This window comes from Alteromonas sp. 5NS40-0096 (assembly GCF_057544385.1).
Genome location: NZ_BAAJLQ010000001.1, coordinates 461,373 through 692,058, shown reverse-complemented (window position 1 = coordinate 692,058; position 230,686 = coordinate 461,373). Strand labels below are relative to the sequence as shown.

Sequence of the window (230,686 nt, the reverse complement as noted above, 5' to 3'; positions counted from 1 at the left end):
AAATGTTATTCGATAAACAGTGGTGGCAATGAAAACCCATAGGGCGACGCGTTTAAATGATATCACCCATTGCTCAGAGCCAAATGCGTCATGGCTTTTGCCGACGCAAATCCCCAGTAAAAACATTGACAAGGCCATCGGCGCTAAATAAAAAAGCACCATGGGTAAACTTGCTACATAGTCTGTAACATGCAATTGAATGATATCGACAAGCGTCCCTTGTTTAACAATGTCGGCGACACCTTCACTACCCAGTTTCACCATGGCGTGCTCAGGGCCACCATCAAAAAGACCGCTAAAGGCGATTAGCATATTGTCATAAAAAGGGAAGGTGAGTAGTAAAATGCTCGCCACGAGCAGCCATTTAATAGGCAATTGAATTACGACTATACAAAGAATACCTAGGATGGCGTATAGGTGAAGTACGTCACCTGACCACAAGAACCCAACATGCATCATGCCAACAATGAAAAGCAACAGCATTCTGCGCACAAAAAACGCGACATAAGGTTGGGACTTGTTCATTTTGGCACGCATTTGCATGCTCAAACCCAGTCCAAAAAGGAATGAGAAGATCGGAAAGAACTTGTTGTAAAAAAAGAGCTGTAGTGTTCTTGTCGCAAATTCTGATAGCGGATCAGTAAACTGTGCTAAATAGCCATCTTGGAACAGCATGACACTGTGCATTATGGTGATATTGACGAAAAATATCCCAAAAATAGCGAAGCCGCGAAATACGTCCAGTTCTGGACGGCGAACATTGGTTGACGACATTGAGTAAAATCTTCACTTAGTGATGAATATTGCAGGCGTAAGCATGCCACAACATATTGAAAAACACTAAGATTCTTATCGTCTACAAGTCAGATAGGATGACTTTTGAGACCTGAGGTTTACAGGGCTACTCTTTTTTAGCGCTGTACTATAGCGCTTGAAGCTAAACTCTATGAGAGTTTCTTTCGCTTTTTGATTTTACACTCGAGGATGTTCTCTACATTTTTTCTGCCAATGTATGAACAAATAGTATAGGGGTGCTTTTTCTTTATTTTGATGTTGAACAATTTCATAGAATTGTACCTCCAGCTGTATCGTTTCCCTTAGTGGTTGGGCTCTCCAATCTAGACTAACGAATAAAATTAAAAATAAATTGACCAATTGGTCAGGAATTACCATACCTAAAATAACGGCTACCGTCAATGCGCCATTGCTGAAAATTATGGTTTCAATACTAAGTATAGTGTTTTTTGTATTATTGCCTAGTCTAATGTCTAAATAATGGTAATAGGGGTCAGTGATAGTAGAGATTAAGGTCGTTGAGCAGGTTGAACTCGATACTGATCAGAACGTTAAAATTTGTGTATAGTATCTCCAAATGATGTAACAGAAACGGAATTCATGAAGTCAATTGTATTTGCCATAGCCTGCGCTATTGTCCTTGTCACTCAAACCGTCCATTCGCAAGAGCAATACACGAGAGCCGAAACCCCGACTTGGGTTACAGAGCACCAGTTGAATACCAGTATAGAGATACCTTCGGAGGGTATTTCTAACGGCACATTTTATCGTTTAGTTGATGACCAGTATAAGGTTGAAGAGAATGGTGATCAGGCATATTACTTCCGAATTTCCCAAACTGTTGTTAATCAGAAGGGGCTGGATTCATCATCACAGATTGAAATTGCCTTTGATCCAACCTATCAATCTCTCGTTATTCATGACATTAATGTTATCCGCGGCGACACCATAAGTGACCGCTATGAAAGTGCCGATAAATCGGTTTTTCGTAGTGAGGATAGTTTCGAAAGCAGAGTTTATAATGGCGAGGTGATGTTCAGTGCGATCTTAAACGATATCGCCGTTGGCGACACCATAGATTACAGCTATTCCATAATAGGCACAAACCCGGTTTATCAAGGGTTGTTTAGTACATCTAGAACGCTAGTGTGGTCAATCCCCGTTCAAGATCAATACCATAGAGTAGTATGGAAAAAGCCCCATCCCCTTCACAGTGAAATGCGCAATGGTGAATTTACCATTGAAGAAAACATACTATCTTCGGGCGTTGAGTATAGCGTTCATGTCCATATGGCAGAACCTTCTCGTTTTTCAAGCCAAGCGCCAGATTGGAATTTGCCATACACAGTTGTTTACTACACAGAAACACCGAGTTGGCATGCGGTAAATACGTGGGCGCTTGGGTTATTTGAGCTACCCAATACCAGTGAAAACATTGCAAACATCGCTAGTAGTATTCGTGAACAAACTGAAAATAAAACTGAGCAACTCAGTTTGGCATTGGATTATGTGCAAGAAAAAATACGCTATGTAGCCATCCAATTAGGTGAGAACTCGCATTTGCCAACACCCGTCGATGAGACGCTACGGTTAAAATATGGCGATTGCAAAGACAAATCTCTACTGCTACTGGCAATAATGCGTGAGTTGGATATCGAAGGTTACCCGGTATTGGTTAATTCCAGTATTGGAAAAGCATTAAACGAATTGATTCCTTCTGTTTCACGTTTTGATCACGTCATAGTCAATGCAAAGGTCAGTGACACATCTTATTGGCTAGACCCAACGATGACAAACCAGGTTGGAACGTTAAACAATATCTACCAACCTGATTTCGGTTATGGCCTCGTAGTGAAAAAAGGGCAGAGTGCGCTTACCGCTATGAATGCAGTTGACATTACGGATTTCAATATTCAGGAGCATTACACGATCCCTGAGAGCGTAGAAGGAGCAGCAACGCTGAATGTGGAAACTACATTCAAAGGATGGCAAGCACAAAAAATGCAGTCGCGTATACAAGGCAACGGTTTGGCCAGCATCACTGAACAATATCTCGAGTTCTATCAGCGTTCGTTTCCATCTGCAAAAAACACAAGCCCGTTGGTAGTCGACATAAACAGTGAAGCAGGGACGGTTACGATAGAAGAAAACTATGAAATAGCGGAAGTGTTCACTGAAGAAGACGACGGATATACGGTTTATTTTGAAGCGAATGACATCATTAACGAGCTCGGTGAGCCAGACGTAGTAAATCGTAATACGCCATTCGTTTTAAATTATCCCAAATCATTGGGAACACAAATTATTGTTGAATTTGAAGAGTCGGGTTGGGAATTTGATAACGAGGAAGTAATCGAAGATAACCCTTTCTTTCAGTTGGTTTACAACGCAACGTATAAGAATAATACGTTGACCTTAGATTACGAATACGAAGCGAAGCAAGACCATGTTCCCGCTGACCAGATTCAAGCGTATTTGAACGCAAGAGAACGGGCATTAGAAAGCACTTCATATAGCATCATTAAATACAAACCGGATGAAGGTAACAGCCTACAAGATACTGAGGAAGATTTAGGATCGGAAATATTGATTCTGGTTTGGCTGTCGCTCGCTTTTATCGTGGCTATTTTAGTTGCGTGTTTAGATTGGGTTGTCTACGCCAGAAAACGCAATGATGCAAATCAAATGCGCTTTCAGCCTATATCATTTACGAAGTTTTACACACTATCGGTACTCACATTTGGGCTTTATATTTGCTATTGGATTTACCGCAATTGGATGTTAGTAGAAAAGCATCAAAATCGCGGCAGTTGGCCAATAGCACGCGCTATATTCTCGGTGTTTTGGGTGTTCCCACTTCACAAAGAGCTTGTATCGTACAATCAACTAAGCGAATCACCCAAGCGAATGTTCTCTGCGCAATTAGCTGCATTGGTCGCATTTAACTATTTTGTTCTGTGTACTATCAATATCTTGTTTGACCAAGAAATCTTGGCCATCGCTGTGCTATTTCTTTTACCACTGTGCTTTATTCCATTTATTGATTTTATCAACCGACTCTATCCTAAAGGCTCTGCTCCTTATTCAAAGGGCTCTAAAATCGGCTTCCGCCATATTGGAACAGGATTGGCGAGCTTGCCTCTATTGCTTATTTACATCGGACAAACAACAGCCTTAATCCCTCCTGCAGAAGTGATAGAGGGGGAGCGTCTCTGGTCCCACCAAACTGACTTTATTTATGAGACTGTTGGATTGGAAGTGGATGACGAGATACGCTACTTCTATAGTGACGCGGCATTAGACTTTAAAGCGGACGGCAATGGTTTTACCGATCAGGTAGTTTTTTCCTATTTTGAAGATAGTGACGCCGTCTCTGTTGACTCAGCCACGTATTCACAAATCAAAAAGATTACATCTGAAAAAGAAGACGGCATGGCGGTTATAACCGTAATGCTTCTCGACGGTACTGAGTTTATTCTTTACGTATCAGGCGAAGCTGGCAAAGACGTTGAGTTTATATCAGCACTAAAAGCGCAATGGAACGCTAAAAAGCGTGAAAAAGACGAGTAGGAAAAAGAGTGGCTTACACGCCACTTTTCTTGTTTAACACCGTGATGTTACAGGCTGGTGTTACGAGTCGCACATTACAAAAGGACAGCCCTTTGTTTAGTATTTTTAAGTATGGCCAACAAAACTTTCCTCTTTACATAAAGAAGTGTATTCCGTTCTGCAGCCAAAGCGACGACGCTCTGATTGATATACCCAAACTTATCGAACACCTTGGATTTGTCATTGAGCGAGTTGCGATGAACGACAAAGCCATCATCCGACATCAAGCTGATGAAGTGCAGGCCTACCTATATTTAAACGAGGAATTAGATGAAGTTGAATCGAATGCCATCTCAGTGTTAATTGTATCTGAATACCTCTTGCGCTACGAAAAAAACAAAACGAAAACCATCGTATTCGATGTGTTTTATTTAGACGATATAAAACAGGCAAGAATGTCCAAACACATATTCTTGGCGACTAGATTAGCGATTCCTGAGAAAGTGATTGAAGAGCTTGACGAGTTTAATAGCGACAAGGCGAATTACTCCGCAAAGGCGAAATTACCAGTGTATTTCTTAGACCTCGCCAAGAAGCAAAGCAGTGTGCAAGCGTATTTAAAAATGACAGAGGGCACTGCAGCCGATTGGCTTTGTGATTGGTAATTCGTAACATTTTACGTAGTCAAACAGCTGCAATCTAGGTTTACTCCCAATCAGCTTAACTATTGATTTTAAGCACTTTTGTTCTTTTTACTTTACAACTATTTTCTAAAATTATGGCGGATATCGGTACCGTTTTTTGCGTTTATGTAAGTTAACTTGTAATATTACAGAGTAAGTTACAACTCATTCATGAACCAACGAATTACATGGTGAACACGATGGTACAACACGATAGCAACGCCCTACATAACACATCTGAAGAAAACGTCATGGCAAACCCATCTATGGTTGAAGAGCTAGCTGCCGCTAAAAAAGAGATTCAAGAACTCAGAATGAAGTTGATGTGGATGGAACGTACCTACGAATAAGTATCCTCAAATCCGGTGAGCTTATCCGAGAGCTCACCGCATAAACCTACAGGCCACTACTACTGCTCAGAAATAGAGTAGGGCGCTCAATGCACTTATCTATTTATTGCCTTTACGCGAGTCGCTTCTGCTCGATTATTGTTAAACCCCAGCACGTAATTTTTGTCTCTGCGCTATAACAGAATTTCTATTACATGGTCCCAGTTTAGCTTTTTAGCCAAGTCTAGAGGTGTTTCACCGTTGTGAGTAGTTAGATTCTTGTCGGCACCATGATCGATTAAAATACTGACAGAAGTAGCATTACCCGCGAGCGCTTCACGGTGTAAAGGGGTCCAACCTAAATCATCTGTAGTTGTGAGTAACTCGTCAGATTCCTGAAGTTCATCCAACAGGGATTCCCCCATGTTTATGCTCATTGGGTGCTCAACCATCGCCTCTTTTTCCTTTTCATCGTTTGAGCCAAATAGTTTGGAAAGAAATCCTTTCTTTTCTTCAAAATAGACGAGTCTGATACTATTAGGGTTGCCGAAATCCAATTGCCACGCATTGTCATGATCAATTCTTTCACTTGGACTCATGCGTGATCGCAATAGATTAACTGTGAACGCGCCGTAAGCTTTACCCTCTATAGCAAACATCCAGTCACTAACTTCAGATAGCTTGGCCTTCACATAATCGCCTTGGCTAATATTCCTCAGCCAATTTGGCTTGTTCATTAAAAAACCTGTTATATATGTTCCATCAAAATCCACTTGATTGATCCACATATGCTCAACGTTTGGTTGATTTGTTTCTGGTTCTTTGTCAGTGAAAATGATTTTAACTGACGCCACTTCTAGGGCGGGGATAATGCGCCTGCTGTCCCAGTATGCTTCTCTCCAAAAGTATTTAAATGTTTCCTGTGCCTTTTTACAGGCCGCATCCATTTCTTTGTCGTCTTCTTTAGACAGTACAACTTGCTCTTCGCTACTCACAAATTAACTCCAACTCAGAATGATGCTCAGCTATCCCAAGAGAACTTGTATCGACTCCATTAGAGGGAGAAAACGTATGGCCTCCGGCTAGGTCTTCTGCAGCTTGCCATGGTTTAGCATAGCAACCCAAACTTTCCCCATCATAGACGGGGCGAAATCGTCCATCACTTGATTGGGCTATACAAAAATCTCCAACTGAGGTTTCGTACTTATTGATTGATTTCATCGTTTATCCCTTTACATTTACTTCTTTGCTTCCGCTTCCAGTTGTTTCAAATAGGAATCTACCTTGTCGCTGCCTGGCTCGAAGTAATGCTTGATAATATCTGCGGCTTCAAATGAACACGTTTTACCTGTGCAAACTTTTTCAAGAGTTGCTCCATGTTTAAGTAGTAAAACTGCGTTAGCAGAATTGTCTGCCATAATCGCCATGTGGATTGGAGTATATTTGCTTGAGTTTATCTGGTTAACATCAAAGCCATTTTCTAACATGACTTCCAGAACTTCTTTAGGGGCTTTATATGCCGCAACGTGCAATGCACTAGACTTGTGCGGGTTTAAGTAGTCTTTAGATGATTCTTCAATTGCATACTGCTTTGCAAGATCCCATTTTCTCCACTCAATGGCGAACATCAGCTTTTCACCAACAGATACATTTGCGTTTTCAATATCTGGACTGAAATCGATTAACTGTTGTTGAGGCGTTAAGTCGTCTATTAAGATCAGGTTGTCTCCCTCAAATTTATGGGGAGGGATCAGCAAATGATAATTTTCTCTGCTGTTTTTTTCCAGAATACGCCCGTTGTTGTCATATATAGCGTTCGAGCATGGATCGATAAATTGATCAGTGTCTGGCATTACATGTATTGCGCATCCAAAACGTGTAGAGAGACGCAACACAACAAGAACATCTTGCCTAAAAGATCTTGAAATACTTTTATCAAATGACGCTTGGGAAAACAGCAACAGACTGGCAAGTTTGTTGCCATTCATCCTGGCCATGTTTGTTAGTGAAGACGTTAATTCAGCCGTTTCGTCTAGGTTAATTTGAGATGAGACAGCTTTTGGCTTGTTCAGTCTTTTGTATACGAGTACTGGTACTTGATTGAACCAGGTGACAACTTTGTACTCACCAGGTTTTAGTGAAGAAACATCGATTGATACCTCTGCTCGCAAGTGTAAGGTGCAAATCAAACCGAGCAAACCAAATACAACCACCATCAAACGCATTGAAGCCTCCTTAATCACTTTAGATACCATAGACCTTTAAGCCGAACGTCAATGATTTTAATAACTTTGGCTCTATAACGTGTGATGCCGAATCCATTCTCACCACCTGAAAATTACTCTGCCAATCACGTTTTCAGATGGGACGAAGCCCCAATAACGACTATCCAAACTGTTATCACGATTGTCACCTAAGACAAAATAATGTCCGTCCGGTACTATCCACTCATCCTGCTGAGTTCCAGGTTGACTAAAGTAATGAGATGCCAGTGCCGAACGCTTATTGTGAATAGAAATGTTGTATGTAGTTTGGCCGATCGATTCGCTAAAAACGTCAATCGGCTCGCCCGAATTCGAAGTTGAAACTTCAACTTTTTCTATTGCTTTATAGCTGGGGCAATCTGTACTACCAGACTCGCATCGTTCCTTGATGAAAATAGTTTTGTTTCGATAGATGATTGAGTCACCAGGAAGGCCAACGACTCGTTTAATGTAATCGATACTTGGATCCTGTGGATATTGAAATACTATGACTTCGCCTCTAAGAGGAAATTCGCTGGGTTCGGTTTTATGAAGCTGAATACCACTATAACGATAGTTTCCAAAACCAACCTTCCCAACGATTACATGATCACCGGGTTTAAAAGTAGGACTCATCGCTGAAGAGGGGATTGCAAATGGTTCTATAAAGAAGCCTCTGACAAACACTATTATCGCCAGTACAGATATTGCGATAACGAGCACCATCCACCATTTTGCATACCAGTTTCTAATTTCATCGCTGTAACTTTTTGCTAAAAGAAACGCATGGATCGAGCAGATAAGTGCAAAAGCAATTGTTATATAGCCTGATTCAATCCATTGCTTTAGATCAGTGTCATTGCCAACAGTGATACTGGCAAATCCTATTGCCAAGGCTATAACCAAATAACCCCAGAATAGTTTGGCTTTATTAACGTATAAGAAAGCAAATTGCTGGAAGAAAAGACCTAATAGAATTGCTAAAGGTTTTGATGGTTTCCATGTGTTTTCAGTGTTCAAGTTTCTTCCTTTTAGAAAGCTATGTTAATTCGAGTAATAGATTATTTGCCGACGCTAAATGCTGTTTCATTTTTCAGATAGTTTATCTTCAATTTCGTCAAGCGTTCTTAGCCTTTCTTTATAGTGTTCCCAATCTTTGTGGTTGGTTTTAACCCTGTAACGAGTATCATTGACTGCTTTCAAAGCTAAGTTTCTGATCTTTTCTTCACAGACGCCTTTCAGTTTTATTTGCGCAAAACTAAGACCCAACACCATTTCTTCATACGTTGTTCTGGAAAATTCGTCATCATCATTAAAAGGTCTTTCAATACCCCAATCATCCATCAAATTATCTAGGAATTCTGTTACTCCTACTTTCGGGTTTTCCTCCATCCAATCTCGATACAATTCAAGTACGTCTGCACCGGTATCGTTGCCGTTCGGAGAAAAGTCGTCTGTGGCGCTCCAGAAGAAAGGAGAGTTAAGGAGCTCACGAGACTTCGGATGATAATCTTCCCATTCTATACCTAATTTATCCCACTCATCCATGGACTCATGTTTTCTGGCATCATCGTTTTCTATTTCTGCTTGTAGCGAAGCAAACATTTCTTCATCTGAAGGGATCTCCTTAACCTTTAGTTGAAGAAAAGCAAAAAACTCTTCAAGTAGAAAATCATCTGATTGTTTTAACTTGGACTTCAATATTTGTAGAGAAGAGGCAACTTCTTTTACGCTGCTGGTAAATAGTGTTAGGTCAGGTGGTCCATAACCAGAAACCAAGTCAGCACTACCCAAATCACTGACAAAATTGAGTTCAAACTTGGCTTTTTTTCGGTAAAACTTGGTACTGGGTAACTCAGCGAGATAACTGTGATATTGGTCAGATAGCGACTCCAGATGTCTGCTAATTTTACCTCCAGAAAAATACACGTGGATGTCGAGTGTCTCGATAGCCTCTCCAAAGTCTGGTGCACCCAGCTCAAGGTACTTCCCAACAAGTGTCAGAGTAGAATGGCCTCCGTAAGTATTGTAAGTATGTATGCTTACTAATATTTCCATTTTGCTTACCTAGCCCCAATGTATTTCAAGATGAACATTATTAAAGTCGGGATCATCAAGGTCGCCTTTATTCTCGCACCACATTCCCTCAGGCAACCCCTCCATGTTAATACTTTGACCGTCTTCAATTATACCGCCTAACGCTTGTAATTCGATAAAGCGGTTAATCATTTCACAGACAATATCAAAGTGTTTTTCTGGGACATCGTGAATACTGATATCGGGTCGGCCAAACAGTCTCATGCCGCGAGTGTGTAGCCATGAATTATCATCATCTTGTTCTGAAGAAAGTATTTGTACATGACGGTAAATCTTTGGCTCTTTTGGCTGGAAGATTTTCTTAGACCATTCATCCTTTGACCACCATTTAGAATTCAGAGGCTCGAAGACGCAGACTCCACCATCATCCAAAAAATAAGTAACCAAGCCGATTAGATTTCTTAAGTAATCTAGAGTTAATTGGTCTTCTATTTCTGTTTGAATGACCATGCAGGCTGGAGAGTTATCAATAGCATCTGCTAGCTCAGGAATTTCTAGGCAAAGTCTGTCCCAGAGGTAACCTGTTTTGTATTGGTCTCGAAATTCAGCGGCTGCGCCGTCGCGGTACTTCACAATGTCTGTATTGGCTGGTAGTTCTGTGAAATTGTACTTTGACGCTGAAATGCTCACTTCGTCAGAAAAGTCACCAAACACTACAAAGTATGCAAATATTTGCTGATTTGATGGCGAGTACCGTTCCCTAGACCAGGTCATTGGTTGTCCTTTTTATAAATATTATCTAAACGTTTTTGCCGCTCGGCATCTTTGACTTTGAAGGCCTTTTTAAAGTCGACATCTTTATCTAGTAACGCTTGCTCAAGTGCATCTCTTGCGGGATCTTCATTCCAGTACATTCCGCGTTCGCTCTCTTCATAGAAAATGGCGGCAGCCTCTTGCAAACCTTCATTATTTGAGTGGGGAACTAAAAATAGAGCGTTTTCCCAATGCTGATGCAATGTAGCCAAGGCAATCGCCGGTAAGAAGATAGTTCCTTTTCTATTGGGGTCCGCTCCATTATCTAGCAAGTACTTTAAATACCACTGGTTGTCACTTGTCGCAGCAGATTGAAGGAGGTGTGAGAGCTTGGTGCCAATGTGTATATCTAAGCCTCTTTGAGTTAGTTCCTCAAAATATTCTTGGCTACTTCCGTCATGGTTAAAGTCACTGATAATGTAATCTGCCACATTGTACTGAAGCGAACCTTTAGGCATGAAGTTAACATTTGCCCCATTGTCTAAAAGATACTTAAATGTTTCTTCATTTCTACCTTTGTAAGCTGCTAACAGAGGGGTGAGACCAGCTTCCCCCATAAAGTTTACAGTTTTTACTTGAGGAAGAAGTCTCTCCAGGCTTTTCTCAGAACCAAATGCAGATTCGTAAATGAACTGTTTTTGTTCAGGAGTTTCAAAGTCATCCCAATCGATAATCGACACACGGATCATGTCGTGGATTAAAAAAACAAGAAGCAGTGAAGGAAGTACTACTGCTGAGAAAGGTATGTAACCTTTATCGTCTTTAAACTTAACTGCAACAAGGAACATTCCGAGCATTAGCAGCGGGTAGTACTTGATCATGAAATAGAGCAGGAACTTTTCGTCTGAAAATGACAAGGGTTGGTCATAGATCACAAAAGCAATTGATATGAGCATCAAGAATCCCCAGATTCCGACTCCGGCTATACCAATTGATAGAGAGACAGCTGTAGGAATTCTCATGCTATAAAGCCTTTGACTTAGTCTGTGGGGTAGGGGCCTCTACGCAAGGATTGGCTTTATAGTATTCAACAAGTTCTTTGAATTTCGTTTGGTACTTCTCAACACGCTCATGATTGGTACCAATATCAAAACTTGGCTTACGTTTTCCAATGATGTAAACGTATTTTGAATGCTTGACCAATGGTGCTAAGACTTTAGATTTAACCTTGTCACCAATCTTTGCTGTTAGCCAAGCTACTTGTTCAGTAGTAAATAAATTTGTGGGGAAATGAAGCTCTTTAAGATTTGAAATCTCTGCTAATGGTGAAATATCGCCATCAACAATCTTCTTTGCACTAAATGACAACCTCTTCAATGACACAAGGTCAGCTATTGGCGCGAGTGTATCCAGCACAAAAGTCGACCACACTTTGTTTCCGAAATCAAACTCTTCGATTGTCTTGGAGCGTGGCAAATCATCAAAATCTTTTAGCCTGGTAAAATCATCAATAGACAAGTACTTAAGCGAGTCGTTTCTGGAAAGATCCCATAGCTTGGTTACTCTTTGGTTCCAGAAGTAGGATATTCTCTTAATATCTCTCAACTGCTCCATTTTTTGAAAATCGGTAACCAAGGGGCATTTAAAGAAATCAATTTCGTCGAATTGATTTCCATAGTTATCAACCAAGAAATCAAAACTTTCTTGTCTTAAACCCGTTATTGATAACTTGCGACACTGATTGCCGTCTAGTTCTTTTAAATCCTCTATGGATTCGGCACCCTGTATGCTTATTGTTTCTTCCATTCAATTCCACTTACGCTCTGACAGCTTCAAAACCACTTCCGATGATGTAAGATCTACCGACAAGCAGCACTTTTAAATCCTTCGGATAGGGAACATACTTTTCGCCATCCCAATACTCGGGACTATGCTTTTCAAGCAGATTGATGTTTATGTTTTTATCCTTAAGTTTTGTAGCTATAAGATTTGCTACGCTTTCTGGAAAACGGCCTAAAATGCCAAATTTCGTACTACATATACCGTCGATCACAGGCTTTTGATTAATGTACTTTGATAATCGTTTTTCGCTCATAAGCTCTATGCATGACGAGGCAATAACACCATACAGCTCGGTAGGTGTGACATTGTTTTCACTGAATGCAATATGTATTGAAGGCTCTAAGTATTCCAACAACAAAGGATGTTCATCAAGTAGTTCTAATTCTTCGCCAATATCGCTGTTTATTTGATCTTCGAACACTTGATCACAAGTAATTTCCCATAAATGGTTTTGCGAATCTTCGCTTGGCGAAACGGAGATGTCGACACGCATTTCGTTTCCATAACTATCAGTACCAACTATGTTGAACCAACCGTCATTTTCATAAAACTCAGCTGAGAGATATTCAAACAAGTCCTTCATTTTTAATCTCCTCAGCATGTTTGCGGGCTAGTTTAGGCAAGGAAAACATACCGATAAAAGCGAAAGAAATGATCAACCCTACCAATATGATTAAGCCATTGGATATCATTTCAATTATTCCAGGCGTGTAGTCAAATCCGAACCGCATGTACCTTGCGATCTCTGTTTTGTTCGTCGTAATAATATTGTCTAACCACACCCCGGCAAAAGAGAAAGCCGCACCTACTAATAACCTTCTCATACACGAGGAAACGACATTAAAGGTTTTTACTTTTGTTCCAAGCTCTTTTGCAAGTGCTTCAAGGTAAACTGCGTATACAAAACTATTTGCAACACAAAGAACACTTACACCAAACGTCAACATCATTGAAAGAAGCCAAACTTGTTGTGTCATTTCGGTTAGTTCAGAAGGTTTGACAACACCATTAAAATCGATCACTAAAGCAATTACACCAAAATATGTAAAAAGTCCTACAAACATGAAGGGGAGCATTTTTAAGTAAGACTTTTGATCGTTTTTTAACAACTCAGAGTGTTTTTTGTTTTTCTCTGCAAGCCTTTCTAACGGGTCCATTAAGCTCTCGATTTCTTTCTGTCTATTACATAAATGATTAGCGCCGCAATGGCTCCTGAAATCAAACCACCTATATGTGCCGCATTATCAATACCGCCGGCCAGCCCGATAATGAGCGATATCCCTATATACGTCCCAAACAACGTGAGTATTGGCATTCTGACTTCTTTTAAGAAAATGCTAGTTGGTAACAACGCCAAGATGGCCCCAAATAACCCAAATATAGCACCTGAAGCACCGACACTCGTCGTGTTTTCATACCAGAAGATACTTGCCACGCTTCCGCAGATTCCTGACACAAAATAAAGCAACGCGGTTCTCCATTTACCAAAGATGGGCTCGATATATATTGAAGCGATGATTAGGCCGTATATGTTTAATAAGAGATGCATGATACCGCCATGCAAGAACATACTAGTAAGGAGTCTCCACCATTCGCCACCCATAGTATCGGAGCGCCTATTTGCCCCCCATTCTAGTAGTTCAGCTGCATTTGGGTTTAAAGCGTCAACGCCAGACAGCCAAACGATGAGAAAGACGAGCAGGTTAATGTTTACTAGTATTGGAGTAACGAAATAAATTCTATTGGGAATAAGGATCTGAAGCATATCCAGAAACGAATTGTTTATCTTATGGTTACCCGATTTATAGTTTTGCAGTGATTCAGAACAAAGAGGTGGAAACCAAAGCGCTAACAAGAAAACTAATGAACCTATCCCGTAGGATAACTTTGCCCAATAAAGCTTTTCACCATTTCTTTCGTCAAATTTATCAAATTTTGGAGCCATCATAACTAGATCTTCTCTAGGCTCTGACTTTAGAGATCTGTATATGGCTTTAACGAAAAACTTTCTATCAGAAGATTTACCCAATTTTTCGAAGTAGGTGATACCTTCGAAGTCATACTCTTCAAGTTTTGCCCAGGAATTTTGTATAAATTTTTGGTAGAGGCGTTCTTTCTCTACTTGAGATATACGGTTACTAATTCTTTCATATTGGACTATTGCTAACCAATATTTTCGTTGTTCATTGCCAGTTCCTGATAAAACAACGAAAGGAACGGCTGTAAACATGCGTAACTGTAAGTCTTGGTTTTTATCACCAGCAGTTCTTACATCGACATGAGTACCAACTTCATTGCCCCGAATCCTGAAATCATCAATCAAGTAATACCGGGATTTGTCAGATGATTCATATTTCTCTACTGAGCTTAGTGTTACAAGTTCGTAACCGCTGTCGTATAGAGGTGCTGAGTGAATATGCCCGGCATAGCAATAGCGAAACCTGCCAAGAACTGAAAGAAAGAACGGCCGTTTGAGTTTTTAAACTTTAGTAACGCTAGCTTTGGTCTTAATAACAGGTATATAAATACAAAAGGAAAGGCCATCGGGATCCACATTTCCCAAGCTTCCAGATGTAATGGATCCATTCCTAGTTTTGCCTCAAATAACCACCGAAGAGAAAGAGGGATTACTAGTGCTAGCACAGACACTATCAAGTAATACGGAATTATTAGTTTTATTTTTCTACCGTAATCAGACTGCATGAATTCTCCATTTCACACTGATTCTTTATAATACAATTACTATTGTGTGCCACATTGAAACCAAATAAAAGGATGGAATGTCAAATAAACCTAAGGCTTCAATGTAGTCACACAATGTTGAAAGAGTTAAAACTCATTTTAAGCTTTCTAAAGCACTCGAACACAAAATGTAACGCTACGTGAATGAAGCAAACAAAGTACCCACAAAATTTAATTTCACGCACGTAGCGCACGATTTCACATACACCTCAAACTAATAATACTTAAACCAAGGTAACAGCGTTTTCACGCATAATTTCTAATTACCAAAATTCTCGCGAAGGGCAGAAATTCTCAACTAATGTGGAACTGGAGAAACCTCCAATACTATCAATTACTTAAATACACCTTATTTAACATAATATACATTATGGGAAATTAACTATGTGGCGGATTAGGGCGGCCGTGTGCACATATTTTCAGGCTTTCTCTATTATTCTCTCGTTTACAAACTGGGTTTATTAAGGCGCTTTTTAGAATCGTGCGCTACGTGAATGGTTTTAAACTTTTCGACCCTAACTACTGTTTCATTCACACAGCGTCACCTTCTTGTTTATCGTAGTTTTGGGTCAAAGTCTGATGAGCACCGCAACATGTTCCTACTAACGGACCCAATAATTTGCCTGCAAGAATTTTCTCTATCAAACGTTTTAAAGTGCAGACAAATAACGTTGGTACAAATGCAGTGATTCTTCCGCTGTTGTTGCATGTGTGGCTCCGGCTATTGGAATCAACTCAACGTGATTTAGATATTGAATAGCCGACAATTCATTAATTGGGGTCAGTTTGTCTTGTGTCCCTTGGAACACCTTTATTGGGACTGGATATGTTTTGGTTATTAAATCAACTGAGTCAATGTCGTTAACTAAATACTGTAATGGCAGGATTTCTAGTGGTCTCAGATACCATTGTTGGCGAATCCGGTGTTGAAGTGCCGAAGTTAAACTCCCACCGAGTGAATCGATAATGATTAAAGTTGGCGGTATTTCCTTGGCAACGGCCAGCGCTATTGATGCTCCTAAAGAGCGGCCAATATAGACAAGGTGTTTATCATCGCAGTTGTGAATACTGGTTACTTGTTCAATAGCGTTTGCCAAAATATCGGTGATTTCTGCGAGGCTTGTCGAGCCTTTCGCGCCTTCGTAACCTGGATATGAAAGCGCATGCACTGTATAACCAGATTGAACAAACGTCGGAAATAGCGTGTCTTGATAGTGGTAAATGCCCCCTTGCCTGCCAGGAAAGAAAATAATGCATTTTTCGTTGATTTGCTCACCGTATATTCTATCTATAACAGAGCTATCATGACTAAAAAATTCATCTCTGCGTACTTCGGATGTCGCTCGTACTTCGACTCGTTGGAAAACGAAATTTGATAAAAAGGCAGAGATAGCAATCGCACTAACAACGTAGTAAATGACGCAGAAACACAATAACACCTTAGTGGTTGTGATGAACGATTTCATCGTTTCAGTTGCTTTCTATTTGGCTATATCTAAACGCTACAGTGGCTCTTCTTAACTACCAGGTTGCATTTGTATACAGGCGTGCCGTGCCGATTCCTCTGTGCCGCCGAAAACTGACTCTATCTTTGTTCTTACTTTAACGCAGTCCGCTATTTTGTATTCGTAAGTCACGATGTTAATAGTGATCATTGCACCAGTGAAAAGTAAAAATGCCAGTAACATTGGCAAAGCGTATTTCTTTAGTTGCATTCAGAAATCCTTGTTTTTCTGCAGTATTTTTCGTTGTTTAGAGTTGATGAGATAAGGCTGCAATGTTGTTTAAAACGAGAACATCATTGTGATGTTCATAAAGAGTCTATTTATGCACATTATTACAATCAAGAAGCTCACACCATTGCATCTTTATGGGTTTAACAACAGCCTCATATCAACATTGTTGAGTTGATTATGCTGGGTATAAAACTCACCTAATTCTTCGAATCCCATTTTTTTGTAGAACTGTCTTGCCTGCTTATTCGGGGCTTGTGTCCCACCCATTAGAATCAAACTCTCGATATTCTGTTGATGAAGGTGGACCAAAAGTGCCTTTAACGCCTGACTCGCAATCCCTTGGCTTTGATAAGCATCTGCAATGCACGGTGCAAATACGGGATTGGTTGTGAAATCTAAATCGATACCGTAATCGTGGTAACGCTGTTTTTCTTCAGCAAACTCTCGATAATCGACAATGAAATAGCCGATTATTTTTGTTTGTGATGACATTACAAAACGCTCGATGTTCCTATTCTTAGTCGTTTTGGCAAGGTGTTCGAATACATAATCTCGAGTGAGTGGATGGGGGCCAAATTTGGACCGAGTATCATCACTAAGTGATTCGAAAAACGCGCTTAAACGTTCTGCGTACTGTTTTTCAAAGGGCGTAAATAAAAAGGTTTCGCCGCGTTTTGTCGTAATGTCCATATCGTTACGTATCTGTTTAAACCATTTATCTTTGCATTCGATAATACTAATAAATATTCATCAGGTATTGCAGTATTTAAATCGAATTCAGAGGCACTATTGAAGTCTGGAACAGATTCATTGAGTTAAAGAATGCTTCCACACGTCAAATTTCATAAGCGTTCCGCATAGGTATATTATTAAGAATTCAAATGCTTGAGGGCAGTATTGATTAAATTGCTTACTTCGTTTAACGGTAACGACTGGTTGAATTTGAACGCACTAGCACGCTAAATCTGCGTGCTAGCTTCGTTAGAATTTACGCTTTGAATTGGCTCACTAGGCCTTGTAAGTGGCCGGCTAGCTTAGATGTTCCTTCACTCGTTCCTGATGTCTGTTGTGAGGCTGCGGATGTATTCTCGACTTCTTGGTTAATACTATCCACACTATCTTGAATACTAGCGATGGCGGCAGTTTGTTCTTCAGTCGCCGCAGCAATATGCTGACTGATAGCATTAATAGCGTTCACCGAGGCCGATATCTCCTGCAATGCTTGAGACGCGGTTTGACTATTTTCAACACAGGCGTCAGTACGCGCTTTACTTTGGTTTATGACTTCTACAGCATTTTGCGCCCCAGTTTGAAGTTTTTCTATCATGGTGTGTATTTCTGCTGTTGAGTCTTGTGTACGCTGTGCCAGGGTGCGGACCTCGTCAGCGACCACCGCAAAACCCCGACCTTGCTCCCCTGCTCTCGCTGCTTCGATGGCAGCATTCAGCGCTAGTAAATTAGTTTGGTCTGCAACGCCTCGTATCACATCTAAAATAGAACCAATTTCTTCGGTATCTTTAGCCAGTTTTGAAATGACCCGTGAAGCATTATCCATATCTATTTCGAGCTCACTGATACTGCCGTTTACCTCATTGACGACTCGCAATCCCTCTGAAGCAGCAGTATCTGCAAGCGATGCCTGATCGAGCCCTTCACTGGCGTTTTTCGCCACCTCTTCTACGGCGGGTAATATTTGGGAAATCGATACGAGTACTTGCTCAATACCTTGTTTTTGCTTGAGTAACGCTTGGTCCGTGGAGTTAGCGGTGGAATTGAGCTCGGCAGAGGAATGTGCAATTTCTTCTACTGCATGTCGCAATTCAATAATCACATTTTGAATGTGGCTGGCAAATAGATTGAAGCCACGGGCAAGAGCAGTGATTTCATTGTTCCCTCGCTGCTCTAAGCGTTTAGTAAGGTCCCCTTCACCGTCACCGATATTCAGCATGGCATCAATGGCAAATTGCAGTGGCTTGAATAACTTTTGCAATGTAAATACGGCTAGGACAACAACTAATACTGCCATCGCCAATTGCAGGGCTAAACTGATGGTTAACCAGCGTTCTGCGCTACTTCGAGAGGCATTGAGTTCATCCGCTGTACGTTTGTCCAACGCAGCAAAAAACGCATTCACAGGTGTCATGATACCGGTCACCTCGTCATGGTAGGTTTGATCAAACACAATACGCACCGCAAAGTCTTTTACCGACTCGCCCGGCAATGCTTGATGTGGGCCCTCTACGATTCGTCCCTGCCGAATAGAGCGCATAGCTTGGTCTTCAGTGGCGATGAGGGCATCTGAGTTATTACTGGCTTCATTTAAAAGCGTAAATTCACGTGCAGAGAAGTCCAATTCAGCCATGATGTCTCGTTGCTTTTTTTGCGAATTTGGGTACAAACCTTTGTCCATAGTCGCCGGTCTAGCTACGTCACCATTGCGCCAATTCACGATGTACCAATACGCATCCCAGTACTTACTATCACCCGTTGCAACAAAAGTCCGGCACAAGCGCGTAAGATCCATTGAGCTTTGTCTAAACTCATCAGCAAGTAAATATGATAAATAACGCTTATCACCACTTTGTGTTTGTTGTTCAAAGCGTTGATAAGCGATGTTTTTAGCGATGATTGTGCCAGCTAGCAACACAATAATAAGAGCGAGAATAAAGAGAAGGCGTGCCTTTATTGTCATAGCGAAATCCTTTATTTGGTGTCCATTCCCTGCACTAAAATAGTGCGGCGCTATGACAATGTTAGACTCTTTTTCTATATTAGTCTTTAGTATAATGCCAAGTTTATCTCAAATAGTGCGTTACTAGTCGCCCATAAACTCAGACAGCACATCCACATGTCCTTTGGTTTCATCAATTAATGTAGATATTTCTTTGGCGGATTCGGTGGTTGAAAACGCTAAGTTTCTTACTTCCTCGGCGACCACCGCAAAGCCTCTACCCGCTTCTCCCGCCCTTGCTGACTCGATTGCTGCGTTTAACGCCAGTAGATTAGTCTGGTCGGAAATACCGTTGATTGTTTGAATGATGCTGCCGATTCTATCGAGAACTTGTGACATCGCATCATGGGTTTGAGCGATTACACTGTTTCGCTCTGATACATCTGCGCCATACGCCAAGACTTTACTTATCTTTCCGTCAACATCAAACACTGGAGAAATACTCATTGCTAAGCTCAGTGTGTCGCCTGAAGATAATGGAATGTTGATATTACTGCTGACTACTTGGCCAGACTCTATCTTTGCCCAGTCATCTTTACCCAATCGAGAACGCAAACTTTCAAAGGTTTTCGCTGCTTGCGAGAGCTCCGTACACCCAAATGCACGCATAGCTAACGTATTCGCGGCATTCATATCGCCATTGGGATTAAACTCAAAAACTAAGTTACTTTGATTAATCGCCTCAAGCCTTACATCGTTCTCGAGTACACGAGTTTTAGTTTTGTTGATGTTAGTTTGAATTGATACAAACTTAACAAGTTGGCCAGCGTCATCGAACACCGGGTTGATTGCCAAACTGATCCAATAGGCGTTGCCATGACGGTCGTAATTTAGAATTTCTTCATAAAATGGTACTTGCGCATCAAGCTTTTCACGAATGCGTTGAGTTGTACCTTTGTCAGTATGTTGGCCTTGTAAAATAGTACCTGGCTTCTGACCAATCGCTTCGCTTTCTGAATAACCTGTGAGTTTACAAAACCCAGGGTTAACGTACTCAATGATGCCACGAGCATCGGTAATAATTACGGAGTTGTCAGTTTCATTGGCAACCAGAGACAACTCAGCAAAGCGCTTTTCGTCCTCAACACTTTTGGTAATATCAGTCGCAAACTTAACAATTTTTAATACCTCACCGTCTGGCGAAATAATCGGATTGTAAGTCGCTTCAATCCAAACTTCCCTGCCTCCTTTCGCAAACCGCTTGTATCTCGCGGCTTGATACTCACCTCGTCTTAACGCATCCCAAAACTGTTTGTACTGCGTGGATGCTTTTTCTTCTGCTGAGACAAACATCGAGTGATGTTTTCCCACAATTTCGTCTAAGCGATAACCTACTGCACCGCAAAAATTGTCGTTGGCAACAATGATAGTGCCGTCTGGATTGAATTCGATAACCGCTTGAGACTTAGAGATAGCCGCAAGCTTTCCTTCATAATCAATATTACGCAGTTTGTCTTTTGATATGTCAGTCGCAAATTTCACGACTTTAACAACATTGCCATTGCTATCCCTTATCGGGTTATAGGTGGCTTGGAGCCAAATGACTTCACCACTTTTCTTTATCCTTTTGTACTCAGATTGTTTGAAGTCTCCACGAGCTAAGCTTGGCCAAAATTGGCGATAGTCTTCTGAATTTCGCTCATTTGCGTCAACAAACATACTGTGATGCTGACCAACAATTTCTGAGAGACTGTACTGCATGGCGGAAAGGAAGTTTTGATTGGCTTTAACTATCTTTCCTTGAGGTGTGAATTCGATAACCGCATGAGACTTATCCAGTGCCTCTGTAATAGCGGCTGATGTTCTATTATCAAAACCGTCTTGCTGGCGTTTCAAAAAATCAAACATAGGCGTTCCTTTGTATTCGTCTCATTTTTATCGACAAATTACGTTTTTTATTTAATTGAACAGACAATCAGTAAGCCTCGAGCATAATCGATTTAGAAGTGTGACTGGTCTGATATCCTCGAATGCTAGCTCATCCACAAAATTGCGCACTTTGTCGTATAGTTTGCATATCGAGCGTTTATTGTGCGGTAATGGGAAGTTAACTAGTAAAAATAATAACTTGCACAATAAAAACATCACAACAAGGCTTACCATGAACATGTCATTGAGAAAACGCATCGGCTATGCCGCTTTATTAACGACGGCGCTCAGTTTTTCGAGTATGTCCCACGCGTTAGAAGAAACCATCGACCCTGCACTGTTTGAAAAAATGAAGTACCGCTTTATTGGGCCATATCGAGGCGGACGCTCTGTTGCGGTAACAGGTGTTGAAGGGAACCCAATGTTGTATTACATGGGCACTGCCGGCGGCGGCGTATGGAAAACCACTAACGCTGGCCAAACGTGGAAACCCATCTCAGACAAAGCTTTTGCTGTCGGTTCGATTGGTTCCATTGCTGTCGCCCCTTCAGACCCAAATGTGATTTACGTGGGCACAGGTGAAGGTCCTATTCGCGGTGTGACAACGAGTCACGGTAAAGGTGTATACAAATCCACAGACGGAGGCAAAACATGGACTTCTATAGGGTTAGCGACTCGTGGGCAAATTCCGAAAATCAAAGTTCATCCTTCGAATCCAGATATCTTGTGGGCAGCAGTGCAAGGCAACATTTGGGCGCCGAACGAAAACCGTGGCGTATTTAAATCCGTCGATGGGGGTAAGAGCTGGAAACATGTACTGAAAGTTAATAGTGATACTGGTGCTGCTGACCTTACAATGGATCCAAGCAATCCCAGAATCATGTATGCCAGTCTTTGGCACCATGGCCGCACCCCTTGGTTTATCAAATCTGGTGGTGAAGGTGGTGGTATTTATAAAACGACAGACGGCGGTGAAACCTGGAAGCAATTAGAGGGCGGCTTGCCTACCCTTATTGGTAAGGTAGGTGTCGACGTATCCCCCGCTAACCCAGAACGTATTTATGCAATTGTTGAAGCAGAAAAAGGCGGCCTATACCGAAGCGATAACGCCGGTAAAACCTGGAAGTTATTAAACGGCGACAATATTCTCAAGGCGAGAGCTTGGTATTACAACCACATCAAAGCCGATCCAAATGATGAAAATACGGTTTACGTCATGAACGTACAACTGCATAAATCTATCGATGGCGGCAAACACTTTGAAAAGCAATCCCTACCTCACGGTGATACCCATGACATGTGGATTAACCCGAGCGATAGCAATAATATGATTAACGCCAATGATGGTGGAGCAACGGTTAGTTTTGATGGTGGCAAAAGCTGGTCGAGTATATACAACCAGCCCACGGCGCAGTTTTACCGTGTTGTAACGGACAATCTCGAGCCATACAATGTCTATGGTGGTCAGCAAGACAATACCACGCTGGCAATTCCATCTGCCACTTACGACAGCGGTATTGGTTTTGAGGAACAATTTGCTGTCGGCGGTGGCGAAAGTGCTCATATAGCGTTTGATGCTGATAGTCCTGAATTAATCTATGCTACTACCATTAATGCGACATTGACGGAATATACACGCAGTACCGGCCGCGTTAGGCCGATTATGCCCTACCCTGAGTATGTGTTCGGCCGCAACGCCAAAGACCAAAAATACCGGACTAATTGGAATGCCCCCGTGCTGGTGTCTAAGCATAATGCCAATACCGTTTATTATGGCACCCAGAAAGTTTTAAAGACCGGTGATCGCGGTGTTAATTGGCAAGAAATTAGCCCTGATCTGACTCGAAATGACCCAAATAAACAAGGGTTGAACGGCGGCCCCATTACAAATGAGCAAGCCGGGGCAGAATATTACAATACCATTTTTTACATAGCGGAATCCCAAACCACGCCTGGTGAACTATGGGTAGGCGCTGACGATGGTAAGTTGCATATAACGCGCAATGAGGGCAAGTCTTGGCAAGATATTACACCTCATAAAGCCGAAGCCCAAGTTAATGCGATTGATCTGAGTGTACATCAGCCAGGTAAAGCTTATGTCGCGGTAACTGGCTACAAGTTGAATGACTACACACCGTACATTTATAAAACGGAAAACTATGGCAAGCGCTGGAAGCGGATTGACAAAGGCTTACCTGAAGAGGCTTTCGTACGCGTTGTTCGCGAAGATACGGAGCGACAAGGTATGCTTTACGCTGGCACGGAAAGTGGCATGTTTATTAGTTTTGATGATGGCAAGCACTGGCAAAAGCTGTCGTTGAACTTACCGCCGGTTGCGATTACAGATATGCAAGTTAAAGGTGATGATCTTGTTATCGCCACTCAAGGAAGAGGCTTTTGGATTCTCGATGATTTAACACCCCTGCGCGAAGTGACATCGTCTTTGGCGAAAGAAGACTTTTTCCATTATTCAGCGATAGACGGTATTCGATTGTTGGGTGGCGGTGGCGGAAGTGGTATGCCACAGGCTAAAAATCCACCTCGAGGAGCGACCTTTAGGTATTACTTAAAAGACGATCTACCAGAAGATCAAAAACTGACTATCGATATTTACGATAAAAATGGCAGCTTAGTGCGCAGTCTGTCTTCGTCGCCAAGTGATTTTGAAAAATGTGCAAAGGGCAATGAAGATGTGCGTAGCCCCATTAAGTTTAAACACCCGTCGACCAAAGCGGGCTATAACGAATTTGTTTGGGATTTGCGCAGGACCCCACTTAACTGTATTGAGAATGTAAAACTGTTTGGTGGTTGGAATGGCGCTCGCGTCATGCCGGGTGATTACAAAGCGACTATCAATGTTGCGGGTACTAGTCAGAGCCGAGAATTCTCAGTGCTTCCTGACCCTCGAGAAGAGACTAATTCCGCACAACTACAAATCGTTGAACAGAGCATTCAAGCAAGCACCAATATGCTCAACGAACTATTTGGTCATCTACAAAAGGCAAGAAATGTACGTGCTAAACTGCACGATGTAAGGCGCAGTAATCTCGTACTTGCAAGTGATGTCTCAGCATCTATTGATCGCATCATCAAGTCTATTGATGGTTGGGAATCTCTTGTGATTCAGCCCAAGCATCAAACGTTTGAAGATGACATTAATTGGCCGAATATGCTGGACCGTCAGATACGTTTCTTGATGGATAACTTTGATCGTACAGGCGCCCCTGCTCAAGCGGGTGCAGTAGAGCGATTAAATGATCTCGAGAGTACGTGGAGCCAATACAGGAGCGAGTTGGAGACCTTATTCAGTGAAGAGGTTGCGCCTTTGAATAAGAAACTCGCTGAAAGCGGATTGACTGGCCTAGACCAGTTGTAAAGACAAAAAGCGCCAGACAGTAACATCTTGTCTGGCGTTGATTTTTTCTTTTAAGGCTTCTTATTCACTGATGCTGCAATGGTGGCGACTAGCCACTTTCTATAACCAAACCTACCCCAAGCATACAAGCTAAAGAGTATTCCCAATAACACCAACATGAACTTAACGGGGGTGAGTAGCAATTTTAGCCACATGACATCTTGACTACCCGTAAGCATCATTATTTGTACCACTCCTTCTAGCCAATCAATAGGAACGATCAGCAAAAGTGCGTATACGTAGCGTTTATATTGGTGGGGTAGCCCTACGATAATCGAACCAATAAACAAAGCGGTAAAAGCAAGTGGATAGACAACATCGAGCGTTGCGGTCACGACAATATGAGCGGAAAGTTGCGTATCGGACATCGATTGTAAAGCAGTGTCTATCTCATTTTGTTCAACTAGCATATCCAGCAAAGGTAATTGATAGGCATAAGCCACCGCTTGAATTGCGATGGTGAGGCAGATAGTGAGGCTAAGGCTAATTAGTAGCCCTAGCCGAGTCGCTAGTTTTTCTAGATTCATTACGCACAGCTCCTTGTCGCTATGCGGCTAATGTACCCCAGAACTGCACTCTTGTACAAAAGACTGGGGCACAAAGCAATGTACAGACGCTTCTTTCATCTCTTGTTCAAAGCGGCTTGGCACCTGCTCGGTTAGTAGCTCGCCGGGGAGCATATTTGGGTATATCTGGTCGTAACGTTTCACTTCCGTTTGACTTACCCTGCGATAAATATGTGAGCGATTCAAATCATGCGTGCCGATTAATCCCGCCGAACCAATTAGTTCCATCGTGGCCTTGACGGTTTCAGCATGATACCGCGCTATGCGTTGCGACTTATCACCTACGTCAATGGCTTTGGCTAATTCAGGATCTTGAGTGGCGATACCCGTTGGGCACTCATTGGTGTTACACACTAAAGACTGTACGCAACCTAACGCGATCATCATGCCCCTTGCACTGTTGCAGATATCTGCGCCCAAGGCCAAATTCTTAGCCAAGTGGAAGCCTGTGAATACTTTACCGCTGGCGATCACGGTGACATCTTTTTTCAAATCAAACCCAACCAATGCGTCAGTGACAAAAGCCAATGCATCTCTTAAGGGCATCCCGACGGCATTGGAGTACTCCAAAGGCGCTGCGCCTGTGCCGCCCTCGCCGCCATCGACGGTAATAAAATCGGGTTTGACTCCGGTCTCAACCATCGCTTTACACAGTGCAATAAATTCACTTCCTCTACCAAGACACAGTTTAAAACCAATCGGTTTCCCGTCTGACAAACTCCGCAATTTTTGTATGAATGCCATTAGCTCTAATGGCGTTGAAAACGCAGAATGCGTTGGCGGTGAATTTACTTGTGTTCCAGCTTCAACATGGCGAATTTCTGCAATCTCAATGGTGTTTTTGTCTGCAGGTAGAATTCCGCCGTGGCCTGGTTTCGCCCCTTGCGAGAGCTTAATTTCTATCATTTTTACGTTTGGTTTGGTCGCACTTTTTTGAAACGATGAAGGACAAAAGTCGCCCTTGTCATCGCGACAACCAAAATACCCCGTCCCAATTTGCCATACTAAATCTCCACCGTTCTCAAGGTGGTAAGGGCTAATGCTTCCCTCGCCCGTATTGTGGTAAAAACCGCCTTGTAATGCTCCCTTATTGAGTGCGCGAATAGCGTTGTGGCTCAAAGCCCCATAACTCATTGCCGACACATTAAAAATCGAGGCAGCATACGGTTGTGTGCAATCTGGCCCCCCAACAATGACTCTTGGTTGGGGTTGCTTACTGTCATAATGAATTGCTGCCATTGAATGGCCTACCCATTCATAACCCTCTTGCTGGGTATCTAACTTGGTACCATAAGGCGTGGTATCTCTATCTCCCTTGGCTCTTTGGTATATAACCGAGCGAAACATGCGGTTTACCGGAGCACCGTCGGTTTCTGACTCGAATAAATATTGGCGTAAAAATGGTCTCACCGCTTCCATTACCCAACGCATCCTTCCCACTACAGGGAAATTGCGTCTCAAGGCGTGTTTTGTTTGATTTAAATCGTGATAACCAACGGCAATTATGGGAAGTATTACCAACAAAAGGTAAAGAAATCCTGGCCATATCATGCCAATCAAAATCACAGTTATTGGTGCAATCAATGCAAATTTTTTAAACAAATTAGCCATAGTACATCCGGTCTTGAAGAGTAAAAAAAGCGGTGTATTTCAACACCGCCAAGCGCTTATTGAGGTGTGCGGATCACCATTAATCTGAGCTCGGTCATGTCTTCCATCGCAAACTTGATTCCTTCACGCCCGAGACCGGACTCCTTGACCCCACCATAAGGCATGTTGTCCACACGCCAACTGGGCACATCACCGATGACAACACCACCCACATCTAACGTATTCCAAGCTTTGTGGGCCTTGTAAAGGTCACGGGTAAAGATGCCTGCTTGCAGGCCAAATTGGCTATTATTGACTTCTTTTAACGCGTCGTCGTAACTATCGAAAGGGCTTATCAGCGATACAGGGCCAAACGCTTCTTCTGCGTTGATATTACTGCTAGACGGCGCACCTTCAATCACGGTGGCTTGCAGCATAGCGCCATTTCTTTGCCCGCCGCATAACACATCGGCACCTTGAGCTTTAGCCTCTTCGATCCAACCCTCAAGTCGCTTGGCCTCTGATTCAGAAATCATAGGCCCAATAAAGGTGTTTTCATCAAGTGGGTCGCCATGGACCAAATTTGAGACCTTTTCGACGTACGTTTGTTTGAAGCGTTCGTACAATGAACTGTGTACCAAAACACGTTGTACGCTGATACAACTTTGACCCGATTGGTAGTAGGCACCAAAGATTATGCGCTCGATAGCGTCGTCTAAATCAGCATCCTCATCAACAATACATGCGGCATTGCCACCGAGTTCTAATACCACTGGTTTTTTGCCAGACTTGGCTTTGAGATCCCAACCTACGCCGGGAGACCCTGTGAAGCTGAGTAACTTAAATCTATCATCGACGGTAAACAAATCCGCCCCATCACGACTACAAGGCAAAATTGAAAATGCGCCTTTGGGTAAGTCTGTTTCTGCGAGAATTTCGCCAATAATTATTGAACCTATGGGCGTGCGGCTCGCTGGCTTTAGCACAAACGGGCAACCAACAGCCAATGCGGGAGCAACCTTGTGAGCGGCCAAGTTCAACGGAAAATTAAAAGGTGAAATGAATGAACAAGGACCGATAGGTACGCGTTTATACATACCTTGATACCCTTTCGCGCGGGGTGTTACTTCAAGGTTCATTACTTCACCGCTGATTCTGACTGACTCTTCGGCGGCAATTCTAAAGGTGTCGATTAAACGAGTGACTTCGCCCCTAGCGTCTTTGATGGGCTTGCCCGCTTCGATACATAATGCATAAGCGAGTTCTTCAAAGCGCTCTTCAAATCGCTTCACACAGTGATTTAATATTGCTTGGCGTTCATAAGGCGCCATCGCAAGCAAAGCCTCTTGGCTTGCTTCTGCCGCCGCAATAGCTTGGTCGATAACAACGGCATCCGCCAAGGCAACACTGGTGGCCACTTCACCAGTGTATTTATTGGTTACCTGTAAATCGGTATTCGCATAGACCGCTTCATTGGCTAAATAATAGGGATAGGATTCGGCTAATTTCAATTCAGACATTGTTTTATCCTTAAAGCTTTGCGCTCAGCGTTTTGATCGTGTTGTTCAGCGTTTCGTCATTGAGACTGTAGTCTACAGGCACGTCAATTAAGTGCACATTAGGCTCATTTAAACAAGCTTGGACCGTTGGTAACAAGGCTTCTGCTGAGTCAACTCGCCACCCTTTACCACCATAACTCTCAACGTACTTAACAAAATCAGGATTGCCGTAATCTAGACCAAAATTGTCAAAGTGCATGTTTGCTTGTTTCCACTTAATCATGCCGTAGGCATCATCTCGCAAAATGATCACAACGATATGAAGGTTAAGCCGTACTGCTGTCTCCAATTCCTGACTGTTCATCATGAAACCGCCATCACCACACACCGTGATAACCGGTTTATCGGGATGTACCATTTTTGCTGCCATCGCCGACGGTAGTCCAGCTCCCATTGTTGCAAGGGCGTTATCCAACAAAAGCGTATTCGGGAATGCTGCAGGGTAATTTCGCGCAAACCAAATCTTATACACACCGTTATCTAGTGTAACAATGCCATCCTTCGGCATAGCTTGGCGAATATCATGGACAAAACGCTCAGGTAAAATGGGGAATCGATTGTCATTTTCCGACTCTTGTCTGTGGGAAACATAAGCTTCGTTCACGTGTTGGAAGAATGAGAAGTCCCAATCTTGCGGTTTTATTTGTTCTTTAATCTGCCAAATAGAATTAGCAATATCGCCCACGACTTCGAGTTGAGGGAAATAAACAGGGTCAACCGCAGCAGAGTCGAAATTTACGTGGATAACTTGCTGGCCATCCGGTTTCATGAAAAATGGCGGTTTCTCTACTACGTCATGGCCGACGTTAATAATTAGGTCTGCGGCATTGATTGCACGATGCACAAAATCGCCATCAGACAACGCGGTGTTACCTAAGAAGCGCTCGTCATGCTCGTCTAGCACCCCTTTCCCCATTTGAGTCGTGACATAAGGAATTTCGGTTTTCCCAACAAACTCTTTCAACATTTTACTGGTGAGTTTTCGATTGGCTCCTGCGCCAATCAATAGCAGTGGGCGTTTTGCGGTTTCGATCATATTCACCGCTTTATTGATTGCTTTGTATTCTGCTATAGGACGCCTTACCGTACTCGCCTCAAGTAATGGCATAGTAGTTTGCTCTGCCGCAATATCTTCTGGTAGTTCAATATGGACTGCACCAGGACGCTCTTCATAAGCAATTCTAAAGGCTTCCCTGACGACTGAAGGAATTCGGTCCCCGCTGACAACTTGAGAGGTGTACTTGGTAATGGGGCGCATCATATCGACAACGTCTATCACTTGGAAACGCCCTTGTTTACTGGTTTTAATCGGTTTTTGTCCGGTGATCATCAGCATTGGCATTGCGCCGAGCTGCGCATAAGCAGCGGGTGTGACTAAGTTAGTCGCACCAGGCCCAAGCGTAGATAAACAAACTCCCACTTTGCCCGTCAATCTGCCATAAGTTGCAGCCATGAACCCTGCCCCTTGCTCATGTCGGGTCAGAATGAGCTTGATTGAAGAGTTACGCAACGATTCTAACAAGTCTAAATTTTCCTCTCCGGGAATACCAAAAACGTACTCAACGCCCTCTGCTTCTAACGCTTTGACAAATAGATCTGATGCTTTCATGTAAGCTCCTTGGCTAGGTAATGATCTGGGTCGTGTTTGAGTATAGACCCATTAAGTGCATTTAATATTTCTCAGATTGAAAGAATAGAAAAGGTCGAAAAATCGATAACTTAAATCGATTTTTTTGAATAGTGAAGTAAGGGAGCTATCTGCGTTCTAATGCGAAAGACCTGTTTGAGTCAGAAATCGCATGGGCAAGTTTGACGCGGCGCTATGGGATTAACGCCGCTTATCTAGACAGTAGGAGACCTTAAAAATTAATCGCAACTACACCTGTGTTGGAATCATAGTCTACCGTGAGAGCTGGATTACTAACCAGTGAATAGGTACAAGTAAAATCACCATTGTACGTGGCTTCGTATACCGCAGAGTCATCGCCCGACACATCAGCGTCACTACTTACCAATACAGCGCGCCATACATCGAGGCAGTCACCTTCCGAATTCATCGTCAGGCTGGAACCTCTGGTATCAGCGGGATAACCATTAGCATTGACACTTAAGTCACCACCAACAGCTGGGTCATCAATTGGAATCAGGTCTTGAACCGCTTGACCATTACCTCTTACTAACCAAGCAAGATGAACGAGTTCTACACCCGCTTCGAATGCGGATGCCGTACCGCGGAAGGCCGCAATTTCTGCATCTTCGCTGATATCAATAAAGCGTGGAGCTGCCGTGACCGCTAATATGCCCAAAATGACGATAACAATGATGAGCTCGATAAGGGTAAATCCTGCTGATTTTTTCATAAACAATCCTGTGTTTAGGGAATATTAAGAAAATAACAAATAACACTGCTTAGTCAAGGATTTACCCATTTCAAGAAAGAATAGTTGCGTGACTTCTACTCCGTCATTGCCTCCAGCGATTTCCCTTTGGTTTCTCGAACAAACTTGGCTACGAAGACCACGGATAAACTGGCAAATACGAAGTAGATTCCATACGCCCCTGCCAAGCCAATATTGGAGAGCATCACCGGGAAGCTAATGGTTATAACAAAGTTACTTCCCCACTGGGCTAGGCCACTGACCGACAATGCCGTACCACGCATATTGTTTGGGAACATTTCGCCTAACATTACCCACATCACTGGGCCCCATGAAAGATTAAAAAAGAATACATAGGCGTTCGCTGCTATGAGCGCGAATGGCCCGTTATCCCCCAGTATTAGGGTCCCATCGGTTGTGAGTTCTGCATTCAAGAAAAGAATAACTAAGAGCCCAAGACTTAGGGACATACCGATAGAGCCGATGATAAGAAAGGGTTTCCTGCCCCATTTATCGATAAGAACGAGAGTAAATAAGCAAGCAGCTATGCTAACCCCGCCACTGATTATATTTATCATTAAGGCGTCAGCTTCATTAAAACCCACTGCCTGCCACAGTACAGCGCCGTAGTAAAACACTACGTTAATTCCGACCAATTGCTGAAATGTCGCTAGCCCCAGGCCAATCCAAACAACAGGTTTGAGCTTTCTGCCACTGAACAACCCTTGGAAACTGAAAACAGAGGTTTTTGGAGTGTGATTCAGTGATGCGCTAATTTGATTGAAACGGTCAGCTGCTGTCTCACTGCCATAAAGATGATTTAAGACTTGATTGGCTCTCTGCTTCTGGCCTGTAGCGACTAAAAACCTTGGACTTTCTGGTATGAACACAAGCAACCCCAAAAAGGCGACGGCGGGGATCAGTTCTACCCAAAACATCCATCGCCATGCTTCCATTTCTAGCCATAACACAGCGGTAGAATGGCCCGCTACATTCGCTACCCAGTAGTTGCTGATAAAAGCCGCAAACAGCCCAATGATAATAGCGATTTGCTGGATACTTGAGAGGCGACCGCGATATTGTTCTGGTGCAATTTCACTGATGTAAGCCGGCGTTATTACAGATGCGGCGCCCACGGCAATACCACCAATGATTCGATAAAGGACGAACGCTGTGCTTGAATCGGCTATTCCAGAGCCAAACGCACTAATAACAAAGAGCACTGCAGAAATTTGTAAGATTCGTTTTCGTCCAAATTCATCAGCTAACTTTCCCGCGAAAAAAGCCCCCACGGCACAGCCTAAAAGCATGCTGGCGACATTAAAGCCTGTTCCCGCAGAATCTGAATTAAAGGCTTTTTGAAGCCCCTCTACTGTACCGTTGATCACTCCACTATCGAAACCAAAAAGAAAGCCGCCGATTGTGGCAACAATAGTGATAAACAACACAAACTGCATATTTGTCTTAGACTGAGTCACAAATACTCCTTTAAACTGTGGATGTGACAACCCCTCAGCCAACGCCGATATTGAGAGTTTGTCAGGGGGGTTAATTACAGGGTGGCTGGGCTTAACTGAATAATATTGTCAGCAAGCTTATGGTGTTCCACGCTAAAGTTGTCCTCAAGCGCCACTAATAGACTATCGAGATCATCTGTTTTGAATAGGCCTGCTACTTTGATCTGTTTCAGTGCGTCGTTAGTGTAACGAAATTGATAATGCGTATACCTTTCGACCTCCATTAGCGCTTCGACTAACGGCTCTCCTCTAAAGATAAGTTCACCACTTTGCCAAGACAGTAGGGCTTGTTCATCATGTTGTGCAATGTTTGTTACCTTCTCGTTTGCCTGACCAAACTGCAACCATTGGCCTTTAGAAACGGAAGTCGCATCTTGAGGTAGTCTCACGTCGCGTAGTGATAGAGGATTCTGCTCAGGCTGGTCGGCAACCAAAACCTTACCATCAGTCACTATCAACTCAACGCCTTCGTGTTTTACTTCTACGTTGAATGCCGTGCCCACAGCCTGAATGACTTGTCCATCGGCATAAACTGAGAGTGGCAATTGGTCATTGTGTGCGACGGTAACGTGGAGCTCCCCATGCTCTAGCTCAAACAAGCGCTGTTTATCAGTGTAGGTAACGCGTAACTTACTGTTGGTATTGAGTTCAACTTTAGTTTTGTCCTGCATATAAAACGTGGCTCGTTCGCCCACATCCGTTGAGAACTCTTGTTGAACCACAATCGTTTGAGCCGGCCCAAACATGTCTGCAACCCACCCTGCGTTTATCAACGCAGTGCCAACGATGGCAGCGCCAACAACACTGGCCGCAATTGCCCTGTATCCAGAAAAGATGGCGGGCTTCGCATCTTCTGGCTCGGGGAACAATTCGCCAAGCATGCTGACAGCGTCCATTTTATCCCATAGCTGTGCATACTGAATAAAAACTTCACGATGTCTGGCAGATGATTTCAACCATTCTAGAAACAGGCGTTTCTCTTCTGATGATAAACCCCGGTCGATTTTTGTAATCCAGCCAACCGCTTGGTCGATCACTTGTTCCTGTGACTGGATATGAACGACATTATTCATAATTGCGCTCCGTGTTGCTGGCGACCTTTTTTACTCTGGCTGAATGTTGAACTTTCAAACTGCAACATATGACTTGCGCACCGTTTAAAGCCTGTAGATATATGCTTTTCAACTGTATTTTCACTAATGTTCATTTTTTTTGCGATTTCTTTTTGCGAGTAGCCATAAACCTTCTTCAATACAAAAACTTTTCTGCATTGCACAGGAAGCTGCCTAATGGCTTCACAAAAATGTCCAAATTCTTCGCAGCTGGCGACCTGTTCGAACACACCGTCACTCTCTTCGCTGTCGTGACTGAACAACCATTCTTCGCCGACATCGTCAGACAATCTTGTTTCTGACTTTTTCAAATGGTCTATCGCCAAATTTTTTGCCGTTTTCATTAAAAATGATCGAGGCTGCTGAATTTCATCGTGATGCTCTATTTGGCAAATTCGCACATAGGTTTCCTGCACGATATCTTCAATTTCTTTTGGTGGAACGAGTCGTGAAACCATACGCACAAGGCTATCTTTCGCGGCAACGAAGACGTGATGCATTGTGGTGTGTTGTGAATTTTTATTATGCATTATTGGCTAATTCTAACGCTCTCTTGCCAGTTATGACGAACTACAAACAAATTTCCGCCAACCAATTGTAAAAAAAATGCGTATTTTTTGAAAAATCTTTCGTTAACAAAGAGCTGCGGGTGAAAAAAACTATAAAAAACAACGCTAATCAAGAACAACCCAGTTAACTTTCACCACATAATCGGCCAAATAGAACCAAGTTTGTAATTATAATGTAAATTTTGCTAAGGTCGGCGTCGAAATAGTGTATTTCACAACAATATACATTCACTTGGTTCAAAAAATTAAAACGATTAGAACGCAAAAGTAATGAAACGCAAAAAGCACAATAAAACACCTAAGATGCCTGTAAAAAGCAAGAAATTGCCACTACTGTGCTTGCATCTTGCTTTTTGTTCCTCCCTTAGTTTTGGTGACGAAAACGGAGAAAACCTAACCTTTGTCATTGATAAACAAAGTGCAGATCAGTCACTCATTCTTTTTGCGCAACAAGCCAATTTAACCGTAATTTTTCCATTTGAACGCGTTCAAAACGTAAGTGCTAATGCAATTTCTGGAAAATATTCGGTTGAAGAGGCGCTCGCAATCTTACTCAAGGATACAGGATTAACTGCGCAATTTAATAAAAAAGGCAGTATTTCAATCAGCGTTGAGGCCAAAACTAAAGAGGAACCCAAAGGCTTTTTAGAAGGTATAGCGTCATTGTTTACTGAAGATGGCGACCGTTTTATTACAACACCTGAGCCGTCTCCACCTAAAATAGAATATGTCAAAGTCAGGGGAATCAAGGCGAGTATTCAACGTTCCAAAGACGTCAAATACCATGCGTTGGGCATTATCGACTCTATTCAGGCAGAAGAAATTGGCAAATTTCCAGATTTGAATTTAGCCGAATCCTTGCAGCGTGTCACAGGTGTATCGATTGATCGCTCAGAAGGTGAAGGACAATTCGTCACTGTCAGGGGATTTGGGCCCGAATTCAACACCGTTACAATTAATGGAAGGAAACTGCCTACGGATAATCTCGGACGAGAGTTTAGCTTTGATACCTTGCCATCCGAGCTCGTGAGTGGAGTATCAGTGTTCAAAAGTCGAACTGCCGACCAAATTGCTGGTGGTATTGGCTCAATTATCGACATTGAAACTGCACGGCCTATGCAAGCGAGAGGTTTCAAAGTGAATGGGCATGTCAAAGCAATATATGACACAAATAGTTCGGAGACTGCGCCCCAAGGTGCCCTACTCGTTAGTCATAGTAACCAGCGTTTCGGATGGCTGATGTCCCTGTCCCATCAAAGACGAGATGCTAGGATTGACGAAGCACAGATAGATGGCTGGCTGTTAAATACCGATATTCCTGAAGATCAACTCGTCGCCTCGAGCAACAACATTTTTGTTCCTCGAAACTACGATCACAGGGTTCGGTTTGATACCCGTAAGCGCACTAGCGGTACCGTGGTAATGCAATATCGACCCAATGAGGATTTCGATTTAACCTTTGATTATGTCGCTTCTTCTTTTGATGTGAAAACCCAATCCACGTCGATGGGACATTGGTTTACCTCCAGCAACTTAGAAGATGTGTTGACTGACGACAATGGCAGTGCCATTCACTTTCAACAGCGTGTTGGTCATGCAACCGATTTTCACGCCAGAACGTTTGACCGTCCATCAAAACTCAATTCTATTGGTCTCAATATGGATTGGCGCATTTCCAAAGATTTGTCGCTCTCTGCAGATTTGGGTACAGCCAAAACGACGATAAACGATACACGGGGAGCCGCCAATGCGCTGACGTTAATCGGCTACCTCAATCGTTCTGAGTTTGATCACACAGATGGATTTCGCTTGCCTGTGATTAGCGGTTTCGAGCAAGCCAACGATGCCATTCTCAATGCTGAGGGCGAACGTGAAGGCGTGGCCCACTATCTTGACCCTTCTAATGGTCGGGCACATGTGATGTTAAGGCGTGGCTGGCAAATAGAGGATAGCATTGACCAATTTCGCATAGATGGTATTTGGCATAACAATCATCAACCATTTGATGTCTATTTTGGTGCCTTTTTCATTGAACAAGAAAAGCAAAACAACCGATGGGACAATGAGTTTAATGCGGTGCATTGCACTTATTGTGGCTATTTTCGTTCCCCTGATATTCCCGACAGCTTTCAAACTGTGTTTCATGCAGGCAGTGAATTCCTGAGTGGTATTTCTGGTAGCGAACACGTACCAAACACCTGGTTGCGTCACGACGGCAATCAGCTTTTTCAATATCTAGAGGGCGTTGATGGCGTCAATTTTGATCCGGTTCTCAGAGATAGTTCTTTCTCTGTTAACGAATTGGTATCGGGGTTGTATACAGAGTTTAGATTTGATTCTACTGTATGGGGCGCCGATGTATTGACACAGATTGGTTTGCGCTACGAAAATACAAGAACGAAAGCCCGAGGTCTTGAATCGGATCTGATTCGATTAGATATCTTGGACCAAACTGAGCTTGCTCCAATCACGGCGAATACGAGGCCAAGTGAATACCATAATAACTATGATCACTGGCTGCCTAGCATCCAAACCCGCGTTGAGCTGACCGATGACTTAGTGCTGAGATTGGGTATAGCGAAAAACCTCACCCGACCGACCTTGACTGAATTAGCTCCGAGCCTAGTGTTTAACACCACTCGTCAAGGAGGCGATTTGAGAGCAAGCCAAGGCAACCCCCAATTACAACCCTTTGAATCTACCAGTGTAGATGTATCTCTAGAATGGTACTTATCAGATAATAATTATGCATCAATGGCTTATTTTAGGAAGTCAGTTGGTAACTTTATCGTCAGTACGGTCACCCCAATTGAATTTGAAAACGTAACAGACCCCAGTTCAGGCTTAGATGCCTCTTCCCCAGATCCACAAGATGAAACAGCCGTTTTTGATGTGACTCGCCCAAACAATTCTGAAACCGCGGTCGTTGAAGGAATTGAATTGGCCTATCAACATCAGTTCAGCAACGGTTTTGGCATATTGGCTAACATGACTCTCATCGACAGTAATGCTGAGTTAGACACAAGCAATATTAGCCAAAAGTTCGCCTTAACTGGCCTGAGTGATACTCAAAACATCATCGTGTATTATGACAGTTACCCATTCCAAATTAGACTTGCATGGAATCAACGAGGTGATTTCCTTCAGTCACTGAATCAGCGTCAAAGCAGTGAACCAACGTTTGTTGAACGCTACGAACAACTTGATGCGAGCGCCAGCTATGCCCTATCAAAACATTTCAGTGTGTTTGTTGAAGGTATTAATATTACCGAAGCTTCAGTCTTTAAACACGGTAGATTCGACAACCAACTGCTGTTAGCACAATCTCCCGGTGCACGATATTCTCTGGGCTTGCGTGGTACCTTTTAGTCGCCGAAAACTAATGTGAAAAGTGCATTTCCAGTGAGTCTGGAATGAGTCGAAGACGCAATGTCAGCCTCATTCAACAGCCCAGAATGTAGGACATTTGACGGGTAGAAAATGGCGCGATTGAATCGGGCTTCAGCATGATGCGTCATCTCAAAGGTATCCGTATCGCCGACGATAAAGCGAGTTTGCGGTAAGCCAAACTCTGCTAAGTCATCGTTAAGCATTCTTTGATATTTGTGCTTTCGTTCATGGTTTACGCTTTCAAAACCAGATCGCTTGTGGCGAAAAAAACCGGTACCGCCTAAATCTTCCTCAAACAGGTAATGCACCATCGCCCACGTAGTAGCGTCCAGTGAATCGAAATGAGGGATATGCTGAATGGGTTTAAGTTCAGCGGCTTTGGCGTTCGCGTTTGAGTAAACAGTGTGAATACGCTTGTTTAGAATAGTGACATTGGCTCCGCAATGGCGACTCAATGCGTTCGGCAGTAACCTAGCGATAATATCTGAAATCGCGTTTTGATAGGCACAACCTGTTGTGGCCCGTTTCCCCGGATACAGGTCGCCATTATGTTGTATTTCAAATTGGCTGTGTATTGCACGATTTCGCCATTGCTCAGGATCGGGTAGCAAATTGTCTATCACTACCAGCGGAAAACATTCGTTGCCTATTACCGATACCGTGGCCACCGCCAAATCATTATTGGAACCAAGGGTTGTCAGCATCTTTTTTATTCTTGAGATCGATAAGGGAATAAATATGACTCAGCGAAGCCAAGTGGGTATAAATCGCTTGCAAGTTGCCATTAGTATTCAATAGAAACAGTTGATCTGCAGAGAGCGACTTCATCTTTTCTTCATCAACACTGTACAGCCCGTTAATCTTTTTTGTTTGCCCAGAAGCGAGTGTAATTTCTAGAGTGAGCGGCACCAACAAGTTTAATTCGACCAAATGTTTTATCAATTCAACGGTCTGGCGCTCTCCTGCCAGTAATTGCGATAAGTCTGCTTGAGCCTGCTTGAGCACGTTTCCTGGCGTACCATCGTCATTGAAAATACGTTCACCAGATTGTTCAGATAAGCAGTCACTCTCTTGATTAATACACAACAGGTAATCTCTCGCCCCAGTCTCATCTTCACCAACGAAAAAAGGTTGACGCGAAATATGTAGCGGCAAATATAAGGCGTTAAAACGCGCATCCTGCCAAAACAAATTTTCGCCTTCATCAAGCCCCAATAAACTGACGCACGAAAACTGGCCTGTTTCACTGTTCTTGGTGAAAAGAATGGGAAACTGTACCACCAATTTAGTGAATTCTGATACGACGACAGGCACCATATTAAGGTCAGCGCCCACCTCCTCTACTTTGTTAGATATCACTCGAAGTGACCGATGAGTGTTGGAATCGAGTGCAACTAAAGATGTCATACGAAGCTCCTAAACGGTTTGTAAGCCAAACGTTTTAATTTTATTGATCAGGTCCCGATGTTTGGGAAGCATGCCCAGCGCTTTTTCAATATTTTGTTGGTTTTGTTTGAATTGTTGATGTGCTAACGCTGTCGCATCTGGTTGTGGATGTTGAAAAGAAAAATCGGTTTTAAATCCCATCCCATACAACACATACTGGTAGCTTGCTGCTGGGAATACCTCATTATTACTCGTAAAGTCGTGATCGTAAGGCGGATGATAGCGCCAAAGGTGCAGCAGCTCTTGTAGCGAATCAGGAATACTGTTGCTGTCACGGTTAGCCGCCCAAAACGGCTCTTCTCGTTGACTCAATACATAGTGAAGCTTTAAAAAATCGATAATGCGGTGCCAGCGATATTCAAAGGTGTCGTTAAAACGTTTACCAATAATGTCCATCACACTGCGGCATGCTGGTAATTGTTCAGCGATCATCTGTGCAGAAAGTTCTACAAGTACCAAGGACGAGGCCTCGAGAGGCTCAACAAAGCCAGCGGATAGGCCAACCGCAACACAATTTCGATGCCAGAATTTTTTCAAATAACCACTGTTAAATTTGATGTTTTTGATATCCATATTGGCTACATCTTGACCAACATATCGACTCAGTGTTTGTAATGCAGCATCTTCGGTCATGTAACGAGACGAGAAGACATGACCTATGCCTTTGCGATGTTGTAAGCCGATATCCCAAATCCAGCCCGCTTCTTGACCTGTAGAAATTGTGTGGGAGGCCATCGGTGAATCTTCGCGCTCATAGGGGACCTGAACCGCCAGCGCACGGTCAACAAAAAGTACATCAGAGCACGGTACACTGTCGATGTTGTAATGCTGTTTTATCAATAAACCACTGAAGCCAGTACAATCGATAAACAAATCCCCAGCAATTGCACCAGCCTGCTGAGTGACGACTTTGCTGATATCACCAAATTCGTCCTCAACAACTTCTGTTACGTCAGCAAGCACATGTTCGACTCCCAATTGCGCTGTACAGTGCTGTTGCAAAAACGACGAAAATTTACCGGCGTTCAAGTGATACGCGTAGTTTGCTACTGCGCCGTATTGGGGGTTAGTTATCATTTTGGGCGCAAGACCCTTTTCGCATATTGCTTCTTGAAAACAAACACTATCTGAAAAGGATTGTGTTTCAACTTGTTGTTGCCAATGAGACACAAGATTGATTTTTGCAAAACCTTGAGGCAAGACTAAAGGGTGGTAGTAATACTCATTTGGGTCATTTTTTACCCACTGTGCAAATTTAGCTCCCTGTTTAAAACCCACATCACAATGACGAATAAACTCGTCTTCCCTGATCCCTAATTTGATAAGTGTAGAACGCATAGTCGGCCATGTACCCTCGCCCACACCCACGATGGGAACGTTTGGAGATTCCACGAGAGTGACTTTTATTTGTTCATTGTTTTTGTGCTCAGCGGCAATTGTACCGGCAGTCAACCAACCCGCTGTGCCACCACCAACAACGATAATATTGTGTATTGCTTGATTCATCTCTTGTCTCCTAAAAACGCGGTGGCCACACAGGGACACAGGATATGGCCACCGCAAGCACCTTACTAGAAAGAACCTCTAATGCCGAATGCCCATCGTCTTCCACTGTCTTCTGCAAGCAATAGATGATTGGCGAAACGACCACGTTTGTGTACAAATTCCTCAGTTAAGTTTATACCTTCGAAGAACACTGACATGTTTTCCGTAATGTCATAACTACCACTGATATCAAGTTGATGGTATTCCTCTACGATCGTTGGACCGTCACCTTGAACTTGAGTTAACGACTGTACAAACGAATCACGCCAGTTCCAGGCCAAGCGCGTTTGGAATGGCCCTTGCTCATAAAAAGCGACCAAGTTTAACGAATCGCTCAATCCAGTCACTGCGAAGACCTGATTGATATCGGCAGGGTCTAAATCTGCATCGCTGTCGACAAATGTTGCATTAGCAAGGAAACCAAAACCCGAGTCAAACGAATGTTGCGCTGCAAACTCAAAACCATCTACGCTAGCAGATTCACCATTGTTAGGCAGGGTATTGGTAAATACCGCAACGCTGTCTGCACTATCTGGCGCACTGGTATCACTACCGGTTGATGGATCAGTTAGTTCGCCACCGCTTGCTAGCTCAAATGTTCTATCTTCTTGTGAATTGACGATAAAGTTAGCTACATCTTTTTTGAAATAGCCTAATGAAATATAGCTGGCTTCTCCGTAATACCACTCCAAAGACATATCGAAATTGTCTGATTCAAACGGTTGCAATTCTGGATTACCCGACGTTGATGTCAAATCACCACCTTGGCGAGTTGTCGTGATCACGGTAACCGGCGACATACTCTCAAGTGTAGGGCGAGTAATTGTTTTCGATGCTGCAACTCGCGCAATAAGATCGTCAGTGATTTCTAACTTAATGCTCATATTGGGCAATATAGCGTCGTAGTCGTTATCGACACTAAAGGCTTGTGCTTCACCAAATTGCGCTAGCATTTCAGTTTGATCGAGAATTGTTAGGCCCTGAATTGGCGCTTCCGTTCCTACGACTGTGACATCTGTGGTTTCAAGACGCACGCCCCCAGTGGTGAAGATTGGCATACCAGCAATTTCGCCTTCAAAGTCCAACTCCAAATAAGCTGCTAATGTTTCTTCTTGTACTTCAAAGCTATTGTTTCGACGCACGGCATCAAAGGAAATACTGTCGCCGTTCACACTTTGATAGTAGTTCTCAAGGAACGCAAAATGCGCTTCTCCGTCATGTGCTAACCATTGCGTTGGCATTCTTCCGCTGCCGCTAACAGATGAGAGGAAATCGCTGCCTGCATCAAATACATACTGAGACGAGGCTGGAATAACTGGCAAATCTGGGTAACCACAATACGTACAGTGTATCCCTACTCCTTCGTTATCCCAACGGGTTAACGTCTTTGTTTCTTTCGAATATTGCGTACCGAAACGGGCTTCCACAAAACCGTTTGAACCGTCGACAAATGTGCCATCGATTCTGAATTGGGACACCTCATCTTCAACCGCCCAGCCACGTCTCAACATTACGTGAGCTCGACTATTCGCGGTATCAAGGTGGTTGCTTACACCCGCTGGGGTAATTGCTGGGTCATACGCTGCAAATCCATCTGATGCCGTAGTAATGGCGCCGTCGATCTCCTGCTGACCGCTGTAAATGTTAGGGTTTGCATCTGCGAAGAAGCTGGCAAGTGGCAGAATATTATCGTCTACTTGGAATCGAACGCGGTTAGCATAACCAATCAGAGATAACTGGTTTCCACGGCCATTGTTGGCTTCGCGTTCAGCTTCTGAGTGATGAGCATCGAAACTCAAATTCAAACTGTCGTTTACGTCCCAATCTACGTTAAAGCCGACTGACGTGCTCTCAGTTAAACGGTCGAATTTCTTGGCGTGCATATCTGTTGCCAATCCCACCTCTTGGTATAGGTCGACAACCGTACCGTTGGCATCCACTGTCGCGCGGCGGCGATTGCCGTTAGCATCAAAAAGGCTGCCATCATCGCCAATGCCCTGTATATTTGGTGCAGTAAACCAATGGCCGTAAGAGGTCGCATCTGTCTCTACATCAAAATCTGAGTAAAGCACATCACCCGTAATGACGACAGAATCTGAAGGGGCGTATTGTAAAACTAAGTTAGCATTGGTTCTGGTACGTTCTTCAAAGGTAACTTTGTGATCGTAGTTTCTTGGTGAGAAAACGTTGCCTGTCCAGTCTTGACCATCAGCAGTCTGAGGGTTGGGCACGCCCACGTTTTCTAACCAACCATCCATTTGTGCTTGATTTAAACGTGTTTGTCGTTCTTGATGTGATACTGCGAACAACACACCAAAAGTATCATCATTAAATGTGTTGCTGATCAGGCCTGAAAACTGAGGTGTGGTTTCTTCACTATTTTCGTCATACACCCCTTTGACGCTACCTGCAACTTTAAAGCCTCGGATGGCAAAGGGCCGTGCCGTGTTGATATTGATCGTTGAACCAACACCGCCAGACTGCATCGTGGCAGTAGACGTTTTATGGACATCCAAGCTGCTAACCAATTCAGAGGCGACGGTATCAAAGCTGAAAGCACGACTGCTATTTTCTGAAGCGATTTGACGTCCGTTGACAAGTACCGTGTTGAACTGAGGTCCAAATCCCCTAACGGTGATGAGCTGACCTTCACCACCCGAACGGTCAATTGAAACACCTGTTATTCTCTGTAGGGATTCCGCAAGATTGGTATCAGGGAATTTACCAATGTCTTCTGCTGATATGGCATCGACCACACCACTTGAATCTTTTTTAACGTCCATCGCACGAGACATACTCGCACGAATTCCCGTGACTTGGATTTGCTCGAAGTCTTTGTCTTCTTGAGCTACCACGGTAGTTGTTGTCGACGTTGCTAATACAGCTAGTACCGCTGAAGCAAGTTTAGACTTTTTATACATGTTCTCTGTCCTATGAATCAATGACGCCATCACACAAAACAGTCAGTGATTAAGCGTTGAAAACAACGCAGAGTGGTACCAGGCTCTTTGTTGTTGATTAATGATTGTATTCAGTGATGCGTGGCATCGTTGTTAAGGACGAGATAAGCAAAAATTTCCGCCAGAAAAATTAACAAATATTTTACTGCAAGCGTATTAGTAGCAGAGTCGAAAGAGATGGGATATTTTTTAAGCCATTGTATTTTAAATAAATAAACCAGCTAGGCGTTAAAACAAAAAGTTAACAATTTACCTTAACAGTTTTTAAAAAGTTTTCTGTTAGCTTGGTATCAAAGTAGCCGTCTGGCTTTTTATGTGCGCGTAAATGTTGATAAGCGACAATGATTGGTTTTAGGTCGCTCAACTGTGCGTGGTCGATCGCAGGTGTCTTAAAGTTATCCATAACGACGTTTACTGCCATTTCTAGGGCCTTCATATCAACTACCTCAGATTGTCGATATTGATAACCACAGCCTGTTGCTAACCATTCCAATGAACAATTAGCAGCTACGGCTATTTGATTGGCTTTTGCGAGACTGGGCTCCGATCCCTTGAGGTATTTTCTGATAAGCGCTTCGCTTAGTCCCACTTTTGACGCGAAAGTGGTAACCGGCGTGTTCCCGATTAAAGTTGACAAACGTTCTGCAAAGTTAGACATATTCCCCCTCGAACTAAAGTTCGAAATCTTAGAGAGGACAATGTTACGCTGCACAATCTAATGCCGCATAATACCGCCAGTTTTTATAGAGTTGAGATAATACATGGTCGATTTAAAAGATAAAGTCGCAATCGTAACTGGCGGTGGAACGGGCATAGGCCTAGCCATCACGCAAACTTTGATCTCATTGGGCATGAAAGTCGTTATCACGTCTAGAGATGAAGCAAACCTTTGTAAACAAGCACAGCAACTAAATCAAAACGAAGAGTCCGTATACGCGCTACCATGCAACGTGCGAAATAAATCAGAAGTGGAAAGCGTCGTTGCAGCGACATTAGCGAAATTTGGTACCCTTGATGTCCTGATAAACAACGCTGGCTTAGGCGTCCAAGATAAAGTCATTGATTGTTCAGAAGAAGATTGGGATATGGTGTTAGAAACTTGCACCAAAGGCACTTTCTTGATGACACAAGCTGTCTTACCTACCCTGCAGAAAAAGCGAGATGGGTTTATTATCAATATTGCTTCACAGGCGGCCAAAAATGGTTACGACCGCACGGCTCCCTATTGTGCAGCAAAGTTTGGTGTACTTGGTTTCGGTTTGGCATTACAAGAAGAAGTACGAGAGTTTGGAATTAAAGTGCACAGCTTGTGCCCAGGCCTTGTTCAAGTGCCACAAGTGGCTACACAAGCCGAAATGACACCGGGTTGGTTACAACCGGAAGACTTAGCACAAACAGTGGCTTTTTTGTTACAACAACCTAAGCGCGTATATTTCGACAACATTGGTTTATGGGGAATGGCGTAATGGCAGCACATTTACTGGTTCAACACTATTTTGAGCACGCGAGTCAGTTAGTTTTTGGCTGTATGGGGCTAGGTGGCGATTGGACATCTTCAAATTATGAATCGACTCACGTTAAACACGCAGAAATTGCTATTAATGCAGCGTTAGAGTCTGGTATCACCGTTTTTGATCACGCGGATATCTACACTCATTCAAAAGCAGAGTCCGTATTTGGTGAGGTGCTGAAACATACACCTTCGTTCAGGGATAACATGGTGATTCAAAGCAAATGCGGCATTCGTTTTGAAGACGAGCTTGGTCCGGGCCGCTATGATTTTTCCTATGACTGGATTGTAAATTCCACCGAAGGCTCTTTGTCACGTCTGGGAATTGAGTGCTTGGATATCCTTATTTTGCATCGCCCTGACCCGTTAATGGAAATTGATGAAGTCGTAAAAGCGTTTGACCGTTTGATCGCTGACGGAAAGGTAAAGCACTTTGGTGTATCGAATATGCATGCACATCAAGTGAATTATATCCAATCGGCGATCGGCCAGCCTATTATCGCCCATCAATTAGAAATGAGTTTATTACATACCCACTGGCTAGATGAGAGTGTAACCGCAGGCATGCCCAGTGGCGCCAATACGCACTTTTCACCGGGTGTTATTGAACAGAGCCAAACACGCGGTATACAACTTCAAGCGTGGGGATCGCTTGCGCAAGGTAAACTCAGCGGTAGAAACCTTGACGGTGAGTCAGAAAACGTAGTGAAAACGGCACAAAAAGTAAAAGCTTATGCACAGCAATTTGGTGTTAGTGAAGAAGCCATAGTGTTGAGCTGGTTGTGTCGTCACCCCAGTAGGATACAGCCTGTTATTGGTACAACGAACCCCTCTCGTATTCGTGCTTGTTCTGAGTTTGAAAAAGTGAAGCTATCAAGGGAACAATGGTACGATTTATACGTCACGGCTCGTGGCGAACGCCTACCCTAGATGCTGATTGGCGTTGTCTCTTGACAGAGACAACGCCGTTAGCTCTGCTTCTGGAAATTCATTTAACTGCAAATACGCTACTAACGCTCCAATTTGCCTCTCTTCGAACCCTTTGTGCTCAACCATTGAAGAAGACGCCATAAGCGCATAGCCATCGACATATGCCATTAACCTAGGATCATCGTTGACAACAAGAACCGCTGTACGGGCTGGCACGGTTAATAACGTCTGATCACTGACTATCGTCGCAGCTGCCTGATAAGACGTAATTTCGCCTTTCATGCCCGTGACACATCTTGCGTCGTATAACAGGTTCATGCCGTCTCGGTAATCAGGGTCAGCAAGCAAGCACTGGACAAATAAAAGTACATCTTCAAAGGGCACTTCGTCGAATGCTTTGGCCAAAATTAGATTGGCTTCTTTGTTAATCCGATACACGACTTGTGTCTGTCGCAAAGTTTCTGTCCTAGTTATCGCGCGATGCGCAAACGAGTATTAGAAACCATAGCCTAAGACAGCCAAAAAAACGAACTATAGACTCTCTAAATTCAGTAGATAAGTATCAGATTGGGTTTTTATTTGGTCAATCAGTTCCGCATCCATCTTAGCTAGCGATTTGTAGACAATTCCCATGCGAGGATTCCCGCCTAATTCGTTTTGGTTCCGGAGTAAAAATGACCAGTAAAAAACGTTGAAAGGACAAGCATTGTTGCCCGTGCGCGCTTTATTGTCATAACAACACCCTTTGCAGTAATTACTCATTTTATTGATGTAATTCGCACTGGCGATATAGGGTTTACTGGCGAGCATACCGCCGTCAGCAAAAAGCGCCATACTTGCCACGTTAGGCAATTCCACCCATTCATAAGCGTCTGCATATACGGCGAGAAACCAGTTTTCCACTTCTTGTGGTTTTAATCCGGCCAGTAAACTGAAGTTACCGATGATCATCAGACGCTGAATGTGATGGGCATACGCGTGGTCAATGGTGTCTTGCACCGCTTGTTTTACGCAATTCATCTTGGTATCAGCGGTCCAAAAATAACCGGGTAACGGGTTCTCAGCGCGCAGAAAGTTGCTCGTGGCTAACTCAGGCATAGCAAACCAATACAAGCCTCTAACATATTCACGCCAGCCCAAAATTTGGCGTATAAAACCCTCAACGGCGTTGATTGGCGCATGTCCACTTTCGTAAGCGTTTAATGCAGCTTTAATCACTTCCTTTGCGCCTAATAAACCCGCATTTAAATACATGGAGATATGACTGTGAAAAAGCCAAGGGTTTCCTTCCAACATGGCATCTTGGTATTTACCAAACAAAGGCAAACGTTGGCTGATAAAAATGTCTAAGACCTGCAATGCCTTCTCACGTGTCACTGCGAAATGAAAACTATCCGTCGCTCCCATATTCGTTTCAAAGCGTTCATTGACCATTGCTATGACCGCTTGAGTGGTATCATCTGGTTCGATACGTGTTGGTTCTGGAATATTTATCTTATCTTTTATTGGATGACGATTATCGTGGTCATAGTTCCATTTACCACCAATTGGCTTGTTGCCATCCATCAAAATCCCTGTCAGTTTGCGAAGCTCACGATAGAAGTACTCCATACGTAACTGTTTACGACCGCTTGCCCACTTTTGAAAAAATGCTTCGTCGACAATAAATCGATTGTCTTGCACTATTTTGACCGGGAGGTTCAATTCCTGTTGCCAGTTTGACATCGCTTGGAATAACCGATACTCAGCTGGCTTAGCGACTATGAGTTGTTGGAATTCATGTTGTTTAACCAGGTTTTTAACACTGTCAACTAAGCCGGCCCCTTCTCGCGTTTCCTCAAGTGTGTGATACACCACATTGTAACCATCATCTTTTAGTTTTTTGGCGAAATGACGCATAGCAGAAAACACAAAAACGAGTTTGACTTTGTGGTGCGGGACGTATGTCGCTTCTTCCGCCACTTCAGCGAGCAGAATAGTATCTGTAGTTTTATCGATTGCCTGAATACTACTGATTGCGGTATTTAATTGGTCTCCCAGAACTAAGCACAAAGTGGCCATCTCAATTGCCCTCTTTTGTTTGTGCGAACGCATCGAGAGCGTGTTGTCGTGACAACTTTAAATCGACTACTGGCTTGGGATATGTTTTACCCAGTACGACTTTGGCGTACTGTAAGATATTGCTCGGCGCTTCCCATGGCTTGTGTATAAACTTGTCTGGCAAGCGTCTCAATTCGGGACAATAGGTTTTTACGTATTCTCCTTGTTTATCGAATTTTTCACCCTGGAGTATTGGGTTAAAAATTCTAAAATAAGGCGCGGCATCGGCCCCTGTGCCTGCCACCCATTGCCAACTTGCGGTGTTACTAGATAAATCAGCATCAAGCAACGTATCCCAAAACCACGCTTCGCCCTCTCGCCAATGGGTCAGAAGGTTCTTAACCAGAAACGATCCTACAATCATTCGAACTCGATTGTGCATGTATCCCGTTTGCCATAATTCGCGCATGCCAGCGTCGACAATTGGGATACCAGTTTGCCCTTTCTGCCAAGCTGATAGGTGTGATTCATTCTTTTTCCACGGGAAGACATTGAACTTCGGATTAAAGTTTTCTTCGGTCATCGTGGGGAAATGGTGAAGTAAATAATAACTAAACTCTCGCCAACCCAGTTCGCTCAGATAACAATCTGTGTCAGGGTTGTCGAGCCCGGGCGTGTTGTCCAATACACTGTACCAAATTTGATTCGGTGAAACCTCGCCAAAACGCAAATGAGGAGAAAGCTTTGATGTGCCGAGGGACGACGGGAAATCACGCTTCTGCTTATACAACACTGCGCGTTTTTTTACGAAGGATTCAAGTGATTTGTGCCCGCCGGCCTCGCCTGGTTCCCAATGCTTGGTAAAACTGGCGTCCCAATTGATTGAAGGGAGTAAGCCAAAATCCGCCAATGGTACTTTGTCGCTGGCCTGCAATTGACATAACGACAACGCTTTGGGGGCGGGTAACGGGAAACGAGGAGGCGCAGCCGCCAAGCACCCCTTTCGATAATAGGGAGTAAATACCTTGTACGGCGTACCGTCTTTTTTCAGTACGCTCATAGGTTCCCACAGTAAATTCCCGTTAAAACTTTTGCATTGGATATCTTGCTCGGCCAACGCCGCTTTGATCTTACTGTCGCGGCTAATATCTTGCCCAGAGTAATTGCGGTTCCATACCACTGTATTGACGTTATAGCGGCTACAAAGCTCGTTGATGATAGACAACGGGTCGCCTTTTTTGATAACTAAGCTATCACTGAGTGCCGTATTTAAAGATGAGAGGCTGTGATGAAGCCACCAGTTAGATGCCTCGCCTAATGGCCGAGTTTGGCCACTATCATCGATAATGTATAAAGGAATAACCGTGCCCTGTTCTGCGGCAAAATGGAGCGCGGGATTATCAGCCATCCTGAGATCATTTCTCAGCCAGACTAGCGTTGTCGTTTCCGCCAAGTGAGTGTTCCTTAATTAATTTCGTTGCCTAATTTACGGTTGAATTAACGAGTTCGGATTAGTTTTGTTGAACTATTTTTTCCAAATATTCGTATCGATGTGTTGTGTTAAGTTGTGTCTGTCTTATCTTAAATGAACCCAATTAATATTGTCTGGCTAAAGCGCGATTTACGCTTGCGAGATCATAAGCCGTTGAAAATGGCTCAAGAACTAGGCCACCGCACGCTACTGCTGTATGTTGATGAACCTATGCTGCATCGCCACCCTTGCTACAGCGACCGGCACCACCAATTTGTATATCAGTCTCTGTTCGATCTAAACCAACAATTGCACGAGCTATCAAAACCTGCAGTGACCTATTTCTATGAAAGTGCCGTTAAGGTGTTTGCCGATTTGATATCACACTACCCTATTCAAACCGTTTTGAGCTATGAAGAAATTGGTGTCGAAGCAACATTTGAACGGGACAAGGCCTTAAAAACGCTTTTTGATGATAACCAAGTAACATGGCAAGAGTTTCCTTATGGTGCGGTGACACGTCCAAGAGAAAACAGAAAAGGCTGGCAACAGCACTGGTACCAGGTTATGGAAGCGCCTTGCGATGACCCCGATTTAAACCGTATAAAATGGGTTGAAAACGAAACCGTTGGCAGCAAGCAACAAGTCCCATCGCCCAAAACTGAACACGGACGTCAACAAGGTGGGGAAAAACGTGCTTGGTATACGCTTAATCATTTTTTAGCATCGCGAGTTGAACGCTATCACCTAGATATTTCTTCTCCTTCGAATGCCAGAAAAAGTTGTAGCCGTTTGTCCCCCTATCTTGCTTGGGGAAACATATCACTGAGGCAGGTTTACCAGAAAACGAAACACTACCGGTTGTATGCTTCGTCTACGAGAGCCATCAAGGCGATGCAATCTCGATTGCACTGGCACTGTCATTTTATTCAAAAATTTGAAAGTGAACATAAAATGGAGTTCCGGCCCATTAATCGAGGTTATATCGATTTTCCTTATGAAACTGGCCCTGAAGCACAAAGACGCTTTCACCTATGGTCTTCTGGTAAGACTGGCATCCCCCTTGTTGATGCTTGTGTTCGCGCTTTAGTGGCAACAGGCTATATCAATTTTCGAATGCGGGCACTATTGGTTAGTACACTTTGTCATTTGTATAATGTAGATTGGCGTTTAGCAGCGGAGTTTCTTGCACAGCAGTTTCTCGATTTTGAACCGGGAATTCACTTCCCTCAAATTCAGATGCAGGCTGGGGTGACAGGCACAAATACCATAAGGCTTTACAATCCAATAAAACAGTCTGAAGACAAAGATCCCGAAGGGGTATTCATTCGTCAATGGGTACCTGAATTGAAAAAAGTGCCTCTTCCCTTACTACATAGACCATGGGATATGAGTGCGATGGAAGAGGTCATGTATGAAACCGAGATCGGCCGAGATTATCCTGCCCCCATTCTCGACCTTGAACAGGCTGCACGAGAAGCAAGAGACAGACTCTGGTCGTGGCGGAAACACAGCGACGTTAAACGAGAAGCGCGACGGATTTTAAACCGCCACACGCTCCCCTCTAGTCCATCGCATAAGCAAGCAGCCCGATAAACTACATCTTGTGATTTTTCAGCCAATCGTTAAGCAACTTAATCTGTCCGCAGCGGTAGGCGGCATACATTACGCGAATGGAATTTGACAGTACTTCATTGTCACTCCAGCCGGTTTTCTCTCTGATCTCATCGTAACAAGCCATAGCTTCAGGAGACACGTATCCCCTTACTAGCTTTTTACCTGCTTCTTTTTGCCGTTCTCGATAGCGTTTTTGCTTTTCTGCGTTGGCGTTGGGTGTATTTTTTTTGTCAGCCATAACATCGTCGTCGAATAGTCATATTGTCAGTCTATCATGACCAAGAATGTTAAAAAATCACTGTTCAGAGTTGTTTAGCGTACAAGTGTTCGCTAAATTAGGCCAGCTCAAAAAATTCAATAGAGAAATTATGTCAATTCAACAAAATAGCTTTACAAAAGAAGACCTTTTAGCGTGTAGCCGCGGCGAAATGTTCGGCCCCGGAAATAGCCAACTACCTGCTCCCAATATGTTAATGATGGATCGCATCGCGCATATCAGTGAAGAAGGCGGCGAATTTGGCAAAGGCGAAATTGTCGCTGAACTCGATATCAATCCTGATCTTTGGTTCTTTGAATGCCATTTCCCGGGTGACCCTGTAATGCCTGGTTGTCTTGGCTTAGACGCTATGTGGCAGCTTGTTGGTTTCTTCTTAGGCTGGTGTGGTGGTCCCGGTAAAGGTAGAGCATTGGGTGTGGGTGAAGTGAAATTCACAGGTCAAATTTTACCAACGGCGAAAAAAGTTACCTACAAAATTCAAATGAAGCGCGTAGTAAAGCGTAAACTCTTTATGGGTCTTGCGGACGGTTGTGTCGAAGTTGATGGACGCGTTATTTATACGGCGAAAGATTTGAAAGTGGGCTTATTCCAAGATACCTCTTCATTCTAAAATGAAAAAGCCCCGCAACTTGCGGGGCCAGTCCTCTGAATTTGATTCTAAAAAGAGTGTTTACCTACTGAGACCTAATTGACGGTCTTCCATCGCTTCTCGCCAGCCTCCCAGCCATTGACTCCTCGCTTCTTGAGCTTGGAATGGACAAAATTCCTTTGAACGACCGCTTATTCCTGCTTGGTAGCCCTTTGCATGGGCGCGTGTCAATTTATCTCTTTTTTGTCTTTTCATTGAATAGCCTCTTTTGTTGTTAACGTGGCGAAGAAAACTGGCTTACTCACATCTACTATTTGAACTATTGAGACACCGATTTTGTCGTCACCTATATATCGATAGTGCAAAGCGCTTTTCGGTTCAAGAGAAAAATTAATTTCAACCTATTGACAATTAATAACCGCATGAAAGCAATATAGATTTAATGTTACATTTTTTTTGCATAAATATTTCATGTAGATAACAAAAAGCTATAAAAGGCGATTGAGTAACAGATACAAAAAAAGCGGCTAAATGCCGCTTTTTAAATTTCCAATCAACTCGCTTAGTGCTTGCGTCTTCTAACCAAACCAAACACCGATAATAAAGCGATTGAAATCCAATGCATGCTCGCACCCTGACGCTCTCGAGGCGGGTCAACAACATCGGTGCTACAATCCTCAAGCTCACCGTTTGGAATAGGCGTAAGTTTCAATGCAACGACTTTGTCTACCATGCGCGTAGAGCTGTCTGTTTCAATAATGTCGTTGCCTAATCCATCTTTTGCTTCGCTCTCAATTCTAGCGTTCACAATGATCTCATTATCATCGTTGATATCTACCGCATTGATCAATGTATAAGGACTATCGCAAGAGATTAGTGTATTGAGGTTAATAAACTCTTCTGTGTTGATGTCATACATAAACGCATGGCGCTGGCGAATCGCTTCATTCGTTGCTTCGATATCTGCTTCACCCACAACAATGTTATTGTTGTTGATGTTGCGCGCTGTGACGCTCGAGCTAGTAAAAAATCCGCTAGGATAGCGGGTTTCGCCAGTATCCAGGTTGTGAACAAACAAACGGTTACGCGCAATTTCATTCGGCGCACGTGTAACCATACCAGCAACCCAATTATTATCATTTACCGCAATCGCAGAGCTATTTAAGTTCTCTTCGTCTTGTAAAATGATAGTCGTAGTGTCGTTACTAAAGGTAGCTGCTTGATATTGATAGCCGCGACGCGCTTGGTTCTCACCGGCATAAGTGACATCTACGACTTCACCTGTGTGGCTGTCTCCCACTGCGATTCCATTGTTATTAATATCAAATGCACGAGTTTGGTAACGAGTTTCATCATCCGCTTCTGGTGTAAATGGGACACCGTATGTATCCGTTGACACTACTTGACCTGACGCATTCAGATTCCAGATGGTAGCGTTGATCGTCGAGGAGGAGACATTGAACGTCGCCTGAAACGTCATCGCCGCAGCACTAGCCTGTGTTGGTGCATCTGTTGGAATGAAAAACGAACCTGCGAGGCGAAGGTTTCTGAAACATAGCTCGACCGGTACATCACCGCGCTCTTCTTCGTCTTCACAATTGGCTATGGCCTCATCAATACCATCTGAAAAATCAACAGTACCAAAGCCCGCTACTTGAAAGTTGGTGTTGACACCAAACGCTTCACTGTAACCACTTAATGTTGTATCTGTTGGCGCTAATCGTACCGTGTTGTCATTAACCTGAACAAACGCAGACTGACGTATGTCACTCAAAATATAGCGAATCTCATTACCTTCCCCGTTGGTGTAAATCAACGGGAGATACGGTGACTCAGAGGCGCCGACAAAATAATTGCCATCCACTGAATCTCTGGCAATCGTCCTCACAGACTGGGATAAGTTGCCAGTAGAAGCACTAACCACATCTAAACCGGGAATAACGTCATCGGCGTTACCTGACTGTGCATAGCTTCTGAATTCAGCGAGACGTTGTACCTGACTTGCATTGTTAGCTCGTGATGTTTGTAACACCCCAATCATGAACAGGTAGTCATCATCATTGAAATTCCCTTCTGCCGCTGCATCGGGATCAGTGAGGTTCGCGTTATCGGTGAAGAAGTCCTCATCAAATAAGGTTACATCAATCGGCGGACGAAATTCGTCCTGAATTGCCATGATTGTTGTGCCGGCATTATCGATAGACTGAGCGAAACCATTCTGGCCTGAGTCATTGGTAACAAGAGGAGTGACTGAGTAAGTTGCTGCTAATGTGGCACAACTACCAGTTGCAAGAATTACTGCGGTTGCAAGCTGTTTTAATTTCATTAAAAATCCTGTTTACTACTGGTTATCTTCCAGCATACTTTCAAGTTCATCCCAGCGAGAATAACAGTGAGACAACTCGGTTTCTACTTGTTCTAGTTCGGCGAGTGTTTTTGTCGTCGAATCATTGTTTTGTTTAAAGAAATCAGGGCTATTCACCGTTTCTTGCAAAACCGCAAGTTCAGTTTCTAGCTGTTCTATCTTTTCAGGTAGCCCGTCAAGTTCCCGTTGATCTTTATATGATAACTTCTTCGTCTTACGTGGTGAAGCCGAAGATTTAGCATTACGACTGTCAGATAGTGAATTAGTTTCATTTTTTGGCTTTTGCGCGTCTTTTTGCTTCGCTAGCTTCGTTTGTTCATCGTACCATTGTTTGACATCACTGTAGCCGCCAATGAATTCCTTGATGTTACCCTGACCTTCGAACATCATACTGGAATTAACTACGTTATCGACAAACTCCCTATCATGACTGACTAATAGTACCGTACCCTCATAACTCGCTAAGAGGGTTTCTAGCATCTCTAAGGTTTCGACATCTAAATCATTGGTCGGTTCATCCAATACCAATAGATTGCTAGGTTTTAGCATCAACTTCGCTAGCATTAAGCGATTTTTCTCACCACCCGACAAAGAGCGTACTGGCGCATTCACTCTATCTGGCGTAAACAAGTAATCTTGAAGATAACTGATCACATGTCGTGGGTGGCCGTTAACCATAAGGTCTCGTTTACCGTCGCCAACAACGTCAATGACGGATTTGTCTAGATCAAGGGCTTGTCGATGTTGATCAAAATAGGCAACTTCTAAATTCGTTCCACGTTTGGTTTTACCGGAATTAGCTTCCAACTGACCAAGCATCAACTTAATTAACGTACTTTTACCACAACCATTTGGACCGATCAGCGCAATTTTGTCTCCACGTAAAATCGTCGCACTAAAGTCCTTAACAATGACATTACCTTCAATGGTGTAGTTAAGATCTTTGACTTCAAATACCATTTTTCCAGAACGAGGGGCAGTAGATTGCGCGGCAAGCACGTTGCCTTGAAGCTGACGTCGCGCTTTTCGTTCTTCCCTCAACTTCTTGAGGGCGCGTACTCGGCCCTCATTTCTGGTTCTTCGTGCCTTGATGCCTTGTCGAATCCAGACTTCTTCTTGAGCAAGCTTCTTATCAAACTCTGCATTTTGCGTAGCTTCGACCTCTAAATCATGGGCTTTTTTTTCTAAGTAACTTGCATAATTACCTGGGTAACTGGTTAATTGCCCGCGGTCTAAGTCAACGATTCGTGTCGCCATATTTCGAATAAACGCCCTATCATGGCTGACAAAAACTATCGCCCCTTGATAGTTTTGCAAGCTTTGCTCGAGCCACCGAATCATATCTACATCAAGATGGTTTGTTGGTTCGTCTAACAGTAATAAGTCGGGCGACCGCACCAGTGCCCTAGCCAACGCCGCTTTACGACGCCATCCGCCCGACAAGTTTGACAGCATCACATCGGCATCGAGCTTCAGCATGGTCAACACTTGTTCTATTTGTTGCTCAAATTGCCAAGCGTCTTGATGTTCAAGTTCTTCTTGCAATCTTTGTAACTGGTTTAAATTAGACTCTGATGGGTCTTGAGCCACCAATTTAGTCTGCTTGAAGTAATCTTTTAACGTTTCGCCGACTTCTGATAACCCGCCTGCAACGTAATCGAACAATGTCATTTCGGTTGTTTCTGGTGGGTCTTGTTCCAACCTAGCTACAACAACACTGTTGTCAATTATGCGTTGGCCATCATCAGCAACAATATCCCCTGCTATCACCTTCATTAACGTGGATTTACCGCTGCCGTTTCGCCCTACTAAACACACCCGCTCTTTGGGTTGTACAACCAAGTCGACTCCGTCAAGCACTGGCGGGTGACCAAAAATAACGGAGATATCTTTTAACTGTAAAATGCTCACGACAAAAACTGCTCCAGTGCGTGAAGATCAAAAGGCCAAAACAAGGTAGCTAACGTATCCTGACGTTGTAAAACGGGTATTCTTGCTCCGTACATGTGATACAAATCCACGTCGTCTCTGACATTGACTACTTGCCAATCACACGCTAAAGCAAAGTTACTCGACGAAATCAAGGCGTTAGCTACATCACACAACTGGCAATTTGGGCCAGTATAAAAAATTACCTTCATGCAGATATCAACCAACACTTATGGATATTCGAGTTTCTCGCGAAGTCTCCGGGTATGGTTGCACTAGTGATATCGTTAGCGGTTAAGCCCAAGTTCGAAAGCGCCTCATGATCAAGTTTAAAGCCCCTTCTATTATTGGAAAATATAATGGTGCCACCCTCCCTCAAACATCGCTTGGCGTGGGTAAGCATTGCGACATGGTCCCGTTGCACATCCCAAGTCGTTTGCATTCTCTTGGAATTTGAAAATGAAGGTGGATCGATAAAGATCAAATCATATTTAGCTTTGTGATCATTTAACCAGGTTGTACAGTCAGCTTGGATAAACTGATAGGCACCATTGAGCTTATTGAGTTTGAAATTGTCTTTTGCCCAATCTAAATAGGTTTTGGACATATCGACGGTTGTTACCGACTTTGCGCCACCCATTGCTGCAGACACAGAGACGCTACCAGTGTAAGAGAACAGATTAAGCACGTCCTTACCCTTGGCCATGTGTTTGACTTTGAGACGAGTCTCGCGGTGATCTAAAAACAAACCCGTGTCCAAGTAGTCCGTTAAGTTTACGAGCAATCGGGCCCCGTTTTCCCATACTTGCAGACGTTGTCCAGTTTGCTCGTATTTTTCGTATTGGTTCTTACCTTTTTGTTGGCTGCGAACTTTTAGTGTAATTTTCTTAGGTGACACGCCAGTAACCGCAGGTAGGTGTAACAACACTTCTTGCAGTCTTCGTTGAGATTTATCTGCCTCAATAGTCTTTGGTGGCGCATATTCTTGCACCACTAGCCACTCACCATACTTATCGATAGCCACGTTGTAATCGGGTAAATCTGCATCATAAATACGATAGCAATCTGTATCTTGCTGCTTAAGCCATGGTTTAATTTTCTTGAGATTTTTACGCAGTCGATTAGCAAACTCGTGATTTTGAGCGTCATCACCAAATTGTTGGCAGTTAGCGTCGTTCATCGTATACAGCACAAATTTACAGGCTAATTTTCCGTTATTCATGCTGTATTCGCGGTCAGCTCTTAGCTTGAGTACACGAAGTAACTCACGGTTGCTGCTGAGTAGTGCAATCTGCCAGTTGGCCCAATGCGCTTTTAAACTCTGCCCTAAGCTACTAAAAAACGGTAACAACTCAGTCAATTCGCCAAGACGTTCACCATAAGGCGGATTGGAGACAATATAACCTGTTGATGTTGAGTTAGGTGGTGTGGCTTTTAACGCATCGACCTGAGAAAAGGTGATGTCTGAAAAAACGCCTGCGTTGTCGGCATTCTTTTTTGCTATCGCTATTAATCTGCGGTCAATATCACTTGCAGAGATGGTCGTCGTTACGGGTTTTTGCACATCAATTGCATGGCTGACTAAGGCGTCCCATTGTTGTTGATTATGCCCCAACCAATGGGTAAACCCCCACCTGTCACGTTTTAGTGCTGGCGCAATATTTTTTGCGATATATGCCGCTTCTATTGCTACCGTACCTGAACCACACATTAAATCGACGAGGGGCTTGTCGGTATTGTCTGCCCAGCCACTGCGCATTAGCATCGCACAAGCGAGGTGCTCTTTGAGCGGTGCCTGTCCGGTTTCTTGTCGGTATGCTCGTTGATGCAAACTACCACCGCTTAAATCGATACCAACTATTGCTTTGTCTCGATGACACCTTACGTTAATCAGAATATCCGCGGCTTGCTTATCGACTGATGGACGAGCATCTTCCAATTCAACAAAGTAATCGACGACGGCATCTTTGATACGTACAGCGCCAAACTGTGAATTGTTGATAGCGCGATTGGTACCGTTGAATTGAACACTGATCGTATTGTTATGGGTAAAATGGTTGTCCCACTGAATCGCTTTCGCCCCGTCGTAGAGGCTGTCGCTGCTCGACGCATCAATAACATCGAGTTGCCAGATAACTCGGTTTGCTAATCGCGACCACAAGCAAATACGATAAGCATCAGCGAGTGTACCAGAGACGTGTACCACGCCTGGTGAGAGTTTAGTTACTACTGTTGGACAAAGACGACTAATTTCTTGTTGAAGCAGCTCATCTAAGCCACGACTTGTCGTGACAAGTATTGTATTCATTAAGTTTCCCAGCCCGAGTTTCTCACTCTGGCGTGTCAAATTTTAGAGAGATTTCAGTATATTTTTTACCAAGGCTGGTCCTTGGTAGATGAACGAAGAATAGACCTGAACCAAAGATGCGCCTGCATTAAGCCTATCTTTTGCTGCTTGAGGGCTGTCTATACCGCCGACGCCAATGATTGGCAGCGCACCATCCAGCGCAGTTGCTAACTTGCGATTCACCTCTAGACTCGCTTCAGTGAGTACGGAGCCACTCAGTCCGCCGGCTTCTTCAGCATGTGGTAGGCCTTTGACTTTGTTTCTGTCTAACGTGGTGTTAGTCGCTATTACGCCATCCATTTTTGCATTAATCAGGGATTGCGCAATGCTCTCAATTTCTTCGTCGCTCAAGTCAGGCGCTATTTTGATAAAAAGTGGCACATATTTGCTGTGTGCTTGAGTTAGGGTTTCCTGTGCCGCTTTTAATCCAACAAGCAAATTATCCAGCGCTTCACCATACTGTAGATTGCGTAATCCAGGCGTGTTGGGAGATGAAATGTTAACGGTGACATAACTTGCATACTGATAAACTTTATTCAGACAAATTAGATAATCGTCTAGGGCATTCTCTTCTGGGGTATCTTTATTTTTACCAATATTGATACCTAACGTACCCTGATAACGGCTATTTTTAACCTGCTCTACCAGATAATCGACGCCTTTATTGTTAAACCCCATTCGATTAATAATGGCTTTTGCTTCAGGTAATCTAAATAATCTTGGCTTAGGGTTTCCCGGTTGCGGCCGCGGTGTGACAGTGCCGACTTCGATAAAACCGAAACCCATTGCGGCAAATGCATCAATACATTCGCCATTTTTGTCTAAGCCTGCAGCCAATCCCACTGGGTTGTCGAAGGTCAATCCGGCAACGGTCACCGGGTGAGAAATAAGCGGTTCACTGTACAATGACTTCAAAAATGAATGCTGCGTTTTGTGTAACCAGTTGATAGTGAAGTCGTGGCTTTTCTCTGGCTCACACTGTAACAATAATTTTTGAATAATTTCGTGCATGTTCATTCCGCTAATAAAAAGCCCTGTAAAACAGGGCTTTTGAAAACTGACCTAAATTCTAACCGGGTATTTTAATGGTTAGACTTCACGCTTAAAAGCATCAATTCACGTAAAGCGACAGAAAATTTCGCAAATTCGTGGGTTGAGCTCGTTTTGAACTCCGACATCATGTGATACCAACGGTTTAACAAGACTTCGTTCTTCTCCATCCAACACTCAAGAATGGCATCTGAGTCTGTCATGTCAGGATAGCTGAGTAACAAATTCAAAGCGATTGAACGTTGTTGCCAGTCTAGCTCTTCTCGATAAGACGCACGCGCTAGGGCTTGCCAGTGGTTTGTCACAGTTTGCTTGGTAATTTGATCCAAGAACCAGTGCAACTCTAAACGAGACCCTAACTGGAAGTACAAACGCGCGGCAACTTCTGGCTTTTGCTTGATGTCATTGACAATATGGGCTAAATCCATTGACGAGAACATATTGCTAAAGCTGGCCACTTGGTAAGCTACATCCGCAGGCACGCCTTCTTTGACGTAACGAGTAGTGACTGACTCCAACTGCGCGTATTCTTCTTCAACCAGGTAATGTTCAAGATTTTTAGACAGAATCTCGAACGTCGGTCTGAACATATCAATAGCAGCCTGAATGCCTTCGACTTTACTGCCGTGTCTAATATACCAACGCGACGCTCGACGCATTGTACGGCGCGCATTTTCAAGTAATTCTAATTGTAAATCAGCATCAATCTTATTATCCAATGCTTCGATACTGCGCCACAGTTCATCAATTTTGAAAATACCACGTACAATGGCGTAAGAATCTGCTATTTCAGATACGGTTGCGCCGGTCTCTTCTTGCATTCTAAACACAAAATTGAGGCCCATATCGTTAACCATGTTATTGGTTAATTTAGTGGCTATGATCTCGCCGCGTAGTGGGTGCTCTTCCATTTGCTCACTAAAGCGCTCACGCAATACTTTAGGGAAGGCGCCGACGAGTAATTCCCCGTGGAATGGGTTTTGCGTAATTTCCGGTATGTTGAGCTCATCTTTCAGTACCATCTTGCCATAGGCAATGAGTACACTCAGTTCTGGACGAGTAAACCCTTTACCATTGGCCTGACGGTCAGAGATCTCATCGTCAGACGGTAAGAACTCGAGTTCGCGATTCAATGAACCTGAACGCTCAAGGCCGTGGATAAAACGCAATTGTTCTTTTAATAAGGCACCGCCAAGACGTTCGGTTATAGATATTGATTGTGTTTGACGGTAACAATCTTCAAGAACGAGTTCTGCTACGTCGTCTGTCATATCATAAAGTAGCTCGTTGCGTTGTTTAACGGTGAGATCACCCTTATTCACCAAGCTGTTAAGCAAGATTTTGATGTTGACTTCATTATCCGAACAATCAACACCACCGACGTTATCGATAAAGTCGGTATTGACGCGACCACCATTCGCCGCATATTCAATACGACCAAGCTGTGTCAAACCTAGGTTACCGCCCTCGCCTATGATTTTGGCTTGAACTTCATTTCCGTTTACTCGCAAATCATCGTTGGCGCGGTCTCCGACTTCACCGTGGGTTTCTTTTGTACTTTTAACATAAGTACCAATACCGCCATTCCAAATCAGGTCAACTGGCATTTTTAAAATACCATTGATCAATTCATTTGGTGTCATAGTTGCTTGGCGAGTACCCAGCCATTTCTTCATTTCTGGGGTCAATTTGATCGATTTCGCTGAACGTTCGAAGATACCACCGCCCTTAGAAATGAGAGACTTATCGTAGTCATTCCAAGTTAAGCTCGGGTTCTCGAATAAGCGCTGACGCTCTTTATATGTCTTTTCTGCGTTAGGGTTCGGGTCGAAGAAAATATGAAGATGGTTGAAAGCAGCTACCAGACGCGTTTTCTCGGACAACAGCATGCCATTACCGAAAACGTCACCAGCCATATCACCGACACCGGCCGCAGTGAACTCAGTAGTTTGGCAATCAATTCCCACTTCACGGAAATGGCGTTTAACCGATTCCCATGCACCACGTGCAGTAATACCCATTTTCTTATGGTCATAACCAATACTGCCACCTGAAGCGAACGCGTCACCCAACCAGAAATTAAACTCTTCAGAAATACCGTTCGCAATATCCGAGAATGTTGCCGTACCTTTGTCCGCAGCGACAACTAAGTAGGGATCATCTTCATCCATTCGAACAACGTGCTCTGGGTGAATAATCTTGCCGTCGACAATGTTGTCTGTAATATCGAGCAAGCTGCGAATGAAAATGCGGTAACACTCTTGACCTTCAGCAAAGAATGCCGCTCGTCCGCCTTCTGTCGGTAGTTTCTTACAAACAAAACCACCCTTCGCTCCAACTGGCACGATAACGGTGTTTTTAACTTGCTGTGCTTTTACCAAGCCCAATATTTCTGTTCTGAAATCCTCTTGTCGGTCAGACCAACGCAATCCACCACGGGCGACTTTGCCCCCTCTCAAGTGAACCCCTTCTACTCGTGGGCTGTAGACGAAGATTTCAAATTTTGGCAATGGCAACGGCATATCTGGAATCAATTCAGGTTGTAGCTTGAACGATACGTATGGTTTATCACTGCCATCTGCAGACGGTTGATAAAAGTTAGTCCGCAAGGTCGCTTGGATCATATCCAAGTAACGACGGATAATTCTATCTTCATCCAGATTGTTAACGTTGTCTAACTGTGTTTTGATGGTTTCTAATAGCGCCGCTTCTTTCTTTTCACTTCGCTTGATTGAAGGGTTGAAACGCTGGTTAAAGAAGTCAATTAGCAAGATGGCAATATCTGGGTAATTGGATAGCGCGTTAGCAATATAATCATGACTAAACGAACTTCCCGTTTGACGCATATATTTGGCGAACGCACGTAATATCGTCACGTTGCGACCTGGAAGCCCCGCTCCCAAAATAAGGCGGTTAAACGCATCATCCTCTAATTCACTATGCCAAACCTTGGCAAATGCACCTTGGAAAAGTGCTTGTGCTTGCTCCATATCCATATCGTTGCCACTTTTGTGCAACATGGTGAAATCCATCACCCAATTCACAGAACCTTCTGCACAGGTGATTTTGTATGGGCTTTCATCAATCACGCGAAGGCCAAAGTTTTCCAACATTGGCAAAACATCAGACAAGTGAATGGGCACGTCTTTGTGAAACAGCTTGAGTTTAACGATATGGCTGTCAGATTGTTCTTCTTGAGGGCGATAGAACAACATGTCTAATGTGTGGTCGTCGCCTAATTTTTCGAGTTTTTCGATGTCAACTAATGCGGCACTTGGCAAATTGTGTTCCATGTAACTGCGTGAGAAAGCATTCGTATACTTGCGCTCTACCGCTTTACCTTTCGCCTCACCGTATGCTGACGTAATCGCTGTCGCCAGTCTGTCATTCCAAGTCTTAGTCAATTCCACCATGTTCTTCTCAATTTCCTTCACGTCTACTTCGGCACCATTATCACGTACGCGCGCAATATAGTGAGTTCTTGCATATACAGATTCTGAGAAGTACGTTGTGAACTCCACTTCTTCTTCTGTTGAGAAATAGTGTTTAAACAGGGCCTGAGTTTCTTTACGAAGCTGTGTGTTGTATCGCTCTCTGGGCACGAACACCATGATTGAGTAAAAACGACCGAACAAGTCTTTTCTGACGAACAAACGAGAAATCCCGCGTTCTTGCATCAAAAATATGCCGCGAATAATTTCTACAAGCTCTTGTGCGGGTGTTTGAAGAATCTCATCACGAGGATAAGTTTCTACAATATTCAGAAACGCTTTATAAGCATGTGTGCCTGGAGCAAACTCAGATAACTCACAAACCCGGTCAATTTTGTCTTTGAGAATGGGTAAATCGGTTGCACTGCTGTTATAGAAAGAGGCAGAGTACAGGCCAATAAATCGATGTTCACCAATAACCTGCCCTTCTTTGTTAAACTCTTTCAAGCCAATATAATCCATGTAAGCAGGACGATGCACACGTGCACGAGTATTGGTCTTGGTCAACAACAACGGTTCTTCACTCAATGCCACTTGACGTGAATTTGCTGGCAAATTCGACAATAAGCGAGGTCTGTCGCTAATTGAGTTTTTCATCAACCCCAAACTTGAGTCATTGTCTGGCGTCCAACGGTGATCACCCTCAATCGGTGACACTGAGTAATAGCGATAACCCATCAGTGTAAAATTGTGGTCAGCTAACCAACTCAAAAACGTATTCGTTTGCTCTCTCGATTTATCGCCACCGGGAAAATTAGCCTTAGGCACAGATTTGATAATCGCATTGAGCTTGTCACACATTGGCAACCAATCGGCAACAGCCAAAGATACTTCGTCAACTACCGATTGTAGCTCATCGGTGATGGCTTCTATGTCTGATTTAGACGTCTGACGGTCAACCTCGATCAGGAAGACAGTCTCTTTTGAATCTTTATTCTTGCCATTACCAAGTTCACTGAATTCAACCAGCTTACATTGTTTATCTCGTTTGATGGCGATGGGACTGTGTAATAACAAATGGGCAGTGATGCCTAAACGCGTCAGCGCCATGCGGATGGAATCAACCAAAAATGGCATGTCTTCGACAATCAGCTCTACAATCGTATGGCTAGAATTCCAGCCGTGCTTGGCTATCTCAGGGTTGAATACGCGAATGTAGGGCTTGGACTTGTCGAACTTTTCGAGAACATTCCACAAACTCAGAGTTGCACCATATAAATCACTGTCGGTACGGTTCACTAAGTCTTCGTTTGAAATGTTTTTAAACAGTTGACGGCCAAACTGCTGCACTAAAGCTTGCTGCTTGGCATCGACTTTTTTTTCTATTAAGGCAAAGACGTTTTCTAATAATACGGAATGACGTTGCGAGGTAGCGGTCATGTATACACCTTATTCCTGTCGTAAGTGTCCAGTTTCACAAGCTATTTTCGCTAATAAATGACACTAATAAAAGAGTAAATTTAACGCTTTTTTAACAGAATAGATAACTATGCAGAAAACGCATAAAAAAAGGGCCTTTCGGCCCTTAAAATCGACTAGCTATGCAAAAATATCTGCTCCGATCACTCGCCTCGTTTGTACCAAAGTACGCGAGCGAGTGCCGGTAGTACAATAATTGCACCAAGCATGTTGACCAAGAACATAAATGTCAGCAGAATTCCCATGTCCATCTGGAATTTTAACGAAGAGAAAACCCAAGTACTCACACCAATTGCAAGGGTAATACCGGTAAATAGTACTGCGCTTCCACGTTCTTTTAGTGCTTCCAAATAAGCTTCTTTAACGTTGCTTCCCTCTTTCAACTTGTGACTCATTGTTGAAAGAATGTAAATACCGTAATCGACACCGATACCCACACCTAATGCAATAACAGGTAGCGTTGAAACCGTAAGACCAATTTGTAAGAAGGTCATCAGGGCTTGCGCTAACACTGAAACGACGTATAGCGGTACGACAACCGAAAGTGTTGCACGTAATGAGCGGAAACTTAGCAGACACAAAATGATAACGGCACCGAATACGTAAACCATCATTGGGTCTTGCGCGGCTTTAACGGCTTCGTTTGTCGCCGCCATTACGCCGACCGGGCCTGACGCTAAGCTGAACTTCATATCGTCAGTTTGGTAAGCGTCTCGGTAATCTTTCACAGCATCAACAACGGTAGAAATGGTCTCTGCTTTGTGGTCTTCCATAAACAAGATTATCGGCATTACTGAACAGTCACCGTTCAACAAACCTGAAGACGTTGGAACACGTGAAATGGCTTGTACGAGGGTTTGTTGGTTACGTGGCAACACCTGCCATTTTACATTACCCTCGTTGTAACCGGCGTTTACGATTTTAGCCACTGCTGCCAAAGAGACTGCAGATTGCACACCTTCAACGTTTTCCATTTTCCATTGGAAATCGTCAATCGCTCGCATCACACCGTAATCTGTACAGGCCTCAGAGGTTGTTTCAACCAACACCGAAATGTAATCTACCGTCACCTCGTATTTATCTGTGATCAGGAATGTATCCTGGTTGTAACGTGAATCTTCATGGAGCGCTGGCGCACCGGCATGTAGATCACCAATCTTCATTTGCTGAGATTGGAAGTATCCCAATACAAATAACAGCGCAGTAACAGCTAGAATAACGGTTGCCGTTTTCTTCTCAGCGCACTTATCGACGAATCGCCACGCATTGGTATTTTCACTTTCTTTTTTGGCAAATCGCTCCACATAACTTGGCTTCAGTTTTAGGAAACTCATTAATACAGGTAAAAGCACTAGGTTCGTTAAGATGATAACAGCCACACCCATACTCGCGGTGATTGCCAACTCGCGGATAATGCCAATATCAATAACCAATAGAGTCATGAAACCGACGGTATCAGACAACAATGCAATACCACCTGGAATCAATAAGTTTCTAAATGCCGCTTTGGAACCCTCTTTAGCACACAAACCTTCAACGGCTTTCTTTTCTACCGCGTTAATCATTTGTACGCCATGACTCACACCGATGGCAAAAACCAAGAATGGCACCAATATGGACATTGGATCCATACCAAAACCGATAACTGTGAGTAGACCTAATTGCCACACAACTGCGATAACAGAACAAAGCAGTGGAAGGACAGTTAACATGATGTTTCGAGAGAAGAAGTACACCATGATACCAGTGATAACAAAGGCAATAGCAAAGAACAAGACAACGTCTTTTGCTCCGTTTGCAACGTCACCAATCATTTTAGCGAAACCGATTACATGGACAGTAATTTGGTCGTTCTCAAATTGACCGCGTAATTGATCTTCTAATTCCTGTGCTAGCGCCAGGGTATTGAGCTGCTCACCTGTCTTGGGATCAAGGTCGAGTAACTGTGCAGTGACCATTGCACAACTATAATCGGTTGCCACTTGGCGACCAACAATATTAGCCTTTTCCACATTAGCAGCAACGAGCTCTAGGGCCTGAGGATTTGAAGAATTAAAATCAGCAGGTATGACAGGACCGCCAGCAAAACCTCCTTCTACAATCTCGGTGAATCGAGTAGACGGCGAAAACAAAGACACAACCAATGAGCGGTTGACACCGTTGATAAAGAACAACTGATCATGCACGTTTTTTAACGTATCAAAGAAGTTTTGATTGTAAATATTGCCGCTTGCATCACATACAGAGACCAAAATATTGTTGGCACCACCAAAATCTTTTTGGTGTTCTACGTACGTTTGCATATACGGATGATTCAGCGGAATATTCTTTTCGAAACCCGCATCCATCTTCATCTGTGATGCTTTAAACCCTAAAAACAATGTCGCTAATAAGAAAACACCGACGACAAAGAGTCGATTGTTGAAGACTAATCTTTCTATAAAATGAGTTGCTTTAGACATGAAGACTTATGGTTCCAAGTTGAGCGTTTGAATGCCATTAGCCGTTACCGCTATCGTTTTCCCGTTGAAAGAAAACGCAGTAAGAATGGCACTCTTATCTTGAATTTGACTGACTTCTACACCTTCAGGTGTTTCGCATATCGCGCCGTACGATGGATAATCGACTGTTGGCAACGGCAACGTTGCTTTCACTAAAATGCCATTGTTACCCATAGCAGTAATGAAATCGTCACTAATGTGTACTGAATTCAGCGTTGAGGTATTGCAGGTCGTAACACTTTTCCAACGCCCTTCTCCACTTTTTACATACATATTGCCGCGCAAACCCGCAGCTAAAACGTTTTCATTATCAATCGCTCGAATGTCAAAGAAAGAGCCTTCGTAATCCAGTTCATAGCGAGCCCATGTTTTACCCTGGTCTTCACTGTGCGCAAGTAACCCCGCCTCGCCAGCAAGGAACAATTTGTCGCCAGATTGATTAACACGATTGATATGAGGAAGGATGGAATCGAGTTCCATGAGATAAAACTCTTCGTCCTCTTCACGGATTTCTTCGAGGTACTCTAAATCGTAGGGATTTAACAACTCAGCGTGACGCTCAGCGGTCCAGTTTTTACCACCGTCTGTTGTGCGATAAAACAAACCATATGCGCCTACAGCAATACCGTGTTTGTCATCAAAAAAACTGACATCTAGAAAAGGACGTTCAATATCGGGGTTGTACAACTGAGTTGTCCAAGTTTCGCCTTTATCTGCGGAGTGCAAAATAGTGGCATCATGGCCTACTGCCCATATCTTGTCTCCAACTACATCAACGGCAGTCAGCGTTGATTGAGCTGGTACGTCAGCTTGTTTGAAAGATTCACCGTCGAGTGACGTAAGAATATGGCCGCGTTCGCCGACAATAACTACAAATTCAGACGCTGCTGCATCAAGTAAGGTGGATTGCTCTACGAGTCGAGCTTGGAAAGCATTCTCTGCTACTGCAGAAAAGCTGAGCGCAGCGGCGACAACTGTCGCAAGGGATTTTCTCATACGCGAATTATTCCTCGTATTTCTTAGGTGGGAAACAAAAACGGTTGGCAAGGCCAACCGTTATTCTTCGATTAACGCATACCTTCTCGGCGCAGGGCCTGAGGCGTAAACTCAACGTCTCTTGGGCGTATTGTGAAGTCGTACATCTCTTCTTCGTTATCCAAGCCAATCGCTAGGTAACGACGTGAGTTTAAGTCATGGTAAACATCTAGTGTAGACCATGCTGTCGGAACTTCGTAGTAGTTCACACCGTAAGCAAACGCAACTCGGTACATTTCACCGCGGTTATCATACATGTCCGCTTCTTGAATTTGCCAGCTGTCCTCGTCAATAAAGAAGACACGCTTTTGGTATACGTGACGGAAGCCTTCTTTTAATGTGGCTTCTACCACCCACACACGGTGCTTTTCCCAACGCGTTAAATCAGGGTTGATGTGGTTAGGCTGTAGAATGTCCGCATACTTAGCATTGTCGCTGTGTAGTGCATAGTTATTGTATGCAACATACATCTCGCGCTTGCCTTTCAACTCCCAGTTATAACGGTTTGGTGAACCATTGAACATGTCGAAGTCGTCGGTAGTACGCAGACCATCAGCTGCCGTTCCCGGTGTATCATAAGCGATGTTTGGCGCTAGGCGCACACGGCGCTGACCAGTGTTGTAGGTCCAAGCCTTACGTGGTTCTTTGATTTGGTCAACCGTTTCATGAACCAACAAAGCCGTACCTGCAAGACGAGCAGGTTTTGTCACCTTCTGCTTAAACATGAACAAAATGTTGTCATCTAGTAGGCTTTCAGGTGTCGCATCAGGCTCAGAGTATTTCAGAATGAGTTTTTCATCAAACCCGATAACGTTGTAATCACCGCCAGATGTCACAGCAGCCTGGCCACCGTTACGTTGAACCGCTTCACCGCGATAACGCAAGATGTGGTTCCAAATTGCTTCTAAGCCATTTTGAGGAAGTGGGAATGGGATACCAATCGCCGCTCCTTTAATGCCGTTACCACCATCTAATAGTTCCGCTCGTGTGGCGTTGACTTTAGTCGCATCATAAATGGACTGTGGGTTAGATGCCGAACGGCGTGTCGGATATACCGGCATCTTGAAGGTATCAGGATACGCTTCAAACATTTTAATTTGGCCAGGCGCAAGAAACGCTTCATGCTCTTTGTAGTTTGCACCAGTGATAGTGAACAAAGGCTTGTCTGCCGCAAATGGATCAGGATGGAAATCACCTACCGTGTAGCCTGCAGGAGCGGTTGTGATACCGCCGTCCCATGCCGGAATTGAACCGTCTGCGTTTGCTGCTTTTTCGCCACCCAATGGTGTTAAATCAGCGCCCAGTCTCGCCGCATCTGCATCTGAGACCTTAGCTTGTGCTGCTGTGCCTGCAAGCGCAATTGAAAGCGCTGCAGCAACTATTCCAAATTTTTTCATCATAATTACTACTCTCTAGATTGCATACCTGACGTTGAAAGAAACGAAATCGCGGTCTGCTAATTGGTTAGTTGTACCGATTCCACCCCAGAAGGCACTGTATGATGCCGTTGCTGACCACTTGCTTAAGTAATCAAACGTGAATGAAAGATTCGCTGATTTACGATCCTCGATAAACAAGAACAGTGGATCAGGTGTAGTACCGCTTACATCGTGTGCGAACGTTGCACGTGTACGTAAGTTGATACCCGAGAAAATGTTGTTGTGATCGGCAACCATCAATAATCGATAGCCCCAAGAATCATCAGTCGCGAATGGGTTTGTTTCAGGTCCATCTGACAATGCAGTATGGAGTCCTGTACGCGGGTTGCCGTCTGGGGTTGGCTCTAGTGATGGCGTACGCGCAGTACCTGGTGCATTCAGGCGAAGCACGTTGGGGTCAGGGAAATCGTTAATTTTAACGTAACCTGCTTCACCAAGTAACACTAGGTTATCCGTGCCCAATGCAGGACCGAATACATGCGATACCGTAAATTGCACCTGTGTAGTATCGGAGAAAACAAAACCTTCAGCAGTTTCGCCCGGTCCTACACCACGGCCGATGTTATTCAATTGAGAAATACCGGCTAGGTCTGGGCGTAAACCTGCGTTTGCTAACTGCTCAGGCATACCCATGTAAAGTAATTCAACATCATCTATTTGAAGCGGTTCATCTTGACGATATGCAATTTCACCAGCAAGTGCAGTTTGGCCGATATTGGTGTTAAAACTCAAACCGTATAGTTTGATGTCTTCTGGGTAGAAGAATTGAGCCTCAGTAAAGGCGTCAAGTTGAGCAATGTTGTCACGAGTAATTTCATTTTGGGCCAAGAAAGCAATATCAGCAGCAATCCCTTCCTGTGTGAAGTTAGACGTGATACCCGAAATCAAAGGACGTTGACTGTGGTAGTTGATATGGTAAAGACTGATCTCAGTTTCGTTCAATGCCTCTGCAAAGTACGTCATACGCAGACCGTATTGGCCTTGATCATCAGCATCATTGTGCGCAGCACTACTGAAATCGCGAACCGCTACACGCGTCGGATAAGCAAGGTACGCTTGTGAGATTGTTGCGGCGTCAGCGCCGGCTCTTAATGCATCACCCAAGCCGTTTAAGGACGCCATTAAGTGAGCTAGGTCAATATCAGGGTTACCTGTGAAGCCAAGCTGAATATTATTTGCCTGACCACCTTCACCAGCGAAGTCATTCGTCGCCAAGTAGCTACCCGCAACTGGCAACCAACTTTCTTGCCACTCGTACTGGTAGTAACCAGAAACACTGAGGTTTTCGGTTAAACCCAATGACGCGAAGACCATTCCAACGGGTAGAAATACTTCTCTTAGTTCTGCGCCTGGTGCTTGCGCGCGGTTAACATCAACCGGGTTTGTTGTGTTGATACCGTGTTGGATGAATGTACTTTCACCCCAGCTGATTACTTGGTCACCGATACGAACGGTTAATGGCTTGTCACCAACCCAAAGGTCAGCGTAGAAGAATGCGTCATAAAGACGGATATCAGAGCAAAGTAGGTCGTTAGCTTCAGGTGCAGCACACAAGTCATAGCTTTGGCCAGTGATTGGGTTGTTCCAATCGCGATTACCATCTGCTTGCTCAAAATCGTAGAACCAGAAACCTCGAGCAAAGAAACCGAAATCACCGTACTTGATATCTAGTTCATGGGTACCTGAAATCTGAGTTGAAAAGGCTTTTCCTGGATCGTGAAGCAAGTTACCTAAATCACCGTTCGCAGAATAACCACCGACTTCAGCTAGACTCCAAACGTCTCCACTTGGATAGATAACGTTGGTCGCCGCATTGTAACCACTCCAATCAAATTGGGCTTGGTTACTTTTACCGATGAGGTTCAAGTCTCTGTCTTCCACACGGAAACTTGTAGCGAAGGTGAAGCTTGAATCTAGCGTGACGCTAACGTCGCCAAAATCCCAATTTGCCGCAGATGCCGGCAATGCTGCTGCGCTCAATATAGCAATAACGCCAGCTGCAATTGGTGACTTTTTAAACGCACTAGGTCTATTTGTCATAATTTTTATTCTCCCTTGTCGACGCGATACCTGCGAAGACGTAAAGACCAACCATTTTGATTTAACAAAATGATTACATCATTTTAAGCGAATCGCAAGAACTAATCGTACCAGTTAACACAATTAAAGTACGTATTTGAATTAAATAATAATTATTGATGGTTTTTTAGTCTTTGGCCTTAATTCTTAACGCATTTTTTCAAATGCGATAATTTTATTGGCTCGGTTGACAGTCATTCGAAATCGACCCTTTATTCCTAGGCTAGTGACAAACGGGCGCAGGCGCGTAGCGGGTATTTGTACGCGTCTGCCACATTCAGATGTCAAAATCACCGAACTGGATGATTGTTGGTAAAGCACTCCACACTCGCCATAATCGATTCCAAGACTAAAAAAATACTGAGTATCACTCTGATTTATGCTCATAAGACAAGCTTTTACTCACTTTTTCGAATAAGTCTTTGCTCAAGTCAGATTGAGATAGTAGACGACTCAACTGCCCCTTCATTAACTCTTGATGTTCTGTTGAGAAACGTTGCCACTGGGTTAGTGGTGTTACAATACGTGATGCCACTTGAGGGTTAGCTTTATCCAGTTTTATCAAATAATCGGTGACATAGCGGTACCCTGCCCCCGATGGTTCATGAAAACCCGAAGTGTTATAAAAGGCAAAGCTCCCTAACAGTGCTCTAACGCGATTAGGGTTATCGCCTTTGAATGCTGGATGTTCTTGCACCAACTGAACCTGAGATAGTATGTCAGTGCGATGAGTTGTGGCTTGTAAGCCAAACCATTTGTCCATCACCAGAGCATCATCGCGCCAATCTTGTTCAAAACGAGACATCAGATTGTCAAACAAGGATAAATCACACAACTGTGCAGCCTTCAGTGCGCCGAGTTTATCGGTCATGTTGTCTGCTGCATTGAAATGCGCTTCAATGCGTTGTGCGCAAGTGGTGTCTACCGCAAGCAACTTAAGCACTTGATTTTTGCAGCGTCGCCCTTGTATTGCGCTTTGCTCATATTGATACGTATCGTTTGAGATGCTGTTATAGATTGAAACAAGCTCATCATGTAACTTTTCACATAAAGTCCTACAAAAGACGTCCCTTGCTTTGAGCAATGCTGCAGGCACTATGTCTTTGCGGCTTTGGCAAAGGGTTTCGAAGCTTGGAATAACAAGACACTCTCCCAACAACTCATGGTTATCTCGTTCTTTGAGCAGTGCAGAAGATAAACCAGTCCAAATTTGTTCATCTATTGCGTCAATACCTTCGGCTTCGATAGTAGCAATACACAAATCATAAAGCTGTTGGATAGCATCCCATCGATTAAAATTGTCTGGTGCTGAATTGAAAATCGCCAGTAACTCATGGGGCGTCAATGGGTTGTCTAGCCTTACGGGAGCTGAAAAGTTTGCTAGTAGCACAGGTACCGGTTGCTGATTGCACTCTGAGAAGGACAATTCTATCTTGGATTCACAGAGTTGAATCATGTTGTCTTGAATTTTGCCATGGTCATCCTTCAGTATTTCGCCATTTTCATTCAGGCAATAAATACCCACAGGTATGTGCAAATTTTGTTTTTGTTTTTGGTCTGCGGTAGATGGTGTATGTTGATGCAAAGTCAATGTAGCTTTACCTGAAGTTACATCCCATTCTCGTTCTACTTTGACACATGGCGTACCGGACTGAGAGTACCAGAGCGCAAATTGTGACAAGTCAATATCAGTTACACTTTGCATCGCAGCAACAAAATCGTCACAGGTAACCGCTTGGCCATCGTGACGTTCAAAATACACATCCATTCCTTTGCGATAGGTTTCACTACCCAACAACGTATGCATCATCCGGATAACTTCCGCACCTTTGTCGTACACAGTTACCGTATAGAAATTATTCATTTCCATTACTTCATCGGGTCGGATAGGATGACTCATCGCACTCGCGTCTTCCGCAAATTGATGTTCTCGCATCACCCTTACTTGCGAAATTCGCGTACTAAGTGGAGACGTCATATCGGCACTAAACTGTTGGTCTCTAAATACGGTCAGTCCCTCTTTCAAACTCAGTTGGAACCAGTCACGACATGTCACTCTGTTGCCCGACCAATTGTGAAAATATTCATGAGCAATCACTGATTCGATATGAAAAAAGTCTTCATCTGTCGCGCTAGCTTGGTCTGCCAATACGAATTTACTGTTAAAGATATTGAGGCCTTTATTTTCCATCGCCCCCATATTGAAGAAATCTACTGCCACAACCATATAGATATCGAGATCGTACTCGAGACCGTACACTTGCTCGTCCCAAGCCATTGCACGTTTCAGGCTTTCAAGTGCAAAGACCCCTTTATCCTTCATGCCTTTGTCAACGAAAAGCTCAAGTTTGACGTCTCTACCAGAGCATGTAGTGAAACTATCATCGAGTCGGTCAAACTCACCTGCCACAAGCGCGAACAGATAGCAGGGTTTTGGGTGCGGGTCGTGCCAAGTCACCCAATGCTCATCGCCATCATCCCCGCGCGCGATTGCGTTACCGTTGGACAGTAAAGTGGGCAATGACGCCCTATCACCAATGACAGTGACGGTATACACACTCAGGATATCTGGCCGGTCAATGAAGTAGGTAATCCGCCTAAAACCTTCCGCTTCACATTGCGTACAAAAAACCCCATTACTCAAATACAAGCCTTCGAGCGCTTTGTTTTGCGACGGGTCTAACCGAGTTACAATAACCAGCTCAAACTCATCCGGTACATCGGCAATAACAAGTTGTTCGTCAGTTAATTTATAGTGGTGAACCGGAGCGTCATGAATTTTGGCACTCACAAGCTCTATATTTTGGCCATCTAAAATCAATGGCGCATCGTTGTCTCCGTTACGAACTACTTTTAATGCTGATGTGACCAGCGTTTTTTGGTCATGCAAATGAACGGTTAAATCAACGGAAGGAATAAGGAAAGACGGTGACGTATAATCTAAACGTCTTTTGACTAGGTCAGACATGTAAGCCTCTCTGAATGATGCTTATACCCAACGCTTAGGCTTGGCCCGGATAATGAGTCGAAAATAAAAACCAAGAGCTTCGTCACTGCCATTTCGGCACCGTATTACACGTTACTCTTGGTTCTGTATCGCCCTATCCCTTATTGCAGCACATTCACTGCACATTGCCTAAGGGAGTGTTGCTAAAAATTATGCTTTATTCGTTTCTTCTTGTGTATCGAAAGGCGGTTCTAAGCGCAAAATTTTGATACCAAGATAGGCGTAAATCACGGCTAAAACTGGATTAATTAAATTAAAGAAAGCATAGAACAAATAATCAAGTGGGTTTACTGCTAAAACGCCGTGCATGTAGGCACCGCATGTATTCCACGGAATCAGTGGCGAGGTTAGCGTCCCACCGTCTTCTAGGCTTCGACTTAGGTTTAGTTGGTCTAATCCACGCTTTTTGAATTCTTCTTTATACATCCTACCCGGCATCACAATAGAAATATATTGGTCAGCGGTGAAGATATTTGTACCGATACACGTGAGGATTGTGCGCGTTACCATTGAACCTGCAGACTTTGCACCGCGCAAAATTAATGCGACTGCGCGTTTGAGCAAGCCGACTTTCTCTAGTACCGCGCCAAATGACATTGCACAAATAATTAACCAAATCGTATTGAGCATGCTCGACATACCACCACGGCTTAACAAGTCATTGAGTTTTTCATCAGACGTTGAAAAACTCACGCCATCAAAAAGTGCTGCCCAAACCACTTTGACTGTTCGGATTGTTTCAGAATCCCCTTCCGCGCCCATACTAATCACGACATTACCTTGGAACAGTACCGCCCATAATCCCCCTAGCAAAGCACCGATAAATACCGCCGGAAACGCTGGGACTTTTTTGATAGCCATCGTCAGTAGGACTACCAATGGAACAAGTAAAATAGGCCCAAGTTCAAAAGAGGAATTCAATACTGACTGCATTTCCTCAATACGAGAAACCGTTTGTGATGTGTCCTCCGAGAAGCCTAAAAGAAGAAATAGGATTAGCGTCAATACGAAGCTAGGAATTGTTGTCCATAACATATAGCGAATATGGTCAAACAAGTCAGTTCCTGCGACCGCTGGTGCTAAGTTTGTTGTTTCAGATAGCGGACTAATTTTATCACCGAAATACGCCCCAGAGACCACGGCACCGGCGGTTACAGCTGCTGATAAATCCATCCCTGATGAAACGCCCATGAGTGCAACACCAACGGTTGCCGCCGTTGTCCAACTACTGCCGATACTCATAGCAACAACAGCACAAATTAAGCAGGCGGCCGCATAAAACATCGATGGGTTTAGCAATTCGAGGCCGTAATAAATCAAGGTTGGTACGGTACCCGCAAGCATCCAAGTGCCGATCAATGAACCGACAGCAAGTAAAATTAGGCAGGCTCCCAATGACATTGAGATACCTTTAACAATACCTTCCTCAATCGCTTTCCAGCTGTAGCCATTTTTAAGGCCAATGATGGAGGCCAAGCCCATACCGATTAGCAAGGCAATTTGGTTAGGCCCATATGACGAATTATCTTCGAACAACCAAACTGCGGTCCCCATCATAACGATGAGTGAAACTATTGGGATAACGACGTCTAATACCGTTGGTTCTTTTATTTGTGTTGTCATGTTTTTCACCTTACGACTACATAACTGAACGGATGAACATGATTAGAATCACCACTGGGCAGACAAACTTGACATACCAAGGCCAAATTTTCCAAAACATCGACTGCTCAGCATTTTCAAAGCCAGATTTTAATTCTTCTAAAATGGCATTACGTTTCCATACCCATCCGGCAAAAATACACAATACAAGGCCGAGAAGCGGCTGACTATACTCAGTTGTCAGGGTAATAACGAAGCCAAAGAGCGCGCCAAAATTGAATATAATCAAAGAGCTTGTAGCCAATATAATGGCTGCCATAGTCCATACTGCCTTTTTGCGAGCCATCCCTTTACTTTCTACTAGATAAGCGACGGGCACTTCCAGCATTGAGATTGAAGAAGTGAGAGCCGCGATGGCCATCAGTGCAAAGAAAGCAAAAGACACAAATACACCAACGCTACCAATGGTCTCGAACAATGCCGGTAGCACAGTGAAAATGAGCTGGTCGCCTTCGATTAGTACGCCTTCGGCGGTAAATATCTCTACACCATTATTCAATGCAACATACATTGCTGGGATGATTAGCATACCCGCTATAATTGCAACACCGATGTCCACAAGTGCCACTGAAGCACCAATTGAAGGTAGGTTTTCATTTTTACTGACATAAGAACCATACACCAGCATAGTACCGACACCTAGAGACATAGAGAAGAACGCCTGCCCCATCGCACTGATTAATAGCTCTGGGTTTAGCAATGCTGAGAAGTCAGGAACGAGATACGCTTTCCAACCATCGATAGCACCCGGTTGAAAACTCACATAAACAATCAAAGCCACGATGATGATCACGAGCGTAGGCATAAGTCTGACTGACCATTTTTCAATGCCTTCTTTTACGCCACCTGTGACAATTAGCGCCGTCATCGAGATGAAAATTGCACAGAAAATCCAATTTCGCGTGTTTGAAAAACCAAGTAACCAATCGGATGCACTGCCAATACCGACTGCGCGCACCGATGACTCGGTGAAGTAGGCAAACATCCATCCACCGACAATGGCGTAAAATGCCAGTATGAGTGAAACCGTAATGCCGCCCCAAATACCGGTAAGGGTGCCGGCCGGATTACCATTACTGATTTTGCCGAGCGCATCGACCATATTCGAGCGAGTTGCTCTACCGATAATCAGCTCAGCCATGAGTACGGGATACGCTAACGCGAATGCAAGAATTAAGTAGACGAGAACGAATGCCGCCCCACCATTACTTGCGACTTGTGTAGGAAAGCCCCAAATATTACCCAATCCAACTGCAGAGCCTGCAGCAGCGAGTATGAAGCCAATTCGTGAAGAGAATTCACCTCTCAGTGCCATGATTTTTCCCTTTATTATTGTTTTATTGTGTTTTCTGTCGCTAGACATAAAAAAGGGGCTGACGATGCATGCCAGCCCCTTTTTCGTATTCTAACTAGTTTCGTCGAATCGCGTATTTGCCAGTTTCGATTAGGTCGAAAGTGATATTAGCCGCTTCTGCTAGGAACGGGTCAATCTCTTCTAGCTCTTCAGGTACATCGTCAAGTGTCGTTACTTTTTCCATACCCATACGTTCTAGTCTTTCATTTACTCTTGTTAGTGCATCCGTTTCCTGTTGCTTATCTTCAGCTTCTCGCTCAGATTTCACAAGAGAAATAAAGTCTTTATCCTTGTTCTTTTTGTACTCTTCGATGTCTTGATAAATATAATCAAACTCTGGGTCTTTTAACACTCGAGCTTGGTGTTTAGCAGTTAATACGTCCAACGTTTCAGTCGTATCGGCAAATGTCATGTAATTCGCGCGGTTGATGCTGTCGTAAGGTAACGCATTCTCTTCTTGGCTTTCGCCCCACTCGTCAGGATTAATCGCAGACGGGTACAAAATGTCCGGAACAACACCCAAGTGCTGAGTACTGGTGCCATTAATACGGTAGAACTTCGCAATGGTAAATTGAACCGAGCCGAGAGGGTTCTCATATAGGTCATAGATTCGACCTAGGCCCCTGTGCTGCTGCACCGTACCCTTACCAAATGTTTGTTCACCGATGATCAACGCACGATTATAATCTTGCATTGCCGCGGCAAAAATTTCAGATGCCGATGCACTATAACGGTCTACTAGTACCGTCAACGGACCGTCATAAGCAATCATGCCGTCGGTGTCACGATTAACACTGACGCGACCTTCACCGTAACGAATCTGAACCACTGGGCCTTTGTCGATGAAAAGACCGGTTAATAGCGTCGCTTCAGTTAACGAACCACCACCATTACCTCTTAAATCGATAATGACACCTTTGACGTCTTCGGCTTTAAGTACGTCTAATTCCTTCTTCACATCAGCATGCAAATTATTGTAGAAACTAGGAATGTCGATTACGCCAACTTTTTCGCCTTGGAAAGGCCCCGTTTCGGGGACAAAGACTTCGGCTTTTGCTGCGCGATCTTCTAGCTTAATTTTGTCACGAGTCAGGCTCACAACCGATGTCGATTTACTGTCAGTAGAGCCCTTCTCGACTTGTAATCGAACTACGCTTCCCTTCGGACCTTTGATCAGTTCGACGACTTCGTCTAGGCGCCAACCAATGACATCAACAAAATCTTCGTCATCTTGTGCTACACCTACAATTTTATCTTCGGGCTTCAGCGCTTTCGATGCGTCCGCTGGACCACCAGGGACAATACGTTGAATTACCGTGTAATCGTCTTCACTTTGCAGTACTGCGCCTATTCCTTCGAAAGACAAATTCATTTCCATCTTGAAACGATCAGCGTTGCGCGGTGATAGGTAACTGGTATGGGCTTCAATGGAACGAGCGAAGGCGTTCATAGCCGTTTGGAAAACGTCTTCACTTTTAGTTTGTTTCAGGCGTTTGATAGCCCGAGTATAACGCTTATCCAAAAGCGTTTTGGCTTCTTCCCAGGTTTTACCCGCAATGACTAAGTTCAAGCCATCGTATTTAACTCTTTGGCGCCACAGCTCATTGAGCTCGGCTTCAGTAGCAGGCCATGCAGCGTCTTCGCGGTCGTAGTAGAATTTGTCATCTGCTTTTTCGAAATCAAAGCCCTTGTCCAACAAGGATAACGCGTATTCAAACCGCTCAACGCGACGTTCTAACATGCGGTTGTACATAACGTATGCCAGCTCAAGGTTTCCCTTGGCCATTGCATCGTCAAATGCCAATTCGTAGCTTTCAAACTCTTTAATGTCTGAAGCCAAGAATACTTGCTTATTACTATCAAGCGACCGTAAGTAACGGTCGTACATTATGCTTGATAGTTCATCATCCAACGAAATTTCCTTGTAGTGTGCACGGGTAAACAAGGCACTTACGCGCTTTGCAGACACCGCATGCTGGGTCTCTTGCTTGAGAACGGGGAGTTGTTCTACTTCAGTGGTTGATGAACCAGCACTGGCGCCAACGCTCAGTGTTAAGAATGCACTTGCTACGGAAATTCGAAGGATATCTTTCATACTACGACCTCTTGGAACGAGCTAGACGTAAAGTCTCAGGAGCGACTTTGACAACCATCCCTGTGTCCAATTGCACATGGACACCATCTTTGGCAACTTCAGTAATTATGGCAGGCATTGGTGATTTGCCCAGTTTTACTGTGACTTTTGTCCCGTTTTTTAAATCCGCGTCTGTTAATTTCGCGGGCGGTACTCTATTTTGTCTGTGAGAATTTGATTTAGTTCCCGAAGACGTAAATTTCTTTTGACCTTCTGCGCCGGGCTTTTGGCTTCGACGGGGCGGACGTTTATCGTTTTTACGGCTTTCTTTTTGCTGCGCTTTGCGCTTTTCAGCTGCTTTTGCTTTGCTCTCTTCAAGCTGCTGTTGTGCGTGGTCTGCGTGCTCTTTTTCAATTTGAGCGTCATTGTTGCCGTCTAAATCAACACGAAACACACCTTCTTTAACGCTGTGGAGGTAGCGCCAGCTGTTTGTGTAATGACGCAAAGTAGAGCGCAAAAGCGTCTTACTTACCCTTTCCTCGTTCTCTAAACGAGTTGCAAGATCCTGAAAAATACCGATTTTTAAAGGTTTTGCATCACCTTCTACACTAAAGCAGTTTGGGAATGACTCGGCTAAAAATGCGATAACGTCTTTGCTATTTGTAAACTTTTCTGTTGGTTCCATCAATAATTCAGTGGTAATTAGTGTGTTTCTTCAGTATCGGCATCATCCCAAGTTGCTAGCTGCTGGTCAACCCAATCTAGCAATTCTCCCTCATCCAAATCGACGAGGTGAAGGTCTTGATGCCACGTTTCCCATACAAGGCCCAATAATTTTTCCAGCCTTTGGGTATCAATATCTTCATCAGCACGATCATACATCAGGTGCAAAATGAGATTTAATTGCTCAGCTGCGCCATCTGGATCATCGTGATAATCCTCCATGTCTGCAAATGTCGCCAACGCGACATGGATATCGACATTCTGTTTCATGAAATACTTTCGATAAGTAGCGAAACGATAGACTCAAGTTTAGCTTGGTCTTGTTCTGTAAAGCGATCGTGAACCGGACTGTCAATGTCCAACACGCCCAGCAGTCTACCATCTTTTTTCAAAGGAATAACAATTTCTGAATTGGACGCCGCATCACAAGCAATGTGCCCTTCAAACGCATGGACGTCGGCGATGCGTTGTACTTCACCAGTCTGAGCTGCTGTACCGCATACGCCCTTTCCCATTGGGATCCGTATACAAGCAGGCAAGCCTTGGAACGGCCCGAGTACGAGTTGGTCATCTTTGTACAGATAAAAACCTGCCCAATTGACTTCTTCTAATTGATTAAACAGCAATGCACTGATGTTCGCCATATTGGCAATCATATCTGGCTCGCCATGTACGAGAGCCCTTGCTTGTTCGACAAGGGTGCCGATTGGGGAGTAACTCAAATCTGTATTCTCTATCGTTAGTTTTGTATTTCAAACACCACTGCCACATCAGCAGTGTGAGTTTGAGTGCCGGGCAATGATGCCTGTGCAATATCACTGAACGCTTTGGTTTCGAACATTGGACTAGGCGAGTTTGCATTGAGTAAATTTACCGCCACAACTGCACCGAGCTTCACATCGAGTTCATTAGCCACCAGTGATGCCTTCAATTTTGCTTCTTTCACAGCATTTATCAAGGCTTGATGGGCATAATTTTCTTCGCTTTTGTGCAATAACTTGAACGATTGCACACGATTTATACTATTTTTTGTCACACCATCAATAATGTTGTCAAAATCTTCGATGTTGTCATGTGTCACAGAAACAACTCGGGTCAGAATATATCCTTTGTTTTCACGACCTTTGGATTGGCTGTGTTCTATCCACGGTTGTAAATTAACATCCATAGATGTGATGCTATTTTCATTCACGCCTCGTGTGACTAGAAACCGAACAATACGCTGAACACTCGCTGATGCTTTTTGATTCAAATCAGAGACTCGCTCACCGCGTTCTTCTATGACTACGTCAAACGCAAAGGCATTGGGTACAAGCTCAACGGCACCAGAGGCGGTAACAGAAATCGTCTCTCTATCGGTTTGTTGTGCTGCGACTCCTGCGCTGTAAGTTAACAAAAGGCCAATTGCAATTCCCAAAAACTGTTTCATTTTTCACTCCGCTGATAATTAGGTTTTATCCATAAGCCTAATAACCACTGGGTTAATCCAAGCTGAACGAGATTGGCTATCCGAAAAACCAATATGACACTAGCACCGCCATAGAAATTCCGCCGAGGTCGGCCGCCAGACAGCACGGTAACGCGTAACGGGAATATTTAATACCTACGGCGCCCAAATACACTGCTAACACGTAGAAAGTCGTTTCAGTACTCCCCTGCAATACTGATGCTAATCTACCGGCAAAACTATCAGCGCCATGGTGTTGCATTGTCTCTATCATTAAGGCTCGAGCGCCACTACCACTGAGTGGTTTCATCAATGCTGTAGGCAGGCCATCGACAAATCGTGCGTCAACGCCCAAGATACCAACCAACCAAGCGATGCCTCCGATAATCGAATCCAACACACCACTCGCCCGCAGCGCAGCAATAGCAATCAACATAGCAACCAAATAAGGTATTAACATAATAGCGACATCGAAGCCTTTTTTTGCACCCTCGACAAACAAACTGTAGGCATCCACGCCTTTACGCCAAGCCGACGCGAGTACTAGAGCAATAAAAGCAAACAACAACCCATTAGCAAAGACTGAGGAATGGGTCGCCAGTAATTCACTCGATAAATATGAAAAATACAAGACAACGGAAGCAAGTAAACTTAACGCTAATACGGCATACAGGAAAATAACGCGATTGAAGAGATTTATCCGTTGTATGGCGCAAGTGACTAATAAACCTGTCAGTGTCGACGCTGAGGTTGCCAATAAAATTGGTACGAAAACATCTGTGGGTTGAGCAGCCCCCGCTTCAGCGCGATATAAAAATACGGCAATGGGAAACAAAGTCACGGAAGACGTATTGAGGACCAAAAACAGTATTTGGCTGTTGGTGATTGTCTGTTTGTCTTTATTCAAAGACTGTAAATCTTCCATCGCTTTGATGCCAAAAGGCGTGGCTGCGATATCTAACCCGAGGAAATTAGCCGACATATTCATGGTCATCGAACCAACTGCTGGATGGCGCTTCGGTACGTCTGGCATCAACCGGCAGAACAGCGGGCTGAGGCCATAGGCCACTTTTTCAACGAGACCAGTATGCTCTGCGATTTTAAAAATGCCCAACCAAAAAGCGAGTAATCCAATTAGTCCTATTGCGATTTCAACACTCAATTTTGCCATCGACGTCATAGCCGTCATCGCGGCTTCAAAGCCCGCCCCGTCACCCGAAAATAGGGCTTGTATTGAGACAACAACGAACGCGATGAGGATAAAGCTCATCCAAATTTTATTGAGCATAGGGTGTGTGGTAATGAGTTCTTATATGGGCAAGATAAGTAATTTTTCGATTGTCATCAATGACTTTCAAAAGGTTTTGAAGATGGTCTTTGCCATAACAGGAACTGATGAAAGGAAAACGCCCTCGTTTCGAGGGCGCTTGTCACTATTTGAGGACCTTTTTGAGGCTTGATAAACAATAATCGACGTTTTTGTCGGTACAACCATGGCCCATTAAACCGATACGCCAGACTTTTCCAGCCAATGCACCGAGCCCAGCGCCAATTTCTAGATTATAGTCGTTGAGCAAGGTGCTTCGAACCTGAGCATCATCAATACCATCAGGAATTCTGACGGCATTGAGTTGAGGTAACCTACAATGTTCTTCTACGGCAAACTCTAAGCCTAATTCAGCCAACCCTGACGCCAGTTTCTTGTGTGTTGCACTATGTCGTTCCCAACTGTTCTGTAAGCCTTCCTCTTGGAGCATAACTAAACTCTCGTACAAGGCATACACAGTATTGACCGGTGCAGTATGGTGGTAGGCTCTTTTACCGCCTTTACCCCAGTACCCAACGATAAGATTCATGTCTAAGAACCAACTTTGCACTTTGGTTTTACGGTTTTGTATGAGTTCTACAGCTTTATCGCTGAATGACACGGGAGCTATACCAGGTACACACGACAGGCACTTTTGTGAGCCTGAATAAATCGCATCGATACCCCAACCGTCAACATCAATTTCGATACCCGCTAGCGATGTTACTGCATCAACGATGGTGTAACAGTTGTATTGTTGCGCAATTTCACACAACAGTTTGGCGTCATTGCGCACACCTGTAGAAGTTTCGGCATGCACGAATGCAACAAATTTAGCCTCTGGATTTGAACGAAGTGCATCCTCTAGTTTTTCTGGCGTTGTCTGCGTTCCCCAAGTATCTTCGACTTTGATCGCCTTACCGCCACATCGTTCAACATTTTCAACCATACGTGTACCAAAGACGCCGTTAATACACACAACAACAGTGTCACCAGGTTCCACTAAATTAACAAAACATGCCTCCATTGCCGCCGAGCCAGGAGCAGATATCGGCATTGTCAGTGCGTTTTCGGTTTGAAATGCGTATTGCAATAGCGCTTTAGTGTCGTCCATTAACTGGATAAACATAGGATCGAGGTGGCCCAAGGTTGGGCGGCACATAGCATTGAGTACGCGCGGACTGACGTCAGAAGGCCCCGGCCCCATTAACGTTCGAATGGGCGGAGTAAAGGTTTGATAAGTTTGCATGATTAAATCTCCAATCTACGCGTTGAATCTCGATTGTCACAACATATTCATCAAACTACAAGGTGTCATCCTCAACATAAATCTCGTGAATAGGAAAAGAGAAAATACACTGTGGATAAACCGTGAACAATCTGTAGATAAAACAGACGCTATGTTCACATTTAAAACAAATGAATTTGTTTTATCGCCAGAATTGTGTGAAATTTGTTCACAACTCTGATTTAAGTGCCTGAATTTATGAAATTAAAATATTTCAAAAAAATTGTTTATATTTTGAGCGCTTTTGTTCTATTATTATTGTCCATCTAGTAATTTTGATGAACTCCCTCCCGTTGAGGTGAAAAGTTAGCGCACGGCTCAGCAATGAGCCATTCCCCTAGGCCCGGAACTCCTTAGTTCTGGGCATTTTTTATTGGGCGAAAGGATAAGTTCAGCGCTATACGGGTTTTAATTCACTTGAAAAGCGCTTTGCATTATTCGCATAGTGCTGCGCTGAAAGCTCGAGCTGTTTACCCATATTTTCATTTAACGTTTTTACAATTTTTCCTGGACTACCCATTACTACTGAATAATCGGGGATTTCCATGTTTTCAGTAATCAAGGCATTGGCTCCAATCACGCAATAGCGCCCGACTTTTGCCCCGTTTAGTATGACGGCGTTGATTCCCACAAGGGTGTAATCACCAATTGTACAGCCGTGAAGCATCACTTTGTGCCCGACTGTCACGCCATTGCCTATTGTTAGAGGGGAACCGTCATCACTGTGTAACACACTTCCATCTTGAATATTGGTTTGCTCACCAATTTGGATACATTCGTTGTCACCACGGATAACCGCGTTAAACCACACGCTGGACTCTTTTTCGATCACCACGTTGCCGATGACATGTGCGCCAGGCGCTACATAAGTGTCCGGCGCAATTTTAGGGGCAAGTTCGCCCAGTTGATAAACCATGATCACTCTTCCTTAGACTGTATTTGACGCATCAAACCCTCTTGCATGGCGGAAGCCACGAGTTCGCCCTGCTTATTGAAAAACTGCCCTTTTACAATGCCTCTGGCGTTGCCACTAAACGGACTATCCATGACGTATAGAAGCCATTCGTTCATATCAAAGGGCTTATGGAACCACATGGCATGGTCAATGGTTGCCATTCGCAACGACTTATCAGTCATGGAGATACCATGGGGTTGAACGGAAGTACTGAGAAAATGGTAATCCGAGGCATACGCCATGGTTGCTTGATGTAATGGAATAGATTGACTTAGTCCTTCTTTTGCCCTCATCCATACATAGCGAACTGGATCGCGTTTCTGTGCACGAAATGAATGTGCGGCGTCGACTGTGCGGATGTCGATAGGTTTGTGGTAGCTCAGCGCTTCTTGCATTCTCGGGGTAATTTTATCGAAATTATCTTCGTAAAAACTGATATCTGACTCTACATCATCTGGGCCAGGCACTGTCGGCATTTGGGCGAATTGGTGCGACAACCCATTCTCTGCTCGTTGGAACGATGCCGTCATGTAAAAAATAGTTTTACCATTTTGTACGGCTTTCACTCTTCGAGTACAGAAGCTGCGGCCATCCCGGACTACCTCAACATCGTAGACAACCGGTTTTTTAGCATCACCGGGAAGCAAAAAATACGTATGAAATGAATGAGCAAATAGATCGTCAGCGACGGTGCGATAGGCAGATGTCAACGCTTGGCCTAGGACTTGACCACCAAACAAGGCGCGAAAACCCAAGTCCCAACTGTCGCCTCGGTACAGGCCTGATTCAATATTTTCCAATTCAAATAGCGACGCTATTTTTACATCTTTCATCATTAATCCTCTTGCGATTGACCACCTTAAATGGGGCGCTACAGTCCTACTTCAGCCCTTGGATTCCGGGGATAGTACTTTTCAGGTAGGTGCGCTCGGTGCTCAAAAATTCGTGTGTCTTTATACGGTAATTTCATAAATCCTGAAATACCCACACCCGTTATTTTCGGTATATGTTCTACAATCTCATCGAGTAATGCTCGGAATTGTGTTTCTGATTTGTGATCTAGCAACATGTAATAACTGTGAATTTTCAGATGGTTGGGTAACGCCTCGAAGATGATACACCCCGTATGATGTATATCGTTTAACGCTTCGATACAGCGCATGATGTCACTGGGTAATGCGAGTAGCTCGTCTGGGTCATCACCATCTTCAAAGTATGAGTGCATTCTGGATTCATCTGTAGAGACAGACGCTCTACTCAATTCGAAAGGAATGCGACACGCTGATGTAGGCGTAAAGGGTATTGTCGGGTCTTCCCGCTCTATATGCAGTGTATCCTTTGCGTTGAACAGACAACACTTAAAGATACCAGGGCGATGTATGGCTCTCGCTAAATCGATAATGGTATTGACGGATAATTCGAAAGCGATTTTTAAATCGTGATCATAAAGGTTCAAACTTGAATCGACATAAATCCCCTCAGGCTCCCAACGAATTGCCATCCCCCCTACGACAGGGAACCTCCCTAATCGAGAGACTGCAGCGATGAAGGCCTTTTCCGTCGCGCCCATTCCTTGTAGGTACTGTTTGTAATATCGGTCAAACTGAGCGTCATTTAGATAATTGAGGTCTTCGGCAATGTGGTGGCCTTGTTGACGCAAAAACGATTTTCTTGAACTGTACACCACCGTCTCAATTGATTCACTGTGGTAACCGAGCCATGTTGGAATGCTAGGTGTGTATTCTAATGGCTTGTCCGCAACAAACACCGTTTGACGAAGGACATGAAGGTGGTTAAAAAAATAATCGCCACCCTGCCTTCTTTTGACCGGGTCGTCGCTTAGCATGTAACTCAACACGCTGGCCAGCAACTTTGGCAACCCCAATGATTCGGGCGTAATCACCTTGGTTCCAAATCGACATGATTGACCTGACGCGAGAGCGTACAAGGTCCCTGCCATTCCTTGTTCATCAAACCTAGGCGTCGACAGACCACCGTTAAGCTGGTCTTCACCAATAAAATATACGTCTCCTAATCGCGCGTTGGTATTTTGTAAATCACCAGACATCAAGTCCATAACGTTACTGCCAACCACTTGACCGGACTCATCGATTTGGGCAAATACAGATGACCCCCAATCTATCAATCCAATGGTTTCCCGAGATTCATCAAAGACAATGTTAGAGGGTTTAATATCACCATGTACGATGGGAGAGTCTGCCCCCCCTTTTTTAAATTGCCGAAGGTAAAGCAGGATATCACCAAGTTGAACCGCTATTTTTACGACTAATCGAGGCGATAATGGTCCGTGCCTTAAGCTGTATTGCTCTAAATCTTCACCCATCGCTCGCCCCATCACCAAGATACTCTGACGTTTGATTTGTTGATATTCAAAATAAGGAGGCACGAGAGGATGTACGACATGCCTAAGCATGTAGGCCTCCTCTTCTAATCTATCTTGAACATGCTGAGGTAAATTTATGCGGGAAAACTTAAAAACGAGCTGAGTGCCATCGGCGGTATGGCCAGCAAAGGCAAAACCATAGGCCCCTTTGCCGATCATTTCTATATCTTGGTAACCCAAACTTTCCAATTCACTGATACAAAGGTCAACCCAATCTCTCAATTTTTTTGCGTCAGAACTCGACAACAAGTAAATGGATTGTTCTTCTGGGATGTAAAAGTGCTTTAGCTCCCTCGCTTGGTTCATGAGCCCTCTGTTTTCAACCACGTTAATTCAAAATCTGTTGAACCGTCGATTTGATTTTGAATTAAGCGCATGCTTCGCGATACCTTCTCATCCATTTGCCAACTTGGATTTATGACTAACATGCCAGAGCCATACATTCCCGTGTCAGAAGCTTTCTCGTCAATACAAAATTCAGCTTTCCAAGCAGTACTGCCGAGTTTCGCCAGCGTATCTACCATTTTCTCGCTTTGACCGGATTTCTTTCCCGCTCTTTCAGACAACAAGGGATACCAGATAGCAATCTGACCGTTACGCCACCGGGCTAAGGTCGCTTTTACCGCAGCGATAACTTCAGCGTATTCTTCGAACCTCTCATAGGGCGGGTCTATCAATACGGCTCCGCGATTCGGTTTAGGTGGCGTCATACCAATCAACGCCTCCAATCCATCGCGTTTGTGAAACTTGTAATTACCTAGGCTCCCAACACTTCGACAGTTGCTTCGCAAGACATCGAATTCATTGGGGTGGAGCTCGATAAGGTGCATCTTGTCGCCATCTCGTAGCGAAGACAATGCAATAGCGGGTGAACCAGGATATTGATATTCGGCAAAAAAAGGCGCAATTATTTGGTTATAGGCTTGAATGAGAGGGTCATCTAGTTGCGAAAAATCCACTTTCCCAACACCCGTTTCGTGCTCTTTGTTCTTTTGAGACTCTGACGAATTTAAGTCATAAAGCCCTGCTCCACTGTGGGTATCAAACAAGACAAAAGGCTTCTCTTTCTCTTTGAGTTTTGTAATAAGCGCGACCCAAACTAAGTGTTTGAGCACATCGGCATGGTTACCAGCGTGAAATCCGTGTTTATAACTTAACAATCTAATTCATCTACAAATTCTGAGTTAGGGTTAATTTTAACGACGCGAGCGCAAACCACAAGTCATAGCGAGAAAAGACAGGTGAAAATAAAAAACGCCAGGTCATTTCTGAACTGGCGTTTTTTCGCATCCAACTTTTATTTCAAATGCATCAACATCTTGGTTGGGTGTTGTAGATAATCCATCCAAAGATTGTTGAACCTCACCATAGTGGCCCCATCAATAATTCGGTGATCGCCTGACCAATTCACGGTCATTAGATTCACCGCCGTGACTTCGCCACTTTCATCGAACCTGGGTAACGTCTGAGTTTTCCCTAACGCCACTATCGCAGCCTCTGGTTTATTGATGACAGGTGTTGCTACCATCCCACCTATAGCACCAATGTTTGAGATACTGATAGTCCCCCCAGTCATCATATCGGATGCCAAGCGGCCCTCTCTCGCTGAATCGATAATCGTTTGCATCTCTTGGGCAATGTCTAACAATGATTTGTCTTGAACCCGTTTAATATTGGGCACCATCAAACCAATCTTAGAATCTACTGCAAAGCCAATATTGTGGTCGTCGAAATACGTGAGCTCACTTGCGTCGTCATTCAGTTGAGTGTTGATAATTGGAAATTCACTCAAGGCTAGTGATAACGCTTTTACGAAAAATGGCATGAAACTCAACTTGGTGCCTTTCGCTTCAAATTCCGGCTTCAATGATTTCCTTAGGGCGATCAGTGCGTCCATATTGAGTTCATCAGTGACGGTAAAATGAGGAATAGTATTCACCGACGCCGACATTTGTTTCGCCATCGCAGCTCGAATTCCGCGCATAGGTTCCGTACGAATACCGCCTATCGCTATGTTTGCCGCATGTTTCGAGGTTGGTACTGGTTTCTCATTCTCAATAGTTGAGGTTTGCTGCTGATTAGACACAGCGACTGCCAAATCTCGCTTTAGGATACGCCCTTTTTTGCCGCTACCTTGCACTTGACTGAGATCGATATTGCGTTCTCTCGCCATTCGACGAATTGCTGGGCTCGCTAATACTTTGCCATCAATGGCAACAGGTGGCTCATAAGCGCCATCTGCAAATTTTGATTCCTTATCACTAGAATGCGTTATGCTATTTTCTGACACAGGGGCAACCGACGCTTTTTCGGTTTCCGTTACAACCTCTGCTTGATGGTTTGATACTAATGCAAACAGTGGAGTGTGTACTTTCGCGATTTCGCCTTCACCGTGATAAAGCTTTGATACGACACCACTGTGCTTAGCCGGTATTTCAACAACCGCCTTATCAGTCATCACTTCAACGACGACCTGATCTTCTTCAATCGCATCACCTTCGTTTACGTGCCACTTAACAATCTCACATTCAACGATACCTTCGCCAATGTCAGGCAGAATAAAATCTTCAGCCGCACTAGTAGAAGCCTTGCTAGTCGAACTGGTTGGCTCCTGCTCCTGCGCAGCATCATCTACCGCTAGCTCCTCGGTAGACACAGTTTGTTCTTCTGGCTGGTTTGTTTGCTCTAAGGTGTCCATTGAAAACAAAGGACTATGCACTTTTGCAATCTCACCTACCTGATAATGAAGTTTACGTACCGTGCCCGCGTGCATAGCCGGAATCTGTACTGTTGCTTTGTCTGTCATGACCTCAGCAACAGGTTGATCTTCTTCAATGACATCGCCTTCTGCAATTAACCATTCAAGCAATTCACACTCAACAATTCCTTCACCGATATCTGGCAATATAAAGTCTATTGTCATGATCTGCCCCTTTAGTAATGCATAGTGCGCATGATCGCTTCATACGTCTTCAAGTGGTCTGGCATATATTCTTTTTCGTGCGCCAGCGGATAAGGCGTGTCCAATCCACAGACTCGAGCTACAGGCGCTTCCAAGTACAAAAAGCATTTGTCTTGTATTGTGGCTGCAATCTCACTAGCAAAACCGCCCGTTAGCGGTGCTTCGTGGTTTACCAACAAACGTCCTGTTTTCATTACCGATTCGCAAACTGCTTCCGCATCCCATGGTAGGATCGACTGTAGATCAATGATTTCGCATGACACACCTTGCTCGAGGGCCATATCAGACGCTTTTTGAAGAATCTCAATTTGCGCACCCCATCCAACCAGAGTGATATCATTGCCTTCTTGTACTAAGTCGGCTTTGCCCAAAGGCAACATGTAATCCTCTTCAGGTACATCACTAACTGAAGCGCGATAGAGACGTTTCGGCTCCATAAACAAGACTGGGTTATCGTCTCTAATCGCAGAGAGAAGTAGCCCTTTGGCCTGATACGGATTGCGGGGAATCACTATCTTTAATCCTGGAACGTGAGCAAAAAACGCTTCTGGAGACTGGCTGTGATAATGGCCGCCCGCAATGCCTCCACCATATGGCGTTCTGATCGTCAGGGTGCCACAGCTAAATTGGCCGCCCGAGCGGTAACGCCATTTAGCGGTCTCATTAACGATTTGGTCAAACGCGGGGAAGATGTAATCGCCAAATTGAATTTCAGCAACGGGAACCGACCCCTGGGAGGCAAGGCCATTGGCAAAACCAATAATACCTTGCTCTGTTAGAGGCGTGTTAAAACATCTATCGCGTCCAAACTTTTCCTGTAAGTGACTCGTTGCTCTAAATACTCCGCCGAAGTGTCCAACATCCTCTCCGAATACCATCACACGTTCATCTTTTTCCATTGAGATTTGTAACGCGCTATTTATCGCTTGTAAAAGATTTAACTGAGCCATTACTTCACTCTCCCAGCGGTTTTTGGATAGTCATTCGGATACTTCTTAATATGAGACTTCAATTCATCAAGTTGGGCTTGCAGATGCCAAGGCACTTCGTCGTATACGTCGTTAACGATATCTTCAACTGGAGCGACATCGATCTTTTCGGCTTCTTTGAGTGCAGCGAGCACTTCTTGGCGCTGCTGTTCTACCCATTTTTCATGGGCGTCGGTGTCAATCCACCCCTGTGAATTTAGCCAATTCCCAAATCGAACAATTGGATCTTTTGCACGCCATTTGTCTTCTTCATCACGTGAGCGATAACCGGTTGGGTCGTCGGATGTAGAATGCGCAGCTAAGCGATATGTCATAGCCTCAATGAGTACAGGACAATTGTCTTTTAGTGCGGTTTCGCGGGCGAGTTTTGTCGCAGCAAACACAGCAAATACATCGTTGCCGTCAACGCGAATAGTTTTCACACCGTAACCTATCCCTCGGGATGCGATGCCGTCACCAGCAAATTGTTCCTCGGCAGGTGTAGATATAGCGTAGCCATTGTTACGACAGAAAAAGATTGTCGGGCAATTTAATACGGCCGCCATGTTTACACCGGCGTGAAAATCACCCTCCGACGCAGCACCTTCTCCAAAATAACAAATTGTCACCGCGTCCTGCCCGGCCATCTTTTGGCCATAGGCATAACCCGCTGCTTGCGGGATTTGTGTGCCGAGCGGTGAAGAAATGGTCATGAAGTTGAGAGGCTTGTCACCATAGTGGATTGGCATCTGACGACCTTTATTTGGGTCATCCTTATTGCTGAACATTTGGTTCATGAACTGCTTAGTCGAATAGCCACGGTAAGCGAGAGAACCTTGCTCGCGATACTGACTCATAATCATGTCCTGCGACTTCAACGCAGCAGCGCTCGCAACAGATGCGGCCTCTTCACCGGTACTGGCCAGATAGAAGCTAATACGACCTTGTCGTTGTGCTGCCACCATACGCTCATCTAGCACGCGAATATATTCCATAGTCTTGAAGATTTTTACGGCTTCTTCTTGTGTCATCTCTGGTGCAGACGCGTTCTCTATCAGCTCACCTGAGGCTGATAAAATTTGCAGCATAGGGATATCCACTACCCCTTTTGTGATGATTTCTACCTGACTTGTTGTTTTTACTTCAGCCAAATGATTTCTGTCTTTCACTAACCTTCCCCTTAGCAATGAGGGTTAATCGCTAATTATTTGAGCTGTCTATGCTAGTGGAGTGCGGGACGGAGTGTCTTTTTAATTAAAACGAAAAATCAGGTGTGTTTGAAACAATCATACTCATTGCAAGCTGAAAAACGTGACAATCATCCTAACAAAGTAAAATCAATGTAAAATTTGAGCGAATTTCTAGTTAAAACTGAATATTTCTTTTACAAAATAACCCTGATTTAGCTTACAAGCGCAAAGAAACCGCTATTTTCCGAGCCCGATAACAAAATGTATATTAAATTTTACATTGCATTAACAACAATAAACGGCTAACTATTTACCTTGGTCATTTTATTGTAGATAAATGTCCTTGCGCTTTTTTTGTAATCACCTTAAACGTTCTAGGTGCATAAAAATCAATCAGAGCTGTCGGCAAATAGTAATTTTCTAATATTAATTTTAGTAAATTCTTGTATTTAGCTACTTATATTGCAGTAAAACCTTTGATCCGATTAATGCTACAGAATCATTACAAAAGCAAAAAAAGTGTGTTACTGTCGAACTCCCAAGCGACGAAATATGCTTTAAAAAAGGCGAATGACCTTTGGTCATTGATACAAAAAAGTTGCTGGGACCCAGGGAATTATTCATACGAGAACTAATATGAAAAAGACAAATCTAAGTGCAGCTATCGTGCTGGCACTATCGGCGACATCCGTTGCTGCAACAGACAGAATTAATTTAGACACTATCCTTGAAAGCCAAGTTAAAGAAGCAACAGTAGCAAGCTCTGCGCTTGAGACTGCTGGTACTACGTGGTTGGTTAAGGCCTCTAGCAATACTGCATTATCAAAAGCTGAAGCTGCTATCCTTAGTAAGCAAGGTCTAGCCGCAAAATCTAGCGTTGATTCAGACGCGGGCTTAGACCAGCTTCAAGCACAAATCGAAGCCTTAGACATTGACGTAACAATCATGTCGCGCACGTCTAACCTAGTCGCAGGCTTGGTTATCGATGGTTCTACGGCGGCAGTTGCAGAGATCAAAAAACTAAGTGGCGTAGAAAGCGTATTACCAGTTTACAACCGTACACTTGATGTAGCCGAGAGTGCTGAATACATCAACGCGACTCAACTCGTAACAGGTGGTGTTGCAAGCGGTAATGGTACACGCGTTGCAATTCTTGACTCAGGTCTCGATTACACTCACGCTGCAGTAGGTGGTCCTGGTACAGCAGAAGCGTTTGCAGAAGCAACAGCTGACCTCGCAGACACGCCTGCATGGCCAATCGGCAACGTTATTGGTGGTTTCGACTTCTTCAATGGCGACCCAGATCCGATGGATAACAACAACCACGGTACACACGTAGCTCACTCTGTACTAGGTGTTGCCCCAGACGCGCAAGTTTATGCATACACAGTTTGTGACAGAACTTGCCCAGGTGCAGCTCAACTTGCTGGCCTTGAAGCGTCTATGGACCCGAATGGCGATGGCGACATTTCTGACCGTGTCGACGTAATCAACATGTCACTGGGTGGTGATTTTGGTACAAGCCGCGGTGGTGCTGTAGCAGAACTTATCAATCAAGCTGTAGAGCTTGGTGTGGTAGTAGCAATTTCTGCTGGTAACGATGGCCCTACTCCATTCATCGTTGGTGGCCCAAGTACAACAGCAAATGCGTTGTCTGTTGGCGCAATGACTCACCCAACTGCAGAATCAGCTGAAGTTTCTGGTAGCATCGGCGGTGCAGACGTTACTGCAGTTGCAGCTGCATTTAACCCAGAGCCTGAGTTTAGTGTTGATAGCACTACGCCATTAATGTATGCAGAAGTTGGTACCAACGAAACTGGCTGTGCCGCTTACACGACTGATTTGACTGGCTCGGTTGCCCTAATCGACCGTGGTGGTTGTGCGTTTACAACTAAAATTCAAAACGCTGAGGCCGCAGGTGCTGATTTCGTTATCGTAGCAAACAATGTTGCTGGCGATGGTGCATTCACTATGGGTGGTACACCAACAGCGCCGATCGGCATCAACTCTGTGATGGTATCGTTCGAAGACGGTGCAGCACTTAAAGCGCTTATCGACTCTGACACGGTAGCATTCGCATTTGATTCTGAGTTGTTCGTTAAAGAAGGCGCAATCGCGACGTTTACGTCTCGTGGTCCTTCTCTAGACGGCATGCTTAAGCCTGAAATCACTGCGCCAGGTACTGCTATCGATACAGCTGAAGTTGGTACAGGTACAGGTACAACACCTATTAGCGGTACATCATTCTCTAGCCCAATTACGGCTGGTGCGATGGCTATGTTAGCTGAGGTGTTCCCAAATCGTAACGCTTTCGAATTGAAAGCAACGATCATGAACAACGCAAACCTAGACGTAACGCTTAACCCACGTTCTACACACCCTGACACAGAGTTGGCTCCAATCAGCTACATTGGTGCAGGTCTTGTTGACGTAGAGAAAGCATCTCAGTCTACTACAGCAGCTTGGGATAGCGAAACGCTACAAGCAGCGCTTTCTTTCGGTCTACTAGGCTTAAGCGAAACAGCGTCAATTACTAAGACTATCACGCTTAAAAACTTCTCGACTGAAGCGAAAACTTACACACTTTCTGATGAAGCACGCTTCGCAAACGACACTGCTACTGGCGCGTTGACAATGGCTTACCCAGCTACTGTTACTGTAGGCCCAGGTCAAACAGTAACGTTTGACGTAACGGCGACTATCGATCCAGCTAACCTACCAGAGTGGACATTAGACGAATCTAATGCACCGTCTGAATCCGCTGACCTAACAACCGTTGAATATGATGGTGCCTTGGTACTAACCGACAGCAACGACCAAACAATGCACTTGGTTTATCACGTACTGCCTAAAGCATACGGTTCAGTCACACTGGGTAGTGAGATCACTGCTGATGGCGTAATGAGAACAGTAACAAACACAGGTACTACTGCTGTTTCTACTGCGCTTGTTCCGACTATGATTGACAGTGGTATCGATGAAGACAAGCAATTTGACATTGTTAACACGTCTCTTGAATATCTACCAGTTCCTGCTGCAACATGTGAAGGTGAAGCGATTGTCTTTACCAACATCACTATGCGTGACCCAATTGCTACGCTTCATGCAAACGGTTGGTTCATGGATGTTGATGCTGATGGTGACGGCGTAATGGATTTCACAGCGCAAACGCTAAATGAGTCTGCGTTCGGTCGTGATTCTTCTGCGGTATTGACGTTCACGCGTCCGTTCAGCGCCCTTTCTGGTTCATTGTTCGGCACGATTCACGAGCCAGGCAGTAACGTACTTTCTATGGTTAGCTGTATCGACGATTTAGGTCTTGAGATTGCTGATTTGAACAATGCTTCTGCTAACGTAGCATTCCGTGTTGAAGATAGTGCTTTCGACTTCTTCCCTTCAGTGGCTTACGATGATGATCTAGTAGTAACAAACTACTCGTTCCCACTAGTAGCAGCACCTACGGTAACAGACGCTGCGGGTGAAGCGGTTGCAACACTAGCGCCGGGTGAAAAAGCTTACCTTAACGGTGTTGGCCAAGGCGGATTTACTTTCCTAGGTCAGGCAGGTGCAGTTGCAACTAGCATCGCTGTAGATGGCGATAACGCGCCAACTATCGAAGCTCAGTCTTTCGCAATCGACGAAAACACTGCTAACGACACTGTTGTTGGTACACTAGTCGCTAGTGATGCTGACGGCATCACAAGTCCGGTATCTGAGTTCTTCGTACAGTCTTCAACATCTGTTGCATTCTCAGTGTCTCGTGACGGTGTGATTACTGTTGCTAACTCTGAGCTGCTAGACTACGACGCTGGTCTTCAGTCAGTGTCTATGGACGTAGTAGCAATCGATACTGCTGGTAACGTATCAGAGCCTGCACAGGTTACAATTGCTATCAACAACCTAGCAGACGAAGCAAGCGAACAGCCGCCTGCGCCTACTCCAACGCCGGTTGATCCTCCTCGCAGTTCAGGTGGTTCTATGGGTTGGTTAACACTTCTTCTTGCTCCTATCGCGTTCCTAAGACGCCGTACAAAGTAAGATAGCTGTTAAAGCACAAAAAAAGGCCGCTCTTGTAGCGGCCTTTTTATTATCTCGAATAAGGTTAACAAGCTGGTGCTAGCCGTCTCTGTCAATTAGTGCAGAATCGCCAATGGGGTTATAGAGCGACGGCTTATCAATTGGCTGAGCATTCAGTGTTTCTCGAACCGTAGGTTTGAGTAAACTCTCAACGTCCTTTAGTGGCCGTGAGGTATCCAACCATGTTTGAGCGCTTCCGTCTTCTAAGCTCAACATTAGAGGGCTAGCTTTAGTGTGGTAAGGTGCAATTTTGTCATGCGCCGGTAATGTCACTACTGAGCAAGACAATTTATTCACAATTTGACCTTCTCCGACATTTACTGCCCACTCACGATACAGCCCTCCTAGCAGCATCGCTCCACGTGTAGCAATAAAATCGGTATAACGCGTGTCAGTGCCCTCTTTTTGTGATTCACCAAAACCAGACACAGGCATGACACACCGCGTTTCTCTGAAAGCGACAAACCCTGCACTTCTTGGTACATTCAACTTGTCATAACGGGTATTAAAAGACGTGTAGCGAGACGGTTTTAATGGGTTGTTTGGATCACGGTTCGGCTCAACCAATAGCCACCACAGTGCATCGTCCATTATCATTTCACTGCCACTTTGGTAGACAATAGAAATCTCATTGGCGACGGACTTGAATCGCCCGGTTCTGAGCCCTGACTTTGGATAAATTGCAATTTCAAGCTGTTCGCATAACGTCCTAAGCTCAGGACTATCAATCACGTTCAAACGTCCACACATAAATCGTTCTCTGTTTAAATTTGCGTTCGCCACCATTTGATCACAAACTAGACGAGACGAACATTGAAAGTATTACCATGATATCGCCTTTAGAAAACCAAAATCAAAAACTCACAAGTTATTATTTAACCGCTATTTTTAGTTTAGTTTTTGCCGTTGCTGGCTTTACGTACAACACTTGGCGGCTAGAAGTGACAGAAGACAATAACAACATTCGCACCGCTTCATTTGCGGTCTTGACCTTACTTTCAGAATTTGAACAAAACATATTCGCTGCCTACTATGACAGTAATCCTGTTGAAGGTAGCCCAAGGATCGGCTGGGTTAAGGTTGGTTTAATTGTGGATATGAGCACACTGATTAGTGAAGATGTAGAAAATGAATCAACTAAGCTAAAACAGTTATGGAGCAACGAGTGGGAAAATGTTTTTGATGAGCGCGACAGCGTCGATCAATTGACCGCGCAAATTGACGTAATCAGAGCAGATATAAAAACAGAACTCAAAGCACTGCAATAATTAGTTATGTTGATAAGAACGCTTGTTTTTACCTTTTGCACCATACTCTCCCCGTTCATTATGGCGATAGACAAGCCAGTGCCGGTTCCAACGTACAAGTATCCAACTTACAACATGGCAGCCGACCACCAAAAGCTCTATTACCAAAACCTTTTTGTCAAAGCATTAGAAAATTCAAGGCATGAGTTTGGAAACTTCAATCTCGATCCGGTCCACCTTCCAATGCTGCAAAATCGGGCGTTGATTAGCCTTAATCGTGACATCATCGACGTATACTGGACGATGACATCAAAGCAACGCGAAGCGAACTATTTAGCCGTCAGAATCCCGCTGATGAAAGGATTGATAGGCTATCGAGTTGCCATTATTCACCGCAACTCAAAGACCAAATTCCAGCGTATCGCTACGTTAGAACAGTTCAAAACGTTAACTGCAATTCAAGGCCCAGGGTGGCCAGACACCTTCATAATGCGGGAAGCAGGCTTTACCGTATTTGAACAAAATACGTGGCAGAATATGTTTCTTGCTGTACGAGGAGGTTATGCGGATTTTTTTCCACGTTCTGTTGTAGAAGCTTGGGCTGAATTTGCCCTTTATGGCAATGATGAATTAATGATAGACACATCACAGTTGATTCACTATCCGGCAGCGATGTACTTTTTCGTCGAAAAAGATGAAGAAATACTCGCACAAAGGTTGGAATCAGGCCTAAGAGCGATGATAAAAAGTGGAGAGTTTGCTCGGCACTTCGAGCAATATCCATCACATAAACGAGCACTAAAATTTCTGCAAAACACAAAACGTGTCGTGCACCGCATAGAGAATCCGTTCTTGCCACAGGACACACCAACCTCCGACAGTACCCTGTGGCACAGTATAGATTAGTCGCTATCAGGCTCGTTGACGATACTATCAGGTAGCTTTTTACTCGGTTGAACCCCTAACGTCCGAAATTGTTCTACTTGCCTAACCAAGTTGCCTCGTCCAGTCGATAGCTTGTTGATTGCACCCTCATAACTTTTTTGTGTAGCTTCAATGGATTTGCCGACCTTTTCCATATCCGTAACGAATCCGACAAACTTGTCATAGAGCTTAGCGCCGTGCTGAGCAATCTTTTGCGCATTTTGATTTTGATATTCGTATTGCCAAATATTGTTAATGGTACGCAGAGCAACCAACAGATTAGTTGGGCTCACCAACATGATATTGTGATTTAAAGCAAGGGTGACCAATTCAGGGTCTTCTTCAATCGCGAGCAAAAAGGCGGGTTCTATAGGAATGAACATCAACACATAATCAAGGGTTCTGATTCCTGGCAAGTCTTGATAATCTTTGGCCCCTAACCCTTTAATGTGGCCTTTGATTGAGTTGACATGTTCTTTCAACAGCAGCTGACGCGCCACTTCGTCTTGCTCGTTAAAGAAACGTTCATAAGCAGACAAACTCACTTTAGAGTCGATGATAACGTCTTTGTCGTTGGGAAGATGTACCACAACGTCCGGTTGCTGAAGCTTTCCGCTTTCGTTCCTAACTGACACTTGTGTTTCAAATTCATGACCTTCCCGTAGCCCTGACTCTTTTAGGATGCGCTCTAGTACGACCTCGCCCCAGTTACCCTGTTGCTTGTTATCTCCTTTCAATGCCATCGTTAAAGCGGCAGCTTCATCTGTAATACGCTTGTTAAGCTCTTTTAACGTCAAAATTTCGGTCTTCAACGATGCTCGCTCTTGACCTTCTTTGACGTATTGGTCGGTAACTTGTCGTTTGAATCCGTCGATCTGTTCTTTTAACGGCGTCAGTAACGCATCTAGGCCTGATTTGTTTTGTTTGAGGAAGGACTCATTTTTTTGTTCGAAAATTCGATTAGCTAGATTCTCAAACTGTTCATTTAGGCGTTTTTCTGTATCTTCTAGCAGTGCAATTTTATCCTCATTGGCTTTTTGCGCTTCGTGAAAGCCAGCCTGCTGAGACTGATAATTCGCCTGTAGCTGAGTAAACGAGGATCGCAATGCTGCTAGCTCTTCAGACGAGGTTTCTACTTGTTTTTCAAGCTGTGGAGTGAGGGCTGCAATTTGTTGGCTTTGAGTCAAAGCCTCCCTCAAGGAGGTTTCAAGACGCTTCGCTTCTACAATATCACTGTTTAACTGGTCGGCAATGACATCGGCCTGAGACAAACGCTGCTCTAGCCCCTGCTCTACTAATTTGAAATCATGAGTAAGCTGCTGTACCCGCTGCGAGGCTTTTTTACTACAAATCAAGTAAGTAATAACAGCGCCTAACCCGGCGGCGCCTGCGCATAATCCAGTGGTGGCGAGATCAATGGTGATCATGAAATATTCTGTGTCCCTAAACAAAAACGGGTACCTAAGTACCCGTTGCTAATCATTATATAACGGTACTATTTTGACAACTCAGCGTCTAAGTCTGCAATTTTTGCTTTCCAAATGGCAGGGCCTGTTTTGTGAGCATTAGCGCCAGTACTATCAACTGCGACGGTGACAGGCATATCTTCCACTTCAAACTCATAAATGGCTTCCATACCTAAGTCTTCAAATGCAACGACTCGCGACTTTTTGATCGCCTTGGAGACTAGATAAGCGGCTCCGCCTACTGCCATTAAGTAGACTGCCTTATGCTTTGCAATCGACTCAACCGTCGCTGGACCCCGTTCGGCTTTACCAATCATACCAATCAAGCCAGTTTCCTCTAGCATCATGTCAGTAAATTTGTCCATGCGGGTCGCTGTTGTAGGGCCTGCAGGGCCAACTACTTCGTCACCAACTGCGTCAACAGGCCCAACGTAATAAATAAACCTGTTGGTTAAGTCTACGCCCTCTGGCAAGCCTTCTCCATTTTGAAGCATGGTTTGGATACGTTTGTGAGCTGCATCTCGACCCGTCAACATTTTGCCGGACAACAACACTGTTTCGCCGACTTTCCATTCTTGAATGTCTTCTTTGGTCACATCATCCAAATTAACGCGACGTGTATTTTCACTCACTTCCCAGGTCACTTCAGGCCAATCTTCTAGTTTGGGAGGTGTCAGTTCTGCAGGGCCACTGCCGTCGAGATAGAAATGGGCGTGACGCGTTGCCGCACAATTTGGAATCATGGCAACGGGTTTAGACGCCGCGTGTGTCGGTAGCGATTTGATTTTAATATCAACAACCGTTGTCAAACCACCCAAACCTTGTGCGCCTATTCCCAAGTCGTTCACAGCTTTGAAAATATCGACACGAAGCTTCTCTTCCGTTGTTTGTGGCCCACGCTCGATAAGTTCTTGAATATCGACAGGGTCCATCAAGCTTTCTTTTGCCAATACCGCTGCTTTTTCAGCGGTACCACCAATACCTATGCCGAGCATACCCGGTGGGCACCATCCGGCTCCCATTGTGGGAACCGTTTTCACCACCCAATCGACAATATCATCGCTAGGGTTAAGCATGACCATCTTGGACTTGTTTTCAGAACCGCCACCTTTGGCAGCGATCATAATTTCTATTTTGTCGCCAGCTACTGTATCAACGTGCACTACAGCAGGTGTGTTATCTTTTGTGTTTTTTCGCGCGCCGGCTGGGTCGGCAACGATTGACGCCCTTAGTGGGTTGTCAGCATTCAAGTAGGCTCGACGGGTTCCCTCGTCAACCATTTCTTGAACCGTCATATCCGTTTTATCCCAGGTCACTCCCATACCGATTTTTACAAAGCAAGTTACGATACCCGTATCTTGACATAGTGGGCGTTTACCCTCTGCAGACATACGGGAGTTGATCAATATTTGCGCCATTGCATCTTTAGCGGCTTGGCTTTCTTCTCTTAAGTAAGCCTGTTCTACCGCTTTTACGTAGTCCAATGGGTGGTAAAACGAAATAAACTGAAGTGCATCTTCGATGCTATCAATGAAGTCTTGTTGACGGATAACGGTCATGTCGTCCTCTCATGTGTAGGATTGGCTTTGTGTCCGCGCGATCTAGGTTTTAGACAAAGTGACGGTTTATTGTCCACTTGGCAAGAAAACCCTCCACTTTTGTGACAAAAAGTCATGGTTAATCGCACGTTTTTGGGATAAAGACCGTATACTAGCGCAATCCCGTTATTTGAACCAAGAATTAATAGAAACTTGTGCTAAGACTTTGGTGGGTGGGAACAATTTGTTCAAATAACGGACAGAAACACAGTCAGAAGTAGAGAAATTACCTTTAATGCAACACACAACCACAACATTGACACTGAGCGAGCTGTTACTTCCTGCAGGCAAAACATTTATGAGTTTGTTTGCGAGTGTTGAATCCAATCCTTGGTCACTGTTATTTGATACCTCTCAAAGTAAACAAAGCGATGGCCGCTTCAATATGATCATGGTCAATCCAGCCAAAGTGGTTGTTGCTCAACAAGGTACTATTTGTATTATTGATACGACAGACAATTCACATAAAACGTCACACGACAAACCTTTAGCCGCCGTGTCAGCGTTAGTGGAGAACCTTAAACAGACTGTCAAAATTAACAATAAAACAGATGTGGATTTAGAGAGTTTACCCTTTATTGTGGGCGCTGCTGGACTCTGTGGTTATGACTTGGGTCGCTATTATGAAACCTTGCCTAACGTGGCGGAAGGCGGATATGCCTGCCCAGACATGGCGATGGGAATTTATTTACATTGTGTGATTGAGGACACATTAACGGGGCGTATTTTTGAAACTAAACGGCCAGAGTGTCAGTCCATTTTGGACTATGACGTTGGCGTCCATAAAAACAAAAGGCCGTTTGCTTTAACCGGTGAGTGGCAGTCAAATATGACCCAAAGCCAGTACACACAAAACCTGGCACGCGTACACGATTATTTAGTCGCAGGCGATTGCTACCAAATCAATTTTGCCCAACGGTTTAATGCTTCTTATGAAGGTAGTGAGTGGCAAGCCTATTTGTCGCTTCGCGAGGCCAACAAAGCACCGTTTTCTAGTTTTATGCGCTTGCCAGAATCATGTATTTTAAGCATCTCTCCAGAGCGTTTTATCAGCACTAAACAAGGTGATGTTGAAACCAAGCCGATAAAAGGAACAAGGCCTCGCTCTGACAATAAAGAAGAAGACAATAGGCTTGCTAACGCGCTATTGAATGCCGAAAAAGACCGTGCAGAAAATTTGATGATAGTCGACTTATTGCGAAATGACATCAGCAAACACTGTGAACCCGGTAGTGTAACTGTGCCTCACTTATTTTCGCTTGAATCCTATAACGCTGTGCATCACATGGTGAGCACCGTAAAGGGTAAATTAAAGCCATCCTCTTCCTGCTTCGATCTTTTGTCAGGTGCGTTCCCCGGTGGTTCGATTACCGGTGCGCCGAAAATTCGTGCGATGGAAATTATCGACGAACTGGAACCACACCAACGAAATATCTATTGTGGTAGCATGGTTTATCTTGGCATTTTCGGCGATATGGATTCAAGTATATGCATACGTACACTCCTTGCGGAAAACAACACCCTGTATTGTTGGGCAGGAGGTGGTATTGTATTGGATTCGAATGCTAAAGATGAGTATCAGGAGACGTTGGACAAAGTGTCTCGAATTCTGCCAATACTAGCGAGTGAGAAGTGAATCGCGAACAATTCATCACCCAGTTTCTACTGCACCAACCACGCCATAAAGAACAGGACTTTCCTCTACTAGGTAAAGGCCGCCCCGCGGCTGTACTTATACCACTTGTGGATTACGGTAATGAGTTAACTGTCCTCTTTACCCAGCGGGCATTACATTTAAAACACCATCCAGGCCAAATCAGTTTTCCGGGAGGCGGTTTAAACGAGGGAGAAAATATCTTCGACGGCGCCATGAGAGAGACCGAAGAAGAAGTCGGCATTCCGACAGGGCAAATAACAACGATTGGCGCTCTGCCCAACTTTCGGACCATAAGTGGCTATTGCGTCGCCCCCGTTGTAGGTTTTATTGAACCTAATTACCCTGTAGCCATCGACGAAAACGAAGTGTCATCTATCTTCGAAGTCCCGTTACCATTTTTGCTAAACCAAAATAATCATCAGGTGCATTACGCCGAGCGAAAAGGCACCAAGCAGCCAATCTATTTTATTCCATGGCAAGATAAGTTGATTTGGGGCGCAACGGCTTCTATGTTGCGAAATTTGTCTCACCTCATCCATTCAGAAAATAGATAGACTCGATAGATTGATCATTCGATAACCAAGAATCCTGTTTCAATAGTTTTACAGGTCATAACTATTTCTAATCCAACTCATTAACTTTCATTTCTTGCCTGAAATCATTACGCGGTACAAAATAAAATGAAGTAAGACCGTGGAAAAATAATAATGATTAGCGTATTCGATATGTTCAGCGTTGGGATCGGGCCTTCGAGTTCCCATACAGTCGGGCCAATGAAAGCCGCCGCTGAATTTGCAAAACGAGTGACGAGTCACTCCGATACTCAGGTAACACGAGTTGCCACAGAGCTGTTTGGCTCCCTAGGGCAAACTGGCATTGGGCATGGAACCGGAAAAGCGGTGATTTTGGGTCTTTTAGGCGAACTCCCAGACCTCATCGACGTCAATACAATTGATGCAAAACTCAAGCATGTAAGAGAGTCAGAAACACTCAGTTTATCTGGTAAGTATGACGTGGCGTTTCCCGCAAAAGATGCCATTGTTTTTCACCGTCGTAAAACACTTCCCAAGCACGCCAATGCCCTCACCTTTTACGCATATTCTGGTGACATGTTAGTGAGTGAACAAACTTACTACTCAATTGGTGGTGGCTTCATCGTAACAGACGAAGATTTCGATAAGGTAAAGCAGGTTGCCATAGAATCACAATCTGAGGTGCCCTACCCATTTAAAAGCGCAAACGAATTGTTGTCGCTATGCAAGGAGAATGGGCTTTGCATTAGTTCTCTTATGCTGAAAAATGAGTCGGTTCACAGAGATGCAGAAGCAATTAAAGATACGCTTTTCGATATATGGAAAGTGATGCAAGCTTGTGTTCAACGCGGTATCGATAGTGAAGGCATCTTGCCAGGTGGTTTAAAAGTGGTAAGAAGAGCCCCCGCGCTTTACCGACGCTTGCAAACTGAGAACACAAACGATCCCATGCAAACGATGGATTGGGTAAACTTGTTCGCTTTAGCGGTTAACGAAGAAAATGCAGCGGGCGGCCGTGTAGTGACGGCGCCGACTAATGGCGCCGCTGGAATCATCCCCGCCGTCATGCACTATTTCGACAAATTCATAAAGCCGTTAGACCGAGAAACTGCTAGCCGCTTCCTGTTGACCGCAGGCGCGATTGGCATCCTTTATAAGGAAAACGCGTCCATTTCCGGTGCGGAAGTGGGTTGCCAAGGTGAGGTTGGCGTGGCGTGTTCAATGGCAGCTGGGGCGCTGAGTGAAATAATGGGTGGCACAGTGGAAGCGGTTGAGAATGCCGCGGAAATTGGGATGGAACACAACTTGGGATTAACTTGTGACCCCGTTGGCGGATTAGTACAAGTACCGTGTATTGAGCGAAATGCCATGGGTGCCATAAAAGCGATCAATGCCACACGCTTGGCATTACGTGGAACTGGCGACCATAAAGTCTCACTAGACAAGGTGATTAAAACGATGCGCGATACCGGTAACGATATGAAAACCAAGTATAAAGAAACGGCCAGAGGAGGCCTCGCGGTCAATATAATCGAATGCTAAAAAAAGCGCCTTAATGGCGCTTTTTTATTTGACCGGTAGAGTGTGCCCTTTAAACATTTTCTCAACTTCATCATTGTTTTTAAGCATCATCGCCTTTTCAACGCGATCGCGTGTTAAATGCGGGGCGAAACGTTCAATAAAGTCATACATATAGCTTCGCAAAAATGAGCCTTTTCTGAAACCAATCTTTGTCGTGCTATATTCAAATAAGTGGCTGGCATCAATTTTCACTAGGTCAGAATCGAGCTCCTCGTTGACTGCCATAGAAGCAATCACCCCAATGCCAACACCTAAACGGACATAGGTTTTAATTACATCAGCATCAGTGGCAGTGAACACGATTTTGGGCTCAAGGCCGGCTTTGTCAAAGGCTTGGTCTAGTTCTGAGCGCCCTGTAAAACCAAATACGTAAGTTACCAAGGGGTATTTCGCAATATCTGCGATATCGATACTCCCCTTCTTGGCTAAAGGATGCTCTTTGTTGACGATGACACTTCGATTCCAGTGGTAGCAAGGTAACATGACAAGGTCGTTGTACAGATGTAAGGCCTCGGTAGCAATCGCAAAGTCCGCCTCTCCTTTGGCCGCGAGGTCACTGATTTGAGACGGTGTACCTTGGTGCATGTGAAGCGATACTTTTGGGTATTTATTCATGAAACCTTGAATGACATCAGGTAGGGCATATCGCGCTTGGGTATGAGTCGTGGCAATGTTCAACTTACCCTGATCAGGCAGCGTGTGTTCACGGGCGACAGCTTTGATACTCTCAACTTTAGCTAAAATTTCTCGTGAAATATTAATCACATCGTGACCCGCGTCAGTAACGTGAGTTAAATGTTTTCCGCTTCGTCCGAAAATTTGTACACCGAGTTCGTCTTCAAGCATACGTACCTGTTTACTTATACCAGGTTGTGAGGTGTATAAACTCTCTGCGGTGGCAGAAACGTTGAGGTTATTATTCAATACTTCAACGATATAGCGGAGCTGCTGTAGTTTCATGAAATCGTCCGTTGTGTACCCGACCAAGTAATAGTGCTCGAAATCGCACTGTGGCCCTATGTGACGCTGTGGCCACCTATTTTTACCAAGTTACGGGATCTTATGCAAAAAATTGTGAAAAATTTCAAATATTAATAGATACTAGCATAAGGACAGATTGAATAGCGAAGATAATTACATGCAAAAGAATCAGGAAAGAGACACCGCAATTGATTTTTCTTCGGTGCTGGCTGCCGCCGTACACGACATGAAAAATAGCTTGTGTTTACTAATTCAATCCATTGAACAGCTTTCCGACGCTATTCCAGAACAGGCGACTGAGTCTCGAGAACAAGTTGCTAACGTCCATTACGAAGCCTCTCGGTTAAATACCAATCTCGTGCAAATATTGTCTCTGTATCGCTCTCAGCTCGAGAGCCTACCAATTACCGTTGATGAGTGCTTTATTGGTGACCTATTTTCAGACGTTGTTGCGTCCAATCGCGTTTATATAGAACAAAAGGCCATCGCCTTAAATATCCAATGCCAAGACGAACTGAGTTGGTACCTTGATGCAGACCTCATCTACCTGTTAGTCAATGATGCTGTGGTTAACGCACTGCGATATGGAAAGCAGAATATATCGATAGAGGCGTTTGAAGACCAAGATAGTCTTGTCATTCGAGTTTCTGACGATGGCGAAGGTTACCCAGACCGCATGCTGAGCCAAAGCCACACTGAACTCTCGGAATTTAACGTAAGCCAAGGTCGCACCGGGCTGGGTCTTTTCTTTGCAAGGCTTATCGCTGCGGCGCATACACGAGATGCCGAATGCGGTGAAATTTCTCTAACAAATGGAGGAAGTTTGGGAGGTAGTGTGTTTGAAGTAAAAATACCTTAGCGTTTTCATGGACAAAGCCGATAATATAAAAGACACTTACACAGGTACATCAGCGCAACCGGTCCACAGAGATTGGGCGAGCAGGAAATGAATTAATGACGTTTACAATAATTATCGTATTGATAGTGGTACTGTTTATTGCAGCTATCTTCATCAATGCATTTCAACAACACCGAGCCAAAGTAGAAGCCGAGAAGCGCGCAGAAGCCGCCAAACAAAAAGCCATTATCGACGAAACGGAAAATGTCATCATGGCAGCGGGCCAAATGCCGATTTCTCAACGATTGATTCATATATTGCACGGCCGTGTGTTGAATGCACTTAAACTGTGTTATGAACTCAATCCTACTTCGGCAGAACTACGACAGCGCATTGTTGATGTAGAAGAACGAACTAAGACAATTCAAATTGGTGAATTACCCCCATCAGATTTTAATCTGCCGGATAATGACAAGCTCGTCATTCAGTTTATTCAGGCTATCAAAAAGCTCCGAGTTTTGCTCAGATCAGAGCACAGCAAGGGCAAAGTCGACAGTAAAACATACTTAGAAGAAGACAAACTGCTTGAAAGACTGCAATTAAAAGTCAATGTCGAAACCTTAATGAAAAGAGGCAAAAGCGCGGTTCAAACTGGAATGCTTGGGTCGGCACGCCAATATTATGAAAAAGCATTGAATGCATTGGAAAACCAAACGAATGCCGACGACTACATTAAATCCCGCATTGGATTATTGAAAAAAGAGCTTGGCCAGATTCAAGACAACCTCAAAAATGTCAATGCGCAAGACCGAGCCAAGAAAAAAGAAGAAGAAAGAGACGAACTGGACGAATTGTTTGCGCCCAAGAAAAAATGGTAAGGCTATTCAATCAATCACAAAAACCGGCGTAAGCCGGTTTTTTTATCTATATAACCAGTATCAATCTCACGACCTCAATGACAGGATTTGGTCACGTCTGACAGAATCTTGTACAACTTCCACAAACTTTATAATCATGGCAGTATGATTGAATCGAGCGGTAGCTTGGCAGAAAAACGCGCAAAATACGCCTTGTTAAATTGTTAGTTTCTAAAGGGATTAGGTAATGAGTGAAATTCAAGAATTAGTGATTTTGGTTGTTGTATGCGTGGCTGGATTTACAGCTTTATATAAAATCTTACCTTTCAAGGTTTATGGCGCTTCTAAACCAAAACTCTCGCTATTCCCAAAATATATAGCAACTTTTAGCAAACCTACCGAACAAATTGAGAGAGCATTACAAGTTCTCGGCTTTGAAAAAGTTAAATCTGGCACACATTCACGCGGTAAGGTCTACGGAGATTATTCAGCAAAGACAATTAAGTTATCCGTTCAAATTTACGAGAAAGAAAAACAAATCAAAGTCTTTGCTTCTTTTTTTGGCATACTGTTCGATACCGGAGATATTTGGCAAGTGACTACGGATATATTGAATGGCTAAAAACCCTAACTAGTTGCTAAAGATCACCCCGGCCACAAAAACCACGGCTTACCCCGCGTTTTGGCAACCTCTTAGTATAAGGCTAACTCAAACCTAGTGGACTTATCCTGCAGATCTGAGCGGTTCTAAAGGTAAACGCTGGAAACGTTGAATTATCAAAGTTCGTTTTCAATTTTGTATATAGCTTTGTCTATTCTGAACAGAGAACTCAAAAAACGAAAAACATCAATTTGCGATAGTGCCGATACTATTCCACGTAAAACGGAAAATTGGCATTTCCGACTTTTCCATTATTATCAAAGCAGTAAAAAAACAACCGGTATTCACCTTTAGCATCTGGCGCAATCATTTCGGCAGAAACTGAACTACCTGCACTGCTGATTTTGCGCCTTTGCTTTTGAATTGTCACTGCCAACTCTTCAGGTTCTAATTCAAACGCCCCGCCTTGGCTTCTTTCTTTTACTTCCTTTAAAACCGCCCAGCGAAATGACACCTCATCGTTGTTTGGATCAACAAACTCAACTCTGATGTTTACACGTTGATTCGGTGTTACACGCAAACTGGATTCCGGAGAGACGCCATCTAGTGTGATTCGACTTACACTTGGCGCTCGATTAACGGGATAGTTTCCCTGCCAAAACCTCGCCATTTCATCCAATCGAGCATTGGCATTGCCATCTTTGTTGTATATGCCATACCAAGTGGGCGTGCGTTCTTGTTTTTGCCCCCAGTAAAAAACAAAGTGCCCAATATTCTTGTTAGTCGGATTAGTCAAAAACGTTGAATCTAACCGTTGTGCTAAGCGATTCGCCTTCACCCCACTCGGCTCTTCAATCTCTCGCCCCCATTCAGTCGTGGGTACTTCCCAATGGCCCGTAGGACCAAATTCCGTCACCATAAAAGGTTTATCTATATCAAGTTTAACGATGGCGTCGTTTACGTCATTAAGCTCTCCATAAACTTGTACAGAAATAAAATCGATATTAGGAGTGCGCGCTAACGCCGTTTTGATATGGGATTCGTTTACACCCGCAAAGCTATAGGTAACCGGATGATTGCCGTCGTTTTCATGGATAAAGGCCGTTATCTTCGATATCGCGTCATACACCTTAGGGTTAACATCGATAAGTTGACCATTTTCATCAAACAACAAATTAGGTTCATTCGCCACGATCCAGCCCAACAAATTGGGGTGGTCCTTAAAGGCGAGTATCTGGCTTTTTACCGATTCAAATTGAGCTTCGACGGCGATCTCATCATTATAATCAAACCCATGTAACTCTTTTTTTAAGTCTATACCCATCAGTACCATTAAATCGTATTTTTGGGCCAGCGTTAGGTGTGTTTTGGCATTTTGTGTAGACCACGTACGAAATGTATTTCCTCCCGCTAATTTCAAATCCCGTATTTTGTTCTCATCAATCGTATTCAGGCCTGCGCCTTTTACTTGATATTCTTCTCCATCTTTGGTCAACACATAAGTGTTGTTAGTTTGCGAAACAGCAATATGGCTTACAGGATTAGGCTGGGCACACCCTAACAGGCAGAACAAGGCAAACAACGAGTAAAAGTAGTGCTTCATAGTGACTTCTAATTCAACGTTCAGAGTAACGGAGTCTGAGCCTCAGTAATCGATGAGGCTGAGTAATGTAAATATAGTGGTAGCGTGAATCGAATGCCAAATTACAAGTAAAACCGATAGGGAACGTCGCCATCAGTTCCCCTGTACCAGAGAGTATCGCCATCCCACCTGGCAACGTCACAAACAACAGTCCGCTGCTATGTTCTTTCAAACCGTCAGCGGAACCCTCGTCTCCAATTCGATTTGCATAGGCGTCGAAAAACAAGCGTTTCTCTTTAACGCCCCCTTCTCTGTTCAACTCATAACGCCAAATTCGATGAACTGAAGGCTCAGAATCGGAAACCAATAAAAAACGGTTGTCCTTAGTAAGTAAAATACCATTTGGTTTGCGTAAACTGTCATCGATGACAGTCAGTGTTTTTTTGTCATTTAACGCGAAAATACCGGAAAAAGGCAATTCTATTAGAGGGCTTTTGTCAAAGCCCTCAAGGCCGTAAGGCGGGTCGGTAAAGTAGATTGTTCCTTCACTGTCCATGACCAGATCATTTGGGCTATTCAAACGACGTCCGAGATATGTACTTGCAATAACCTGAAAAACAGGTGTGGGACTATCCAAATCGCTGACCATTTTCGCAAGTGTTCGCCCACCCTGCTGTGCAAGCACGAGGGAACCGTCCCTATTAATAAGCAAACCGTTCGCACCACCCCATTTGGGTTTACCAAGTGCTAAACTGTTACCCGAAGGCGATAGGTACTCTGTTAGTCCCTTATTTTCATTCCATTTTAAAATGGTGTTTCGCTCAATATCTGAGAACAACAATGCGTTGAGTTCATCGGACCAAACTGGGCCTTCTGCCCAACCGATATCTTCGGCTAAAACCTCAAACGGCTGGTCTGGGTCAACAATACTCAGTACAGAAGGATGAAAAACAGTAGGCACAACCGCTAAGTTGTCAGCAAGAGTAAAAGCACTGAATAAACTGCTATAGATGAGAAATGTCAGTGTTTTCACAGTGCAGTCTAACCTATTCGAAGTTTATACTTTGAGTGTTGTGAATGAACTGAGCCGTAGCCATTTTCTCAAGCCATTTCAGTTTTAGCGGCGTGTTTATTTGAATGCGACTATCTCCCCACCCTTTCCCATGCCACATTGGATCCGAGTTCCAGTTTGCATTGATGTAGGAGATCGCTCTAATGACGTCTTGGTTCGCGTCAACATGGTCAAATAGCAACTGAAACCAGTCATTCCAAATTAAATCGCCATCGACTTGGTTTAGCCAAAAACCTCTGGGGGTGATTTCGGCAATGAAGACCGGCAGTCCTTTTTCTCGCGCTAAATCAAAAACTACTGGAGCGCGAGTTTCGTTGTGCCAATAGGAATAGCCAAGCCAATCAACATAGTCATCCCCGGGCCAATATGTTTCCCAGACGCTTTTGTCAACGTAATATCGCGAAGCGCCCATCACAGTGGCAAAGTTTGTTAGGTTCTGGCTTTTTAGCTGGTCGACAATACGTCGCCATGCAAGTTTGAATAATTCAGGGTCGTAATGATTCCAACTACCGTCGAACTCGTAGCCAATTCGCAGATAAAAAATGTGGTCGTCAAATTCTTTTAAAAAGTCCGCGAGTTCTCGAATTAAATGGTCATAATTGCCACTTGCGACTTCACCCTCGTCATCCAACTCCATAGATATCGATAAATGAACCAATGTTTCTTTGTAAGCGGGCGTTTCTAATAAACAGCGTAAACACTTAGGGCCCGCTCCCCAACGGGTAGTAGAATTCAGACCGTCAACCGCACCTACATCAAATTGATAACCAAACTGGTTGGTTTTACCCTCAGAAAAGTAAACGTAGTGCGAGATCCCCGCGGGAATACCCATGTGATCGGAATAGCCATCTCGCCACAAGCCATTGGCACCGATTGAGCGGTTATCTTGGCCAATGAAGACAAGAATTTTGTCATCTTTGGGCGCAAAGGGAGATTTTGCGAAGGTGGAACATGGCGTCATCAAACAATACACGATGAGACAAAAATTCAATAAGGTTTTCATCAACTAACCCTAGCTTCCAATAAGACTGAATAAAGTCTAACAAAGTACTAGGTCGAAACCGCGATGATAGGAAATTACCTCATTGTAAAAACAAAAAACGTAAACTTGCGCTCACTCGCCATGATTAAACACGACCAAACAGTTAGTTTTCTCAAAAGTGAATGTCGCGCACAAGCCATGTCCAATCATCGTCTATTTTTTAGATAATGAGTTGAATTCATCGCCTGCGCGAAGATAGATTTAGGGCAAGAAAATAAAGTGTGGTGTTTGTTAGTCGTTGTCGTCGGAATCAAAAATACCTTTAAACAGGGCATTGAGCATGCCTGCAATAGAATCCGCTGCCAAATCTTGTTTTAAGCTTCTGTCCTTGGTTTGTCTTGTCGTCTGGCGCTTTTCTCGACTTTCTGCATTGGCATTCGCTCCATCTAGAAAGTCGTCTACTCGTTTGTGGGAAAGCGAAGCGCAACCACTAGACAAACAGGCCACTAACGCCAATGTGACACACTTTAACTTCATATAACAATTCCTCTGTTCCTGCACGAAGCCGCGAGAGTTTACGGATATTTTAAAGTTGTGCAATAAGGCTTTGTTACTCTCCTGAAATTAGCACCCGATATCGTGCCCAGATTTCGCCAAAGACACCGCCTTTTTAATAAAGTCACCTATTAATGTCTGAGAGACCACTTTGGTTTTGGAAAAGCGAATACAACCTTTTCCTTTGTTCAGTCCTTCCAGCCATTGGTGTTCAGGATCGACCTTACTTGTATCACCACAGTACAAACTCACGTAACCTTTTTGAGCATTGAGGTGAAAAATATCGGTGTCACCAAGGGTAAAGCACAACATCTTATATTGAATAGATTCAACGATTTGAGTGTCACAGTCTAAAATTAACTGCCTTAATGTCAGCAAGGACTCCTTTCGCCAGTCATCGTCTAACATTGCCAAGTACGCTTGTGGCGTATCTACGTCATACTGCATAGGTGTTCTCCTATTCTCAGTCTATTAATGGGAAAGTAAACTACAGACATTGATCCCATAGTGCTTGTGCCGCAATAGACACGCTGCCACGTTGCCGTCTGATTATTCCAACACTTTTTACCAGCTGTTTATCATCTATGGGTAAACACAATAACCCTTTCCTCTCCATTTGCTGTTGGCACAGTGCAGGTACAACCGATATACCCAATCCTTGAGCGATAAGCTGCCCCAATGAACCAAGTTGGCTGGTTTCTGCGATGATTTTTAGTGGTCCTACTGCTTGTGCAATATCTTCTGTCCAGCGTCTAACCGCGGATTCTCTATTCATAGCAACGAATGGATAAGACAACAAGGTTTTCCAGTCTACACTTTCTGCCGAGGATAATGGATGGTTGGGTGGTACAACGCCTATAAACTGATCTTGCCCAATAGGACTAAATTCAAGACCATCCATGTTGTCGGGTTCAAAGGTAAAACCTAGCTCGGCTCTTCCCGAAAGCACGGCATCAATAACATCTTCCATCACCACATCCATGACGCGAATCCGAATATTGGGCCAACGTTTGTGATATTGCTTTAACGAAATTGGTAGACGAGACTCAGCAAAAGAAGGCATAGCAGCAATTCTCAAGGTTCCCTGATTCATCGCGAATAAGTTCTGCATATCTTGAATAGCCTCATCCCAGTCAGAGACTAAACGCTTTGCTGTAGGTAAAAAGGTTTGCCCTTCCGGCGTAAGCTCTACTCTACGCGTCGTTCGGCTAAACAATAGGCCGCCAATTTGTTGCTCCATTTTTTTTATAGCGCTAGACAGTGCGGGTTGAGTTACATGGAGTTTCTCTGCTGCCTCTGCAAACGTGGTGGACTCGGCAGCATGTATGAACGCGAGCATATTTTTATAGGAAACCATAAGCACCAATTAATAAATTAATTTTATCAATAGTAATATTAAATCAAATTTACAAAACATTAGCATCATACAATACTGGTTTTTACATTATCACCAGCGTAAATACAGGAGAACGTAATGTCTGGTTTTGACAAAGTTGTGACAAGTTACGCACAAGCAATGGCGGGTCTGGAAAATGACATGACCGTTATTGCAGGAGGTTTTGGCCTCTGTGGTATCCCGGAAGGGCTCATTAGTCAGATAAAAACCATGGGCACCAAGGGGCTGACAATCGTTTCTAACAACTGTGGCGTTGACGGATTCGGCTTGGGCATTCTACTTGAAGACAGACAAGTCGCGAAAATGGTGTCGTCTTACGTTGGTGAAAACGCATTGTTTGAGCAACAGTTATTGAACAATGAATTAGAGGTAGAACTCACTCCACAAGGTACGCTTGCTGAAAAAATGCGAGCAGGTGGTGCAGGTATACCCGGATTCTACACTGCTACAGGATACGGCACTCCCGTTGGAGAAGGCAAAGAAGTCAAAGAATTCAACGGTCGCCCGTACATTCTCGAAGAAGCCATCACGGGCGACTTCGCTATTGTAAAGGCATGGAAAGCAGACCGTTACGGTAATTGTGTTTATCGTCACACAGCGCAAAACTTTAACCCAATGGCTGCAACCGCTGGCAAGATTACCGTTGTAGAAGCAGAAGAAATCGTCGAGCCGGGCGAATTAGACCCGACGCAAATTCACACACCGGGCATATACGTAAATCGTGTAATTAAAGGCGAGTTTGAAAAACGTATAGAACGCCGTGTAACGTCGAATAAGGAGAGTGCATAATGGCTTTGACTAGAGAACAAATTGCCATGCGCGTGGCTCAAGAATTCAAAGATGGTGATTACGTCAATCTTGGTATCGGCATTCCTACGCTAGCCGCGAATTACGTCCCTGACGACATTGAAGTGATGCTGCAGTCTGAAAATGGTTTGCTCGGAATGGGCCCATACCCGACTGAAGAAGACGTTGACGCAGATATGATCAATGCAGGAAAAGAGACGGTAACAGCTATCACTGGTGCGTCAATTTTCAATTCTGCGGAAAGCTTTGCCATGATTCGCGGTGGTCATGTTGATTTTACAGTCCTTGGCGCCTTCGAAGTGGACGTAAACGGCAACATTGCCTCATGGATGATCCCAGGGAAACTGGTAAAAGGCATGGGTGGAGCAATGGATTTAGTCGCCGGTGCTAAAAATATCATTGTGACAATGACGCACGCAGACAAGCGTGGTAATTCAAAGTTACTTGAAGCTTGCACATTGCCACTAACGGGCGTCAACTGTATCACGCGAATCATCACAGATTTAGCCGTACTAGAAGTGAAAGACCAAGCCTTTCATTTACGTGAACGCGCGCCGGGAGTTTCCATTGAAGAAATTCAAGACAAAACCGCGGGTAAACTTATTGTTGAAGGCGACGTTCCCGAAATGACATTCTGATTTGATACTGAGGCCAGTAGCTTTTGCTGATGGCCTCTTTATCTCCCTTCGCGAATCAGGGATAATGGCACCAGTTTGCTATTAGAGTATATCCCTTGCTTATTACCGACTTACCAGTCCATCACAAAATTATCAGCCGTCTTTCGGAAAAAGGCTTTTCCACGCTAACCGAAATTCAAGAAAAGACAATCCTACCTGCCATTCAAGGCAAGGACATTGTTGCATCATCGAAAACCGGGTCAGGTAAAACACTGGCGTTTTTGATTCCTACTCTGAATCGTCTAATGACCACAAAGCCGCTTAGCCGACAAGATCCTCGTGTACTTATATTGGCCCCTACCCGAGAATTAGCGAAACAAGTTTTTCTTGAAGCAAAATGGTTGGCAACGAAACAAGGCGTGCAATGCCAGCTTATCGTCGGTGGTGAAAACTATAATGATCAGGTTAAAGCGCTCAAACGCTGCCCTCATATCATCGTAGGTACCGCAGGCCGAATTGCCGACCATTTAGAAGACAAATCTTTCTTTTTGAATGGCTTAGAGCTGCTTATTTTTGATGAAGCAGATCGTATGATGGATTTGGGCTTTGCCCCCCAATTGACGATGATTAATGGCTTTGCCGATCATCGAAAACGACAAACGATGTTGTTTTCAGCGACACTCGATAATATTGAATTGAAACACATGTCGAGAAAATTGTTGCAATCCCCCGTTAGAGTATCCGTAGGTTCGAGCACAGACGAACACGGAGATATCGAACAGTCACTCTATTTTGCGGATAATGTCAGTCACAAAGATGACATGTTAGTGTCATGTTTGGAACAGCAGTCCTTTAACCAAGCCATCGTATTTACTGCTACACGAGAGGATACCCAACGCCTCACCGCCCTATTAAATGCCAAGCATATGGATGCCATAGCGTTAAGTGGGGATTTGCCCCAAAACCAGCGGGCAAGCATTATGACGTCGTTTAGTCGTGGACAACATTCTGTATTGGTGACAACCGACGTAGCGTCGCGAGGCTTAGACCTCAATAAAGTAGGGTTGGTTGTCAATTTTGACCTGCCGAAACAATCTGATGAGTATATTCATAGAATAGGTCGGACTGGCAGAGCAGGCCAGCAAGGTACGGCACTATCCTTTGTTGGGCCTCGAGATTGGAAGAGTTTTGTCGCGATCAGTCGACACGTAAACTACGATTTGGCGTGTGCTCCCCATCCTTCTTTACCGGCTGAATTTAAGGGGTTCAAATCAAATTCCTCTAAGATAAAGAGCAAGGCAAATGCTCAGTCTGGAGGCAAAAAGAAAACCAATTCACCCAGTGGCGTCAAAAAACACACTAAACGCGTACATACGATGCAAGGAGAGGACGTGGGTTTTGTACCAGTTAAGCGGAAGCCTCGCCAGCTGTTAGCAGATGATGAAGAGTAGAAACACGTCTTAGCAAAATGCTTATGCTAATTGTCCTTGAACAACAAAAAAGCCGCTCTTAATAGCGGCTTTTTAATATGTAAGGACTAGTATTCCCACCAGCATTCTTGCCACCACGACAAGAACTCTTCGAAGTCGATAAAACCGTCGTCATTGCTGTCGATAAGCTTAAAACCTTCCTCGACATTTCCCGCCTTTGTTTTTGGCGATAACACGGTTAAGAGCTCAATAAACTCAGGTAGATCAATTTGACCATTTCCATCTTTGTCAAAGAATCCAAAGTCATCCCTAATTTGAGCAATTTTCTCGTCTGTTAGTTGGGCGCTCATATACGCTCCTCAATAAAAGCTTCCATAGACAAGAGTTTACGCCCAACAATGACTATTGTCTACGATTGCTGGTTGGACTTCGCAGCTAACGCGCGTTCACGCTGCTCTTCGGCTTTTTGCTTGCGACGATTAACCATGGCGTTGCGTGCTTCTGTGCCCACGTGTTCTTCATTTCGGGCTTGGGCCAGTTGGACTTGCTTTTCACGCTCTCTAAAACGCGCAATTTGTTGCTCGGAGTGTTTACCAAAACAATGAGGACAGCTCACACCAGCTTCGTATTTATCACTTTGTTTGTCTTCTTCAGTAATCGGAAGGCGACATGCATAACACTGATCGTAGACACTTTTCTCTAAATCGTGATTTACGGCAATGCGGTTATCAAACACAAAGCAATCACCTTCCCACATCGTGTCTTCTTTCGGCACATCTTCAAGATACTGTAAAATCCCACCTTCAAGGTGATACACCTCATCGAAACCTTGTTCTTTTAAATAGGCGGTAGACTTCTCACATCGAATGCCACCGGTGCAAAACATTGCAACCTTTTTGTGTTTTTCTGGATCTAGGTTGTCTTTTACGTACTGTGGAAACTCTCGGAAAGTTTCGGTGTTTGGGTTCACCGCGTTTTGGAATGTGCCTATTTCAATCTCATAGTCATTTCGCGTATCGATCAACAAAACTTCAGGGTCGCTAATCAATTCATTCCAATCTTTGGGCTTAACGTAAGTCCCTACTGTTTTTGTTGGATCTATACCTTGCACGCCCATAGTGACAATTTCTTTTTTCAATTTCACTTTAGTGCGATAGAAAGGCTTTTCTTCGTGAAGCGATTCTTTAAACGAAATGGGATTAATACGTGAATCTGAATTGAGATAGGCAAGCAGCGTATCTATGCCTTCTCGGCTACCGGAAACCGTGCCATTAATACCCTCTTCTGCGAGCAATAATGTGCCTTTTATTCCGTTATCTTCCATTACCTGATGTAATGGTTGACGCATCTCTTTGTAATTTTCAAGCGCAACAAACTTATACATTGCGCAAACAATATAGTGTGACATTAACTGTTACCTTTGCTAGTTGGAACGTAAAACCAGTGCAAAAATGCGGCGCGGACTATACCAGAACCGTGACAGACGTCAAAGCATTTGTGTCGCGACAGGTACTATGTCCGCCAGTTTGGTGTAATCCAGAGGAAGGGTATTGTCTAGGTCAGAGGTCTTTTTCAACCTTTGCTGGGTAGCGTAATCGCAATTCGATATGATGTCCTCACCGAGAATTTGACCTTCGGGTTTAAAACCGAGTGCATCTGGGTGCATTGCTTGATGTAAAGACAAATCTTTTAACAGGCCTTTATTCAGCAATGAAGCACTGTGGTAGTTTGCCGCTATCGTAGCCAAATCGGCGTTGAGTTTTGGGCGACGATATTGATTAAGGCGGTCTGGGAAATCAGGATCTGTTACCTCTTGTTGAGAGTCATCAGCGCCTTTGAGGTACTCATTTGCTGGCCGAAAGTGAAGCGCCAATAGCAGTGAAAAGAGCGCACCACTCTCGGTCGCTTGCGCCAGGTTACCGCTATACTCTAAATCTGCTTGCTGTATCGGCGTTATTGCCGAAGGTAGTGCCATGCTTCGAAACTCTCATTATTATTACTAGTTGTTTTCGGCTGACACTCTGAATTATTTAGTATTTTCTTGTTTTCGAAGACAAGATGAAAGAACATACCGATAGCGAATCAACAGTGTGGATTATGTTGTATGAAATATGCTGACAAACGGATTTTAATCGTTGAAGATCAGCGCCCGTTCTTAATGTTACTGCGCGGCCTTCTCAACTCAATGGGCGCAACGGATGTAGTGATTTGCGGTAATGCAGATCAAGCAGTAGCAAGTTGCAGGAAGCATAAATTTGATATCGTCATTGCTGACTTACACTTGGGCAATGAAAAGAAAAATGGTTTCGAACTGATAGAAGAGCTGCGAGTAAGAAAACTAGTTAAGCCTGCGACAATATTACTAATTATCAGTGCAGACAGTGCCAGACCAGTGGTACTTGGTTCGATTGAAAGACGGCCTGATGATTATATCGTTAAGCCATTCTCTCAAGCACAGTTAAAAAGTCGGCTGCAGCGTGCATGGGTCAAACGGCAATACATGTTACCCATTTACAGCGCCATACTCGAAGATAACTGGGACAATGCTATCACGCAGGCAAAGTTGCTAGCCTCTGAAAGTACTCCTTTGCAACGCCATGTGAACCAGTTACTGGTTGAACTCTATTGGCATATAGCGGATTACCCTAAAGCACTCGCATTAATCGAAAAGTACATCACAAAAAAAACGCCGCTCTGGGCACAAGTGGCCCGAGGTAAGACGCTTAACTATTTACAACGTTTCGAAGAAGCGCAAGCGGTCTCGGTGTCGATTCTCAGTTCAAACCGCTTTAGTGCAGAAGCCTATGACATATTGGCTGAGGCTCAAAATAATTTAGATAAAGGGGATGAGGCCATTGATGCAATAAAACAAGCCATCAAGATATCACCCTACTCGCTACAACGGCACTTGACGGCATGTAATATTGCTAAACAAAACAATGATTACCCACTCCTGACAGAAGCAAGCCTGTCAATATGGCAACTATCTAAACGCACAGTTCATCAAGATGTGTCTCATTGGTGTAATCATATGCGCAGCATCTTAGATGCCGCAGAACATGCCACGGATAAAAGCCAAAAGAATCGCTACCAGCAAGAAGCGATCTTGTTGGTTCAGCGAGGCAAGTACGACGACAGTCTTGTTAGGTATGCCGATAGATTTGATATTGCTATCTACGAGGAGTTGATTCACGCGCGTATTGCGGCATTAGACGGCAAGATGCTCGATGCCAAAAAACAACTCATGGTGTCTCAACAACATATAGAGAGAAAATTTGGAAAGATTCCATCGAGTTTTGCACCCGATAGCTTAAAACTGATGTATGACATTGGAGAGTGGGAAGAGGCCCAATCACTGGGTAAACAGTTAAATGACTCTGATGATGGCCTAGATACTTATACGCAACAACTCATACAACACGAAAGTGCACTTCTCGCCGAACGTCAAGCTAACTATACCAAGCATAACAAGGAAGGTATTGAGCTTTATCAGCAGGGTAAATTTGAGCAAGCAAAAGCGCAATTTAGCCTCGCGCTTGAATTTTCTCCCGTAAACAGTGGCGTTGCACTAAACTTAATTCAATGTATTTTAAAAATACTCGATAAAGGGAAGAAACCGGAACCTTTGTTGGTTAAAGAGTGCCGGCGAATATACAAGGTGGTAGATGGTATGCCACTGAGGCAAATACACCAAGACAAGCTCAAAAGCTTGCAAGAAGATATTGAACGATATTTGGGGAAATAATATGCGTTACCACTGGATTCCATCTACGGCCTTGATAGCATCGATTGCACTCGCGACTTCCGGATGTGCAACAAGTAACCCTTGCGAAGACATTTTAGAAGTAAAACGACAAGAGCGAGAGTGTGCGACTTGGGCCAAAGCGATGAGAGATAATCAATATCCTCAACGCGCCCTTACTGCGAAAAAACTCTACGAGTCTCAATGTGAAGAACTGCGTTATTACCGAGACGACTACGACACCATATGTAAAGGTGATCAAAAACCACTCGGTCAGCGTGAAGAGCAGAATTAGCAGTCTAAACCGCACTTAGCAGTGTCTCAATGAAAAAACATGAACTTGACTAGGCTCATAGGCCTAGCTGTATTGTCGGATTTACTCATGCTTAAAAACATTATCCGTTTCGCACCTAGTATCGCAGGGGCGCTCGTCTGTATATTTGTGTGCTTTGCACTACTTGACGCCCTGTGGCTGGGTGTTATCGCTTCAAGTTGGTACCAAGACGCTATGGCAAGCATTATTAGAAGCGACATTATTACCTGGCCTTGGTTGGTGTTCTATTTGCTGTACGGTGGCGTGGTTTTCGTTCTAGCAGTCGTCGCCAATCGCGATCAGTCTCTATTGTATGCATGTATCGATGGCGCTTTGCTCGGCCTCGCTAGCTATGGCACCTATAACCTTACCAATTACAGTGTTATTGAAGGCTTTCCCCTGAATATCGCCATGATAGATTGGGCATGGGGCATTGTGATTACCTCTATCAGTGCTGGAGCAGGATGGCTAGGGTTCCAAAAGTTTAGGAATGATACGACCAAATAGCGTTACATTAGGCTTCGTATCCTCACGAAGCCTATTTTGGACGTACTAAATCCTATACCGAAAATAGCGACTCTCAATGGGTCAATTATGCATTGATGACAGTAAAGTGGCTGTTTTTACCAATGACACAAAAGTCTATTCATTTATCGGTTCAAGCGCCTCATATGGTCGATGTGAAATGCCTTGTAAATTTGGTCAGTCATCATCTCGTTCGCCTCATTCAATGGGTTGACAGCGTCACCCATACCTAGCTTATCGATGACTGTTCGCAGTGGGCGCTGTCCGTGAGGAGTGTCAATCAAATCGCATAACCCGATTGCAACATCTAGCGGGTCTTGTTGAGGGTTATTAGCTAATGCAGTAGCAAAGCTATCGGCAAAAAATTGAGGTTGTGGCAATAAGTCCTGGTACTGGTCGCTTAAATCCTGTTCTGCAGACATCGAATTTGCTCCAAATGATGTGGGGTATCCGCCCGGTTCAAGTAAGCAGACATCAATACCAAAACTCGAGAGCTCATAGCGATACGTTTCTGTCATCGCTTCCAGTGCCCACTTAGATGCGTTGTAAGGACCGTGAAAAGGTAAGACGACTCTGCCGAGTAAGCTCGACACGTTGACAACTAGGCCGCCTTGCTGTGAGCGTAAATGGGGTAACACGTGTTTCAATACTCGCTGAACACCAAATAGATTGATATCAAATAGTCTAAAATAGTCATTTGCTGAAAAGGCTTCTTGAAGCCCAAAGACTCCCTGCCCCGCGTTATTAACGACAACGTCAAGTCTATCGACCACTGTATAGCAACGTGCGATCGCTTCTTCTACGCTGTGGGAGCAAGTGACATCCATCTCAATAACACTGACGCCTAAATTTTCGAGTTCAGCTTGTGCTGACGATTGCCTGTTGAGTTGTCGCGTGGTGGCGATGACCTTGTGCCCGCGCTTTACAAGCTCCCTTGTCATCAGTATCCCAAATCCACCTAAACCGCCAGTTAATAATATATTCATGATTTCGCCTTTCTTAGTGTTGATGGACGTCATGCTAACAAGGCGTTAGGATATGAAGGTAATGACATTGATTGCCTATTGCTATGAATACAAATCATAACCTCAGTATTAGTTTGATCCGCTTGTTTGTCGTTTTGTGCGAATCAGGCACGACAACAAACACCGCGCAAGTCCTTCATCTTTCGCAGTCTGCGATTAGCCATAGCTTGAAAAAGTTAAGAGTGGCGTTTAAAGATGATTTATTCGTGCGCCACGGCAACAAAATGGAGATGACCCAACGGGCCGCGAGCTTGTACCCGGCATTAAAACAATGGTTGGTTCAGCTTGACAACATTATTCAACCCTCGGTCTTTGAACCGCATACCACGAAAACAACATTTGCAATCGCTTGCTCGGATTTTTTCGAACAAATGTATGGGCCAATGTTGTTGAACCAAATTCGCCAACTTGCGCCGAATGCGACACTCAAGTTAGTTAAAATCAACGCCAACACGATTACTGAAGGGCTGATACAAGGTCTTTTCGACATAGCCATCGGCATAAGAGAGATTGACGATTCTCGAATCAAACACAGGAAACTTTACCAAGACGGCTTCACGTCTTGTGTCGACGCCAATCATCCCATTTTAGAGACACATAAAACGTTAGATGACTATCTGCACTATCCGCATTTACTGTCTAGTATCAATGATGGCAGGCGTTCAGTCGTAGATAATGCCTTAGACAAAATTGGGCGTACTCGGCGTTTACATGGGATCAATTTCAGTTTCTCAAACGCGCCTTACTTTCTCGCTGGTTCAGATGTCATTTGGACAGGTCCTTCAAGATACCTCGCATTTTGTTGTCTTCACCACCCTATCGTGAGTTTCGACACGCCATTGTCTTTGCAAAGTAATGATGTGAATATGTATTGGCTGCGCCGGAACCACCAAGACCCAGCGCACAAGTGGCTACGTCATTTGGTAGAGGCAGTGACATCCGAACAGATTAAGCTTTAAAACGCCATTCCCAATGCAACTCCATAAACGATAGCGTCATCACCTCCATCGTGATAGTCATAATGTATTTGGGGTGCAAGTGTCCAACCACCCTCAAACTCAAATTCGTACAGCGTACCGAACCGCGCCACAAACAAGTCGTGTTTATCGGTATGTTCTGTACCTGGGCCGACTTGTAGTATCCATTGGTTGGTAATATGAATATCGGCAACGAGTAAATACGTCCATGCTTCTAAATCTCCTCGTGCGTATTCAGCGACAACGCCGAGACCGAGAACGTCATTTACTCGGTACTCATAATCGATACCCAGTGTAAAGCCGCTCCCTTCGTTGTCCAAATCGGTATTACCTACAAGTACAGATAAATGATGCGGATGAGCTTTGTGATCAATGCCACCATGGTGCTCATTATTGGCACTTGCTATTGGGCTAACAGCCCCTAGCGCAATACACGAAAAAACAAGATGACTGGTGCAATTCACTCGTCTACCCCAAAACTTTCGAGTAAAAACATAACCTTGAGTATTGTATAAGACGGAAAAAAAGCAAAAAAAAGCGCCCTATACTCCAGGCGCTTAAATCGTTGTCGACTGTTGCTTGATGCTATTTAAATACAGGTCGTAAAAAACTGCGCTCGTAACTCAATATACAGCGAGTCTTTTTGGCGTAGTCAAACGCAGCCGAGCACGCCGCGTCAGCGAATGATCTTTCTCTGTAGGATTCATACTCCGCTAGGCTTGGAAAAGTGAACAGTGCAAATGCAATGTCACTGGCCCCCTCCGAGGGTAAAAAATAGCCGTGATGTTGCCCGCCAAATTTTTCGACTAATGGGATCCAGAGCTTCGCGTAGTGCTCAAATTCTTCAATTTTATAGGGATCAATTTGATATTTTAAGTAACAGGTGACCATCTCATTTTCTCCTTAAAATGCTTTTTACGTTTTTACTTTAGGGCGGCGAATAGCACGCTTGTACTTTTCCTGAAATGCACGGCGTTGTTTTGTGACTTCGTATAAGACAATGCCTGTTGTCGTACCCAAATTTAAGCTCTCAATCATTCCAAACATCGGGATAGAGGTACAAAACTCACTTTGAGCCAGCGCCTCATTGCTAATACCCCTAGACTCATTGCCAAACCAGATTGCCAAACGCGTTTGGGTAAAATCCGCTGATTCCAGATTACAGTGTTTCTTACCTTTCACATGAGGCGAAGTCACTACCGACACAAAACGCTTTTTGCGTAAATGACTAATACACGCCTCTGTGCTATCAAAACGTTTTACAAAAGTCCAACGTATGGCCGATACCGAGGTTTTAGACAGCGACCTTCGATTGCGCATCGATTCCCAGTCATCAGGCAGCTTCTTTTGACTATCAACTACATAGATTTTATCCACGCCCATGGCATTAGCATTACGGATTGCTGTACCTATGTTCTTGACGTCCATCGGGTTTTCTAACACTACAACTGTGTTTTTGCAGCGGAAAGGTTTTATTTCATCCGCTCTTTTACGCCAAGATGAGGCCTTAACATCCATGATAACCACCTTTCAACTTATGTCTTTGCTTTACCTAGTGCGGTAATAATTGAACCCCCAATCACCAAGGCAGCTCCTGCCCACGCCATGACACCCATTTCAGGTTGAATAAACCAATCAGGGGCAATGTGTTCTGCAACTAACATGGATAGAAATGTAAAGATTGGTGCTAGCGCAATAACCGCACTGACTCTAGAGGCATGCCATATTCTCAAAGCCTCAGTAAAAGCGCCATAAGCAATGATAGTGTTAAGACAACAAAAGCCAAGTGACCACCACTGCACACTGTTGAGTTCAATGATCAACGAAAACTCGCTAAAGGGAACCAGTATCAATGCCCCCAACAGGTATATGAACAGGGTTAACTGCATGGCTGTCATTTTCCGAAGCAGCACTTTTTGACAAAGCGCATAGCCTGCCCAAGCAAGGGCAGACCCAATAATGATAATGATCCCCAAGCTGTCTTCTGTTTCAGAAGCCAAAATCTGTGGCAGTCGTTGATTAAAGAATAACCCTAAACCTATCAGCAAAACGCAGGTACCGATAAACTGAATTCGCGTATAGGGTTCCTTGTAGATAAAGACCCCCCCGAGCATCAACGCCAACGGCGCAAGTTGCATCAACACCTGCACACTTCCGGGGCTTAAGTATTTCAAACCAATCACGTTTGTTACGTAATTTACCACTAGCATTATTGTGGCAGCGCCAACAAGTAACAACGCCGATGTACCAATTTTCCGAAAAGGAGGCATTGCTGATTTGGCCATCAACACACAAAGTACGAACAGGCCAGCGACAATAAACCGATAAACGGTAATCGTCGCGCTGTCCATGACTTGTAAACATATAGCGAGAAACAGCGGTAATACTCCCCATAACACCGCTGTAATCAGTGAGAGTGAAAATCCAAATAATGGCCGAACGGTATTAGACACGCATCACGCTTCCGATAAGTCTTCAAAGTCCTCTATCATATCTTGTATTTGTTTGATTAGCTTGCGTTTTTGCTTGCTAGAAAGCGTGGGCAATACATCACTCATCATAGCAGTATACAAGGCTCTATTGTGGTCCGAATCTGCGATGTATTTTTCGCCTCGAAATTCATCTGTGTGAGTCAATAAATACACTAAGTCTTGTTCGAAGTTGGCATTGCTATCTTTGTTTTCAAATAACGTTTTCGCGGCTTGCTGAATCCTCCGACGATACTCGATGTTTTGCAAACCAGTCGGAACAAACTTTGGTGAGTAGCTATCCACAATTGCCTTTTGCGATTTTGATAGGCGCCCTACTCTCTCTTTTAAATCGTCATACAAACTTTCTTGGCGCTTTTCTAACTTTTCTTTTTCATCCAAATCGGCGTTTTTGAGCAGTTTTTCTTCACTTTTCAGGTTTTCGTCTTCTAACGAGGCAAAAAGCGATTCAACTTGTTCTTCGTCAAGGTTTTTCGCTAGTACAGCCAGTTCTGGAGCAAGTTCATCGATCAAGCGAGTCCAATGTGTTGTCGCACTATCGAGGTGACTGGCCATCGACTCTGCGTTAAGTTCATCTTGTTCAATGTCTTGTTTGAGCGCTTTTAGTTGAGCAACGTATTTGTCCAGTTCCTCGCTTCTATGCCATTGATGCCATTTTGAAAAATAACCATCAAACAAGTCCTCTTGCTCTTTGGTCAATTCAATATAATCGTCTAAATACCAATGTACCAACCAATCTAAGTTGTTGTACGCAAACTTTGATGAACACGCGGATAGCAGTAGTGTCATCGCAACAATTATGAGTAATTTTTTATTCATGCTTCCATTCTTCCCGTTGCATGTGGAATAAAACCTGAAAATTTGCCAATCTAAATATTGGAAAAAAGCCTAAACGACTGAACAGTAGCCCAACCCAGTCTGTACGCGGCCAACAATACACCAACGCACCGTGTCATTGATGCTTATCAAGATTACGTAAGCTATTGAGTTCTAGACTATAAAAAAGTTCTATTAATTTAAATCAGTAAAGGGTTTCAATCTGTGTCAAAAACAATTGCAGTATTAACGTCTGGTGGCGACGCACCTGGAATGAATGCATGTATCAGGGCCATCGTTTTGGCTAATGAGAGCCTTGGCTATACGACGCTTGGCTACTTGCATGGATACAATGGCCTCCTGAACCAAGAATATGTCCGCCTTGGACATAAAGACGTTCACAACCTAAATCAACGAGGTGGCACGATTTTACACAGCGCAAGATGCATTGAATTTAAGTCAACCAGCGCAGCACAAAAAGCGGCAAGGAATTTAGAAATGGCTAACATCGACGCGCTTGTGGTTATCGGCGGAGACGGATCATTCAGAGGTGCAAACCATCTCTCTAATTATTGGGCTGGGCAGATTATCGGGCTCCCTGGCACCATTGACAATGATATATATGGTACTGACGCCACCATTGGTTACTACACAGCGATTGAAACCGCAGTAGAATCGATAGATAAAGTCAGAGACACGGCAGACGCTTTTGAACGTATTTTCGTTGTAGAAGTGATGGGTCGGCACGCTGGTTTTCTGGCGCTCAGTGCGGCAGTTGCCTCGGCCTCTGACTATGTCCTCCTACCCGAGCGTTTTCAATCTATTGAGGTCACATTAAGTGAAATAGGAAACCAGTTATCGCTACAGCGAGATGAACAAGGCCATGTGAGTTTTATCATTGTTGTCGCCGAAAACGTTTGGCCAGGCGGCCTTAATTCATTCGTAAGCGCGTTGGAACAAACAACTAACAGTGAAGTCCGCCCTGTGATACTCGGGCATGTTCAAAGGGGTGGCGCACCAGTGAGTCAAGACAGGCTGCTTGCCACTAAATTAGGCGTAGGTGCAGTGGAGGCTATTCAACAAGGCCAAACAGGCATCATGATTGGTGAAGAAAACAGTGAATCCGTTGAAGTGCCGTTAATTACGACTTGGGAAAAAACAAAACCACTGCCTAAACAATTAATTAAGTCGATGATAGCGACCAAACCAAAGATTCAATAACGGTTACGCGTAACCAAAAACCATCCCATTCGGTTACGCTACACCGTCGAAATTACATTTTCATTGCCGCTTTGACTTTATCTCTATGACTGCGACTCACTTTGAGTTCAGTGTCATTTTGTAATATTAAATGGTATTCGCCGCTGATATGGCTCACCAATTTTTTCACAAATCGAATATTGGCAATGGCGCTTCTGTGCACACGAACAAACCACTGTGGATTGAGTTCTTGCTCAAGTTCTTTCATCGTCTTCCGCATAATGTGCATGCCATCCAATGCATGTACACACATGTAGTCACCAGCCGCATCTATCCACTGGATATCCTGAACCGCGACCCGAGTAACTTCAGAACCATCTTTAATTGCGAGTACATCTGGGTACGGATTGGTTTCTACCGCTTCACCTGCTGCTAGCTTTCTCAGTATTTCCTCGCAATCGTCACCGGTTAACTCAGCAACAAGGCTTACCAATTTACGAGACTGCTCATCTTGGTGTTGGGTCGAAAAGTACTCTCTCACTTTGTCTAGTGCATCCTGTAACCTTTCGTCGTCAGCTGGCTTAAGCAGATAATCCAGTGCGTGCACATCAAAAGCCTTGATAGCGTAACTGTCATAGGCTGTCACGAACACTATCATCGGGATTGGCTGCTTTAGCTCTCTGAGCTTGTGAATCACCTGAAAGCCATTTAATCCCGGCATTTGAATATCGAGAAAGACAAGATCAGGTCGATGCTGGGATATTGCACTGACGGCATCCAAACCGTTTTGACACTCTGCGATAACGTCAACATCCTCGTGGCTCTGTAGTCTTACCATCAAGCCCTTACGAGCTAATGGCTCATCATCAACAACTAGTGTTCTTATTATTTTCTTTTCCATTGCTTACGCGTCCTTTACTTCATAAGGAATTCTGATTCTTACTCGTACACCTGATGGCTGATTATGCTCTATCGTAAACGCGAAATTACGCTGATAAAGTGACTGTAGACGCTCACGAATATTTGCTAAACCAACGCCGTTTTCCCGTTTTAACTGACCTTCTACGATGTCTGCACCTGGCCCATTGTCGGCAACGTCCATTAACAGGTCATTACCAAAGATAGTGGCACTTATCGCAATCTGCCCGCCTTTTTCCATTTTCGATATCGCATGCTTAATAGCATTTTCAATAATGGGCTGTAAAATCATGCTGGGGACAAGGGCAGACTCACATTCACTTTGAATATCCCAATTGACTTCTAGCCTGTCGTCAAACCTGACTTTTTCAATTTCTAAATACAGCCTTAAGGCTTTAATCTCTTGTCCCAGCGGAACGCGCTTAATAGGGTCATTGTCGAGACTATAACGCAAGAAATCGCTCAATCTAGAAACCATCGCTTCTGCCGTTTTGTTCTCTTTCAATAACACCAGTGTCGATATGGCGTTGAGCGTGTTAAACAAAAAATGGGGATTTAGTTGATATCGCAACATCTTCACGTGAGCCTGATGCGCCATCGTGGAGGCTTTCAATGCGTTTTGTTTTTCCTTTTGTAGCATTTGAAAGTTTTTAATACAGAAGTAACCGCCAGCCCAACAGCCGACCATAATTAAACTATCAATTGTGTGGCGGAAGTACATAAACCACATCTCAGGGCGATAACCATGTTTGTATATCTCCCAGTAGTTGACGTTTTTTATCACCGCCCAAGCTGCGGCTACAACATATGAAGCTGTTAGTACTATCACAATCATCTTAGGTAGTGACAGTCCTCTTGCATAACGGAACACATAGCGCAAAGGAAGCGTAAGTAGCCAACCCGCATAAGCATTGAGAACGATGATAAAGACCCAAATGGGCCTCATGTCTTGGAGGAACGAACCTATGTAGTAGATGATTGCAAAGCCTATCCAGCCAACGCTGTGCAGCACCCAAAATAACCGTTCGTTGTTGTCAAATAGTCGTTGCCAGTTTATCACTGTAACCCAAATTCATTTTTACTAATTGTTTCTATTATAAATCTAAACGTGGACTGACCAACACTGTTTGGTCGCACTGTCTGTCATCCTTATCGCACGCTGTGAGAGTGAACCACGAAAAATCACGATGAACGGTTCGCATTATTGACGATAGAGACTTGACCTACTCTACTTGTAAAAAGTAACGTTCCATTAGCTGATCAATCAGTTTATCTTGTTCTTCAAAATGCAAACCGTAATAAACGTAATCAAAATCCCTTTTTATGTTTTTCACGGTTGCAGCAATTTTTAACTCATCGTCTTCGATGGGAATAGTAACCGTGATTTGCTGTTCTTCCGCTAAGCCGTCCATTTCTGGCGCAACTGCGATGGCTAGTCGACAACCTGTATTCGACACGTCGACGATCAAACCGTTGATTTGATGAGACTTGTCTTCATTCGCAATGTCAATTGTACTGACGATCCCAGGCGGCAAGCGCTTTTCTGCACGCAATCCGATCGTTTGAACAACCTTGGGAAAGGTAAGCAATAACATGGGCACAGGATTTGATAACACCCTTATCACCTGTGCTTTAAAGGCAATAACTTGACCAGCATCGCCCTCTAATACGTATCTCACAACGACATCAACACCGTTGTTGAGCAGATCTCTTACCATGCCAAACTTTGCTTCTTGGGGAACTTGAACAATCACACATTGCGACATCATCAAGCCCACATATGTCGTTTTTACGCGTTTGGGTGACGTAGGAGTAGATATCTGTAAATCAACACTGGTTCCTGGCACTAGGGCTTTGAGGCAATCAATGTGTTCACGAGTTAATGAAACATTCGCCTGATTCACTTCTAGACTTCTCTTTTGCTTATTGTTTATCCGTACACTTTAGCGTGCGATAATTATCCATTGCAAGTGCGATGGATTATTCGCTATCTTTGCCCTTCAAATGTTTATCAATGAGTTTTCTATGCCACACCAATCCGCGCTTCGGTATTCAATCGCAGTCACATCGATTGCTGACCACCTTGTTACGGTAAAATGCAACATCCCTAAACACGCCAAACCTTCACTCAGTTTGACATTGCCAGCATGGATCCCGGGCAGCTACATGATTCGTGATTTTGCCAAGAGCATCATCGAATTTTCTGCGACAAGCGAACAAGGCGAACCGGTAAATTGGCGCAAGACAGACAAACAAACATGGGAAGTCAAAACTTCGGGACAAGCAATCGAAGTTTGCTACCTTGTCCATGCCAACGACCTATCAGTGCGCTCTGCTTTTATCAATGATCAATACGCTTTTCTCAATGGCACGAGTGTATTTTTGTGCGATCCATCGCTTAAATCACTCAACTGTGAAGTGGTATTTGAACGTCAATCAATACCAACACAGTGGTCCATACATACTAGCTTGGGTGACGAAGAGCGCGGTTACGTAGCAAAAAATTACGAAGCGCTTATCGACCACCCTATTTTTATCGGCGTCTGCCAAACCGAAAAGTTCATGGTATCGGGCGTTGATTTTACGCTGCTTTTCTCGGGCAATGATCCCATTGATATATCGCGTATTGCTAAAGACCTAGTACCAATATGCGAGCATCATTTGCGCATGTTTAAAGACACGCCACCGATTTCTGAGTATTTGTTTATGACGCTGCTCAGTGATAAAGGCTACGGTGGATTGGAACACCGAAACTCAACGGCATTGCTATTTCCCCGTTTTGACTTACCTCTTTTAAACGAAGGGGCCAACAAAACAGACAGCTACATCGATTTCTTAAGTTTGTGTAGCCATGAGCTATTCCATACCTGGCATGTCAAGCGAATCAAACCCGATGTTATGGTCACTCCAGATCTAAGCAAGGAAACATACACAGACCAACTATGGATTTATGAAGGCTTTACCAGCTATTACGACGAAGTCACCTTGGCACGAGTCGGGTTAATCGACCCCCAACAATATTGCCAACTGCTAAGCAAAACCTTTACCCGAGTACAGCAAAACAAAGGGAGAAAGCGTCAAACCATCAGCGAGTCCAGTTTTGATGCGTGGTCTCGCTTTTACAAACAAGATGCCAGCGCGACAAACGTTATCGTGAGTTACTACGCCAAAGGCGGCATTGTTGCATTGGGCTTAGATTTGTTACTACGAAACGCGTCAGAAGGTACCTACAATCTGGATGATTTAATGCGGTTATTATGGTCGCACTACGGTGCGGATGAATCAGGCACACCATGGAATGTCATTCAAACCCTCTGCTTAGAGCACTTTCAGGTGGACGTGAGTCGCTACCTCAGTGATGTCGTCTATGGTACACAAGATGTTGACTTACAAGCTCTCTTACCCGTTGCAGGCTTAGCGATTGACTACCGCCAACAACAAAGCCTCAATGACAAAGGCGGAGAGCTGAATTCCATCATGCCGCGTAATGGCCTTGGGTTAACCGTTGCCACTCATGTAAAGGGATTGGAGGTAAAGGTAATCCGGGAAGACACTGCAGCAAGCCAAGCTGGGCTAATGGTAGCGGATGTGATTGTCGCCGTTGAGGACTACGAGGTAACGACTAGCCTCTTCGAACGCTTCGTCCATTCCAATCAAAGCAATCCAGTTAAGTTGAGTGTACTGCGAGAAGGCAGACTAATAGTACTCTATCTGCCCGTGCTTGAAGCCGCCGACGATGTTTGTCGCGTGTTCGTCAAGGACGCGGACATTTGTCGACAGTGGTTAGCGAGCTGGAACCAATAGTTCAGCGTCTAAGCGCATGGTTAGCCAGTTTATTCGCCAATCTAAATGCGGGCCTGTCGAACGGCCCGTTGCACCAACTTCACCGATTTTCTGACCCTGTTCGATTCGTTGACCCACCTTAACATCAAGTTTACTCATGTGTAAAAACGCCGAAAACACACCGGCGCCGTGGTCCAAAATAATGGTACCACCGGAATAATAGAGATCATTTTCGGCCATGGTAATTACCCCGCCCGCTGGCGCTATTACCGGCGTACCAACTGGTGCTGCCAAATCTATTCCATAATGAGGTCGACGTGGCTCGCCATTTAACACGCGTTGGCTGCCATAAACTCCGGTAATTGTGCCTTCTGTCGGCCATATAAAATTGCCAAACACATCACTGTAATCACTAACTGGTTTGCGGGCTTCTCTAACTACCGATGAATCACGGCGTATACGCTGAAGCACCTCCTCCGGAGGAGTTACCATTTTTGGAGGCAAGCCATCTATATGCTGAATGTTGTATTGCCTTTTTTGGGGCGTTAACGTTCTTTCATGACGTTTTCCAGTAGTGTCTACCCACACGAGAGTATGCGTGCTCTCGTCATCACGTGAAAAGCCAAACACAAAGCGCCCGTCAGTATCAACATAGAGCGCCTTTTCGTCAAACAAGACACTTGTCCCCTTTGGCACTTGCCCTCTGACTAAACTGCCCTGAACGATTTCTCCCGTTAACTTCAGCTGCGGGGTCGTTTGCGCAGCGGCAAAACGCGCGGTAAACAACAGTGCCAAGATGGCAATTAATAAATGAAACCTGAATTTATATAAAAAAGTCACCCTAAACTGTTCCTTATTTACTGGTGATCATCGCGCCTTTACCGACGCCTTCATATGCGAGAATTCGACTCTGTGTACCCGGCTGTCTGTCTAATTGCACATTGAGAACGTGTTGTGCTAAGCACTCTACGGTCGAATCTGTATTGATAATTTCGGTTACTGACTTGGGAATCGCCATTTCAAAATAGCCTTGTGATGACTCATATGCAAAGGCGTAGTACTTGTCGTTTGCAATGTTCAAAGTCATTTTGAGCTGCTCGACTGGCACCAAGTCTTCTTCCGAGCCGATATAAATATCAGCCCAACGTTCAGCCCAATATTGTTGACTTGCTAAATCGTTCTCGCCATTCGTATAAATGTCAATTTTAGAGCGATGGCCGTGAGCAATCCGTTGACAGTTGCCGTCGTGCTTCTTTAAACCATGAGTGTAATGATAAAACGGTGTCGTTATCACTTCTGTACGAAGCAACAATTCAATGTTATCGACGTTATCAGGTAAGTGCGTTGCCAACACTTCTCGAAGATAATCACGTACCGATGCCATCGTCACTTTATCGGCATAAATAAATGCATATGCTTCAGCGGGACAGTACAGCGCAATGAGTTTATCTTGCGAGAACGTAAATTTCACTTCGACGTGGTCACTGTTTGTCTCGTGTCGCACTGCCGTTGCATCGTGCTCTGCTGGAACGAGGAGCTTGTGATCGACATATTCATCAATCAAGCGTTTGAGGTCTTTTTTAACCTTACCAAAATCCTGGATCATACTTTCGTCGTTTAAATCTCCATCCAAGATAACGTCGACAATCCAGCTTTCTCCTACCATGCCACGCTCAGGACACAAATAAGAGAAATCCATAACTGTTAAATCATTTACAAAAAGTTGCATAAAGTGTGAATAACCACCTATTGACAGTGTTCAATAAAAACACAGCGTTAAAAACGACAGGCACACGTAAAGCGCCAAATGCCAACAGTATACCCTATTTAGCAAGAGACGCCTGATAATTAAGATGAAAAGACTTAATTCATTCCACTATTACGAGTGAGTTGGTCTTTTAAATTGGGGGGAATACCGCGAATAACTAACGTGTCGGTATTCGGGTCATATGAAATTCGGTCACCAAGTAGTTTGCGATCAAAACTTAATGAAACACCACCGCCTTGACCAGTGAACTTTGCCAACTGTTTTAACGCCGCTGGATCAGGTTGAATTTCTTTTTCAAACGGCGTTTCCATATTGGCGGTAAAATGTTCAAAGGTTTGACTGGTCTCATTATTAACCGGTAGCTGTTGTGATAATTCCGTTACGCTGACAGTTTCTCCACTATCGATTTTCTCTTTGAAGTAACTTTTTACCTGTTCGCGATGTTCATTTTTTTCTTGTGGGTCTAAAGACTCAGATGCGAGATAGGCATCTACCGTTGATACCAGCTGCTTGTTTTGTTGTTTGTTATCTACTAGCTCTTCACATCCCACAAATTGCATAAAGAAATCTGAAACCTTGCGCCCCATTCTACCTTTGATAAAACTGATATAACGCTGTAACTCAGGTTGAATCTGCCATTGCGTTAGGTCAATTCGAACAGCTAACTGCATCTTAGCCAAATCAAGGTGCTCTCTAGACGACAACTCGAGTTCTCGATTGACCTCAACATGAGATTTGGTATTAAGAAGGGAAATCATCAAATAATCCGTTGCTAGAAACTCATACATTGAGAAGACGAGAAAGCCTGATTCTACTGTACCTGTGTCAACTAGAGCCTTGATCAGTTGATTAGCTGCACTGACACTCAATTGATGAAATGCGTCTGCTGAAGCCGTTTTATCCTCTTTCCACGTTTCGAGAAATTGCGACAATGATTGTGAAAACGCGGCAGTATTTTCGTCTGCGTTTTCATCGCCTTCTTCCAAGAATCGCCCCACGCCTTTTCCGGGCTTAATATTGAAGTTGTGATTGATCAGATGGGCTAAGTGTTCTATTTCTGCTGTCACCGGCAGACAGTCGGGTCTTGGTAAAACGGTAATTTTGTCATCAGCGTTGACAACTAGCTGATGGACGACAAAGTGATGTATTAGCGCACTCATTAGTAAAATAAAGGCCTTTCGGTTACAAATTCAACACCGTAACCTTCGATAAACGGGTTAAATTGGTGATTTATGAATGAATGATTGTTATCAATCACACAACGATTATAATCATTTTATCTGTAATTCCTTTGTTTATGAAGAACAAACCAAAAGAGGCGTTCAAATGCCCCAAACAAGTCGCTATAGCAATCAAGAATTTGAAGCATTAATGAACAAGATCATCGTCGTACTTGAAGAAAACAATGCCGACCGCGATCTTTCACTCATGATTTTAGGAAACTTGGTGACCAACATTCTCAACAATCAAGTACCTGCACAACAGCGTCAAAAGATGGCTGAACAGTTTTCAAGTGTCCTTCTAAAAAGCGTTCAAGGTTAAGAGCGAAGACCATGATTTTAGCTGAATCTCCCCGCCGCCAACGGGTGACAAAGCTGGTAAATTGGGGGCATTGGTTTGCACTCGCCAATATAGTTATTGCGCTCATTATTGCGTCTATATTTGTGTTTTCGTCGCCCTTTCCATCAACCGTCCTTGGTGGTGGTTATCTGTTTGCTAATTGGTTAGGCCATATCAGCTTCGTCACCTTTTTCGGCTTTGTGATTTTTGTCTTGCCCCTTTGTTATGTTGTGACGTCTTCCCGAGTCGTCAAAGCGGCGGGTTCAATCATTGCCGCCATTGGACTCGCCCTCTTGGCCTTTGATGCACTGCTGTATAACAAAACTGGCTTCCACATCAGTTTCAGTTCTGCCGATTTACTCAAAGCTGAAGCGCAAAACCAAATCGTGCAATTTGGGTGGCAGCAATGGGGCTTTCTGTTTTTACTCTTTGTCGTGTGGCTGGGATTTCAATTAATTTTGGCTAACGCCATTTGGAAAAGAATTGATAGGTTGCTGCACTACAGCCTAGGTATTCCTTTGAGCAGCTTTTTTGTTGTTTGTTTCGTGAGCAGCCACGCCATACATGTGTGGGCTGACGCTCAGTTGTATCAACCGGTTATCAAGCAAGACAATATGTTCCCCTTATCTTATCCAGCCACGGCGAAAACGACGATGTCTCGCTATGGATTGTTGGATATCGATAGCTACCTTGAACGTAAACAATTGCAATTTGATCCCATGTTGCATCAGTTCAATTATCCGTTGGCACCGGTCTATTGTTCTATCGATAATAGCCGAAATCTCTACCTCATTGTGCAAACGGATACGCAACCGCTATCTGACATGTCTATGTTTGACCTGAGACAAACCGATTCGTTTTTCTCAAATGCTACTACGCCTGGTGCTTTGGTTGACTCTACTTTGTTTGGCGTCCCAGAAATTTACATGGAGAGCATTCGCGCCCAAATACCGGTATTGCTAGCACTTCCTCAAGCACAAGGTATGGCGGTCAATCTCATTGCAGAAGACTCAACGTTGTTAGAGCGATATAAGCGTTTTCAATCGCAATCTACAAACTCTGGTTTAACTATCGCTTTTTTGCCGGCAAAGGCCATCGATGACTTTGTTACACCGTCCAAGCTCGCGAGCTCAGACGTAATAATAGCGACAAGAACTAACCCCAGTGAAAGCGCCGTTTCCAAAGGACAATTGTTTACCAATCTCGCCATTAAAACGCCACTAGCCAGTATCGAAGACCTCGCGCCTACAGTAATGGATGCGCTAGGTTGCGCTGCCGACCCAGCTACCTACTCGACCGGCCAAAGCTTACTGTCTCCGTCTAGAAATTGGATTGTCAGCACATCGGGAGAAAAGGTCGTTGTGGTACACGAAGGTCAGCAGATAGAAGTACTGAGTAATGGTAGCTACGAGATTCTAAATATAGATACCAGCAACCGCAGTGACGAAGCTTTAAATGTGGACTTACTCAGCAGAGCGATTAAACATCTGACTCGCTTCTCAAGCTAACGAAAAGCCGCCTTACTGTTAGGCGGCCTCATTCCTTGTTACTTGATCTCAATCTCACGCACAGTAGAAACATGGGTAAGACCAGGCGCTATAAGGGCGTAGTCATCGTATGATGAAGGTTCAGAGTTTGAGACATATACGTACTTTTTCACACCGCAAGCAAAAGCGGCTTGGATATCTCTCCAGCTGTCACCAATCATGACTGATGCCGCTAAATCCAAATTCAGATCACGCTGGGCATCTAACAACATCCCGGGGTTAGGTTTGCGACAGTGACATTCTTGTCGATAGGCCTGAATTGCCGCTTGGGGATGGTGAGGACAAAAATATATGGGAAGTCGCTCAAGACCTGCATTTTGAAACTGTGATGTCATCCATTCACTCAACACCCAAAAGTCATCCTCGGTGTAATAGCCTCGACCAATTCCTGATTGATTGGTCACCACAACGGGGACATAGCCCGCCCTTGAATAAGACAAAACCAGTTCGAAAATACCGTCCATAAACTCAAAATCTTCTATTTTGTGAACGTAGCCTTTATCCACATTGATAATGCCATCCCTGTCTAGAAATAATGCTTTGAACATAGTTTAAGCCTTATTTTCCCACACGCGGATGGCAAACTGGGCACTCACAGATTCAAGAGACTGAATAAGCGAATCACACCGATGCGAGTTTAACTTCCAATAGTAAGGCGTCATTTGAAGCAACGAGGTGCGTTGTTGTGTAGTGGACAGTTTGACATCAAAGCCTAAACGTTCATCTTTAATTAATTCGAAATTTGCACGTGTCTCGAGCGTTTCATCGTGCTGTTCCGGTGAAGCGTAAATCTGCGTTTTCAGTTCCCACAGGTGTTTAGCCGCAGGGTCCACCGTCACTAGCAAGCCACCTTTTTTCAACACTCGCGAATATTCATTGCTACTACCCGGCGCGAAAACTTGAATAACGACATCCAGAGAATTATCGGGGACGGGTAAATTCACACTGGTTGCTACAGCAAAGTGTTGTTGCTTGTATACTTTAGAGGCCAGCTCTACAGCGATTTTCGATATATCACTGCCTGCACCGGTCACTTGAACACCCTGAGTTTGAAGCTGTTTACATATACTCGCTAAATAACTCCCCTCTCCGCAACCGGCGTCGTAAATATGAACATGGTCTTGCGCTGCAAAGTGACATTTGATTTCATCAGCTAACCAGTTCATTAATGGCTGGTAGCCACCTTGTTGATGAAAGTGCTGGCGAGCTCGTACCATCGTTTTGTCATCACCCGGCTGCTTCGACTTTTTTTGTTGTACGGGTAAAAGATTGACATAGCCGCTCTTGGCACAATCAAAGGTATGATTGTTTTCACAACGCCAAGACTTATTCGCTAACGCCAAGGGTTTGGCACATATTGGGCATTGCCACATATTAATTTTTCACTACTTTCAAAGACTAAGGTAAATCATATCAAACACAGGCGATCGGCGCACCTCAAGGTAAAGAATTCACAATTAATACGGTTGTTTTAAATTTGATTCCCAAGCTCCCAGACGTGACTATTTCGAACTGATATGGTTATATAAGTCCACTTTTACTCGATAGGTCAACTCCATTGCAGTACCGCCTTGCAGTCGTTGAAGATAATGCTACCGCGCGCGCCAATTTACGCAGTCATTTACTGTCGGTGGGCTTGTTTGATGTGTTCAGCTTCAGCAATGGCAATGAGTTGAAGTCGGCACTCAAAAAACAAAACTTTGATATCGTGGTTTTTGATTATCATCTGGGCCAACGTAAAAATGGCGTTGAATGGGTCAGACATCTAAGGGAAGCAGAATTTATTCGGCCTAGTACCGGTGTCGTTTTTATTACTGCGGATCATGCTGCCCATACTATTGGCCACATCATAGATATTCACCCTGATGTGTTATTGCTGAAACCTTACACGATCGCAACGTTAACCCGAGCCATGACCCAATATGTCAACTTCAGAAGAGAAGTTCACAATGTGCTGTCAGACTTAGACAATGGCAATGTTCAACGGGCGATTCGCGAGATCGAAAAAGTCAAACTGAACAATCCAAATAAGAAGCTGCTATCTGAAGTCAACAAGCTTCACGCAAGAGTACTCATGCAGGCGGGTTTTTATGCACAAGCTCGACGTATCTACGATCAAGTACTCGCCGCTTCAGACCGAGTGCTATGGGCACAATGGGGCAAAATTAAATGCCAGTACCTCGAAGGTCAATTTTCTCATTGTAAGAATAATTTATCTCAACTCGTCAGCGGCAATTTATCTCGTGATAAAGCATTTGAATGGCTGGCCAGTTTGTCGTTTCTTGAGCAATCCTATACTCAGGCTGAGTTTTACCTCAATCACATCAATGATAGTGAGTTGAGCGTGCCAGCCACCAAGCTTAAATCAATGACCTACAAGAAACAAAACCGAGTGCTCGAAGGTATCGAGCTCCTGCAGAAAAAGCGGGAGTTTAATCGCTCAACCAGAGAGCGGTTCGATGAATTTACTTATGAGTTAGCAGAGTTTTATTTGAGCATTGCTGAACAGAGCCCGGTGAATCAAAGGGAAGAAAGTCTCAGTCAAGCTAGGAAACTAATTGGTATAGCGGGTCGTGGCACTGCAGACACGTTAGGCGCGCAAAAACACGATTTTCTCATGGCATATGCCGCCGTGTTGGACAATGATTTTAAACGCGCAAGAGAACTGGTTTCACAAGAAAATATGGAACAGCTTTCACGTGCCGATGCCAGTACTTTGATTTGCGCTGCAAAAGTATGGAAAAGCTTGGGCGAGGCCGAAAAAGCCGCAGACTATATGGATTTTGTGCGAGAGAAACTTTCAGATTTTACGGCGATTAGTGACCAAGTCAGCAATGTTCAGCACATGAAAGAAAGCGAACGTCAAATGGGTTTGGCTGATGACAGAGCACTTGCCCTGAATGATACGGGCACAAAACTCTTCGTTGCTAAAGATTATAACAAGGCCATGGCGTACTTCTTTGACGCGTATGACCTCATGCCTAACACGGCGGCGTTTGCGTTAAATTTACTCAACTGTTTAGTTGACGCTAAACGCCATTCATTTCGCACTATGACGGTAAAAACGTTATTAGAGCACCTAACGTCGACACCACTTGAAGGCAATAACCTTGATAGGTTTAACCGTTTGCGACAGCAAATAGAAGCAGCGGCCGCATACTTTTTGCCACCGCCACAGACCAACGAAGCAAACATTATTCCCGATGCAAGCGTGTCAGCAAGCTAGATGTATCCCACCTACCGCCGCCAGACTTTTGTACGTCTGCGTAATACTGGTCGACTAACGCCGTCAGCGCCAGAGTAGAACCATTGCGGCGAGCTTCGTCCAAAGCAATGTTTAAGTCTTTACGCATCCAATCAACCGCAAAGCCAAACTCATATTGATTTTCCATCATCGTTGAAGCGCGATTTTCCATTTGCCACGACTGTGCGGCACCTTTGCTGATTACATCGATTACGGCGTTACAATCTAGCCCCGCTTGTTGACCAAAATGCAAGGCTTCGGCTAGGCCTTGTACAATACCTGCGATACAAATCTGGTTCATCATTTTGGCCAATTGGCCACTACCGGCGTCGCCTAACAATTGACTGTGACGTGCGAACGCGTCCATTACGGGCTGCACAACGTCGAAATCAGCTTGGTCACCACCGCACATGACGGTAAGTTGTCCGTTTTCCGCTCCGGCTTGGCCGCCTGATACGGGGGCATCAATAAACCCAATACCTTTGTCTTTACAAGCAAGGTGAAGTTCTCTAGCGATACTGGCTGACGCGGTAGTATGGTCAACCAGCACTGAACCTTCTTTCATTTCTGACAGTACACCTTCATCGCCAAGTACGACTTGACGGAGGTCATCATCATTACCAACACATAAAAAAACAACGTCTGCCCCTTTGGCTGCGGTAGCTGGTGTTTCAGCAAGCGAACCGCTATAGGTGTTAAGCCACTCCTGAGCTTTACGGGTTGTGCGATTGTAAACCGTTACCTCATACCCATGATTTGCTAAATGACCCGCCATCGGGTAACCCATTACCCCTAGACCTAAAAAACTGACTTTCTTCATAGCTGATTATCACTCCACTATTTTGTTGGGGCTATACTAGCAGTCAATGCTTTGAATGTTGAACCAAAAATCTAATTTTGCGTGTTTACGTAAGTTAAACTGTTCGTACTACCAAATTGTAGAGATAATCTTTTTACGTCATAGACTTGTATTGGTTTATTCGAAAAACCTCGGTATGCTAGAACCTGATGCAAACACCATTTTTAAGATTACAAAACAACGGGAGTTATTATGTCTGGTTCTGTTCACGATTTTACCGCTACATTAAACAACGGTGACGCACTGGAGCTCGCCGGACTCAAAGGAAAAGTGGTACTCATCGTCAACACTGCGAGCCGATGCGGATTCACTCCCCAATATCAAGGTTTGGAATCTTTGTATAAAAAGTACAGAGAAAAGGGGTTAGAAATTCTCGCCTTTCCCTGTGACCAATTTGGCCATCAAGAACCGGGCGACGATAACGAAATACAGCAGTTTTGTGATATGAACTATTCCATACAATTCCCGTTGTTCAAAAAGATTGAGGTAAATGGTGATAACGCTCATCCACTCTACAACCACTTAAAAACAGCTGCACCCGGCTTTTTAGGAAGCAAGGGGATCAAGTGGAACTTCACTAAATTCCTCGTCAACAAAGAGGGACAAGTGGTAAGACGCTTTGCGCCTACCACCAAACCTGAAGATATCGAATCAAGTATTGTTTCACTACTAGACGCATAGACGTTGTATGTCACAACACCTTGTTCGAGTAGCCTGTTTCAGTGCGCAGCCATACGATGAAGCCTTTTTTACGGCACACAAAGACCAGAGGCTTGCTTTTACCTTCATTAAAGCGCATTTAAATGAACAAACCGTTGAATTAGCGGCTGGCTTTGACGTGGTTTGCGTATTTGTAAACGACACCTTAAACGCTAAGGTCATTGACCGATTGCATTCATTGGGCTGCCAACACATCGCCCTTAGATGTGCGGGATACAATAACGTCGATATTGTCCAAGCGAAGGCTGTAGGTGTTTCCGTCTCACGGGTTCCTGCGTACTCTCCCCAAGCGGTAGCTGAACACGCCATCGCATTAATGCTAACGTTAAACCGAAAGTTGCATAAAGCATACAATCGCGTACGTGAAAGCAACTTCGATTTAAACGGCTTAATGGGTTTTACTTTGCATGCCAAAACCGTGGGTGTGGTAGGAACAGGCAACATCGGACAAGCTACGACTAAGATTTTGTTGGGATTTGGCTGCAGCGTACTTTGCTTTGACCCCTACCCTAACAAAGACTTAGTCTCATGGGGTGTAGAGTACGTATCGATGAACGAACTTTTGCAGCAAAGCGATATCATCACTTTGCACTGCCCACTTACACCAGACAGCCATCACCTGATTAATGCGCAATCCATTGCATTAATGAAGCAAGGGGTAATGTTGATCAATACCTCTCGAGGTGGTCTGATAAACACAGTGGATGTCATTAACGGATTGAAATCTCGCCACATAGGATTTCTTGGCTTAGATGTCTATGAAATGGAATCCGAGTTGTTCTTTAAAGACCATTCTCTTGAGGTCATTCAAGATGATGTATTCGAACGATTGTCCACTTTCCACAATGTGTTAATCACAGGCCATCAAGGCTTCTTTACTGAAGAAGCCTTGGAACAAATAACACAGACAACAATTAACAATATTTTGCACTGTACTTGCGACAGCAGCTTAGTGGCGAGCATTGTCGCCTAGCGTTAACATCATTACCGGGTGAGGAAATTATGGTCGAATCCCTCAAGCAATTTGAGGCCCTATTGCAAACGGCATTAGCATTGAGTGTCGAATACAAATTCGTCACTACCTTGCTGGTAATTTCCGTATTGCTTTGGTTTAAAGGCTCTGTTGTACGTTTCGTCAGAAACCGTAGTTCTTCAACGGGCGAAGATAGACGGCATCAACTTAATCAATTCCGACAGCTGTACAACGCACTACTCGTATTTTTGGTCCTTTTTTTATGGGCAGATGAGGCACAAGAATTTGCCATTTCTATAGCGGCCTTGTCCGTCGCCATGGTTATCGCAACCCGAGACTTTATACAATGCTTTATCGGGTTTATTTACTATCTTGGAGCGCGACCCTTTCGTGTTGGAGACTGGATCGAAACTGGCGACCACCAAATGGGCGTAGTAGTGGAAATTGACTGGGCCAAGCTAACACTCTTGGAGGTGCACCACGACTCCTTTGAATACACGGGCAAACATATTTATTTACCAAACAGTCGGCTAGTGACGCATACCATCAAGAACCTCAACTTCTTGCGACGCTACACCATGCACAATTTTGAGTTGGTAATTGAGCCGAAAATTAACGCTTATGAGTTTTTACCCCAGTTGCTTGAAAGAGCACGTATTCACTGTGATCATTTTCGCGACGTTGCCGAACGGTATAAAGGGGTAATAGAGCGAAGCTTAGAAGCGGAATTTATTGAAATTGAGCCAGAAGTGACAATTGAAACTAACGAATTTGCGAATATTCTGGTTAAGGTATCGCTCTTTTGCCCAACCAATGAAGCAAAAGAGCTGCAACAAAAGATCAGCGCCGATTTCATGACGCTATTTTATACGTCGAATGCGTCGCCATTGGTAGATAACACTCAACAAGATGGAACAACGTGCTAGTGAGGCTTTTGGCTGCGTCTAACATATAGTATGGTACATGCTAGCAGTAATATACCCACTGAAGCAGGCGAACTTACTGCTCTTGCTAGACGCAAAGGCGTCAGTGTTTCGACTTGAATATCATCTAAAAAATTACCATAAGTCCCTCGATTGAGACTGGTAAACCGAATGGTGGTGTCCGAGGTTGTCGCAGAAAAAGAGGTAAAAAAGGTCTTCCACTGCTTTTGTAGATGGTCATTTACTGTCTGAGTGAAAAGTACCTGATCGTTGCTGTCAATTATATCAAATCGAAAGGACTCACCGCTTCTACGACGCGCTGCATAAGCAAAGCTAACTAGGTAGCGCTGAGAAGCAACAGAGTCAAAGGTCTGATAAATACTATACTCTCCTCGCCATGCGTGAGAATTAAGCTCTGCATGCTGATCGCCGTCATAAGACTCAAACCGCTGCAGGCTGTCCCAAATTTCAATATTGGCGCCTTCCCAGCCGTTCACATCGGACGCGTTAAACCATTTCCATCCATTATTACGGACATCATTTTGCTCAAAACTGCCGTTTGTAATCAAAGCGGCGGAAGAAGAAAAAGAGAAAAGAAACAAAGCGGATATCAGCCATTCGCGTATTTTCATAATTAAACTACTCCAGTAAATTACGACTACAAATTACACTCATCACATAACTGATTGTACCACTTATCACATAATGTTCAAATTTTAACCGATAATTTTAAGCCTTTATCAATAAATGAAGATACTTCCCCAACCACTTATAAGGCTCTTGACGGCAGTACTGGCGTTCTAATTCAAGTAACTCATTGTACATTGCTTCAGAATCGATAACCTTTTTAAGATAGTCGTGAAAACAACGAACACCTGCCACCTCTTCAACTTGCGCTCCGCTGTCTTCAACAACTTTTATCACGTCTCTGGGAACTACGGGGTTATTTGGATTGAGCTTGATCTGATTTTTGACTTTCATACCCTTTGCGATGTACTCAAAGTTACCATATACCGCGTTACCAAACAGTGCGGCATCCCGATTGAAAAAGCTAAGACTAAGCATGGCGTCATCACCAAGATGCGACACTATGTGTTTTAGCGCGTCGAGTGGTTTATCAAGCCATTCAAGAACGGCATGACAGATCACTAAATCGTATTGGTTTATATCCTCAAGTTCATAAAGAGAAGCTTGCCGATAAGTCACATTGTTAAGCCCCTTCATTTCTGTTTTCGCGTGTTCGATAATTTCGCCAGAAGCGTCGACTAGGGTTACCTTGTGTCCTCGCAGAGCAAAGCGTTTAGACATCACCCCCGTACCACCGCCAATATCCAGTATTGATAATGATTGGTTTGCTAACGGAGCGAGGTAAATATCGAGTAACTCGCACAAAATGGTGTGGCGTAATTTTCCTTTTGACGTGCCATAGATGTTTTTGACAAACCGTTTAGTCATTCCGTCGAAGTTTTGATCGTAACTGGCCATAGTTATGCTGGGTTGTCGATATCGATGAATGTCACATCAAGATTGTATTGACTCGCCAAATACTCACCGACAGTTTTAACACCATATCGCTCGGTGGCATGATGTCCGGCAGCAATAAAGTGAATGCCCCGTTCCCTAGCGGTATGTATGGTTTGCTCGGATACTTCACCAGTGATGAAAAGGTCGACGCCGGCATCGATTGCCGCATCAATATAACCTTGTCCGCCACCCGTGCACCAGGCTGCTGTTGACACCAATTTATTGCCAACTTCCTCAACCAACGGTACTCTGTCTAACCGTTGCGTTATGGTATCAACTATCTGACTTAAAGGCTGTGGTTGTGCCAGTTGTCCTTGATAGACAATACCGAGCGGGCTCAGCGCATCCAGCGGCTCAAGGTTTTCAAAACCTAAGCGTTGGCCCAACTGCACATTATTGCCAAAAGACTCGTGAATATCGATGGGCAGGTGATACGCCAATAAGTTGATGTTGTTGGCAAGCAACGCCCCTATTCTCTTGCGTTTGATCCCAGTGATAGTGGCATTCTCGCCTTTCCAAAAATAGCCGTGATGCACCAAAATAGCATCCGCATTTTGTGCAATTGCCTCATCAATTAATGCTTGAGAAGCAGTGACACCCGTGACGACTTTTTCAATATTATCGGCGCCTTCGACCTGCAAACCATTGGGGCAATAATCTTTGACACTTCTGCTATCTAACAACACGTCAAGCGTATTGACCAATTCATTTCTTTTCATATTTGTTCAATCAACCACACAGTTTTGCGTAGTTTACTACTTTTATTGTCCAGGATTAATAATAGCGAAAAGGGTTTTCACCCAAATTACTATAATAAATACATAAATTTATAAAAATAAAACAGATTGTTGCTATTTAGCCTTTCCTTTTTCACATTTTGTACTAGAGTTCAGTATGGAAAACTACAATAACAATGACCACACAGAAGCAATGAACTTAGACCAACCTGCCGACGCCATCAATCATCTGCTCGAAGCAAAACTAAAAGCCAAGACGATTCAGTTTCGGACCGTACTGGATACGCTGCCCGATTACATCTTCATCAAAGATACGAATGGCGTCTACATCGCCTGCAATAAAGCGTGTGAAGCTTATTTTGGATACCCCGAGAGAGAAATCGTCGGGAAAACGGATTTTGATCTAGTCAACCAATCTACAGCAGAGTCGTTCATTGCAAAAGACTTACAAGCCATTGAACTTGGCCGCTCTATCTCGAGTGAAGAATGGCTGACCTTAAAGAGTAATGGCAATACAATATTGTCAGAAACCATTAAAACGCCTATGTATGACGAGGATGGAGAGCTACTTGGTATTGTTGGTGTCGCTAGAGATATTACCGATCGACGCAAACTCGAAGAAAAATTGATTGAAACCAACGACCACCTTTCTACCCTAGTATCGACTGACACACTGACAGGTATTGGTAATCGGCGCGCTTACGATACCCGCTTACAGCAAGAGTGGCAACGCTGCGCTAGAGACAAAACGCCATTGTGTTTGATTATTTTTGATGTCGATTACTTCAAACAATACAACGACACTTACGGTCACAAAGCGGGAGACAATTGCCTAGTTACCCTAGCACAATTTCTACAAAGCGAGGATTTTGTCCGTCGTCCTTCGGATTTTCTGGCTAGGTATGGTGGCGAAGAATTTGCCATTATTTTGGGGAATTGCTCCGCTGAGCACGCCCATGAATTGGCCAAAGATATAATTAACCGAGTGAGAGAAGAGCTGGCTATCCCTCACAGCCTTTCTCAACTGGCGTTATCACCCAAGGTGCTCACAATTAGTGCGGGTGTCGGTTGCATAGTGCCATCCCATGACCTATCACCTACATTGCTGTTTACCAATGCAGATAAAGCACTGTATGAAGCAAAGAAGTCTGGACGTAACCGAACATCACTCGCCGTCCACGAGACAGCATTAGTGCGCTAGTTAGCGTAACTCCCGCTTGCTAAACCGTGGGCAACAAACGGTACCATTTGTAAGATGACGTCGCTAACGTCAACAGATGAATTGAAATCCGACTGCGCGATTTCTTTTAACGCTTGACTCGACGCCATAGAAAAAACAAAGCTTCCCATGGCGAAGTGTAAACGCCAAAACAACACTTCTTCGCTCACCGATGGCAGGCTTAATTTAATGTGTTCAATTAGGCGCGAAATCGTCACACCATAGTCATTCATTATAAATCGGCGTAGATGACCTTGGGTCTCGTTGTAACCTTTTCCCAGCAACTGAACAAACTTCTCGGTGCCATTTGGACTAACATCTTGCAATGTCATCATTGGCGGCACTAAAGACGCAAGAAAACCTTCGAGATTGTTGCATTCGAGGTTGCTATCGCTATGGTTCAAAATCGTATCAAATTGCGGCATCAATACGTCCAAATAGCGTTTCAGCACCGATTGAATAAGGTTTTTCTTACTGCCGAAGTGATAGTTTACAGACGCTAGATTGACGCCCGCCAATGTCGTAATTTCACGCATAGAAGTTTGCATGAAACCCTGTTGTGAGAACAGGGTTTCTGCAGCATCTAAAATCTTATTTTTGGTATCTTGCGCCATTGGCTAGCGGAACCACTGTTGCGATTTTTCCCACATGCGTGACGTCACTCGCTCAATTATGTTTGCAGATGCAATGCCGAGTTTTTCAGCGACGTTCTTACGAGTTTTGTATTTAACACTGAAAATGTCATGGCTTTCCACTTTGCTAAGCAAATAGTCATCTGACGTACCAATTTGGTCGACAAGTCCCAACGCTTTGGCTTTAGCACCGTACCAATATTCGCCCGTTGCGACGCTATCGATATCAAGGTCTGGGCGATTGTCGCTGACAAACGACTTAAACATAACGTGCACTTCCTCGAGTTCTTCGCGAAACTTTTCACGCCCTTCGTCGTTGTTTTCACCAAACACAGTTAGGGTACGTTTGAACTGGCCCGCTGTGTGTTGTTCGTACTCAATATCGTGTTTTTTCAATAGTTTGTTGAAGTTAGGTAATTGTGCAATGACCCCAATCGAACCGATAATTGCAAAGCGCGCTGCAATTACATTGTCAGCGACACATGCCATCATGTATCCACCACTCGCAGCGACTTTATCAACTGAAACGGTCAAGGCGAGTGATTTATCTTTGAAACGCTGTAATTGAGAAGCAGCCAAGCCATAACCATGCACTACACCGCCGCCACTTTCTAATCGAACAAGAACTTCATCGTCTTTGTCAGCAGCGCATAGCACCGCGGTGACTTCTTCACGAAGAGATTCCACTTCATTGGCATCCATAGAGCCATTAAAATCGATAACAAACAAGCGAGATTTCTTTTCTTCAGACTTTTTGTCTTGCTTTGCTTTTTTCTTTTTTTCTTTATTTTGTTTTTTCAACTCATCTTTATTCAGTAGCATCTCCGTCGCATATTGCTTCAGATCGTCAATTTGCTCTGAAAGAGACGTAAATTCAAGCTGGCCTTTAGCGGGCTTTTGTTTCATGGCAGCGCCGGCGATCACACCAACGATAACGACGAAAGCCCCAACAATTGTGATTGCTTTCGCAAGAAACAATCCATATTCAAACAAAAATTCCAATGATAACTCCAATCAAATTTCATCATATTGCAGCAACGTATAGTATCAGTGAACGCTGCGACAAACGACTTTTTGTTGTCCTGTAAAAACGTGAAGACAAAAAAAAGCCAGCTATAAGAGCTGGCTTCTTCATCTAAAACCGGATTAGTTAGCGATAACGTCGGTATTGGTGATTGGCAATACACGAGCATCAGACGCAATATAACCCGCGACTTGTCTTTGCATTTCAACTGTAGCAGCAGGGCTCGCTGTTGGGCTAAGACTTGAAGCGTGCGCACCCTCAGTAAAGCGTACTTGCCCGCTAACTGGCGTTTCACCCATAACGGTAGTGCTGACTTGATCCAAGCCGATAATAGCGGCTAACGGATTTTGTCCAGATAGAGGTAAGCTCGTCATAACAGGGTTAACTTGGTCAGGTAGGTTCACTTCGCCACCGTCACCTACAACTGTCAACATATGAACAGGTGTATTAGACCCCAAAAGTGTACCGTAGTTAGTTGGGTCACCGGCATCGATTACAGTTTGCGAAGCAAATGTAAACTCAGCAAATACAGCGTTAATCGCGGCAAGTTGTGCTGGTGCTAGCGCATCAAGGAACGTAGGCACAGCTTGTCTCAATTGAGCACTAGTGAGAGTCGTAGAACCAAAGTTTTCTGTGACAAAAGCAACGAACTCTTCAGACGAAGCCAACAACAATTGACCTTTAACTACAGGACCAAATTCTGGTGACTCTAACAAGAAGTTTGCGATACCGCCAGCAGGAGACTCCAGAGACGCCGCCGTAATAGCATACATACCATCTAGTGCAGCCAGATCACCGCCCATGGTGGTATTTGCTAGTGCTGCAAAATTAACTCCCGTAATCGCTCCAAGTGACACACCCATGACTGACACTCGAGTGGTATCGATATCAACGACTTGAGTTGAAGTGGCATCGATCAACGCATTGAGGCCCAAACGCAAACCAAGTAAATCACTCACGCTCTGGCGCAAGTTGTCTCGAGCTGTTGGCAGGCTTGCCAAGTTCATATAATGAGTAACGGATACTGTGCTTGCATTTAAATCATCGTTACCGTCACCGTCTAGGTCGTAACCTCGGCTACCGTGTAGCGGCTGATCAATTGCGATAGTCGCGATACCCGCTAATGACAATGTGCCTGAAATGGCCATCATTTGCTCTTTGGTTCCGGTGATACCGTGGTTAAGTATCACAACAGGCCAACCCGCGTCTGGCTTGGTAATTGGGAAACCAAGACCGGCTGCAAACGTTGGGTTTGGTACCGTGATTTGAACATCGATATCAACTAGAGCGTTTGTGTTTGGTACAGGACTAAACTTAGTCAAGTTGCGTGCACCATCAAGCATCTCACCATTGATTCGCACATCAGCTAAACCAACTTGCTGACAAAGTGCTGCATTTGGACCCGGTGTAGCAGTCGCCAATACTTCTGCAGGTGTGTTTGCAAGCACAATGCCGCTGTCACACGCCGCACTCCAGAATTCGTTAACTGGTGCCAACGGATTTTCCGCTCTCGGCGTTGCTAAATAGTGCGGTAATGTAATAGATGACTCGAAACGCGTAGCCGCACAGAAAGGGCCAGCTTGAGCAAGAATACCTTGGGACACACCAACCGCAAAGTCATTTACTGGACCCCATACACCCGCTAGCGCACCTGAAGCGGTACCAAAGAGGCCATCACAGGTTTGTAACGCCGAGAAATCAGTCGCTTCGATGACTGGAATCAAAGGCGCTGCTTCTGCTGGAAGACCTGCAACACCAAGTTGTACGGCGCCTGCAACTGTTTCTGCGGTAACTAATCCCAACGCTTCCATCGCGTTAGGCGCACCTGCATTATCGCCAACCACGATCGCAGGAAGTGCTGTTCCCGCTGTTGGGTCGCCAGCTGCTGCGCGTGCAGCAAATTCCGCAACCATCAGTTGCTTGACTGTCGATAACACATTTGGAATTGATTGTGTTGTAAAGGCAGATACGTATGTAATGTCTTCGCGGCTTAATCCCGTGCCCATAACCGGCGCGACAAGGCTATTCACCAAACCTTGCAAAGACAGCTGTGCTTCACTTGATAACGGGAATGTATTGATGTCTTGTCTGACAGAATCCCATGTTGTTGAACCCTGTACTGACTTACCACTGCTGTCGCGTAATCCAGTTGTCATAACCAACATGTAGCCCTGCGCTGACTTCAACGGTTTAAGCGGCACGACGGAAATGGTGTTGTCGTCTAGAAGGCTTAATACGTAATCCTCACCAAAGGTGAGTTGATCGCCAATCTTACAACCCGCAGACGGTATTGTTACTGCTGCACAATCTGGATCCTCTTGGTTTAGACCAAGCGTGGCTTCATATAAGAAAACACCAGCAGACAGTGTTGAGGCATCTAACGATACACCTGTAGGCGTTTCAACATCAATGACGAACGGCTGCTGAGTCGACCATCCATCTAGGATATTTAGTGCGTTTACGGGATCACCGAAATCCGTAGGATCAGCGACTGGAATATTTAACGTGAAGTCAAAGAAACCATCATCACCTGGAAGCATCAACAAGTCGTTAGGCGTATTCAAATTACCTGCTGCCGGGTCGAAAACGATACGCGAAAATGGCGTTACGACAGGGGTTTCTGCTTGAATATCTTCGATGGTTTCACCGCCACCGCAGCCTGTAAGACCCAGAGCCATGGCTATGCTGGCACTGATAAACAGTTTTTTCATTGTATCTCCCTACAATTCTTTGTTGTTATTGTCTGCCAATATTCCGTCCGCTATACACTGTTAGCCCTGTAAACTTCGCTAATTACCTGAACAGCGGTTGAAAATTAAACATGTTAGACCAGTTGTATATACCGCAATCTTATTGACTTTGTAGCCACTTTGCAAAGGTTTGTTAAGTTTTTGTAAGCCATTTTTTGCAATCACTGTTTTTTTACTGGTCTAGTTTACAAATATTCCGTCACAGGTATTATCACTGTCCTTGTTCTATCGTACGGCGTCAATCGATTGAAAACGTTGCTACATTAACGCTTTAAAGAAAAACAACCCATTATGAATAATTATCAAGCTCCTCAAGATTTACTCGCCGGCAAAACCATTTTGATCACCGGTGCGGGAGATGGTATTGGCGCAGAAGCTGCCAAAACCTACGCGGCCCACGGCGCAACCTGTATATTGTTGGGAAGAACCGTCAAGAAACTAGAAGCCGTTTACGATGCCATCGTTGATGCTGGTCATCCACAGCCAGCCATTGTGCCGCTCGATCTCAAAGGTGCAACTCCCGACGACTATGTACAAATGGCTGCGACGATAAAAGACCAGTTTGGCCAACTTGATGGTGTGCTTCACAACGCGAGTATTTTAGGTCATTTGAGTCCGTTTTCAGATATCAAACCAGAAGAATGGGCAGATGTAATGCAAATTAACGTCAACAGTGCAGCTTATATGACCAAAGCACTACTGCCAGTCTTGCAATTATCAGAGGCCGCTTCAGTCGTATTTACAACGTCTTCCGTTGGTAGAGTTGGCAGAGCGTTTTGGGGCACTTACAGTGTTTCAAAGTTTGCCACAGAGGGTATGATGCAAGTGTTAGCCGCCGAATGGGAAAATCGCAATGTGCGTTTTAATTGCATCAACCCCGGTGGGACACGTACTCAGATGCGATCGAAAGCCTTTCCCGCAGAAAATGCAGACAATTTAAAAACGCCTAAAGAGATTATGCCGCTGTATTTGTATCTCATGGGTAAAGATAGCTTGAACGTGAATGGCGAATCACTAGATTGCCAACCGAAATAGCAAAAAAAATCCCGGCTACGTGCCGGGATTTTTTAATGAACATCAAAACAGCGATTAGTTGTCACCAATTTTAGCCCAGGTGTCGCGCAGACCAACTGTTTGGTTAAATACCAGTTTAGTCTCATCACTATCTACATCCTTACAGAAATACCCTGTACGCTCAAATTGCCATGCACCTATCGCTGGCACATCGCCATTTAGACTCGGTTCAACCCAACCTGCCTTTAACGTCAAAGATTCTGGGTTAATTGCACTAGTGAAATCTTCAGCCGCTGCTGGGTTAGGTACGTTAAACAAACGATCGTATAACCTAAACTCAGCTGGCAAACCATGCATTGCGTCAACCCAGTGAATCACGCCCTTCACTTTTCGACCGTCAGCCGGGTCCTTACCCAATGTCTCGTCGTCGTAAGTACAATAGACTGTGGTTACATTGCCTTCTTCGTCTTTCTCAACGCGGTTCGCTTTGACAACATAAGCGTTGCGCAGACGAACTTCTTTATCGAGGACAAGACGTTTGAATTTCTTGTTAGCAGACTCTCTAAAGTCGTCTGCTTCAATCCAGACCTCGCGACCAAACGGTAGCTCTCGCGTCCCCATGCTTTCATCGCTAGGATGATTCGGCGCAACCAAGGTTTCGCCCTCACCTTCTGGATAGTTTTCGATCACCAACTTGATTGGATCAAGTACCGCCATAGCACGAGGCGAATTAACGTTTAAGTCATCTCGAATACAAGCTTCAAGCATCCCCATTTCGACCATATTATCCATTTTGGTCACGCCAATGCGTTTGCAAAACTCACGTACCGATTCTGGTGTATAGCCTCTGCGGCGCAATCCAGCTATAGTAGGCATTCTTGGGTCATCCCAGCCAGAAACGTGGTTTTCCTCAACTAACTGTATCAAGCGACGCTTGGACAATACTGTGTATTCTAGGTTCAAGCGAGAAAACTCGTACTGACGGGGTGTCGTCTCGATAGAAATGTTCTCAATAACCCAGTCATACAGTCTTCTGTTATCTTGAAACTCAAGCGTACACAGTGAATGTGTGATACCTTCGATGGCGTCAGAGATACAATGCGTGAAGTCATACATAGGATAAACACACCACTTATCACCTGTTTGATGGTGGTGAGCAAACTTGACGCGATAAATTACCGGATCTCGCATACACATAAAGGGAGAAGCCATATCAATCTTGGCACGTAAGCACACCTCGCCTTCTTGATACTCTCCAGCTGTCATCTTTTCAAATTCAGCTTTGTTTGTATCGACACTGGTTTCTCTGTATGGACTGTTTTTTCCAGGCTCGGTTAAGCTGCCACGCAAAGCTCTCATTTCTTCTTGGCTTGAGAAGTCAACGTAAGCTAGACCCTTTTCGATAAGCTCAACGGCAAACCCGTGCAACATATCGAAATAATCAGATGAGTAACGTTCATCCCCATCCCAATTGAACCCAAGCCAGCTCACATCGTTTTTGATTGAGTTTACGAACTCAATGTCTTCTTTTGCTGGGTTGGTATCGTCGAATCTGAGGTTACATGTGCCCTGGTAATCATCTGCAATGCCAAAATTCAGGCAGATAGATTTTGCGTGTCCAATGTGCAGAAAACCATTCGGTTCCGGTGGAAAACGCGTTTTTACAGTTGAATGAAGACCCGAGTCCAGATCTTTGTCGATGATTTGCCGGATAAAATTGGTCGGACGGTGTTCTGTCTCGGCCATTCGCCATGTCCCCTATTTAATGTAATTAGTATAAAACTGAGCAAGTATAACACTGGTATTTATAGACAACCCAGAAATTAATCAGATAAAAGATGTTAAGTGATTAAAATGCGGTCGCACAGCTAAAAAACAATAACTTAAATCGAATTCTTTACTGTCACAATAACGTCACACTAATTGAAAAAGCTTTTGCCTTGCTTCGCGAGTCAAGGTATAAGAGTGGTAGTTATAACGTTAAGGCGACCTTTTCCGTTTCATGAAAGATAAAGCCACTTCTTTTGATATCGCCCACATTGCAGGCGTTTCGCAATCAACTGTATCACGGGCGTTGAGTAACAGCCCTCTGGTGAATCAGGCCACACGAGAAAAAATCCAAAAAATTGCGCAAGAACTTAACTACAAAGTAGACAAAAATGCCAGTAACTTGCGAAAACAAAAAAGTAATACCATTGCGTTACTGTTGTTTGAAGACCCAACGTCTGACGACTCTATGATTAACCCCTTTTTCTTGTCGATGCTGGGTAGTATTACCAGAGCCTGCGCGAACGAAGGGTATGACCTTCTCGTCTCTTTCCAAAATCTCGCCGACGATTGGCATGCAGAATATGAGGATTCCAACAAAGCAGACGGCATTATATTGTTGGGCTATGGCGACTACACAGAATACCGCACCAAGCTCACGCAATTGGAAGAACAAGGGACACACTTTGTTCGCTGGGGAGCTCAGGACTCAGAGCATCCCGGCGTATCTATCGGTTGCGACAACTATCAGGGCGGTTTTGATATTACAGAGCATTTAATTTCTCTCGGCCATGAGACGTTTGCTTTTGTCGGAGAGGCAGGTGCCAATGCGCCAGAGTTTATGGCTCGACATCAAGGTTATTTAGATGCGCTCAATAAACACGGCTTGATTGACCAAGATACGGCCCAATACGACGCATTTTCCACTGAAGAATCGGGATTTGAGGCAATGGAAAAACTGCTAGCAAAGGGGAACGTCCCCGACGCTGTGGTATGTGCGTCAGATTTAATCGCATTGGGTGTGTTGAAGGCGCTGAGAACGACGGCATTGTCAGTACCCGGCGATATCGCCGTGGTGGGCTATGATAATATCCCGGTTTCTGCTTATGCGACACCAGCGTTAACGACAGTACATCAAAATACGATCAGTGCTGGGGAACTTTTAGTCAAAGCGCTATTAAAATCTATCAACAAACAACCTGTGACAGATTATTTGATGCCTGCGGAAATCGTAGTTAGACAATCTTGTGGCAGTGCGAAGAAAGTCTGACACACTATTATCAAAAAAGGCCGCTAAATGCGGCCTTTTATACACATTTACATCGTCACTGTACCGCCATGGCCGCAAGTAGTTCAGCTTCAAAAGCAGCATCGCTGAGTTTGCCGTTTCTAACCCAAACTTGAACGCCATTCGCGTCGACCACCGAATTCAAACTATCGCCTTCACTGATCTGACGTTTTTCCCCAGTCAATTGCTCTACCCATTCACCAGGTTGCATATGCTCGGCTACATCGAATGACAAAGGTTCGCTTCCTTTGTTGAGTAACACCAATGCCGTCTGTGCGACGTCACTTTCTTGCAATACGCGATAAAAACTCGCGCTATCTCCCTTCAATGAAAGATTCCATTGCAGGCCACGCTGCAACGCCGGCGTCGTTTTGCGCACGTTCGCAATCTCTTTCAAGTTTTCGAAAATAACGTGCTCTTTTGCCACTTCAATGTTTGCTTGGCCGTAAAAATTACGATTTCCTGCGTGCTCCGCAGTGCCACGCATAAAGCCCATTTCTGACCCTTGGTAAACAACCGGAATACCACGGGCAGTAAAGAGCCAATTGTTGGCATTGATAAAAGTACTATCGTCGCCATCCATACGAGGCATATCGTGATTGTCGTAGAAAGTGGTTAAATCATAGGGATTGTTGTACGGACCATGAGTTAAGTGTAATACCTCTGCCATGCGCTCATAGCCACTATTCTTCTGGAATACGTCGATAAATGCGCTTTGCATTGGAAAATCTAACACACTAATACTGCCGTTCTTTGGCAACGTATGTTGCGCAATAAAGTTAGCGTCGTAGCTAAAACTCTCACCAAACATATAAAATTCTGGGTGTTTCGCTCTCACGCGATCAGCAACGTCTTTCCAAAAACCATGGGGAACATGCTTGATCGTATCAATTCTGAATGCATCTGCTCCCTGCTCTATCCAGTGTAAATAGCTGCCGATCATGTAATCCCGTAAGGCTGGATTTTGGTCATTTAAATTGGACAACTGCATGATGTCTTCAAAATTATGATAGAACGCGTGCAATGGATTGTTTGGGTCGAGCTCTTCAGGTTTTAAGTTTTGATGATCAGCAACAAGCGTTTTGTTGATATCATACAACTCGCCAAACTTTGGCTGGTCAATTGGCATAGTAAAGCTCGGTGACCCGTGATTCCCAACGATATCAAATACGCTCTTTAAGCCATGCTTTTCTCGCATAGCTGTAGTGTAAGCTTTGTAATCTAGACCTTCGGAGACATAGTGCTCATCTTCAACATAGAAGTTGTTTGCCCAGTAACCGTGATACCCCGTTTTTCCGCCATCTTTAAACGCACCGCCGAACGTGATGGGCTCGCCGCCAGCGAACGCTTCATCAGGGTTATCTACGATTGGCGTTAACCAAACGGCGGTAAAACCCATGTCAGCAATAAACGCTGCGTTGTCTAACACGCCTTGTAAATCGCCACCCATGTAGCCAACGTTAGCAAATTGGCCATTCTCGCCTTCTAATCTGCCTCCAAACGTCGGGTAATCACCACCTTGTTCTTCATAGTTGTTAGTCGGGTCGCCATCAACGAAGCGATCGGTCATCACAAAATACACCGCCTCTTTAGCGAATGGCTCTTTTGTACCGTAAATCTCTACTGTCGGGTCTTGAGAAGGCTGAGTCGAACCACAACCCGCTAATAGGCCGAGTAACGTCGAGGCGATAACGGTTTTTTTAAACTGCATTGTCTATATTCCTTATGCTGGTTCAGCTTCTGGCTGTACTTTGTTTTCACGTACGAAAAACACGGAAATGGCGCCGAGTATCATAGATACCCCAGCTAGCACTATGATGTACTTGGCTTCATTGTCGAAAATACTGCTTAGGATCCAGCCAGACGCAATGCCAGAAACAATTTGAGGCGCAGCAACAGTGAAATTAAAAATCCCCATGTAAACACCGGTTTTATCAGCTGGCAGCGAACCCGCTAGCATCGCATATGGCATGGCAAGTATTGCCGCCCAAGCGATGCCAATACCAATCATTGGCAATACCAGATTGAGTGCGCCCGCAGGCACCGTTACTTCAGTGATCAATAGGTTGACATCCACTGGCGTCAAATCTTGGAACAACATAAAACTCATATAGCTGACACCACCCAAAGCTAAAGCCGATGCGTAAATTAATTTACGACCAAACTTGTCTGCCAATTTTGCCAAGAAAATTGAAAATACAGCGGCAAACACTGAGTAAGCAGCGAACAATATACCCACCCAATCTCCCGCAGCACCTTTAGCTTGTGCGATATGGGCTGGCACTTCTGCAACTGATGCAATGTAATCAGGATCAAACCATTTAACTTCAACGCCCCAAATATGTTGGGTAATTGCCGGTGTGGTGTAAACCCACATTATAAACAGAGCAAACCAACTGAAAAATTGTACGATAGCGAGTTGACGCATTGTTGTCGGCATCGCTTTGACAAGTTGGAAAAATTCGCCGAGTTTTTGCCCCATCGACTTTTTCACTGCTAACTGCTTTTCAACTGCTTCTACGTCCATGCCTTTATAGGCATAGTAGTCTTTTGGTGCATATTCCTTAGTACGAAAAACCGTCCACAACACTGTACCCAACAGTACAGTTGCGCCAATGTAGAATGCCCACACAACGGAAGGTGCGACCTGGCCAACTTCTGCTGTATTGTCTAACCCAACGACATTGGTCAATACGAAAGGCAAAATTGAACCAATCACTGCACCGATGTTGATTAACAACGATTGAATTGAGTAACCAACGTTGCGCTGCTCAGCAGGCACCATATCGGAAACTAAAGAGCGGAAGGGTTGGAAACACACGTTGAAAGACGCATCCATTAAAGCCAACATCATGGCTCCAAACAACATTGGGGCCATGAATGCCACAAATAGTGGCGCATTTGGCATCAGAAACATACCAATACAGGCTGCAACGGCACCGGCCAAAATAAACGGTCGACGACGTCCTAACTTATTCCAAGTTCGGTCGGATGCGCTACCTACCATGGGCTGTACAATCAGCCCCATAATTGGCGCCACGAGCCAAAACAATGACAAAGAGTGAAGGTCTGCACCGAGGTCAGACAAAATACGGCTCACATTGGCATTTTGAAGTGCAAAACCAAATTGCACGCCCAAGAAGCCAAAACTGACATTCCATATTTGCCAGAAACTGAGTTGAGGTTGAGTTTTTTGCATAAACATTCTCTTGTTATTGTTGTGTGGTAACACTATTTAATCGAGTACACTATCGCCTTCTTAGCAGGTATGCTAAATGCACCCTCTAAGTCTTGCGTTTCACCACTGGCGATGGCCGTTGCCGTTTGATGTCCGTCTAACATCTCATCAAATCGCGACAGTGATAAGTCGAAATCTTTGTCATTTTTATTGACAACCACCATGACTTTGTCGTTCTCATGATGTCTAAAATACACGTATACCCCATTGTTAGGCGCATACTGAGTGAATTCGCCCTGCGTGATTGCACTGGAACCCCGTCTCATCGCCAACAGTGTTTTAACTCTCTGTTGTGCTTTAATCTGGCTAGCAGATAGACCCTCTCCGGTGAATGCATTAACGCTATCACCTTCCCAACCACCGGGAAAGTCAGTACGAATCACGCCATGGTCATCGGTGCCGGGGTTTGCCATCAAAATTTCCGTACCATAGAAAATTTGCGGAATACCACGCATTGTGAGTAGCACTGTCATTGCCATATCCCACAACGCATAATCTTCGTCGAGCTGTGTGAATACACGACTCATATCGTGATTGTCATTGAAAATAACAAGATTATACGGGTCACCGTAGACAAAGTCGGCGGCTAACAATTCGTAAAGCGAGCGCAGACCCGATGACCAGCTCTCCTCTTGTTTTAGCGCGTTTATTAGCGTGACCTGAAGTGGAAAATCCATCACGCTCGGCAAATAACTGACGTAGTCATTATGGCGCTTTGTTCCAGCTTGCCAGTAAGCCGTAATATTGGCATTCGTCGACCACTCTTCACCAACTATGTTAAGTAACGGATATTCTTGCATAACCCGTTTGGTCCAATCCGATAAAAATGCCTTGTCAGAATACGAATAGGTGTCCACTCTGATCCCACTTAAATTGGCGTATTCGACCCACCAAATAGCATGTTGGGTAAGAAAGTTAGCGAGCTCAGGTACCCGCTGATTGAGATCTGGCATGGTCGGTACAAACCAACCGTCCGCAAACGCATTGACATCAACTTTAGTACCGTGGGGGTCGTGCAAAGCTTCTCTGCGGTGTGTTGTGGGCGAAAACTCGCCGCCATTATTGATCCAATTTACAGACGGAAAATCACTCATCCAAGGGTGGTTGCTACCAATGTGGTTCAACACGAGGTCGATTATGATTCCTACCCCTTGGTCTGTCGCGGCTTTACTCAGTGCCGCATATTCTTCATTTGAACCATATCTTGGGTCAACGCGATAATGATCCGTGATCGCGTAGCCATGATAAGAATAGCGGTCCATGGCATTTTCCATCATGGGCATGGTCCAAATTTGGGTATACCCCATTTCTTTCATATAGGGTAGATGTTTTTCGATGCCGGCAATATCGCCGCCATGCCGACCACCAGGTTCACCACGCTTGGGTTTGTCTACCAACGCCTCGATAGCATCGTTTTCAGGATTACCGTTTGCAAATCTATCGGGAGTGATCAGATAAATCACGTCTTTGGCAGTAAAGCCTTGACGTTGGGCTGAATTCTTCAGCCGTTTTGAAAGCGTGTAGGGTAGGATTTTTTGGCTGCCATCGGCAAAGCTCAGCTCAATGTCGACTTCACCTTCTGTTGCATTGTCACCGATAGTGAGGTCAACGAATAGATAGTTATCACTATCTAAACGATGACTGCTTTTTAGCACTACACCAGGGTATTTCACTTTCACCGTCGCGTTAGCAACATTTGGCTCATGAATCATCAACTGCAATGCTTTCGATTCCATTCCAACCCACCATGAAGGAGGAGACACACTACCCGCAACTGCCGAGGTAGACAGAAAGCTAAGGGCAAGCCCTGTCGCAACAAATGATTTCATAGCGTTGAGTATCCTTAAGGTTGACAAGCAAACGTCAGGCTTGTTAACAATACGTTAAGATATATTGATAGTAACTGTGTAGCCTCTTGAGACCAACAAACTGCATACGTATTCACAGTGAATATGCAGTCATTACTGGGATTTCCGGCGGTTTTACACTCAACAAATTTGTGCGAAATGACTAAAAAAGAAATCGTGATCGTTGGCGGCGGTACGGCGGGTTGGATTGCAGCCAACCTCTTAAATGCCAGTCTCAAGCAAGACCACAATATTACATTAATCGAATCCCCGAATATCCCAACCATTGGTGTCGGGGAAGGTTCAACGCCACACTTAGTTCAGTTGTTTCGTACTTTGGGAATCGCTGAGAATGAATGGATGCCTCAGTGCTTTGCCACATACAAAAACGGGATTGCATTCGAGCGTTGGTCCAGTAGTCATCGGGCAGACTCTTATTTTCACCCATTTAGTTCCGGTATCGACCAGAATACTGCCCCAGCTTTTTTAGCCATGAGTGAAGAAAATAGAAAAGGAGCTGGACCTTGGATAAACCCAAGCGAATATTTCCTTACTGGCGCGCTAGCCCGGTTAGGGAAATCTCCCAAAACCAAGCCGAATGCCGTTCATACCCCACTCAATTACGGCTACCACTTTGATGCCGCTGAACTCGCAACCATTTTAAAAAATAACGCGAAAAAACAGGGCGTTAAGCACATCACTGATAATGTTATACGAGTTACGCGTAACGACAATGGCGACATTGCCAGTGTGGTTTTAAGTGCCTCAGCAAAAATAAACGCGGACTTCTTTATCGATTGCACAGGCTTTCACGGTTTACTCATCAAACAAGCTCTAGCAGTCCCGTATGTGAGCTATAAAAAGCATCTGCTTAACGATAGTGCAATAGCATGTGGTTCAACGCAGAGTTCTGCGTTCGCGACTCAAACCACCTCCATAGCACAGGATTTCGGATGGACTTGGCATATCCCACTTCAAAACCGGGTAGGAAACGGTTATGTGTACTCATCTGAGTACGCCGACGATAAGGCTATAGAACAAACCCTGCTGCAAGAACTCGGTTCTGCCGCAAAAGGTTTTACGCCGAGAAAAATTGGTTTTCAACCAGGACGGCTCGAGGCAAACTGGGTACAAAACTGCTTATCAGTAGGCTTGAGCCAAGGGTTTATTGAACCCTTGGAGGCGACCGCATTGCACCTTGTACAGGAAAGTGTTGAAAAGTTTGTTTCAGCGTATCAAGCAGGCAATCAAACCTCACAACATCGAGAGCAATACAACCACCTCATCAGTCAGCGATTCGATGGAATTAGAGATTACATACTGGCCCATTACTTATGTTCCAATCGTTCGGATACGGAATACTGGCGTTATTACCAAACGCTCAACGATATTCCAGCCCCTTTGGCCAATATATTAGATATATGGCGGCAAGGAGGCGACATCATTAAATACATTATCAGTAACGGACTACAGGCTTATTACTCCCCTATTTCCTGGTATTGTTTATTAATGGGATATGATTATTACACCACGTCGGGGGATTACGACGATTCTCATCTCGCTTATCAGCAACGAAACGCCATTTCGCAAAAAATTACACAATGGGCACAGCGGTTTGTTTAAAAACAGGTCGCTAAGGTCGGTTATCAATCCATTCACTCATCACAACATGAGTTTTAATTTTGATAATTTCATCGAGAGCGTCCAAATACTCCCTAATTTCATGAATTCTGCGCATAGAATCGGCTTCAACTAAAACCAGTAGATCCATATCTCCGGTAATACCGTGACAAGTGATCACTTCGGGGATTTTTTTAAAATGGGGGATGATATCCCGACATTTTGCGCATTGATGCTGTATTTCGAAATATACCGACACGCCCTCTTTTTGTGAGGAAGACAAGATAACTTGATATCCCCGTATCACGTTGTTGTCTTCTAGTTTTTTGATTCGCTCACTGACAGAAGATCTTGATAAAGCGACACTTTTAGCAATTTGTGACACAGGCATTCGCGCATTACACCTGAGTAGGTTCAGTATTTCTTGATCAAACTTGTCCATGATTACCCCCCAAAGTTCCGATTTCTGATTATGACAAAATCGCTAGCTTAATACGATACGCACCGACGTAATGTCGGAAAATTAAAAAAATTTAGGCGAATAGACGGCGATAAAATCAAAACGGCGTTTATATTGTGCAAAACGCGTTGTGAATATTCCGTATAATACGCTTTCCTGTTCATATTCATTTTCGGAAAGACATTCGTGACTCATCAAAAGCAACTCGGCCGCTGGCATGGTGCAGGCTTATTATCAACGACCCTTCTTGGAACAAGTGTTTTTATCTTGCCGCAAATGACCATTGATAATGCCGGGTACGGTGCGCTCATCGCTTGGGCGGGACTCACTTTAAGTATATTGCCTGTCGCATGGGTATTTGCCAAATTGACGGGCAAGTACCCCCATGCTGGCGGGCCAGCCTATTTTGCAGAACTGGCGTTCGGTGCAACCGCTGGGCGAACTATCGGCATGCTTTTCCTTTGCATTGTACCACTGGGAGCCCCCGCTGCGCTGATCATGACCTATCAATTTGTTGCTAGCGTTTACACTATCCCCGATTCGAAGACGATATGGGTACAACTCGGCTTTATTCCTTTGCTATTTGCACTCAATGTCCGTGGTCTGCAACTCTCTGCAAATCTACAATTGCTACTGACTTTGTTCATTACTGGTGTTGTGATTGCCATGTTAACTGCGCTTGGGTTCTCTACCCCATCGGCGCCAATCACGCCACTCGACCAACCATTGACCATTACACCTATTATGACAGCAGCAGGCATTGCGTTTTGGAGCTTTCTTGGTGTAGAAGCCATTTCCCATTTGGCTGATGACTTCAAAGACCCAAGGAGAGATCTGGTTCCAGCGATGCTTATTGGGACTGTAATAGTAGGGTTGATCTATCTGGGCTGCACCTATTTGCTCATCAGAATTCCAAGCGAAACGTCACTTGCCATGGTAGGCGCATTTGACGTCTTGTTTGGCCATGGCGGTAATCTTCTCATCGGGTTACTAGGCGTTGCTGGCGGTTTGGCAACGGTTAACGTTTACACCGCGAGTTTGACAAGATTGATTACCAGTTTTGCCGAACAAGGCGTATTACCAAGCTACTTTTCTAAAACGAATTCAGCTGGGGTGTCCACACGGTCTTTGTTAGGGTTGTTGAGCCTAATGGCTGCAGTCTTAGTCCTGTCTCATGCCCTTCACCTAGAACTCGAAGACATGCTCGCATGGGTCAATGGCGTATTCGCTATTATATACCTCGCCGCTATGATAGCCGCCTATAAACTATTGCCACACAGTCCAAAATGGATAATTCACTTGGGCGTTCTATTCTGTATCGGCATGTTTATCGGCATCGGATTTAACATGTTGTATGCCGTCGTGTTGATGTTATTGCTGCTGCCACTAATGAAACTACAAGGTCGCAAATTAGTTATTTCCAATGGTAACTAAATGCCTATCGCTGATTTGAATGGATTGTTTTGCAGTAAATAATCAATCAACACACGGGTGCGCTGGGGCAGGAGTTTTCTAGACGGGTAGATCAAGCTAAAAGTCAGCGGATCGCTTTGCCATTCTGGCAAAATGTGAATGAGTTTACCCGACTCAACGTGATCGCGAATTGTGGTTGGCAACAGCGGACAAATACCTATTCCGTTCATCGCCAATGCTTGTGCCGCCATTGGCGAGTTACAACTCACGTAATTCGTCGGTAGGATATCATGAATACTACCTTGAAAACGCAATCGATGAATGCCAGTTGGATTGGACTGAACCGTGTTGATCCAACATAGCGATAACGCTTGTTGTATATCTTCGATAGGGCCAGATGTCCTTAGTAATTCGGGGCTGGCGTAGAGTAAAAATGGCTCCTCGTGGATAACACGGGCAATGAAAGCAGAGTCAGGCGAGAACCCTATTCGGATAGCCAGATCAATACCTTCAGATACTAGGTTCGACTTTTCGTCATCCAAAACTAAATCAATTTTTACCGACGGATGTAAAGCGTAAAAACTGGGCAACATGGGCAAAACAAACCTATGCGCGATATCGTGATTCAAAGACAAGGTTACCCTTCCCTTTGGTTCATTTTGCTCAACTACCGCATTAACATTGTCTAAAACGCTAGACAAAGATTGAGATTCCGCAAATACCTTTGCCCCTTCCTCTGTTAAGGTTAGTGCCCGGGTCGAGCGATGCAGCAGCCTCACACCAAGAGAAGATTCCAATTCCGCGATTTGCTCACTGACTCTTGAGCGGCTGGACATTAGGCGTCGAGCTGCCTCAGCAAAACTGCCGCTTTGTACAACTTCAACAAAAACTGCCAATCGTTTCAGGTTGGTTAAATTCACTCATTGTCACCAATTTCAGAACAATGAAATCGACAATACCCTACTTAACGTCTCACTTACAGAACTATATTCTACTTCACAACTTAATTAGTGGAGAAACAATATGATTGCAGTAACAGGCGCAAATGGCCAACTTGGTAAACTGGTCATCCAACATCTTTTGAAGTTAGAAAATGTACATGGCCTAGTCGGTATCGTTAGAAATAAAAGCCAAAGTGAGTATCTTGGCACGAAAAACGTATTACTGCGTGAGGCAGATTATGAAGCACCGGATACGTTAGTCTCGGCACTGGAAGGTGTAATTACCTTGTTATTGATTTCAAGTAATGCGGTCGGAGCACGTGTGAAACAGCACCAAAATGTTGTCGATGCTGCCGTGTCAGCTGGTGTGAAGCATATTGTTTATACGAGCATTCTCAATGCCGATACGACTCCAATGCTAATGGCAGAAGAACACAAAGCCACCGAAGCCTACATTCAAGCGTCGGGACTAAAGTACACGTTCTTGCGTAACGGCTGGTACTCAGAGAACTACCTGCAACAATTACCTTTCTATTTAGAGACAGGTTTGATGACCAGTGTCAGTCAAACTGGACGCTATTCAACTGCGCCGCGAGATGACTATGCCGAGGCCGCCGCGAGGATAATCACTTCACCAATATTACTCAAACAACCCATTTATGAACTTGCAGGCGACGACAGTTTCACCTTACCCGAACTTGCATCGCAAATTGTACGCGCAAGTGGGAAACCGCTTAAACATGTTACTGTTACGCAAGAGTCCATGCTAGAGGCTTTACTTGACGCGAAGTTACCCGATGTGTTCGCCCGAGCGTTAGTAGATTCTGAAGTACAGTCAGAGCTTGGATGGTTAGAAGACAATAGCAAAATGCTGAGTCAGATTTTACAAAGGCCGACGGTGCCAATCGAGCAACTTCTCGATACCGTGTTAAAAGCTAACTAGCGAGGTGTTGAGATAGGGTTTAGGCCCTATCTCGTTTAACTGTTTTTAAGCGATGGATGCCATAGACAATACAGGCCACAAACAACCCTATCACGATAGCGCCAATCCATTGTATTTGCAGAAAATCAAAGGAAAAAATCGCAACGAGCAAACAAAGCAAGAGAAAATGAATCGTCACGTATTTAAATTGGCCCAGCTTTGCAACGGTCAACCCCATATTGTCTGAATAGAGGCGGATGAGAGAATCCAACGAGTTTACAACAAACACTATACCTACTGCTGCCATCGCAGTGTTAACAAACCCTATGGTGGAGATATCCATAGTAAAGTAAGTATACAGCAAGCTGAACCAAGCCAATATCGTGAGCGATGGGAAAATCAGCATCGCAGCCAACAAGCCATTAGTGGACATCCCTTGTACAAATCGTGCTGTGAATTGGCCAATCATAATGCTCCAAGCGAACCACCAATAAAGGTAAAATTCATGGTAGGCATTCACGGGCAACACAAAAGCTGAAATATTCGAGAAATAGTCACTAACATTTAATATATTATTCAGCCATACCGAGATCGCATTCGCTTCGACAAACTTGGCATTTATCGCCATCATCAAGATGAGGGCAAAAAACAAGCCGACTGAGCTCAAGCTCAAGACTTTCAGAAAAATCAATTTCGTACTCGACAACACTGCGAGTAATACCACCACCATAACGATTAATGGGAAGCCTACACTGCTGACGTTAGCGGCCTCTAACTGTGGAATGTACCAAGGCAGGTTGACCAATAGTAAGTAAGCTGTGAATGCGCAAGTGGCGAGTATTAACACGTTATTGAGATTTTTAATTAGTGGGATTTCGAAAAAACGCAATTTGGGTTCTACGACGGCAAAGTAATAGCAAGTGACAAAGTAGATACCCCACACTAAAAAGCCCCAGAATCCGAAGGCAATACTTAGAGGGTTGGCAAAACCATATTCGGGATTAGCATCAATATCACTGTAGACCGGAAACTCGGTTAGCGGAAACATGATCAAACCAACATCTAAACCCGATGTAAACAATATGGCAACGAAAGTAAACCAAGATACGTGGTTTGGGCTCTCTAATCGTCGATTCGGTTTAGACAGCCAAAACAACACCAGCAATGTTAGGACTAATAAGTTTCCAATGCTGATCCATACACTCATGTTTACTTCACTTCTCTCAATGGTAGCCCACTGCGCTGTTCACTTGGCCAGTTGTCATCTTGATACACAGGTGCGTCTATAGGTTGAAGTGGCGTCTCACCCAAAATGATATCCGCCGACTTTTCGGCGACCATAATCGTCGGCGAATTCAAATTCCCATTGGGAATTGTTGGAAATATCGAAGAATCAACGACTCGCAAGCCTTCTAAACCACGAACTCGAGTTTGGCTATCGACAACCGCCATGGCGTCATTTTCTGCCCCCATTTTACAGCTGCAAGAGGGATGATAGGCAGATTCAACGGACTGTCGAATGAAGGCATCGATTTGCTCGTCAGTCTGAACCGCTTCACCAGGTTGTATTTCGGTATCGCGATATATATCCATCGCGGGCTGTGCAATAATTTCGCGACTGAGACGCACCGCATCTCGAAACCCTTGAATATCATCTGGATGCTGTAAGTAGTTGAACTGAATACGAGGCGACGTGGTGGGCTTATCATCTTTAATCGACACGAATCCCCGGCTTTTGGGTTTGTTATGACCAACGTGCAATTGAAAACCGTGACCATCAAAAGCAGACCGACCGTCATATCGCATTGCCGCAGGTAAGAAATGGTATTGAATATCAGGCCACTTAACACCAGCCTTTGAACGTATGAAACCGCATGACTCGAAATGATTGGTCGCTCCAAGCCCCGTTTTCGTCAACAACCATTTGGCACCGATTAGCCCTTTACTGTACCAATCTAAGTGCCCATTCAAGGTGATGGGTTGTTTGCAGCGGTATTGGAAATAAAATTCTAGGTGGTCTTGCAGATTTTTGCCCACTCCAGGCAAATCGTGAACCGTCTTTACCCCTGCAGTTTCCAGATCAGCGGTAGCACCCACTCCCGATAATTGAAGTAATTGTGGAGAACCGATTGAACCGGCGCAAAGAATCACCTCGGCATTACTCATCGCGCGTTGAGCTTGTCCACGTTTCAGAAACTCAACACCGATTGCTCTTTGCTTCTCAAACAATAAACGACTGACTATCACACCCGTTTTGACCGTCAAATTCCGGCGAGAAAGTACGGGTTTTAAATAAGCATTCGCCGTAGACCACCTGTACCCGTTTTTAATTGTCATCTGCATTGGGCCAAACCCTTCTTGCTGATAACCGTTATAATCTTGGGTTTTGGGGTAGCCTGCTTGACTACCTGCCTCAATAAAAGCCGAGTACAACGGGTTTTTTAAGTTGTTTCCAAGATTTACATTGAGAGGGCCATCATTCGCTCGGTATTCATTAGCATCTTCTATCCAATTGTCGGCACGCTTGAAATACGGTAAGCAGTGCGCATAATCCCAACCTTCGGCACCTGCTTCAGCCCATTCATTAAAATCTTCAGCGTGGCCTCGCACGTAGACCATACCATTTATAGACGAAGAGCCACCTAGTACCTTTCCACGGGGGCAATGCATGACTCTACCGTCTAAATAGGGTTCAGGTTCCGTGTGATACTGCCAGGCATATTTATTCGTGTTCATTGGGATCGAGAGTGCCGTTGGCATCTGTATAAATAGACTGCGATCTGACCCACCGGTTTCTAATAACAGAACGCGGTTACTCGGCTCTTCAGATAAACGATTGGCGAGTACACAACCTGCTGATCCGGCGCCAACAATGATGAAATCATAAGTGTTAGCAGCGCGCATCAAAAAGGGCTCTCTGGGGGTACCATTCCCACATAAATCGACTTTGTCTGAGTATAAGCATGGAGGGTTTCTATGCCATTTTCTCGTCCAATACCCGATAACTTATAACCGCCAACGGGCATTTCGACAGGTGAATTACCGTAAGCATTTAACCAGCATATACCCGCTTGAATTTGGTTAATGACGCGATGGGCCCGCTGGATGTCTTTCGTGAAGACCCCTGCGGCCAGCCCTAACTCGGTATCGTTTGCACGTTCAATGACTTCATCTTCGTCGTCGAATGTCAAAATCGCCATAACAGGACCGAAAATCTCTTCCCTAGCAATCTTCATATCGTCGGTACAATCACTGAAAACCGTGGGTTCGACAAAACTCCCACTGGGACAATCAGCAGGGTTTTTACCTTGCCCACCGCACAAGAGTGTTGCCCCTTCTTCAATGCCGCTACGAATATAATGCATCACTTTTGATTTGTGGGCTGGAGAGATGAGAGAACCAAGGTTGACATCTGGATTGAGAGGGTCACCCATTACCACGTTGCATTTTATACGTTCGAGCAATTGGCGCGTAAACGCCTCTACAACCTTATTGTGCAAAAACACCCGAGTACCATTGGTACATATTTCACCTTGAGTGTAGAAATTTCCCAGCATAGCAGCGCTAACCGCAGCCTCAATATCGGCGTCATCGAAAATAATGAGTGGCGATTTTCCGCCTAATTCCATGGTCACATCTTTTAGCGAGTTAGCCGCACTCGCCATGACTTTTTTACCCGTCGACACTTGGCCGGTAAATGATACTTTGTCCACCGACGGATGCTCAGACAACTGTTGACCGACATCCCCTCGACCATGAATGACGTTAAAAACCCCGTCCGGCACTCCTGCTTTTTTAAATATTTTAGCCAACTCTACTGCCCCTCTTGGGGTTTCTTCAGATGGCTTGAATATCATACTGTTTCCGGCCGCTAGCGCTGGCGCAGCTTTCCAACAAGCAATTTGAAGCGGATAGTTCCAAGCACCTATGCCAACGCATACCCCCAGTGGCTCTCGCCTGGTGTAAAAGAAGTCTTCACCGACAGGTTGCTGTGTTCCCATCAAAGATGGAATGGCATTGGCAAAATATTCTATCGCATCGGCACCGGTTTGCACGTCAACAACACTCGCTTCTTGCCACGGCTTACCAGTATCTAACACCTCGATTTTTGCCAACTCATCGTTTGCGTCTCTGAGCAATTGAGCCGCTTTCAGGAGTATGCGACTACGTTCTAAAGCACTGTATTTCGCCCACGCTTTTTGCCCTTCAACGGCACTATTGATTGCACGGTGTAAAACGTTGTTATCCGCGCTTTCAACACAGTAGAGGCACTCTCCTGTCGCTGGGTAGATAACGTCGAATGTCGGTGACGAAGAATCGACAAATTCTCCATTGATAAAGTTTTTGAGAACAGGGGTTTCCACTTCTAAGCCCTATGTTAATGACAGAGGATAATTGTAACCAGATCGGCCATTTTTATTGAACGACTAATCAATAACAACAGTGTAGTGGCAATGACACGATATTGAAACCGTGTCATAAAAATTTATTCTACACTGACGGGTTCACCGAGAATGTCGTTAACGAATTGCTGGCATCGATTGATCGCATGGTCAAATTCAGCGTCATTAGCACTACTCAAAGTACATCGCAGCCAGAACCCATCAATAAGCGCCGCGAGTAGTTCAGCTGAGTCGATGGCTTGTTCCCTCGGTAAAACTTGGGAAAAACTATAGCGCAAATTTGATAGTAATCGTCGGCGATTCACTTCTTGTAAACGCGCTAATTCGGGATCGTGAAGAGACTGAGCCCAGAAACTCAACCATGTTTTCGTGGTATTTTTTGCACGTAAACCACTGGCGAAATTAACCGATATTATGTGATACAACCTATCCTTGGCGCTGGCATTGGTACAATTGACCTTGAGCTCCCCCAATAAATGCCTGACGGACGCTTCTATCAAGCCCTGTTTATTGCCGAAATAGTGACTGATAATGCCAGACGATAATCCTGCGCACTGACTGATTAAACTGATTGTTGTCGAATGTAGTCCTACCTCAGCGACTACCTGTATCGTCGCTTCAATTAACTGACGGCGGCGCAACGGCTCCATCCCGACTTTTGGCATAACTTCAACCTTTTCTGAAAACGTTTACAACCGCTATAGTTGTACCATATTACCGTTCATGCATATACGGATAACCAACATTAATTGTCAGATTTATCACACCTTTTTATTTGCTTGTATCCTATTCGGCAACATAACTATTGGATCTCTTGGGTAATTCTAGGATAAAAACCTACGTTTTTATGACACTTCTGTTAAAATCGCCGAAATTTTGCGATACCTCTGTGCTTTCGAAACAGAACGTAGCGTACAAACTTGTTTTAAGTCTGGCTATCAAGGTTTACCACAATGCGATTTCCCGGAAGACGAAAGTATAAACACTACTTCCCTATTGAAAAGAAAAGCCCCCTTACTAATCGCTTATCTGAAGAAGTTAAGCTGATACACCCTTATATCGTTGGCATAGATCAAACACTGGTCGATATTGAAGCCAATGTCGACATGGCGTTCCTAGAAAGCTTTAATCTCAGAAAAGCCATGTCTCAGGTAATTGACGAAGAAACAGCTGCCAAACTGACGAGCATTCTGGCCGAAAACAACATGGTAGATCACCGTTTTGCCGGCGGCACTATTGGCAACACGTTGCACAACTATTCCGTACTCGCCGATGATCGCTCGGTAATGTTGGGCATTATGACCGCTCAATTAGAAATGGGAAGTGATGCCTATCGCTACTTATGCAACACTTCAAGTCGCGTGGACTTAGAGCACCTACAACCCGTGGAAGGCCCTATTGGTAGAAACTTTACCTTGATTACTGAAGATGGAGAGCGAACCTTTGCATTCAGCCCGGGTTGGGGTAATCGGCTAGAATCTCAGTACGTAGATAAAGCCCTTATTCAGAATTCGGCAGCACTCGTGATCAGCGCTTATCTCATGCGTTGTGAAGACGGTGAGCCTATGCCAGAGGCTACGATGAAAGCCGTTGAGTATGCCAATCAAGCTAACGTTCCCGTAGTACTCACAACCGGTACAAAATTTTTAATCGAACAAGACCCGCAGTGGTGGCGTTCGTTTATTGATAAACATGTCAATATCTTAGCCATGAATGAAGAAGAAGGACTGGCGCTAACAGGCTTCGAAGATCCGCTTTTGTCGTCTGAGGCGGCACTTGATTTGGTGGACCTTGTATTGTGTACCGCGGGCTCTCAGGGATTGTTCCTTGCAGGGTATTGCGACGAAGAACACCTGAGAAAATCTCACCACCCATTATTGCCAGGCACGATACCTGATTTTAACCGCTATGAGTTTTCTCGCCCAATGCGCAAACGTGACTGCGCTAGCCCACAGAAGGTTTACTCGCATATCTCTCCTTACATGGGAGGGCCGGATAAAATCAGTAATACCAACGGCGCTGGAGATGGTGCATTAGCCGCATTGCTGCATGATATTACCGCCAATGTGTATCACAGAGCGAATGTACAGGCTTCAGAAAAGCAGAATTACCCGGCACTGGCTTATTCGTCATTTGCTCAGATTTGCAAGTACGCGAACCGTGTTAGCTACGAAGTATTAATGCAGCACTCTCCTCGTTTATCTCGAGGCCTTCCCGAGCGAGAAAATAACCTTGAGCAAGCTTATTGGGAAGCATGATTGCTATTCGAGAGTCGTTTTACGGCTCTCTTTTTGCTCTAAACAAGACAACATTACCGCCGCGCCACTGCCACTTGTCCCCAATATCATCACCATAATTAATATCTGATATCTGACCGCGATTAATGGGTCAACGCCCGCTAAAACTTGACCTGTCATCATACCGGGCAACGCCACAAGACCTACAGCCAAAAGCCCATTAATTTGTGGAATCATAGCAGTTTTGTATGCTTGCCTTTTAGCCACAGGTGGCTCCACACCTTGCTCTCGCTCGGCAAAATAGCGCTCCCCCGCTAAACTGATGCTGTTCATGGTATTAGCAAAATACATCCCCATTAGCGGTACCATAACGCTGGGGCTATACCAAGGCTCAACGGGTAAAATTAGCCATAAAGTCACTACCAAGTGAGACATCACACTGACAGATAGTCCCGCAGCCACACAAAACATAGTGGCCCGATGACTAAGTAAACTCGATTGCAGCGGTCTGATGGCAATCCATACAGAAGCTACGAGCATAAATACGGCAATGGCCAAGGCAATCCCAAAATTTGGATTATCGAAAAGCCAGACGAGACAGTAGCCCACAATGACAAGTTGAATTAGCATGCGAAAAGACGCGTAAAGTAATTCGAAAACGTCTTGCTTTAGCCAGACTAAATGGATGAGGATTACAGACAGAAGAGGAAGCAAGCACCAGAGCAGTGCTTGCCAACTTAGAGAGAGCGCGCTCATTTGCGGCCCTCTCGAGCACTACAATTAATCGATAGACACGCTGTGTAATTGCCCATGTGTAACGGTTGTTTTTATTCTGAGAGTTTTGTCCTGTTGCTGCCAGTATACCTGACCTTGTGACAAATTAACGTCATGAATCGTACCGTCTTCAAATGTAACTCGCTGTGGCTTTACGGTTAAACCATGTACAACCCACTCTATTGCTCTTGACGTCGGCATCCCTTCATAGTTCCCTTGGGACTTGATTTTCAACACTGTGCTTTGGTCTGTGCTGGAAGTGAACGTTAGTGTCGCATAAGCACGGTTTTTTATGGCATTGGGGTTGTTACCACTGTCTTCGTAAAGCGTAAATTCGCCGTCATCCTGCAATGGATCTACCCAAGCGTGAACTTGCAGTGAGCTACCAGTATAGTCTGCCGTATTCATCAAACCTGGAGTCATAGGGACAATCGCGCCAGCTCTCACGAAAACGGGAATTTGCGCTTGGGTAACAGGGACAGTAACCGTTTGATTACCCAGTACCCGACTGCCACGATTAAAATCGAACCAAACACCTTCGGGCAATTCTACTGCTTGTGCCGTTACGTCGGGTACAGTGATCGGATTAACCAAAAAAGCATCACCCCACATGTAGCTAGACGTATTGTTAAACCATTTGGGACCTTCGTGATAAAAGCTCAAAGGACGCATTAAAGGTGTACCTTCCAAGCTGTTTTGATAAGCCAATGAATAGTTGTACGGCAACATAGCATACCTTAGCGAGATCATGTCGCGGGCCGCATTGACAACGCTTGCCCCATGAAAAACAGGTTCAGGCGCTATGTCTTCTTGCGCGTGAGGCCGGAAAACCGGACTAAATACCCCCATATTTAACCAACGTAGGTATAAATCGGGATCGAATACGTCACCACCGGCAAAACCACCCAAATCAGAGTGGGTATAAGCCAAACCAAACACACTCATTTGTAGCGCGAGTTCGACTTGCGGTTTCAGGCCACCCCAACTGCGACTGACGTCGCCAGTCCATGGAATAATGCCGTAGCGCTGGCTACCGATAAAACCCGATCGCATCAACACAAATGGACGCTTTTGAGGTGCAGCTTCTAACGTATTTTTAAAGACCATTTTTGCCCACTGGTGACCATAGATGTTATGGATCTCGTCGCCTGTCACTTGAATATCGTCCCACAGATGTATGGTATCACTAGGATGAACCTCTGGTTCCCCCAAGTCTCCCCACCAGCCATCGACACCTTGCTGCAACAGAGCTTGGTAATATTGCCAAAACCATTCGCGACCGACGTTATTGAAAATATCCACTATACCTGTGTGACCGAAGTAGAAATCGAACATTCGTGGATGACCAGCATGATTTTTTGCCAGCGCACCCGCCGCTACCGCGCTTTCGTATTGTGAAGAGGTCGATAAAATAAACGGTTCCGTTATCAGTACGGTTTTAATATTTTGAGACTTTAGCGCATCAAGCATCGAAACGGGGTCTGGAAATGCCGCCTTATCCCAGTTCAATGAACCCATATGCCCTTGCACGTCTTTACCGAACCAGTACAAATCTAAAACTACTGCATCAAGAGGAATTTGAGCTTGTTCAAAGGCTTTTACAACATCTAGCGTTTCTTGCTGATTGCGATACCCAAAACGTGAGGCAAAGTTACCCAAAGCCCATCTTGGAGGCAGTGGTTGCGTACCCGTCGCTTGTACGAGCTCTTCCACTAGATGTTGTTGGGAATCTGCCATTACAACTATGTATGCCGTTCTACCGCCAACCGCTTCAAACTGAAGTACGTCACTCTCGGTTTTTCCAATATCGAGAAAGCCACTGGCGCTATTGTCGAAAATCAGTGCGTAGTTGGATGACGACATAACCGCAGGCAATCCATAGTACATTTGATTCGATTCAGTTGTATAACCATAGTGCGCTCGATTGTATAAAGGCATTCTATGGCCGCGTCGATTCATTCCCAACACGCGCTGCCCGCCGCCATAAAGCTGTTCACCTTCAGCAAGACTAAACCGAAAACCGCGAACTGTATCTTGAATAAATAGTCCACTTTCCTCGGCTAATTTCACATGTCCTGCATAAGCAAAACTCAGTTTGAACGGCGATTTTTCAACAATGACACTGGCGTCACCGTAGGTCAAAGTCAGGTTATCATCTCCCTCCGACAAGGACGTTACGTTAGGCACACTCTTTTCGCCCAGCGCCTGCCCAGGCAACTGCTTAATACCTGACTTTGTATAAAATACCGAGAAAGTACCGACGGCCGGAGCAGAGATTTCTACTTGTGTATCTTCCAGCGCAATCGTCAACGTTTTTCCATCGTGTTGATAGTTTTGTACCGATTGCTGTGCATAGGAAGAAAACGCAACAGCGAGTAAACTCAAAAAGAGCGCAAACTGGTGAATTACCGTTTGTCTTAACAATTTGGTGGATACCATGTTTTATTGAACCTCCAACACAACTGAGGCTAATGGTGCTAACGTTATCGTTACCGCGTAGCCATTTTCAGACGGCAACAAGTTAAATTCTTTTTCAGTCAGCAAGTCGTTTAACAAAATTTTACTTTCACTCAAACCCCACTCGCGTGCTAAAGATTCGGGTAAGCTCAAGTCAAACGTAACTGGCAAATCTGAAAAATTAGAGGCAACGATAAGTTTGTCGCTGTCTGTCCAACGAGCAAATGCAAATTGGCGTTCGGTATATCCCTTGGCAAGCGCTGTATTGGCACTGTGTAAACTTTGATAATCACCTTGCATTGCCGGATGGTTGGCAGAAATAGACATAACGGTTTTATAGTAATTGTGTAGCGATCGTTCGCTTTCACTTAACTCACCACCGTCAAACTTTCCATTGTTCATCCAGCGTTGATGAGCCGGTACGCCAGCATAGTCAAAAATTGTGGTGCGAGTTGGGTCGCCAAATCCCGTTTCTTCACTACCGTCTTCGCCCACATCTTGACCAAAATACAACATAGTCGGAGAGCGGCTAATTAAGGCTGAGACCACCAACGCTGGGCGACCTTTTTCTGCATCCCCTGCGAAATCGGGGCTAGCAATACGCTGTTCGTCGTGGTTCTCCAAAAAATGAAGCATATGTGATTCAATATCTGCCATGCCATTTTGAATATCTTCTAGTGCTTGGGTATCTCCTTTGTTTTGCATTACACGTTTCAGTGAGTCGTAAAACTCCACCTTGTCGTACAGATAATCCATTTTACCCAAGCGGATGTAATCCCTGTAAAGGTGGGGCTGGTAAACCTCTGCGAGCAAGAACGCATTAGGGTTTTTCGCTTTGATCGAAGAATTGAGGTATGACCAAAACTCAACGGGTACCATTTCTGCCATATCGTAACGGAACCCATCAACGCCTTTGTCCAACCAGTAATGGACAATCGCTTCAAACTTTTTCCATGAATCTGGTACGTCTTTACCCTGCCAAAATGCGTAGTGTTGAGCGTGATCCTGCTGATCATACCCTTCGGGTAACGATGGAAAATCATAAGTACCATCGGGTTTAACGCCATAGTTTACCTTTACGGTTTCATACCAATCATGAGCGTTTGGCTTCGCATCCCTCGCCCCATTACCTGTCCACTTGGCGGGAGATTCGACAAATTTGCCATCAGAGAGCGGGTTTGGCGCCCCTCCCAAAGGTCGATAGCCTTCGATACCGTCGGGAACTTCAAAATCTTGCCCTACGACATAGTAAAAGTTGTTGTCTCTTGCATATTCAACGGACGTGTCATCACTGGCACCAAAATTCTCTTGCCCTGCGGGTAGCGAGAGAGACTCATATCGTCGAGCGACATGATTGGGTACAATATCGATAATGACCTTCATACCATTGTCATGTGTGCGTTTGATAAGCGCTTCAAACTCTTCAAGTCGACGACTTGGATCATCAGCCAAATCTGGATTTACATTGTAATAATCCTTAACCGCGTAGGGGGAACCAGCTCTACCTTTTACAACGTCGGGATCGTCCAAACTGATACCATATTCGGTGTAGTCGTTAACAACCGCGTGATGTGGAACCCCCGTATACCAGATGTGCGAAACGCCCATTTCCTTAATTTCTTTTAACGCTTCATTGGTAAACGAACTGAATTTCCCTACCCCGTTTTCGTCGATCGTACCCCAGGGCTTATTGGTCGTATTAGTGTTCCCGAAAAGACGTGTGAATACTTGGTAAACAACGGGTTTGCCCATCGCAGCCTGCTGTTCTTCAACCTGTTCAACCGCGGCAGTTTGGTTAGTGGATGTATCTGTTACTTTTGCACATGATACTGTCATACAAGCTATTCCTATCGCTACACATAGTGGACGATAGGCAAATTTGGCTAAAGACGCCATAAATTCACTTCCTGTTTTTTACGATTTTCTCAAGGATAACCGTTAACAGTATGTTAAAGAAGTTGCATACGTATTCAGGCCAGTGGAAAAAATCACGGCCTAATAACATGACTTAAAAACGAGGTAAGCGGTGCGTTAGGTTTTTCGGTTTACTCAGTAATCCTGACTTTAGCTCTGTTGTTATTATCTCGACTTGAGCGAATAAGGTGATCGCCATAATCGAACTCAGATTTCGCCAATCTGTCATACAGCACAACATTGGCAGTAGCGGCAAGGTTCATACACGAATTGGTTGGCACATACACAACGTGATCAGCTTGGCTAACAATCGTCTTTGATACATTGCCATCCTCTGGGCCAAAAATGTAGTAAGCATTGCTTGGATGCGTAAAATGCGGCAGTGGCTGCGCGCCCTCAACGAGTTCTATGACAACGGTTTGTGCGCCACGTGGCTTCACCATCATCAAATCTTCCACACCAATAGTAGGAATTTGTTTATGCATTTGTTTGGTATCGGCGCGAAAATCCTTCGCATAGCCATAGCGCTGCCCTGTGTAAAACACGCTGCTGACACCGTAACAACCCGCGGCACGCAAAATAGAACCGACATTTTCTGCTGATTTAGGGTTAATCAGGCCGATGCTTACATAAGACTCTGTTGAACTGCTCAAAACACTCTCTTTAAAACAACGTATAAATAAATGTCGCCAATGAAGATTGTTGTGTGGCGACAACTAGGGCGCCTAATAATGCCAGTACTAACACAATTGGCAATAGCCAAATTTTTTTTCTTACGCGAAGAAATGCCCAGAGGTCTGTCAAAAACTCAACCATTAGAAAGGTTCCTTTAAACGTTCACGGTTCGGTGAATCATTGCGCTTGATCCAGTAGGAATTGTTCTTTGGCAAGGGTTGCTTGGAATATTGCAGTTTACCTAATAACCCCATGACAATACCAATCGGAGCTATCAACCCAAAGTACGCTACAAACAGTATGATACGTGTATTAATAAACCCCAAAACACTAGCAACATACATCCACGCGACATAAATCGGGTACAATGCTTTAACAAAAATGAGTTGAACTATCAGCAATAAAGCAGCCGGATACAACGGCCAAATGGGTATTGCTCTTTCAAACAACCAAGGCAACACACCACAAAATAACACAACCAAAATTACGCTCATGCCACGAGCGAACGACTTCAAGTTAGCCACGTCGTCTATAGGTGCAACAGGTAAAAGAATACGATTTATCAAGCTGTTAATCCTTCTCAAACGTAATGGTCTTCGCCAATGCAACAGACTCAGTGGTTTGCTCTGATTTCAACAACACATAATTTTCAATGACCAACACGTCCATATCCGTTGCTAAAAATCCCCGAATTGCTTCATCAGGTGAACATACAGGCGGTTCTCCCCTGACATTAAAAGACGTGTTAATCAGTACCGGTACTCCCGATCTTTGCTCGAAAGTGTTCAATAACTGATGAAGTTTCGGGTTAGTTTCTGCCGACACGGTTTGAATTCGTGCCGTTTTATCGACGTGGGTAATCGCCGGTAGCGAAGAACGAACTTCGTGAACTTGCTCCAATCCCCCTACACTCGCTATCACTGGTGTGACAAGTGACTCGTGCACATTAGCAACCATCAGCATATAAGGGCTGGCACAATCAATATCAAAATAATCTTGGACTTTATCTGCTACGACAACGGGAGCAAACGGCCGAAACGATTCCCGTTGCTTGATTTTTAAATTCATCACTGATTGCATGTGAGGAGAACGAGCATCCCCTAATATACTTCGATTACCCAGTGCCCTTGGACCGAACTCCATTCGCCCTTGAAACCAACCGACAACTTTATCTTGGGCTAACCAATCTGCAACTGCGGACATTAGAGACGGCTGTTCATATCGAGTGTAAGGGGCATTCCATTTATCCGCAGCCTTGACTATGTCTTCGTCACTGTATGCAGGGCCTAGATACGCTCCTTGCATTGAATCGACAGCGCGTTTCGTGGCTTGCGTGTTGTGGGCGTACCATGCGACAAGCGCCGCACCTAGTGCCCCCCCAGCGTCACCCGCCGCAGGTTGAATCCAAATATCTTCGAATAGTGACTCTTTGAGTAGTTTTCCGTTTGCCACGCAATTCAAAGCGACTCCACCAGCCAAACACAAGTTTGGCGCACCTGTCACTTGCATGGCGTGCCGGGCCAACTTAACCACTACATCTTCAACGACGACCTGAATCGACCGGGCCAAATCCATACATCGTTGGTCGGGTTTACCATCGAATGGATAAGGTTCACCACCGAATACGCGATGAAATTGGCTATTGGTCATAACCTGGCCGGTGGGAAAGTCAAAGTATTCGAGGTTAAGGGCAAAACTGCCATCGGGTTTGACATCGATTAAATGCCGATAAATCTGCTCGACGAAACTAGGATTACCGTAAGGCGCTAACCCCATCAGCTTGTACTCGCCACTATTGACTTTGAACCCACAATAATACGTAAAAGCGGAATACAGCAGCCCCAAGCTGTGTGGAAAGTGGAGTTCTTCAATACAAGTGAGTTGATTGCCTTTTCCCGACCAGATAGAGGTAGTCGCCCACTCTCCAACGCCATCCATGCATAGTACGGCGGCATGATTAAAAGGTGAAGGATAATAGGCAGACGCCGCATGGCTTTGGTGGTGCTCAGTAAAATTCAGTGACGGCAGTGACGCTTTTTTGGTTCCTTCTGGACACAAAGCCAGTAACTCACGTCTTAACAGTGATTTGAGGTAGAGCTTCTCTTTTAGCCAAACAGGCATCGCTTTAACAAAACCAGAAAACCCTTTTGGTGCGTGTGCCATAAAGGTCTCAAGTAACCGCTCAAACTTCAAAAGCGGCTTATCGTAGAACACCACACCGTCCAAATCAGTTATGCCAAGATTCGCTGCCTCTAAACAATACTGTATCGCGCTGGACGGAAAACTCGGATCGTGCTTAATACGAGAAAATCGCTCTTCTTGGGCGGCGGCTATAATTTCACCGTCCACGACAATGGCTGCAGCACTATCATGATAAAAAGAAGAGATCCCCAGGATTCGACGCATCGCCATGTTACTACTATGTTAATTTATGTTTTCGCTCTACGATACTATCGAAAATTTTTATGTCTAGTTGGTATCACAGTTATGCATACGTATGTAGCGATAATTTTAGACAAATTCAAGCGCTTATGGCTTGTGTTCTCTTGCGTGATTTTCGATTAAAACGTATGGTTGACGTCACGATTTGTTAACGATTTGTATCGATGTCAACAAGCCTAATTAAGAAGCGTATTTTTTATGTCATCGCCATCTTACTGCCTTTGGCGATGTTGGCAATTGTCGAGCTCGGATTAAGAGCTATTGGCTATGGCACTGATAACCCTGTATTCGTTGAGGCAAAAGGTCGACCTAATTATCTGACGGCGAATCCCGATCTTATCAAGCGTTTTTTTCACATTGGCGTCCCCACACCGACGATCAGCCCTGATACAGACTATTTTTTGAAAACGAAACCCCAAAACAGTTTGCGGCTTGTCCTCATGGGCGGGTCTACCGCCGCGGGTTTTCCCTACGGGCGTTTTGGTTCCCCGTCCGCTATGGTGAAGCAACAGCTAATACGCTTGTACCCAGACAAACATATCGATGTAATCAATGTCGCTATGTCGAGTGTCAACTCGTATACCTTACGAGACATCGCGAAAGACGTAGCGCTAATCGAACCGGACGCCGTCTTGATTTACGCTGGGCATAATGAATATTTGGGAGTCATGGGGGCAGGTTCAGTATTGTCAGGTTCGGGGAGTCACCTAACTAATTTAGCGTTTCTCTCGCTTAAACAAGTAAGACTGTTTCAACTACTGCAATCATTGTGGCGGTCTGAGACTCCTCTTCCTACAGGCGAGGGACGCTCTCTCATGGCGCAGCTCGCTCAGACTCAAGCTATACCGGAAAACTCTGCTACCTATGAGGCCGGCGTTAGACAGTTTGACGACAACATTCAAGCTGTCATCCGAACCTTTGAAGAGCGCGGCATTCCGGTTGTCATTAGCAACATTGTCGCGAACGAAAAAGACCAAACTCCCTTTTTATCCTTGCCATCTAAGGCACTACCCACATCCTGTAAACAGAATCCAACTGACTTTCATCGTAGTAACGCAAGTGCGCTGTTTTTTACTGCCCAATGCTACCTTGCTTCGGGTGATACAAAGTCTGCAAAAATGTGGTTTCGAGAAGCAGTAAATAAAGATCAACTTAGGTTTCGAGCGCACGAAGATATCAATGTGGTCATTGAATCGAAAATTGATGAACAGGCTGTCTTTTTAGCCGATACGCAGGAGCGTTTTGAAGCACATAGTCCAGCGGGAATCGTTGGCAATGAACTGATGCTAGAGCACCTACACCCCAACAGTGAAGGGTATAGCTTGATAGCACAGAGCTTTATTGCTGGGCTTCAAGAGGCTCGCGTAATAGGGCGTAAGGTACCTGAATCGTTTTTTCGACAAGACTGGTCGAAATACACCCTATCCCCCGTTGATCATGTTATCGCAAGACAGAAGATACGCCGATTGACCTCTGATTACCCCTTTCAATCGAGCCCTGTGATAGTTTCCCCAATCAAGCCCAATACGCCAATCACTACCTTTGCAATCACTAGGGAAAACGGACAACCCTGGCTATCTCAACAACCAGAGTTGCTCGACTATTTTGCCGAACAAGGTGATGTCGCAGCAATGGCAAGAACAGCGGCGATGTTGTTCGATGCACTGCCTTGGGAGCATAAAACCGCTCATACCGCCGCGACATTGCTTCTCAGAGCGGGTGACCCATACGGCGCGCAATACTATGTGAATCAGGCAATTCAGTTGGCGTCGAACGTGGAAAACTATTGGTTAACCCGAGCAGAAATTCATTTTAAGCAAGGTAACAAATCTCAGGCACTTGAGGATTTAAAAACCGTGTTAATGATTAATCCTAACAACAAAAAAGCGCCCGGTTACATCAGGTTGATATCATCGTCATGAAACGAATAGTGTTTACTATCATCGCCGTGCTCATTCCATTGGGCATACTGCTATTGATCGAAACGAGTCTGAGAATAGCTGGTTTCGGCAAACCTTATCCACTATTCATTGAAAACCCTACGCATCCAGACTACCTGTTACCTCGCCCTGATATTTTGGCTCGATATTTTACGACGTCGCAGCAACCCAGAGTCACAATGGAAGCTAACTTCTTCCTTAAACAAAAACCGGCAAATGGGTATCGTGTCTTTGTACAAGGCGGTTCGACAGCAGCAGGTTTCCCCTATGGTTTAGGCGCGTCACTTGCCGGTATGTTGGATCAGCGTTTGAAGCAATCTATGCCTAATAAACAAGTGGAAGTCATCAATACCGCAATGTCAGCGGTTAATAGCTATCTGTTGTTAGATATTGCTGACGATATCATTGCCCAGTCACCAGATTTGGTTGTCATTTATGCTGGCCACAATGAATTTCTTGGTATTTTTGGTGTGGGCTCTTCCTTTGGCGTTGGCGGGCCACTATTAACCAGCGCTTATTTATCCTTACATGACTATGCCACTGTCGATGCGATTCGCCATTTGTTACCCTCGCCGACGCCCGAAAACCCAACAAGCGCCACAATGCGTCGAACATTTATGTCGCAGGTTGCCAAAAAGACAGCCATAACAATAGACAGCCCAACTTATCAAGCGGGGTTAATTCAATTTGAACGCAATCTCACAAGATTAGTAGAAAAGTACCACCAAGCTGGCGTACCGGTTCTCATTTCGACGATTGCGAGTAACTTAAAGGATCAACCTCCTTTCATGTCACAACCCAATGAGAGCAAAGGTGCACTTGATATCGATTCATTGAGTGCCAGTGCGATTGCACAGTTAGCTGATGAAAGTGTCAACCATACCGATGCTGAGCTGCATTTTGCCATTGCCAAACGCTTACTTGTGGCAAGGAATAATGTTCGTGCGCTACGTCATTTTCAACTGGCAAAAGATCACGATTTGTTGAGGTTTAGAGCCCCTTCTGACATCAACAAGATAATCCGAACTCTAGCGCTGAGAGATGGGGTATACCTGAATGATGCCGACTACGCCCTGAGTAGCCGTAGCCCTGACGGGATTATTGGGAACAATTTTATGCTGGAACACCTTCATCCTAATGTTGCGGGTTACTTTGTCATCGCAGACAGTGTGTACACTAGCATTTCAAAACACCAGTTGGCACCAATCAGCGACCCAGTATCGACTGACTTAGCCTGGCGTCACCGGCCAATAACCCAGTCAGAAGAATATTACGGGTTTGCTCAAGTACAGGCGTTGAAAGCAGATTACCCCTTTGTTGATTCTCCGATACCGCTAAGATTACCCACCCCAAAAGACTGGCAACAACAGTTGGGCAGGGCTTATTTTGAGAAGAAAATAAATTGGTCGACCATGATGAGGCAAATACGGCAACGCCACCTAGCCAAGGAAAACCACCAGATGGTGTTAAAAACTACGTTATTGTTAGCCGATGCTTTGCCTCATGACGCCTTGGTTAATTCTCAAGCTGCAAGTGAGCTTGAAAAAGCAGGTAGAAACAAAGAAGCCAGCTTCTATTACAAAAGAGCAAAAAGAGCTGGCTTAGTCAGTCAATCTATTGAATAACGCGCCCGAAGCTTGGGTTACAACAGCGTCAAATCCAAACTATCGGCTAACGTAAACTCATCGATCAATGATTTAGCGTCAGCAATATCTGGCGCAAAGTAACGATCTTTGTCGTAGAACGAGACACGACTGCGCAATAAGCTATGGACTTTTTGCAACGGTTGAGAGGTTTTCAAAGGTGACCGAAAATCGATCCCCTGCCCCGCAGCCAACCATTCAATCGCTAGAATGCCCGAAACATTGTCAAAAATATCGCGCAAGCGGCGCCCTGCAAATGTCGCCATCGATACGTGATCTTCCTGATTGGCAGACGTGGGTAACGAATCTATAGAAGCAGGATGCGCGAGTGTTTTATTCTCACTGGCCAAAGCCGCGCTTGTAACTTGGGCAATCATAAAGCCTGAATTGACCCCGCCATTATCAACTAAGAATGGTGGCAGCCCGCTCAAATGGCTGTCGATCAACAGTGCCATTCTCCGTTCAGAAAGCGAGCCGATTTCTGACAGCGCTATCGCCAACATATCGGCTGCCATTGCAACCGTTTCTGCATGGAAATTACCACCAGAAAGAATATCGTCTTGCTCACTGAACACCAAAGGATTATCGGATACACCATTGGCTTCGACAATCAAGGTATCTGCAGCGTAACGCATCTGCTGCAAACACGCTCCCATCACCTGTGGCTGACAGCGCAGTGAATAGGGATCTTGCACTTTTTCGCACTGCACATGCGACTGGCCGAGCTCAGACTCAGTCAGCAAAGTTCGGTAAGCAGTTGCGATATCGATTTGGCTTTGATGCCCGCGAGCCAAGTGTATACGCTCGTCAAAAGGGACTCTTGAACCCAACGCAGCCTCGACTGACAATGCCCCGATTGCCGTTGCGCTTTTGAGTGCCGCTTCTGATAAAAACAATCCTTGGAGTGCGAATGCAGTCGACGCTTGTGTACCGTTTAATAACGCCAACCCTTCTTTAGGTGCCAATGTTATTGGGCTTAACCCAGCTAATTCTAACCCCAGTTTGGCATCGATGACTTTTCCTTGGTAAATCACCTGACCTTCGCCAAGTAACACCGCACTCATGTGAGCCAACGGTGCCAAGTCGCCAGACGCACCGACAGAACCCTTTTCTGGAATCGCTGGTAACACCTGTGCATTCAAAAGCGTTATCAAAGCTTCAATAACGCTAAGACGGATACCCGAGTAGCCTCGGCTTAGGGAATTAATTTTAAGTAGCATTAATAAGCGAACGACTTCTGGCGACATAAATTCGCCGATACCCGCAGCATGAGACAACACAATGCTTCGCTGTAGTAGTTCAAGCTCATCTTCAGCAATCTTGGTATTGGCAAGTAGTCCAAACCCAGTATTAATGCCGTATACAGTGCGGCCCTCTTGTAATACCTTCATCACCGTATTGTGCGCGGCATCGATAGCAGGTATCGCTTCTTGTGCTAGCGTTATCGTCAATCCTTCACGATAGCAAGTTCGGCAATCTTCAATAGAAAGTTGGCCCGGTTGTAATTCGAATGCTTGCACGATTATTTGCCCTCCAACATGGGTAAATCCAAACCGTGTTCGCGCGCACAATCTTTCGCAATGTCATACCCAGCGTCTGCGTGTCGCATCACTCCGGTTGCGGGATCATTGTGTAGCACACGAGCAATACGCTGTGCCGCTTCATCAGAGCCGTCACATACGATGACTACACCAGAGTGTTGAGAGAACCCCATACCAACACCACCACCGTGATGTAAACTGACCCAAGTAGCACCACCCGCCGTGTTAAGCAAGGCATTTAGCAAAGGCCAATCAGATACGGCATCAGAGCCATCAGCCATACTCTCTGTCTCGCGGTTAGGCGACGCGACAGAGCCAGAATCAAGGTGGTCGCGCCCTATCACCACAGGAGCAGAGAGTTCGCCACGGCGAACCATTTCGTTGAACGCTAACCCTAGCTTCTGTCGATAGCCAAGCCCGACCCAGCAAATACGAGCAGGCAACCCTTGGAATTGAATTCGTTCTTTGGCCATGTCTAGCCAATTGTGAAGATGCGCATCATCGGGGATCAACTCTTTGACTTTTGCATCAGTCTTGTAGATATCCTCGGGGTCACCTGACAAGGCCGCCCACCTAAATGGTCCAATCCCTTGACAAAATAAGGGGCGAATATAGGCGGGCACGAAGCCTGGGAAGTCAAAGGCTTTTTCTACACCAACCTCAAGTGCCATCTGGCGAATGTTGTTACCGTAGTCTAGTGTTGCAGCCCCTGCCTGTTGGAAACCCAACATCGCTTTGACTTGTACCGCCATAGACGCTTTTGCTGCCCTAACCACGGCAGACTCATCTTCAGCTCTTTTGTTTTCTGCTTGTTCTAGTGTCCAACCTTCTGGCAAATAACCATTTAGTGGATCATGAGCACTCGTCTGGTCAGTGACGACATCGGGGATCACACCGCGCTCTAGTAACTCTGTATACACAGTTGCGGCATTGCCATGTAAGCCCACAGAAATGGGTTTACCTTCGACTTTAGCCTCTTCGATTATCGCCAAAGCTTCATCCAGTGAATTGGTCTTTTTATCGACATAACCGGTTTTTAAACGAAAATCGATTCGAGACTCATCAACCTCGACAGCCAGCATCGAAAACCCAGCCATAGTCGCAGCGAGTGGCTGTGCCCCTCCCATTCCGCCTAGTCCGCCGGTTAAGATCCAGCGCCCTGATGCATCTCCATCGAAATGGGTTTTTGCAACGCTGCCAAAGGTTTCATAGGTACCTTGGACAATGCCTTGCGAGCCAATATAAATCCATGAACCAGCCGTCATTTGACCGTACATCATTAGGCCCGCTTTATCGAGTTCATTAAAATGTTCCCAGTTAGCCCAGTGCGGCACTAGGTTACTGTTAGCAATTAATACCCGAGGTGCATTCACATGTGTCGGAAAAACGCCAACAGGTTTACCCGACTGCACCAATAAGGTCTCGTTGTCTTCAAGACGCTTTAGCACTTCGACGATCTTATCGAAACTTTCCCAATCTCTTGCCGCACGGCCAATACCACCGTACACGACGAGAGATGATGGATGTTCCGCCACTTCTGGGTCCAGATTGTTCATCAACATGCGTAAAGGCGCTTCTGTTAACCAGCTCTTTGCATTCAGTGTCGTGCCTCGTGGTGCGCGAATGACTCGGCTTGCGTCGTTTCTGTTCATGATTTTGCTCAATTTTGGTTGAAGTCTAAATGTCCACCCAAACGATATCTTTCACCTGGATGGGTTAGCACGGCAAAGCTAACAATGCCCTGCTCGCTGTATGTTCTTCTGTGAATTCGTAAACAAGGGCTTCCTACTTCGACATTCAGCACCTCAGCGATATCTCGCCCAGCGCTAATGGCATCGATGGAATGATCTGCCTGCGTCAGCGGTGCCACATCACTCAAGTAGTGATTGGCTGTGGACTTTGTGAAGTCTTGACGCAAATACTTGGGCGCCCATTTCGGGTTGACAAAGCGTTGCTCAAGCTGAATGGCCATATCATTTTCAAAATGAACCACCGACGAGAAATACACGGGAGCTTGAGATTCGATCCCAAGCCAACTGGCCGTTTCTACCGAAGCAAAGGCCTCCTCCATTTGTAACACTCGGCAAGTATGAACATGGCCACGGGCTTTAATTTCCTCATCAATACCGCGAATGGTTAATACCGAACTCATGGGACGATGATCGGAAACAAACGTACCCAACCCCTGTGAGCGACCGAGTATTCCCTCGTCCACCAATTCAGTTAAAGCGCGTCTTGCCGTCATGCGACTCACGTTAAAACGCACTGCCAAATTGTTTTCTGATTCGACCATTTGTCCCGGCTTTAATTGCCCTTTAGCAATCGCCGCCATCAATGCCGATTTGATTGCTCTGTATCTAGGTTCCATTGTGTACATTCATTTTTACGATTTCTTAACACTCTAAACAAGACAACTTGTATATACAAGTATAGACAGGTAAATTAGTTGTTAAGAAATATTGACGGTAAATACAAATGGATGATCAGAGTAAGGGTAATTTGCTTTTTCAAAACGTAAACCTTGCCACAATGGCCGCGGGTGAGGATGATATTGGCATCCAATACCAATGTGACGTATTGATACAGAACGGCGTCATCACAGCAATTGGTCCTGACCTTTCAACCGATTCGAACATCCCCGTTGTAGAGGGCAAAGGACGTTGGTTACTGCCCGGATTTGTGGACTCACATACCCACCTCGTGTTTGGTGGACACCGCGCTGACGAATTCAGACGCCGACTACGTGGTGAGAGCTATCAATCGATTGCACAAAGTGGCGGAGGCATAAAAAAATCGGTTTCTCAAACGAGAGAGGCAACTGAAGAAGCATTACTCGAAAGCGCCAGCAGAAGGTTGCGACGCCTTGCCGCCGAGGGTGTCACCACGATTGAAGTCAAATCCGGTTACGGTGCCGACCTTGAAACTGAAATCAAAATGTTAAACGTAGCAAAAACGCTGGGCCAACAGCACCCTGTTAATATCATTCCTACTTTCCTCGGCGCCCATACCATGCCGCCTGAAGGCGAGATATCGACAGATGCCTATATCGATGCAGTTTGCTCGCAGATGATCCCCGAAATCGCTAAAAGGCAATTGGCAAAAAATATCGATGTATTCTGTGAAAATATAGCGTTTAGTGCCACACAATGTGAACGGGTATTTGTTGCTGCCCAACAATATGGCATGCACATCAAGGCCCACGTAGAGCAACTCAGCTATATGGGCGGTGCGGCGATGGCTGCAAAATACAAAGCGCTATCGGTAGATCATATTGAATATTTAACAGACGATGATGTGGCTCTACTGAAAAAGTCAGGCACCGTCGCTGCTCTATTACCCGGCGCCTACTATTATCTTAAAGAAAGTCAGTTACCGCCTATCGAAGCGCTACGGCGTCTGCAAGTGCCGATGGCGGTGGCTACCGATTATAATCCCGGCACGTCTCCACTCGCGTCTCTACTGACCGCAGCGAACATGGCATGCGTTATGTTCGGGCTCACAACCGAAGAGGCGTTGTTGGGTATTACTCGCTGCGGCGCCCAGGCATTGGGATTAACACGCAAAGGACAGATTAAAGTGGGTTATGATGCCGATCTCACACTTTGGTCAATCGATGAGCCCGCTTGTTTAGTCTATGAAATCAGTGGATTTAAACCGGATATGATTGTTGTAGGAGGGAAATGTGTCTGAACATCACTTTAACTGGCATGGCCGCACAGATGACGAGGATGGCGTCGCGGGTTTTCGGTGGCATCAGCAAGTCCAACACATCACCACAAAAGCCATTCACTTACAACCCGGAGTGGCCATTTTAGGTTACCCAAGTGATTTAGGCGTTATTGCAAATAAAGGTAGAGACGGTGCCAGGTTCGGGCCCAATGCCATTCGCTCTGCCTTGGCTCCATTGCCAATTCACAACCCGCTCAACCTATACGACGCGGGAGATATCGACCCACCAACATCGGTAGCCTCCAGTCAAAGTGACTATGCAGAACGCGCCAAAACACTCCTAGAACAAGGGCATTTTGTCGTTGGTTTAGGTGGTGGTCACGATATCGCATTAGGTAGCTATCAAGCGGTGACTCGCGCCAATCTTAACACGGGGAAAAACGTCGGCATTATCAACTTTGATGCACATTTTGACCTGCGCAAGCCATCGCGAGGTGCAAGCTCTGGAACACCTTTTTATCAAGCTTATCAGGCATGCGAAGATACCGATGATACCTTCCACTATTTCTGCTTGGGTGCAAGCAAGGCAGCCAATACGAAAGCCTTGTTCGACATGGCTGAGATGACTGGGACACGCTATTTGCTTGATACTGAGTTTAGTTTTCACAATGCACGTGCGCTATTGGCTGCTGAATTGATAAAGCTTGATGTCCTGTATGTCACCGTGTGTCTAGATAGCTTTTCAGCAGATAGGGCACCTGGGGTAAGTGCACCATCAGCATTGGGAATCGACGTTAACGAAACCATCAGGGTACTAAAATGGCTCCATCAATACTGTGTCGACAATAAAGTGGCGTGGCAACTTTTGGATATCGCAGAGATGAACCCAGACTATGATATTGACCAGCGAACCGCGAAATTAGCGGCAAGATTGATATTTGAAGTTGTGAATTGTCTATAACCGCCGGAGGTTTGAGTGTTTATAGATTGGCTTAGCTCTGGGTGCAGACACTCGTTCACATCTTCACAGAGAGCTATCCCGACTTTCCCGGTGCGTTTGGGCTTGTCTCAGTTTGGTTGTCGTTCATGTCATTTAACACAAAAAATTAGAACTAAATGATCGACACAATAAAATCATCTGTCACTAGCCAGAACGCCCATTTGTATGTACTGGTCTCACAGCGACACCTTGACCGAGTAGATCAAGCAGTAGAGCAATTCATCCTTGCACTCAATTTGATATAGCAATAAAGACGAGTGGCAATATCACGATAACAACGAAACCAAACAATGTAATTCTACCTTCATGCGACTCTGCATTATGGCCTCTAGGATAGCGTCCTAGCGTAAACGCCAATAGAGTGAATCGGCCCACAAAATAACACACTCCCTCCAACAACATGTCGAATAAAAAAAACTTGAGAACGCGGGACAATCCAGAGAAGATCCCGTCTACGATCATTTCCATATCTACAACCTTGTAAAGATTAATAATACTCCCCTACAGTATTATCTATTTCGGTAAACACCAGCCACTAATTGTAACCTTATGTTTATCCAGTGATTAGCCCAATGGCGTGGGGAGAAAGATATCGGATGCCAAGGTCCTAAGCTGCAACTGTTGGAACATCGAAAGGCGCCCTACTGGTGCCATAATCCAATCCCTCGCTTTGGCGCAAACCACACTGTTTGACTGAAATAAAGGCGTAAGAATTCGACTCAAATGTCGCACATAGTAAAGTTGTGCACGACGGGATTTCCACCATATCTGCAATGCCTTTGGTGAAAGACTATATTGTTCAATTGTATTGGCTAACGACAAGGCATCGAGCAGTGCCATCGTACACCCTTGACCCAATTGAGGACTGGTTCCGTGACATACATCGCCAATCGCGACTATACGACCATGATAAGGTGTTGGTGTCCAAACATCGTGATAATGAGCAGCGATAAAATCACTGAAATTTAGCGCACTTAACGACATTTCTGCGGCAGGCCAAAACGATTTCATTTCTTGTAGCACAGGGCGAAACCGAGCCGTATTCAGCTGAGTGAGTTGCGACGATGGCATACTCCAATACAAGGCTGCTTCAATGCCGTGCTCTGTTTTTTTGACCGGTAATATACCCATCATGTTTTCGGCTTGATAGCAACGTTGATGCAAAACATCAGATGCCAATGACGGCGGTAATGACATCGTAGTCCACAAACAGCCCCACCCGTAAGGCCGCTTTATCCGCTGTGGAAAGTGTGATTGTGCCAAGTCGCTGCTCGCTCCAGACGATAAAATGCAAAAATCGTACATCGCTTTTTCGTTAGGTGTTTGCACGCAGACGCTATCATTCAGATTCTGACAGGAAGTGACTTCTTCTCCCCAAACAAACTCGATGGTTTTATTTTGAAGAGCGCGCTGGAGCAAAGCCGTGTGGATAGTAGAACGCTGTACACCCAACCCTTGGCGTTGCTTACCTTTTAGATTCGCGTACTTGAGATCGAGTAAAGTCTTACCATTGATCGTTTTTGATTGGAGCGAATTAATAGGTATCGACACGTTAGCAATGTCATTTAACACCCCAAGATGTGCAAGTACCCTCTGCCCTGGAGGTTGCAACAAAAAACCCGCACCAACAGGCTTTGGAGACGGCGCTTGTTCATAAACGACGACTTCATCCCCTTGTTCTGCCAACAAGGTGGCAATGGCTAATCCGCCTATTCCTGCGCCGACAACTGCTACTCGCTTCACCCTGCATACCTCGCTACCTATCCTTAATCTTTTAACAATATCATGAGCCGTAGACAAAAGTTTGGCGCAAATATAAAAAAACCCGGCTATTGCCGGGTTTTTTATGAGTCAGCGTTTATTTCTCTATTACTGTAATCGTCGGACTATTGCCATCTGGACCTTCGACTCTGAATTCAAAAGTCCCTGAAGCATCAATCGTCAGATTGTTGTTGCTGGTAGCCAGTACCTTGGGCTCTCCCGGAGTTACCACATTGGTCAAGGCATCATCTGGATTACCAAGATTGACTGTCGCCCAATCTTCAGACGCCACCTTGAACTCGTTAGCCCCGCTGATTGTGATGTCCACACTGTAGACACCATCACCCTGGTACACTAACTCGTTGTCGGTACCCCAGCCATTCATGCCACCTCGGAGGTAAACAGGTGTCGCACCAAAGAACTGTTCTCTGAATACACGTAGTTTAGGCTCTTCCAACGTTGTCATATCAAAGATAAAGACAAAACTTTCTGCCGAATCTACGGCAATTGACAAGTTATTATCCGTCGTGGCCAAGAACGTATCTTGACCCAGGTTGACGACCCTATCGGCATCATCACCTGAGACGGCACCAAGATTTACTGCTGCCCAATCTTCAGAAGCTACTTTGAATTCATAGCTTTCTGTGCCTAGCTCAAGGGCTGTTGAATAGATACGGCCACCGTCATAATCGAACTGGTTATCCGTACCCCAACCGTTGAAGCCGCCACGTAAATACACAGGTATACCGAAGAACGGCTCCTCGTTTTGCACCGTTAAGATTGGCGCGTCGGTATCGCTGGCATCAACAGTGAACAAGAAGGTTGCGGTATCAGCTGGCGTAAAAATAAGGTTGTTGTTGCTGGTCGCAAGTACTTTTTCCTCATTTTCAATTACCGTAGCATCTTCGCCATCTGGCGCACCTAAATTAACGGTATCCCAGTCTTCTGACGCCACTTTAAACTGGTATTCAGTGTCAGCAGTCAAATCGACAGCAACTTCGTAAATACCATTGCCTTTGTAGACCATAACGTCATCAGTACCCCAACCATTCATACCACCACGTAAATATACTGGCGCATCATATGGGACCACATCTGGCGCGCCAGCCGTAGCATAGGCGGACAAACCATAGTTCTGGGCGCCCATCTGAGGCTTAACGAATACTGCAATCGTCATGGCAGGTACTGTGAAGGTACCGTTACCTTCATCATCACCAGTGCCTTCGCTAAAAGACGCGCCGCGCACATCAGGGTCAACGGAATTCATCTGGACCATATGTAATTCGAAACCTGTTGCCGTATTTACGGTAATAGACTTCTCTTCGTAGCCCGAGTTGACGATAACCATAATGGCATCGTATGACGCATCGATATCAGCGAGTACCACATCTGAATCAGGTGTGACACCATCATCAATACTCATAGCGATCAAACCCGTTTGCTGACGCGTGCCAATATTGTGGAAACCAACACGGTCAATCACGCTTTGCATGTCAGTGAGGCGGAATAACGGGCTAGAAGTACGAATTGCTAAGAACTCTTTAAAGACTTCTCCGGCAAACTCGATATCGCTCATTGACGCAGCGCGCTCGGGAGAATTAATAAATTCGCCCATTTCTGCCCATCTACCTTCGTTGTCTTCTGCTAGCGGTAAACCGACATTCCAGTTATTAGTTTGCTTAGTGAAGTCCACATAATTGAACCAATCACCGGCGTCATAGGTGTTGCGGTCCATCGATTTGGAGCGCAGTAAGTCGCCACCCATTTGCAAAAATGGAATGCCTTGGGAAACCATGGGCAAATTGATACCGACACTTTGCGCGCGGACCCGCTGTGCCAACGTAATATCGGAAGGCAAAGTGTAGTTGAACTGGTCCCACAGCGTTTCGTTATCGTGTTTTGAAACATAGTTAATGATGTCGGCTGGATCTTGAGCATAACCGCCGACATTCGACGTACTAGTTGCGTTACCAGTTGACATGACCAAAACATAATCACTTAACGTTCCCGCTAAGCTCGATTTCACTCTATCTTGTTCACTGAGTGCTGAATCGCTATTGGGATTAAAGATATGACCTTGACGTATCGCCTCACGAATACGGTCGTTAAAAGTACCAATTTGGGTACCTGCCATGTTCAACTGATTGGCTTGTTCGTAACCTCTGTCAATTCGAGTCCAACCTTCGCCATAGAAATAGTTATCAGGATCAATCGCCTGTACCGCGTCACGTAGGCGAACCATAGTCGATTTTGACGCCTGGCTCATAATGTCAAAACGGAATGAGTCATACTTGTAATGTTCGGTCCACAACACAAGTGAATCCAACATTAGTTTTTCCATCATGACATTACGGGGCTCAGTATCATCACAACAGGTTTCGCGTACGATTGCGCCAGAATCCACTTCATAACGGTGGTAGTAACCTGGCACGACTTTGTCTAGAACAGATTTAGGGAAGACACCTGACGCGTTTGTATGGTTATAAACCACGTCTAATGCGACACGAAGCCCCATGTCATGAAGTGCTTTGATCATCGCACGCATCTCGACAATACGCTCTACGCCTTCTGCGCTCGATGCATAACTGCCTTCTGGTGCATTGAAGTGATGAGGATCGTAACCCCAGTTAAATTCGTCAAAACCGCGGATTTGTTGTGCAAGTTCTTGCGCTTTACCCGCTTCTGACAATGGATCATAACTGTTGTACAAGTCGATAAGTGTCATCGACGCGTCCGCTTCGTCACACACTTGTGCATCGCGATTCAGACGGCATAAATCACCTACCGTATCATATAAGTCGATAGTATCTGCAGGGTCTTCTTCAATCGTCGCAATGTCGTTTGCAGGAAGAATGTGGAAGTGAGTTAAGCCCGCTTCAACTAAAGATTTAAGGTGATTGACCGGAGCCGTATCATCCTCAGTAAACGCCAAATATTTACCGCGATTTGCAGCGGATGTTGACGCATCTCGTGCACTAAAGTCGCGAATGTGGCCTTCGTAAATCACGGCATCTTCTGGGTTAACAATAGTCGGGATAGTATGGTCGTCCCACCCTTCGGGTTTGAGGTCGTCGTTTGCAAGATTCACAAAGCGAGAGAATCTTCCATTTGTGCTCAGTGAAACGGAGTAAGGGTCAGTGACTTCAAACGTCTCAATTGAAGAGGTGTTTGGGTGATAAACCGTCACTTCATAACGATAAAGCGTACGATCAAGATCACTACTGCCGTTGTATGTCCAAACGCCAGACGCCTCATCTTTTGTCATCGCCTCAGTAGACGCCAATGTCTTATTGTCATTGTAACGCAACAAATTAACACTCTGCGCTGTTGGCGCCCACACGGATGCTGTGATACCAGCATCGTTGTAGATTGGCCCTAACGCTGCTTCGTTCGCATCGGCTTCTCCAAGAGTAAAGAGCTGGTCAATCGCATTCGCCATTTGAATGCCCGTGGCAGCGACCAGTACACCTTCTGCATCGTACCCTGCTAGCACCGCCTGGGTTGTGATAACCGTCTTGGCATCATCTGCTGTCCACTCACCTTGGAACGCTGGTAATCCAGACAGATGCGGCGCGATGGCACTTTGCTCTTCGGTCAATGTTGCGTCGGATAGGTCGAGCGCGGTGCCATTTAGGCCGGTCTCTACCGTTGCTTCTAAATCTGCCGTTGCAGAATAGTGCAACTTCACGGATTCAACGCTATCAGGCGCGTCCCACAGCAAGGTGTTAGCATCTAGCCAATGAGCTGATAGTCCTTCAATTGAAACAGGCTGAGGACCAAGCGAAGTCAAAGGGAATTCGAAGACTGTAGGCACACCAGAAAGCGTGAAATTAGTGCGAGTGAAAGTTTCATCTTCTTGTACTAAAGACCCGAAGAAATCACCACCTCCCATTTCTTTGCCAGCATCATCTGTACCCAAGTGAATGATAAAATTATGGCAATCGCCATAACCATCTTTTAGGTCCAGTATCCAATAGGCCCCGTAATTAGGATCTACACCATTGTGAACTCGGCCGTTTGCCCAATCAGTATCTGGGTCAGCATACGCGTCACAGGTATCATTATTCCATGTGTGCAAACGCCACCCTTCATAAGATGGGTCATTTGGCGAATTGTCAGCATCAACTGAAGCGCGATTGTAATACAAGACAGCTTGAGTGTCTGTTGGGAATACCGTTGGCATCGGTAACGTCGGGTCAGCACCGACGACACATGCATCATTGGTTTCATTTGGTACAGTGGGCGGATCACATTGAATCGGCGGAGGTGGCACACAGGTGCTTCCCGACGAGTCTGGTACATTTGGGGCATCACAGGTAAGCAATGCGTTGCTGCCTGATTCTACCCCAGAACCGCCACAGCCTGACAGCAACAGTGCTGACACAACAAGGGCGAACAAGCCAAAGGCTCTGGTTTTACTAAACATAGATTGTTGCTCCAAAGTATTGCTATTTCTTGATCTGACGTAACTGTTCATCGTTTTAGTTCTCACAGTGAATACGTCAAACCGAGGAAATACTGCGTACCGAAGAACTGGATTGTTCCGGTCTGCTCTCTCGATGTGAAATAACTTTTGGTGGGTTCATCCGTGACGTTATTCACTTGGAATAACACGCTCATATTGTCGTTAATGTCGTATGATGCTTGATAGTCGATAACAAGCTCGGAATCGAAGTTAACAACCTGATCATTGACGGCAACCTGCTCTGAAACGAAAGCGTCGCGGTAGCGACCACTGACGCGGGTCTCAAACCCTTCGTACTCCCAGAACAAGGTTAACGTAGCAACGTTTTCCGATAAGCCCGGTAAGTTGCTAGCGAAAACGCCATTGCCAACAGTCCGTTGGATTTCACTTTCTGTGAAGGAATAACTTGCACTCGCTCCTAGCCCTGACCACAAACCGGGTAAGAAGCTATAGATTTGTGTATAGGCAAGCTCTATACCCCGAATGTAACCCCCTTCGGCATTGTTGATAGCCGTTTCGTAACGACCGTTTTCTGTCGGTACTGTCACGAAAGTGGGGTTGCCATCAGCGTCTCTTGCCAGCTCGGGCGCCTGCCCAGAGAACTCAGCTTCAAGGAATACAGGTACCTGGATTTCAGACGGCACAATAAAGCCATTCCCTTCAAAGTCATAGGGTTCTATCGCAATATTCTCGATAAACGAGTCGATATTTTTATAGAAGCCAGCGATGATTAACGCACCATCCGTCTCTTCGAAGTAATATTCGTAAGACAAGTCGTACTGTGTCGCATAAAACGGCTCTAAGTAAGGGCTATTTCTGGCAGAACCGTTAATCCGAGCTGTCGGAGTTGACAAGGTAATTTCACCTGAGTCTCGATCTTGAGTTGCCGTTACTACCTCTACGTTAGTCGACGCATTTGCGGCAAAGCGGTCTATCGGTGCACGCCCCATGACCTTGGCTGCAGCAAAACGCACTTGGCTGTTGTCAGTGACTTGAAAGTTCAAGTTAAGTGACGGCAACCAATCTTCGTAGGTATGCGTCAACACTGTCGGTCTGTAGAAGTTATTGATCAGGCCAGTTTCATCAGTAATGTTTTGAGCGCCTGCCGTGGGATCGCTCACTTCAACTGACGTACCCGTTTCCGGATCCGTAATGAACTGGGTGGCACGTTGTAACGTTGTAGAACTTTGTTTTGATTCGACATATCGCACACCGATGTTACCCGTTACCGGAATGCCGCCGAGCTCAGTGTCTAAATTTGCCATCAAATAGGCTGCGGTAACGGTTTCGTATACGTCGCCAGATTCTTGAATAGACCATGCTGTAGATGCACCCACACCTGGACCATTGATAACGCCAGCTGCACCAGGGCCCCAAGTTTGAGCTGGTTGCGGAACGCCTTGTGGGAACCACGCATTGAGCGCACTGTTTAAATCAATAGAAAGATAACTAGGGAAATAACTAAAATCCCCTTCCCAATTGACGATTTCCACCATGTCTTGTGTCAACCGCAGTGGCGGCTCGCTAGCGGAAAAGGCGGAATCGTTACCAAATTCAAATACCGAGCGGTCGTTGTTGTATTCACGGTCTGAATAACGCGCGCCAAACTCAACAGACGAAAAATAGTCATTGTCCAGTTGATATTGGAAATCAACACGGTACGCATCTAGCTCATCTTGGTTTTGAAAAGGATAGATTCCATATTTACTGACCATGACTCGGTCGATATCAGAAAAGGCATCGGCTTGATTAAAGGCCAAGTCAGGTAAGTTTAAGCCGTTTAACTGATAAGAAATTTGTACGTTTTCATCAAATCGAGGGTTAGCTGCATTGGCATCTTCACCAACGAGTGCCCACAACAAACCATTGCGGAAGTTACTCTCTGCCTTGGACAAAGCAATATCGAACTGAGCAGACAAATTATCGGTGATGTCCCAGTCGGCGTTGATACCATAGCTCTCTACTTGGTCGAAATCTTGGTTGTCATCGTTGACGATCTCTACACGTGTAAAGCTCTGGTTAGTCCGAGTAAACGTACCGCCGATTACGCTGTTATTGACGACAACGGGATTAGTGATTTGAGCGTTAATACCACCCAACTTCACCCTGAAACCACGAGCGAATTCCTCTGAATCAAACTTAGAGATAAACGCATCTGCCTTCAACTTAAAGTTATCAGCAGGTGCCCACTCAATTGACGCCATGTAGCCGTCGCGGGTTTCTTCACCACCCTTGTGCTGCATTTCGAAGCCTTCGCTTATCAATTCGCACTCAGGGCAATCAGAATTGGGGTTGGTATTACCCGTATCACCTTCAACGCCGTCTACATCAACTTCACCATTGTACGCCAAGCCGATAAATTGCGTTGACACTGACGGTTGAAATAATCTTGCGTATCCTAAAGAAACACCTAATGTATCTTCTAAAAATTTGCCTTGGTAGGAGAAACTCAAACGATGGCCAAACTCAGTCGCGTCTGAAACCTCCCCAGCGCGGTCGTTATACATTCCTCTTACATTGGCATTAAAAGTGTGTTGCTTCTCGTTGGCCAAAGCACTGGCAGTAGTAAGTTCAACGGTCCCCGCTACACCGCCTTCAATCAGAGAGGCTTTCGGTGACTTGTATACCGCTGCCGAGCTAATGAGCTCAGAGGGATATTGGTCAAACTCAATCGAACGACTACCACTGGTTGATACCTGTTCACGACCGTTTAGCGTCGAAAATACAAAGTCGCCGGACAAACCACGGATATTGATTTCCGCCGCTTGGCCACCAGTACGTACAGCTGAGATACCTGGCAACCTTGTCAACGCATCAGCCATTGACACATCGGGTAGCCCGCCAAGGTCATCTGCTGAAAGTTGTTCCGATACCGTATCGCCGAAGCGTTTTTGGTTCAACGATTTGATCAAGCTGGTACTGAAGCCCCTGACTTCTATACGCTCAATCGCGTCTTCCTCCTGCGATTCCACCGCGGCGTCTTCTTGCGCATACAGTGGTGTGCTGATGAGCGACATCCCACTCGCTATCATCGCAGCCGTTATCAAACTGGGTTTGAATAATTTCATGTGTTTCACATTCCCGTTTTTACGGTTTTTTGGGCGTAAAAAACGCCACTAAAACCTATTATTGTTCAACGGTAAATATTAGACCTTTGGCTACTAAACGAACAACGGCATGCATACGTATTCATTAACATCAAGAAACATTTTATTCACAAAAGTCACAATTTCGTGAGAATTAGTCATGAAATAACAGGAATTTATAGATATTTGGCGATACCTGAATAGACATCCACTTATGAAAATAACGTAACATTAAGGTTAACAGCGCCAGTAAACCGCACGCTGTTAGAAAGAGAAACACCAGTTGTGAACAAATAGTGATTTTTAGACGGTTCTCGACATGGCTAAGTTGGCAAGAGTTGATTCGTGATCGGAAAAGTTCATGGCGCATCCTTTCATAAAAGACGCAATTTTCTGTTCTTTGTACAAATCTCCTTGCCTTGGCTGGTTTGGGTGCATTTGTGGATAATGGCCGTAACCTGAAAGCAAACAATGCCAACTTGTTGAACCGAAATGGGATTCAAGTTGTTGCCGTTCTATTTCCTTTTCCACCTCTCCTCGAGCAAACCACACTTTCAATATATTAACGAGAGAGTCGGATAAGTGCTCATTCTCGCGATTCGCCCGCCAATACTCACTGTCAGTGCGTGTATTTAGCTTGTAATGTGCAACAATATAATCGCGCACACGTTCAAATCTCTCGGCAATTAAGCGATTGTATTCAACCTGCTGCTGATTGGTGTAACCACCACTTTGCCATTGAGAAATAAACAGCTCAACGCCAATCTGCACAAGGTGCAATGCCGTGGCCTCAAGAGGTTCGATAAAGCCTTGCGACAATCCAACGGCAACACAGTTTTTAACCCAATGTTGCTCGACTTGCCCCACTCGCATTTTTAGATGCCGAGCCTCAACGTCATCAGCAACTTTTAAATGCTGCCGTAGTTCCATTTCAGCTTTTTCACTGGTTGTAAAATCATCGCTGTAGACGTAACCGTTGCCAGTTCGGTTGACGAGTGGAATGTGCCAACACCAACCATTGCTCAATGCTACAGAACGTGTTTCTACGGGCAGTTGTTCGCCCCTTGGCGTTGGAATGACAACTGCGGCGTTATTGAATAAGTTATCTTTGAAAGACTGGAACTTTACTCCCAGTGTTTCGCCCATCAAAACTTGATGAAAGCCGGTACAGTCGACGAAAAGATCCCCTTCGACAATGCCATTGTCCTTAGTGACGACCGACGCCACTTCTCCATTGTCATGGCAGCTCACATCAACAACATCATCGCTTATATGGGTGATCCCCAGACTGACACCATGCTCAGCGAGAAACTGACCCAATAAATGTGAATCAAAGTGGTAACCATATTCCATCCGGAACGGAAAATTAGGCGGCGTAATCGGTGCCAATTGATGTTTAGCTAGCCAACCATTGAGCAGAAAATCTTCTGGCGCGACATGCGTATCTAACCCATGACGACGGGTACGAGTATTAACAAAAAAAGCGCGTTCTGAAAAGGTATCGACCTGCGAGATAAAGGGGTGGCTATAGGAACTTGGTCCTTTCTCTGGCGACCACCCCTCGAACCGAATATTGGTTTTATAGGTCGCATTGCACTTGGGCATCCAGTCACGCTCGGCAATACCCAACTCGTCAAAAAACCGTTTGAGTGTTGGCGTCGAACCTTCGCCAACCCCGATAATTCCTACATTGGGAGACTCAATAAGCGTGATGTCTGTTGTCTTTTGGTCGAGTTTAGATGCAAATAAGTTTGCTGCTATCCAACCGGCTGTGCCGCCCCCAACAATGACAATTCGTTTCGGTGAAATCATAATCCGTTACATGCCACACACTTGCTTCAAAAAGTCATCGTGGGTTGCAATTTTCCCAACGGGCTCATTCTTGATACGCTTTATATTTGCCATGAGTTCGAGTAACTTGGTATCAGACATACCATTAGCAAGTGGATGATAGTCTCTTGCCTCTATGCCCTGTCCCATCAGTACTTGTAGCCATGAACTTTCTAAGAACAAGTCATTTTGCTCCCTGAATAAGTTACCCGTTTCTTTGAACAAAGCTATTTTATGACTCAAGCTTTCAGGGACTTCCATTTCTCTTACATCTTTCCAAAATTGGCTGTCAGTGCGCTCGTTTACGTGATAATGCAGAATAATAAAATCGCGAATTTGCTCAAATTCAATTTGTGACTGACGGTTGTATTCATCTACTTGTTTCTGATTAATTCCTGCATGAGGAAACATGTGAATCAATCTGACCACTGCGGACTGGATAAGGTGGATACTCGTCGACTCCAATGGTTCGAGAAAACCACTGGCCAAGCCTACCGCAATAACGTTTTTATTCCATTGCTTACGCCTACGGCCAGTCCTAAATTTAATGAAATTCGGGTCGGCCAGTGGCTTTGTATCTATATTGTTGGTTAGTATGTCTAACGCTTGCTCGTCAGAATAGTGATTGCTGCTGTACACTAAACCATTGCCATTCCTGTGCTGCAATGGGATCCGCCATTGCCAGCCTGCAGAATGAGCGATGGAGCGCGTGTAAGGTTTGGTTTGTTCATGCCTTTCAGACGGCATTGCCACCGCTCGATCGCAGGGAAGCCAATGGGACCAGTCTTCATAACCAGTGTTCAATGTTTGCTGAGTCAACAAACCGCGGAACCCTGAACAGTCGATAAACAAGTCACCCGATATTTTCTGTCCATCTTTGAGCACAACGCTGCTTATGAAACCACTCTGCGGGTCCTGCTCTACTTGAGTAATAATACCTTCGGTCCGCACTACTCCCATTTGCTCACATTTTTTGCGCAGAAAACGAGCATACAAGGACGCATCGAAATGATAGGCATAGGGCATTTCGATAATGGGATCAGGTGATTTGATATGCGCGAATTTCCCCGCTTCACAAGCGAGATAATTCAGGTCATATTCCCATATGGAATCTTTTAAACCTAAGCGCTGAGCTCTTTTGAAGTAATGATGAAAATGGCAAAACGCGTAACTCTTTCCAGGTGCGCCAAAGGTGTGATAGTAACTTTCTCCCTGCACTCGCCAGTTTTCAAAACGAATGGCGAGCTTCATGGTGGCGTTAGTCTCTTTTAAAAATTCTTTCTCATCGAGGCCAAGCATATTATTTAAAAGAATAATCGGCGGAATCGTCGCTTCACCCACACCCACAGTGCCTATGTCTTCAGACTCAACGAGATTTACGTTGACCTCGGCTCCCAATAGACGTTTGATCACGGCTGCAGAAATCCACCCTGCCGTTCCGCCGCCCACAATAACTACATTTTTCACCGTATTTGCTGCCATATGTTTGCCACTACCATCCATCAACTTCGACTTGTCATACTCACTCTAACCAAAATACTTTCAGTAAGTAATCATGAGAAGGCGTTGTTAAAATAAAAGCCCCAATCAGTATAGCTAATTGGGGCTTTGTATTACTCAATGTTTTTTGTACTCATTGATGCAACTCAACATATTGAGCCGCATCAGTCACATTAGAATGTGTAGTTAACACCTAACAAGAAGTTACGTCCAAACTGTTGGAACTGAGTAATTTGACGAGCATCACCCGGGTTAGCTTGGATAGTCGGCTCGTCAGTTAAGTTCTGACCTTGCAGAGTGATACGCAATCCGTCAAGAGATTCGATACCCGATTCACTGAAATCGTAACCAATTTGCGCATCCCATAGCTCACCACCACGGTCATCAATCTGCGCTAGCGATAGGCTAATTGCACGAGTTTCAGTGCTGAATGGGTCACGTTTAGTACCAGATACACGGAACTCAAAGCCATTCTTCTCATAGAAAGCAGTCAATGAGTAAGACTCTTCTGAAAGCCCAGGTACCGCGTCACCGTTGTCTAGTTGGCCGTCAAGGAATGTAGCACTTGCAAATAAACCAAAGCCTTCAAGTGACTCGTGGATTAAATCAAATGGCAAGCTACCTTGGATTTCCCAGCCGCGTACAAAGCCTTCAAGACCATCTTCACGGAAGCTGACGATACCGTTAAACGTTGCTGGTGGTACTACGTCATTTGCGTCCAACACACCGTCGTTATTGATATCAGTCTCACCCGAAGTTTGGTGGAAACCTTCGATAAACGAACCTGAGAAATCACCTACAGTTTGACCCGCGATGTGCCAGTTAGTTAGGTCTTTGTAGAAGAAACTAACTGCAAAGAAACCTGCATCCGCGAAATAGTTTTCATAAGCAATGTCGAACTGATTCGCTTCAAGAGGGTTCAATCGAGCATTACCCGCAGTCGCAGACCAAGGGCCATTCGCAACATCAGTAGAAATGATTTGCTGGTCGTTGAAGTTAAACGAAACCGTGTTGTTTGGTCTCATGTCATCCAAGCGAGGACGGCTGATGACTTTACCAAGTGCAGTACGGATGAACTGGTTCTCAGCAACTTCAAAACTCAAGTTTAGCGTAGGTAGTACGTCTGTGTAAGACGTGCCATCTGTAACAGGGTCAACAGACGTGAAACCCGTTGGACCAGTAGTCGTGTTGAAACCAGACCCCATTTGGTCGACGTCTACGATTTGTAGGCCCAAGTTACCGAATACTAGTACGTCACCAATCTCTGTTTCGATATCGAGTTTAGCGTAAACCGTGAGTAGTTCTTCTTCGATAAGGTATGAATCACCTAAACGACCATTCTCAATAATTTCAGCTGGCGTCTCGATGTAGTAACCGCTGTTGTACAAGCCAAGGCCGTCATAAGCGATTACACCATCGATACCAATGAAGCTAAGATCTGCAGAACCAATTGGGTTAGGCACTGCAGAAGAGTTTGGCCAATCAGGAGACGTCAAGTAAGCACCTGTGTTTGCTTTGCTCTTTTCACGCTCTTGGTAGTTCACACCTGCAGTCAGTTTAGTAAAGATACCCCACTCAACGATACCTTCTAGGTCTACGCGCACAGCATCAAGGCTCTCGTCAAAAATAGGCTCATTCACAAAACCATCTTGCGCTGTGTTCGGACCGAAACCATCAACACCTTGGAAACGAGACACTGGTGTCAAAGAACCACCCCATGCTTGTGGGCCAGCCAATTGAATAAGTGCTGGATCCGCAAGGTTAACACCGCCTAAGGTTGGGTGGTCACTGTATACCGCACCCGTCGACGTCATTGTCCATGCACGTGGCGTCAGTGGACGACCATCAATACCTGCGCGGCCCACGCCAGAATAGCTCTCTACGTCGGTAATCGTTTTGTCAACATCACCACTTGATACGTCAAGAGTCGCTGTCCAGTTATCGTTAATAACATATTCAACGTTCAAACCGAACGTTGTCAGTTCTGCTTCCTGGCGTCTTGAATCGTTGCGGATTACAGATAGGAAACCATCGTAGTAACCTGACGTCACAAGACCATTTTCTACACCAGTGATTGTATAAGCACCTGTACCCCATTCAGCACCACCTTCTTCAACACCACGACGAACATCGTTTTCTTCGAAGTCGATATAGAGGGCATCGAATTGAATTTTCAAATCATCTGAAGGTGCATATTCTACAACCGCAGCAACAGAAGTACGCTCTAGCAACGCTGAACGCGTAAATGAATCGTGGCCACCAAGGATGACCGTACCCTCTGGTACTTCAACACCTTCTGCAGCATTAGCTGGGTTGGCATTAGCGTAACCCCAACCGCGGAAATGTTGTTCTTGACGAGGAGATTCAAGGTTTGCAATGGCAAGTGCTACACCCAATGTATCATCCGCAAATTTTTCTACGAAGTTAACCGACAAGCGATGACCTTTGTTATCAAAGTCAGGGTTACCAGAATCTTCTTGGTTTACTTCATAGTTAGCATTGATTGCAAACGTTTCTTGTGCCGTCAACGGGCTTACCGTTTGGATATCAATCGTACCACCGATGCCTTGTGTCATTAGACCGGCTTCTGGTGTTTTGTAAACTAGGATGTTAGAAACGATTTCAGTTGGGTAAAGGTCAAATTCAACACCACGGTTATCACCCATACCGAGCAATTCACGACCATTTAGCGTTGTACCAACATAGTTCTCGTTAAAGCCACGAACAGAAAGACCACTTGTACGACCGTTGCGACGCTCACCTGCTACGCCCGGTAGACGTGCCAATGATTCTGCGATTGACGTATCTGGAAGTTTACCGATATCTTCCGCAGACAAAGCCTCTACGATTGAAGTGTTGTCCATTTTTATGGCTTGAGCACGTTGTAGACTTCCGCGAATACCTGCAACTTGAATCACTTCATAGTCGACTGCGCCATCTTCTTCACTGGCACTCTCTTGAGCGAAAGCGGCAGCAGGGATTGCACTTGCAATACCGCAAGAGATGAATGCGGCTTTTATCAAATTTGGTTTAAAGTGTGTCATGTATGTGTCCCGTCTGGTTATATAAGCGACCTACTTATGCCAAATCCGCGAAAATGAAACTAAACGGCGGTTTTGTACAAATGAGGTTTGCCCGTTATTCGGAAAGAATACTAACCACTGGCGTATGAATGCTCAATTATCTGCATACGTATTCAGAAAAATTAACTCACATTCCGTTAACATACACACCCATATTTTTTACACTTATCAGCAACGTAAAAAGGAGCATAACCCTATGTAATTATTACAAATTAAACCCAGGCAACTCGCTTTAAAAACGGTGTTTTTGGTTGCATTATCTTCACACCAAAAAGTGAATAATATGCACACCTTAACCATTTCATTACATATTAAACATGTTTTTTTCATACCATTTGTTGCAGTAAATATAGCCGAAAGTATGAGTTGATAGATCAACATCTAAGTCATTAGCAAAACACTAGAACACAGTAAATGTGCAAAATATGACCACCAATACGATATGGTCGAAGATATCACTGTAGATGATTTATTTTGGCTGTATGATGCGCTAACAGAGTTATTTTTAACGATATTCATTTATCGAAAACGCATTACAGGACGAGCAACAACACGATGACACAAAAACCAATCTGCATTATTACCGGTGGTTCGCTGGGGATAGGTTTAGCAACGACGTCCCTTTTTGTCCAAAAGGGTTACCATGTATACAACCTAGACATCCGCGACTGGGCGACACCTATGACCGGTGCCCAGTGGGTGAAATGTGATGTCAGTAATACTTCAGACGTGAGATCGGCTATTGCGGAGATAGTAGAGAATACTGGACGATGTGATTGTTTGGTTTCCAATGCAGGGATTCATGTATCGGCAAACATTGAACAAACCGACGATGCACTGCTAGATAAGCTATTAGCCATCAACGTCAAAGGCGCCTACGCCGCTATTCAGTCGGTATTACCTGTAATGAAAGCGCGTAAGCATGGCGCTATCATTCTGATGGCGTCAGATCAAGCGCTTGTCGGTAAACGCAATTCGTTCGCGTACAATCTCTCCAAAGCCTCTTTAGCGTCGATGGCAAAAACAACGGCTTTGGACTACGCAGAATATGGTATCAGAGCAAATGCCGTGTGCCCTGGTACGATTGAAACCCCTTTGTATCACAACGCCATCAACCGGTATGTTGAAGCCTCAGGTGCAAATGCTGATTCTGTCCATGCAGAAGAAGCCGCCTTACAGCCACTGGGAAGACTGGGTCAAGCTGATGAAGTGGCACAACTTGTATATTTTCTTGCAAGTGACAATGCCAAGTTCATTACGGGCAGTTTACAAGTTATTGATGGCGGATATACGGCCCAATAATGCTCAAAATAATCGATCCTCATCTTCACTTTTTTAATCTAGCCGAGGGCCAGTATCAATGGTTGCAACCAGAAAATCCGCCGTTTTGGCCAGACAAGCAAGTCCTTTGTCGAAACTATGACACCACTGACGTCACGCTTTCTGGGAATTTGACTCTTGCCGGCATGATACATATAGAAGCGGGGTATGATAATCACGCCCCTTGGCGCGAAATAGACTGGTTGGAAAAGACGGTAGAGATACCGCTTAGAACCGTCGCCGGCGTCAACCTTTTAGACAAAGACTTTGAACTAACGCTCAGTGAATTGCAAAAAAGGCGGTCTGTTATCGGTGTAAGAGACATTTTGGATGAGGAAACAGAGACAAAGCTCAGTAGCCCATGTTGTCAAAAAAATCTCGCAATATTGGCAGAGGCGAAACTGATCTTTGAAGCACAATTACCCATCGCCAACACGCGTTTCGCCAACCTTTTAGACACTACAGCCAAGGCACATAAGAGGCTATCCTTTATATTAAACCATGGTGGTTGGCCTCCATTGACAGAGCAAGATCACACAACATGGCTAAAGGGACTGAACAAGGTTGCGAAGAATCCCAATATTGCAGTGAAATTTTCGGGTTTAGAAATGCTTGAAAGAGATTGGCAATGGGAAAAGGCGCTGAACCTACTCACTACCTTACTCAATACCTTTTCGCCTACTCGCGTTATGTTAGCAAGTAATTTTCCACTTTGTACTTGGCGTTTAGACTACGCCGACTATTGGCAAGAATGGTCAGAGAAGCTTGTCGCAGAGTTTGGTTTGGACGTCGCTCAGAAATTGTTAGCAAGCAATGCTGTAAACTACTACCAGATTCCGATTGACGAATAACAAGACACCAAGCATTAAAAAAGGGCTCACAGGCCCTTTTCTATTTTAGTGCAGTCACTGACATGTTAGGTGAGCGATAAACCACTTCGTCGTTGAGTTCGATGCCAATTCCGGGGGTGTCAGGCGCCTCAATATAACCATTAACAGGTTGCGGGTCTTGAATACACAACTCTCGGTTCCAATCCTTAATGGCGTAGGTGTGATGTTCGTGAATCAAGAAATTAGGAATTGCTGTCTCGAGATGGAGACTCGCAGCCGTTGCAACTGGGCCACCGCAAACGTGTGCTTGCACGCGAACATCATAGATATCCGCATAATCACACACTTTCTTGGCCTCGGTGAAGCCACCACATAAACCGACGTCTGGTTGCAATACATCAAGAGATTGGTCTTCTAAGTAGGGCCTAACGCCCCATCGATTGTAAAGACGTTCACCGCCAGCGATTGGCACATTGACCCGTTTTGCAACTTTGTCATGTAGCTTAGAGTTGAGGTAATTCACCGGCTCCTCGTAATACATACAGCCAATGTCTTCTACCATTTCTCCCAATTGAATCGCCGTTGTCGCACCAGGTAGACTGTGACATTCGAAAATAATGTCACCGTCTTCCCCTAGCGTGTCGCGGATAGCTTGCAGTCTGGCCTTGAATAGCTTGAGCTCTGGTGTGGTAAACAATTTGGTGCGGTCGAAGTGCCCTACTCCATCTTTGTCATATACAATTGGATCCACCTTCACTGCTGTATAGCCTTCTTTCATGGCTTTTTCGGTGGCTCGAGCATAATCGGCAGGATCGTTGAGTTTAGTGACTTCTTTATCCCAGTCAAATTGCAGTTGGCTTGCATAACAGCGAAGTTTATCGTTGGTTTTCCCGCCCAATAACTCATAGACAGGCAAATTCAGCGCTTTGCCTTTAATGTCCCACAACGCCGTATCAATTGCACTCATTGCAGCATAGATGACTGGGCCGCCACCTAGTCCCCAAAAACTCTCACGGAGCATTCGGTTCCACAAGCCCTCAGTGTTGAACGGGTTCCACCCAATCAACATAGCCTCGGCAATTTCTTTTATCATATGTGCAGCGGCACTGTGGCCTAAGTCATATGCCAAACCGGCTTCACCAACACCGGTTAGGCCTTCATCGGTATGAATTCGTACAAACACAGGGTTCCAAACCGGACGTTTAGGACATTCAATATCGAATATCTCGACTTTACTAATTTTCATTCTTTTATCCTTAGAGAGTTGGCGTACATTTCGCCAATCGGTCTGCATCAATTACAAAAGTTTGGGTCTAGCCGATATGCCTTCCTCAGCATTGCAGGCCAGGCTTTTTGGCCACCTGTTTGTCCTGAATGTACGACTTTTGCTTGTGCGTATATATTATCGATAATCGGTTGCGGGATTACTTTTACTCTGCCTTGGCTTTGCATTAATGACATTTGGATTTCGCAAGCCCGTTGCAAATCATAAAAACGCATAAAAGCATCACCAACGCTAGGACCTAGTGTTAAGCCACCGTGATTAGGCAGCAACATGTGATTGGTATCACCTAAGTCCCGCTGCAGGATTTCTCGTTCATTATCATCAACCGCTAACCCCTGATATTCATGATAACTCAGCGAAGGAAGCGAAAATAAAGAGTATTGGCTCCAAGGTTGAAGCCCGCCTTCCAATGACGCCACGGCGATCGTTTCTTTAGTGTGTAAATGAATCACACACTGAGCGTCTTCTCTCACTTCATGGATCGCACTGTGAATGGTAAATCCCGCAGGATTAATGCCATATTCAGAGCCGTCTAGTACGTCACCGGCTAAATTCACTCTCACTAAATTTGACGCGGTCACTTCGTCAAAAGTGAGACCAAATGCGTTCACCAAATAATCATGAGTCCCGGGTATCTTTGCTGAAATATGGGTATAGATGAGGTCGCCCCAACGCATGTCTGCCACCAAACGATAACACGCAGCGAGATCAACACGAGTTTGCCACTCTTCAAACGAGACTTTATCTTTTAAACTTCGGGATTGTAATTCGAACACTGACTGGCTCAATTGACTAAATACAAGTATGCCAGAAAGTACCAAAGCCCGTGATATACAACAAGTCACCCTGTGAGTTTTTAAACAAAAAAATGTACTTATCGCCCCAGCTGTTTAAGGAATCAGCAAATAAGGGTGTATCAATATTATTGATTGGCATTGTGCATGGTTTCTTGCGAGCGTAAGACCATGATAAAACCAGTCAAAAGACGGAAAAGACTATGTTAAAAGCAGAATACACCAAACGCGGCCCAAACCCCGTTGACGTAATCGAAGCAGTAGAAGCAACGACACCGGAACTCGGTGAAGGACAAGTGCTTTTAGAACTACTGGCATCGCCTATCAACCCTTCAGATGTACTTACACTTACCGGTCAATATGGCATATTGCCACCTCTACCCGCGATCGGCGGAAACGAAGGTGTGGCTAAGGTCATTGAAGCGGGTCCTGGCGTCACGCACTTACCTATAGGACAAACCGTATTATTGCCTGTGGGCATCGGCACTTGGCAGACTCATATCGTTGCACCAGCAGCTAAACTGGTTCCTCTGCCCAATGACGCTGATCCTATTCAGCTTTCAATGGTAACCATCAACCCACCCACAGCATCGCTTATGCTCAGTGAATTCGTCGATTTAAAAGAAGGCGACTGGGTCATTCAAAATGCTGCCAATTCAGGCGTTGGTAATTACCTAATCAAACTGGCAAAAATGCGTGGGCTTAGGACCGTAAATATTGTTCGTCGAGAATCACTTGTTCAACCACTACTGGATCAAGGTGCAGATGTCGTACTTGTCGATGGTGACGATTTACATGAGCGTGTTGCACAAGCCACAGGAAAAGCCAATATCCAATTGGGAATCGACGCCATTGGTGGTCCCGCAACGGCTAGATTGGGTGCCTGTCTAGGCAATGACGCTACGTTGGTCAACTACGGCATGATGAGTGGCGTACCGTGTGAGTTGCCGGCTTCTCTTATGGTGTTCAAAGGGATCACGGTGAAAGGCTTTTGGCTCGCAAAATGGTTTGAACGGGCAACGCGAGAAGAGCAAATGGCGTTGTATGGAGAGCTAACCAAGCTCATTGCCACCGGGCAATTAACCACACCAGTTGACAGTACCTATTCCGTTAAAGATATCAAACAAGCCATAGGAGCAGCGGCACAGGGAGAACGCAACGGCAAGATCATCGTTACCGCCTAAAATCAGTTAAGGTTGCCGTGCACTGCACGGCAAATCTTAGTTAAAGCTTGGACCATAAAATACCGTTTGTTTACGGCTAAGCACCTCGTTGCTGTCTTTTTCCGTAACGGTGAAGACCACGTCAGTTTTATTGTTTTGTGCAAAAACACTATCATGCATCGTCAGTGCGGTGGCAACACTCAGCTGCTCTTGTGCATTGATTTCATAATCCTGGCGCAGTAACTCCTTTCCATCGTCGCTTCTGACGGCAACTAGCTCAACAAATTCAGTACTTCTTGATTTGTTCAATAACTTGAGAGTGTAGGTATTTTCAACATTGCCCAAATAATCTGTGCGGTATAAAGCATTACGGTCTCTAAGTACAGACAACTCCATAGTCGAGCGAATTTGTGTCCAAGCCACCATTGCAATAACAACTAACAGAACACCAGCCGCATAGCCTAGGGTCATCTTAGGTGAACGCAGTGAAGGCGCCTGCGCCTGATAACGAATCAGGTTAGGTTGATAACCGAAATTGGTCATGACGTCATTGCATGCATCGACACACAATCCACAGTTGATGCACTCGGCCTGAAGGCCTTCTCGTATATCAATGCCCGCTGGGCACACCTGAACACAAAGCTTACAGTCTACGCAATCGCCCATGCCATTGGGCTTGGTCTGATTTCTGCGTCTAGGGCCTCTGCCCTCACCACGAGAAACATCGTACGTCACCAAGCGAGTTTCTGGTTGAAACATCGCTGACTGGAACCGCGAATACGGGCACATGTGTTCACACATTTTCTCTCGAATAAAACCCGCGTTGACAAAGGTACAGGTAGCAAAAAAAAGTACCCAACCTGTTTCCAGCCCGGTCAGTGATAGGCTAAAAAAGCCTGGGTACAAACGCCCCACAGGAATGAAGTAGCTCATAAAAACCAACGCGGTAAACAGGGCTATCATTGCCCAAATAACGTAAACCGCACTTTTCTTTGACAGCTTAGTCACTGACCATGGCTGTTTATCAAGTGAGATTTGTTGGTTTCTCGAACCTATTACTCGGTTTTCTACCCACATAAACATCAATGACCAAATAGTTTGAGGGCAGGTATAACCGCACCACACTCGGCCATATTTTCGCGTCACCCAAAAAAGGCCGTAGGCGGCGGCAATGAAGACGAGTGCAAAAATAAATAAATCTTGTGGGTAAAGTACCCAGTAAAACAACGTCAGCGTTTGTTGCTTAACATCAAACAATACCGCTTGTTCACCATTAAATTGCAAAAACGGAATCAATATAAACATAGCTAAGAGTACACTGGACAACTTTCGTCGAATCGCTTGAAACCTGCCAAACTGCTCCCTTACATAAATTTTTCCTTCCGATTTTTGATAAACGGGAATCGTTTCTAGCTCTGCAAATTTAGACATCAGTCAACCTATAACAGCAGTGGGATGGCGCAGATTGTAGCGATCAAATAAATTGGTTACAGAGACAGCATTTTGGTTTTATAATGGGTACAGAATTTTACCTATGAGAAAGTCAATGAACGATTTTCAATATCAAAAGTTAGCTAACATTTTGGGTAAACAGATAGACGCGGGTTTGCTTAGCCCTGGCTCAAAACTGCCGTCTATAAGAGCCTTATGTACCCAACACAACGTCGCAAAAAATACCGTTATTCACGCGTTGCAACAGCTTGAGCGCTTTGGTCTAGTCCAAGCTAGTGCGAGACGTGGTTACTATGTATCGCCTCGCGCCACAGAGACTAATTCTCCAGCGGCACCTACTCCTTCAGAACCCAAAGCCGTAAACATACCCACGGTACTGCATGACATTATGCGCAAAAGTGCAGCGTTTGACGTCTTACCCCATCAACTGCCTATTGTGGAATCGACGGGTATAAAAAATTTACATAAACATCTCAATAGAGCCGTTAAACAACAAGGCCACATTCACAGTGCGTACTACGACAACCCAAAAGGAAATCAAAACCTACGAGAAGCCTTGTCCCAGCACTATGTCCAGCTTGGCGTCGGGATTAGTTACGATGACATTGTGATAACCGCCGGTTGTCAGCAAGCCATCTCGTTGTCGCTTCAAGCGACATGTTGTAAAGGCGATACCGTACTTATTGAGAGCCCTGGATTTTATGGTGCGCTACAATTGCTTGAGTACCTTGAGCTCAACGTGATCGAAATCCCATCCGATCCGAGTACGGGAATCAATATTGACTCGGTCTCACAGGCATTAAAACAACACAATGTCACTGCCTGTATTGTTACGCCATCTTTTGCAACGCCCTCAGGTGCTTTGATGCCTGACGCTAACAAGAAACGATTGGTTGAACTTGCCAATGAACACGATATAGCACTTATAGAAGATGACATTTATGGTGAGGTGTATTTTTCTCGCCGTCCAACACCGCTTAAGTTTTACGACACAAAAAATCGCGTCATCACGTGCTCTTCTTTTTCGAAATCTCTGTCAAGGGACTTGAGAATAGGCTGGGTAATGGGCGCTCGTTGGCACGACAAAATCATCCGCTCGAAGTTGGTTAATCAACTCTCAATTAGTCAAACTCCACAAGTTGCACTGAACACTTACATTCGTTCAGGCGATTGGCGTCGGCATCTTCAACAACAGCGTCAATACCTACTACACCAACGGGACCAGCTATTGGAAACACTTCAGCAAACATGGGACTTTGAGTATACGGTGACAGAGCCGGTTGGAGGTCTTTGTGTTTGGCTCGGGCTACCTGAACACATAGACACGATGTCTTGTTACGCCGTATGTAAACAAGAAGGCATCATAATTACCCCGGGTAGCCTGTTTTCAACGACCAATAATTTCGACAATTATTTACGAATCAGTTTTAATCACCCGGTAGTCGGCGCTAGACGAAAAGCCGTGGAGAGAATTGGGCAACTATTAAGGGCCTGACCGGACTGTACACAACACATTGCGTATACAAAAAAGCCCGCATGATGCGGGCTTTTTTAGTTCGATATCGCTTACCAACCAGTGATTTCGCGAAGTGCTGCACCGATGTCAGCAAGAGAGCGTACTGTTTTTACGCCAGCTGCTTCTAGTGCTGCAAATTTTTCGTCAGCTGTGCCTTTACCGCCAGCGATGATTGCACCAGCGTGCCCCATACGCTTGCCAGGAGGAGCAGTAACACCTGCGATGTAAGAAACGACAGGCTTAGTTACATTTTCTTTAATGAATGCTGCTGCTTCTTCTTCTGCGGTACCACCAATTTCACCAATCATAACGATTGCTTCTGTCGCTGGATCGTCCTGGAACATTTGAAGAATATCGATAAAGTTAGAACCTGGAATTGGGTCACCACCGATACCAACACACGTAGACTGGCCGAAACCTTCATCAGTCGTTTGCTTAACTGCTTCGTAGGTCAATGTGCCAGAGCGTGAAACAATACCCACTTTACCAGGCTTGTGAATGTGACCAGGCATGATACCAATTTTACACTCTCCTGGCGTGATAACACCTGGACAGTTTGGACCAATCATGCGAACGCCTTTTGCTTCGACGTACTCTTTAGCGTAAAGCATATCAATCGTCGGGATACCTTCAGTGATACATACGATCAATTCGATACCCGCATCTGCTGCTTCAACAATTGAATCTTTACAGAAAGGCGCTGGTACGTAAATAACTGTCGCTGTTGCGCCAGTAGCTTCTACTGCTTCGCGTACCGTATTGAATACTGGCAAACCTAGGTGTTCTGTACCACCTTTACCTGGTGTAACACCACCAACCATTTGCGTACCGTAAGCAATAGCTTGCTCAGAGTGGAATGTACCCTGACCGCCAGTGAAACCCTGACAGATAACCTTAGTGTCTTTATTAATTAAAACTGACATTATTTGCCCTCCGCTGCGGCAACAACTTTTTGTGCTGCATCCGTTAGCGATTCTGCTGCAATGATGTCTAGGTCAGAACCGGCAAGCACTTCACGACCAAGGTCAGCGTTTGTACCTTCTAGGCGCACAACAACTGGCACTTCAACACCGACTTCTTTAACGGCACCGATAATACCTTCTGCGATCATGTCACAACGAACAATACCACCGAAGATGTTAACCAGAACCGCTTTCACGTTGTCGTCAGACAAAATGATTTTGAAAGCTTCAGCAACACGTTCTTTAGTTGCACCGCCACCAACGTCTAGGAAGTTAGCAGGCTTGCCACCGTGTAGGTTTACGATATCCATTGTACCCATCGCAAGACCAGCACCGTTAACCATGCAACCAACGTTTCCGTCTAGTGCGACATAGTTTAATTCCCACTGCGCTGCGTGAGCTTCACGAGCATCTTCTTGAGATGGATCGTGCATTTCTTTCACTTTAGGCTGACGATACAAAGCGTTACCATCAACACCAAGCTTAGCATCTAGACAGTGAAGATTACCGTCATCTTTAATTACTAGTGGGTTGATTTCGATCAATGCTAGGTCAAGGTCTTCAAACATCTTAGCCAAACCCATGAAGATTTGTACGAATTGTTTGATCTGAACGCCTTCAAGGCCTAGTTTGAATGCCATTTCGCGAGCTTGGTAAGGCTGAGCACCAACAATTGGGTCGATTTCAGCTTTCAAGATCTTTTCTGGCGTTTCTTCAGCAACGGTTTCGATTTCTACACCGCCTTCCGTTGAAGCCATGAACACAACTCGACGTGTACCACGGTCAACAACTGCACCAAGATAAAGCTCATTGGCGATATCTGTGCACGACTCAACTAGAATCTTACTTACAGGCTGACCTTTTTCGTCAGTCTGGAAGGTCACCAAGTTTTTGCCTAACCAATTTTCAGCAAATGCGCGGATGTCATCTTTGCTTTTTACCAATTTTACGCCACCGGCTTTACCGCGACCGCCTGCGTGGACCTGACATTTTACAACCCACTCGCTACCGCCAATACGGTCAGCTGCTTCAACAGCCTCTTGAGGAGTATCTGCTGCGTATCCTTCAGAAACAGGTAAGCCGTATTCTTTGAACAGCTGCTTACCTTGATATTCATGCAAATTCATGGTGTTTCTATCCGATTTTATTTAAGACAAAAGCCGCTCATGCGACTTAGTTAAACAAGCTAGGTTCAAAGGAACCTAACAATGTGACAAAGGGAAACCAGTATAACTGTGTTTCCCCCTATACACGCTCCGTGCGACGAAAGTCTTACACGTCTAGTAACAGACGAGTAGGATCTTCGAGCATCTCTTTAACGGTAACAAGGAAACCAACTGACTCCTTGCCATCGATAATTCTGTGGTCGTAAGACAGTGCCAAATACATCATTGGCAAAATCTCAACTTTACCATTAACCGCCATTGGACGATCTTGAATCTTATGCATACCCAAGATAGCGCTTTGTGGTGGGTTAATGATAGGCGTAGACATCAATGAACCAAATACACCACCGTTGGTAATCGTGAAATTACCACCTTGTAGTTCCGCCATTGACAACTTGCCATCGCGACCTTTAATCGCTAGGTCTTTGATGCCTTTTTCCACACCAGCCATTCCCAGTGCATCCGTGTCCTTAAGAACAGGGGTTACTAGGCCACGAGGTGTTGAAACGGCAATCGAGATATCAAAATAATTGTGATAAACGATATCGTCGCCATCAATTGAAGCATTCACTTCCGGGAAGCGCTTGAGTGCTTCAGTTACTGCCTTGACATAGAAAGACATGAAACCAAGACGGATACCGTGACGTTTCTCAAAGCTTTCTTGATATTGCTTGCGAAGGTCCATAATTGGCTTCATGTTAACTTCATTGAAGGTAGTCAACATTGCCGTTGAGTTTTTCGCTTCAAGAAGGCGATTGGCAATTGTTTTACGCAAGCGCGTCATCGGAACGCGTTTTTCTGTGCGCTCTCCCGCAGAAACCTCTGGCGCAGCTTCTTCTTTAGCAGCTGCCGGTGCAGGAGCTGAACCGCCTTTCAGATATTGTTCAACGTCTTCTTTTGTAATTCTACCGCCTTTGCCAGTACCTTTCACTTTAGAAGCGTCAACACCTTTCTCAGCCAATAAGCGTCTCACGGATGGGCTAAGTGCGTCTGACTCAACCGCGTCGTCACTCTCAGCTGCTGCTGGGGCTGCTGCCGCAGCGGCGCCTTCAACAAATTTAGCGATGATTTCTTCAGCAGTAACCGTTGCGCCCTCTTCAGCAAGGATTTCGCTCAACGAACCATCTGCAGGAGCAACAACTTCCAGTACTACTTTATCGGTTTCAATATCGACTAAGTTTTGATCGCGGCTCACTGCTTCGCCTACTTGAACGTGCCAAGTTGCAATCGTCGCATCAGCCACTGATTCTGGTAAAACTGGCACTTTAACATCACTGGATTTGCCAGCTGGAGCCGCTGCAGGTGCTGCCGCTGGCGCTGAAGCTGCCGGCGCAGGAGCGGCTGCGCCATCCTGCAACAAACCGATTACTTGTTCGCCCAATACAGTTGCGCCCTCACCATCAGAGATCTCACCCATAACACCATCAGCCGGTGCAACTACTTCTAGTACGACTTTGTCGGTTTCAATATCGACCAAGTTCTGATCACGCGTTACGCTGTCCCCGGTTTTTACGTGCCATGTTGCAACGGTAGCATCGGCAACTGACTCGGGAAGAACCGGAACTTTTATCTCAATTGTCATCGTTGTTCCTTATTTTATAGTGAGTGCGTCTTCAACCAGTGCTTTTTGTTGCTGGTTGTGAACGGATACGTAACCTACCGCAGGAGAAGCTGAAGCCTCACGGCCTGCGTATGTTAATTTTGCTCCCTCTGGAATGGCTTGCCAGAAGTGATGTTGGCTGCAATACCATGCGCCTTGGTTCTGTGGCTCTTCTTGACACCAAACCCAGTCTTTAACATGGCTGTACTGAGCAACAATTTTTGCACATTCCTCTTGTGGGAACGGATAAAGCTGCTCAAGACGAACGATTGCAACGTTCTCTTGTTCATTTTTACGGCGTTGTTCCAGCAAATCGTAATACACTTTACCAGAACACATGACCACACGCTCTACCTTGGCTGGATCGAGGTCATCAACTTCACCAATCACGTTGTGGAAGACACCTGCAGCTAGTTCATCCATAGATGAGATTGCGAGCGGGTGACGCAACAATGACTTAGGCGACATTACAATCAGAGGCTTTCTCATTGGGCGCACAACTTGGCGACGAAGCATATTAAACACTTGCGCTGGTGTTGAGGGCACACAAACCTGCCAGTTGTGGTCAGCACAAAGCTGAAGGAAACGTTCAAGCCTCGCTGAACTATGCTCTGGGCCTTGTCCTTCGTAACCATGAGGAAGCAGTACAGTCAAACCACACAAACGTCCCCACTTAGCTTCACCAGAACACAAGAATTGGTCAAATACAACCTGAGCACCGTTGGCAAAATCACCGAACTGCGCTTCCCAAATGGTTAAGCAGGTCGGCTCTGCCGTCGCATAACCATATTCAAATGCCATAACCGCGGCTTCTGATAGAACAGAGTCATAAATCTCTATTTTCTCTTGATCGTCGCTGATGTGTTGCAGCGGCATGTAGTCAGAAGCGTCAACTTGGTTGTGCAAGACTGCGTGTCTGTGGAAGAACGTACCGCGACCTGAGTCCTGGCCAGTCATCCTAACGCTGTTGCCTTCTTCGCTAATAATAGTGGCATAGGCTAAGTTCTCTGCCATACCCCAGTCTAGAGGCTTATCACCTGCAGCCATTGCTTTTCTGTCTTGGTAAAGCTTGTTGACCCGAGATTGAAGCTTGAGGTCTTCTGGATACTGGGTAATCGACTCAGCTAACGCCTTCAACTTTTCGACAGCAATTGAACCGTCATAGGCGATGTCCCAATCGTGGCCCAGATACGGAGACCAATCTACCGAATGTTCGGTCATTGGGCGCCACTCCTCTACTACGCATGCACCATGATCAAGGGCAGCGCGGTAGTCATCTAGTAGCTTTCCGACTTCGTGAGCTTCAATAGTTCCCTCGGCAGTTAGCTGATCTGCGTAAATCTGGCGTGGAACTGGATGCTTTTTAATTTTTTGATACATCAACGGCTGAGTCGCGTTTGGCTCGTCGGCTTCGTTGTGACCATGACGACGATAACAAACTAAGTCGATCATTACGTCGCGTTTGAATTTGTTTCTGTATTCCAATGCCAACTTGGTAACAAACAACACCGCTTCTGGGTCGTCGGAATTAACATGGAATATGGGCGCCTGAACCATTTTCGCGATATCAGTACAGTACTGAGTCGAGCGCGTATCTTCGGTTTTTGACGTTGTAAAACCAACTTGGTTATTGATAACGATTCGTACCGTACCGCCAACGGCAAAGCCGCGAGTTTGAGACATGTTAAACGTCTCTTGCACTACACCCTGCCCCGCGATAGCTGAATCACCGTGGATGGTGATAGGCAGTACCTGACTTGTATCATTGTCTCGACGCTCAAGACGAGCACGTACAGACCCCATCACCACCGGGTTAACGATTTCTAAGTGAGACGGGTTGAAAGCGAGTGCCAAGTGCACATTACCGCCAGGCGTCGCAAAGTCAGAAGAGTAACCAGCGTGATATTTAACGTCACCTGCGCCAAGAGACTCGTCATGCTTACCAGAAAATTCATCGAACAGAACGGATGGGTTTTTGCCGAGCACATTAACAAGTACGTTTAGACGACCACGGTGTGCCATGCCGACAACGACTTCTTTGGTACCTACTTTACCGGCTTCAGTAATCAGCCCTTTCAACATCGGAATCAGCGCGTCGCCACCTTCCAATGAGAAGCGTTTGGCACCAGGGAATTTCGCCCCAAGGTATTTCTCCATACCATCAGCAGCCGTCAATCCCTTAAGGATATTAATCTTCTCTTCGCGACTGATTTCAGGTTTGGCTTGCACTGACTCAATCTTTTGCTGCAGCCAACGCTTTTGTTCTGTGTCCGTAATGTGCATATATTCTGCACCAATTGAGCCACAGTATGTACGGTTCAATGATTTATATAACTCACCCAGAGGTAAATTTTCTTTACCAATGGCGTAAGACCCTACATTGAATACCGTATCGAAATCTTGTTCAGATAAGCTGTGATGTGACAACTCAAGATCTCTTACTCTAGCTTGCTGCCAAAGCCCTAGAGGATCGAGGTTTGCATGTTGATGACCACGGAAGCGATAGGCATTAATAAGCTGTAATACTTTTACTTGCTTACCATCAGAAGTTGTCGATGCTTGAGACGGTGCAGCTGAAACTCTAGCGGCTGGGCCGAGCGCTGCCATCTTTTTAAATTGCTCTCGGATAAGAGAGTGTTTGGTTTCTAATTCAACGCCGTCAACTTTAGGTAATCCTTCGAATACTTGACGCCATGAATCAGACACACTTTGCGGGTCATCAAGATAGGCTTCGTACATTTCTTCAACATAGGCCGCGTTACCGCCTGCCATATGCGACGAATCCCACCATGCTTTCATCACGCTATCTTGCATATTGTGCCTTGTTACGCTTTAGTAAAAACTCAATCTATATGGTGTTGTATTTACATTAATTCAAGTAAATAAATCACCGGTTTTTTTAATATATAAAATAGCCATCCGAAGCGGATGGCCATTTACAGTATTGTATTTGTGTCATCGAAGATGACAAAAATATAGTACTAAACAGCCCGTTGTAAAAGCATTGACTTGATTTGGCCAATCGCTTTTGTCGGGTTTAGTCCTTTCGGACACACGCTAACGCAGTTCATGATTCCGTGACAACGGAACACGCTGAACGCGTCATCGAGGTTGCTCAAACGCTCATCTGTTGCAGTATCACGGCTGTCGATAAGGAATCGATAGGCGTGCAGTAAGCCTGCCGGGCCAATGAACTTATCTGGGTTCCACCAGAACGATGGGCATGATGTTGAACAACACGCACACAAGATGCACTCATACAAGCCATCTAGCTTAGCACGATCTTCAGGTGACTGAAGGTGCTCTCTTGCCGGTGGCTGTTTGTCATCGTTGATAAGGAAAGGTTTTACTTTTTCGTATTGTGTGTAGAACTGTGTCATATCGACGACAAGGTCACGCACAACAGGTAAACCAGGCAATGGGCGAATGACAATCTTACCCTTACCCAGTGCGGATAGTGGCGTAATACAAGCTAGACCGTTCTTACCATTCATGTTCATCCCATCCGAACCACAAACACCTTCACGGCATGAGCGGCGGAAAGACAACGACGGGTCTTGCTCTTTCAAAAGTAAAAGTGCATCAAGCACCATCATATCTTGGCCTTCTTCGACCTCAATAGCATAGTCTTGCATGCGCGGCGCGTTATCAACTTCTGGGTTGTAACGATAAACTGAAAAATTTAATTTCATGTCAATGCCCTCTTAATACGAACGCACTTTCGGAGGGAAGGCCTCACGAAGTTTAGGCGCCATATTGACTTCACGTTTCAACATAGACTCAGATTCTGGGCGATAAATAGAGTGGCACAACCAGTTCTCATCATCGCGATCTGGATAGTCAAAGCGGCTATGCGCACCACGACTTTCCGTACGGAAGTTAGCTGCAACAGCTGTGCTGTAGGCCGTTTCCATCAGGTTATCCAGCTCTAAACACTCGATACGTTGGGTATTGAAGTCAGAACTCTTGTCGTCGAGACGTGCATGCTGTAGACGTTCACGAATGGTCTTAAGCTCTTCCAAGCCTTGGGCCATTGCATCACCTTCACGGAATACAGAGAAATTAAGCTGCATACACTGCTGCAAATCTTTCTTGATTTGAACAGGGTCCTCGCCCTTACCTTTTTCTGAGTTTTCCCAGCGATTGAAACGCGCCATTGCTGCATCTAGATCACTCTCTGACGCGTCGCGCGTTGGCGCGATTTCGTCCAGCTTGTCACCGAGGTGCAGGCCAGTTGCACGACCGAATACCACTAAGTCAAGCAGCGAGTTTCCACCTAGGCGGTTCGCACCGTGTACAGATACACATGCAATCTCACCACAAGCAAACAAGCCGTTTACGACTTTATCATTACCGTTTTCATCAACAGTCAATGCCTGCCCATGAACATTCGTTGGAATACCACCCATCATGTAGTGACAAGTTGGAATTACTGGAATGGGCTCTTTCACCGGATCAACGTGAGCGAACGTTCTTGAAAGCTCAAGAATACCCGGTAGGCGAGATTCTAGAACGTCTTTGCCCAAGTGGTCCAACTTCAGTTTTATGTGCGTGCCCCAAGGGCCTTCACAACCGCGGCCTTCACGGATTTCAGTCATCATTGAACGAGCAACAACATCACGACCAGCCAAGTCTTTTGCATTTGGCGCGTATCGTTCCATGAAGCGTTCACCATCTTTATTCAGAAGATAACCACCCTCACCACGACAACCTTCGGTCACCAAAGTACCTGCACCAGCTATACCCGTTGGGTGGAACTGCCACATTTCCATATCTTGTACCGCTACACCAGCGCGGAGCGCCATACCAACGCCATCACCCGTATTGATGTGTGCGTTGGTAGTTGAAGCATAAATACGACCTGCACCACCTGTGGCTAGTACCACCGCTTTCGATTTGAAATAGACAACCTCGCCAGTTTCAATATCAATTGCAGTACACCCAACAACATCGCCATCTTGGTTTTTAACTAAGTCTAAAGCGTACCATTCGCTGAAGACCTTAGTTTTGTTTTTAACGTTTTGTTGGTACAACAAGTGTAAAAGCGCGTGCCCTGTACGGTCCGCCGCTGCAGCAGTTCGAGCGCCTTGCTCGCCACCGAAGTTCTTGGATTGGCCGCCGAAAGGACGCTGATAAATTTTGCCGTTTTCGAAACGAGAGAAAGGAAGACCCATGTTTTCCATTTCAATGATCGCTTCTGGACCGGTTTTACACATATATTCGATAGCGTCTTGGTCACCGATGTAATCAGAACCCTTAACTGTATCGTACATGTGCCATTCCCAGTTATCCTCGTGAGAGTTACCTAGTGCTACGGTAATACCACCCTGTGCAGACACAGTGTGAGAACGAGTTGGAAATACTTTAGATAATAATGCGCATGATTTACCTGACTGAGAAATCTGAAGCGCGGCGCGCATACCTGCACCACCTGCCCCGATTACAACAGCATCATACTCATGAACTGGTAAACTCATATTATGCTCCCCACAAAACAAACAGACCTACGGCTACGTACGCAAAAGCGATGATGTTTAACACATACTGAACAAGCGCTCTTACGCTTGCCGCCTTAACGTAGTCGGTCAAAACTTGCCATAGACCAATACGAACGTGAATCATGACTGCTACTAACGTAGCAAATGTGAAAACCTTCATTACGATGCCGGAGAATAAACCACTCCATACTTCGAAGGTAATAGTATCGGTGGTTACGAAAAACCACGTCATGTATAGGCTGAATGCAGCAATTATAAATGCTGTCGCACGCAATGATACAAAATCTTGTACACCATCGCGTTTAATAGATGCCTGATTGGTTACCATAGTGCTATTCCTAATACAACGGTCAGAACAACCCACAATGCAATTATGATTTGGGCACTGACGTTACCTGACTTGAGCTCTTCAAAGTGACCCATATCCATAAACACGTGACGAATGCCACCTAGGATGTGGTATGTAAGCGCTGAAGCCGTACCAATGGCGACTAATTTCCCTAACACTCCATCAAGATATGACTGAACGAGAGTGAAGCCGTCTTGAGATGATACCGAAACAGCCCAAGCCCAGATCACAAATAACAATGCAAAAAACATTGCTACGCCAGTCACGCGGTGAAGAATAGAGGAAATAGCAGAGGGCGGAAATTTGATTGTATTAAGATCTAAATTTACTGGTCTTTGCTTTTTCACAATTTATGCCTGTTTTAATCCGTAGGGATTTAATCGCTCTTGTTTGTTGTGTGTCCTACAAGAACAATTGAGTTTGTTACCTGTTAAAAGCCTCAATCCATGAGTTGTTAACAATTTGTGAATTTATTATTACTTGATTTACAGGATAATTATTCTGTTTTTCAAGTACGCTTGAGTATATCCAGCGACTAGTATAATTACAATTTTTTGTGCCTAATTAGGACTTTAGTCTTATCGGTCATTTTTTTTGAGCCTAAGACGTTAAAATTGTGCTCAATAATACTGCTATATCTCAAATGCGACCGTAGTGTATCAGCATGTTAAGCGGACCACGATAGGCTTGTGCAAGGTTTTCATTTAAGTGCTGATTCTTTAATCAAAGTCGCATGAGATTGCGTATAACCCATAAAGTGATGTTATTTTCGGATGAAAAAACGGAATATCTCGACAGCTTGATTAATTTCAAACATTTTTGGGGTATAATTCGTACCAATCTAGAATATTTATTGTGCATATATGCATTTAAATTGACTTATTACCGCATAATAAAGTAAAACTACGCCACTTTTCCCAACGAAGCGCTAAAAATTTAGCCAGTTTCGCGGCCAACAGAACCATTCTGAGGAGAGCAATGTATGGCAGATCAAAAAGCCATTTTGAAAGCGGGCGATAAGGAAATCGAACTTCCTATCTTGTCCGGAACAGCAGGACAAGACGTAATTGATGTACGTTCACTAGGGGCTCACGGTTATTTTACCTTTGACCCAGGTTTTATGGCGACAGGATCTTGCGAATCATCAATCACCTACATTGATGGTGCAAAGGGTGTACTACTACACCGAGGTTACCCAATTGAAGAGCTAGCTCGTGATGCTGATTACTTAGAAGTATGTCACATGCTTCTACACGGAACGGCTCCAAATAAAGAGCAGTATCAAGAGTTTAAAGAAACTATCACACGCCACACTATGGTTCATGAACAAATTAACATGTTCTTCCATGGTTTCCGTAACGACGCCCACCCAATGGCGATGTTATGCGGCACGGTAGGTGCAATGTCTTCTTTCTACCACAGTGATTTAGACGTTTCTAATCCTGAACAACGTATTCGCAGTGCACACCGATTGGTTGCAAAAATGCCTACCTTGGTTGCAATGTGCTACAAGTACAACATCGGTCAGCCGTTCGTTTATCCACGTAACGATTTGAGCTATGCGGCTAACTTCTTGAACATGATGTTCTCTGTTCCAGCTGAAGAATACAAAATTAGCCCTGCTGTAGAGCGCGCTATGGATCGTATATTCACGCTTCATGCAGACCACGAGCAGAATGCGTCAACTTCTACAGTAAGGCTTGCAGGCTCATCTGGTGCAAATCCATATGCGTGTATTGCAGCTGGTGTAGCGTCTCTATGGGGACCTGCCCACGGTGGTGCAAACGAAGCTTGCCTTAACATGCTTGAAGAAATCGGCAGTGTTGACCGTATCCCTGAATTCATCGCTCGAGCGAAAGACAAGAGCGACCCATTCCGTCTAATGGGCTTTGGACACCGTGTATACAAAAACTACGATCCACGTGCTACGGTTATGCGCGAAAGCTGTCACGAAGTTTTGAAAGAACTTAACGTTCAAGATCCACTTCTTGATGTAGCAATGGAGCTTGAGCGCATTGCCTTGAGTGACCCGTATTTCGCTGAGAAGAAACTGTTCCCTAACGTAGATTTCTACTCAGGTATCGTACTCAAAGCGATCGGTATTCCAACTAACATGTTTACCTGTATATTCGCACTATCACGTACTGTAGGCTGGATATCTCATTGGCACGAAATGATGAGCCAAGCAGGTCAAAAAATTGGCCGCCCTCGTCAGCTTTATACCGGTGAAAATCAACGTAAATACGAGCCGATTGAAAAGTAATCTGTTCTGTCGGTTACGATGTACAAAAATAGCGCCTATAGGCGCTATTTTTTTAGGAGTAAACTTTGTCTAGTTCTGCAAAATTATTAGGGTTGTTGGGGCTCATACCCTTCTTAGCGGCGTCTTTAGCGCCAACTGTTGAATGGTTGAGCTTGAGCGAGTCAGCGCGTTACTTTACTCAATATTCCGCGGTTTTGTTGTCGTTTTTTGGCGGCATTCATTGGTGGGATGCAGTATCGAATGATAAGCGCAACCATCAGATGTATGTTGCTATGTTACCCACGATTGTTGGTTGGCTTTGTTTGGTGTTTAGTGGTGATGTTAGGGTACTTGGTGTGCTGTCAGTCAGCTACTTGGCAATGTTGGTTTATGACAAATTTACGTTAGTATTAACGAAAGACGACATCATCCAATACATCCAATTACGAATGGTGTTAACCACCGTTGTTGTAATAACCCATGGTTGGATGATTTTCTTATTAACTCGCTGATAGTTCTCAATAGAACTGCTTTGTCGTGTCATAAAAAAACGGGCTTAATGCCCGTTTTTTTATTAGATAGTCATTACTCAGCTCGAATTAGGTCGAGTAATTCTTTGGTTTTTTGTTCCATCAGGGCTACATCACCTTTTGTTTCTACATTTAGGCGAATCACAGGCTCTGTATTGGACTTACGCAAATTAAAGCGCCAAGTGCCAAATTCTAACCCCACGCCATCGGTGCTATCGATAACATCGGCTTTAGGTTCATATTCGGCTAAGACTCTTGCTAGAGCGGCATCAGCGTCTTTTAATTTGCTGTTAATTTCTCCTGAGGAGGGGAAAGCTGCAATTCGTTCTGCAACCATTGAGGCCAAGCTTTGCCCAGAAACCGAGACGAGTTCAGCTACTAACAACCAAGGGATCATACCCGAATCGCAGTATGCAAAATCACGGAAATAATGGTGTGCGCTCATTTCGCCGCCATAAACTGCATCCTCTGCTCTCATTCTTTCTTTAATAAAAGCGTGGCCTGTTTTCGACTTAATAGGCTGGCCACCTTCAGTATTGACGATATCTTCAGTGTTCCAATATACACGAGGGTCATAAATGATTTTTGCATTGCTGTCTTTTGCCAAGAACGCTTGAGCAAGTAAACCAACGATGTAGTAACCCTCAATAAATTCGCCTTCAGCGTCAAAAAGAAAACAACGGTCGAAATCACCGTCCCATGCAATACCGAAGTCAGCGCCATGAGCCTTCACCGCATTTGCGGTATCCGCTCTATTATCTGGGAGCAGTGGATTGGGGATCCCATGAGGAAAAGTACCGTCAGGTTCATGGTGGATTTTGATAAACTCGATGGGTACCGAATTCTGTTTAAGTGCGCTTTCAACAGCATCTAATGCTTTGCCCGCTGCTCCATTACCGGCATTGACTACTAGTTTGATAGGCTTGAAGTTATTCACATCAACATAAGTTAGCAAGTGCTCAACATACGCATCCATCGCACTGATTACTTCATACTTTGACGTCGCTTGAAGCTTCTCAACGTCAACACTAGCCTGCCCCTCGATAAACGCTTGGTTACTCACTTTATCGCCATATCGCGATAGATTTTGAGCGACCTGCTCCTCTGACATGGCTTCTGCTGCGGCTTGAATAGCAAACAACCCCGTATCACCACTGATCGGTACAGACTGTGCTTTGACAAGCTTCATACCATTGTAGTTTATTGGATTGTGGCTCGCTGTCACTTCGATACCACCGTCTACACCTAAATGCTTAGTGGCAAAATAGATCTCTTCGGTTCCGGCCATGCCGATATCGAGTACTTTCGCTCCTGCATCAATCATACCTGCACTCAGTGCAAGTTTGAGCGGTTCAGACGTCAACCGTACATCGCCCCCGACCACAACTGAGTTCGCGCTAAGTTCTTTGACAAAAGCGTAACCGATGCGGTAAGCAACTGATTCATCTAATTGCTCTAGTAGTTCTCCGCGAATATCGTAGGCTTTAAAACAAGTCAAGGCAGAGTGTGGCATTACTTGTTTCCCTTCTGCGGTGTACGGCCATATCGATCAGAGAAACGCACAATATCGTCTTCGCCTAAATAGGCCCCGGATTGGACTTCAATCAACTCCAAAGGAATTTTGCCCGGATTCTCGAGTGCATGAACTTCACCGATAGGGATATAGACGGATTCATTCTCAGCAACCAATTCGGTGCTCTCACCGATTGTGACACTGGCAGTACCGGATACTACAATCCAATGTTCAGCTCTATGATGGTGCATTTGTACAGAAAGCTTCTCACCCGGTTTTACGGTGATACGCTTAACTTGGAAACGCTCGCCATTATCGATAGAGTCATAACTACCCCATGGTCTGAACACTTCTCTGTGGAATTCAAACTCTGGGCGTTTTTCGCCCTTGAGTTTATTGACGACATTTTTGATGTCTTGAACTTTATCTTTGTGGGCGACCATTACCGCGTCTTTAGTCTCAACAACTACCACATCGTCAAGGCCAATGACTGATATCAGACGCTCTTCAGCGTTGATATAGCTATTATTTACACCTTCTAAAATCGCGTCGCCAACGACCACATTTCCATTAGCATCTTTACTATCCGCCGTTTCCCATAATGATGACCAACTACCAACATCAGACCAACCTGCATCAAGTGGCACCATCGCCGCTTTATCAGTTTGTTCCATGACCGCAT

At 44.7% G+C, this 230,686-nt stretch carries 187 protein-coding genes (2 of these 187 only partly in view); 50 read left to right on the top strand and 137 right to left on the bottom strand.

Annotated features, from left to right (window positions below):
• Positions 1 to 774, bottom strand: the 5' portion of a protein-coding gene (locus AC27G9_RS03090) for a DUF418 domain-containing protein (RefSeq protein WP_487070917.1). 414 nt of this gene lie to the left of the window's left edge; 774 of the gene's 1,188 nt are visible here — the first part of the coding sequence; the start codon lies at positions 772 to 774; its stop codon lies off the left edge, out of view.
• Positions 775 to 1,395: 621 nt separating this feature from the next.
• On the opposite strand from AC27G9_RS03090, the gene AC27G9_RS03085 reads away from it, so the two are divergent.
• The 3 genes from AC27G9_RS03085 (at position 1,396) to AC27G9_RS03075 (ending at position 5,377) form a co-directional block, all read left to right on the top strand.
• Positions 1,396 to 4,365: a DUF3857 domain-containing transglutaminase family protein gene (locus tag AC27G9_RS03085; RefSeq protein ID WP_487070915.1), complete on the top strand. Its 2,970-nt coding sequence runs from the start codon at positions 1,396 to 1,398 to the stop codon at positions 4,363 to 4,365.
• 8 nt (positions 4,366 to 4,373) lie between these two features.
• The gene (locus AC27G9_RS03080) at positions 4,374 to 5,009 is read left to right on the top strand and encodes a hypothetical protein (protein ID WP_487070913.1); all 636 of its coding nucleotides are present in this window, start codon (positions 4,374 to 4,376) and stop codon (positions 5,007 to 5,009) included.
• 218 nt (positions 5,010 to 5,227) lie between these two features.
• A complete protein-coding gene (locus AC27G9_RS03075) occupies positions 5,228 to 5,377 on the top strand; it encodes a hypothetical protein (protein WP_487070911.1) in 150 nt (49 codons plus the stop codon).
• A 173-nt stretch (positions 5,378 to 5,550) separates the two neighbouring features.
• On the opposite strand, the gene AC27G9_RS03070 is transcribed toward AC27G9_RS03075, so the two are convergent.
• The 16 genes from AC27G9_RS03070 to AC27G9_RS02995 form a co-directional block, all read right to left on the bottom strand.
• Positions 5,551 to 6,351 (bottom strand): DUF2314 domain-containing protein, encoded by an 801-nt coding sequence (locus AC27G9_RS03070; RefSeq protein WP_487070909.1) that lies wholly within the window; start codon positions 6,349 to 6,351, stop codon positions 5,551 to 5,553.
• Complete coding sequence (locus tag AC27G9_RS03065) at positions 6,344 to 6,577, bottom strand: hypothetical protein (RefSeq protein WP_487070907.1); 234 nt, start codon at positions 6,575 to 6,577, stop codon at positions 6,344 to 6,346. The genes AC27G9_RS03070 and AC27G9_RS03065 overlap by 8 nt, the downstream gene beginning before the upstream one ends.
• Before the next feature lie 17 nt (positions 6,578 to 6,594).
• Positions 6,595 to 7,581, bottom strand: a complete 987-nt coding sequence (locus AC27G9_RS03060; protein WP_487070905.1) for an ankyrin repeat domain-containing protein — start codon at positions 7,579 to 7,581, stop codon at positions 6,595 to 6,597.
• Positions 7,582 to 7,680: 99 nt separating this feature from the next.
• A complete protein-coding gene (gene lepB / locus AC27G9_RS03055) occupies positions 7,681 to 8,619 on the bottom strand; it encodes a signal peptidase I (protein WP_487070903.1) in 939 nt (312 codons plus the stop codon).
• 66 nt (positions 8,620 to 8,685) lie between these two features.
• Positions 8,686 to 9,657: a hypothetical protein gene (locus tag AC27G9_RS03050; RefSeq protein WP_487070901.1), complete on the bottom strand. Its 972-nt coding sequence runs from the start codon at positions 9,655 to 9,657 to the stop codon at positions 8,686 to 8,688.
• A 9-nt stretch (positions 9,658 to 9,666) separates the two neighbouring features.
• Positions 9,667 to 10,410: a hypothetical protein gene (locus AC27G9_RS03045; protein WP_487070899.1), complete on the bottom strand. Its 744-nt coding sequence runs from the start codon at positions 10,408 to 10,410 to the stop codon at positions 9,667 to 9,669.
• Positions 10,407 to 11,411, bottom strand: coding sequence for an ankyrin repeat domain-containing protein (locus AC27G9_RS03040; protein WP_487070897.1), 1,005 nt, complete (start codon positions 11,409 to 11,411; stop codon positions 10,407 to 10,409). The genes AC27G9_RS03045 and AC27G9_RS03040 overlap by 4 nt, the downstream gene beginning before the upstream one ends.
• A 1-nt stretch (position 11,412) precedes the next feature.
• Positions 11,413 to 12,195, bottom strand: coding sequence for a leucine-rich repeat domain-containing protein (locus AC27G9_RS03035; RefSeq protein WP_487070895.1), 783 nt, complete (start codon positions 12,193 to 12,195; stop codon positions 11,413 to 11,415).
• A gap of 10 nt (positions 12,196 to 12,205) precedes the next feature.
• Positions 12,206 to 12,814 (bottom strand): hypothetical protein, encoded by a 609-nt coding sequence (locus tag AC27G9_RS03030; RefSeq protein ID WP_487070893.1) that lies wholly within the window; start codon positions 12,812 to 12,814, stop codon positions 12,206 to 12,208.
• Positions 12,798 to 13,388 (bottom strand): hypothetical protein, encoded by a 591-nt coding sequence (locus AC27G9_RS03025; RefSeq protein ID WP_487070891.1) that lies wholly within the window; start codon positions 13,386 to 13,388, stop codon positions 12,798 to 12,800. Before AC27G9_RS03025 ends, AC27G9_RS03030 begins: the two co-directional genes overlap by 17 nt.
• Positions 13,388 to 14,554: a rhomboid family intramembrane serine protease gene (locus AC27G9_RS03020; RefSeq protein WP_487070889.1), complete on the bottom strand. Its 1,167-nt coding sequence runs from the start codon at positions 14,552 to 14,554 to the stop codon at positions 13,388 to 13,390. Before AC27G9_RS03020 ends, AC27G9_RS03025 begins: the two co-directional genes overlap by 1 nt.
• Before the next feature lie 1,069 nt (positions 14,555 to 15,623).
• Positions 15,624 to 16,439 carry an alpha/beta hydrolase family protein gene (locus AC27G9_RS03015; RefSeq protein ID WP_487070887.1) on the bottom strand — a complete coding sequence of 272 codons (816 nt, stop codon included), beginning with the start codon at positions 16,437 to 16,439 and terminating at the stop codon, positions 15,624 to 15,626.
• A 51-nt stretch (positions 16,440 to 16,490) separates the two neighbouring features.
• Positions 16,491 to 16,688: a hypothetical protein gene (locus tag AC27G9_RS03010; protein ID WP_487070885.1), complete on the bottom strand. Its 198-nt coding sequence runs from the start codon at positions 16,686 to 16,688 to the stop codon at positions 16,491 to 16,493.
• 153 nt (positions 16,689 to 16,841) lie between these two features.
• Positions 16,842 to 17,399, bottom strand: coding sequence for a GNAT family N-acetyltransferase (locus tag AC27G9_RS03005; protein WP_487070883.1), 558 nt, complete (start codon positions 17,397 to 17,399; stop codon positions 16,842 to 16,844).
• Positions 17,400 to 17,697: 298 nt separating this feature from the next.
• A complete protein-coding gene (locus AC27G9_RS03000) occupies positions 17,698 to 19,401 on the bottom strand; it encodes a methyl-accepting chemotaxis protein (protein ID WP_487070881.1) in 1,704 nt (567 codons plus the stop codon).
• Between the two features lie 123 nt (positions 19,402 to 19,524).
• Positions 19,525 to 21,288, bottom strand: coding sequence for a PAS domain S-box protein (locus AC27G9_RS02995; RefSeq protein WP_487070879.1), 1,764 nt, complete (start codon positions 21,286 to 21,288; stop codon positions 19,525 to 19,527).
• A gap of 259 nt (positions 21,289 to 21,547) precedes the next feature.
• Here AC27G9_RS02995 and AC27G9_RS02990 point away from each other — a divergent pair, with 259 nt between their 5' ends.
• Complete coding sequence (locus tag AC27G9_RS02990) at positions 21,548 to 24,685, top strand: VPS10 domain-containing protein (RefSeq protein WP_487070877.1); 3,138 nt, start codon at positions 21,548 to 21,550, stop codon at positions 24,683 to 24,685.
• Positions 24,686 to 24,735: 50 nt separating this feature from the next.
• On the opposite strand, the gene AC27G9_RS02985 is transcribed toward AC27G9_RS02990, so the two are convergent.
• The 8 genes from AC27G9_RS02985 to AC27G9_RS02950 all read right to left on the bottom strand — a co-directional run bounded on the left by AC27G9_RS02985 (position 24,736) and on the right by AC27G9_RS02950 (position 33,976).
• On the bottom strand, positions 24,736 to 25,251 hold the full coding sequence (locus tag AC27G9_RS02985) for a hypothetical protein (RefSeq protein WP_487070875.1): 516 nt from the start codon (positions 25,249 to 25,251) through the stop codon (positions 24,736 to 24,738).
• Between the two features lie 27 nt (positions 25,252 to 25,278).
• Positions 25,279 to 26,901, bottom strand: coding sequence for an FMN-binding glutamate synthase family protein (locus AC27G9_RS02980; protein WP_487070873.1), 1,623 nt, complete (start codon positions 26,899 to 26,901; stop codon positions 25,279 to 25,281).
• Positions 26,902 to 26,957: 56 nt separating this feature from the next.
• Entirely contained in the window at positions 26,958 to 28,400 is a 1,443-nt protein-coding gene (locus tag AC27G9_RS02975) for an aldehyde dehydrogenase family protein (protein ID WP_487070871.1), read from the bottom strand.
• A gap of 10 nt (positions 28,401 to 28,410) precedes the next feature.
• On the bottom strand, positions 28,411 to 30,048 hold the full coding sequence (locus tag AC27G9_RS02970; RefSeq protein WP_487070869.1) for an acetolactate synthase large subunit: 1,638 nt from the start codon (positions 30,046 to 30,048) through the stop codon (positions 28,411 to 28,413).
• Between the two features lie 250 nt (positions 30,049 to 30,298).
• Positions 30,299 to 30,799 (bottom strand): prepilin-type N-terminal cleavage/methylation domain-containing protein, encoded by a 501-nt coding sequence (locus AC27G9_RS02965; RefSeq protein ID WP_487070867.1) that lies wholly within the window; start codon positions 30,797 to 30,799, stop codon positions 30,299 to 30,301.
• Positions 30,800 to 30,894: 95 nt separating this feature from the next.
• On the bottom strand, positions 30,895 to 32,295 hold the full coding sequence (locus AC27G9_RS02960; protein ID WP_487070865.1) for a sugar porter family MFS transporter: 1,401 nt from the start codon (positions 32,293 to 32,295) through the stop codon (positions 30,895 to 30,897).
• A 74-nt stretch (positions 32,296 to 32,369) separates the two neighbouring features.
• Positions 32,370 to 33,407, bottom strand: a complete 1,038-nt coding sequence (locus tag AC27G9_RS02955; protein WP_487070863.1) for a FecR family protein — start codon at positions 33,405 to 33,407, stop codon at positions 32,370 to 32,372.
• Positions 33,404 to 33,976 (bottom strand): RNA polymerase sigma factor, encoded by a 573-nt coding sequence (locus AC27G9_RS02950; RefSeq protein ID WP_487070861.1) that lies wholly within the window; start codon positions 33,974 to 33,976, stop codon positions 33,404 to 33,406. Before AC27G9_RS02950 ends, AC27G9_RS02955 begins: the two co-directional genes overlap by 4 nt.
• A gap of 309 nt (positions 33,977 to 34,285) precedes the next feature.
• On the opposite strand from AC27G9_RS02950, the gene AC27G9_RS02945 reads away from it, so the two are divergent.
• On the top strand, positions 34,286 to 37,384 hold the full coding sequence (locus AC27G9_RS02945) for a TonB-dependent receptor (RefSeq protein ID WP_487070859.1): 3,099 nt from the start codon (positions 34,286 to 34,288) through the stop codon (positions 37,382 to 37,384).
• Here AC27G9_RS02945 and AC27G9_RS02940 read toward each other — a convergent pair.
• The 5 genes from AC27G9_RS02940 to AC27G9_RS02920 all read right to left on the bottom strand — a co-directional run bounded on the left by AC27G9_RS02940 (position 37,381) and on the right by AC27G9_RS02920 (position 44,014).
• Positions 37,381 to 38,109, bottom strand: a complete 729-nt coding sequence (locus tag AC27G9_RS02940; protein ID WP_487070857.1) for a DUF6445 family protein — start codon at positions 38,107 to 38,109, stop codon at positions 37,381 to 37,383. The genes AC27G9_RS02945 and AC27G9_RS02940 overlap by 4 nt on opposite strands.
• Positions 38,084 to 38,812, bottom strand: coding sequence for a SapC family protein (locus tag AC27G9_RS02935; RefSeq protein WP_487070855.1), 729 nt, complete (start codon positions 38,810 to 38,812; stop codon positions 38,084 to 38,086). The genes AC27G9_RS02940 and AC27G9_RS02935 overlap by 26 nt, the downstream gene beginning before the upstream one ends.
• Before the next feature lie 9 nt (positions 38,813 to 38,821).
• Positions 38,822 to 40,357 (bottom strand): tryptophan halogenase family protein, encoded by a 1,536-nt coding sequence (locus AC27G9_RS02930; protein WP_487070853.1) that lies wholly within the window; start codon positions 40,355 to 40,357, stop codon positions 38,822 to 38,824.
• A gap of 65 nt (positions 40,358 to 40,422) precedes the next feature.
• Complete coding sequence (locus tag AC27G9_RS02925; protein ID WP_487070851.1) at positions 40,423 to 43,317, bottom strand: TonB-dependent receptor; 2,895 nt, start codon at positions 43,315 to 43,317, stop codon at positions 40,423 to 40,425.
• Positions 43,318 to 43,597: 280 nt separating this feature from the next.
• On the bottom strand, positions 43,598 to 44,014 hold the full coding sequence (locus AC27G9_RS02920; RefSeq protein WP_487070849.1) for a helix-turn-helix domain-containing protein: 417 nt from the start codon (positions 44,012 to 44,014) through the stop codon (positions 43,598 to 43,600).
• 103 nt (positions 44,015 to 44,117) lie between these two features.
• Here AC27G9_RS02920 and AC27G9_RS02915 point away from each other — a divergent pair, with 103 nt between their 5' ends.
• Both AC27G9_RS02915 and AC27G9_RS02910 read left to right on the top strand, forming a co-directional pair.
• On the top strand, positions 44,118 to 44,822 hold the full coding sequence (locus AC27G9_RS02915) for an SDR family oxidoreductase (protein WP_487070847.1): 705 nt from the start codon (positions 44,118 to 44,120) through the stop codon (positions 44,820 to 44,822).
• Positions 44,822 to 45,796 (top strand): aldo/keto reductase, encoded by a 975-nt coding sequence (locus tag AC27G9_RS02910; RefSeq protein WP_487070845.1) that lies wholly within the window; start codon positions 44,822 to 44,824, stop codon positions 45,794 to 45,796. Before AC27G9_RS02915 ends, AC27G9_RS02910 begins: the two co-directional genes overlap by 1 nt.
• Here AC27G9_RS02910 and AC27G9_RS02905 read toward each other — a convergent pair.
• The 3 genes from AC27G9_RS02905 to AC27G9_RS02895 all read right to left on the bottom strand — a co-directional run bounded on the left by AC27G9_RS02905 (position 45,788) and on the right by AC27G9_RS02895 (position 49,289).
• Positions 45,788 to 46,252, bottom strand: coding sequence for a hypothetical protein (locus AC27G9_RS02905; protein ID WP_487070843.1), 465 nt, complete (start codon positions 46,250 to 46,252; stop codon positions 45,788 to 45,790). The genes AC27G9_RS02910 and AC27G9_RS02905 overlap by 9 nt on opposite strands.
• A gap of 75 nt (positions 46,253 to 46,327) precedes the next feature.
• On the bottom strand, positions 46,328 to 47,857 hold the full coding sequence (locus AC27G9_RS02900; protein ID WP_487070841.1) for a cryptochrome/photolyase family protein: 1,530 nt from the start codon (positions 47,855 to 47,857) through the stop codon (positions 46,328 to 46,330).
• A gap of 1 nt (position 47,858) precedes the next feature.
• Positions 47,859 to 49,289, bottom strand: a complete 1,431-nt coding sequence (locus tag AC27G9_RS02895; protein ID WP_487070839.1) for a cryptochrome/photolyase family protein — start codon at positions 49,287 to 49,289, stop codon at positions 47,859 to 47,861.
• A gap of 132 nt (positions 49,290 to 49,421) precedes the next feature.
• Here AC27G9_RS02895 and AC27G9_RS02890 point away from each other — a divergent pair, with 132 nt between their 5' ends.
• Positions 49,422 to 50,903, top strand: a complete 1,482-nt coding sequence (locus tag AC27G9_RS02890; protein ID WP_487070837.1) for a cryptochrome/deoxyribodipyrimidine photo-lyase family protein — start codon at positions 49,422 to 49,424, stop codon at positions 50,901 to 50,903.
• Between the two features lies 1 nt (position 50,904).
• Here the strand turns inward: AC27G9_RS02890 and AC27G9_RS02885 are convergent, their stop codons facing one another.
• Entirely contained in the window at positions 50,905 to 51,162 is a 258-nt protein-coding gene (locus AC27G9_RS02885; RefSeq protein WP_487070835.1) for a hypothetical protein, read from the bottom strand.
• Between the two features lie 130 nt (positions 51,163 to 51,292).
• On the opposite strand from AC27G9_RS02885, the gene fabA reads away from it, so the two are divergent.
• Positions 51,293 to 51,811 carry a 3-hydroxyacyl-[acyl-carrier-protein] dehydratase FabA gene (gene fabA / locus AC27G9_RS02880; RefSeq protein ID WP_487070833.1) on the top strand — a complete coding sequence of 173 codons (519 nt, stop codon included), beginning with the start codon at positions 51,293 to 51,295 and terminating at the stop codon, positions 51,809 to 51,811.
• Between the two features lie 60 nt (positions 51,812 to 51,871).
• Here fabA and rmf read toward each other — a convergent pair whose 3' ends face one another.
• The 29 genes from rmf to AC27G9_RS02735 all read right to left on the bottom strand — a co-directional run bounded on the left by rmf (position 51,872) and on the right by AC27G9_RS02735 (position 92,764).
• Positions 51,872 to 52,045 (bottom strand): ribosome modulation factor, encoded by a 174-nt coding sequence (rmf, locus tag AC27G9_RS02875; RefSeq protein ID WP_487070831.1) that lies wholly within the window; start codon positions 52,043 to 52,045, stop codon positions 51,872 to 51,874.
• A gap of 307 nt (positions 52,046 to 52,352) precedes the next feature.
• Positions 52,353 to 54,116 (bottom strand): DUF3466 family protein, encoded by a 1,764-nt coding sequence (locus tag AC27G9_RS02870; RefSeq protein ID WP_487070829.1) that lies wholly within the window; start codon positions 54,114 to 54,116, stop codon positions 52,353 to 52,355.
• A 15-nt stretch (positions 54,117 to 54,131) separates the two neighbouring features.
• Complete coding sequence (gene uup, locus AC27G9_RS02865) at positions 54,132 to 56,066, bottom strand: ATP-binding cassette ATPase Uup (RefSeq protein WP_487070827.1); 1,935 nt, start codon at positions 56,064 to 56,066, stop codon at positions 54,132 to 54,134.
• A complete protein-coding gene (locus AC27G9_RS02860) occupies positions 56,063 to 56,296 on the bottom strand; it encodes a glutaredoxin family protein (RefSeq protein ID WP_487070825.1) in 234 nt (77 codons plus the stop codon). The genes uup and AC27G9_RS02860 overlap by 4 nt, the downstream gene beginning before the upstream one ends.
• A complete protein-coding gene (gene rlmKL, locus AC27G9_RS02855) occupies positions 56,293 to 58,392 on the bottom strand; it encodes a bifunctional 23S rRNA (guanine(2069)-N(7))-methyltransferase RlmK/23S rRNA (guanine(2445)-N(2))-methyltransferase RlmL (protein ID WP_487070823.1) in 2,100 nt (699 codons plus the stop codon). The genes AC27G9_RS02860 and rlmKL overlap by 4 nt, the downstream gene beginning before the upstream one ends.
• 42 nt (positions 58,393 to 58,434) lie before the next feature.
• Positions 58,435 to 59,442, bottom strand: coding sequence for a quinone-dependent dihydroorotate dehydrogenase (gene pyrD / locus AC27G9_RS02850; RefSeq protein WP_487070821.1), 1,008 nt, complete (start codon positions 59,440 to 59,442; stop codon positions 58,435 to 58,437).
• 71 nt (positions 59,443 to 59,513) lie between these two features.
• Positions 59,514 to 64,352 carry an NAD-glutamate dehydrogenase gene (locus AC27G9_RS02845; RefSeq protein WP_487070819.1) on the bottom strand — a complete coding sequence of 1,613 codons (4,839 nt, stop codon included), beginning with the start codon at positions 64,350 to 64,352 and terminating at the stop codon, positions 59,514 to 59,516.
• A 182-nt stretch (positions 64,353 to 64,534) separates the two neighbouring features.
• The gene (locus AC27G9_RS02840; protein WP_487070817.1) at positions 64,535 to 66,853 is read right to left on the bottom strand and encodes an efflux RND transporter permease subunit; all 2,319 of its coding nucleotides are present in this window, start codon (positions 66,851 to 66,853) and stop codon (positions 64,535 to 64,537) included.
• A gap of 6 nt (positions 66,854 to 66,859) precedes the next feature.
• Positions 66,860 to 67,888 carry a WD40/YVTN/BNR-like repeat-containing protein gene (locus AC27G9_RS02835; protein WP_487070815.1) on the bottom strand — a complete coding sequence of 343 codons (1,029 nt, stop codon included), beginning with the start codon at positions 67,886 to 67,888 and terminating at the stop codon, positions 66,860 to 66,862.
• Between the two features lie 71 nt (positions 67,889 to 67,959).
• Positions 67,960 to 69,327 carry a DUF1329 domain-containing protein gene (locus AC27G9_RS02830; RefSeq protein WP_487070811.1) on the bottom strand — a complete coding sequence of 456 codons (1,368 nt, stop codon included), beginning with the start codon at positions 69,325 to 69,327 and terminating at the stop codon, positions 67,960 to 67,962.
• A 12-nt stretch (positions 69,328 to 69,339) separates the two neighbouring features.
• Positions 69,340 to 71,406, bottom strand: a complete 2,067-nt coding sequence (locus AC27G9_RS02825) for a DUF1302 domain-containing protein (protein ID WP_487070806.1) — start codon at positions 71,404 to 71,406, stop codon at positions 69,340 to 69,342.
• 186 nt (positions 71,407 to 71,592) lie between these two features.
• Positions 71,593 to 71,832: a DUF2835 family protein gene (locus tag AC27G9_RS02820; protein ID WP_487070803.1), complete on the bottom strand. Its 240-nt coding sequence runs from the start codon at positions 71,830 to 71,832 to the stop codon at positions 71,593 to 71,595.
• Complete coding sequence (gene pepN, locus AC27G9_RS02815) at positions 71,813 to 74,413, bottom strand: aminopeptidase N (RefSeq protein ID WP_487070801.1); 2,601 nt, start codon at positions 74,411 to 74,413, stop codon at positions 71,813 to 71,815. Before pepN ends, AC27G9_RS02820 begins: the two co-directional genes overlap by 20 nt.
• 189 nt (positions 74,414 to 74,602) lie before the next feature.
• Positions 74,603 to 76,075 (bottom strand): Na+/H+ antiporter NhaC, encoded by a 1,473-nt coding sequence (nhaC, locus tag AC27G9_RS02810; RefSeq protein WP_487070799.1) that lies wholly within the window; start codon positions 76,073 to 76,075, stop codon positions 74,603 to 74,605.
• Positions 76,076 to 76,091: 16 nt separating this feature from the next.
• Positions 76,092 to 77,429, bottom strand: coding sequence for a sodium-dependent transporter (locus AC27G9_RS02805; RefSeq protein WP_487070797.1), 1,338 nt, complete (start codon positions 77,427 to 77,429; stop codon positions 76,092 to 76,094).
• Between the two features lie 94 nt (positions 77,430 to 77,523).
• A complete protein-coding gene (gene prc, locus AC27G9_RS02800) occupies positions 77,524 to 79,563 on the bottom strand; it encodes a carboxy terminal-processing peptidase (protein WP_487070795.1) in 2,040 nt (679 codons plus the stop codon).
• Between the two features lies 1 nt (position 79,564).
• Positions 79,565 to 80,227 carry an RNA chaperone ProQ gene (gene proQ, locus AC27G9_RS02795; RefSeq protein WP_487070793.1) on the bottom strand — a complete coding sequence of 221 codons (663 nt, stop codon included), beginning with the start codon at positions 80,225 to 80,227 and terminating at the stop codon, positions 79,565 to 79,567.
• Between the two features lie 17 nt (positions 80,228 to 80,244).
• Positions 80,245 to 80,535 (bottom strand): hypothetical protein, encoded by a 291-nt coding sequence (locus tag AC27G9_RS02790; RefSeq protein WP_487070791.1) that lies wholly within the window; start codon positions 80,533 to 80,535, stop codon positions 80,245 to 80,247.
• A complete protein-coding gene (locus AC27G9_RS02785) occupies positions 80,532 to 80,987 on the bottom strand; it encodes a GAF domain-containing protein (protein ID WP_487070789.1) in 456 nt (151 codons plus the stop codon). The genes AC27G9_RS02790 and AC27G9_RS02785 overlap by 4 nt, the downstream gene beginning before the upstream one ends.
• Positions 80,988 to 81,004: 17 nt before the next feature.
• Positions 81,005 to 81,694 (bottom strand): SIMPL domain-containing protein, encoded by a 690-nt coding sequence (locus AC27G9_RS02780; RefSeq protein ID WP_487070787.1) that lies wholly within the window; start codon positions 81,692 to 81,694, stop codon positions 81,005 to 81,007.
• 76 nt (positions 81,695 to 81,770) lie between these two features.
• Positions 81,771 to 83,000 (bottom strand): nucleoside recognition domain-containing protein, encoded by a 1,230-nt coding sequence (locus tag AC27G9_RS02775; protein ID WP_487070785.1) that lies wholly within the window; start codon positions 82,998 to 83,000, stop codon positions 81,771 to 81,773.
• A 145-nt stretch (positions 83,001 to 83,145) separates the two neighbouring features.
• Positions 83,146 to 84,267: a pyridoxal-phosphate-dependent aminotransferase family protein gene (locus AC27G9_RS02770; protein ID WP_487070783.1), complete on the bottom strand. Its 1,122-nt coding sequence runs from the start codon at positions 84,265 to 84,267 to the stop codon at positions 83,146 to 83,148.
• A 436-nt stretch (positions 84,268 to 84,703) separates the two neighbouring features.
• Positions 84,704 to 85,222 carry a gamma carbonic anhydrase family protein gene (locus AC27G9_RS02765; protein ID WP_487070781.1) on the bottom strand — a complete coding sequence of 173 codons (519 nt, stop codon included), beginning with the start codon at positions 85,220 to 85,222 and terminating at the stop codon, positions 84,704 to 84,706.
• A gap of 2 nt (positions 85,223 to 85,224) precedes the next feature.
• The gene (locus AC27G9_RS02760; protein WP_487072043.1) at positions 85,225 to 86,094 is read right to left on the bottom strand and encodes an acyl-CoA thioesterase domain-containing protein; all 870 of its coding nucleotides are present in this window, start codon (positions 86,092 to 86,094) and stop codon (positions 85,225 to 85,227) included.
• Between the two features lie 38 nt (positions 86,095 to 86,132).
• A complete protein-coding gene (locus tag AC27G9_RS02755; protein WP_487070779.1) occupies positions 86,133 to 87,971 on the bottom strand; it encodes a protein kinase domain-containing protein in 1,839 nt (612 codons plus the stop codon).
• Entirely contained in the window at positions 87,968 to 88,825 is an 858-nt protein-coding gene (locus AC27G9_RS02750; RefSeq protein ID WP_487070777.1) for a 23S rRNA (adenine(2030)-N(6))-methyltransferase RlmJ, read from the bottom strand. Before AC27G9_RS02750 ends, AC27G9_RS02755 begins: the two co-directional genes overlap by 4 nt.
• Positions 88,826 to 88,962: 137 nt before the next feature.
• Entirely contained in the window at positions 88,963 to 90,588 is a 1,626-nt protein-coding gene (locus AC27G9_RS02745) for a dihydrolipoyllysine-residue acetyltransferase (RefSeq protein ID WP_487070775.1), read from the bottom strand.
• Between the two features lie 11 nt (positions 90,589 to 90,599).
• Positions 90,600 to 91,577, bottom strand: a complete 978-nt coding sequence (locus AC27G9_RS02740) for an alpha-ketoacid dehydrogenase subunit beta (RefSeq protein ID WP_487070773.1) — start codon at positions 91,575 to 91,577, stop codon at positions 90,600 to 90,602.
• On the bottom strand, positions 91,577 to 92,764 hold the full coding sequence (locus AC27G9_RS02735) for a thiamine pyrophosphate-dependent dehydrogenase E1 component subunit alpha (protein WP_487070771.1): 1,188 nt from the start codon (positions 92,762 to 92,764) through the stop codon (positions 91,577 to 91,579). Before AC27G9_RS02735 ends, AC27G9_RS02740 begins: the two co-directional genes overlap by 1 nt.
• Before the next feature lie 657 nt (positions 92,765 to 93,421).
• Here AC27G9_RS02735 and AC27G9_RS02730 point away from each other — a divergent pair.
• Complete coding sequence (locus AC27G9_RS02730) at positions 93,422 to 96,823, top strand: S8 family serine peptidase (RefSeq protein WP_487070769.1); 3,402 nt, start codon at positions 93,422 to 93,424, stop codon at positions 96,821 to 96,823.
• A gap of 78 nt (positions 96,824 to 96,901) precedes the next feature.
• Here the strand turns inward: AC27G9_RS02730 and AC27G9_RS02725 are convergent, their stop codons facing one another.
• Positions 96,902 to 97,612 (bottom strand): SOS response-associated peptidase family protein, encoded by a 711-nt coding sequence (locus AC27G9_RS02725; protein ID WP_487070767.1) that lies wholly within the window; start codon positions 97,610 to 97,612, stop codon positions 96,902 to 96,904.
• Between the two features lie 77 nt (positions 97,613 to 97,689).
• On the opposite strand from AC27G9_RS02725, the gene AC27G9_RS02720 reads away from it, so the two are divergent.
• Positions 97,690 to 98,130: a hypothetical protein gene (locus tag AC27G9_RS02720; protein WP_487070765.1), complete on the top strand. Its 441-nt coding sequence runs from the start codon at positions 97,690 to 97,692 to the stop codon at positions 98,128 to 98,130.
• Positions 98,131 to 98,136: 6 nt separating this feature from the next.
• A complete protein-coding gene (locus AC27G9_RS02715) occupies positions 98,137 to 99,015 on the top strand; it encodes a hypothetical protein (RefSeq protein ID WP_487070763.1) in 879 nt (292 codons plus the stop codon).
• Here AC27G9_RS02715 and rmuC read toward each other — a convergent pair.
• Positions 99,012 to 100,460, bottom strand: coding sequence for a DNA recombination protein RmuC (rmuC, locus tag AC27G9_RS02710; RefSeq protein WP_487070761.1), 1,449 nt, complete (start codon positions 100,458 to 100,460; stop codon positions 99,012 to 99,014). The two genes, AC27G9_RS02715 and rmuC, sit on opposite strands and share 4 nt — an antisense overlap.
• A gap of 68 nt (positions 100,461 to 100,528) precedes the next feature.
• Positions 100,529 to 102,058 carry a fumarate hydratase gene (locus AC27G9_RS02705; RefSeq protein WP_487070759.1) on the bottom strand — a complete coding sequence of 510 codons (1,530 nt, stop codon included), beginning with the start codon at positions 102,056 to 102,058 and terminating at the stop codon, positions 100,529 to 100,531.
• Between the two features lie 274 nt (positions 102,059 to 102,332).
• On the opposite strand from AC27G9_RS02705, the gene pabB reads away from it, so the two are divergent.
• The 3 genes from pabB to AC27G9_RS02690 all read left to right on the top strand — a co-directional run bounded on the left by pabB (position 102,333) and on the right by AC27G9_RS02690 (position 105,829).
• Positions 102,333 to 103,733, top strand: a complete 1,401-nt coding sequence (gene pabB / locus AC27G9_RS02700; protein ID WP_487070757.1) for an aminodeoxychorismate synthase component I — start codon at positions 102,333 to 102,335, stop codon at positions 103,731 to 103,733.
• The gene (locus AC27G9_RS02695; protein WP_487070755.1) at positions 103,730 to 104,308 is read left to right on the top strand and encodes a CoA pyrophosphatase; all 579 of its coding nucleotides are present in this window, start codon (positions 103,730 to 103,732) and stop codon (positions 104,306 to 104,308) included. The genes pabB and AC27G9_RS02695 overlap by 4 nt, the downstream gene beginning before the upstream one ends.
• A gap of 153 nt (positions 104,309 to 104,461) precedes the next feature.
• A complete protein-coding gene (locus AC27G9_RS02690) occupies positions 104,462 to 105,829 on the top strand; it encodes an L-serine ammonia-lyase (RefSeq protein WP_487070753.1) in 1,368 nt (455 codons plus the stop codon).
• Between the two features lie 24 nt (positions 105,830 to 105,853).
• Here AC27G9_RS02690 and cysB read toward each other — a convergent pair whose 3' ends face one another.
• Positions 105,854 to 106,828 carry an HTH-type transcriptional regulator CysB gene (gene cysB, locus AC27G9_RS02685; RefSeq protein WP_487070751.1) on the bottom strand — a complete coding sequence of 325 codons (975 nt, stop codon included), beginning with the start codon at positions 106,826 to 106,828 and terminating at the stop codon, positions 105,854 to 105,856.
• Between the two features lie 178 nt (positions 106,829 to 107,006).
• Between cysB and AC27G9_RS02680 the strand changes: the two genes are divergently transcribed.
• From AC27G9_RS02680 to AC27G9_RS02670, 3 genes are all read left to right on the top strand, one after another.
• Entirely contained in the window at positions 107,007 to 107,708 is a 702-nt protein-coding gene (locus AC27G9_RS02680; RefSeq protein ID WP_487070749.1) for a sensor histidine kinase, read from the top strand.
• A gap of 95 nt (positions 107,709 to 107,803) precedes the next feature.
• Positions 107,804 to 108,565: a hypothetical protein gene (locus tag AC27G9_RS02675; RefSeq protein ID WP_487070747.1), complete on the top strand. Its 762-nt coding sequence runs from the start codon at positions 107,804 to 107,806 to the stop codon at positions 108,563 to 108,565.
• A 226-nt stretch (positions 108,566 to 108,791) separates the two neighbouring features.
• Entirely contained in the window at positions 108,792 to 109,166 is a 375-nt protein-coding gene (locus AC27G9_RS02670; RefSeq protein WP_487070745.1) for a hypothetical protein, read from the top strand.
• A 247-nt stretch (positions 109,167 to 109,413) separates the two neighbouring features.
• Here the strand turns inward: AC27G9_RS02670 and AC27G9_RS02665 are convergent, their stop codons facing one another.
• The 6 genes from AC27G9_RS02665 to AC27G9_RS02640 all read right to left on the bottom strand — a co-directional run bounded on the left by AC27G9_RS02665 (position 109,414) and on the right by AC27G9_RS02640 (position 114,675).
• Positions 109,414 to 110,748: a glycoside hydrolase family 2 TIM barrel-domain containing protein gene (locus AC27G9_RS02665; RefSeq protein WP_487070743.1), complete on the bottom strand. Its 1,335-nt coding sequence runs from the start codon at positions 110,746 to 110,748 to the stop codon at positions 109,414 to 109,416.
• Positions 110,749 to 110,761: 13 nt separating this feature from the next.
• On the bottom strand, positions 110,762 to 111,760 hold the full coding sequence (locus AC27G9_RS02660; protein WP_487070741.1) for an SMP-30/gluconolactonase/LRE family protein: 999 nt from the start codon (positions 111,758 to 111,760) through the stop codon (positions 110,762 to 110,764).
• A gap of 13 nt (positions 111,761 to 111,773) precedes the next feature.
• Positions 111,774 to 112,802, bottom strand: a complete 1,029-nt coding sequence (locus AC27G9_RS02655) for a glycoside hydrolase family 26 protein (RefSeq protein WP_487070739.1) — start codon at positions 112,800 to 112,802, stop codon at positions 111,774 to 111,776.
• 270 nt (positions 112,803 to 113,072) lie between these two features.
• Positions 113,073 to 113,318, bottom strand: coding sequence for a hypothetical protein (locus AC27G9_RS02650; RefSeq protein WP_487070737.1), 246 nt, complete (start codon positions 113,316 to 113,318; stop codon positions 113,073 to 113,075).
• Between the two features lie 87 nt (positions 113,319 to 113,405).
• Positions 113,406 to 113,783: an iron chaperone gene (locus AC27G9_RS02645; protein ID WP_487070735.1), complete on the bottom strand. Its 378-nt coding sequence runs from the start codon at positions 113,781 to 113,783 to the stop codon at positions 113,406 to 113,408.
• A gap of 40 nt (positions 113,784 to 113,823) precedes the next feature.
• Positions 113,824 to 114,675 carry a LysR family transcriptional regulator gene (locus AC27G9_RS02640; protein WP_487070733.1) on the bottom strand — a complete coding sequence of 284 codons (852 nt, stop codon included), beginning with the start codon at positions 114,673 to 114,675 and terminating at the stop codon, positions 113,824 to 113,826.
• A 135-nt stretch (positions 114,676 to 114,810) separates the two neighbouring features.
• On the opposite strand from AC27G9_RS02640, the gene AC27G9_RS02635 reads away from it, so the two are divergent.
• From AC27G9_RS02635 to AC27G9_RS02625, 3 genes are all read left to right on the top strand, one after another.
• Positions 114,811 to 115,521, top strand: a complete 711-nt coding sequence (locus tag AC27G9_RS02635) for a CoA transferase subunit A (RefSeq protein WP_487070731.1) — start codon at positions 114,811 to 114,813, stop codon at positions 115,519 to 115,521.
• Positions 115,521 to 116,177 carry a CoA transferase subunit B gene (locus tag AC27G9_RS02630; RefSeq protein WP_487070729.1) on the top strand — a complete coding sequence of 219 codons (657 nt, stop codon included), beginning with the start codon at positions 115,521 to 115,523 and terminating at the stop codon, positions 116,175 to 116,177. Before AC27G9_RS02635 ends, AC27G9_RS02630 begins: the two co-directional genes overlap by 1 nt.
• A gap of 95 nt (positions 116,178 to 116,272) precedes the next feature.
• Positions 116,273 to 117,607: a DEAD/DEAH box helicase gene (locus AC27G9_RS02625; protein ID WP_487070727.1), complete on the top strand. Its 1,335-nt coding sequence runs from the start codon at positions 116,273 to 116,275 to the stop codon at positions 117,605 to 117,607.
• Between the two features lie 86 nt (positions 117,608 to 117,693).
• On the opposite strand, the gene AC27G9_RS02620 is transcribed toward AC27G9_RS02625, so the two are convergent.
• From AC27G9_RS02620 to AC27G9_RS02610, 3 genes are all read right to left on the bottom strand, one after another.
• Positions 117,694 to 117,936 carry an EF-hand domain-containing protein gene (locus AC27G9_RS02620; protein ID WP_487070725.1) on the bottom strand — a complete coding sequence of 81 codons (243 nt, stop codon included), beginning with the start codon at positions 117,934 to 117,936 and terminating at the stop codon, positions 117,694 to 117,696.
• 59 nt (positions 117,937 to 117,995) lie between these two features.
• The gene (gene trhO / locus AC27G9_RS02615; protein ID WP_487070723.1) at positions 117,996 to 118,994 is read right to left on the bottom strand and encodes an oxygen-dependent tRNA uridine(34) hydroxylase TrhO; all 999 of its coding nucleotides are present in this window, start codon (positions 118,992 to 118,994) and stop codon (positions 117,996 to 117,998) included.
• 78 nt (positions 118,995 to 119,072) lie between these two features.
• Positions 119,073 to 119,561, bottom strand: a complete 489-nt coding sequence (locus tag AC27G9_RS02610; RefSeq protein ID WP_487070721.1) for a VC2046/SO_2500 family protein — start codon at positions 119,559 to 119,561, stop codon at positions 119,073 to 119,075.
• Between the two features lie 129 nt (positions 119,562 to 119,690).
• Here AC27G9_RS02610 and AC27G9_RS02605 point away from each other — a divergent pair, with 129 nt between their 5' ends.
• Genes AC27G9_RS02605 through AC27G9_RS02595 form a run of 3 tightly spaced genes read left to right on the top strand, consistent with a single transcriptional unit; the run spans position 119,691 to position 122,148 of the window.
• The gene (locus tag AC27G9_RS02605; RefSeq protein WP_487070719.1) at positions 119,691 to 121,331 is read left to right on the top strand and encodes a response regulator; all 1,641 of its coding nucleotides are present in this window, start codon (positions 119,691 to 119,693) and stop codon (positions 121,329 to 121,331) included.
• A 1-nt stretch (position 121,332) separates the two neighbouring features.
• Positions 121,333 to 121,623 (top strand): hypothetical protein, encoded by a 291-nt coding sequence (locus tag AC27G9_RS02600; RefSeq protein WP_487070717.1) that lies wholly within the window; start codon positions 121,333 to 121,335, stop codon positions 121,621 to 121,623.
• Between the two features lie 39 nt (positions 121,624 to 121,662).
• Positions 121,663 to 122,148, top strand: a complete 486-nt coding sequence (locus AC27G9_RS02595; protein WP_487070715.1) for a DUF2177 family protein — start codon at positions 121,663 to 121,665, stop codon at positions 122,146 to 122,148.
• 143 nt (positions 122,149 to 122,291) lie between these two features.
• Here the strand turns inward: AC27G9_RS02595 and AC27G9_RS02590 are convergent, their stop codons facing one another.
• Positions 122,292 to 123,152 carry an SDR family oxidoreductase gene (locus AC27G9_RS02590; protein WP_487070713.1) on the bottom strand — a complete coding sequence of 287 codons (861 nt, stop codon included), beginning with the start codon at positions 123,150 to 123,152 and terminating at the stop codon, positions 122,292 to 122,294.
• An 83-nt stretch (positions 123,153 to 123,235) separates the two neighbouring features.
• On the opposite strand from AC27G9_RS02590, the gene AC27G9_RS02585 reads away from it, so the two are divergent.
• Positions 123,236 to 124,150: a LysR family transcriptional regulator gene (locus tag AC27G9_RS02585; protein WP_487070711.1), complete on the top strand. Its 915-nt coding sequence runs from the start codon at positions 123,236 to 123,238 to the stop codon at positions 124,148 to 124,150.
• On the opposite strand, the gene AC27G9_RS02580 is transcribed toward AC27G9_RS02585, so the two are convergent.
• From AC27G9_RS02580 to AC27G9_RS02560, 5 genes are all read right to left on the bottom strand, one after another.
• Positions 124,147 to 124,632 carry a hypothetical protein gene (locus AC27G9_RS02580; RefSeq protein WP_487070709.1) on the bottom strand — a complete coding sequence of 162 codons (486 nt, stop codon included), beginning with the start codon at positions 124,630 to 124,632 and terminating at the stop codon, positions 124,147 to 124,149. The genes AC27G9_RS02585 and AC27G9_RS02580 overlap by 4 nt on opposite strands.
• 121 nt (positions 124,633 to 124,753) lie before the next feature.
• The gene (locus AC27G9_RS02575; RefSeq protein WP_487070707.1) at positions 124,754 to 125,059 is read right to left on the bottom strand and encodes an NIPSNAP family protein; all 306 of its coding nucleotides are present in this window, start codon (positions 125,057 to 125,059) and stop codon (positions 124,754 to 124,756) included.
• Between the two features lie 24 nt (positions 125,060 to 125,083).
• The gene (locus AC27G9_RS02570) at positions 125,084 to 125,686 is read right to left on the bottom strand and encodes a TrmH family RNA methyltransferase (protein ID WP_487070705.1); all 603 of its coding nucleotides are present in this window, start codon (positions 125,684 to 125,686) and stop codon (positions 125,084 to 125,086) included.
• Positions 125,687 to 125,703: 17 nt separating this feature from the next.
• Entirely contained in the window at positions 125,704 to 126,621 is a 918-nt protein-coding gene (locus AC27G9_RS02565; protein WP_487070703.1) for a DMT family transporter, read from the bottom strand.
• A 3-nt stretch (positions 126,622 to 126,624) separates the two neighbouring features.
• The gene (locus AC27G9_RS02560) at positions 126,625 to 127,476 is read right to left on the bottom strand and encodes a DUF6279 family lipoprotein (RefSeq protein ID WP_487070701.1); all 852 of its coding nucleotides are present in this window, start codon (positions 127,474 to 127,476) and stop codon (positions 126,625 to 126,627) included.
• 222 nt (positions 127,477 to 127,698) lie between these two features.
• Between AC27G9_RS02560 and AC27G9_RS02555 the strand changes: the two genes are divergently transcribed.
• Positions 127,699 to 128,694 (top strand): ATP-dependent 6-phosphofructokinase, encoded by a 996-nt coding sequence (locus AC27G9_RS02555; protein ID WP_487070699.1) that lies wholly within the window; start codon positions 127,699 to 127,701, stop codon positions 128,692 to 128,694.
• A gap of 52 nt (positions 128,695 to 128,746) precedes the next feature.
• Here AC27G9_RS02555 and AC27G9_RS02550 read toward each other — a convergent pair whose 3' ends face one another.
• The 3 genes from AC27G9_RS02550 to AC27G9_RS02540 all read right to left on the bottom strand — a co-directional run bounded on the left by AC27G9_RS02550 (position 128,747) and on the right by AC27G9_RS02540 (position 131,495).
• Entirely contained in the window at positions 128,747 to 129,574 is an 828-nt protein-coding gene (locus AC27G9_RS02550; RefSeq protein WP_487070697.1) for a LytR/AlgR family response regulator transcription factor, read from the bottom strand.
• A 3-nt stretch (positions 129,575 to 129,577) separates the two neighbouring features.
• Positions 129,578 to 130,648 (bottom strand): sensor histidine kinase, encoded by a 1,071-nt coding sequence (locus AC27G9_RS02545; protein ID WP_487072041.1) that lies wholly within the window; start codon positions 130,646 to 130,648, stop codon positions 129,578 to 129,580.
• 166 nt (positions 130,649 to 130,814) lie between these two features.
• A complete protein-coding gene (locus AC27G9_RS02540; protein ID WP_487070695.1) occupies positions 130,815 to 131,495 on the bottom strand; it encodes a flagellar brake domain-containing protein in 681 nt (226 codons plus the stop codon).
• Positions 131,496 to 131,616: 121 nt separating this feature from the next.
• Between AC27G9_RS02540 and AC27G9_RS02535 the strand changes: the two genes are divergently transcribed.
• Positions 131,617 to 133,395, top strand: coding sequence for a M61 family metallopeptidase (locus tag AC27G9_RS02535; protein ID WP_487070693.1), 1,779 nt, complete (start codon positions 131,617 to 131,619; stop codon positions 133,393 to 133,395).
• On the opposite strand, the gene AC27G9_RS02530 is transcribed toward AC27G9_RS02535, so the two are convergent.
• The 3 genes from AC27G9_RS02530 to yejK form a co-directional block, all read right to left on the bottom strand.
• A complete protein-coding gene (locus tag AC27G9_RS02530) occupies positions 133,375 to 134,214 on the bottom strand; it encodes a M23 family metallopeptidase (protein ID WP_487070691.1) in 840 nt (279 codons plus the stop codon). The genes AC27G9_RS02535 and AC27G9_RS02530 overlap by 21 nt on opposite strands.
• Positions 134,215 to 134,227: 13 nt before the next feature.
• On the bottom strand, positions 134,228 to 135,103 hold the full coding sequence (locus tag AC27G9_RS02525; RefSeq protein WP_487070689.1) for a 6-carboxytetrahydropterin synthase: 876 nt from the start codon (positions 135,101 to 135,103) through the stop codon (positions 134,228 to 134,230).
• Between the two features lie 134 nt (positions 135,104 to 135,237).
• A complete protein-coding gene (gene yejK / locus AC27G9_RS02520; protein ID WP_487070687.1) occupies positions 135,238 to 136,302 on the bottom strand; it encodes a nucleoid-associated protein YejK in 1,065 nt (354 codons plus the stop codon).
• A 166-nt stretch (positions 136,303 to 136,468) separates the two neighbouring features.
• Here yejK and AC27G9_RS02515 point away from each other — a divergent pair, with 166 nt between their 5' ends.
• Positions 136,469 to 136,684 (top strand): YejL family protein, encoded by a 216-nt coding sequence (locus AC27G9_RS02515; protein ID WP_487070685.1) that lies wholly within the window; start codon positions 136,469 to 136,471, stop codon positions 136,682 to 136,684.
• Positions 136,685 to 136,695: 11 nt separating this feature from the next.
• Entirely contained in the window at positions 136,696 to 138,210 is a 1,515-nt protein-coding gene (locus AC27G9_RS02510; RefSeq protein ID WP_487070683.1) for a DUF3413 domain-containing protein, read from the top strand.
• Between the two features lie 38 nt (positions 138,211 to 138,248).
• On the opposite strand, the gene gmhB is transcribed toward AC27G9_RS02510, so the two are convergent.
• A complete protein-coding gene (gene gmhB, locus AC27G9_RS02505; RefSeq protein ID WP_487070681.1) occupies positions 138,249 to 138,797 on the bottom strand; it encodes a D-glycero-beta-D-manno-heptose 1,7-bisphosphate 7-phosphatase in 549 nt (182 codons plus the stop codon).
• Between the two features lie 3 nt (positions 138,798 to 138,800).
• Positions 138,801 to 139,622: a putative RNA methyltransferase gene (locus tag AC27G9_RS02500; protein ID WP_487070679.1), complete on the bottom strand. Its 822-nt coding sequence runs from the start codon at positions 139,620 to 139,622 to the stop codon at positions 138,801 to 138,803.
• Positions 139,623 to 139,807: 185 nt separating this feature from the next.
• On the opposite strand from AC27G9_RS02500, the gene AC27G9_RS02495 reads away from it, so the two are divergent.
• A complete protein-coding gene (locus AC27G9_RS02495; protein ID WP_487070677.1) occupies positions 139,808 to 141,475 on the top strand; it encodes a response regulator in 1,668 nt (555 codons plus the stop codon).
• On the opposite strand, the gene AC27G9_RS02490 is transcribed toward AC27G9_RS02495, so the two are convergent.
• Complete coding sequence (locus AC27G9_RS02490) at positions 141,444 to 142,313, bottom strand: NAD(P)-dependent oxidoreductase (protein WP_487070675.1); 870 nt, start codon at positions 142,311 to 142,313, stop codon at positions 141,444 to 141,446. The two genes, AC27G9_RS02495 and AC27G9_RS02490, sit on opposite strands and share 32 nt — an antisense overlap.
• Before the next feature lie 231 nt (positions 142,314 to 142,544).
• Between AC27G9_RS02490 and AC27G9_RS02485 the strand changes: the two genes are divergently transcribed.
• Genes AC27G9_RS02485 through AC27G9_RS02475 form a run of 3 tightly spaced genes read left to right on the top strand, consistent with a single transcriptional unit; the run spans position 142,545 to position 144,971 of the window.
• The gene (locus AC27G9_RS02485) at positions 142,545 to 143,033 is read left to right on the top strand and encodes a glutathione peroxidase (RefSeq protein ID WP_487070673.1); all 489 of its coding nucleotides are present in this window, start codon (positions 142,545 to 142,547) and stop codon (positions 143,031 to 143,033) included.
• 7 nt (positions 143,034 to 143,040) lie between these two features.
• A complete protein-coding gene (locus AC27G9_RS02480) occupies positions 143,041 to 144,045 on the top strand; it encodes a 2-hydroxyacid dehydrogenase (protein ID WP_487070671.1) in 1,005 nt (334 codons plus the stop codon).
• Positions 144,046 to 144,074: 29 nt separating this feature from the next.
• Positions 144,075 to 144,971: a mechanosensitive ion channel family protein gene (locus AC27G9_RS02475; protein ID WP_487070669.1), complete on the top strand. Its 897-nt coding sequence runs from the start codon at positions 144,075 to 144,077 to the stop codon at positions 144,969 to 144,971.
• On the opposite strand, the gene AC27G9_RS02470 is transcribed toward AC27G9_RS02475, so the two are convergent.
• From AC27G9_RS02470 to AC27G9_RS02460, 3 genes are all read right to left on the bottom strand, one after another.
• The gene (locus AC27G9_RS02470) at positions 144,968 to 145,600 is read right to left on the bottom strand and encodes a DUF642 domain-containing protein (protein WP_487070667.1); all 633 of its coding nucleotides are present in this window, start codon (positions 145,598 to 145,600) and stop codon (positions 144,968 to 144,970) included. The two genes, AC27G9_RS02475 and AC27G9_RS02470, sit on opposite strands and share 4 nt — an antisense overlap.
• A 97-nt stretch (positions 145,601 to 145,697) precedes the next feature.
• Positions 145,698 to 146,453 carry a methyltransferase domain-containing protein gene (locus AC27G9_RS02465; protein ID WP_487070665.1) on the bottom strand — a complete coding sequence of 252 codons (756 nt, stop codon included), beginning with the start codon at positions 146,451 to 146,453 and terminating at the stop codon, positions 145,698 to 145,700.
• A gap of 2 nt (positions 146,454 to 146,455) precedes the next feature.
• Complete coding sequence (locus tag AC27G9_RS02460; RefSeq protein ID WP_487070663.1) at positions 146,456 to 147,211, bottom strand: Nif3-like dinuclear metal center hexameric protein; 756 nt, start codon at positions 147,209 to 147,211, stop codon at positions 146,456 to 146,458.
• A 175-nt stretch (positions 147,212 to 147,386) separates the two neighbouring features.
• On the opposite strand from AC27G9_RS02460, the gene AC27G9_RS02455 reads away from it, so the two are divergent.
• Positions 147,387 to 148,430, top strand: coding sequence for a sensor domain-containing diguanylate cyclase (locus AC27G9_RS02455; RefSeq protein ID WP_487070661.1), 1,044 nt, complete (start codon positions 147,387 to 147,389; stop codon positions 148,428 to 148,430).
• Here AC27G9_RS02455 and AC27G9_RS02450 read toward each other — a convergent pair.
• The 3 genes from AC27G9_RS02450 to AC27G9_RS02440 form a co-directional block, all read right to left on the bottom strand.
• The gene (locus AC27G9_RS02450) at positions 148,427 to 149,062 is read right to left on the bottom strand and encodes a TetR/AcrR family transcriptional regulator (protein ID WP_487070659.1); all 636 of its coding nucleotides are present in this window, start codon (positions 149,060 to 149,062) and stop codon (positions 148,427 to 148,429) included. The two genes, AC27G9_RS02455 and AC27G9_RS02450, sit on opposite strands and share 4 nt — an antisense overlap.
• A gap of 3 nt (positions 149,063 to 149,065) precedes the next feature.
• Positions 149,066 to 150,082 carry a protease SohB gene (sohB, locus tag AC27G9_RS02445; RefSeq protein ID WP_487070657.1) on the bottom strand — a complete coding sequence of 339 codons (1,017 nt, stop codon included), beginning with the start codon at positions 150,080 to 150,082 and terminating at the stop codon, positions 149,066 to 149,068.
• 144 nt (positions 150,083 to 150,226) lie between these two features.
• Positions 150,227 to 152,815 (bottom strand): VolA/Pla-1 family phospholipase, encoded by a 2,589-nt coding sequence (locus AC27G9_RS02440; RefSeq protein ID WP_487070655.1) that lies wholly within the window; start codon positions 152,813 to 152,815, stop codon positions 150,227 to 150,229.
• Between the two features lie 330 nt (positions 152,816 to 153,145).
• On the opposite strand from AC27G9_RS02440, the gene AC27G9_RS02435 reads away from it, so the two are divergent.
• The gene (locus AC27G9_RS02435) at positions 153,146 to 153,889 is read left to right on the top strand and encodes a YciK family oxidoreductase (protein WP_487070653.1); all 744 of its coding nucleotides are present in this window, start codon (positions 153,146 to 153,148) and stop codon (positions 153,887 to 153,889) included.
• 54 nt (positions 153,890 to 153,943) lie between these two features.
• Here the strand turns inward: AC27G9_RS02435 and glnS are convergent, their stop codons facing one another.
• A complete protein-coding gene (gene glnS / locus AC27G9_RS02430) occupies positions 153,944 to 155,614 on the bottom strand; it encodes a glutamine--tRNA ligase (RefSeq protein WP_487070651.1) in 1,671 nt (556 codons plus the stop codon).
• 256 nt (positions 155,615 to 155,870) lie between these two features.
• Here glnS and AC27G9_RS02425 point away from each other — a divergent pair, with 256 nt between their 5' ends.
• A complete protein-coding gene (locus tag AC27G9_RS02425) occupies positions 155,871 to 156,905 on the top strand; it encodes a LacI family DNA-binding transcriptional regulator (RefSeq protein ID WP_487070649.1) in 1,035 nt (344 codons plus the stop codon).
• Positions 156,906 to 156,960: 55 nt separating this feature from the next.
• Here AC27G9_RS02425 and AC27G9_RS02420 read toward each other — a convergent pair whose 3' ends face one another.
• The 3 genes from AC27G9_RS02420 to AC27G9_RS02410 are packed head-to-tail and all read right to left on the bottom strand — an operon-like array spanning position 156,961 to position 161,990.
• Positions 156,961 to 158,634 carry an alpha-amylase family glycosyl hydrolase gene (locus AC27G9_RS02420; protein WP_487070647.1) on the bottom strand — a complete coding sequence of 558 codons (1,674 nt, stop codon included), beginning with the start codon at positions 158,632 to 158,634 and terminating at the stop codon, positions 156,961 to 156,963.
• Between the two features lie 12 nt (positions 158,635 to 158,646).
• Positions 158,647 to 160,122, bottom strand: a complete 1,476-nt coding sequence (locus AC27G9_RS02415) for an MFS transporter (RefSeq protein ID WP_487070645.1) — start codon at positions 160,120 to 160,122, stop codon at positions 158,647 to 158,649.
• A 32-nt stretch (positions 160,123 to 160,154) separates the two neighbouring features.
• The gene (locus AC27G9_RS02410) at positions 160,155 to 161,990 is read right to left on the bottom strand and encodes a glycoside hydrolase family 13 protein (RefSeq protein WP_487070643.1); all 1,836 of its coding nucleotides are present in this window, start codon (positions 161,988 to 161,990) and stop codon (positions 160,155 to 160,157) included.
• 177 nt (positions 161,991 to 162,167) lie between these two features.
• Here AC27G9_RS02410 and AC27G9_RS02405 point away from each other — a divergent pair, with 177 nt between their 5' ends.
• On the top strand, positions 162,168 to 163,631 hold the full coding sequence (locus tag AC27G9_RS02405) for a tryptophan halogenase family protein (RefSeq protein ID WP_487070641.1): 1,464 nt from the start codon (positions 162,168 to 162,170) through the stop codon (positions 163,629 to 163,631).
• A gap of 10 nt (positions 163,632 to 163,641) precedes the next feature.
• On the opposite strand, the gene AC27G9_RS02400 is transcribed toward AC27G9_RS02405, so the two are convergent.
• A complete protein-coding gene (locus AC27G9_RS02400) occupies positions 163,642 to 164,070 on the bottom strand; it encodes an Lrp/AsnC family transcriptional regulator (RefSeq protein WP_487070639.1) in 429 nt (142 codons plus the stop codon).
• 204 nt (positions 164,071 to 164,274) lie between these two features.
• Here AC27G9_RS02400 and yjeH point away from each other — a divergent pair, with 204 nt between their 5' ends.
• Positions 164,275 to 165,522 carry an L-methionine/branched-chain amino acid transporter gene (gene yjeH / locus AC27G9_RS02395; protein ID WP_487070637.1) on the top strand — a complete coding sequence of 416 codons (1,248 nt, stop codon included), beginning with the start codon at positions 164,275 to 164,277 and terminating at the stop codon, positions 165,520 to 165,522.
• On the opposite strand, the gene AC27G9_RS02390 is transcribed toward yjeH, so the two are convergent.
• Complete coding sequence (locus AC27G9_RS02390; RefSeq protein ID WP_487070635.1) at positions 165,519 to 166,421, bottom strand: LysR substrate-binding domain-containing protein; 903 nt, start codon at positions 166,419 to 166,421, stop codon at positions 165,519 to 165,521. The two genes, yjeH and AC27G9_RS02390, sit on opposite strands and share 4 nt — an antisense overlap.
• Positions 166,422 to 166,524: 103 nt before the next feature.
• Here AC27G9_RS02390 and AC27G9_RS02385 point away from each other — a divergent pair, with 103 nt between their 5' ends.
• Positions 166,525 to 167,385, top strand: a complete 861-nt coding sequence (locus tag AC27G9_RS02385) for an SDR family oxidoreductase (RefSeq protein ID WP_487070633.1) — start codon at positions 166,525 to 166,527, stop codon at positions 167,383 to 167,385.
• 19 nt (positions 167,386 to 167,404) lie between these two features.
• On the opposite strand, the gene AC27G9_RS02380 is transcribed toward AC27G9_RS02385, so the two are convergent.
• From AC27G9_RS02380 to betI, 4 genes are all read right to left on the bottom strand, one after another.
• The gene (locus AC27G9_RS02380; RefSeq protein WP_487070631.1) at positions 167,405 to 168,571 is read right to left on the bottom strand and encodes a BCCT family transporter; all 1,167 of its coding nucleotides are present in this window, start codon (positions 168,569 to 168,571) and stop codon (positions 167,405 to 167,407) included.
• A 2-nt stretch (positions 168,572 to 168,573) separates the two neighbouring features.
• Positions 168,574 to 170,268 carry a choline dehydrogenase gene (gene betA, locus AC27G9_RS02375; RefSeq protein WP_487070629.1) on the bottom strand — a complete coding sequence of 565 codons (1,695 nt, stop codon included), beginning with the start codon at positions 170,266 to 170,268 and terminating at the stop codon, positions 168,574 to 168,576.
• Complete coding sequence (gene betB / locus AC27G9_RS02370) at positions 170,268 to 171,728, bottom strand: betaine-aldehyde dehydrogenase (RefSeq protein ID WP_487070627.1); 1,461 nt, start codon at positions 171,726 to 171,728, stop codon at positions 170,268 to 170,270. Before betB ends, betA begins: the two co-directional genes overlap by 1 nt.
• A 122-nt stretch (positions 171,729 to 171,850) precedes the next feature.
• Complete coding sequence (gene betI, locus AC27G9_RS02365) at positions 171,851 to 172,432, bottom strand: transcriptional regulator BetI (protein ID WP_487070625.1); 582 nt, start codon at positions 172,430 to 172,432, stop codon at positions 171,851 to 171,853.
• A gap of 288 nt (positions 172,433 to 172,720) precedes the next feature.
• Between betI and AC27G9_RS02360 the strand changes: the two genes are divergently transcribed.
• Positions 172,721 to 174,025, top strand: a complete 1,305-nt coding sequence (locus AC27G9_RS02360) for an inosine/guanosine kinase (RefSeq protein WP_487070623.1) — start codon at positions 172,721 to 172,723, stop codon at positions 174,023 to 174,025.
• A 3-nt stretch (positions 174,026 to 174,028) separates the two neighbouring features.
• Here AC27G9_RS02360 and AC27G9_RS02355 read toward each other — a convergent pair whose 3' ends face one another.
• The 7 genes from AC27G9_RS02355 to AC27G9_RS02325 all read right to left on the bottom strand — a co-directional run bounded on the left by AC27G9_RS02355 (position 174,029) and on the right by AC27G9_RS02325 (position 182,230).
• A complete protein-coding gene (locus AC27G9_RS02355; protein WP_487070621.1) occupies positions 174,029 to 174,760 on the bottom strand; it encodes an ABC transporter permease in 732 nt (243 codons plus the stop codon).
• A gap of 24 nt (positions 174,761 to 174,784) precedes the next feature.
• Positions 174,785 to 177,217 (bottom strand): TIM-barrel domain-containing protein, encoded by a 2,433-nt coding sequence (locus AC27G9_RS02350; protein WP_487070619.1) that lies wholly within the window; start codon positions 177,215 to 177,217, stop codon positions 174,785 to 174,787.
• Positions 177,218 to 177,220: 3 nt separating this feature from the next.
• The gene (locus tag AC27G9_RS02345) at positions 177,221 to 179,071 is read right to left on the bottom strand and encodes an alpha-amylase family glycosyl hydrolase (protein ID WP_487070617.1); all 1,851 of its coding nucleotides are present in this window, start codon (positions 179,069 to 179,071) and stop codon (positions 177,221 to 177,223) included.
• A gap of 209 nt (positions 179,072 to 179,280) precedes the next feature.
• Positions 179,281 to 179,802 carry an RNA methyltransferase gene (locus AC27G9_RS02340; protein WP_487070615.1) on the bottom strand — a complete coding sequence of 174 codons (522 nt, stop codon included), beginning with the start codon at positions 179,800 to 179,802 and terminating at the stop codon, positions 179,281 to 179,283.
• Positions 179,803 to 179,812: 10 nt separating this feature from the next.
• Positions 179,813 to 179,965: a DUF5989 family protein gene (locus AC27G9_RS02335; RefSeq protein WP_487070613.1), complete on the bottom strand. Its 153-nt coding sequence runs from the start codon at positions 179,963 to 179,965 to the stop codon at positions 179,813 to 179,815.
• Entirely contained in the window at positions 179,965 to 180,390 is a 426-nt protein-coding gene (locus tag AC27G9_RS02330) for an SxtJ family membrane protein (RefSeq protein ID WP_487070611.1), read from the bottom strand. Before AC27G9_RS02330 ends, AC27G9_RS02335 begins: the two co-directional genes overlap by 1 nt.
• 4 nt (positions 180,391 to 180,394) lie before the next feature.
• Entirely contained in the window at positions 180,395 to 182,230 is a 1,836-nt protein-coding gene (locus AC27G9_RS02325) for a carbamoyltransferase family protein (protein ID WP_487070609.1), read from the bottom strand.
• A 200-nt stretch (positions 182,231 to 182,430) separates the two neighbouring features.
• On the opposite strand from AC27G9_RS02325, the gene AC27G9_RS02320 reads away from it, so the two are divergent.
• Both AC27G9_RS02320 and AC27G9_RS02315 read left to right on the top strand, forming a co-directional pair.
• Positions 182,431 to 184,188 (top strand): SGNH/GDSL hydrolase family protein, encoded by a 1,758-nt coding sequence (locus AC27G9_RS02320; protein ID WP_487070607.1) that lies wholly within the window; start codon positions 182,431 to 182,433, stop codon positions 184,186 to 184,188.
• Complete coding sequence (locus tag AC27G9_RS02315; protein WP_487070605.1) at positions 184,185 to 185,831, top strand: SGNH/GDSL hydrolase family protein; 1,647 nt, start codon at positions 184,185 to 184,187, stop codon at positions 185,829 to 185,831. Before AC27G9_RS02320 ends, AC27G9_RS02315 begins: the two co-directional genes overlap by 4 nt.
• 17 nt (positions 185,832 to 185,848) lie before the next feature.
• On the opposite strand, the gene hutH is transcribed toward AC27G9_RS02315, so the two are convergent.
• The 3 genes from hutH to hutC are packed head-to-tail and all read right to left on the bottom strand — an operon-like array spanning position 185,849 to position 189,758.
• The gene (hutH, locus tag AC27G9_RS02310) at positions 185,849 to 187,369 is read right to left on the bottom strand and encodes a histidine ammonia-lyase (RefSeq protein WP_487070603.1); all 1,521 of its coding nucleotides are present in this window, start codon (positions 187,367 to 187,369) and stop codon (positions 185,849 to 185,851) included.
• 2 nt (positions 187,370 to 187,371) lie between these two features.
• Complete coding sequence (hutU, locus tag AC27G9_RS02305; RefSeq protein WP_487070601.1) at positions 187,372 to 189,042, bottom strand: urocanate hydratase; 1,671 nt, start codon at positions 189,040 to 189,042, stop codon at positions 187,372 to 187,374.
• Positions 189,043 to 189,050: 8 nt separating this feature from the next.
• Complete coding sequence (gene hutC / locus AC27G9_RS02300; RefSeq protein ID WP_487070599.1) at positions 189,051 to 189,758, bottom strand: histidine utilization transcriptional repressor HutC; 708 nt, start codon at positions 189,756 to 189,758, stop codon at positions 189,051 to 189,053.
• A 107-nt stretch (positions 189,759 to 189,865) separates the two neighbouring features.
• Here hutC and hutI point away from each other — a divergent pair, with 107 nt between their 5' ends.
• The gene (gene hutI, locus AC27G9_RS02295) at positions 189,866 to 191,080 is read left to right on the top strand and encodes an imidazolonepropionase (protein WP_487070597.1); all 1,215 of its coding nucleotides are present in this window, start codon (positions 189,866 to 189,868) and stop codon (positions 191,078 to 191,080) included.
• Positions 191,073 to 192,020, top strand: coding sequence for a formimidoylglutamase (gene hutG / locus AC27G9_RS02290; protein ID WP_487070595.1), 948 nt, complete (start codon positions 191,073 to 191,075; stop codon positions 192,018 to 192,020). The genes hutI and hutG overlap by 8 nt, the downstream gene beginning before the upstream one ends.
• 270 nt (positions 192,021 to 192,290) lie before the next feature.
• Here hutG and AC27G9_RS02285 read toward each other — a convergent pair whose 3' ends face one another.
• The 7 genes from AC27G9_RS02285 to AC27G9_RS02255 all read right to left on the bottom strand — a co-directional run bounded on the left by AC27G9_RS02285 (position 192,291) and on the right by AC27G9_RS02255 (position 207,745).
• Positions 192,291 to 192,527 carry a hypothetical protein gene (locus AC27G9_RS02285; RefSeq protein ID WP_487070593.1) on the bottom strand — a complete coding sequence of 79 codons (237 nt, stop codon included), beginning with the start codon at positions 192,525 to 192,527 and terminating at the stop codon, positions 192,291 to 192,293.
• A 96-nt stretch (positions 192,528 to 192,623) separates the two neighbouring features.
• Positions 192,624 to 193,802 carry an FAD-dependent oxidoreductase gene (locus tag AC27G9_RS02280; protein ID WP_487070591.1) on the bottom strand — a complete coding sequence of 393 codons (1,179 nt, stop codon included), beginning with the start codon at positions 193,800 to 193,802 and terminating at the stop codon, positions 192,624 to 192,626.
• Positions 193,803 to 193,917: 115 nt separating this feature from the next.
• A complete protein-coding gene (locus AC27G9_RS02275; protein WP_487070589.1) occupies positions 193,918 to 198,246 on the bottom strand; it encodes an alpha-1,6-glucosidase domain-containing protein in 4,329 nt (1,442 codons plus the stop codon).
• A gap of 62 nt (positions 198,247 to 198,308) precedes the next feature.
• A complete protein-coding gene (locus AC27G9_RS02270) occupies positions 198,309 to 201,353 on the bottom strand; it encodes a TonB-dependent receptor (RefSeq protein ID WP_487070587.1) in 3,045 nt (1,014 codons plus the stop codon).
• 321 nt (positions 201,354 to 201,674) lie between these two features.
• Positions 201,675 to 203,183, bottom strand: a complete 1,509-nt coding sequence (locus AC27G9_RS02265) for a tryptophan halogenase family protein (RefSeq protein ID WP_487070585.1) — start codon at positions 203,181 to 203,183, stop codon at positions 201,675 to 201,677.
• Between the two features lie 6 nt (positions 203,184 to 203,189).
• Positions 203,190 to 204,683, bottom strand: a complete 1,494-nt coding sequence (locus tag AC27G9_RS02260; protein ID WP_487070583.1) for a tryptophan halogenase family protein — start codon at positions 204,681 to 204,683, stop codon at positions 203,190 to 203,192.
• Between the two features lie 191 nt (positions 204,684 to 204,874).
• Positions 204,875 to 207,745 carry a TonB-dependent receptor gene (locus tag AC27G9_RS02255; protein WP_487070581.1) on the bottom strand — a complete coding sequence of 957 codons (2,871 nt, stop codon included), beginning with the start codon at positions 207,743 to 207,745 and terminating at the stop codon, positions 204,875 to 204,877.
• A gap of 594 nt (positions 207,746 to 208,339) precedes the next feature.
• Here AC27G9_RS02255 and AC27G9_RS02250 point away from each other — a divergent pair.
• Both AC27G9_RS02250 and AC27G9_RS02245 read left to right on the top strand, forming a co-directional pair.
• Positions 208,340 to 209,086 carry an SDR family NAD(P)-dependent oxidoreductase gene (locus AC27G9_RS02250; RefSeq protein ID WP_487070579.1) on the top strand — a complete coding sequence of 249 codons (747 nt, stop codon included), beginning with the start codon at positions 208,340 to 208,342 and terminating at the stop codon, positions 209,084 to 209,086.
• Positions 209,086 to 209,955 carry an amidohydrolase family protein gene (locus AC27G9_RS02245; protein ID WP_487070577.1) on the top strand — a complete coding sequence of 290 codons (870 nt, stop codon included), beginning with the start codon at positions 209,086 to 209,088 and terminating at the stop codon, positions 209,953 to 209,955. The genes AC27G9_RS02250 and AC27G9_RS02245 overlap by 1 nt, the downstream gene beginning before the upstream one ends.
• A gap of 40 nt (positions 209,956 to 209,995) precedes the next feature.
• On the opposite strand, the gene AC27G9_RS02240 is transcribed toward AC27G9_RS02245, so the two are convergent.
• Both AC27G9_RS02240 and AC27G9_RS02235 read right to left on the bottom strand, forming a co-directional pair.
• On the bottom strand, positions 209,996 to 211,180 hold the full coding sequence (locus tag AC27G9_RS02240; RefSeq protein WP_487070575.1) for a mandelate racemase/muconate lactonizing enzyme family protein: 1,185 nt from the start codon (positions 211,178 to 211,180) through the stop codon (positions 209,996 to 209,998).
• A gap of 47 nt (positions 211,181 to 211,227) precedes the next feature.
• Positions 211,228 to 211,995 carry a class II aldolase/adducin family protein gene (locus tag AC27G9_RS02235; RefSeq protein ID WP_487070573.1) on the bottom strand — a complete coding sequence of 256 codons (768 nt, stop codon included), beginning with the start codon at positions 211,993 to 211,995 and terminating at the stop codon, positions 211,228 to 211,230.
• A gap of 221 nt (positions 211,996 to 212,216) precedes the next feature.
• On the opposite strand from AC27G9_RS02235, the gene AC27G9_RS02230 reads away from it, so the two are divergent.
• Complete coding sequence (locus AC27G9_RS02230) at positions 212,217 to 213,197, top strand: zinc-dependent alcohol dehydrogenase family protein (RefSeq protein ID WP_487070571.1); 981 nt, start codon at positions 212,217 to 212,219, stop codon at positions 213,195 to 213,197.
• 36 nt (positions 213,198 to 213,233) lie between these two features.
• Here AC27G9_RS02230 and ccoG read toward each other — a convergent pair whose 3' ends face one another.
• A complete protein-coding gene (ccoG, locus tag AC27G9_RS02225; RefSeq protein ID WP_487070569.1) occupies positions 213,234 to 214,607 on the bottom strand; it encodes a cytochrome c oxidase accessory protein CcoG in 1,374 nt (457 codons plus the stop codon).
• 115 nt (positions 214,608 to 214,722) lie between these two features.
• Here ccoG and AC27G9_RS02220 point away from each other — a divergent pair, with 115 nt between their 5' ends.
• Positions 214,723 to 216,123, top strand: a complete 1,401-nt coding sequence (locus AC27G9_RS02220) for an aminotransferase-like domain-containing protein (RefSeq protein ID WP_487070567.1) — start codon at positions 214,723 to 214,725, stop codon at positions 216,121 to 216,123.
• Positions 216,124 to 216,194: 71 nt separating this feature from the next.
• Here AC27G9_RS02220 and sucD read toward each other — a convergent pair whose 3' ends face one another.
• The 8 genes from sucD to sdhC all read right to left on the bottom strand — a co-directional run bounded on the left by sucD (position 216,195) and on the right by sdhC (position 226,066).
• Positions 216,195 to 217,067, bottom strand: a complete 873-nt coding sequence (gene sucD / locus AC27G9_RS02215; protein WP_487070565.1) for a succinate--CoA ligase subunit alpha — start codon at positions 217,065 to 217,067, stop codon at positions 216,195 to 216,197.
• Positions 217,067 to 218,233, bottom strand: coding sequence for an ADP-forming succinate--CoA ligase subunit beta (gene sucC / locus AC27G9_RS02210; RefSeq protein WP_487070563.1), 1,167 nt, complete (start codon positions 218,231 to 218,233; stop codon positions 217,067 to 217,069). Before sucC ends, sucD begins: the two co-directional genes overlap by 1 nt.
• 145 nt (positions 218,234 to 218,378) lie before the next feature.
• Positions 218,379 to 219,854, bottom strand: coding sequence for a 2-oxoglutarate dehydrogenase complex dihydrolipoyllysine-residue succinyltransferase (odhB, locus tag AC27G9_RS02205; protein ID WP_487070561.1), 1,476 nt, complete (start codon positions 219,852 to 219,854; stop codon positions 218,379 to 218,381).
• A 9-nt stretch (positions 219,855 to 219,863) separates the two neighbouring features.
• Entirely contained in the window at positions 219,864 to 222,686 is a 2,823-nt protein-coding gene (locus AC27G9_RS02200) for a 2-oxoglutarate dehydrogenase E1 component (protein ID WP_487070559.1), read from the bottom strand.
• A gap of 167 nt (positions 222,687 to 222,853) precedes the next feature.
• The gene (locus AC27G9_RS02195) at positions 222,854 to 223,564 is read right to left on the bottom strand and encodes a succinate dehydrogenase iron-sulfur subunit (protein ID WP_487070557.1); all 711 of its coding nucleotides are present in this window, start codon (positions 223,562 to 223,564) and stop codon (positions 222,854 to 222,856) included.
• A 12-nt stretch (positions 223,565 to 223,576) separates the two neighbouring features.
• Positions 223,577 to 225,349, bottom strand: a complete 1,773-nt coding sequence (gene sdhA, locus AC27G9_RS02190) for a succinate dehydrogenase flavoprotein subunit (protein WP_487070555.1) — start codon at positions 225,347 to 225,349, stop codon at positions 223,577 to 223,579.
• A gap of 1 nt (position 225,350) precedes the next feature.
• Complete coding sequence (gene sdhD / locus AC27G9_RS02185) at positions 225,351 to 225,698, bottom strand: succinate dehydrogenase, hydrophobic membrane anchor protein (RefSeq protein WP_487070553.1); 348 nt, start codon at positions 225,696 to 225,698, stop codon at positions 225,351 to 225,353.
• Positions 225,692 to 226,066 (bottom strand): succinate dehydrogenase, cytochrome b556 subunit, encoded by a 375-nt coding sequence (gene sdhC, locus AC27G9_RS02180; protein ID WP_487070551.1) that lies wholly within the window; start codon positions 226,064 to 226,066, stop codon positions 225,692 to 225,694. Before sdhC ends, sdhD begins: the two co-directional genes overlap by 7 nt.
• 635 nt (positions 226,067 to 226,701) lie before the next feature.
• On the opposite strand from sdhC, the gene AC27G9_RS02175 reads away from it, so the two are divergent.
• Together AC27G9_RS02175 and AC27G9_RS02170 are read left to right on the top strand one after the other, a co-directional pair.
• Positions 226,702 to 227,982 carry a citrate synthase gene (locus AC27G9_RS02175; RefSeq protein ID WP_487070549.1) on the top strand — a complete coding sequence of 427 codons (1,281 nt, stop codon included), beginning with the start codon at positions 226,702 to 226,704 and terminating at the stop codon, positions 227,980 to 227,982.
• A 65-nt stretch (positions 227,983 to 228,047) separates the two neighbouring features.
• Complete coding sequence (locus AC27G9_RS02170) at positions 228,048 to 228,473, top strand: DUF3429 domain-containing protein (protein WP_487070547.1); 426 nt, start codon at positions 228,048 to 228,050, stop codon at positions 228,471 to 228,473.
• Between the two features lie 73 nt (positions 228,474 to 228,546).
• Here AC27G9_RS02170 and AC27G9_RS02165 read toward each other — a convergent pair whose 3' ends face one another.
• Positions 228,547 to 230,004 (bottom strand): phosphohexomutase domain-containing protein, encoded by a 1,458-nt coding sequence (locus tag AC27G9_RS02165; RefSeq protein ID WP_487070545.1) that lies wholly within the window; start codon positions 230,002 to 230,004, stop codon positions 228,547 to 228,549.
• Positions 230,004 to 230,686, bottom strand: partial view of a mannose-1-phosphate guanylyltransferase/mannose-6-phosphate isomerase gene (locus AC27G9_RS02160; protein ID WP_487070543.1) — the 3' portion only. The gene runs 739 nt beyond the window's last position; 683 of the gene's 1,422 nt are visible here — the last part of the coding sequence; the start codon falls outside the window, past its right edge; its stop codon occupies positions 230,004 to 230,006. Before AC27G9_RS02160 ends, AC27G9_RS02165 begins: the two co-directional genes overlap by 1 nt.

Bases quoted from the DNA above. Each gene is read 5' to 3' on its own strand.
- AC27G9_RS03040 (WP_487070897.1), bottom strand. From the start codon at position 11,411: ATGAGAATTCCTACAGCTGTCTCTCTATCAATTGGTATAGCCGGAGTC.
- AC27G9_RS02955 (WP_487070863.1), bottom strand. From the start codon at position 33,407: ATGAATAATGTCGTTCATATCCAGTCACAGGAACAAGTGATCGACCAA.
- AC27G9_RS02455 (WP_487070661.1), top strand. From the start codon at position 147,387: ATGGAAAACTACAATAACAATGACCACACAGAAGCAATGAACTTAGAC.
- AC27G9_RS02195 (WP_487070557.1), bottom strand. From the start codon at position 223,564: ATGAAATTAAATTTTTCAGTTTATCGTTACAACCCAGAAGTTGATAAC.
- AC27G9_RS02345 (WP_487070617.1), bottom strand. From the start codon at position 179,071: ATGACAGTATCATGTGCAAAAGTAACAGATACATCCACTAACCAAACT.
- AC27G9_RS02510 (WP_487070683.1), top strand. From the start codon at position 136,696: ATGATTTTAGCTGAATCTCCCCGCCGCCAACGGGTGACAAAGCTGGTA.
- AC27G9_RS02635 (WP_487070731.1), top strand. From the start codon at position 114,811: ATGTCTGGTTTTGACAAAGTTGTGACAAGTTACGCACAAGCAATGGCG.
- AC27G9_RS02500 (WP_487070679.1), bottom strand. From the start codon at position 139,622: ATGTGGCAATGCCCAATATGTGCCAAACCCTTGGCGTTAGCGAATAAG.
- AC27G9_RS02680 (WP_487070749.1), top strand. From the start codon at position 107,007: ATGCAAAAGAATCAGGAAAGAGACACCGCAATTGATTTTTCTTCGGTG.
- AC27G9_RS02410 (WP_487070643.1), bottom strand. From the start codon at position 161,990: ATGAAATCATTTGTTGCGACAGGGCTTGCCCTTAGCTTTCTGTCTACC.
- pabB (WP_487070757.1), top strand. From the start codon at position 102,333: ATGCAACACACAACCACAACATTGACACTGAGCGAGCTGTTACTTCCT.
- AC27G9_RS02755 (WP_487070779.1), bottom strand. From the start codon at position 87,971: ATGAACCAAGCGAGGGAGCTAAAGCACTTTTACATCCCAGAAGAACAA.
- AC27G9_RS02425 (WP_487070649.1), top strand. From the start codon at position 155,871: ATGAAAGATAAAGCCACTTCTTTTGATATCGCCCACATTGCAGGCGTT.
- yejK (WP_487070687.1), bottom strand. From the start codon at position 136,302: ATGAGTGCGCTAATACATCACTTTGTCGTCCATCAGCTAGTTGTCAAC.
- rmf (WP_487070831.1), bottom strand. From the start codon at position 52,045: ATGAAAAGACAAAAAAGAGATAAATTGACACGCGCCCATGCAAAGGGC.
- AC27G9_RS03010 (WP_487070885.1), bottom strand. From the start codon at position 16,688: ATGCAACTAAAGAAATACGCTTTGCCAATGTTACTGGCATTTTTACTT.
- AC27G9_RS02885 (WP_487070835.1), bottom strand. From the start codon at position 51,162: ATGGCTGACAAAAAAAATACACCCAACGCCAACGCAGAAAAGCAAAAA.
- AC27G9_RS02820 (WP_487070803.1), bottom strand. From the start codon at position 71,832: ATGAGCATAAATCAGAGTGATACTCAGTATTTTTTTAGTCTTGGAATC.
- AC27G9_RS02440 (WP_487070655.1), bottom strand. From the start codon at position 152,815: ATGAAAAAACTGTTTATCAGTGCCAGCATAGCCATGGCTCTGGGTCTT.
- AC27G9_RS03065 (WP_487070907.1), bottom strand. From the start codon at position 6,577: ATGAAATCAATCAATAAGTACGAAACCTCAGTTGGAGATTTTTGTATA.
- AC27G9_RS02645 (WP_487070735.1), bottom strand. From the start codon at position 113,783: ATGCAGTATGACGTAGATACGCCACAAGCGTACTTGGCAATGTTAGAC.
- AC27G9_RS02730 (WP_487070769.1), top strand. From the start codon at position 93,422: ATGAAAAAGACAAATCTAAGTGCAGCTATCGTGCTGGCACTATCGGCG.
- AC27G9_RS02655 (WP_487070739.1), bottom strand. From the start codon at position 112,802: ATGAAAACCTTATTGAATTTTTGTCTCATCGTGTATTGTTTGATGACG.
- AC27G9_RS02870 (WP_487070829.1), bottom strand. From the start codon at position 54,116: ATGAAATTAAAACAGCTTGCAACCGCAGTAATTCTTGCAACTGGTAGT.
- AC27G9_RS03045 (WP_487070899.1), bottom strand. From the start codon at position 10,410: ATGACCTGGTCTAGGGAACGGTACTCGCCATCAAATCAGCAAATATTT.
- prc (WP_487070795.1), bottom strand. From the start codon at position 79,563: ATGAAAGATATCCTTCGAATTTCCGTAGCAAGTGCATTCTTAACACTG.
- sucC (WP_487070563.1), bottom strand. From the start codon at position 218,233: ATGAATTTGCATGAATATCAAGGTAAGCAGCTGTTCAAAGAATACGGC.
- AC27G9_RS02515 (WP_487070685.1), top strand. From the start codon at position 136,469: ATGCCCCAAACAAGTCGCTATAGCAATCAAGAATTTGAAGCATTAATG.
- sucD (WP_487070565.1), bottom strand. From the start codon at position 217,067: ATGTCAGTTTTAATTAATAAAGACACTAAGGTTATCTGTCAGGGTTTC.
- AC27G9_RS02720 (WP_487070765.1), top strand. From the start codon at position 97,690: ATGATATCGCCTTTAGAAAACCAAAATCAAAAACTCACAAGTTATTAT.
- proQ (WP_487070793.1), bottom strand. From the start codon at position 80,227: ATGGAACCAACAGAAAAGTTTACAAATAGCAAAGACGTTATCGCATTT.
- AC27G9_RS02270 (WP_487070587.1), bottom strand. From the start codon at position 201,353: ATGAAATTATTCAAACCCAGTTTGATAACGGCTGCGATGATAGCGAGT.
- AC27G9_RS03005 (WP_487070883.1), bottom strand. From the start codon at position 17,399: ATGGACATTACGACAAAACGCGGCGAAACCTTTTTATTTACGCCCTTT.
- AC27G9_RS02690 (WP_487070753.1), top strand. From the start codon at position 104,462: ATGATTAGCGTATTCGATATGTTCAGCGTTGGGATCGGGCCTTCGAGT.
- AC27G9_RS02360 (WP_487070623.1), top strand. From the start codon at position 172,721: ATGCGATTTCCCGGAAGACGAAAGTATAAACACTACTTCCCTATTGAA.
- AC27G9_RS02590 (WP_487070713.1), bottom strand. From the start codon at position 123,152: ATGAATATATTATTAACTGGCGGTTTAGGTGGATTTGGGATACTGATG.
- AC27G9_RS02465 (WP_487070665.1), bottom strand. From the start codon at position 146,453: ATGGCCAGTTACGATCAAAACTTCGACGGAATGACTAAACGGTTTGTC.
- AC27G9_RS02830 (WP_487070811.1), bottom strand. From the start codon at position 69,327: ATGATGAAAAAATTTGGAATAGTTGCTGCAGCGCTTTCAATTGCGCTT.
- AC27G9_RS02670 (WP_487070745.1), top strand. From the start codon at position 108,792: ATGAGTGAAATTCAAGAATTAGTGATTTTGGTTGTTGTATGCGTGGCT.
- AC27G9_RS02380 (WP_487070631.1), bottom strand. From the start codon at position 168,571: ATGAGTGTATGGATCAGCATTGGAAACTTATTAGTCCTAACATTGCTG.
- AC27G9_RS02990 (WP_487070877.1), top strand. From the start codon at position 21,548: ATGTCATTGAGAAAACGCATCGGCTATGCCGCTTTATTAACGACGGCG.
- AC27G9_RS03015 (WP_487070887.1), bottom strand. From the start codon at position 16,439: ATGAAATCGTTCATCACAACCACTAAGGTGTTATTGTGTTTCTGCGTC.
- AC27G9_RS02420 (WP_487070647.1), bottom strand. From the start codon at position 158,634: ATGCAGTTTAAAAAAACCGTTATCGCCTCGACGTTACTCGGCCTATTA.
- AC27G9_RS02405 (WP_487070641.1), top strand. From the start codon at position 162,168: ATGACTAAAAAAGAAATCGTGATCGTTGGCGGCGGTACGGCGGGTTGG.
- AC27G9_RS02550 (WP_487070697.1), bottom strand. From the start codon at position 129,574: ATGGAAAAGAAAATAATAAGAACACTAGTTGTTGATGATGAGCCATTA.
- AC27G9_RS02165 (WP_487070545.1), bottom strand. From the start codon at position 230,004: ATGCCACACTCTGCCTTGACTTGTTTTAAAGCCTACGATATTCGCGGA.
- AC27G9_RS02845 (WP_487070819.1), bottom strand. From the start codon at position 64,352: ATGACCGCTACCTCGCAACGTCATTCCGTATTATTAGAAAACGTCTTT.
- AC27G9_RS02400 (WP_487070639.1), bottom strand. From the start codon at position 164,070: ATGGACAAGTTTGATCAAGAAATACTGAACCTACTCAGGTGTAATGCG.
- AC27G9_RS02605 (WP_487070719.1), top strand. From the start codon at position 119,691: ATGAAATATGCTGACAAACGGATTTTAATCGTTGAAGATCAGCGCCCG.
- AC27G9_RS02600 (WP_487070717.1), top strand. From the start codon at position 121,333: ATGCGTTACCACTGGATTCCATCTACGGCCTTGATAGCATCGATTGCA.
- AC27G9_RS03050 (WP_487070901.1), bottom strand. From the start codon at position 9,657: ATGGAAATATTAGTAAGCATACATACTTACAATACTTACGGAGGCCAT.
- AC27G9_RS02485 (WP_487070673.1), top strand. From the start codon at position 142,545: ATGTCTGGTTCTGTTCACGATTTTACCGCTACATTAAACAACGGTGAC.
- AC27G9_RS02265 (WP_487070585.1), bottom strand. From the start codon at position 203,183: ATGATTTCACCGAAACGAATTGTCATTGTTGGGGGCGGCACAGCCGGT.
- AC27G9_RS02985 (WP_487070875.1), bottom strand. From the start codon at position 25,251: ATGAATCTAGAAAAACTAGCGACTCGGCTAGGGCTACTAATTAGCCTT.
- AC27G9_RS03060 (WP_487070905.1), bottom strand. From the start codon at position 7,581: ATGCGTTTGATGGTGGTTGTATTTGGTTTGCTCGGTTTGATTTGCACC.
- AC27G9_RS02650 (WP_487070737.1), bottom strand. From the start codon at position 113,318: ATGAAGTTAAAGTGTGTCACATTGGCGTTAGTGGCCTGTTTGTCTAGT.
- AC27G9_RS03085 (WP_487070915.1), top strand. From the start codon at position 1,396: ATGAAGTCAATTGTATTTGCCATAGCCTGCGCTATTGTCCTTGTCACT.
- AC27G9_RS02965 (WP_487070867.1), bottom strand. From the start codon at position 30,799: ATGAAAAAATCAGCAGGATTTACCCTTATCGAGCTCATCATTGTTATC.
- AC27G9_RS02620 (WP_487070725.1), bottom strand. From the start codon at position 117,936: ATGAGCGCCCAACTAACAGACGAGAAAATTGCTCAAATTAGGGATGAC.
- AC27G9_RS02970 (WP_487070869.1), bottom strand. From the start codon at position 30,048: ATGAAAGCATCAGATCTATTTGTCAAAGCGTTAGAAGCAGAGGGCGTT.
- AC27G9_RS02260 (WP_487070583.1), bottom strand. From the start codon at position 204,683: ATGGCAGCAAATACGGTGAAAAATGTAGTTATTGTGGGCGGCGGAACG.
- rmuC (WP_487070761.1), bottom strand. From the start codon at position 100,460: ATGATCACCATTGATCTCGCCACCACTGGATTATGCGCAGGCGCCGCC.
- AC27G9_RS02780 (WP_487070787.1), bottom strand. From the start codon at position 81,694: ATGAAACAGTTTTTGGGAATTGCAATTGGCCTTTTGTTAACTTACAGC.
- AC27G9_RS02245 (WP_487070577.1), top strand. From the start codon at position 209,086: ATGCTCAAAATAATCGATCCTCATCTTCACTTTTTTAATCTAGCCGAG.
- AC27G9_RS02470 (WP_487070667.1), bottom strand. From the start codon at position 145,600: ATGAAAATACGCGAATGGCTGATATCCGCTTTGTTTCTTTTCTCTTTT.
- AC27G9_RS02285 (WP_487070593.1), bottom strand. From the start codon at position 192,527: ATGGAAATGATCGTAGACGGGATCTTCTCTGGATTGTCCCGCGTTCTC.
- AC27G9_RS02480 (WP_487070671.1), top strand. From the start codon at position 143,041: ATGTCACAACACCTTGTTCGAGTAGCCTGTTTCAGTGCGCAGCCATAC.
- AC27G9_RS02765 (WP_487070781.1), bottom strand. From the start codon at position 85,222: ATGGTTTATCAACTGGGCGAACTTGCCCCTAAAATTGCGCCGGACACT.
- AC27G9_RS02835 (WP_487070815.1), bottom strand. From the start codon at position 67,888: ATGAGAAAATCCCTTGCGACAGTTGTCGCCGCTGCGCTCAGCTTTTCT.
- AC27G9_RS02200 (WP_487070559.1), bottom strand. From the start codon at position 222,686: ATGCAAGATAGCGTGATGAAAGCATGGTGGGATTCGTCGCATATGGCA.
- hutC (WP_487070599.1), bottom strand. From the start codon at position 189,758: ATGGAACCTAGATACAGAGCAATCAAATCGGCATTGATGGCGGCGATT.
- hutU (WP_487070601.1), bottom strand. From the start codon at position 189,042: ATGAACAGAAACGACGCAAGCCGAGTCATTCGCGCACCACGAGGCACG.
- AC27G9_RS02790 (WP_487070791.1), bottom strand. From the start codon at position 80,535: ATGAAACAGAATGTCGATATCCATGTCGCGTTGGCGACATTTGCAGAC.
- AC27G9_RS02230 (WP_487070571.1), top strand. From the start codon at position 212,217: ATGTTAAAAGCAGAATACACCAAACGCGGCCCAAACCCCGTTGACGTA.
- gmhB (WP_487070681.1), bottom strand. From the start codon at position 138,797: ATGTTCAAAGCATTATTTCTAGACAGGGATGGCATTATCAATGTGGAT.
- AC27G9_RS02935 (WP_487070855.1), bottom strand. From the start codon at position 38,812: ATGACATCTTTAGTTGCACTCGATTCCAACACTCATCGGTCACTTCGA.
- AC27G9_RS02775 (WP_487070785.1), bottom strand. From the start codon at position 83,000: ATGCTCAATAAAATTTGGATGAGCTTTATCCTCATCGCGTTCGTTGTT.
- AC27G9_RS02415 (WP_487070645.1), bottom strand. From the start codon at position 160,122: ATGCAAAAAACTCAACCTCAACTCAGTTTCTGGCAAATATGGAATGTC.
- AC27G9_RS02460 (WP_487070663.1), bottom strand. From the start codon at position 147,211: ATGAAAAGAAATGAATTGGTCAATACGCTTGACGTGTTGTTAGATAGC.
- AC27G9_RS03030 (WP_487070893.1), bottom strand. From the start codon at position 12,814: ATGAAGGACTTGTTTGAATATCTCTCAGCTGAGTTTTATGAAAATGAC.
- AC27G9_RS02490 (WP_487070675.1), bottom strand. From the start codon at position 142,313: ATGAAGAAAGTCAGTTTTTTAGGTCTAGGGGTAATGGGTTACCCGATG.
- AC27G9_RS02630 (WP_487070729.1), top strand. From the start codon at position 115,521: ATGGCTTTGACTAGAGAACAAATTGCCATGCGCGTGGCTCAAGAATTC.
- AC27G9_RS02595 (WP_487070715.1), top strand. From the start codon at position 121,663: ATGAACTTGACTAGGCTCATAGGCCTAGCTGTATTGTCGGATTTACTC.
- AC27G9_RS02585 (WP_487070711.1), top strand. From the start codon at position 123,236: ATGAATACAAATCATAACCTCAGTATTAGTTTGATCCGCTTGTTTGTC.
- AC27G9_RS02770 (WP_487070783.1), bottom strand. From the start codon at position 84,267: ATGCAAACTTATCAAACCTTTACTCCGCCCATTCGAACGTTAATGGGG.
- AC27G9_RS02610 (WP_487070721.1), bottom strand. From the start codon at position 119,561: ATGGCACTACCTTCGGCAATAACGCCGATACAGCAAGCAGATTTAGAG.
- AC27G9_RS02240 (WP_487070575.1), bottom strand. From the start codon at position 211,180: ATGAAAATTAGTAAAGTCGAGATATTCGATATTGAATGTCCTAAACGT.
- AC27G9_RS02350 (WP_487070619.1), bottom strand. From the start codon at position 177,217: ATGGTATCCACCAAATTGTTAAGACAAACGGTAATTCACCAGTTTGCG.
- AC27G9_RS02900 (WP_487070841.1), bottom strand. From the start codon at position 47,857: ATGGCCACTTTGTGCTTAGTTCTGGGAGACCAATTAAATACCGCAATC.
- AC27G9_RS02950 (WP_487070861.1), bottom strand. From the start codon at position 33,976: ATGCATAATAAAAATTCACAACACACCACAATGCATCACGTCTTCGTT.
- hutI (WP_487070597.1), top strand. From the start codon at position 189,866: ATGGATGATCAGAGTAAGGGTAATTTGCTTTTTCAAAACGTAAACCTT.
- nhaC (WP_487070799.1), bottom strand. From the start codon at position 76,075: ATGACAACACAAATAAAAGAACCAACGGTATTAGACGTCGTTATCCCA.
- AC27G9_RS02860 (WP_487070825.1), bottom strand. From the start codon at position 56,296: ATGAAGGTAATTTTTTATACTGGCCCAAATTGCCAGTTGTGTGATGTA.
- AC27G9_RS02910 (WP_487070845.1), top strand. From the start codon at position 44,822: ATGGCAGCACATTTACTGGTTCAACACTATTTTGAGCACGCGAGTCAG.
- AC27G9_RS02355 (WP_487070621.1), bottom strand. From the start codon at position 174,760: ATGAGCGCGCTCTCTCTAAGTTGGCAAGCACTGCTCTGGTGCTTGCTT.
- betA (WP_487070629.1), bottom strand. From the start codon at position 170,268: ATGCGCGCTGCTAACACTTATGATTTCATCATTGTTGGCGCCGGATCA.
- AC27G9_RS02335 (WP_487070613.1), bottom strand. From the start codon at position 179,965: ATGGTTGAGTTTTTGACAGACCTCTGGGCATTTCTTCGCGTAAGAAAA.
- AC27G9_RS02675 (WP_487070747.1), top strand. From the start codon at position 107,804: ATGACGTTTACAATAATTATCGTATTGATAGTGGTACTGTTTATTGCA.
- AC27G9_RS02725 (WP_487070767.1), bottom strand. From the start codon at position 97,612: ATGTGTGGACGTTTGAACGTGATTGATAGTCCTGAGCTTAGGACGTTA.
- AC27G9_RS02840 (WP_487070817.1), bottom strand. From the start codon at position 66,853: ATGTCTAAAGCAACTCATTTTATAGAAAGATTAGTCTTCAACAATCGA.
- AC27G9_RS02805 (WP_487070797.1), bottom strand. From the start codon at position 77,429: ATGGCACTGAGAGGTGAATTCTCTTCACGAATTGGCTTCATACTCGCT.
- betI (WP_487070625.1), bottom strand. From the start codon at position 172,432: ATGCCAAAAGTCGGGATGGAGCCGTTGCGCCGCCGTCAGTTAATTGAA.
- AC27G9_RS02385 (WP_487070633.1), top strand. From the start codon at position 166,525: ATGATTGCAGTAACAGGCGCAAATGGCCAACTTGGTAAACTGGTCATC.
- AC27G9_RS02320 (WP_487070607.1), top strand. From the start codon at position 182,431: ATGTCAACAAGCCTAATTAAGAAGCGTATTTTTTATGTCATCGCCATC.
- AC27G9_RS02570 (WP_487070705.1), bottom strand. From the start codon at position 125,686: ATGGATGTTAAGGCCTCATCTTGGCGTAAAAGAGCGGATGAAATAAAA.
- AC27G9_RS03075 (WP_487070911.1), top strand. From the start codon at position 5,228: ATGGTACAACACGATAGCAACGCCCTACATAACACATCTGAAGAAAAC.
- AC27G9_RS02475 (WP_487070669.1), top strand. From the start codon at position 144,075: ATGGTCGAATCCCTCAAGCAATTTGAGGCCCTATTGCAAACGGCATTA.
- rlmKL (WP_487070823.1), bottom strand. From the start codon at position 58,392: ATGAATACAATACTTGTCACGACAAGTCGTGGCTTAGATGAGCTGCTT.
- fabA (WP_487070833.1), top strand. From the start codon at position 51,293: ATGTCAATTCAACAAAATAGCTTTACAAAAGAAGACCTTTTAGCGTGT.
- AC27G9_RS02975 (WP_487070871.1), bottom strand. From the start codon at position 28,400: ATGTCTGAATTGAAATTAGCCGAATCCTATCCCTATTATTTAGCCAAT.
- AC27G9_RS02525 (WP_487070689.1), bottom strand. From the start codon at position 135,103: ATGCAACTTTTTGTAAATGATTTAACAGTTATGGATTTCTCTTATTTG.
- AC27G9_RS03025 (WP_487070891.1), bottom strand. From the start codon at position 13,388: ATGGACCCGTTAGAAAGGCTTGCAGAGAAAAACAAAAAACACTCTGAG.
- AC27G9_RS02560 (WP_487070701.1), bottom strand. From the start codon at position 127,476: ATGAATAAAAAATTACTCATAATTGTTGCGATGACACTACTGCTATCC.
- glnS (WP_487070651.1), bottom strand. From the start codon at position 155,614: ATGGCCGAGACAGAACACCGTCCGACCAATTTTATCCGGCAAATCATC.
- trhO (WP_487070723.1), bottom strand. From the start codon at position 118,994: ATGTCACACTATATTGTTTGCGCAATGTATAAGTTTGTTGCGCTTGAA.
- AC27G9_RS02925 (WP_487070851.1), bottom strand. From the start codon at position 43,317: ATGTATAAAAAGTCTAAACTTGCTTCAGCGGTACTAGCTGTATTAGCA.
- AC27G9_RS02930 (WP_487070853.1), bottom strand. From the start codon at position 40,357: ATGAATCAAGCAATACACAATATTATCGTTGTTGGTGGTGGCACAGCG.
- AC27G9_RS03035 (WP_487070895.1), bottom strand. From the start codon at position 12,195: ATGGAAGAAACAATAAGCATACAGGGTGCCGAATCCATAGAGGATTTA.
- AC27G9_RS02940 (WP_487070857.1), bottom strand. From the start codon at position 38,109: ATGCTGACAACCCTTGGTTCCAATAATGATTTGGCGGTGGCCACGGTA.
- AC27G9_RS02175 (WP_487070549.1), top strand. From the start codon at position 226,702: ATGGCAGATCAAAAAGCCATTTTGAAAGCGGGCGATAAGGAAATCGAA.
- AC27G9_RS02275 (WP_487070589.1), bottom strand. From the start codon at position 198,246: ATGTTTAGTAAAACCAGAGCCTTTGGCTTGTTCGCCCTTGTTGTGTCA.
- AC27G9_RS02995 (WP_487070879.1), bottom strand. From the start codon at position 21,288: ATGTTTGATTTTTTGAAACGCCAGCAAGACGGTTTTGATAATAGAACA.
- AC27G9_RS02640 (WP_487070733.1), bottom strand. From the start codon at position 114,675: ATGCTCGCGTTCATACATGCTGCCGAGTCCACCACGTTTGCAGAGGCA.
- AC27G9_RS02980 (WP_487070873.1), bottom strand. From the start codon at position 26,901: ATGGCTAATTTGTTTAAAAAATTTGCATTGATTGCACCAATAACTGTG.
- sdhA (WP_487070555.1), bottom strand. From the start codon at position 225,349: ATGAGTTTACCAGTTCATGAGTATGATGCTGTTGTAATCGGGGCAGGT.
- AC27G9_RS02220 (WP_487070567.1), top strand. From the start codon at position 214,723: ATGAACGATTTTCAATATCAAAAGTTAGCTAACATTTTGGGTAAACAG.
- ccoG (WP_487070569.1), bottom strand. From the start codon at position 214,607: ATGTCTAAATTTGCAGAGCTAGAAACGATTCCCGTTTATCAAAAATCG.
- AC27G9_RS02325 (WP_487070609.1), bottom strand. From the start codon at position 182,230: ATGCGTCGAATCCTGGGGATCTCTTCTTTTTATCATGATAGTGCTGCA.
- AC27G9_RS02740 (WP_487070773.1), bottom strand. From the start codon at position 91,577: ATGGCTCAGTTAAATCTTTTACAAGCGATAAATAGCGCGTTACAAATC.
- AC27G9_RS02760 (WP_487072043.1), bottom strand. From the start codon at position 86,094: ATGAAAGATGTAAAAATAGCGTCGCTATTTGAATTGGAAAATATTGAA.
- pepN (WP_487070801.1), bottom strand. From the start codon at position 74,413: ATGTCTGACCTAGTCAAAAGACGTTTAGATTATACGTCACCGTCTTTC.
- AC27G9_RS02255 (WP_487070581.1), bottom strand. From the start codon at position 207,745: ATGACACACTTTAAACCAAATTTGATAAAAGCCGCATTCATCTCTTGC.
- AC27G9_RS02575 (WP_487070707.1), bottom strand. From the start codon at position 125,059: ATGGTCACCTGTTACTTAAAATATCAAATTGATCCCTATAAAATTGAA.
- AC27G9_RS02920 (WP_487070849.1), bottom strand. From the start codon at position 44,014: ATGTCTAACTTTGCAGAACGTTTGTCAACTTTAATCGGGAACACGCCG.
- pyrD (WP_487070821.1), bottom strand. From the start codon at position 59,442: ATGCACGAAATTATTCAAAAATTATTGTTACAGTGTGAGCCAGAGAAA.
- AC27G9_RS02890 (WP_487070837.1), top strand. From the start codon at position 49,422: ATGAACCCAATTAATATTGTCTGGCTAAAGCGCGATTTACGCTTGCGA.
- AC27G9_RS02745 (WP_487070775.1), bottom strand. From the start codon at position 90,588: ATGACAATAGACTTTATATTGCCAGATATCGGTGAAGGAATTGTTGAG.
- AC27G9_RS02250 (WP_487070579.1), top strand. From the start codon at position 208,340: ATGACACAAAAACCAATCTGCATTATTACCGGTGGTTCGCTGGGGATA.
- sdhD (WP_487070553.1), bottom strand. From the start codon at position 225,698: ATGGTAACCAATCAGGCATCTATTAAACGCGATGGTGTACAAGATTTT.
- odhB (WP_487070561.1), bottom strand. From the start codon at position 219,854: ATGACAATTGAGATAAAAGTTCCGGTTCTTCCCGAGTCAGTTGCCGAT.
- AC27G9_RS02315 (WP_487070605.1), top strand. From the start codon at position 184,185: ATGAAACGAATAGTGTTTACTATCATCGCCGTGCTCATTCCATTGGGC.
- AC27G9_RS02450 (WP_487070659.1), bottom strand. From the start codon at position 149,062: ATGGCGCAAGATACCAAAAATAAGATTTTAGATGCTGCAGAAACCCTG.
- AC27G9_RS03000 (WP_487070881.1), bottom strand. From the start codon at position 19,401: ATGACAATAAAGGCACGCCTTCTCTTTATTCTCGCTCTTATTATTGTG.
- AC27G9_RS02535 (WP_487070693.1), top strand. From the start codon at position 131,617: ATGCCACACCAATCCGCGCTTCGGTATTCAATCGCAGTCACATCGATT.
- AC27G9_RS02435 (WP_487070653.1), top strand. From the start codon at position 153,146: ATGAATAATTATCAAGCTCCTCAAGATTTACTCGCCGGCAAAACCATT.
- AC27G9_RS02705 (WP_487070759.1), bottom strand. From the start codon at position 102,058: ATGACCGTTATCCGTCAACAAGACTTCATTGATAGCATCGAAGATGCA.
- AC27G9_RS02715 (WP_487070763.1), top strand. From the start codon at position 98,137: ATGTTGATAAGAACGCTTGTTTTTACCTTTTGCACCATACTCTCCCCG.
- AC27G9_RS02915 (WP_487070847.1), top strand. From the start codon at position 44,118: ATGGTCGATTTAAAAGATAAAGTCGCAATCGTAACTGGCGGTGGAACG.
- AC27G9_RS02665 (WP_487070743.1), bottom strand. From the start codon at position 110,748: ATGAAGCACTACTTTTACTCGTTGTTTGCCTTGTTCTGCCTGTTAGGG.
- AC27G9_RS02945 (WP_487070859.1), top strand. From the start codon at position 34,286: ATGAAACGCAAAAAGCACAATAAAACACCTAAGATGCCTGTAAAAAGC.
- AC27G9_RS02825 (WP_487070806.1), bottom strand. From the start codon at position 71,406: ATGACAAATAGACCTAGTGCGTTTAAAAAGTCACCAATTGCAGCTGGC.
- cysB (WP_487070751.1), bottom strand. From the start codon at position 106,828: ATGAAACTACAGCAGCTCCGCTATATCGTTGAAGTATTGAATAATAAC.